At 72.6% G+C, this 230,686-nt stretch carries 195 protein-coding genes, 3 pseudogenes and 1 riboswitch (2 of these 199 only partly in view); of the genes and pseudogenes, 111 read left to right on the top strand and 87 right to left on the bottom strand.

All coding sequences use genetic code 11. The features are described from left to right. The 3 genes from B0675_RS30665 to B0675_RS30655 all read right to left on the bottom strand — a co-directional run. A protein-coding gene (locus B0675_RS30665) for a serine hydrolase domain-containing protein (protein ID WP_081222862.1) crosses the window boundary here: on the bottom strand, positions 1-1,007 show its 5' portion. 193 nt of this gene lie to the left of the window's left edge; the window shows 1,007 of its 1,200 coding nt (coding positions 1-1,007); it begins with the start codon at positions 1,005-1,007; its stop codon lies off the left edge, out of view. Between the two features lie 137 nt (positions 1,008-1,144). Further along, positions 1,145-2,110 carry an acetylxylan esterase gene (locus B0675_RS30660; RefSeq protein WP_081222861.1) on the bottom strand — a complete coding sequence of 322 codons (966 nt, stop codon included), beginning with the start codon at positions 2,108-2,110 and terminating at the stop codon, positions 1,145-1,147. A 133-nt stretch (positions 2,111-2,243) separates the two neighbouring features. Next, positions 2,244-2,828 (bottom strand): hypothetical protein, encoded by a 585-nt coding sequence (locus tag B0675_RS30655; protein ID WP_081222860.1) that lies wholly within the window; start codon positions 2,826-2,828, stop codon positions 2,244-2,246. A 353-nt stretch (positions 2,829-3,181) separates the two neighbouring features. Here B0675_RS30655 and B0675_RS30650 point away from each other — a divergent pair, with 353 nt between their 5' ends. From B0675_RS30650 to B0675_RS30640, 3 genes are all read left to right on the top strand, one after another. Continuing rightward, positions 3,182-4,081, top strand: coding sequence for a universal stress protein (locus B0675_RS30650; protein WP_081222859.1), 900 nt, complete (start codon positions 3,182-3,184; stop codon positions 4,079-4,081). Between the two features lie 228 nt (positions 4,082-4,309). Continuing rightward, a complete protein-coding gene (locus B0675_RS30645) occupies positions 4,310-5,230 on the top strand; it encodes an NADP-dependent oxidoreductase (RefSeq protein ID WP_081222858.1) in 921 nt (306 codons plus the stop codon). Continuing rightward, entirely contained in the window at positions 5,227-5,940 is a 714-nt protein-coding gene (locus tag B0675_RS30640; protein ID WP_081222857.1) for a GNAT family N-acetyltransferase, read from the top strand. Before B0675_RS30645 ends, B0675_RS30640 begins: the two co-directional genes overlap by 4 nt. A gap of 41 nt (positions 5,941-5,981) precedes the next feature. On the opposite strand, the gene B0675_RS30635 is transcribed toward B0675_RS30640, so the two are convergent. After that, complete coding sequence (locus B0675_RS30635) at positions 5,982-6,410, bottom strand: MarR family winged helix-turn-helix transcriptional regulator (protein ID WP_081223975.1); 429 nt, start codon at positions 6,408-6,410, stop codon at positions 5,982-5,984. Positions 6,411-6,632: 222 nt separating this feature from the next. Here B0675_RS30635 and B0675_RS30630 point away from each other — a divergent pair, with 222 nt between their 5' ends. The 6 genes from B0675_RS30630 to B0675_RS30605 all read left to right on the top strand — a co-directional run bounded on the left by B0675_RS30630 (position 6,633) and on the right by B0675_RS30605 (position 13,096). After that, on the top strand, positions 6,633-7,712 hold the full coding sequence (locus B0675_RS30630; RefSeq protein ID WP_081223974.1) for a hypothetical protein: 1,080 nt from the start codon (positions 6,633-6,635) through the stop codon (positions 7,710-7,712). 191 nt (positions 7,713-7,903) lie between these two features. Continuing rightward, positions 7,904-8,713 (top strand): putative protein N(5)-glutamine methyltransferase, encoded by an 810-nt coding sequence (locus B0675_RS30625; protein WP_081222856.1) that lies wholly within the window; start codon positions 7,904-7,906, stop codon positions 8,711-8,713. Positions 8,714-8,844: 131 nt separating this feature from the next. After that, positions 8,845-9,648, top strand: coding sequence for an alpha/beta hydrolase (locus tag B0675_RS30620; RefSeq protein ID WP_081222855.1), 804 nt, complete (start codon positions 8,845-8,847; stop codon positions 9,646-9,648). A gap of 135 nt (positions 9,649-9,783) precedes the next feature. Continuing rightward, the gene (locus tag B0675_RS30615; RefSeq protein ID WP_081222854.1) at positions 9,784-11,799 is read left to right on the top strand and encodes an NADPH-dependent 2,4-dienoyl-CoA reductase; all 2,016 of its coding nucleotides are present in this window, start codon (positions 9,784-9,786) and stop codon (positions 11,797-11,799) included. A gap of 137 nt (positions 11,800-11,936) precedes the next feature. Beyond that, positions 11,937-12,386, top strand: a complete 450-nt coding sequence (locus B0675_RS30610; RefSeq protein WP_081222853.1) for a spore-associated protein — start codon at positions 11,937-11,939, stop codon at positions 12,384-12,386. 167 nt (positions 12,387-12,553) lie between these two features. Beyond that, entirely contained in the window at positions 12,554-13,096 is a 543-nt protein-coding gene (locus B0675_RS30605) for a PadR family transcriptional regulator (RefSeq protein WP_081222852.1), read from the top strand. 92 nt (positions 13,097-13,188) lie between these two features. On the opposite strand, the gene B0675_RS30600 is transcribed toward B0675_RS30605, so the two are convergent. Together B0675_RS30600 and B0675_RS30595 are read right to left on the bottom strand one after the other, a co-directional pair. Further along, positions 13,189-13,734, bottom strand: coding sequence for a hypothetical protein (locus B0675_RS30600; RefSeq protein WP_081222851.1), 546 nt, complete (start codon positions 13,732-13,734; stop codon positions 13,189-13,191). A gap of 221 nt (positions 13,735-13,955) precedes the next feature. Then, a complete protein-coding gene (locus tag B0675_RS30595) occupies positions 13,956-14,939 on the bottom strand; it encodes a fibronectin type III domain-containing protein (RefSeq protein WP_081222850.1) in 984 nt (327 codons plus the stop codon). A gap of 408 nt (positions 14,940-15,347) precedes the next feature. Here B0675_RS30595 and B0675_RS30590 point away from each other — a divergent pair, with 408 nt between their 5' ends. Further along, on the top strand, positions 15,348-16,055 hold the full coding sequence (locus B0675_RS30590) for a glycoside hydrolase family 75 protein (RefSeq protein WP_081222849.1): 708 nt from the start codon (positions 15,348-15,350) through the stop codon (positions 16,053-16,055). 114 nt (positions 16,056-16,169) lie between these two features. Here B0675_RS30590 and B0675_RS30585 read toward each other — a convergent pair whose 3' ends face one another. Then, positions 16,170-16,934: an SDR family NAD(P)-dependent oxidoreductase gene (locus B0675_RS30585; protein ID WP_081222848.1), complete on the bottom strand. Its 765-nt coding sequence runs from the start codon at positions 16,932-16,934 to the stop codon at positions 16,170-16,172. Positions 16,935-17,100: 166 nt separating this feature from the next. On the opposite strand from B0675_RS30585, the gene B0675_RS30580 reads away from it, so the two are divergent. Then, positions 17,101-17,763 carry a TetR/AcrR family transcriptional regulator gene (locus B0675_RS30580; protein WP_081222847.1) on the top strand — a complete coding sequence of 221 codons (663 nt, stop codon included), beginning with the start codon at positions 17,101-17,103 and terminating at the stop codon, positions 17,761-17,763. Between the two features lie 94 nt (positions 17,764-17,857). Here the strand turns inward: B0675_RS30580 and B0675_RS30575 are convergent, their stop codons facing one another. The 4 genes from B0675_RS30575 to B0675_RS30560 all read right to left on the bottom strand — a co-directional run bounded on the left by B0675_RS30575 (position 17,858) and on the right by B0675_RS30560 (position 21,512). Beyond that, positions 17,858-18,292, bottom strand: coding sequence for a PTS fructose transporter subunit IIA (locus B0675_RS30575; RefSeq protein ID WP_081222846.1), 435 nt, complete (start codon positions 18,290-18,292; stop codon positions 17,858-17,860). Further along, complete coding sequence (gene dhaL / locus B0675_RS30570) at positions 18,285-18,884, bottom strand: dihydroxyacetone kinase subunit DhaL (RefSeq protein ID WP_081222845.1); 600 nt, start codon at positions 18,882-18,884, stop codon at positions 18,285-18,287. Before dhaL ends, B0675_RS30575 begins: the two co-directional genes overlap by 8 nt. 82 nt (positions 18,885-18,966) lie before the next feature. Further along, complete coding sequence (dhaK, locus tag B0675_RS30565; RefSeq protein ID WP_081222844.1) at positions 18,967-19,959, bottom strand: dihydroxyacetone kinase subunit DhaK; 993 nt, start codon at positions 19,957-19,959, stop codon at positions 18,967-18,969. A gap of 371 nt (positions 19,960-20,330) precedes the next feature. After that, positions 20,331-21,512 carry an acyl-CoA dehydrogenase family protein gene (locus tag B0675_RS30560; protein WP_081222843.1) on the bottom strand — a complete coding sequence of 394 codons (1,182 nt, stop codon included), beginning with the start codon at positions 21,510-21,512 and terminating at the stop codon, positions 20,331-20,333. A gap of 333 nt (positions 21,513-21,845) precedes the next feature. On the opposite strand from B0675_RS30560, the gene B0675_RS30555 reads away from it, so the two are divergent. Next, positions 21,846-22,418, top strand: a complete 573-nt coding sequence (locus B0675_RS30555) for a TetR/AcrR family transcriptional regulator (RefSeq protein WP_081222842.1) — start codon at positions 21,846-21,848, stop codon at positions 22,416-22,418. A 37-nt stretch (positions 22,419-22,455) separates the two neighbouring features. On the opposite strand, the gene B0675_RS30550 is transcribed toward B0675_RS30555, so the two are convergent. The 3 genes from B0675_RS30550 to B0675_RS30540 are packed head-to-tail and all read right to left on the bottom strand — an operon-like array spanning position 22,456 to position 25,468. Next, positions 22,456-23,367, bottom strand: a complete 912-nt coding sequence (locus B0675_RS30550) for an ATP-binding cassette domain-containing protein (RefSeq protein ID WP_081222841.1) — start codon at positions 23,365-23,367, stop codon at positions 22,456-22,458. Between the two features lie 8 nt (positions 23,368-23,375). Continuing rightward, positions 23,376-24,449, bottom strand: a complete 1,074-nt coding sequence (locus B0675_RS30545) for an ABC transporter permease (protein WP_081222840.1) — start codon at positions 24,447-24,449, stop codon at positions 23,376-23,378. Further along, positions 24,449-25,468 carry a sugar ABC transporter substrate-binding protein gene (locus B0675_RS30540; RefSeq protein ID WP_081222839.1) on the bottom strand — a complete coding sequence of 340 codons (1,020 nt, stop codon included), beginning with the start codon at positions 25,466-25,468 and terminating at the stop codon, positions 24,449-24,451. Before B0675_RS30540 ends, B0675_RS30545 begins: the two co-directional genes overlap by 1 nt. Positions 25,469-25,839: 371 nt before the next feature. On the opposite strand from B0675_RS30540, the gene B0675_RS30535 reads away from it, so the two are divergent. Both B0675_RS30535 and iolB read left to right on the top strand, forming a co-directional pair. Continuing rightward, positions 25,840-26,718, top strand: coding sequence for a deoxyribose-phosphate aldolase (locus B0675_RS30535; RefSeq protein ID WP_081222838.1), 879 nt, complete (start codon positions 25,840-25,842; stop codon positions 26,716-26,718). A gap of 245 nt (positions 26,719-26,963) precedes the next feature. Next, a complete protein-coding gene (iolB, locus tag B0675_RS30530; protein WP_081222837.1) occupies positions 26,964-27,848 on the top strand; it encodes a 5-deoxy-glucuronate isomerase in 885 nt (294 codons plus the stop codon). Positions 27,849-27,906: 58 nt separating this feature from the next. On the opposite strand, the gene B0675_RS30525 is transcribed toward iolB, so the two are convergent. The 3 genes from B0675_RS30525 to B0675_RS30515 all read right to left on the bottom strand — a co-directional run bounded on the left by B0675_RS30525 (position 27,907) and on the right by B0675_RS30515 (position 30,607). Continuing rightward, positions 27,907-29,064: a Gfo/Idh/MocA family oxidoreductase gene (locus B0675_RS30525; RefSeq protein WP_081222836.1), complete on the bottom strand. Its 1,158-nt coding sequence runs from the start codon at positions 29,062-29,064 to the stop codon at positions 27,907-27,909. A gap of 108 nt (positions 29,065-29,172) precedes the next feature. Then, entirely contained in the window at positions 29,173-29,868 is a 696-nt protein-coding gene (locus tag B0675_RS30520; RefSeq protein ID WP_081222835.1) for a type 1 glutamine amidotransferase domain-containing protein, read from the bottom strand. 175 nt (positions 29,869-30,043) lie between these two features. After that, entirely contained in the window at positions 30,044-30,607 is a 564-nt protein-coding gene (locus B0675_RS30515; RefSeq protein ID WP_081222834.1) for a PadR family transcriptional regulator, read from the bottom strand. An 82-nt stretch (positions 30,608-30,689) separates the two neighbouring features. Here B0675_RS30515 and B0675_RS30510 point away from each other — a divergent pair, with 82 nt between their 5' ends. Both B0675_RS30510 and B0675_RS30505 read left to right on the top strand, forming a co-directional pair. Further along, positions 30,690-31,082 (top strand): nuclear transport factor 2 family protein, encoded by a 393-nt coding sequence (locus B0675_RS30510; protein WP_081222833.1) that lies wholly within the window; start codon positions 30,690-30,692, stop codon positions 31,080-31,082. A gap of 51 nt (positions 31,083-31,133) precedes the next feature. After that, the gene (locus tag B0675_RS30505) at positions 31,134-31,508 is read left to right on the top strand and encodes a four-helix bundle copper-binding protein (protein ID WP_081222832.1); all 375 of its coding nucleotides are present in this window, start codon (positions 31,134-31,136) and stop codon (positions 31,506-31,508) included. 18 nt (positions 31,509-31,526) lie between these two features. Here B0675_RS30505 and B0675_RS30500 read toward each other — a convergent pair whose 3' ends face one another. Continuing rightward, positions 31,527-32,111 carry a histidine phosphatase family protein gene (locus tag B0675_RS30500; protein ID WP_081222831.1) on the bottom strand — a complete coding sequence of 195 codons (585 nt, stop codon included), beginning with the start codon at positions 32,109-32,111 and terminating at the stop codon, positions 31,527-31,529. Positions 32,112-32,361: 250 nt separating this feature from the next. On the opposite strand from B0675_RS30500, the gene B0675_RS30495 reads away from it, so the two are divergent. From B0675_RS30495 to B0675_RS30455, 9 genes and pseudogenes are all read left to right on the top strand, one after another. After that, complete coding sequence (locus B0675_RS30495; protein ID WP_081222830.1) at positions 32,362-33,552, top strand: acyl-CoA dehydrogenase family protein; 1,191 nt, start codon at positions 32,362-32,364, stop codon at positions 33,550-33,552. Between the two features lie 345 nt (positions 33,553-33,897). Then, complete coding sequence (locus B0675_RS30490; protein WP_179165523.1) at positions 33,898-34,683, top strand: SigB/SigF/SigG family RNA polymerase sigma factor; 786 nt, start codon at positions 33,898-33,900, stop codon at positions 34,681-34,683. Positions 34,684-34,718: 35 nt separating this feature from the next. Further along, positions 34,719-35,120 (top strand): ANTAR domain-containing protein, encoded by a 402-nt coding sequence (locus B0675_RS30485; RefSeq protein ID WP_081222828.1) that lies wholly within the window; start codon positions 34,719-34,721, stop codon positions 35,118-35,120. After that, complete coding sequence (locus tag B0675_RS30480; protein ID WP_081222827.1) at positions 35,101-35,445, top strand: hypothetical protein; 345 nt, start codon at positions 35,101-35,103, stop codon at positions 35,443-35,445. The genes B0675_RS30485 and B0675_RS30480 overlap by 20 nt, the downstream gene beginning before the upstream one ends. A gap of 501 nt (positions 35,446-35,946) precedes the next feature. After that, positions 35,947-37,007 (top strand): annotated as a pseudogene (locus B0675_RS30475) (helix-turn-helix domain-containing protein). A 255-nt stretch (positions 37,008-37,262) separates the two neighbouring features. Then, complete coding sequence (locus B0675_RS30470) at positions 37,263-38,606, top strand: chloride channel protein (protein WP_081222826.1); 1,344 nt, start codon at positions 37,263-37,265, stop codon at positions 38,604-38,606. A gap of 75 nt (positions 38,607-38,681) precedes the next feature. Next, complete coding sequence (locus B0675_RS30465) at positions 38,682-39,536, top strand: oxygenase MpaB family protein (RefSeq protein WP_081222825.1); 855 nt, start codon at positions 38,682-38,684, stop codon at positions 39,534-39,536. 75 nt (positions 39,537-39,611) lie between these two features. Further along, positions 39,612-41,903: a serine/threonine-protein kinase gene (locus B0675_RS30460; RefSeq protein ID WP_081222824.1), complete on the top strand. Its 2,292-nt coding sequence runs from the start codon at positions 39,612-39,614 to the stop codon at positions 41,901-41,903. Positions 41,904-42,080: 177 nt separating this feature from the next. Further along, positions 42,081-43,646 (top strand): NAD(P)/FAD-dependent oxidoreductase, encoded by a 1,566-nt coding sequence (locus tag B0675_RS30455; protein ID WP_081222823.1) that lies wholly within the window; start codon positions 42,081-42,083, stop codon positions 43,644-43,646. A gap of 83 nt (positions 43,647-43,729) precedes the next feature. Here B0675_RS30455 and B0675_RS30450 read toward each other — a convergent pair whose 3' ends face one another. Beyond that, a complete protein-coding gene (locus B0675_RS30450) occupies positions 43,730-45,535 on the bottom strand; it encodes a serine hydrolase domain-containing protein (protein ID WP_081222822.1) in 1,806 nt (601 codons plus the stop codon). A 182-nt stretch (positions 45,536-45,717) separates the two neighbouring features. Here B0675_RS30450 and B0675_RS30445 point away from each other — a divergent pair, with 182 nt between their 5' ends. From B0675_RS30445 to B0675_RS30420, 6 genes are all read left to right on the top strand, one after another. Next, a complete protein-coding gene (locus B0675_RS30445; RefSeq protein ID WP_081222821.1) occupies positions 45,718-46,830 on the top strand; it encodes a nitronate monooxygenase in 1,113 nt (370 codons plus the stop codon). Continuing rightward, a complete protein-coding gene (locus B0675_RS30440) occupies positions 46,827-48,377 on the top strand; it encodes an acyl-CoA synthetase (protein WP_081222820.1) in 1,551 nt (516 codons plus the stop codon). Before B0675_RS30445 ends, B0675_RS30440 begins: the two co-directional genes overlap by 4 nt. Before the next feature lie 91 nt (positions 48,378-48,468). Beyond that, a complete protein-coding gene (locus tag B0675_RS30435; RefSeq protein WP_081222819.1) occupies positions 48,469-49,965 on the top strand; it encodes an acyl-CoA synthetase in 1,497 nt (498 codons plus the stop codon). A gap of 189 nt (positions 49,966-50,154) precedes the next feature. Then, positions 50,155-51,174: a winged helix-turn-helix domain-containing protein gene (locus B0675_RS30430; RefSeq protein ID WP_081222818.1), complete on the top strand. Its 1,020-nt coding sequence runs from the start codon at positions 50,155-50,157 to the stop codon at positions 51,172-51,174. A gap of 256 nt (positions 51,175-51,430) precedes the next feature. Then, positions 51,431-51,844, top strand: coding sequence for a hypothetical protein (locus B0675_RS30425; RefSeq protein ID WP_081222817.1), 414 nt, complete (start codon positions 51,431-51,433; stop codon positions 51,842-51,844). Between the two features lie 130 nt (positions 51,845-51,974). Beyond that, positions 51,975-53,021: a hypothetical protein gene (locus tag B0675_RS30420; RefSeq protein WP_241540059.1), complete on the top strand. Its 1,047-nt coding sequence runs from the start codon at positions 51,975-51,977 to the stop codon at positions 53,019-53,021. Positions 53,022-53,120: 99 nt separating this feature from the next. On the opposite strand, the gene paaK is transcribed toward B0675_RS30420, so the two are convergent. From paaK to B0675_RS30405, 3 genes are all read right to left on the bottom strand, one after another. Next, complete coding sequence (gene paaK, locus B0675_RS30415; RefSeq protein WP_081222816.1) at positions 53,121-54,428, bottom strand: phenylacetate--CoA ligase PaaK; 1,308 nt, start codon at positions 54,426-54,428, stop codon at positions 53,121-53,123. A gap of 143 nt (positions 54,429-54,571) precedes the next feature. Then, positions 54,572-55,906 (bottom strand): enolase C-terminal domain-like protein, encoded by a 1,335-nt coding sequence (locus B0675_RS30410; RefSeq protein WP_081222815.1) that lies wholly within the window; start codon positions 55,904-55,906, stop codon positions 54,572-54,574. Positions 55,907-56,006: 100 nt separating this feature from the next. Continuing rightward, positions 56,007-56,975 carry a 5-dehydro-4-deoxyglucarate dehydratase gene (locus B0675_RS30405; RefSeq protein ID WP_081222814.1) on the bottom strand — a complete coding sequence of 323 codons (969 nt, stop codon included), beginning with the start codon at positions 56,973-56,975 and terminating at the stop codon, positions 56,007-56,009. A gap of 96 nt (positions 56,976-57,071) precedes the next feature. On the opposite strand from B0675_RS30405, the gene B0675_RS30400 reads away from it, so the two are divergent. Next, positions 57,072-57,860 (top strand): IclR family transcriptional regulator, encoded by a 789-nt coding sequence (locus B0675_RS30400; protein WP_081222813.1) that lies wholly within the window; start codon positions 57,072-57,074, stop codon positions 57,858-57,860. Positions 57,861-57,922: 62 nt separating this feature from the next. Here B0675_RS30400 and B0675_RS30395 read toward each other — a convergent pair whose 3' ends face one another. Then, positions 57,923-60,073 (bottom strand): sulfatase, encoded by a 2,151-nt coding sequence (locus tag B0675_RS30395; RefSeq protein ID WP_179165474.1) that lies wholly within the window; start codon positions 60,071-60,073, stop codon positions 57,923-57,925. Positions 60,074-60,229: 156 nt separating this feature from the next. Beyond that, positions 60,230-61,858, bottom strand: a complete 1,629-nt coding sequence (locus B0675_RS30385; RefSeq protein ID WP_081222811.1) for an acyl-CoA synthetase — start codon at positions 61,856-61,858, stop codon at positions 60,230-60,232. A 185-nt stretch (positions 61,859-62,043) separates the two neighbouring features. Between B0675_RS30385 and B0675_RS30380 the strand changes: the two genes are divergently transcribed. The 7 genes from B0675_RS30380 to B0675_RS30350 all read left to right on the top strand — a co-directional run bounded on the left by B0675_RS30380 (position 62,044) and on the right by B0675_RS30350 (position 70,274). Then, positions 62,044-62,844, top strand: coding sequence for a crotonase/enoyl-CoA hydratase family protein (locus B0675_RS30380; protein ID WP_081222810.1), 801 nt, complete (start codon positions 62,044-62,046; stop codon positions 62,842-62,844). A 116-nt stretch (positions 62,845-62,960) separates the two neighbouring features. Next, positions 62,961-63,902 carry an OB-fold nucleic acid binding domain-containing protein gene (locus B0675_RS30375; protein ID WP_081222809.1) on the top strand — a complete coding sequence of 314 codons (942 nt, stop codon included), beginning with the start codon at positions 62,961-62,963 and terminating at the stop codon, positions 63,900-63,902. Then, on the top strand, positions 63,903-64,958 hold the full coding sequence (locus B0675_RS30370) for a thiolase domain-containing protein (protein WP_081222808.1): 1,056 nt from the start codon (positions 63,903-63,905) through the stop codon (positions 64,956-64,958). Further along, complete coding sequence (locus tag B0675_RS30365) at positions 64,955-66,121, top strand: thiolase domain-containing protein (protein WP_081222807.1); 1,167 nt, start codon at positions 64,955-64,957, stop codon at positions 66,119-66,121. Before B0675_RS30370 ends, B0675_RS30365 begins: the two co-directional genes overlap by 4 nt. A gap of 83 nt (positions 66,122-66,204) precedes the next feature. After that, positions 66,205-66,447, top strand: coding sequence for a DUF397 domain-containing protein (locus B0675_RS30360; protein WP_081222806.1), 243 nt, complete (start codon positions 66,205-66,207; stop codon positions 66,445-66,447). A 253-nt stretch (positions 66,448-66,700) separates the two neighbouring features. Beyond that, on the top strand, positions 66,701-69,592 hold the full coding sequence (locus tag B0675_RS30355) for an AAA family ATPase (RefSeq protein ID WP_081223971.1): 2,892 nt from the start codon (positions 66,701-66,703) through the stop codon (positions 69,590-69,592). 184 nt (positions 69,593-69,776) lie between these two features. Continuing rightward, the gene (locus B0675_RS30350; RefSeq protein WP_081222805.1) at positions 69,777-70,274 is read left to right on the top strand and encodes a hypothetical protein; all 498 of its coding nucleotides are present in this window, start codon (positions 69,777-69,779) and stop codon (positions 70,272-70,274) included. A 21-nt stretch (positions 70,275-70,295) separates the two neighbouring features. On the opposite strand, the gene B0675_RS40780 is transcribed toward B0675_RS30350, so the two are convergent. From B0675_RS40780 to B0675_RS30330, 3 genes are all read right to left on the bottom strand, one after another. Further along, complete coding sequence (locus B0675_RS40780; RefSeq protein ID WP_107482880.1) at positions 70,296-72,614, bottom strand: PAS domain S-box protein; 2,319 nt, start codon at positions 72,612-72,614, stop codon at positions 70,296-70,298. Between the two features lie 221 nt (positions 72,615-72,835). Then, a complete protein-coding gene (locus B0675_RS30335; RefSeq protein WP_081222804.1) occupies positions 72,836-74,803 on the bottom strand; it encodes a peptidoglycan recognition family protein in 1,968 nt (655 codons plus the stop codon). 265 nt (positions 74,804-75,068) lie between these two features. After that, complete coding sequence (locus B0675_RS30330) at positions 75,069-76,208, bottom strand: aminoglycoside phosphotransferase family protein (protein WP_081222803.1); 1,140 nt, start codon at positions 76,206-76,208, stop codon at positions 75,069-75,071. A gap of 236 nt (positions 76,209-76,444) precedes the next feature. Between B0675_RS30330 and B0675_RS30325 the strand changes: the two genes are divergently transcribed. Further along, positions 76,445-77,944, top strand: coding sequence for a hypothetical protein (locus tag B0675_RS30325; protein ID WP_081222802.1), 1,500 nt, complete (start codon positions 76,445-76,447; stop codon positions 77,942-77,944). Positions 77,945-78,060: 116 nt separating this feature from the next. On the opposite strand, the gene B0675_RS30320 is transcribed toward B0675_RS30325, so the two are convergent. Then, complete coding sequence (locus B0675_RS30320; RefSeq protein WP_081222801.1) at positions 78,061-79,548, bottom strand: SpoIIE family protein phosphatase; 1,488 nt, start codon at positions 79,546-79,548, stop codon at positions 78,061-78,063. 362 nt (positions 79,549-79,910) lie between these two features. Further along, on the bottom strand, positions 79,911-80,591 hold the full coding sequence (locus B0675_RS42485; protein ID WP_081222800.1) for a TetR/AcrR family transcriptional regulator: 681 nt from the start codon (positions 80,589-80,591) through the stop codon (positions 79,911-79,913). 218 nt (positions 80,592-80,809) lie between these two features. Here B0675_RS42485 and B0675_RS30310 point away from each other — a divergent pair, with 218 nt between their 5' ends. Continuing rightward, on the top strand, positions 80,810-82,840 hold the full coding sequence (locus tag B0675_RS30310) for a phospholipase C, phosphocholine-specific (protein ID WP_081222799.1): 2,031 nt from the start codon (positions 80,810-80,812) through the stop codon (positions 82,838-82,840). Between the two features lie 8 nt (positions 82,841-82,848). On the opposite strand, the gene B0675_RS30305 is transcribed toward B0675_RS30310, so the two are convergent. The 5 genes from B0675_RS30305 to B0675_RS30285 form a co-directional block, all read right to left on the bottom strand. Next, positions 82,849-83,862, bottom strand: a complete 1,014-nt coding sequence (locus B0675_RS30305; RefSeq protein WP_081222798.1) for a Gfo/Idh/MocA family oxidoreductase — start codon at positions 83,860-83,862, stop codon at positions 82,849-82,851. Positions 83,863-83,930: 68 nt separating this feature from the next. Continuing rightward, positions 83,931-85,025, bottom strand: coding sequence for a chemotaxis protein (locus B0675_RS30300; protein WP_081222797.1), 1,095 nt, complete (start codon positions 85,023-85,025; stop codon positions 83,931-83,933). Between the two features lie 144 nt (positions 85,026-85,169). After that, positions 85,170-86,738, bottom strand: a complete 1,569-nt coding sequence (locus B0675_RS30295; protein ID WP_179165473.1) for an FMN-binding glutamate synthase family protein — start codon at positions 86,736-86,738, stop codon at positions 85,170-85,172. A 146-nt stretch (positions 86,739-86,884) separates the two neighbouring features. After that, positions 86,885-87,430: a DUF4232 domain-containing protein gene (locus tag B0675_RS30290; protein WP_081222795.1), complete on the bottom strand. Its 546-nt coding sequence runs from the start codon at positions 87,428-87,430 to the stop codon at positions 86,885-86,887. A gap of 327 nt (positions 87,431-87,757) precedes the next feature. Then, complete coding sequence (locus B0675_RS30285; RefSeq protein WP_081222794.1) at positions 87,758-89,416, bottom strand: alpha/beta hydrolase; 1,659 nt, start codon at positions 89,414-89,416, stop codon at positions 87,758-87,760. Positions 89,417-89,705: 289 nt separating this feature from the next. Here B0675_RS30285 and B0675_RS30280 point away from each other — a divergent pair, with 289 nt between their 5' ends. Then, a complete protein-coding gene (locus B0675_RS30280) occupies positions 89,706-90,455 on the top strand; it encodes a chaplin (protein ID WP_081222793.1) in 750 nt (249 codons plus the stop codon). 298 nt (positions 90,456-90,753) lie between these two features. Then, a complete protein-coding gene (locus B0675_RS30275; RefSeq protein WP_081222792.1) occupies positions 90,754-91,611 on the top strand; it encodes a GNAT family N-acetyltransferase in 858 nt (285 codons plus the stop codon). Between the two features lie 53 nt (positions 91,612-91,664). Here B0675_RS30275 and B0675_RS30270 read toward each other — a convergent pair whose 3' ends face one another. Next, the gene (locus B0675_RS30270) at positions 91,665-92,414 is read right to left on the bottom strand and encodes an MBL fold metallo-hydrolase (RefSeq protein ID WP_081222791.1); all 750 of its coding nucleotides are present in this window, start codon (positions 92,412-92,414) and stop codon (positions 91,665-91,667) included. Between the two features lie 596 nt (positions 92,415-93,010). Between B0675_RS30270 and fusA the strand changes: the two genes are divergently transcribed. Continuing rightward, positions 93,011-95,116 carry an elongation factor G gene (fusA, locus tag B0675_RS30265; protein ID WP_081222790.1) on the top strand — a complete coding sequence of 702 codons (2,106 nt, stop codon included), beginning with the start codon at positions 93,011-93,013 and terminating at the stop codon, positions 95,114-95,116. Positions 95,117-95,252: 136 nt separating this feature from the next. On the opposite strand, the gene B0675_RS30260 is transcribed toward fusA, so the two are convergent. Then, positions 95,253-95,687, bottom strand: coding sequence for a (2Fe-2S) ferredoxin domain-containing protein (locus tag B0675_RS30260; RefSeq protein ID WP_081223969.1), 435 nt, complete (start codon positions 95,685-95,687; stop codon positions 95,253-95,255). Between the two features lie 426 nt (positions 95,688-96,113). Between B0675_RS30260 and B0675_RS30255 the strand changes: the two genes are divergently transcribed. The 8 genes from B0675_RS30255 to B0675_RS30220 all read left to right on the top strand — a co-directional run bounded on the left by B0675_RS30255 (position 96,114) and on the right by B0675_RS30220 (position 104,065). Continuing rightward, positions 96,114-96,764, top strand: a complete 651-nt coding sequence (locus B0675_RS30255) for a GntR family transcriptional regulator (protein WP_081222789.1) — start codon at positions 96,114-96,116, stop codon at positions 96,762-96,764. Positions 96,765-96,840: 76 nt separating this feature from the next. Continuing rightward, the gene (locus B0675_RS30250) at positions 96,841-97,629 is read left to right on the top strand and encodes a PIG-L deacetylase family protein (RefSeq protein ID WP_081222788.1); all 789 of its coding nucleotides are present in this window, start codon (positions 96,841-96,843) and stop codon (positions 97,627-97,629) included. Beyond that, positions 97,626-98,336: a 4-carboxy-4-hydroxy-2-oxoadipate aldolase/oxaloacetate decarboxylase gene (locus B0675_RS30245; protein ID WP_081222787.1), complete on the top strand. Its 711-nt coding sequence runs from the start codon at positions 97,626-97,628 to the stop codon at positions 98,334-98,336. The genes B0675_RS30250 and B0675_RS30245 overlap by 4 nt, the downstream gene beginning before the upstream one ends. Then, positions 98,333-99,418: a 4-oxalomesaconate tautomerase gene (locus B0675_RS30240; protein ID WP_241540057.1), complete on the top strand. Its 1,086-nt coding sequence runs from the start codon at positions 98,333-98,335 to the stop codon at positions 99,416-99,418. The genes B0675_RS30245 and B0675_RS30240 overlap by 4 nt, the downstream gene beginning before the upstream one ends. Before the next feature lie 9 nt (positions 99,419-99,427). Then, complete coding sequence (locus B0675_RS30235; protein ID WP_081222786.1) at positions 99,428-100,378, top strand: catechol 2,3-dioxygenase; 951 nt, start codon at positions 99,428-99,430, stop codon at positions 100,376-100,378. Between the two features lie 434 nt (positions 100,379-100,812). Then, on the top strand, positions 100,813-102,141 hold the full coding sequence (locus tag B0675_RS30230) for an MFS transporter (protein ID WP_081222785.1): 1,329 nt from the start codon (positions 100,813-100,815) through the stop codon (positions 102,139-102,141). 163 nt (positions 102,142-102,304) lie between these two features. Beyond that, positions 102,305-103,081, top strand: a complete 777-nt coding sequence (locus tag B0675_RS30225) for a GNAT family N-acetyltransferase (protein WP_081222784.1) — start codon at positions 102,305-102,307, stop codon at positions 103,079-103,081. Positions 103,082-103,153: 72 nt separating this feature from the next. Then, complete coding sequence (locus tag B0675_RS30220; protein WP_081222783.1) at positions 103,154-104,065, top strand: NAD(P)-dependent oxidoreductase; 912 nt, start codon at positions 103,154-103,156, stop codon at positions 104,063-104,065. 87 nt (positions 104,066-104,152) lie between these two features. On the opposite strand, the gene B0675_RS30215 is transcribed toward B0675_RS30220, so the two are convergent. Both B0675_RS30215 and B0675_RS30210 read right to left on the bottom strand, forming a co-directional pair. Continuing rightward, complete coding sequence (locus B0675_RS30215) at positions 104,153-105,034, bottom strand: GNAT family N-acetyltransferase (RefSeq protein ID WP_107482879.1); 882 nt, start codon at positions 105,032-105,034, stop codon at positions 104,153-104,155. A 384-nt stretch (positions 105,035-105,418) separates the two neighbouring features. Beyond that, positions 105,419-105,991, bottom strand: a complete 573-nt coding sequence (locus tag B0675_RS30210; protein WP_081222781.1) for a GNAT family N-acetyltransferase — start codon at positions 105,989-105,991, stop codon at positions 105,419-105,421. 147 nt (positions 105,992-106,138) lie between these two features. Between B0675_RS30210 and B0675_RS30205 the strand changes: the two genes are divergently transcribed. Then, the gene (locus tag B0675_RS30205; protein ID WP_081222780.1) at positions 106,139-107,674 is read left to right on the top strand and encodes an AMP-binding protein; all 1,536 of its coding nucleotides are present in this window, start codon (positions 106,139-106,141) and stop codon (positions 107,672-107,674) included. Positions 107,675-107,806: 132 nt separating this feature from the next. Here B0675_RS30205 and B0675_RS30200 read toward each other — a convergent pair whose 3' ends face one another. Next, complete coding sequence (locus B0675_RS30200; RefSeq protein ID WP_081222779.1) at positions 107,807-108,244, bottom strand: SPW repeat protein; 438 nt, start codon at positions 108,242-108,244, stop codon at positions 107,807-107,809. Between the two features lie 550 nt (positions 108,245-108,794). Between B0675_RS30200 and B0675_RS30195 the strand changes: the two genes are divergently transcribed. From B0675_RS30195 to B0675_RS30175, 5 genes are read left to right on the top strand one after another with little or no spacing between them, the layout of a single operon-like run. Next, on the top strand, positions 108,795-110,126 hold the full coding sequence (locus B0675_RS30195) for an FAD-dependent oxidoreductase (RefSeq protein WP_081222778.1): 1,332 nt from the start codon (positions 108,795-108,797) through the stop codon (positions 110,124-110,126). Beyond that, positions 110,123-110,854 (top strand): DUF1365 domain-containing protein, encoded by a 732-nt coding sequence (locus B0675_RS30190; RefSeq protein ID WP_081222777.1) that lies wholly within the window; start codon positions 110,123-110,125, stop codon positions 110,852-110,854. The genes B0675_RS30195 and B0675_RS30190 overlap by 4 nt, the downstream gene beginning before the upstream one ends. Continuing rightward, on the top strand, positions 110,851-112,119 hold the full coding sequence (locus tag B0675_RS30185; protein WP_081222776.1) for a cyclopropane-fatty-acyl-phospholipid synthase family protein: 1,269 nt from the start codon (positions 110,851-110,853) through the stop codon (positions 112,117-112,119). The genes B0675_RS30190 and B0675_RS30185 overlap by 4 nt, the downstream gene beginning before the upstream one ends. Beyond that, positions 112,116-113,435 (top strand): cyclopropane-fatty-acyl-phospholipid synthase family protein, encoded by a 1,320-nt coding sequence (locus B0675_RS30180; RefSeq protein WP_081222775.1) that lies wholly within the window; start codon positions 112,116-112,118, stop codon positions 113,433-113,435. The genes B0675_RS30185 and B0675_RS30180 overlap by 4 nt, the downstream gene beginning before the upstream one ends. Beyond that, positions 113,432-114,238, top strand: a complete 807-nt coding sequence (locus B0675_RS30175) for a DUF1295 domain-containing protein (protein ID WP_081222774.1) — start codon at positions 113,432-113,434, stop codon at positions 114,236-114,238. The genes B0675_RS30180 and B0675_RS30175 overlap by 4 nt, the downstream gene beginning before the upstream one ends. A gap of 113 nt (positions 114,239-114,351) precedes the next feature. Here the strand turns inward: B0675_RS30175 and B0675_RS30170 are convergent, their stop codons facing one another. From B0675_RS30170 to B0675_RS30160, 3 genes are all read right to left on the bottom strand, one after another. Next, positions 114,352-115,104 carry an anti-sigma factor gene (locus tag B0675_RS30170; RefSeq protein WP_081222773.1) on the bottom strand — a complete coding sequence of 251 codons (753 nt, stop codon included), beginning with the start codon at positions 115,102-115,104 and terminating at the stop codon, positions 114,352-114,354. Beyond that, positions 115,101-115,685, bottom strand: coding sequence for a sigma-70 family RNA polymerase sigma factor (locus B0675_RS30165; RefSeq protein ID WP_081222772.1), 585 nt, complete (start codon positions 115,683-115,685; stop codon positions 115,101-115,103). The genes B0675_RS30170 and B0675_RS30165 overlap by 4 nt, the downstream gene beginning before the upstream one ends. A 168-nt stretch (positions 115,686-115,853) precedes the next feature. Beyond that, complete coding sequence (locus B0675_RS30160) at positions 115,854-116,453, bottom strand: sigma-70 family RNA polymerase sigma factor (protein WP_081222771.1); 600 nt, start codon at positions 116,451-116,453, stop codon at positions 115,854-115,856. A 111-nt stretch (positions 116,454-116,564) separates the two neighbouring features. On the opposite strand from B0675_RS30160, the gene B0675_RS30155 reads away from it, so the two are divergent. Further along, entirely contained in the window at positions 116,565-117,575 is a 1,011-nt protein-coding gene (locus B0675_RS30155) for a MerR family transcriptional regulator (protein WP_081222770.1), read from the top strand. A 56-nt stretch (positions 117,576-117,631) separates the two neighbouring features. Here B0675_RS30155 and B0675_RS30150 read toward each other — a convergent pair whose 3' ends face one another. The 3 genes from B0675_RS30150 to B0675_RS30140 form a co-directional block, all read right to left on the bottom strand. Continuing rightward, positions 117,632-118,369, bottom strand: coding sequence for a DUF4142 domain-containing protein (locus B0675_RS30150; RefSeq protein ID WP_179165472.1), 738 nt, complete (start codon positions 118,367-118,369; stop codon positions 117,632-117,634). 299 nt (positions 118,370-118,668) lie between these two features. Beyond that, positions 118,669-120,045 carry a deoxyribodipyrimidine photo-lyase gene (locus B0675_RS30145; protein ID WP_081222769.1) on the bottom strand — a complete coding sequence of 459 codons (1,377 nt, stop codon included), beginning with the start codon at positions 120,043-120,045 and terminating at the stop codon, positions 118,669-118,671. A gap of 76 nt (positions 120,046-120,121) precedes the next feature. Beyond that, complete coding sequence (locus B0675_RS30140) at positions 120,122-121,651, bottom strand: SDR family oxidoreductase (protein WP_081222768.1); 1,530 nt, start codon at positions 121,649-121,651, stop codon at positions 120,122-120,124. A 150-nt stretch (positions 121,652-121,801) separates the two neighbouring features. Between B0675_RS30140 and B0675_RS30135 the strand changes: the two genes are divergently transcribed. From B0675_RS30135 to B0675_RS41590, 3 genes are all read left to right on the top strand, one after another. Beyond that, positions 121,802-122,323, top strand: a complete 522-nt coding sequence (locus tag B0675_RS30135) for a MarR family winged helix-turn-helix transcriptional regulator (protein ID WP_241540056.1) — start codon at positions 121,802-121,804, stop codon at positions 122,321-122,323. A gap of 193 nt (positions 122,324-122,516) precedes the next feature. Beyond that, the gene (locus B0675_RS30130; protein WP_081222767.1) at positions 122,517-124,634 is read left to right on the top strand and encodes an MMPL family transporter; all 2,118 of its coding nucleotides are present in this window, start codon (positions 122,517-122,519) and stop codon (positions 124,632-124,634) included. A gap of 192 nt (positions 124,635-124,826) precedes the next feature. Further along, positions 124,827-124,982, top strand: a complete 156-nt coding sequence (locus B0675_RS41590) for a hypothetical protein (RefSeq protein ID WP_179165428.1) — start codon at positions 124,827-124,829, stop codon at positions 124,980-124,982. 26 nt (positions 124,983-125,008) lie between these two features. Here B0675_RS41590 and B0675_RS30125 read toward each other — a convergent pair whose 3' ends face one another. Then, positions 125,009-126,991 carry a hypothetical protein gene (locus B0675_RS30125; RefSeq protein ID WP_081222766.1) on the bottom strand — a complete coding sequence of 661 codons (1,983 nt, stop codon included), beginning with the start codon at positions 126,989-126,991 and terminating at the stop codon, positions 125,009-125,011. Positions 126,992-127,781: 790 nt separating this feature from the next. Here B0675_RS30125 and ssuE point away from each other — a divergent pair. The 3 genes from ssuE to B0675_RS30110 are packed head-to-tail and all read left to right on the top strand — an operon-like array spanning position 127,782 to position 130,724. Next, complete coding sequence (ssuE, locus tag B0675_RS30120) at positions 127,782-128,336, top strand: NADPH-dependent FMN reductase (protein ID WP_081222765.1); 555 nt, start codon at positions 127,782-127,784, stop codon at positions 128,334-128,336. Continuing rightward, complete coding sequence (locus tag B0675_RS30115) at positions 128,333-129,526, top strand: SfnB family sulfur acquisition oxidoreductase (RefSeq protein WP_179165471.1); 1,194 nt, start codon at positions 128,333-128,335, stop codon at positions 129,524-129,526. The genes ssuE and B0675_RS30115 overlap by 4 nt, the downstream gene beginning before the upstream one ends. A 55-nt stretch (positions 129,527-129,581) precedes the next feature. Beyond that, entirely contained in the window at positions 129,582-130,724 is a 1,143-nt protein-coding gene (locus tag B0675_RS30110; RefSeq protein ID WP_081222763.1) for an LLM class flavin-dependent oxidoreductase, read from the top strand. Between the two features lie 48 nt (positions 130,725-130,772). Here the strand turns inward: B0675_RS30110 and B0675_RS30105 are convergent, their stop codons facing one another. Next, entirely contained in the window at positions 130,773-131,828 is a 1,056-nt protein-coding gene (locus tag B0675_RS30105; protein ID WP_081222762.1) for an acyl-CoA dehydrogenase family protein, read from the bottom strand. A 103-nt stretch (positions 131,829-131,931) separates the two neighbouring features. Between B0675_RS30105 and B0675_RS30100 the strand changes: the two genes are divergently transcribed. After that, positions 131,932-132,288 (top strand): YciI family protein, encoded by a 357-nt coding sequence (locus B0675_RS30100; protein WP_081222761.1) that lies wholly within the window; start codon positions 131,932-131,934, stop codon positions 132,286-132,288. Further along, positions 132,285-133,484, top strand: a complete 1,200-nt coding sequence (locus B0675_RS30095) for an RNA polymerase sigma factor (RefSeq protein ID WP_081222760.1) — start codon at positions 132,285-132,287, stop codon at positions 133,482-133,484. The genes B0675_RS30100 and B0675_RS30095 overlap by 4 nt, the downstream gene beginning before the upstream one ends. A gap of 65 nt (positions 133,485-133,549) precedes the next feature. On the opposite strand, the gene urtE is transcribed toward B0675_RS30095, so the two are convergent. The 6 genes from urtE to B0675_RS30065 form a co-directional block, all read right to left on the bottom strand. Next, entirely contained in the window at positions 133,550-134,242 is a 693-nt protein-coding gene (urtE, locus tag B0675_RS30090; RefSeq protein WP_081222759.1) for an urea ABC transporter ATP-binding subunit UrtE, read from the bottom strand. Next, positions 134,242-135,063, bottom strand: a complete 822-nt coding sequence (urtD, locus tag B0675_RS30085) for an urea ABC transporter ATP-binding protein UrtD (RefSeq protein WP_081222758.1) — start codon at positions 135,061-135,063, stop codon at positions 134,242-134,244. The genes urtE and urtD overlap by 1 nt, the downstream gene beginning before the upstream one ends. Further along, positions 135,060-136,175, bottom strand: coding sequence for an urea ABC transporter permease subunit UrtC (gene urtC / locus B0675_RS30080; protein ID WP_081222757.1), 1,116 nt, complete (start codon positions 136,173-136,175; stop codon positions 135,060-135,062). The genes urtD and urtC overlap by 4 nt, the downstream gene beginning before the upstream one ends. Beyond that, positions 136,172-137,068 (bottom strand): urea ABC transporter permease subunit UrtB, encoded by an 897-nt coding sequence (gene urtB / locus B0675_RS30075; RefSeq protein ID WP_081222756.1) that lies wholly within the window; start codon positions 137,066-137,068, stop codon positions 136,172-136,174. The genes urtC and urtB overlap by 4 nt, the downstream gene beginning before the upstream one ends. Before the next feature lie 63 nt (positions 137,069-137,131). Next, complete coding sequence (gene urtA, locus B0675_RS30070; RefSeq protein ID WP_081222755.1) at positions 137,132-138,355, bottom strand: urea ABC transporter substrate-binding protein; 1,224 nt, start codon at positions 138,353-138,355, stop codon at positions 137,132-137,134. Positions 138,356-138,636: 281 nt separating this feature from the next. Beyond that, positions 138,637-139,749 (bottom strand): substrate-binding domain-containing protein, encoded by a 1,113-nt coding sequence (locus B0675_RS30065; RefSeq protein WP_081222754.1) that lies wholly within the window; start codon positions 139,747-139,749, stop codon positions 138,637-138,639. A gap of 78 nt (positions 139,750-139,827) precedes the next feature. Between B0675_RS30065 and B0675_RS30060 the strand changes: the two genes are divergently transcribed. From B0675_RS30060 to B0675_RS30045, 4 genes are all read left to right on the top strand, one after another. Beyond that, complete coding sequence (locus tag B0675_RS30060) at positions 139,828-140,274, top strand: MarR family transcriptional regulator (protein WP_081222753.1); 447 nt, start codon at positions 139,828-139,830, stop codon at positions 140,272-140,274. A gap of 153 nt (positions 140,275-140,427) precedes the next feature. After that, complete coding sequence (locus B0675_RS30055; protein ID WP_081222752.1) at positions 140,428-141,750, top strand: aldehyde dehydrogenase family protein; 1,323 nt, start codon at positions 140,428-140,430, stop codon at positions 141,748-141,750. Between the two features lie 131 nt (positions 141,751-141,881). Beyond that, a complete protein-coding gene (locus B0675_RS30050; protein ID WP_081222751.1) occupies positions 141,882-142,442 on the top strand; it encodes a hypothetical protein in 561 nt (186 codons plus the stop codon). Positions 142,443-142,456: 14 nt separating this feature from the next. Continuing rightward, positions 142,457-144,841 (top strand): phosphoketolase family protein, encoded by a 2,385-nt coding sequence (locus B0675_RS30045; RefSeq protein ID WP_081223965.1) that lies wholly within the window; start codon positions 142,457-142,459, stop codon positions 144,839-144,841. A 145-nt stretch (positions 144,842-144,986) separates the two neighbouring features. Here B0675_RS30045 and B0675_RS30040 read toward each other — a convergent pair whose 3' ends face one another. The 5 genes from B0675_RS30040 to B0675_RS30020 form a co-directional block, all read right to left on the bottom strand. Continuing rightward, a complete protein-coding gene (locus B0675_RS30040) occupies positions 144,987-145,580 on the bottom strand; it encodes a hypothetical protein (protein ID WP_081222750.1) in 594 nt (197 codons plus the stop codon). A 124-nt stretch (positions 145,581-145,704) separates the two neighbouring features. Continuing rightward, the gene (locus tag B0675_RS30035; RefSeq protein WP_081223964.1) at positions 145,705-146,532 is read right to left on the bottom strand and encodes a type II CAAX endopeptidase family protein; all 828 of its coding nucleotides are present in this window, start codon (positions 146,530-146,532) and stop codon (positions 145,705-145,707) included. A 300-nt stretch (positions 146,533-146,832) separates the two neighbouring features. Further along, complete coding sequence (gene gndA, locus B0675_RS30030) at positions 146,833-148,275, bottom strand: NADP-dependent phosphogluconate dehydrogenase (protein ID WP_081222749.1); 1,443 nt, start codon at positions 148,273-148,275, stop codon at positions 146,833-146,835. 370 nt (positions 148,276-148,645) lie between these two features. Next, complete coding sequence (gene thiD, locus B0675_RS30025) at positions 148,646-149,443, bottom strand: bifunctional hydroxymethylpyrimidine kinase/phosphomethylpyrimidine kinase (protein WP_081222748.1); 798 nt, start codon at positions 149,441-149,443, stop codon at positions 148,646-148,648. An 84-nt stretch (positions 149,444-149,527) separates the two neighbouring features. After that, the gene (locus B0675_RS30020; protein ID WP_081222747.1) at positions 149,528-150,928 is read right to left on the bottom strand and encodes a cytosine permease; all 1,401 of its coding nucleotides are present in this window, start codon (positions 150,926-150,928) and stop codon (positions 149,528-149,530) included. Further along, positions 150,920-151,014: riboswitch (TPP riboswitch) on the bottom strand. It overlaps the preceding gene by 9 nt. A gap of 348 nt (positions 151,015-151,362) precedes the next feature. Here B0675_RS30020 and B0675_RS30015 point away from each other — a divergent pair. Next, positions 151,363-152,184 carry an alpha/beta hydrolase gene (locus tag B0675_RS30015; RefSeq protein WP_081222746.1) on the top strand — a complete coding sequence of 274 codons (822 nt, stop codon included), beginning with the start codon at positions 151,363-151,365 and terminating at the stop codon, positions 152,182-152,184. A gap of 263 nt (positions 152,185-152,447) precedes the next feature. Next, positions 152,448-153,353 (top strand): aldo/keto reductase, encoded by a 906-nt coding sequence (locus B0675_RS30010; protein WP_081223963.1) that lies wholly within the window; start codon positions 152,448-152,450, stop codon positions 153,351-153,353. Positions 153,354-153,439: 86 nt separating this feature from the next. On the opposite strand, the gene sph is transcribed toward B0675_RS30010, so the two are convergent. Then, a complete protein-coding gene (gene sph, locus B0675_RS30005) occupies positions 153,440-154,426 on the bottom strand; it encodes a sphingomyelin phosphodiesterase (RefSeq protein WP_081222745.1) in 987 nt (328 codons plus the stop codon). A gap of 180 nt (positions 154,427-154,606) precedes the next feature. Next, the gene (locus B0675_RS30000) at positions 154,607-155,314 is read right to left on the bottom strand and encodes a dienelactone hydrolase family protein (protein WP_081222744.1); all 708 of its coding nucleotides are present in this window, start codon (positions 155,312-155,314) and stop codon (positions 154,607-154,609) included. Between the two features lie 231 nt (positions 155,315-155,545). Here B0675_RS30000 and B0675_RS29995 point away from each other — a divergent pair, with 231 nt between their 5' ends. Beyond that, the gene (locus B0675_RS29995) at positions 155,546-155,938 is read left to right on the top strand and encodes a VOC family protein (RefSeq protein ID WP_081222743.1); all 393 of its coding nucleotides are present in this window, start codon (positions 155,546-155,548) and stop codon (positions 155,936-155,938) included. Positions 155,939-156,018: 80 nt separating this feature from the next. Beyond that, positions 156,019-157,083 (top strand): adenosine deaminase, encoded by a 1,065-nt coding sequence (locus B0675_RS29990; protein ID WP_081222742.1) that lies wholly within the window; start codon positions 156,019-156,021, stop codon positions 157,081-157,083. On the opposite strand, the gene B0675_RS29985 is transcribed toward B0675_RS29990, so the two are convergent. Beyond that, on the bottom strand, positions 157,071-157,580 hold the full coding sequence (locus B0675_RS29985) for a DUF664 domain-containing protein (RefSeq protein ID WP_081222741.1): 510 nt from the start codon (positions 157,578-157,580) through the stop codon (positions 157,071-157,073). The genes B0675_RS29990 and B0675_RS29985 overlap by 13 nt on opposite strands. Positions 157,581-158,075: 495 nt before the next feature. Next, entirely contained in the window at positions 158,076-158,969 is an 894-nt protein-coding gene (locus B0675_RS29980) for a LysR family transcriptional regulator (RefSeq protein WP_081222740.1), read from the bottom strand. A 192-nt stretch (positions 158,970-159,161) separates the two neighbouring features. On the opposite strand from B0675_RS29980, the gene mgrA reads away from it, so the two are divergent. Further along, positions 159,162-160,154 carry an L-glyceraldehyde 3-phosphate reductase gene (mgrA, locus tag B0675_RS29975; RefSeq protein ID WP_081222739.1) on the top strand — a complete coding sequence of 331 codons (993 nt, stop codon included), beginning with the start codon at positions 159,162-159,164 and terminating at the stop codon, positions 160,152-160,154. A 71-nt stretch (positions 160,155-160,225) separates the two neighbouring features. On the opposite strand, the gene B0675_RS29970 is transcribed toward mgrA, so the two are convergent. After that, on the bottom strand, positions 160,226-161,215 hold the full coding sequence (locus B0675_RS29970) for an oxidoreductase (protein WP_081222738.1): 990 nt from the start codon (positions 161,213-161,215) through the stop codon (positions 160,226-160,228). A gap of 107 nt (positions 161,216-161,322) precedes the next feature. On the opposite strand from B0675_RS29970, the gene B0675_RS29965 reads away from it, so the two are divergent. Beyond that, entirely contained in the window at positions 161,323-162,282 is a 960-nt protein-coding gene (locus B0675_RS29965) for an AraC family transcriptional regulator (RefSeq protein WP_081222737.1), read from the top strand. Here the strand turns inward: B0675_RS29965 and B0675_RS29960 are convergent. Continuing rightward, the gene (locus B0675_RS29960) at positions 162,272-162,559 is read right to left on the bottom strand and encodes a DUF1905 domain-containing protein (protein ID WP_081222736.1); all 288 of its coding nucleotides are present in this window, start codon (positions 162,557-162,559) and stop codon (positions 162,272-162,274) included. The genes B0675_RS29965 and B0675_RS29960 overlap by 11 nt on opposite strands. Before the next feature lie 140 nt (positions 162,560-162,699). Then, positions 162,700-163,076, bottom strand: a pseudogene (locus B0675_RS29955) (nuclear transport factor 2 family protein). 367 nt (positions 163,077-163,443) lie between these two features. On the opposite strand from B0675_RS29955, the gene B0675_RS29950 reads away from it, so the two are divergent. The 4 genes and pseudogenes from B0675_RS29950 to B0675_RS29935 all read left to right on the top strand — a co-directional run bounded on the left by B0675_RS29950 (position 163,444) and on the right by B0675_RS29935 (position 168,861). After that, the gene (locus B0675_RS29950) at positions 163,444-163,854 is read left to right on the top strand and encodes a hypothetical protein (protein WP_081222735.1); all 411 of its coding nucleotides are present in this window, start codon (positions 163,444-163,446) and stop codon (positions 163,852-163,854) included. A gap of 68 nt (positions 163,855-163,922) precedes the next feature. Then, on the top strand, positions 163,923-166,265 hold the full coding sequence (locus B0675_RS29945; RefSeq protein ID WP_081222734.1) for an FHA domain-containing protein: 2,343 nt from the start codon (positions 163,923-163,925) through the stop codon (positions 166,263-166,265). 6 nt (positions 166,266-166,271) lie between these two features. Then, a pseudogene (locus tag B0675_RS29940) lies at positions 166,272-166,745 on the top strand (hypothetical protein); the annotation flags it as partial. A 1,108-nt stretch (positions 166,746-167,853) separates the two neighbouring features. Beyond that, a complete protein-coding gene (locus B0675_RS29935; RefSeq protein ID WP_081222733.1) occupies positions 167,854-168,861 on the top strand; it encodes a serine/threonine-protein kinase in 1,008 nt (335 codons plus the stop codon). 78 nt (positions 168,862-168,939) lie between these two features. On the opposite strand, the gene B0675_RS29930 is transcribed toward B0675_RS29935, so the two are convergent. Then, positions 168,940-170,232: a streptophobe family protein gene (locus tag B0675_RS29930; protein ID WP_081222732.1), complete on the bottom strand. Its 1,293-nt coding sequence runs from the start codon at positions 170,230-170,232 to the stop codon at positions 168,940-168,942. Positions 170,233-170,406: 174 nt separating this feature from the next. Between B0675_RS29930 and B0675_RS29925 the strand changes: the two genes are divergently transcribed. Together B0675_RS29925 and B0675_RS42255 are read left to right on the top strand one after the other, a co-directional pair. Beyond that, complete coding sequence (locus B0675_RS29925; protein ID WP_081222731.1) at positions 170,407-171,768, top strand: DUF6777 domain-containing protein; 1,362 nt, start codon at positions 170,407-170,409, stop codon at positions 171,766-171,768. Between the two features lie 125 nt (positions 171,769-171,893). After that, complete coding sequence (locus B0675_RS42255) at positions 171,894-172,391, top strand: helix-turn-helix transcriptional regulator (RefSeq protein WP_081222730.1); 498 nt, start codon at positions 171,894-171,896, stop codon at positions 172,389-172,391. A 40-nt stretch (positions 172,392-172,431) separates the two neighbouring features. On the opposite strand, the gene B0675_RS29915 is transcribed toward B0675_RS42255, so the two are convergent. The 3 genes from B0675_RS29915 to B0675_RS29905 all read right to left on the bottom strand — a co-directional run bounded on the left by B0675_RS29915 (position 172,432) and on the right by B0675_RS29905 (position 175,094). Continuing rightward, complete coding sequence (locus tag B0675_RS29915; protein WP_081222729.1) at positions 172,432-173,034, bottom strand: ATP-dependent Clp protease proteolytic subunit; 603 nt, start codon at positions 173,032-173,034, stop codon at positions 172,432-172,434. Between the two features lies 1 nt (position 173,035). After that, positions 173,036-173,689, bottom strand: coding sequence for an ATP-dependent Clp protease proteolytic subunit (locus B0675_RS29910; RefSeq protein WP_081222728.1), 654 nt, complete (start codon positions 173,687-173,689; stop codon positions 173,036-173,038). 181 nt (positions 173,690-173,870) lie between these two features. Continuing rightward, positions 173,871-175,094, bottom strand: a complete 1,224-nt coding sequence (locus B0675_RS29905; protein WP_081222727.1) for an epoxide hydrolase — start codon at positions 175,092-175,094, stop codon at positions 173,871-173,873. A 219-nt stretch (positions 175,095-175,313) separates the two neighbouring features. On the opposite strand from B0675_RS29905, the gene B0675_RS29900 reads away from it, so the two are divergent. Next, positions 175,314-175,796 (top strand): VOC family protein, encoded by a 483-nt coding sequence (locus B0675_RS29900; protein WP_081222726.1) that lies wholly within the window; start codon positions 175,314-175,316, stop codon positions 175,794-175,796. Between the two features lie 72 nt (positions 175,797-175,868). Here the strand turns inward: B0675_RS29900 and B0675_RS29895 are convergent, their stop codons facing one another. Continuing rightward, the gene (locus tag B0675_RS29895) at positions 175,869-177,656 is read right to left on the bottom strand and encodes an ABC transporter ATP-binding protein (RefSeq protein ID WP_081222725.1); all 1,788 of its coding nucleotides are present in this window, start codon (positions 177,654-177,656) and stop codon (positions 175,869-175,871) included. A gap of 271 nt (positions 177,657-177,927) precedes the next feature. Here B0675_RS29895 and B0675_RS29890 point away from each other — a divergent pair, with 271 nt between their 5' ends. From B0675_RS29890 to B0675_RS29880, 3 genes are all read left to right on the top strand, one after another. Beyond that, complete coding sequence (locus B0675_RS29890) at positions 177,928-178,725, top strand: VOC family protein (protein WP_081222724.1); 798 nt, start codon at positions 177,928-177,930, stop codon at positions 178,723-178,725. Positions 178,726-178,836: 111 nt separating this feature from the next. Next, on the top strand, positions 178,837-179,835 hold the full coding sequence (locus B0675_RS29885; RefSeq protein WP_081222723.1) for a helix-turn-helix domain-containing protein: 999 nt from the start codon (positions 178,837-178,839) through the stop codon (positions 179,833-179,835). 39 nt (positions 179,836-179,874) lie between these two features. Continuing rightward, entirely contained in the window at positions 179,875-180,582 is a 708-nt protein-coding gene (locus B0675_RS29880) for a ribonuclease H (RefSeq protein WP_081222722.1), read from the top strand. Positions 180,583-180,595: 13 nt separating this feature from the next. On the opposite strand, the gene B0675_RS29875 is transcribed toward B0675_RS29880, so the two are convergent. Beyond that, positions 180,596-181,420, bottom strand: coding sequence for a tyrosinase family protein (locus B0675_RS29875; RefSeq protein ID WP_081222721.1), 825 nt, complete (start codon positions 181,418-181,420; stop codon positions 180,596-180,598). Positions 181,421-181,453: 33 nt separating this feature from the next. After that, entirely contained in the window at positions 181,454-181,843 is a 390-nt protein-coding gene (locus B0675_RS29870; RefSeq protein WP_081222720.1) for a tyrosinase cofactor, read from the bottom strand. A 337-nt stretch (positions 181,844-182,180) separates the two neighbouring features. Here B0675_RS29870 and B0675_RS29865 point away from each other — a divergent pair, with 337 nt between their 5' ends. From B0675_RS29865 to B0675_RS29855, 3 genes are all read left to right on the top strand, one after another. Further along, a complete protein-coding gene (locus B0675_RS29865; protein ID WP_179165469.1) occupies positions 182,181-183,383 on the top strand; it encodes an FAD-dependent monooxygenase in 1,203 nt (400 codons plus the stop codon). A 141-nt stretch (positions 183,384-183,524) separates the two neighbouring features. After that, complete coding sequence (locus tag B0675_RS29860) at positions 183,525-184,991, top strand: MFS transporter (protein WP_081222718.1); 1,467 nt, start codon at positions 183,525-183,527, stop codon at positions 184,989-184,991. A 146-nt stretch (positions 184,992-185,137) separates the two neighbouring features. Continuing rightward, positions 185,138-185,650, top strand: coding sequence for a TetR family transcriptional regulator (locus tag B0675_RS29855; RefSeq protein WP_241540108.1), 513 nt, complete (start codon positions 185,138-185,140; stop codon positions 185,648-185,650). 25 nt (positions 185,651-185,675) lie between these two features. On the opposite strand, the gene B0675_RS29850 is transcribed toward B0675_RS29855, so the two are convergent. Beyond that, positions 185,676-186,302 carry an alpha-ketoglutarate-dependent dioxygenase AlkB gene (locus tag B0675_RS29850; RefSeq protein ID WP_081222717.1) on the bottom strand — a complete coding sequence of 209 codons (627 nt, stop codon included), beginning with the start codon at positions 186,300-186,302 and terminating at the stop codon, positions 185,676-185,678. 72 nt (positions 186,303-186,374) lie between these two features. Further along, on the bottom strand, positions 186,375-187,082 hold the full coding sequence (locus B0675_RS29845; RefSeq protein ID WP_081222716.1) for an SDR family NAD(P)-dependent oxidoreductase: 708 nt from the start codon (positions 187,080-187,082) through the stop codon (positions 186,375-186,377). A 102-nt stretch (positions 187,083-187,184) separates the two neighbouring features. Here B0675_RS29845 and B0675_RS29840 point away from each other — a divergent pair, with 102 nt between their 5' ends. After that, positions 187,185-188,024 carry a helix-turn-helix transcriptional regulator gene (locus B0675_RS29840; RefSeq protein ID WP_081222715.1) on the top strand — a complete coding sequence of 280 codons (840 nt, stop codon included), beginning with the start codon at positions 187,185-187,187 and terminating at the stop codon, positions 188,022-188,024. Positions 188,025-188,045: 21 nt separating this feature from the next. On the opposite strand, the gene B0675_RS29835 is transcribed toward B0675_RS29840, so the two are convergent. Next, a complete protein-coding gene (locus B0675_RS29835) occupies positions 188,046-188,942 on the bottom strand; it encodes an aminoglycoside phosphotransferase family protein (RefSeq protein ID WP_081222714.1) in 897 nt (298 codons plus the stop codon). A gap of 322 nt (positions 188,943-189,264) precedes the next feature. On the opposite strand from B0675_RS29835, the gene B0675_RS29830 reads away from it, so the two are divergent. The 3 genes from B0675_RS29830 to B0675_RS29820 all read left to right on the top strand — a co-directional run bounded on the left by B0675_RS29830 (position 189,265) and on the right by B0675_RS29820 (position 193,611). Continuing rightward, entirely contained in the window at positions 189,265-190,320 is a 1,056-nt protein-coding gene (locus tag B0675_RS29830; protein WP_081222713.1) for a tetratricopeptide repeat protein, read from the top strand. A 191-nt stretch (positions 190,321-190,511) separates the two neighbouring features. Next, entirely contained in the window at positions 190,512-191,513 is a 1,002-nt protein-coding gene (locus B0675_RS29825; RefSeq protein WP_241540107.1) for a polyprenyl synthetase family protein, read from the top strand. A 322-nt stretch (positions 191,514-191,835) separates the two neighbouring features. Continuing rightward, a complete protein-coding gene (locus tag B0675_RS29820; RefSeq protein ID WP_081222711.1) occupies positions 191,836-193,611 on the top strand; it encodes a M4 family metallopeptidase in 1,776 nt (591 codons plus the stop codon). A gap of 78 nt (positions 193,612-193,689) precedes the next feature. Here B0675_RS29820 and B0675_RS29815 read toward each other — a convergent pair whose 3' ends face one another. Together B0675_RS29815 and B0675_RS29810 are read right to left on the bottom strand one after the other, a co-directional pair. After that, the gene (locus B0675_RS29815) at positions 193,690-194,364 is read right to left on the bottom strand and encodes an AIM24 family protein (protein ID WP_081222710.1); all 675 of its coding nucleotides are present in this window, start codon (positions 194,362-194,364) and stop codon (positions 193,690-193,692) included. A gap of 125 nt (positions 194,365-194,489) precedes the next feature. Continuing rightward, positions 194,490-195,053, bottom strand: a complete 564-nt coding sequence (locus tag B0675_RS29810) for an NAD(P)H-dependent oxidoreductase (protein ID WP_081222709.1) — start codon at positions 195,051-195,053, stop codon at positions 194,490-194,492. A 125-nt stretch (positions 195,054-195,178) separates the two neighbouring features. On the opposite strand from B0675_RS29810, the gene B0675_RS29805 reads away from it, so the two are divergent. Next, positions 195,179-195,850 carry a TetR/AcrR family transcriptional regulator gene (locus B0675_RS29805; RefSeq protein WP_081222708.1) on the top strand — a complete coding sequence of 224 codons (672 nt, stop codon included), beginning with the start codon at positions 195,179-195,181 and terminating at the stop codon, positions 195,848-195,850. A 72-nt stretch (positions 195,851-195,922) separates the two neighbouring features. On the opposite strand, the gene B0675_RS29800 is transcribed toward B0675_RS29805, so the two are convergent. Beyond that, positions 195,923-197,086 (bottom strand): glycoside hydrolase family 64 protein, encoded by a 1,164-nt coding sequence (locus tag B0675_RS29800; RefSeq protein WP_241540106.1) that lies wholly within the window; start codon positions 197,084-197,086, stop codon positions 195,923-195,925. 299 nt (positions 197,087-197,385) lie between these two features. Between B0675_RS29800 and B0675_RS29795 the strand changes: the two genes are divergently transcribed. From B0675_RS29795 to B0675_RS29780, 4 genes are all read left to right on the top strand, one after another. Then, positions 197,386-198,072, top strand: coding sequence for an FCD domain-containing protein (locus B0675_RS29795; RefSeq protein ID WP_081222706.1), 687 nt, complete (start codon positions 197,386-197,388; stop codon positions 198,070-198,072). Next, positions 198,069-199,451, top strand: a complete 1,383-nt coding sequence (locus tag B0675_RS29790) for a hypothetical protein (RefSeq protein WP_081222705.1) — start codon at positions 198,069-198,071, stop codon at positions 199,449-199,451. The genes B0675_RS29795 and B0675_RS29790 overlap by 4 nt, the downstream gene beginning before the upstream one ends. After that, positions 199,448-201,298, top strand: a complete 1,851-nt coding sequence (locus B0675_RS29785) for a GMC family oxidoreductase (RefSeq protein ID WP_081222704.1) — start codon at positions 199,448-199,450, stop codon at positions 201,296-201,298. The genes B0675_RS29790 and B0675_RS29785 overlap by 4 nt, the downstream gene beginning before the upstream one ends. A gap of 137 nt (positions 201,299-201,435) precedes the next feature. Continuing rightward, on the top strand, positions 201,436-202,059 hold the full coding sequence (locus B0675_RS29780) for a hypothetical protein (protein WP_081222703.1): 624 nt from the start codon (positions 201,436-201,438) through the stop codon (positions 202,057-202,059). Positions 202,060-202,156: 97 nt separating this feature from the next. On the opposite strand, the gene B0675_RS29775 is transcribed toward B0675_RS29780, so the two are convergent. Further along, a complete protein-coding gene (locus B0675_RS29775; protein ID WP_081222702.1) occupies positions 202,157-203,956 on the bottom strand; it encodes a coagulation factor 5/8 type domain-containing protein in 1,800 nt (599 codons plus the stop codon). Positions 203,957-204,377: 421 nt separating this feature from the next. Here B0675_RS29775 and B0675_RS29770 point away from each other — a divergent pair, with 421 nt between their 5' ends. From B0675_RS29770 to B0675_RS29750, 5 genes are all read left to right on the top strand, one after another. After that, complete coding sequence (locus tag B0675_RS29770) at positions 204,378-205,472, top strand: DUF1996 domain-containing protein (RefSeq protein WP_081222701.1); 1,095 nt, start codon at positions 204,378-204,380, stop codon at positions 205,470-205,472. A 100-nt stretch (positions 205,473-205,572) separates the two neighbouring features. Next, positions 205,573-207,324: a discoidin domain-containing protein gene (locus B0675_RS29765; protein WP_081222700.1), complete on the top strand. Its 1,752-nt coding sequence runs from the start codon at positions 205,573-205,575 to the stop codon at positions 207,322-207,324. A 53-nt stretch (positions 207,325-207,377) separates the two neighbouring features. Next, positions 207,378-210,065, top strand: coding sequence for a glycoside hydrolase family 3 C-terminal domain-containing protein (locus tag B0675_RS29760; RefSeq protein ID WP_107482940.1), 2,688 nt, complete (start codon positions 207,378-207,380; stop codon positions 210,063-210,065). Between the two features lie 62 nt (positions 210,066-210,127). Then, a complete protein-coding gene (locus tag B0675_RS29755) occupies positions 210,128-211,168 on the top strand; it encodes a LacI family DNA-binding transcriptional regulator (protein ID WP_081222699.1) in 1,041 nt (346 codons plus the stop codon). Positions 211,169-211,319: 151 nt separating this feature from the next. Then, complete coding sequence (locus tag B0675_RS29750; protein ID WP_081222698.1) at positions 211,320-212,192, top strand: universal stress protein; 873 nt, start codon at positions 211,320-211,322, stop codon at positions 212,190-212,192. Between the two features lie 146 nt (positions 212,193-212,338). Here B0675_RS29750 and B0675_RS29745 read toward each other — a convergent pair whose 3' ends face one another. Continuing rightward, a complete protein-coding gene (locus B0675_RS29745) occupies positions 212,339-212,692 on the bottom strand; it encodes a hypothetical protein (protein WP_081222697.1) in 354 nt (117 codons plus the stop codon). Positions 212,693-212,800: 108 nt separating this feature from the next. Between B0675_RS29745 and B0675_RS29740 the strand changes: the two genes are divergently transcribed. Further along, on the top strand, positions 212,801-213,466 hold the full coding sequence (locus B0675_RS29740) for an NUDIX domain-containing protein (RefSeq protein ID WP_081222696.1): 666 nt from the start codon (positions 212,801-212,803) through the stop codon (positions 213,464-213,466). A gap of 72 nt (positions 213,467-213,538) precedes the next feature. Then, a complete protein-coding gene (locus B0675_RS29735; RefSeq protein WP_081222695.1) occupies positions 213,539-214,525 on the top strand; it encodes an aldo/keto reductase in 987 nt (328 codons plus the stop codon). A gap of 25 nt (positions 214,526-214,550) precedes the next feature. Here B0675_RS29735 and B0675_RS29730 read toward each other — a convergent pair whose 3' ends face one another. Both B0675_RS29730 and B0675_RS29725 read right to left on the bottom strand, forming a co-directional pair. Beyond that, positions 214,551-217,112 (bottom strand): SpoIIE family protein phosphatase, encoded by a 2,562-nt coding sequence (locus tag B0675_RS29730; protein WP_081222694.1) that lies wholly within the window; start codon positions 217,110-217,112, stop codon positions 214,551-214,553. Between the two features lie 189 nt (positions 217,113-217,301). Beyond that, positions 217,302-218,219 (bottom strand): LysR family transcriptional regulator ArgP, encoded by a 918-nt coding sequence (locus tag B0675_RS29725; RefSeq protein ID WP_081222693.1) that lies wholly within the window; start codon positions 218,217-218,219, stop codon positions 217,302-217,304. Between the two features lie 66 nt (positions 218,220-218,285). Between B0675_RS29725 and B0675_RS29720 the strand changes: the two genes are divergently transcribed. The 4 genes from B0675_RS29720 (at position 218,286) to B0675_RS29705 (ending at position 221,689) form a co-directional block, all read left to right on the top strand. Next, positions 218,286-218,897, top strand: coding sequence for a LysE/ArgO family amino acid transporter (locus B0675_RS29720; protein WP_081222692.1), 612 nt, complete (start codon positions 218,286-218,288; stop codon positions 218,895-218,897). A 153-nt stretch (positions 218,898-219,050) separates the two neighbouring features. Then, the gene (locus tag B0675_RS29715) at positions 219,051-220,364 is read left to right on the top strand and encodes an MFS transporter (RefSeq protein WP_081222691.1); all 1,314 of its coding nucleotides are present in this window, start codon (positions 219,051-219,053) and stop codon (positions 220,362-220,364) included. Positions 220,365-220,401: 37 nt separating this feature from the next. Continuing rightward, entirely contained in the window at positions 220,402-221,220 is an 819-nt protein-coding gene (locus B0675_RS29710) for a methyltransferase domain-containing protein (protein ID WP_081223960.1), read from the top strand. A gap of 100 nt (positions 221,221-221,320) precedes the next feature. Further along, positions 221,321-221,689: a DUF6479 family protein gene (locus tag B0675_RS29705; RefSeq protein WP_081222690.1), complete on the top strand. Its 369-nt coding sequence runs from the start codon at positions 221,321-221,323 to the stop codon at positions 221,687-221,689. Positions 221,690-221,768: 79 nt separating this feature from the next. Here B0675_RS29705 and B0675_RS29700 read toward each other — a convergent pair whose 3' ends face one another. Then, positions 221,769-222,734, bottom strand: a complete 966-nt coding sequence (locus tag B0675_RS29700; protein WP_081222689.1) for an ATP-dependent DNA ligase — start codon at positions 222,732-222,734, stop codon at positions 221,769-221,771. Between the two features lie 92 nt (positions 222,735-222,826). Next, positions 222,827-223,720, bottom strand: coding sequence for a Gfo/Idh/MocA family oxidoreductase (locus tag B0675_RS29695; RefSeq protein ID WP_241540055.1), 894 nt, complete (start codon positions 223,718-223,720; stop codon positions 222,827-222,829). Between the two features lie 256 nt (positions 223,721-223,976). On the opposite strand from B0675_RS29695, the gene B0675_RS29690 reads away from it, so the two are divergent. Beyond that, on the top strand, positions 223,977-225,404 hold the full coding sequence (locus B0675_RS29690; protein WP_081222687.1) for a M1 family metallopeptidase: 1,428 nt from the start codon (positions 223,977-223,979) through the stop codon (positions 225,402-225,404). 34 nt (positions 225,405-225,438) lie between these two features. On the opposite strand, the gene glgB is transcribed toward B0675_RS29690, so the two are convergent. From glgB to treS, 3 genes are all read right to left on the bottom strand, one after another. After that, the gene (gene glgB / locus B0675_RS29685) at positions 225,439-227,676 is read right to left on the bottom strand and encodes a 1,4-alpha-glucan branching enzyme (protein ID WP_081222686.1); all 2,238 of its coding nucleotides are present in this window, start codon (positions 227,674-227,676) and stop codon (positions 225,439-225,441) included. Positions 227,677-227,742: 66 nt separating this feature from the next. Further along, the gene (locus B0675_RS29680) at positions 227,743-229,119 is read right to left on the bottom strand and encodes a phosphotransferase (RefSeq protein WP_081222685.1); all 1,377 of its coding nucleotides are present in this window, start codon (positions 229,117-229,119) and stop codon (positions 227,743-227,745) included. A 46-nt stretch (positions 229,120-229,165) separates the two neighbouring features. Further along, positions 229,166-230,686, bottom strand: partial view of a maltose alpha-D-glucosyltransferase gene (gene treS / locus B0675_RS29675; RefSeq protein WP_081222684.1) — the 3' portion only. 219 nt of this gene lie beyond the right edge of the window; 1,521 of the gene's 1,740 nt are visible here — the last part of the coding sequence; its start codon lies beyond the right edge, outside the window; its stop codon occupies positions 229,166-229,168.

The following is a 230,686-nucleotide window of genomic DNA, read 5'->3' as shown; positions in this document are numbered from 1 at the left end:
TTCGGACCGTACGAGCCGTTGGCCCCGCTCAGCCACAACCCGAGCCCCACCTCCGTCTCGTGCGCGAACCCCGCCCCCAGCACGAGGTCGACGCAGCCGCCCTGTCCTTCGCGCACCCGTTCGGCCGCCGCCGGGGTCAGCACCTGCCGGGAGCCGTGGGCGCCCTTCGACGCGAAAATCCCGTACAGAGCGGCGACCGCCCGGGCCGTGCCGTGGCCGTTCGCGGCCGGTATCTCGGCCGCCCGCCACCGCGCGGTGTTCGCCTCGGCGGCGCCGACCGCCGGGTTGGTGAGGGCCGCCAGCGCGGCGGGCGCCAACTGGGAGAGAACCGCAGCCTGTTCACTGACGGAGGCGGCCCGCGGATGCACCAGCTCCGCGGCTCGCCCGGCCTCCTTCTCGGGCAGCCCGATCGTGAAGTCGATCCCGAGCGGCCCCGTCACCTCCCGCTCCAGGAACGCGCCGGGCAGCAGCCCCGACACCCGGCGTACCACCTCGCCGACCAGGAACCCGAACGTCAGCGCGTGATAGCCGGACCGGGTCCCCGGCTCCCACCACGGTTCCTGCGCGGCGAGCCGCCCCACGGTCAGCTCCCAGTCGCAGAGCTGCGCGAACGAGTGCGGCTCGCGCAGCCCCGACAGCCCGGCCCGGTGCGACAGCAGATGCCGTACGAGGACGTCCTCCTTGCCCGCCGCCGCGAACTCCGGCCAGTACACGGCCACCGGGGCGTCGAGGTCCAGGAGTCCCCGGTCGGCGAGAAGGTGGGCGCACAGCGCGGTCGGCCCCTTCGAGGTCGACCAGACGTTGACCAGCGTCTCCCGCTCCCACGCTCGGGTGCGGGCCGCGTCGGCCCAGCCGCCCCACAGGTCCACGACGGTCTCCCCGCCGAGCCTCACGGACACGGCGGCGCCCAACTCGTCGCGGTCGCGGAAGTTCTCCTCGAACGCGGTCCGTACCGCCGAGAAGCGGGGATCGCAGTGGCCGTCGATCGGGGGGACCGGCTGGGGCATGAGTTCTCCGAGGGGCGTCCGCGGGTGAACCGGGGGGCGGGTTCGGGCCCGTTGAACGTACCGACTGGTCGGACTGGAGGGAAGACGCGCGACGGACGGACGCCACCCCGGCCGCCGCGCCCGTCCCCGCGCCCGGTTCAGATGTGTGCGGGGAGCCAGTCGAGCTGGGCCGCCTGCTGGTAGGGGCCGCCGCCCTCGTGGTCGTTGAAGTCGTACACCTCGATCCGCTTCTCCCCGCCCGCCCAGGAGTTGTACGCGGCGAAGACCGTCGACGGCGGGCAGGTCTGGTCCTCCAGGGCCACCGAGAACAGCGCGGGCGCCCGGCCGCGTGCGGCGAAGTGCACCCCGTCGAAGTACGACAGCGTGCGCAACACCTGTCCGGTGCGCCCGCGATGGGTCTTCAGGTAGTTGCCGATCTCCCGGTACGGCGAGCGGTCCGTGACCACCGTGGCCCGCGGGAAGTCGCACAGGAACGGCACGTCGGGCAGTACCGCGGCGAGGTCCGGCACGAGGCCCCCGGCCGCGATCGCGATGCCCCCGCCCTGGCTGCCGCCCAGCGCCGCGACCCGCGCCCTGTCGACCAGCGGATGCGAACGGGCCGCCTCCACGGCCCGCACCGCGTCGGTGAACAGACGGCGGTAGTAATACGTCTCGGGGTCCTCGACCCCGCGTGTCATGAAGCCCGGGAAGGCGGGAGCACTGCCCACCGGGTCCGGAGTCCCGCCGCCGCCCCAGGCGCTGGCCTGACCCCGGGTGTCCATCACGAAGTGCGCGTATCCGGCCGAGGCCCACAGCAGGTGGGTGTGCGCGAGCCCGCGCCCGCCGCCGTACCCGACGAACTCGACGACCGTCGGCAGCGGCGCGTCCGCCCCGGACGGCACGGTCAGCCAGCCCTTGACCGGATGCCCGCCGAACCCGGCGAACGCGACGTCGAAGGTCCGCACGGTCGTGAGCGGGGTCTCCACCGGCTCGAAACGCGCGGCGAGTTCGTGCTCCCTCGCCTCCTGGAGCGTCTGGGCCCAGAAGGCGTCGAAGTCCTCGGGCTCCGCGGACGTGCTGCGGTAGGCGCGGAGTTCGTCGAGGGGGAGGTCGAACAAGGCCATCGAGGACCACCTTTCGGCGTACGGGATGCGGGGTGATCACACCGTACGTGCGGCCTCGGGGGCCAGCCACGGCTTCCCCGGGAGGCGGCACTCCCGCCGGTCCGGCCCGGCTCGGGCCTCCGGGAGCCACAGGTCAGGCCGTGCGCCGCGTCCACCCGGGTTCGGTCAGCGCCCAGTCGCGCGCCCACTGGTCGAGCCGTCTGCGATCGACGGACCGGCGCACGCAGAGCCGGGTGACGAGGAGGGCGAGGACCGTACCCAGGGCGGTGAACAGGCCCACGGCCAGGGCACGTTGCCAGATCACGGATGTACTCGACGGCGCGCGCACGATCCGGTCCCGGGCGTCCGTCCAGACGTCGATGCGCGCACCGCCCCGCACGCCCGAGGGCACCCGCACGAGGTCCGTCCGCACCTGTCCGTCCGTCGCGGTCCAGCGGACCAGGGCGGGGAAGGAGCGCTGGATGCCCCCCGGCGTCGCGGGCACCGCCGCCGGTGTGTCGTCCACGAGGACGGCGCGGACCCGGTGCAGCGTGGCGCGCTGTGCGGTCGCCTCGGCGTGGGCCACGTCGTACGTCCACCATCCCGCCGCCGCCCCGGCCAGCGGTGCGCCGACCAGCAGCAGAACGCCGACGACCAGCACGCACCATGCCTCGACGACGTCGGACCGGCGCCTCAGGGAGTTGCGCCGCCAGCGCCAGCCGAGCACCCGGGTTCGCATGTCCCCTCCTCACTGCCGTGCGCCGCCACGGACGCCCGGCCGAACAGACCCCGCACCGCGCCGGAAGACCTCTCCCGGCCTACCGCGCCCGGTGCCGGAAGTCCATCACCGCGCCGATTACGACGCCGTACGACTGATCCGCGCCCGCCGTGGAACCCGCGTACCACCGAGTCGGCGAACAGGAGCCCCGATGACGTGACTCCGGCCGCCTCCGCCGAGACACCCGGTGCAACCCGGCTGCCCCGCCGTCGGCCGGATACACCTGCCCGTCGGCGGACCGGCTCATGCGCCCGACTCCGGTGTGAGGGACGCCGACCGGCCACCTCGAACGACCAGAGACGAGAGGCAGCAGAATGAACCCCGGCACTCGCACCATCACCGTGGGGATCGACGGATCGCGAGCCAGTCTGGACGCGGCCGACTGGGCGGCCCGCGAAGCCGGACGCCGCCGGCTCCCGCTGCGCCTGCTGCACGCGAGTCCACGGCCGCACGTGCCCGTGCGCGTCCCGGACGTCGACGTGCCGGCCGGCCGGACGAGGTCCCCGCTCGACCGCGCGGCCATCCAGCTCTCCTACGCCCACCCCGCGTTGGACATCGTCGCGCGGGGCGCCGAGACGGCGGTCGTCCCCGCGCTCATCGAGGCGGCCGCCGTGTCGCAGACACTCGTGCTCGGCTCCCGCGGCCACACCGACCACACGGGCGCCGCCGGCTTCCCGGCCGGGTCCGTCGCCCTGGCCGTCGCCGCGGGCGCCGAACGCCCGGTGGTCCTCGTGCCCGCGGGTGAACTCCCCGGGGACGAACGGGTTCCCGTGCCCGCGGGTGCCTCTCCGAGCGCCGCGGCCTACCGTCCCGTGGTCCTCGGCCTCGGCCTGGAGCGCCCCGCCGACCGGTTGATCGGCCATGCCTTCGACACCGCGGCCGTCCGCGGGGCTCCCCTGCACGTGGTGCACGCCTGGACGCCGCTCACGCGGGACGACGCCACGAGCGCCGGTGCGTCCGGTGACGCGCCCGACGAGGAGGACGCCCGGCGGCACACCCTGGCGGGCGTCCTGCGGCCGTGGCGCCGCCGGTTCCCGGACACGCCGGTCGCGGAGCAGGTCGTCCGGGGACGCTCCGGCCACCACCTCCTGAGCGCCTGCACCGGGGCCGGGCTGCTGGTGGTCGGCCGCCGCGCGGGCGAGCGGCTGGGCCACGCCGTACAGACCCTGATCCACCACGTCACCTGCCCGGTCGTGATCGTTCCGCACGCGTGAAGCCCTCGCCGGGGCCCGCTCGGGACGCGAGCGGGCCCACCGCTCCTCCTCGCGCCGCGTCCTGGCGGCGTGCTGATCATTGCGGCCGTATGAACTCTCCCGGCGGCCGGGAATAGCCGCGCCGCGATCATCCTTGCTGCTGAAGCCGACTCCGGTGGCCCGTACACCCACACCGGGTGAGCGGGCCGCGGCGACCGGTGACGACAGCGAGGGAGAGTGAGGGAGCAGATGCCCAAGGCGTACGTCTTCACCCGCTACGGGGGCCCGGAGGCCGAGGCCCTGGTGGAGCGGGACCGGCCGAGCCCCGGACCCGGCGAGGTCCTCGTCGCGGTGCGCGCCGCCGGTGTGAACCCCGTCGACTGGAAGCAGCGCACCGGGCACCGCCGTCCCGGCGGCGAGCCGCGCCCGCTGCCCGCCGTCTTCGGCAACGAGGTCGCGGGAGTCGTCGTGGAGACCGGCGCCGGCGTGACCGGGTTCGCCGTCGGGGACGAGGTCTTCGGCAACCCGGTGGACGGCGGATACGCCGAGTACGCCCTGCTGCCTGTCGCCGTCACCGCCCGCAAGCCCGCCGGCCTGTCGTTCACGGACGCGGCGGCGCTGCCCGTCGCGGCGGCGACCGCGTACGACGGCATCCGTCAGCTCGGCCTTCCCGAGGGCGCCACCCTGCTGATCACCGGAGCGGGCGGTGGAGTGGGTGTGGCTGCCGTGCAGATCGCGCGGGACGCGGGGCTGCGTGTCGTCGGGGTCGCGAGCGCGGGCAAGAAGGACTTCGTCGAGTCGCTCGGCGCGGTGCACGTCCCGTCGGGGCCCGGCCTCGCGGAGCGGCTGCGCGCCGCGGCGCCGGACGGCGTGGACGGCGTGTTCGACCTCGTCGGGGGAGAGGCGCTGGAAGAGGCGGCGTCCGCGCTGGTCGACGTCACGAAACTGATCACCGGCGCGGACCGCGAGACGGTCGCGAAGTTGGGCGGCACCGGAGTCGAACGGGCGCGTACGGCGGCCGTGCTCGACGAGGTGGGCCGGCTCGCCGCCGACGGCACGTTGCGCCCCTTCGTCACCCGGACGTTCCCGCTCGACCGCGCCGGCGAGGCACTGCGCGCCGTCGAGGACGGGCACGCCCGCGGCAAGATCGTGATCGAGGTGGCCGCGTGAGCACGCACCCCCTCGACAACCCGGCCCTCGGCTCCCTCACGGGCCCGCACGCCCACTTCGCCGAACGGCGCGGGCGCGTCCTGCGGTACCCGGTGGACGTGTCGCCCTGGCTGGCACTCCCGGACGAACCCGACGCCGACGACTGGGCGGACCTGGCGGCCCTGGTGGGCCCCGGAGGCGAGGCCCCCCTCGCCGGTTACGTCGGAGCGACGCCGGAGGGCTGGGAGGTGACGTTCAGCATCGAGGGCGTCCAGCTCGTCGACGAAGCGCTCGTGGCGGCGCCGGACCCCGAGGCGGTGCTCCTCGGCCCCGCCGACGTCCCCGAGATGCTCGACCTGGTGGAACGCACCCGGCCCGGCCCGTTCCTGCCCCGCACCGTCGAACTCGGCACCTACCTCGGCATTCGCCACGAGGGTGCCCTGGTCGCGATGGCGGGGGAGCGGCTGCATCCGCCGGGCTGGACCGAGATCAGCGCGGTCTGCACCGACCCCGCCCACCGGGGCAAGGGTCTGGCCGGGCGGCTGATCCTGGCCGTCGCGTACGGCATCCGCGAGCGCGGCGAGACGCCCTTCCTGCACACCGGCGCGGGCAACACCAACGCCATCCGGCTCTACGAGTCCCTGGGCTTCCGGCTCCGCCGTCCGACCCGGTTCCTGGCCGCACGCGTGCCCGAGCGCCTGGACGACGGGCGGACCGTGGGCGTGGGGTGACCCTCCGCCGCTGAGCCAGGACCGGCCGCGAGGCCGTCGGCTCAGCGGCCGGGCGGTCCGCCGGCCGGTCCGCCCGGCGCGGCGAGGTCCGTGCCCGTGGCGTTGTAGCGCAGCAGATAGGCGGCGAAGCGGGCGAGGTCCTCCTCGGGCCAGCCCGTCAGCCGCTCCCGGAACGCGACCCGGCGGCTGCGGGTGACCTGCGCGAGGATCTCGGTGCCCGTGCCGGTCAGATGCAGCACCTGGACTCGGTGGTCCTCGGGGTCCGTGCGCCGCTCGATGAGCCCGGCCCGCTCCAGCGCCGCCACCTGCCGGCTCACCGTCGACTTGTCGAGTGCGTAGTGCGCGGCGAGGTCGGTGGCCCGGCAGCCGCCGACCTCCTCCAGATGCCCGAGCAGGGTGTACGAGACCAGGGACAGCTCGGGGTGCATGCGGCCCGCCGAGGCGCGGGCCCGCCGGGCGAACACGGTCATCTCGCGCTGGATGGTCTCGACCGCCGCGTCGGCCGTCGTGCCGACCGCCGCCGGGCCGTCGTGTGCCCCGCCGTCCGTCGTGGACGGCGTCCCGATGGTGACAACGCTCTCATCGGAGCCTTCGGATGCCCTCACGGGACCTCCCTTCCCAGTCCTGGTTGTATAGTACAACTGGATAGAGAGTTGTATATGCCAACCAAAGGAGTGCGCGTGCTCACCGAACTGCGCTCACCGGCCCTGCGCCATGTGCTCACGCACCTGGTCACCCCGCTGCTGATGTGTCTCGGCATGGGGCTGGCCTACATGGGTGCGTTCGTGACGCCGGAGCCCCACCACCTTCCCGTCGCCGTGGTCGGCAGCGGCCCCGAGACCAAGGCCTTCGCGCAGACGGTCAAGGACCGGGCCGGGGACAAGCTCGACGTCCGCACCGTCACGGACCGCGACCGGGCCGTGGACCTCCTCGAGTCCCGTGACATCACGGGCGCGTACGTGCCGAGCGCCAAGGCGCCCGAACTGGTCGTGGCCACGGCCGCCTCCGACATGGGCGCCACCGCCGTCGAGCAGGTCTTCACGCCGGTCGCCGCGCAGCAGGGTCTGCCCCTGAAGGTCACCGACGTCGCCGCACCCGTCGACGACGACCCCACCGGGCAGGGCCTGTTCTTCCTGCTGATCGCGCTCAGCATCGGCTCCTACGCCTCCGTCGCCGCGCTCGGCGCCGCGGGCGCCGGACTGGCCCTGCGCGTACGGGCGTTGCTCGCCGTCGGGGTCTCCGCCGTGGTGAGCGGCATCGGTGCGGCGCTCGCCGGTCCGGTCTTCCACCTCGCGCACCACGACCTCACCGCCGTCTGGGCGATGAGCTGGCTCTACTCCGCCGGCATCCTCTTCGTCGGCGTCGGACTCCACACCTTCCTCAAGCGGTGGACCACGCTCGCGATGATGGTGCTGTTCGTGATGCTCAACTTCACCAGCTCCGGCGGCCTGTTCCGGCCGGAGCTCCAGAACGGCTTCTTCGGCACCCTGCATTCCTTCTGGAACGGCGCGGGCTTCGTCGAGGGCGTCCGGAGCCTCCTCTACTTCGACGGTGACGGGCTCTCCGGCACCGTGGGGACGCTCGTGGGCTGGCTGTCGGCCGGCCTGGTGGTGACCGCCGTCGCCGGTGTCGTCGAGCGGTCGCGCGGCCGGCACGCCGCGCAGGGCCCCGGCGTGGCGGAGCGGACGCAGCGGCCGGAGCCGTCGACGCCCCGCACGGCGGAAGGCCCGGAGGGGGAGTTGGAGGAGCTGGAGGAGTCGGTCGGCGTCTGATCGTTCGCGTGCCGATCGCTCCTGTAAGGTGGCCGTCCCGGCCGCGGACCGTCGCCGCCGGACGAGTTGCCGAGGAGGTGAGACCCATTACCGCTGTGTCAGGTCGGGTGCTCTCCTCCGTGAGCGACCGGATCACCGTCTCCAGGTGACCGCGAGAGCGCCCTTCGGTTCGTCGAAAGGCCCTCGGCTTCATGCCTCTGTCTCCTGATGGTCCCGGTTCCGTGCCCTCGTCCGACGCCACGGACACCGTGGTCGCCGCTCTCCGCTCCGCCGGCTGCGTCTTCGCCGAGGACGAGGCGGAGCTGATTCTCGCCACCGCCCGCACGCCGGCCGAGGCCGTCGCGATGGTGGACCGCCGCGTCGCCGGACTTCCTCTCGAACACGTCCTCGGCTGGGCGGAGTTCCACGGCCTGCGGATCACGCTCGAACCCGGTGTCTTCGTACCCCGCCGCCGCACCGAGTTCCTCGTCGAGCAGGCGGTGGCCCTCGCGCCCGGCGCCTCGGTCGTGGTGGACCTGTGCTGCGGTTCGGGTGCGGTCGGCGCCGCGCTGGCCGCGTCCCTCGACGAGCTCGAACTGCACGCCTCCGACATCGATCCGGCCGCCGTCCACTGCGCCCGCCGCAATGTCGCGCCGTTCGCCGGCCGCGTACACGAGGGCGACCTGTTCTCGGCCCTGCCCGACACCCTGCGCGGGCGCGTCGACGTCCTGGCCGCCAACGTGCCGTACGTGCCCACGGACGAGGTCGGGCTGCTCCCGGCGGAGGCCCGGGACCACGAACCCCTGGTCGCGCTCGACGGAGGAGTTGACGGACTCGACCTCGTGCGCCGCGTCGCCGAGGGCGCGCCGCGCTGGCTCGCCCCCGGCGGGTGTCTCCTGGTCGAGACGAGTGAACACCAGGCCGCCACCGCCGTGGAGGCCTTCGCCCGCGCCGGCCTGATCGCCCGGCTCGCCGTGTCGGAGGAGGGCTGGGCCCACGTCGTGATCGGTGTGAAGCCCTGACCGTCGGGCCTGAAGGCCCCGACCGTCGGGGAGGGGGGCGCGACATGCCGCGTTCGGACCCTGATCGGCCGTTCGGGCCGCCCCACGCGCCACACTCCCTCTGACCGTGGAGGCCAGAGGGAGGACCGGACATGAGCAGTGCCCCCGAGCGGTTCGACGCGTGGGAGATCGAGGAGTCCGGGCCGGCCGACGCGCCCACCCGGGTGCTGCTGCTGGCCGGCGCGCTGTGCAGCGCCGCGTTCTACGACGACCTCGTGACCGCGCCTCCGCTCGCCTCCGCGCCGGTGCGGCTGCTGGCGGCGACCCTCCCCGGCCACGCGGGCACCACCCCGCCCGAGGACCTCTCGATGGAGAACTACGCGGCGCTGGCGGGCACCCTTGCCGCCGAGCGCGGCTGCGACGTCGTCGTCGGCCACAGCCTCGGCGCCAACATCGCCCTGGAGATGGCGGCCGGCGGGCACTTCGCCGGCCCCGTCGTCCTGCTGTCCCCGGCCTTCTCGGCGTCCGACGAGGACAAGGCGCTGACGATCGCCGACACCCTCGGACGGGTTCCCGGTGTCGGTGCGCTGACCTGGTCGGGGCTCCTGAGACTGACGCCCCGTGCGATGGCCGGCCATCTGCCGGAGGAGCGCCGTGAGGCGCTCGCCGCCGAGTTCGCGAGGAACGATCCAGCCTTCTGCCGCAAGGCGGTCCGGCACTACTTCGCGTATCTCGACCGGTACGGCTCCCTCGTCGACCGGCTCCGTGACTCCGGTGTGCCCGCCTGGGTCGTGCGCGGCGACCACGACGACGTGGACCTCGCGCCGGTGGAACGGGCCGCGCTCGAAGCCGGCCCCGCGGTGTCGCTCGTCGACGTCCCCGACGCCGGCCACCTGGTGATGATCGACCGGCCCGAGGTGGTCGCGGAACTCGTGGCCCGGGTCGCCCTGGGCTGAACAACCGCCCGAAGCGCACCCCGGCCAGGTCCCGACCGTCCGTCGGCCGAGTGACCCTCCTCATTGTGCAACTAGTTGCACAATGCGTGTCGCGTCGTCTACAAAAGACGTACGACACCGCCCACGGAGGGGCCCATGAGCCGTTACCCGCACCTGCTGAACCCGCTCGACCTGGGCTTCACCACCCTGCCCAACCGCGTACTCATGGGCTCCATGCACGTGGGCCTGGAGGAGGCCGAGCGCGGCTTCGAACGCATGGCGGAGTTCTACGCCGCCCGCGCGCGCGGAGGTGTCGGGCTGATCGTCACGGGCGGCATCGCCCCGAACGACGCGGGCCGTCCGTACGAGGGCGGCGCCAAGCTGACCACCGAGGCCGAGTCCGACCAGCACGCCGGGATCACCGCCGCGGTGCACCGCGAGGGCGGGAAGATCGCGCTGCAGATCCTGCATTTCGGGCGGTACGCCTACCACCAGGACCTGGTCGCCCCGAGCCCCCTCCAGGCCCCGATCAGCCCGTTCCCGCCGAACGAACTCAGTGACGCGGACATCGAGCGGACCATCGACGACTACGCGCGCGCCGCGCGCCTCGCCCGCCGTGCGGGCTACGACGGCGTCGAGATCATGGGCTCCGAGGGCTACCTCATCAACGAGTTCATCGCGCTGCAGACCAACCGGCGCGAGGACCGCTGGGGCGGCTCGTACGAGAACAGGATGCGCTTCCCGGTCGAGATCGTCCGCCGCGTGCGCGAGGCCGTCGGCGACGACTTCATCATCATCTACCGTCTGTCGATGCTCGACCTGGTGCCCGGCGGCTCCACGCTCGACGAGGTCATCACCCTCGCCCGCGCCGTCGAGGCCGCCGGAGCGACGATCATCAACACCGGCGTCGGCTGGCACGAGGCCCGCATCCCCACCATCGCGACCTCGGTGCCGCGCGGCGCGTACGCCTGGGTGACCAAGAAGGTCATGGGCTCCGTCGGGATCCCCCTCATCACCACCAACCGCATCAACACCCCCGAGATCGCTGAGCAGTTGCTCGCCGACGGGCACGCCGACATGGTCTCGCTGGCCCGTCCGATGCTCGCGGACCCCGATTTCGTCGCCAAGGCCGAGGCGGGGCGCCCGGACGCCATCAACACCTGCATCGGGTGCAACCAGGCCTGCCTCGACCACACCTTCAGCGGCAAGATCACCTCCTGCCTGGTCAACCCTCGCGCCTGCCACGAGACGGAACTCGTCCTCGCGCCGACCCGGCTGCGCAAGCGCGTCGCCGTCGTCGGCGCCGGGCCCGCAGGCCTCGCCTGCGCCGTCAGCGCCGCCGAGCGCGGCCACGACGTCACCCTGTTCGACGCGGCGGCCGAGATCGGCGGTCAGCTCAACGTGGCCCGCAAGGTCCCCGGCAAGCAGGAGTTCGACGAGACGATCCGCTACTTCCGCACCCAGCTCGAACTGCACGGCGTGGACGTCCGATTGGACACCCGGGCCACCGCCGACACCCTGGAGCCCTATGACGAGGTGGTCGTCGCCACCGGCGTCAGCCCGCGCACTCCCGAGATCCCGGGCGTCGACCACCCGAGCGTCGTCGGCTACCTCGACGTGCTGCGCGACGACGTCCACGTCGGCGAGCGCGTCGCGATCCTCGGCGCCGGCGGCATCGGCTTCGACGTCGCCGAATACCTCACCGACAGCGGCGACAAGGCGAGCGAGGACCCGGCGACGTACTTCCGCAGCTGGGGCGTCGACATGGACTACCGGGCGGCCGGCGGCCTCGCCGCCCCCGAGCGGCCGGCCCCGCCGCGCACCGTCCACCTCCTCCAGCGCAAGGCCACCAAGGTCGGAGCGGGACTCGGCAAGACCACCGGCTGGATCCACCGCACCGAACTGAAGCACCGGGGCGTCACCATGGTCCCGGGTGTCCGGTACGACCGGATCGACGACGCCGGACTGCACGTCACCGTCGACGGACACAGCCAGGTCCTGGAGGTCGACACCATCGTGCTGTGCACCGGGCAGGACCCGCGCCGCGACCTCTACGAGGAGCTGCGCGCCACCGGCCGGGGCGTGCACCTCATCGGTGGCGCCGACGTGGCCGCCGAACTGGACGCGAAGCGCGCCATCAAGCAGGGCACCGAACTGGCGGCGGCGCTGTAGTCGCCCCCGCGTTCCGGGGCTCTTCCAGCAGACGGGGTTCCGTTCGCGCGTCTTTCATGGAGACGCACAACTGTTTTGGAGTGCCACGGGTCACACCAGGCAGGAGCAAACGCCTCCAAAGATCACAAGGGGGAAATATGCGATTCAACCGTTCCGTCCTGGTGGCCGGTGCCTCGGCCGCGCTGCTGATGGGGGCCTCGACCGCGCTGGCGGCGCCCGCCTCGGCCGCGCCCAACACCACACCGCAGAAGGTCTGTGGCAGCGCGTACAAGACGGTGAACTCGGCCGCCATCGGGTCCCAGGGCACCGTCTACCTGACGTACAACGCGTCCAACGGCAAGAACTGCGTCACGACCATCCGCAACAGCCCCGGCACCGCCGTGGACATGTCCGCGTGGATCTACGTCTCCGACACGGGCGTGGGCGACGACGACTACGGGCAGTTCACGTCGTACGCCGGACCGACGTACGTGTACGGCAAGGGTCACTGCGTCGACTGGGGTGGCCAGATCAAGAACGTGTACACGCAGATCTCCGGCTCCAACTGCGGCGCCTTCAAGGAGCAGCGCGTCACCTTCACGCGCTGACCCACGGCTTCGGGCGGCCACCGCGTACATCCCGGTGGCCGCGCGGGGACGCGCGGACTCGCCCCGGCGGACTCACCGAGTTCCTCCGGGGCGAGTCCCTTGCGCGGTGTGCCGCGGCGCGCGGCCGGCCGTCGGGCGGTGTCCCGGGCGCTCCCTAGGATGACCCCATGTCACTCCCGCACGCGATCCTCACCGCCCTGCTCGAGAAGCCCTCGTCGGGCCTCGGGCTGACCCGGCGGTTCGACAGGTCGATCGGCTACTTCTGGTCGGCGACGCACCAGCAGATCTATCGCGAGCTGGGAAAGCTGGAGGCGGAGGGCTACATCAGGGAACTGCCCTCGGAACAGCCGGCCCGGGGCCAGAAGAAGAGCTACGAGGTCCTGCCCGCGGGCCGCGCCGAACTCGCCCGGTGGACGGCCGCCTCGCAGGACCCCAAACCGCTGCGCGACACCATGCTGCTGCGGCTGCGCGCCGCGGCCGTCGTCGGCACCGAGGGCGTCGAGGCGGACCTGCGCCGCCATCTCGCCCTGCACCGGACCCAGTTGGCCGAGTACGAGGAGATCCAGGAGCGGGACTTCCCGCCGGGAAAGGACACTCCCGAGGACCGGCTGCGTCACCTCGTCCTGCGCGCGGGCATCGACCTGGAGACCTTCTGGACCCAGTGGCTGACCCACGCGATCGAGGAGTTCGCCGAGCTGGACGGAGCCTGAGGCCCGCCGTCCGGACGACGGCGGGCCCGGACGACCGCCGGCGACGTGAGCCGGCGGGGCGGTCGCCCGGTGCCGCGGACCTCGGAGTCCGGTCAGAGGCGGTGGGGCTTGGAGCGGCGGCGCAGGAACCAGGCCGCCGCCACCGTGCCGGTCACGACCAGGGCCGCGCCTCCGGCGACGGTGACCGTGCCGTAGTCCTTCACGGCACCGCCGAGACCGCCCATGACGCCGCGTGACGGCGAGGCCGAGGCGGTCGCCGAGATCGTGGGGGTCGAGGGGGCCGAGACGATGATGGACTGGGTGCCCGCCGTCGAGCCGTCCCCGCACACCACGATGACCGTGTACGTGCCGGCGCCCACGCCCGTCCAGGACGCGGACTGACTGCTGCTGGTGCCGGTGAGCGGCATCTGCCGCCCCTGCGCGAAGTTGGCCTGTCCGCTGGAGAGCAGCGACGCGTTGCCGAAGCTGCTGCCGTTGCTCGGACAGGCGCTGGTGGTGACCGAGACCGAGGTACCGCTGGTGCTCACCGAGATCCCGGAACCCCATGCGACGGCCGCGGGGGCGGCCAGGGTGAGCGGAAGCGCAGCGGCGGCGGCCACGGTCAGGCCCGAACGGAGAAGTGTCTGAGTGGTACGCATAGGAACTGCCCTCCAGCGGCACGGTTGGCGGTACTTCCCATGCGCCGCCGAGGATCGGAAGGCCCGTGCTGCCTCAGGGAGAGCAAAAGCGCCCCGGGCCCGGTCCGCACGCGGGCGGGGACCGGGCAGGTGACGGATTCCATCGTCCGGCGGACCGCGGAGGGTGTTTCCGCCCCGGCCGCCCGGCGACGTACCGCACCCGCCGGGGCGGTGCGCGGGTCTCAGCTCCCGGTCGTCACGGAGCGCTCCGCCGAGAAGCCGCCCCAGGTGCCGTCGGGCAGCTTCGCCCTGAGGCGGACCCGGTGGGCCACACCGGCCTCCCGGCCGACGTAGAAGCTGTGGGTGGCGGTGCCGTGGGGCGGGTTGCCACCCCAGACGAGCGAGGTCGCGGCGTGCCCGTCGAGATGGATCTGGTACTCGCTGATCACCCCGTCCACCTCGGGCGCGATCCAGGCCAGATCGATGTAGTACGCCCCGTCCGCCCGGTGGGTCGTCGCGCGGAAGGCGCTCGGCGCCGTGCCCCGGCCGTCGTCGGAACCCGGCGCGGTGGTGAGCCGGACGGTGTCGCTCGCCGGCGAGGTGTTGTCCGCCGCGTCGCGGGCGCGCACGGTGAAGGCGTAGGCCGTGCCGGGCCGCAGTCCCGTGACCACGGTCGCCGTCTGCGCGCCGCCGACGCTGTGGATCTTCGACGTGCCCTGGTAGACGTCGTACGAGGCCACGCCGCCCTTGTCCGTCGACCGCGTCCACGACAGCTGGACCGCCCGGCTGCCGACCGCCTTGCCGTGCGGGCCGCCGGGGCGGGTGGGCGGTGTGCGGTCGGCCGCGACCGCGGCCGGGGTGGTGGCCCGCACCCGTTTGCTCGCCGGCCCGAGCGCCCCCGCGGCGTTCCGTGCCCGGACCGTGAAGACGTAGGCGGTGGACGGTTCGAGCCGGGTGACGTCCACCATGTGCTCCGAGCCGGGGACCTCGTCGACCACGGTGTTGCCGCGGTACACCGCGTAGTGGGTGACGGGCGGGTCCTCGGCGGCGAGGTTCCACATGACGTGGACGCTGGTCGCGCTGCCCGCCGCGGCGGTCACGCCGAGCGGCGCCGCGGGCAGCCGCTCGCCCTGCTCCGCCGACGGCGCGCCCCATCCGCAGGAGGAGAGTACGAACAGCGCGCCGCACACCAGCACGCGCAGGACGGTGGGGGGAACGTCTCGCACGGGGTCGCCTTCCCTCGACGGGATTGGTCTGTACCTATAAGACACGGCTGACGCGGCCACATCAAGAGGGGTGACGGGTCGATGGCCGGAGCGGGGCGGAGGTACGTATGCTGATCCTTGACGCGGCCTGAACTCGCCCCGGTATCAGGGGAGTTCCTGCCCGCGGCGCGGACCCGCTGTCGTCGCTGATCCCGCGCCGGCGCGTGCGGTCGAGTGGCCGGAGCCCTCTGCGGCTCGGGCCCTCGACCGTGCGGCGCCCGCGGAGAACGTGCCGCCACGCCCCTGATCCGCCGCCTCGGATCCGAGGGTGCGCGTGCATCGTCCGGCCCCCCTCCGGTGGACGCACCGTCAGAGGCCCACCACATTGGGGCAGGTGACTCCGTGTCCCCCAGGAGAGGGTCTCCCATCGTGCGTGTCCAGTCGCTGACGCTGGCCGCGGCCGCCGCCGCCCTGCTCGCCTCCGCCCCGGCGGCGCTGCCCTCGGCCCCCGCGGCCGGCCCCTCCGGCAGCCGGGCCCCCGCGGTCCGGGAGGGCGCCGTCGGGGCCGCCGACCTGCTGGCGAAGACGCGCGACTGCGCCGCCGTCTCCAGGGGGCGCTACCGCACCGACGACGGCACCCCTGCCGAGATCCCGGTCTGCGGCACCGGGAGCGCCGTCTTCTGGAAGGCCGACATGGACATCGACTGCGACGGCAGGCCGGGCCGCCTGTGCAACGACCGCACCGACCCGCTCTTCTCCGACAGCACGGCCTTCCAGCAGTCCGACGGCCGCTACCTGAGCGCCGAGACCCTCCCCTACATCGTCGTCCCGGCGGCCAGCGCCATCTGGAACCACCGGGACCACGGCATCGGAGCGGGCTCGGCCGCCGCCGTGATCTACCGCGACCGCGTCCAGTACGCCGTCGTCGGCGACACCGGTCCGAGCGACATCATCGGTGAGGCCTCGTACGCCACGGCCAAGGCCCTCGGGATCCGCCCCGACCCGCGCGGGGGCGGCACTCCGTCCGGTGTCACCTACATCGTCTTCAAGAACTCACGGGTCTCACCCATCGAGGACCACGCCGCGGCGGTGACGGCGGGGGAGCGGCTGGCCCGGACGTTCGTGAGCGGCGGCTGAGCCCACCGGCGCATCCCAACCGGCTCTCCGGCGAGCGGTGTTGGTCCTCGCGATGTCACTCCTCGCGGCGACGGGTGTGTCGGTCGGTGGGCGGTGTCCGGGGTGGACGGGCCGTCAGACGGCGGCCCAGCCGTTGTCCACGGGCAGGATCACGCCGTTGATGTTGCTCGCGGCGTCCGAGGCCAGGAACACGATCGCGGCCGCCTGCTCCTCGGCCTCGGCGGCCCTGCCCATGTTGCCCATGTACGGGGCGAGGGCGGCCGGCCCGTGGGCGCCCGCCTCGACGTCCACGGTGATCGCGGTCCTGGTGCCGCCCGGGGCGACCGCGTTGGTGCGGATGCCCTGGTCCCGGTACATCACGGCCAGCGACTTGGTGAGCCCCACGACGCCGTGCTTCGAGGCGGTGTAAGCGGCTCCTGCGGCGCTGCCGCGCAGGCTCGCCTCGGAGGCGGTGTTCACGATGGCACCCCGGCCGGCGGCCAGCATGTGCGGCAGCACGGAGCGGGCCAGCAGGAAGGGAGCCGTCAGGTTCACCCGGATCACCCGCTCCCACTCCGCGTCGCTCACCTCGGCCACCGCCGACATGCGATCCATGATCCCGGCGTTGTTGACCAGCACGTCGACGCCCCCGAACCGCTCCACCGCCGTGGCCGTCACGCGGTCGACGACGGCCTGTTCGCTCAGGTCGCCCGTGACCGGCACGGCGGTGCCGCCCGCCGCCTCGATCTCCGCCACGACGGCCGCGGCACCCTCGGGGTTCAGATCGGCCACGACCACACGCGCCCCCCGGGCCGCGAACGCGAGCGCGGCGGCACGGCCGATGCCCGAGCCCGCGCCCGTGACGATGACGCTGCGGCCGTCCGGTCCCGTGGTGGTCATGACGTTCTCCCTGAGGTGCGTACGAGGGCGCGGCGGAGGTGCCGCGCGGCAACAGTACGACTTAATGTCGCTGAATGACAGAAACTCTCGGAGGCGGTGGGGAGATCGCTAGACTCGGGCCCCGCTCCCGGCCCCGGGCGGCGGACGCGGATCCGAGGAGTCAGCGGTGTCGGACGGTTCGAACGGCGACCACACGGGACGGGGGCGCGGCCGCACCGGCAGGCCACCACTCACCGACGAGCGCAGGGCCGCTTTCCGCCAGGAGATCGCCCGCGCGGCGGTGGAACTCTTCGTCGACCAGGGCGTCACCGCCACCACCGGGGAGCAGATCGCCCAGGCCGTCGGTGTCTCGTCGCGGACCCTGTGGCGTTACTTCCCGAGCAAGGAGAGCTGCGTCAGCCCGCTGTTCGCCGCCGGGATCGACGCGATCGCCGCGGCCCTGCGGGCCTGGCCCGAGGGCGGCCCGCTGGAGGACGCGCTGGAACGCGCCACGAGCGGCGAGGGCCTGATGCCGCTTCCGCAGCTGCCGAGGGTCCGCGCGCTGCTGCGGCTGACCCGCACCGAACCCGGACTGCGGGCCGTCTGGCTCCAGGCCCACGACGACGCCGAACCGGCATTCGCCCGCGCCCTCGCCGACCGGGCCGGGCTCACCGCCGTGGACCTCCGCTCCGAGATCCAGGCGGCCATGCTCAACGCGGCGCTGCGTGCGGCGGTGGAACACGACGCCTGGCGCAACGACGCCGACGGGTCCGGCCCCGAGAGCACGCACTCCGAGGTGACCGCGACCGTCCGGTCGGCCCTCGGCGTGGTGGCGCGAGGGATCTCCTGACCCGGGCTGCCGGCTCGCCGGACACGCCGGCAGTCGCGACGGCGGGCTCCGTCGCGGCTGCCGGGACGCCTCGCACTCTCCGGGGCGTCCGTCCTCACTCCTTGCGGTAGCTGTACGCCTCCGCGGCCGCCGCCTCCACCGCGGCGAGGTCGCCGCCCGCCGACGCCGTGACCACAGCCGCCACCGCGCCCTCGACGAACGGGGCGTCCACCAGGCGGGTGTTGTCGGGGAGTTCGTCGCCTTCGGCGAGCAGCGCCTTGACCGTCAGCACGGCGCTGCCCAGGTCCATGAGTACGGCCACGCCGGCGCCCCCGTCCACGGAGGCGGCCGCCGCGGCGATCAGTTCCGAACTGGTGCCGAGACCGCCGTCCGTCGTGCCGCCCGCCGCGGCGACGGGAGCGGTCGTGCCGCCACCGGCCAGGCCCGTCGCCAGTTCGGCGACGGACGACGCGACGGCGGCACTGTGCGAGACCAGCACGATGCCCACGAGCGATCCCGCGGTCCCGGAGGTGTTCGTGGTGTCACTCACCGGCCGCCTCCACGAGTGCTCCGATCAGGAGCGACGCGGACGTCGCGCCCGGGTCCTGATGGCCGATGCTGCGCTCGCCGAGGTAGCTCGCGCGGCCCTTGCGGGCCTGGAGCGGTGTCGTCGCCGTCGCGCCCTCCTCGGCCGCCGTCTTCGCCGCCCCGAACGACTCGCCCAGCGCGTCGACCGCGGGAACGAGGGCGTCGATCATGGTCTTGTCGCCGGGCGCGGCTCCGCCCAGCGCCATGACCGCGTCGACGCCCGCGCGCAACGCGTCCGCGAGCTGTTCCTCGCTGACCTCGCCGGCGTCGCCCAGGGCCTTGCCGGTCCGGCGCAGCAGCGTTCCGTACAGGGGCCCGGACGCGCCGCCGACCGTCGAGATCAGCTGCCTGCCGGCCAGCGTGAGCACTCCGCCGGGGGTGTCCGGGGCCTCCTTCTCCAGCGTGGCCTCCACGGCGACGAACCCGCGCTGCAGGTTGCTGCCGTGGTCGGCGTCACCGATCGGCGAGTCCAGGTCGGTGAGCCGCTCTGCCTCGCGGTCCACGGACGCGGCGGTCGCCGTCATCCAACGGCGGAAGAAATCGGCGTCGAGCACGGAATCTCCTTGCGTGGTACGGAAAATGACCTGGAGTCGGCCGGTTGACCTCCGGTGGCGGCCGAATGCGTGTTGACCGCGTTCACACGCCCCAGCGCAGGCCCGGCGTCTTCACCGGCGCGTCCCACAGGCGCAGCAGCTCCTCGTCGACCTGGCACAGCGTCACCGAGGCACCGGCCATGTCCAGCGAGGTCACGTAGTTGCCGACCAGCGTGCGGGCCACCGCGACGCCGCGTTCCGTCAGGACGCGCTGCACCTCGGCGTTGAAGCCGTACAGCTCCAGCAGGGGAGTGGCGCCCATGCCGTTCACCAGGACCAGGACCGGGTTGCTCGGCGAGAGGTCCTCCAGGATCGCCTGCACGGAGAAGTCGGCGATCTCCCGCGAGGTCATCATCGCGCGCCGTTCCCGTCCCGGCTCGCCGTGGATACCGACGCCGAGCTCCAGCTCCCCGGCCGGCAGGTCGAAGGTCGGGCTGCCCTTGGCCGGGGTCGTGCAGGCGGCGAGGGCGACGCCGAAACTGCGCGAGTTCTCGTTGACCTGCGTGGCCAGCGCCTGGACCCGATCGAGAGGGGCGCCCTCCTCGGCGGCGGCACCCGCGATCTTCTCGACGAACAGGGTGGCGCCCGTGCCGCGACGGCCGGCCGTGTACAGGCTGTCGGTGACCGCCACGTCGTCGTTGACGAGCACCTTGGCGATCTGGATGCCCTCGTCCTCGGCCAGCTCGGCCGCCATGTCGAAGTTCAGGACGTCACCGGTGTAGTTCTTCACGATGAAGAGCACTCCGGCGCCGCTGTTCACGGCCGCCGCGGCCCGCAGCATCTGGTCCGGCACCGGTGAGGTGAAGACCTCGCCGGGACAGGCCGCGGACAGCATGCCGGGTCCCACGAATCCCCCGTGCAGCGGCTCGTGCCCGGAACCGCCGCCGGAGACGAGGCCCACCTTTCCCGCGACCGGGGCGTCCCGGCGGACGATCACGCGGTTGTCTACGTCCACCGTCAGCTCGGGATGGGCGGCCGCCATGCCCCGCAGCGCGTCCGCGACCACCGTCTCCGCCACGTTGATGAGCATCTTCATGGGAACCTCCTGGTGAGAAGAGTCGCTGGGCTCCTTCTCCCATAATGCCCACGTTTGGGGCGGGTCCGTCGGTCGGCGGCCGCGGCGCGGCCCCGCTCGGGCCGACGCGGGCCGGAGGCGACCGGCCCCGCCCGCCGCGAACGCGCCCGACCGGCCGGTCGTCCCGGCCGGCGAGCGGATCGGCGGTGCGAGGAGCTCACCCTCGGAAGTATCGGCGCTCGGGCGGCGATGGTCACGTGCGCGGACGTCCTTCGGTGCACACGGTGCACGCGGCGCACACCGGCACCGGTCCGGCACGCTTCCGGTGCCCCCTCTTCGCGTCCGGTGCGTGAGGAGTGTCCGGCGCGCGGGCCGGACGGCCGGACCGGTCCCTACTTCGTCGCGTTGCGCACCTGGAGGGTGCCGCGCTCGCTCTCCTTCAGGCCGCGGCCGATGATCAGGCGCTGGATCTGGTTGGTGCCCTCGAAGATCTGCATCACCTTGGCCTCGCGCATGTAGCGCTCGACCGGGAAGTCGCGGGTGTAGCCCGCGCCGCCCAGCACCTGGACCGCGTCGGTGGTGACCTTCATGGCGTTGTCCGTCGCGATGAGCTTGGCGATCGAGGCCTCGGACTGGAAGGGCAGGCCCTCGTCCTTGAGTCGGGCGGCCGCCAGCGTGGTGGCCCGGGAGGCCTGGACCGCCGCGGCCATGTCGGCGAGGACGAAGGCGAGGCCCTGGTGCTCGATGATCGGCCGGCCGAAGGTCTCCCGCTCCCGCGAGTAGCGCAGGGCGTGGTCCAGCGCGCCCTGGGAGAGGCCCGTGGCCACCGCGGCGATGCCGAGCCGCCCGCAGTCGAGCCCGGCGAAGGCGATCCGCAGGCCCTCGCCCTCCTCGCCGAGCCGGCGGTTCGCGGGGACCCGGGCGTTCTCGAAGCGGACCGTGGCGGTCGCGGACCCGGTCAGGCCCATCTTCTGCTCCGGCGGATCGGCCACCACGCCCGGTGTGTCGGCGGGGACGAGGAAGCACGAGATGGCGTGCGAGCCGGAGTCCGACGTACGCGCCATGACCGTGTAGAAGTCCGCGTGGCCGCCGTGGGTCGTCCACGCCTTGGCGCCGTTCAGCACGTAGTCGTCGCCGTCCCGTACGGCGCGCGTGCGCATCGCGCCCGGGTCGGAGCCGGCGTGCGCCTCGGACAGGCAGTAGGCACCGAGCAGCTCGCCGCCGAGCATGTCGGGCAGCCACTCCTTCTTCTGCTCCTCGGTGCCGAACGCGGCCAGCGCGTAGCAGGACAGCGCGTGCACCGAGATGCCGACGGCGACGCTCGCCCACACGGCGGCGATCTCCTCCAGTACCTGGAGGTAGACCTCGTACGGCTGGTCGCCGCCACCGTGCTCCTCGGGGTACGGCAGGCTCAGCAGCCCGGCCCGTCCGAGCGTGCGGAAGACGTCACGGGGGAAGCGCGCCTCGGCCTCCGCCTCGGCGACACGCGGGGCCAGCTCCTTCTCGGCGAGCTCGCGCGTCAGGGCGATCAGGTCGACGGCTTCCGGTGAGGGGAGCGTGCGGGTCGCGGGCATGGGACGTCCTCGGGGGGTGCGGTCCCGCACTGCGGGATTTTGATACTCCAGGCGATACAAGAGTATCGTTTTTGGTACCGCTCGGCCATGGGTGACCGCGCGTGCGTGTCGGGAGACGGATTCCGGTCGTCGAGGGCCGGTGCGGACGGGTGTGGCCCGCCGTGATCCCGTCGCCACCGCGACCGCGGAGGCTCCCCGCCGGGTCCGCCGGGTCCGCCGGGTCCGCCGGGTCCGCCGGGTCCGCCGGGTCCGCCGGGTCGGCGCTCGCCGTGCCCGGCCGTCCCCGCTCGGGGGCGAGGGTTGCCTTCGGGGAGGAGCGGTTAGGCTGAGATCATGCCGTCCCCTCGCCGCACCGCGCGCCAGACCGACCTGTTGGAACGGCTCGTCGCGCTGCTGGTGGCGGAGGGGTTCGCGGCCTTCACGCTCGACGAGCTGACCGAGCGGCTGCGCTGCTCGAAGACCACGCTGTACCAACTGGCGGGCAGTAAGCAGGAGTTGGTGCGCGAGGCGGTGAAGCACTACTTCCGCGAGGCCGCACAGTCCGTCGAGAAGCAGGTGGCCGACACCTCGGCGCCCTCCGAGCGAGTGGTGGTGTACCTCAGCGCGGTCGCGCAGCAGCTGCGGCCGCTGTCCCGGCAGTTCCTCGACGACATGGCCGGATTCGAGCCGGCGCGCGAGGTGTACGAGGCCAACACGCGCCTCGCCGCGGCCAGGATCCGGCAGCTGATCGCGGACGGCGTCACCGCCGGAGCCTTCCGCGACGTCCACGCCGCCTTCGTCGGCGAGGTCGTCGCCGCGACCATGCAGGAGATCCAGCGCGGCGAGGTGGCCGCGCGCACGGGGCTGAACGACGCCGAGGCCTACGCCGAGCTGGCGTCCCTGATCGTCCACGCCGTCTCCCCCTGACGGACGCCCCCTGCCCGGGGACGGGGGCGTCCGTGCCTCAGGCGGGTTCGTCCGCCGCGGCGGACGGCGTACGCAGGTCGTCGGCCTCCGGCAGCCCCGCCACGTCGACCCCGCGCACTTGTGCCAACTCGTGCTTGAGGGCGGCGAGTTCGGTGCCTCCCGCCATGTGGTGGGTGAGGTCCTCCAGGCTCACCTCGCTGCGGGGCGCGCTGAGTTCGAGGGTGCCGAGGCGCAGGACGCTGAAATGGTCGCCGACCATGTAGGCGTGGTGCGGGTTGTGGGTGATGAAGATGACGCCGAGGCCCCGCTCCCGGGCCGCCGCGATGTACTTCAGGACGACACCGGACTGCTTGACCCCGAGCGCGGCCGTCGGCTCGTCGAGGATGAGGACGCGTGCGCCGAAGTGGACCGCCCGCGCGATCGCCACGGACTGGCGCTGGCCGCCGGAGAGCGTGCCGATCGGCTGGTCGAGATCGTCGAGGTCGATCCCCATGGTGCGCAGCTCCTCGTCCGCGGTCCGCTTCATCCGCGCGATGTCGAGACGCCGCACGGGCCACGGGCCCCTCGTCAGTTCGGAGCCGAGGAAGAAGTTCCGCCACACCGGCATCAACGGAACCGTCGCCAGGTCCTGGTAGACGGTCGCGATGCCTTTGGCGAGCGCCTCGCGCGGGGTGCCGAACCGCACCGCCGTGCCGTCCACGAGGAACTCGCCCTCCGTGTGCCGGTGCAGTCCGGAGACGATCTTGATGAGGGTGGACTTGCCCGCGCCGTTGTCACCGAGGACGCAGGTCACCCGGCCGGGGTGGACGGTCAGGGAAACCCCGTGCAGGGCACGGATGTTGCCGTACGACTTGCCGGCTCCGCGCAGTTCGACGATCGCGCCGGCGCCGTCCTTCTGCGGGGTCTCCGGGAGGACCGTGCCCGGTGCCTCTGGTCCGTCGGCTGTCATGGGTCGCTTCACCTCCGGGTCGCCGTGCGGCGGACCAGCAGATTGACGAGCGTGGCGCCGAGCAGCATCACGCCGAGGAATGCCTTGAACCAGTCGGGGTTCCAACCGGCGTACACGATGCCCTGGTTCACCATGCCGAACATGAAGGCGCCGAAGACCGGTCCGATCGCCGAGCCGTAGCCGCCGGTCAGCAGGCACCCGCCGATCACGGCGGCGGCGATGTAGATCAGCTCCTGGCCGACGCCCTCGCCGGACTGCACGGTGTTGAAGGAGAACAGCTGGTGCATGCCGACGAACCAGGCGCCGAAACCGACGGTCATGAAGAGTGTGATCTTGGTGAAGGTCACCGGGACGCCGACCGCGCGGGCACTGTCCTGGTCGCCGCCGACCGCGAAGACCCAGTTGCCGTACTTGGTGCGCAGCAGTACCCAGGTGGCCAGCGCGGCGAAGACCAGCCACCAGACGACGGTGATCTTCACCTGCACGCCGCCGACGTCGAAGGACGAGGCGAAGATCCTCCTGGCCTGGCCGAAGCCGTCCATGGTGCTGATGTCGTCGGTCGCGACGTTGCCGGTGACCAGCTTGGTGACGGCGAGGTTCACGCCTTGGAGGATGAGGAACGTGCCGAGCGTGACGAGGAAGCTGGGCAGCCCGGTGCGGACCATCATCCAGCCGTTGAACGCCCCGATCGCGAGCGAGGCGACGAGCGCGACGATCACACCCACCCATATGTTCATGGTGAGTTGGTAGCTGAGCATGCTCGCGGTCAGCGCCGAGGTGATCACCGCGACGCCGGACGACAGGTCGAACTCGCCGCCGATCATCAGCAGGGCGACGGGCAGGGCCATGATGCCGATCGTCGACGACTGGTAGAGCACGGTCGCCATCGAGGCGCCCGAGCGCACCGGCGGTGCCGCGATCAGGAAGAAGACGAACACGGCCGCCGCGCCGAGGAAGACCCCGACCTCGGGTCGGGCGAGCAGCCGCAGGGTGAGGGGACGTGGTGCTCCTCGCGTCGCGGTCCGCGGGGGGCCGGGATCCGGCCGGGCGCTCACCACCGGTTCGGCCTGGCGGGCGCTCATCACCTGGTGCCCTTCGTGGCGAACCGGGCCACGGAGTCGGCGTTGTTCTTGTCCACGAAGGCCGGACCGGTCAGGGTCGGCTGCTCTCCGCCGCCGCTGTAGTTGCCGTTGTTCTTGTAGAGCCACAGCGAGTCCACCGCCAAGTAGCCCTGCAGGTAGGGCTGCTGGTCGACGGCGAACTGGATGGTGCCCTTGCTGATGGCGCCGGTGAGTTCCTTGTTGAGGTCGAAGGTGGCGATCTTCGCCTTGCTGCCGGCGTCACCGGCCGACTGCACGGCGGTCAGGGCGAAGGGGGCGCCGAGCGTGACGACGTAGTCGATCGCCGTGTCCTGCTTGAGTTTGGCCGTGATGGTGGACTTCACGGACGGCATGTCGGTGCCGTTGACGTAGAGCGTCTCGGTCTTCCCGTCGAACGTCTTCTTCATGCCGTCGCAGCGCTGGGTGAGCCCGACGTTGCCTTGCTCGTGGACCACGCAGACGGCCTTCTTGGCGCCCTCGGAGTTCAGCCGCTTGCCGAGGGCCTCGCCCGCGACGGTCTCGTCCTGGCCGAAGAACTCCATCAGCCCGAGCTTCTTCCAGTCGCTGACACCGGAGTTGAGTCCCACGACCGGTATGCCGGCCGATGTCGCCTTGCCCACCACGGACTTCATGGCGTCCGGCTTGGCGAGGGTGATGGCGATGCCGTCGACCTTCTGGTCGATCGCGTTCTGGACGAGGTTCGCCTGGCTGCCGGCGTTCGGGTCGGCGGAGTAGACGAGCTTGATGTTGTCCTTGGCGGCGGCGGCCTCCGCCCCCTTGCGGACGATGTCCCAGAACGTGTCCCCTGGACCCTGATGGGTGATCAGGGCCACGGTCATTCCCGGGGTGTCGGCCTTGCCGGCCGCGGCACCGTCCGCGCTCTCCTCGGCCTTCTTGCCCCCCGAACCGCTGGAGCAGCCGGCGGCCAGCAGGGCGGACGCGGCGGCCAGGGCCACGAGGGGGGCGATTCTCCGTGAACGGGGGTGGGGCGTGCGATCCATCTTTCCAGCACCTCACTGTGCGGCCGGGGAAAGGGAACGGGGCGGCGCCGGGAGCGGGGCCCGTACGGGACCCGGACGGCGAGGTCCGGGCGTGAGCCGGTGGAGCGGCGGTTCGTTGGGACGGGATACAAGCCCCTGGAGCACCCGGCTGTCAAGACTTTGTTAAGACATCATTTCAGAAGCAGGTCCGAATGTCCGTACAAAGTCTTGACAGGGGGAGCCACGGGTCCTAGACCTGGATCCACCGGGCGCCCCGTTGCCCGCATCCCACATCGGGGGCGTCGCGACGACCCGGGCCGGCCCTGCCCCGGGACCGCTGCCGAGGGGTGTGCGAACGGGCTGACCGACGCCCACCCCGAACGGAGCCCGACGTGAGCATCACCATCCCCGACCTCGTCACGGTGCGCGCCCGCCACCCCGAGGCCATCGCCGAAGCGGCCGCCCGCCGGACCCGCCGCCCCCTCGTCGGACCCACCGGGCGCCTGATGATCGTGGCCGCCGACCACCCGGCACGCGGCGCCCTCGGCGTCGGAGACCGCCGGCTCGCCATGGCCAACCGCGCCGACCTCCTCGAACGGCTCTGCGTCGCGCTGTCCCGGCCCGGCGTCGACGGCGTGCTCGCGACCGCCGACATCCTGGAGGACCTGCTGCTGCTCGGCGTCCTGGAGGAGAGGGTCGCGATGGGTTCCCTGAACCGGGGCGGACTCGCCGGGGCCTCCTTCGAGATGGACGACCGCTTCACCGGCCACCGCCCCGAGGACATCGAGCGGCTCCGCTTCGACGCCGGCAAGCTCCTGCTGCGTATCGACTACGACGACGCCGGCTCACTGCGGACCCTGGGCACCGCCGCCGGTGCCGTCGACGCCATGGCGTCGCGCCGACTGCCGCTGTTCGTCGAGCCGTTCATATCCCGCCGGGAGCCGGGAGGATTCCGCAACGACCTCGGCGCGGAGGCCGTGACCCGCTCCATCGCCATCGCGTCGGGGCTCGGCGGCACCTCCGCGTACACCTGGCTCAAACTGCCGGTCACCCGCGACCCCGACGCCATGGCCCAGGTCCTCGAGACCTCCACCCTGCCCGCCGTCCTGCTCGGCGGCGAGGTCGGCCGGGACCAGGAGGGGGCCTACGAGAGATGGCGCAAGGCGTTGCGGCTCCCCACCGTCCAGGGCATGGTCGTCGGCCGCTCGCTGCTCTACCCGGCCGAGGGCGACGTGGAGACGGCGGTCGACACCGCGGTCGGCCTGCTCTGAACGCCCCGGTCGCCCTGCTCCGCACGCCCGTACGTCCGTACGCCGTTCACGCCCGTACGCCCGTACGCCCTTCGCGTGAAAGCGGGTACGGGTATCCCGGGCGCCGCACCCACCCGGATCCGCCCCGCCCGCGGAGCCTCGTGAACGCCCCCGTTCCGGGAGGGAGCCACCGTCCACCGCGACACGACCGAGCCGCAGCACACCCGTCCCCTGCCCCGGCGCGCACACCCGTACAGGAGCCACCGATGACCACCGCACACCATCTGCCCGCCGGGACGACCGGCACCGGCGTCCACACCGTCGACGTCTCGCCCGCTTCGGCCGGCTGGGCCCACTCGTCACTGCGGGTGCTGGAGCTGCCGCCCGGCGGCCGGCACACGTTCGCCACCGGCGACAGCGAGTGGATCGTCCTGCCGCTCGCGGGCGGCTGCACCGTCGTCGTGGACGACGGGACCTTCCCGCTGACCGGGCGGACCGGTGTGTTCAAGGGCGTGACCGACTTCGCGTACGTTCCGCGCGACGCCGAGGTCGTGGTCACCTCCCGTGACGGCGGCCGGTTCGCGCTCACCGGCGCCCGCTGCGACCGCCGGCTGCCCGCCCGCCACGTTCCCGCGTCCTCCGTCCCGGTCGAGCTGCGCGGCACCGGCAGTTGCTCGCGGCAGGTCAACAACTTCGGCGCGGCGGGGGTCCTCGACTGCGACCGGCTCATCGCCGTCGAGGTGATCACACCGGGCGGCAACTGGTCCTCCTTCCCGCCGCACAAGCACGACGAGCACCGGCCCGGCGAGGAGTCCGAGCTGGAGGAGATCTACTACTTCGAGTTCGCCCCGCACGAGGGCGTCCCCGGCCTCGGCTACCAGCGGGTCTCGCCCTCCGGCCACGGCATCGGGACCGACGTCCTCGCCGAGGTGCGCGACGGCGACGTCGTGCTCATCCCGGACGGCTGGCACGGCCCGTCGATGGCCGTGCCGGGCCACCACATGTACTACCTGAACGTCATGGCGGGCCCCGATCCCGAGCGTGCCTGGCTGATCCGCGACCACCCCGACCACGCCTGGATCCGCGCGACCTGGCCCGAACAGCCCGTCGACCCCCGCCTGCCCCTCTACACCGCCCCCGAAAAGTCGTGATGAGCACGGCCACGCGCCGGCTGACGACGGCCCAGGCGTTCCGACTGCCCGCGATCCTTCACCCGCCGACCGCGACCCAGCCGCCCGACGCCGCGGACCGTGCCATCGCGTCGAGCGCCGTCGCGCTGCGGACGGCGTCGTCCGGCGTCGCGCCGTGGGACACGCCGTCCGCGATGGACCGCAGGAAGGTGTACGCCTCGATGACCTTGAGGTCGTCGTAGCCCATGCTGTTCGCCGCGCCCGGCTGGAAGGCGCCGTACTCCCCGGCACCAGGACCGACGTACACGGTGCCGACCGGCCGGTCCTGGTAGCCGGTTCCGCGGGCGACCCCCAGTTCGCCCATGCGGCGGAAGTCCCAGAACACCGCGCCCTTCGTGCCGTGCACCTCGAAGCCGTAGCTGTTCTGCTCGCCCACCGAGACCCGGCACGCCTCCAGGACACCGCGTGCCCCGGAGGCGAAACGCAGCAGGCAGTTGACGTAGTCCTCGTTCTCCACCGGCCCGAGGTCACCGCCCGCCGCGCGGGTGTGGCCCGCGGTGGCCCCGGCGGGACGGGGCCGCCGCGGCACGAACACCGCGGTGTCCGCCACCAGTGCCTCGATCTCGCCGAGCAGGAAACGGGCCAGGTCGACACCGTGCGACGCCAGGTCGCCGAGAACCCCGTTGCCGCCCCGCTCCCGTTCGAAGCGCCAGGTGAGCGCCGACTCCGGATGCGCCGCGTAGTCGCTGAGGAGCCGCACGCGCGCGTGCGTGACGTCGCCGAGCTCGCCGGAGGCGATCAGCTCACGGGCCGCCACCACGGCGGGCGCGCAGCGGTAGTTGAAGCCGACCGCGCCCCGGACCCCGGCCGCCGCCACCGCGTCGGCGACCGCCCGGGCGTCGTCGGCGTCCCGTCCCACCGGCTTCTCGATCCAGAGGTGTCGGCCGGCCTGCGCCACCGCCGTGCCGATCTCGCGGTGCAGGAAGTTCGGCGCGGTCACGCTCACGGCCTCGACCCGGGGGTCGGCGAGGAGCTCGCGCCAGTCGCGGGCGACGGTGGCGAAGCCGTGGCGCTCCGCCGCCTCCTCGGCCCGGCCGGGCACCTCGTCGGCCACGGCCACCAGCGTGGGCCGCAGGGCGAGATCGGGGAAATGGTGCGGCACGCGCGCGTAGGCCCGGGTGTGCACCCGGCCCATCCAGCCGAACCCCACGACGGCGACACCGAGCGTACGCATCACGCCTGTCCCTTCCTCGGGCCGGTTCGGCACCCGTGGCGCACGGCCGCGCCGTCCAGGGTGCGTCAGCGGTCGCCGAGGGTCTTCCACGACCGGCCGGCCGTCATGCGCTCAGGCCAGCTTCTTCAGCAGCTCCGTGGCGAGCGGGGCGGCGGAGGCGGGGTTCTGGCCGGTCACGAGATTCCTGTCGACGACGACCTTCGGGGCCCACGCCTCGCCCTCCTGGAAGTCGACTCCGGCCTCGACGAGCCGGTCCTGGAGCAGCCACGCGGCCTTGTCCGCGAAACCCGCCTGTGTCTCCTCGGCGTTGGTGAACGCCGTGACCCGGTAGCCCGCGAACGCGTTGGAGCCGTCGTCCCGGGTCGCCGCCAGCAGGGCCGCCGGACCGTGGCACACGACACCGAGCGGCTTGCCCGATTCCAGCGCCGCGGTGAGCAGCCCGCCCGATGCGGCGTCGACCGACAGGTCCTCCATCGGACCGTGGCCGCCCGGGTAGAACACGGCGGCGTAGTCGTCGAGATCCACGGCGGACAGCTTGACCGGGTGCTTGAGTTCGCTCATGGACGCGACGGTGCGCGCGACCCGGTCGGAGCCCTCCTGGCCGCCGTTGAACTCGGGTGCCAGGCTGCCCTGGTCCATCGTCGGCTCGACCCCGCCCGGCGTGGCGACGACGACGTCGTGACCGGCGGCCCTGAAGGCCTCGTACGGAGCCGCGGCCTCCTCGGCCCAGAAGCCGGTGGGGTGCCGGGTGCCGTCGGCGAGCGTCCAGTGATCGGCGCCGGTCATCACAAAAAGGATCTTCGACATGGTGCGTCCTTCCGGGTATGCGGACCCTGTCGGGCCGGGGTTCCGGCTACCCGTCCAGGTGCTCCGTACACGGATCGTCGGGGGCGGATGCCTCCTCGACCGTAGGCGGGCCGGACGCGGGTGACCAACCGGGGTGCACCCGGCCGTACCGCGTGTCCCGCCGCGGACGGCCGGCCTATCGCGGCACGGGCGTGCGGTGTTCCAGGACCAGCAGCGCCTGTTCCGCCCAGGCGATGTTCGCCTGCTCGAAGGCGCGTCCCCCCAGGAGAGTGAGGTACGGGCCGACGCGTTCGGCGGTGGCCAGATACGCCTCCTCGGTCCGCCCGTCGAGCAGGCGGTCGCCGATCCGGTCGTAGTGCGCCAGCTTGGCCCGCGCCCCCTCCAGCCGCTCGGCGATCGCCGTCCGTACGGCGTCGGCGTCCCCCTCGTCGAGTGCGTACACCTTGACCATCAGCTCGTCGCGCAGGGCGGTGGGCCGCGCGGGCGCCGCGGTGAAGCCGGCCAGCGTGTCCAGGCCCGTCGCGGTCAGGGAGAACACCCGCTTGTTGGGCCGGCGTTCCTGGCGCACCAGCCGGGCCTCGATGAGCCCGTCCGATTCCATGCGGTCCAGCTCGCGGTACAGCTGCTGCGGGGTCGCCATCCAGAAGTTGGCCACCGAGGCGTCGAATCCCTTGGCCAGGTCGTACCCCGACGCATCGCCCTCCAGGAGCGCGGCCAGTACCGCGTGTCGCAATGCCATCCCCCAAGGCTAGACGGCATACACCGGCACGACTAATCTTATGCGCACCTAATCAATTAGTTGAGTATGAGAGGGAGACGTGATGAACGCGTTCCGCAAGGCCGTGGAGGCCGGGGACCTCGCCGCTGTCGAGGAGCTGCTGGCCGACGACGTCGTGTTCACCAGCCCCGTCGCCTTCAAGCCCTACCCGGGCAAGCCGATCACCGCGGCCATCCTCCGAGGCGTCTGGCGGGTCTTCAGCGACTTCCGCTACATCCGGGAGATCGCCGGGGCCGACGGCCGTGACCACGCGCTCGTCTTCACCGCCAAGGTGGGCGACAAGGAGATCAACGGCTGCGACTTCCTGCACTTCGACGAGGACGGCCGGATCGACGAATTCATGGTCATGGTCCGGCCGTTGTCGGCGGCTCAGGCGCTCTCCGCGGCGATGGGGGCGGAGTTCGAGCAGATCTCACGGGAGGCGGCCGGCGCGTGAGGCGTCCCTCCGGCTCCGTTTGAACCGACTCCCGGCGGCTACACGGTAGTTGTGACTTCCACTACATCCCAGCAGGAGCTCTTCCGCTTCCTGGAGGACCGCTTCGTCTGCGCCCAGGCCTGCAGCCAGTGCGCCCGGGCCTGCGCGCTGCGCGCGAGCCTCATGAATCCGGACGGGCCCGAGGAGCAGGCCCTGGTGCGGCGCAAGGGCGTGCTGGCCGCGGAGGTCTGCGAGACGACCTGCCACATGCTGTCCCGGCAGGTCGCACAGGACGAGCGGGACGTCCGGGCCCAGTTGGAGTGGTGCCGTGACGTCTGCCTGGAGTGCGCGGAGGTTTTCGACGGCTTCCCCGGCGCGGAGGGCTCGGCCAAGACCTGCCGCGAGTGCGCGCAGGCCTGCGCGGACTTCCTCGCCACCCTGAGCTGACCGCGCGGCCGCGCCGACTCAGGCCCGCTCCTCCAGTGGACGTCCCGCCCGCACGTTCCAGCGGCCGGCCCGTCCGCTGAACTCCGTGGCGGAGAGCGGCGCCACGTCCACCCGCCAGAACGCGGCCTCCGGCGCCCCTAACGCCCGTACCAACAGGGCCCGTACGACCTCCGGCTCCACCACCGCGACGATCCTGCCGTCCTGCTCGGCGGCCCGCTCCAGGCACCCGCCCACCCGGTCGCAGAACGCCCGCACCGACTCCCCGCCGTGCGGCGCCGACACCGGGTCCGCGAGCCAGCGTGCCACCGCCTCCGGCTCCGCCGCGCTCACCTCGCCCAGAGTCGCCCCGCGCCAGCGGCCCACCTCCAGCCCGGCCAGCTCCGGCACGTCGACGGCGTCGTCGAGACCGAGCGCCTCCGCGGTCTGCCGGCAGCGCACGCTGGGGGAGGCCCACAGCCGGTCCCCGGCGGGCACGGCACCCGCGTCGGCCACCGCTCCCGCGGCCCGCAGGCCCGAGGCGTCCACCGGACTCCCGTCGTCGAAGCGGGCCTCGCGCAGCGCCTCACTGATCGCCGCTGAGATCAGCGTCACTCGGCTCGTCATGCCACCACTCTCACGCGTCCTCGGCCCTCTGCGGACGCAAGAGCCCTGTCCTGTACGGGAATCGTCCCCCCGGCCGGCCGACGGGCCCGCCGCATCCGGTCGCGCCACCCTAAGGCCCGCCGCTCCGAACCCGCCGCGCGCTCCCCCTCGCCCCCGGGGCCAGGTGCCCGCGTCATCACCATTCCCCATTTGTGGAACACGTTCTACCGTGTGCGCCGTCAGGTCGGGCCCGGGAAGGCAAGGAGGCACCGTGCATCTCGAATACACGCCGGAGCAGCAGCGGTTGCGGACCGAACTGCGGGACTACTTCGCCGAACTGGTGCCGGACAACGCCTACGCGCGCTACGGCGATCCGAGCGCCCAGAAACGCTTCTACCGCGAGACCGTCCGGCGGCTCGGCACGGACGGCTGGCTGGGCGTCGGCTGGCCCGAGGAGTACGGCGGGCGCGGACTGAGCCCGATGGAGCAGTTCATCTTCTTCGACGAGGCGGCCCAGGCGGGCGTACCGCTCCCGCTGATGGCCCTGAACACCGTCGGACCCACGATCATGCAGTTCGGCACCGACGAGCAGAAGGCCTACTTCCTGCCGCGCATCCTCTCCGGCGAACTCGACTTCGCGATCGGCTACAGCGAACCCGACGCCGGAACCGACCTCGCCGCGCTCAGGACAAAGGCCGTCCGGGAGGGCGACGAGGAGACCGGCCACTACACCGTCGACGGACAGAAGATCTGGACCACCAACGGAGACACCGCCGACTGGGTGTGGCTCGCCGTGCGCACCGACCCCGCCGCCCCGCCCCACAAGGGCATCACCATGCTCCTCGTCCCGACCTCCGACCCCGGCTACTCCTGCACGCTCATCAACACGCTCGCCTCGCACGACACCACCGCGAGCTACTACGAGAACATCCGCGTCCCCGCCACGCGCCGGGTCGGCCGGGAGAACCAGGGCTGGCGGCTGATCACCAACCAGCTCAACCACGAGCGCGTCACCCTCGCCGCGCACGGCACCATGGCCATCCGTGCCCTGCACGACGTCCAGCGCTGGGCCATGGAGACCAAGCTCGGCGACGGTCGCCGCGTCGTCGACCTCCCCTGGGTGCGCCGCGGCCTCGCCCGCACGCACACGCGCCTCGACGCCATGAAGCTCATGAACTGGCAGATGGTGAACGCCGTCCAGCACGGCACCCTCACCCCGCAGGACGCCTCAGCCGTCAAGGTCTACGGCTCGGAGGCCCGCCGGGACGCCTACGCCGCGCTCATGGAGATCGTCGCCGTGCCCGGCGTCCTCAAGGAGGGCTCGGCCGGAGCCGTCCTGCACGGCGAACTCGAACGCGGCTACCGGTCCGCGGTGATCTTCACCTTCGGCGGCGGGAACAACGAGATCCAGCGGGAGATCATCGCCTGGATCGGACTGGGGATGCCCCGGGTGCGGCGCTAGCGGATCGGCCGGCGCCCTCGGACGGTACCGGGTGCTGATGGAGAGTCCGGTGTCCGGCGGGCCCACGCCGCGGCCTTCCGGCCGGACGTGGTTGTTTGCGGGGAAGGACACGGGGCAGGCGGGGTTGTGTGCTTCGGACCGGAGGCGCGTGCCGAGCGGAGGAGACCCGCGGCCGCGATGTCCTTCGCGGGTCCGCGCAACCCCTCCGTGCGGTGGCCCATCACTCTCGTCCGGGCCTGCGCTCCTTGATCCTGCGGATCGCCCGGACATGCTGTTCAGGAGGGATCCCGCGTGCCGACCGAAAGCACCGCCGACCACCCGCACACCGATGCCGTCTCCGTACCCCTGACCGCCGAACCCGTTTCCGCCGACCGCGGTTACGACGACTCGCCCGAGACCGACGCGCTCTTCGCCCGGCTGTCGGAGCTGGACGACGGGCCGGAGCGGGACACGGTGCGCGACGAACTGGTGCGTCTCTGGCTGCCCATGGCACACCGACTTGCCGGCCGGTTCCGTGACCGCGGGGAAGCCATCGAGGACCTGCGTCAGGTCGCCGCGCTGGGTCTCGTGAAGGCCGTCGACCGTTTCGATCCGGTCCGGGGTGCCTTCGAGAGCTATGCGATCCCGACGATCACCGGCGAGGTGAAACGTCACTTCCGGGACCGGATGTGGGCCGTACGTGTCCCGCGCCGCGTCCAGGACCTGCGCAACCGCGTACGGGTCGCACGCCGGGAGCTGAGCCAGCGGCCCGGCGCCGCCGAGCCGACCTCCGCCGAGATCGCCGCTCACACCCGCCTGACGGAAGAAGAGGTCCACGACGGGCTGGAGGCCATGGAGAGCTTCAGTGCCCTCTCACTGGACGCCGAGACAGGGGCCGGCGACGACGGCTACAGCCTCGGCGACACCCTGGGCAGCTCCGACTCCTCCTTCGACACCATCGTCGACCGTGAGGCGGCGGCCAAGGAACTGCGCCGGCTTCCCGAGCGGGAGCGGGCCGTCCTCTACATGCGCTTCTTCGAGGACATGACGCAAAGCCGCATCGGCGAGAAGCTCGGCATCTCCCAGATGCACGTCTCCCGCCTCATCTCCCGCAGCTGCGCCCGCGTCCGCAAAGGAGCCCTGGCCCAGTGACGCGGGAAAACGGGCAGCCAGGGAGACCGGCGCAGATGAGCCAGGTACTGACCCTCGGTCACGGCGAGCAGCCCACGGGCCGCCCGGCGAACGAGCAGACCCCGCAGCCGGGACGGCCGCTGCGACAGGGGACACAGCAGGCCGTGGTCGAGCGGGCGACGGGCGTGGTGATGGCCTTGGGACGGCTCGACGCGGGACAGGCCGCGAGTGTCCTCTCCGGGGTTTCCCGGCGCACGGGCATCGCACAGGACCGTCTTGCCGAACTGCTCACGGTCTGGGCCCCCACCGGCGACCTGAACCTGGGACTTCGGATCGCCCTGGAAGAGGCCATCCGCGACCAACACCGTGCCGGCCCGCCGAGGGCGGAGCCGGTGCCGGGACACCCGGGTGACCGGTCGGTTCGGGACGGAGGGGACCATGCTGTCTCACGCCCTTGAGAGCGGTGTGCTGGTCCTCACCGTGGGGGACTGCTCCGGTCCCCGGACCGAGGATCTGGCGGCCCTGATCAGCGACCTGATCCACGTGCACGCTCCCGCCCCCGCGGTCATCGTCCTGGGCCATACCGTGACCGGCACGGTGATCGAAGCCATCGCGGAAGCGCAGCGTCGGTGCAGGCACCTGCGGACCTTGATATCGGTGGCGACACCCAGCGCTCCCGCCCGTCGGGCCTTGCAGGGCCGGGCCACGGCTGTTGGTGGTGGCCTGGTTGTCCACGCCCGCGCCGATACCGCCATCGCCACGGCCTGCGCCACCGCGGCCTGACCGGCACCGCCACGGAGCCTGTCGAGGCGTCGGCCGGGCGCAGACCGTAGAGGGGCCCCGAAGGCACCCGGCGCGTCCGGCCCGGCTGAAAAGGGATCAGAAGGTGGGCACCGCAACCGTCTCGGGGTTGACCGCGGCACCCACCCCTGCCGTCACCGTCGCCCGGAGGATGGACACACGGGTAGGTGCTGGTGCGCCTGCCCGTCCGTGCCACGGGCAGGCTCGGCCGACCGAGTGATCCACCGGGCGGGTGTCGCCGGGCGGACCGAGCAGAGCGCCGCCCGCCGCGCGGTCCGGCGGCGCACCGCTTCCTCCGGGTCCGGTGCCGGACACCATCTGCCGGTGTCCGGCACCGGAACCCTTCGCAGTGCTCCCCGCACGTCAGGGTGCACGGCGGAAGCGACTGCGCGCATTGCCGCTTCCCGGCAGCGTTCATTAAGGTCTCCATGCCGGTGAGGCGCCAAGAATCCGTCATCGCCGCGTCAAGATGCGGGGGACGACATGACCGAGCGGGGAAACACCGTGCACCATCTGCACGGCTATGCCGAGATCCTGGCCGACGTCTCCGTCACCGGGCGACGTCTCACCCGCGACGAGATCGAGTCCCGGCGCGCACTGGGGGAGCAGGCCGCGGACGCCGGCCACGGGCTCCGCAGCCTCATCAGCGAACACCTGACCGCCGCTCGTACCGCCTGGCCCCGGACGAACGGCGGCTCCGCCGACATCGCGCTCGGAGCGGTGCAGCAGGTGATAGACGCCTTCGCCGAGGGCTACGAACGCGCCCAGCGCCAGGCCGTACGCCAGGAGGAGGCGGCCCGCCGCGAGTTCATCGACGATCTCCTCTACGGACGCAGCGACCTGGGCCGCCTCGCGGAACGTGCCGTGCGCTTCGGGCTGCGCCTCTCACACGCGCACGCCGTCGCCGTCGCCGAAGGTGCGGCCGCCTACGACGAGGGCGATGCGGTGCCGCGGCAGGTCGAACGCGCGCTCATCGGCCGGTTCGGCGACCGCGACATCCCCTCACCACCAAGAACGGGCGGCTGCTGTGCATCGCCCCCGGCCAACAGGACGACGTCCTCGCCCACTTCGCCAAACAGGCGCACGCGGCCACCGACGGTGGTCGGGTCGCCATCGGCCGCCCCCAGCCCGGCCCCGGCGGCGTCGTCCAGTCCTACGAGGAAGCCCTCAACGCCCTCGAACTGGCCGAGCGGCTCGGCCTCGACGATCCGGTCCTGCGCGCCGCGGACCTGCTGGTCTATCCGGTCCTGACCCGCGACCGCCAGGCCATGGCCGACCTCGTGCTCGACGCACTCGGACCGCTCAGGACCGCCCGCGGCGGCGCACAGGTCCTTCTGGACACCCTGACCGCGTACTTCGAGTGCGGCTGCGTCGCCGCGGAGGCCGCCCGCCGTCTGACGCTGAGCGTGCGCGCCCTGACCTACCGGCTGGAACGCATCCACAAGCTCACCGGCGCCAACCCGGCCGACCCCGCCCACCGATACATGCTGCAGACCGCGGTGATCGGTGCGCGGCTGCTGGACTGGCCTGCCCGGGAGCTCTGAACCCCGCCGTCGGCCGAGCCGACCCGGCACGGAGCACCCGCGTCCCCCTGTGCACCGGCACGCGCCGAGAGGTGGTCCGTGCTGCCGGGGAGTGGTGATCCCGGGGCGGGCAGAGCCGTCGGAACGGCATTCGGGGGAATGACCGGGCGGCCACGGACCCGGCGCGGTCGGCAGGCGGCGACGCGGTGGTAAGAACGCCTGAGGCCTGTCGGCCGACATGACCGGACGGCTTCCGACGCTGAGGAGACCATGAGGATGTCGGCCACTCCCGTCGGACCGCCGGCCACGACACCACCGGATCCGTTCGCCCTGGTCCGCAGCCGCAAGTACGCGGTCCTGCTCGTCATCGCGGCCCTCCTCGGCATCCCGATCTCCGCCGTGGCCTTCGGCTTCCTCGCTCTCGTCTCCGAGCTCCAGTCGCTCACCTACACCGATCTGCCGCGCGGCCTGGGGTTCGACGGGACCCCCTCGTGGTGGCCGATCCCGCTGCTCGCCCTGGCCGGACTCCTGGTGGCGCTGAGCATCCGCTACCTGCCGGGGGAGGGGGGACACAAACCGGCCGAGGGCCTCGTGGCCAAAGGAGCACCTTCAGCGGCCGAACTTCCCTCGATCGCACTCGCCGCGGTGGCGTCCTTGAGCGCCGGAGTGGTCCTCGGACCCGAGGCTCCGCTCATCGCGCTCGGCGGTGGCCTGGCCGTGCTCTCGATCCGGGCCCTGAAACGGGACGTGCAGCCGAACGCGATCGCCGTGCTGGGCGCGGCGGGGAGTTTCGCGGCGGTGAGCACCCTGCTCGGCTCCCCCTTGCTCGGCGCGTTCCTCCTGATGGAGGCCGCGGGCATCGGCGGCGTGATGATGGGGGTCGTCCTGGTGCCCGGGCTGCTCGCGGCCGGGGTCGGCGCACTGATCTTCACCGGGCTGGGGTCCTGGACAGGTCTGGGGACGTACTCCCTGGTCATCGCCCACGTTCCGGCGGCCGGCCGCCCCGACGTCGCCGGCTTCGGCTGGGCGGTCGCCATCGGCGTGGCGGCCGCCCTGCTCGGCGCCGCGATCCGCCGTCCCGCGCTCCTCCTGCAGGCCCACGTCGATCGCCGACGGATTCCGCTCACCGTCCTGACCGGCGTACTCGTGGGCGTGGTGGCGCTGGTCTACGCGGAGTGGACCGGCAGGGCGGCGTCCGGAGTGTTGTACTCCGGACAGAGCGCGCTGGGACCGCTGCTGGCGGACCAGGCCGGCTACACGGCGGGCACCCTGGTGATCCTCGTGGTCTGCAAGGCGCTCGCCTACAGCCTCTCCCTCGGCGCCTTCCGCGGCGGACCGGTCTTCCCGTCCATGTTCGTGGGCGCCGCGGGCGGCCTGGCCATGGCCCATCTCCCCGGCCTGGACGTGACGTCCGGCTTCGCGATGGGCGTCGGAGCGATGTGCGTCGCGATGCTGAAACTGCCGATGACGGCCGTCCTCCTGGCCACGCTGCTGCTCGGCACGCAGGGCATCACCGTGATGCCGCTCGTGATCGTCGCGGTGGTGGTCTCCTACGTGCTGTCCCTGCGACTCACCCCCGCACCCCCGCCGTCACCGGTCCCGGACGCGGGACCCCGGTGAGAGCGGGCCGGCCGTCACCGCGGGTCGGGGATGCCCCGTGTGTGCCGCCGGTGGATCCTGGGCACACCTGACCCGATGGAGCCCGACGGACGCGGCGACCCCGGCCTCTTCGGACCCGGCTCGGTCACCTGGCAGATACACGGCGACCCCATGATGTGGGTCGCCGGGATCCGCGCGCTCTACCTCCAGGCGCTGCACCCCCGCGCCGTACGGGGCGTCTTCCAGAATTCGGACTTCCGGCGCGACGCCTGGGGCCGCCTGATGCGCACCGCCCACTTCGTCGGGACCACCACGTACGGCACGACCGCCGCGGCGGAGAAGGCCGGCGCCCGGGTGCGCGGGATCCACCGCAGGCTGACCGTCACCGACCCGGAGACCGGTGAGCCGTATCGCGTCGACGAGCCGGAGCTGCTGCTGTGGGTGCACTGCGCCGAGATCGACTCCTACCTCCACGTGCTGCGCCGCTCCGGGTTCCGCCTCACGGACGCGCAGGCCGACCGGTACGTCGCGGAGAACCGCGTCGGAGCCCGCCTCGTCGGGCTCGACCCCGCGGGAGTACCGGCGGACCAGGCGGAACTGGCCGCCTACTTCGAGAAGACGCTCCCCGAACTGGCCGCGGGCTCGGAGGCCCGTGACGTGGACGACTTCCTCACGCGTCCCCCCGTCCCCCCGCTGCTCGTGCCGGCGCGCGCCCTGCTGTGGCGGCGCGTGGCGCGGCTCGCGTACGCCGCGCTGCCGCCGTACGCCCACGCGCTGTACGGCCGGCCGGCCCCGCCGCCGGCCGCGGTGACCCGGAGCCTGCGCACCACGGGCACCACACTGCGCCTCGTCCCCGCGACGCTGCGCTGGCAACTCCCGCCCAAGCACATTCTCTCGGCCGTGTCACGGCTCGGCCCCGGCTCCCGCCCTGCCGCGTACAAAGTCGGCTGACGGCTCGCCATACTGGACGGGGCCCCGGGGGAGGGCCCGGGGTCGAGCAGTGAGTGACGGGGGCGATCACACGCGATGGCGGAGAGCAGGCTGATCCAGGGCCGGTACCGGCTGCTCGATCTCATCGGGCGCGGCGGCATGGGCGAGGTGTGGCGGGCGCGCGACGAGTCGCTGGGACGCCACGTGGCCGTCAAGTGCCTCAAACCGCTCGGTCCGCACCACGACCAGGCCTTCACCGGCGTGCTGCGGGAGCGGTTCCGGCGCGAGGCGCGGGTGGCGGCCGCCCTCCAGCACCGCGGGGTGACCGTGGTCCACGACTTCGGCGAGGCCGACGGCCTGCTCTATCTGGTGATGGAACTGCTGGAGGGACTCAACCTCGGCCAGGCACTGGAGGAGAACGAGCACCGCCCCCTCGCCGTCGACGAGGTGATCGACATCGCCGGACAGGTGACCGCCGCGCTCGACTACACCCACCGCCAGGGCATCGTGCACCGGGATCTGAAGCCGGCGAACATCATGCGGCTGAACGACGGCACCGTGAAGATCTGCGACTTCGGCATCGCCCGGCTCGGGCACGACATCGGGTTCACCTCACGGCTCACCGGCACGGGCATCGCGATGGGCACCCCGCACTACATGTCACCGGAGCAGATCAGCGGTTCGGAGGTCGACGAGCGCAGCGACCTCTACTCGTTCGGCTGCGTGCTCTACGAGATAGCCACCGGGGCACCGCCGTTCGACCTGGAGGACGCCTGGTCCATTCTGGTCGGCCACCGCGACACCGTGCCCGAGCCACCCCGCCGCCACCGCGCGGAACTGCCGGAGTACCTGGAGCTGATCATCCTCGACCTGCTCGCGAAGGAGCCCGAGCAGCGCCCGCGGGACGCCCGGGAACTCGCCCACCGCATCGACGCCGGGCGCGGCGCACCCCGGTACGTGCCGACGGTCGTCACCCCCGCCGTCGGGCCGTCCTCCTCGGCACAGCGGTCGTTCCGGTCCGCCACCCCGTCGGGCGAGGAGCAGTCCTCCCACGCGTCACGGCTGCCGTCCTGGACCGAGGGCATGACGACCGGCCACAAGGCCACCGGCGCTGGACTGCGCACCACTCCGCCGGACCCCTCGGCCGGCCTGACCGGCGAGTGGACCGCCCGCCCCTCCACCACCGTGACACCGCGGCCGTCCGCCACCGAACGACCCGCACCCTCGAAGGAGTCGCTCACCGCCCTCGCCGGGCGGCACGACTCCGCACTGAGCCTCGGACGGCGAGGCCGCTGGGCCGAGGCGGGCGAGGCGCACCGCTCCGTCGCCGCCGAACGCGAGCACCTCCTCGGGCCCGACCACCCCGACACGCTCACCAGCCACTACGAGGTCGGTTTCACCCTCAGCCGCACCGGCCGCCCCGCCGAGGCGCTCGGCGAGTACGCCCGGGTCGCGCAGTCCCGCGAGCGCGTGCTCGGCGCCGAGCATCCCGACACCCTCGCCGCCCGGCAGGAAATGGCCTACGTGCTGGGCCAGTTGGGCCGCCACTTCGAGGCCCACCAGGCGTACACGTCGGTGCTCGCCGTCCGCGAACGCGTCATGGGCGCCGACCATCCGGACACCCTGCGCTGCCGCCACAACCTCGCCTTCAACCTCAGCCGGCTCGGACGCCTGGAGGACTCGTACCGCATGGCCGGCGAGGTCGCCGCCGCCCGGGGTCGCGTGCTCGGCGCGACGCATCCCGACACGCTCGTCACCCGCTTCGAAGTCGGCTACGCACTGGGGCAGTTGGGACGATGGACCGAGGCGCTGCAGACCTACCAGGAGGTCGCGGAGAGCCGCTCCCGGGCGCTCGGGCCCGACCACCCGGACACCCTCGCCGCCCGTTACGAGGTCGGCATCAGCCTCGGTCGGCTCGGCCGCAGCGCCCAGGCCCTCGACCTCTACAGAGCGCTCGTCGACGACCGCACCCGTGCGCACGGCCCCGACCACCCCGAGACCCTGCGCGCCCGCCACGGCCTCGGCGTGAACCTCGGCCGCATGGCCCGCTGGGAGGAGGCGCTCGCCGAGTCCCGTGACGTGTGCGCGCTGCGCGAGCGGGTCCTCGGCGCGGACCACCCCGACACCCTCGTCAGCCGCCGTGAGGTCGCCGTCGGCCTCGGCTGGCTCGGCCGGTGGGCCGACGCCCTCACCGAGTACCGTCGCGTCGCGACCGCCCGCGAGCAGGTGCTGGGCCCCGACCACCCCGACACCCTGGCCAGCCGCAACGACGAGGCGCACTGCCTGGAGCAGTTGGGCCACCGCCAGGAGGCCGCGGAGCTGTACCGGCGCGTGGCCGTGCTGCGGCAGCAGCGGGCGGCCGCAGGACACCGCGGCGGCCTCTCCTGACGGTTCCGGTCGTGTCCGGGGCGTGCCCGTCCACGCCTCCAGGTCCGCATCCGGGCCCGGACCCCGGTCCGGACCTGCCGGAGCGCACCCCGGGAGCGCCTCTGCCCGCTCGACCGGCCGCCCGCCGCCTGCCGCGCACCCCTGGCCGACGTAGATCATCACGTGCTACGAAGAACCATGCCTGCACACGAGGGATACGACACCGTGATCGTCGGCGGGGGCCACAACGGACTCGTCGCCGCCGCCTACCTGGCCCGGGCCGGACAGTCCGTGCTGGTGCTGGAGCGGCTGGGGAACACCGGCGGCGCCGCCGTGTCCACCCGGCCGTTCGCCGGCGTCGACGCGCGTCTTTCGCGCTACTCGTACCTGGTGAGCCTGCTGCCCCGGAAGATCGTGCGGGACCTGGGCCTCGACTTCCGCGTCCGCGGCCGCACGGTCTCCTCGTACACACCCGTCGAACGGGACGGACGGCCCACGGGACTGCTCGTCGGCGGGGGCGAGCGCCGTACCCGCGAGGCCTTCGCCCGACTGACCGGTTCGAACCGCGAGTACGAGGCGTGGCAGCGCTTCTACGCGCTGACCGGACGGGTCGCCCGGAACGTGTTCCCCACTCTCACCGAGCCCCTGCCGACCCGGGAGGAACTGCGGGCCCGCGTCGACGACGAGGAGGCCTGGCGCATCCTCTTCGAGGAGCCGGTCGGCGCCGCCGTCGAGGAGTACTTCACCGACGACCTCGTCCGCGGCGTCGTCCTGACCGACGCGCTCATCGGCACCTTCGCCGACGCCCACGATCCGTCGCTGCGCCAGAACCGCTGCTTCCTCTATCACGTGATCGGCGGCGGGACCGGAGCCTGGGACGTACCCGTCGGCGGCATGGGCGCGCTCACCGACGCGATCGCCGGCGCGGCCCGCGGCGCCGGCGCGGTGATCGCCACCGGGCACGAGGTGCTGCGCATCGACACCGACGGCCGGTCCGCCGAGATCGGGTACCGCACGGCCGACGGCGAGGGCGTCGTCGCGGCCCGCCACGTCCTGGTGAACGCCTCGCCGCAGGAGCTCGCCCGGCTCACCGGCGACGAGCCGCCGGCCCCCGCCGAGGGCGCGCAGCTCAAGGTGAACATGCTGCTGAAGCGACTGCCGCGGCTGCGTGACACCTCCGTCGACCCGCGCGAGGCGTTCTCCGGGACCTTCCACATCGCCGAGGGGTACGAGCAGCTCGCCGCCGCGCACGCGCAGGCCGCGTCCGGTGAACTGCCCGCCGCGCCGCCCTCGGAGATCTACTGCCACTCGCTCACCGACCCGAGCATCCTCGGCCGGGACCTGGCCGAGCAGGGGTACCAGACGCTCACCCTCTTCGGGCTGCACACGCCGGCCCGGCTCTTCGAGCGCGACAACGACGGCGTGCGGGACGAGCTGCTGAAGTCGACGCTGGCACAGCTGGAGACGCACCTCGCCGAGCCGCTCGCGGACTGTCTGGCCACCGACGCGGACGGCAGGCCGTGCATCGAGGCGAAGACCCCGCTGGACCTCGAGCGCGACCTGCGGCTGCCGGGCGGCAACATCTTCCACCGTGACCTCGCCTTCCCGTACGCGCAGGAGGGCACCGGCCGTTGGGGCGTCGAGACGCGGCACGCCAACGTGATGCTGTGCGGGGCGGGAGCCGTGCGGGGCGGCGGGGTGAGCGGGGTGCCGGGCCACAATGCCGCGAAGGCGGTTCTGGAGGCCCTGGGCGCGGCCGGCTAGTACGGCAGGCCGGTTCCGTCCTCCTTCCTCCCGCGGGCCGGGCGGGAGGAGGACGGAACCGGCGTGCAGCGGTGGGGCACCTGTCAGTCCCGGGAGGCCACCCAGCCCGCCGGTGTGATGCGCGCGGCGTCGGCGGGGCGACGCTCGTCGAAGACGACGCGCCGGCCCGAGACCACCCGCAGGGCGTCGACGTAGACGCCCCGGCCCACGTACAGCGCGTCCGTCGTGTACCGCCAGCGCAGGGCGAGCGCGGGGTCGGCCGGCAGATCCGCGCCGAGCCGGTGCCACACCCGTCCCGACCAGCCGGTGGCCGTACCCGCCGGATGCTCCAGCGGGTCCTCGGAGCCGTGCCGGGTCGTGAACGGGACGGGCCTCCAGTTCTCGCCGCCGTCGGTGGACGCCTCGAGGACGAGCGGGTCCGAGCCGGGCTCCGTGTCCCACCACAGGGCGCAGCCGAGGCGCGCGGGACCGGCCGTGGTGTCGAGCGGGGGCAGCGTCAGGGTCGCCGTCGTGGCGCTCGCGGTCCCGGCGAACCAGGACGTACGGCCGGACGCGGGACGCACCGCGACGGCACGCGCCATGTCGGTGCCGGCGGCGACCCGGGGAGCGGAGCCGGACCGCCAGGTGCGCACGGGGTGGACGGAGTTGCCGAGCACGATCAGGAACGAGTCGGTCGTCGGGTCGAGCACGATCGAGGTTCCCGTGAAGCCGGTGTGGCCCGCGGTGCGCGGCGTCGCCATCGCGCCCATGTACCAGTGCTGGTAGAGCTCGAAGCCCAGGCCGTGTTCGTCACCCGGGAAGGCGGTATTGAAGTCGGTGAACATCAGGTCCACCGTCTCCGGGCGCAGGATGCGGGCCCTGCCGTAGGCGCCGCCGTTGAGCAGGGTGCGGCCGAGGACGGCCAGGTCCCAGGCGCAGGAGAAGACACCGGCGTGACCGGCGACTCCGCCGAGGGAGTACGCGTTCTCGTCGTGGACCTCGCCCCACACCAGCCCGCGGTCCAGTCCCGACCAGGGCAGCCGGGCGTCCTCGGTGGCCGCGATCCGGGGCTTCCAGGAGGCGGGCGGGTTGTAGCGCGTGCGGTCCATGCCGAGCGGGCCGGTGATCTCGTCGCGCAGGAGCACGTCGAGCGTCCGGCCGGTCAGCTTCTCCAGGACCAGCTGGAGCGAGATGAGGTTCAGGTCGGAGTAGAGGTAGGCCGTGCCGGGCGGGTTGAGCAGCGCCTCGTCCCAGACGAGCTGGAGCTTGCCCTCCCGGGTCGGCGCGTTGTAGAGGGGGATCCAGGAGCGGAAACCCGAGGTGTGGGTCAGTAGTTGACGAATCGTCACGTCCTGTTTGCCGCCGCCCGCGAACTGCGGAAGGTACGAGGCGACGGTGGCCTCCAGCTCCAGGGCGCCCCGTTCGATCTGCTGCACGGCGAGGATCGACGTGAAGAGCTTGGAGACCGACGCGAGGTCGTAGACCGTGTCGCGGGTCGCCGCGATCTGCTCGTCGGCGGGGAACTCCACGCCGGAGTCGGTGCTCTCGTCGTACCCCGCGTACCGCACGGCCTTGCCGATCGGCTGGTGCAGGGCCACGGTGGAGCCGCGCCCGGCGAGCAGGACGGCACCCGCGTACCACGGGTGCCGGGGTGAGGGTCCGAGGAACGCCTCGGCGTCCGTGACCAGTTGACGCAGGGGGCCGGCGAGCAGGCCGGCCTGTTCCGGGGTGCCGTGCCGCAGGGTCCGTCGGCCGTCGGCCGTCGCGGCGGCAGCGGGCCCCGCCGGGAAGGGGCCGAGAGCGAGCGCCCCGCCCACCGCCAGCACACCCGCGCCCCATTGACGGCGTGTCAGTCCGCCGCCGGTTCTGCATCGCGCCTGCGCCGGTCCGTTCTTCGCGCCTTCGGTCATCGGGGATCCTCCCGCTCGGGCCGCCTGAAAGTATCTTTCTGGATCTGCCGTGCCGAGTGAAAGTTTCCCGTCAGGTGTCGGTGTGTCAACCCCGCCCCTGTGCGCGTCGCCGCGTCACGAAAATCTGACGGAGCATCAGAAAAAGCCTTCCTTCGGCCGGAGGTCTGCGGCATCCTGCGGCCATGCAGACGGAGCTGAGCAAGAGACTGGGAGTCGAGCACGCCATCTTCGGCTTCACGCCGTTCCCCGCCGTCGCCGCGGCCATCAGTCGCGCCGGCGGACTCGGCGTGCTCGGCGCGGTCCGCTACACCGCCCCCGACGAGCTCGAACGCGACCTCGACTGGATCGAGGCGCACATCGACGGCAGGCCCTACGGACTCGACGTCGTCATGCCCGCGAAGAAGGTCGAGGGGGTCAGCGAGGCCGAGGTCGAGGCGATGATCCCCGAGGGGCACCGCCAGTACGTCAAGGACACCCTCGCCAAGTACGGCGTGCCCGAACTCGCCGAAGGCGAGGCGTCCGGGTGGCGCATCACCGGGTGGATGGAAGAGGTCGCCCGGCGCCAGCTCGACGTCGCCTTCGAGCACCCGGTCAAACTGCTGGCCAACGCGCTCGGCTCACCGCCCGCCGACGTCATCGAGCGGGCGCACGCCGAGGGAGTGCTCGTCGCGGCCCTCGCCGGCAGCGCCCGGCACGCCCGCAAGCACGCCGAGGCCGGCATCGACATCGTCGTCGCGCAGGGCTACGAGGCGGGCGGGCATACCGGGGAGATCGCCTCGATGGTGCTCACGCCCGAAGTCGTCGACGCCGTCGACCCGTTGCCCGTCCTCGCCGCCGGCGGCATCGGCAGCGGACAACAGGTGGCCGCCGCGCTCAGTCTCGGAGCCCAGGGTGTGTGGCTCGGCTCGATCTGGCTGACCGTCACCGAGGCCGACCTGCACGCGCCCGGCGTCACTCGCAAGCTCCTCGCCGCCGGATCCGGGGACACCGTGCGCTCGCGGGCCCTGACCGGAAAGCCCGCGCGCCAGCTGCGCACCGAATGGACCGACGCCTGGGACGACCCGAACGGCCCCGGCACGCTGCCCATGCCGCTCCAGGGACTCCTGGTCGCCGACGCGGTCTCGCGCATCCAGAAGTACGAGGTGGAGCCGCTGCTCGGCACACCGGTCGGGCAGATCGTCGGCCGCATGAACAGCGAACGCGCCGTCCAGGAGGTCTTCGACGACCTGACCCGCGGCTTCGAGCGCGCCGTGGACCGCATCAACCGCATCGCCGGCAGGGAGGACCACGCATGAGCACCGCCCCCAACGGTTTCTGGGCCCAGGCCGCGGCCGATCCCGACCGCGTCGTCCTCGTCACCCCCACGGGCGAGGAGTGGACCGCCGGACGCCTGCACGCCGCCTCCAACCGGCTCGTCCACGGACTGCGCGCCGCGGGTCTCACCCGCGGCGACGCGTTCGCGGTCGTCCTCCCGAACGGCGTCGAGTTCTTCGTCGCCTACCTCGCCGCCTCGCAGGCCGGCTTCTACCTCGTGCCCGTCAACCACCACCTCGTCGGCCCGGAGATCGCCTGGATCGTCTCCGACTCCGGCGCCAAGGTCCTCGTCGCCCACGAACGGTTCGCCGACGCGGCCCGGCACGCAGCCGACGAGGCGAAGCTGCCCGATGACCGGCGCTACGCCGTCGGCGCGATCGACGGCTTCCGCCCCTACGCCGAACTCCTCGACGGGCAGCCGGAGTCGGCACCGGACGACCGCACGCTCGGCTGGGTCATGAACTACACCTCCGGCACCACCGGCCGCCCGCGCGGTATCCGGCGCCCGCTGCCCGGCAAGCTCCCCGAGGAGTCCTACCTCGGCGGCTTCCTGGCGATCTTCGGCATCCGCCCCTTCGACGACAACGTGCACCTCGTCTGCTCGCCGCTCTACCACACGGCCGTCCTCCAGTTCGCGGGCGCGTCCCTGCACATCGGGCACCGGCTGGTCCTGATGGACAAGTGGACGCCGGAGGAGATGCTGCGGGTCATCGACGCACACCGGTGCACCCACACCCACATGGTGCCGACCCAGTTCCACCGGCTGCTGGCCCTCCCCGAGGAGGTCCGGGCACGCCACGACGTCTCCTCCATGCGGCACGCCATCCACGGGGCGGCTCCCTGCCCCGACCATGTGAAGCGCGCCATGATCGAGTGGTGGGGCCGGAGCGTGGAGGAGTACTACGCGGCCAGCGAGGGCGGTGGCGCCTTCGCGACCGCCGAGGACTGGCTGAAGAAGCCCGGAACCGTCGGCAAGGCGTGGCCCATCAGCGAACTCGCCGTCTTCGACGACGACGGGAACCGGTTGCCGCCCGGTGAACTCGGCACCGTCTACCTGAAGATGAGCACCGGCGGGTTCTCGTACCACAAGGACGAGGGCAAGACGCGGAAGAACCGGATCGGTGACTTCTTCACCGTGGGCGACCTGGGCTACCTCGACGAGGACGGCTATCTCTTCCTGCGCGACCGCAAGATCGACATGATCATCTCGGGCGGCGTGAACATCTACCCGGCCGAGATCGAGTCCGCCCTGCTCGCCCACCCCGCGGTGGCCGACGCCGCGGCCTTCGGCATCCCGCACGACGAGTGGGGCGAGGAGGTCAAGGCCGTGATCGAACCCGCCCCCGGCCACGAACCCGGCCCCGCCCTCGCCGAGGCCGTCCTCACCCACTGCGCGACCCTCCTCGCCGGCTACAAACGCCCCAAGAGCGTCGACTTCGTCGCGACGATGCCCCGCGACCCCAACGGAAAGCTCTACAAACGACGCCTGCGGGAGCCGTACTGGGAGGGCAGGACGCGGGCGTTGTGAGGAGGGCGGGACGGTCGCGCGCCGCAGCCGGCTCCCGCCGGGGCGTTCCGGTACTTGACCTCCCCGTTGTGTGGATCGAGGATCACGTGTCATGACGCCTGGACACGGCAGTACGGTGGACGGGGTGCTGCGGCGCAGTGCCCGGCGGACTCCGGCGCGGCGCGCGGTCGACTACCGCGAGCGCTCCTGGACGTACGCGGAACTCGACGAGGCCGTCTCCCGCGCGGCGACCGTGCTGCTCGGCGAGGGGCTGGCCCCCGGCGACCGGGTCGGTGCCTACGGGCACAACTCCGACGCCTACCTCATCGGTTTCCTCGCCTGCGCCCGCGCCGGCCTCGTGCACGTGCCGGTGAACCAGAACCTGACCGGCGACGACCTCGCCTACATCGTCGGGCAGTCGGGCAGCGCCTTCGTGCTGACCGACCCCGACCTCGCCGGGCGGCTGCCCGACGGCGTACGGACCCTGCCGCTGCGCGACGCCGACGACTCGCTCCTCGCGCGCCTGGACACCGCCCCGCCGTACGACGGGGACGAGCCGCGCGGGGACACGCTCGTGCAGCTGCTCTACACCTCCGGCACCACCGCCCTGCCCAAGGGCGCGATGATGACCCACCGGGCCCTCGTCCACGAGTACCTGAGCGCGATCACCGCCCTCGACCTGAGCGCCGGGGACCTGCCCGTCCACTCGCTGCCGCTCTACCACTCGGCGCAGATGCACGTGTTCCTGCTGCCGTACCTCGCGATCGGCGCGACCAACACCATCCTCGACGCACCCGACCCCGGGCAGCTCTTCGACCTGATCGAGGCGGGCCGCGCCGACAGCCTGTTCGCCCCGCCCACCGTGTGGATCGGCCTGTCCAACCGCCCCGACTTCGCCGACCGCGACCTGAGCGGACTGCGCAAGGCGTACTACGGGGCCTCGATCATGCCGGTGCCCGTCCTGGAGCGGCTGCGCGAGCGGCTGCCGAAGCTCGCCTTCTACAACTGCTTCGGTCAGAGCGAGATCGGCCCCCTCGCCACCGTCCTCGCCCCCGACGAGCACAAGGGCCGCATGGACTCCTGCGGACGCCCCGTGCTCTTCGTGGACGCACGGGTGGTCGACGAGGACGGCAAGGACGTACCGGACGGGACACCCGGTGAAGTCGTCTACCGTTCACCGCAGTTGTGCGACGGCTACTGGGACAAGCCCGAGGAGACGGCCGCCGCGTTCCGTGACGGCTGGTTCCACTCGGGCGACCTCGCCGTGCGGGACGCCGACGGCTACTTCACCGTCGTGGACCGGGTGAAGGACGTCATCAACTCCGGTGGCGTACTGGTCGCCTCGCGCCAGGTCGAGGACGCCCTCTACACCCACGAGCAGGTCGCCGAGGTCGCAGTGATCGGACTCCCCGACGAGCGCTGGATCGAGGCCGTCACCGCGGTCGTCGTGCGGCGCGGCGACGTCTCGGAGGCCGAACTCGTCGCCCACGCGCGGGAGAAGCTCCCCCACTTCAAGGCGCCCAAGCGGGTCCTCTTCGTGGAGGAACTGCCCCGCAACGCCAGCGGGAAGATCCTCAAGCGCGAGCTGCGCGACCGCTGGGGGTCCTGACCCGACACCGGGGACCACGGCACCGCGAGCCGGGGGAGCAGCCCGTACAACCCTCTCGCCGCCAGACGGGTCGCAGGGGGCATCGGGGCTTCGAAGGGGATCCGGGCGGACGGCAGGTTCCGGTCCCTCCGGCGGATGACGCCCACGTCGCCCCCGAGCCGGACCACAGTCGAATCGAGGGCGGATTCCGTGCTGCGCATCCACTTCACGCACGAGGACCTCACCCGCCTCCGGGTGGCGGGCACACCCGACCCGCTCTGGGAGATCGCCTGCAGCCTGCACCGCCTCCAGACCACCCGCGGACGCTGGGCGTACGCGGACTGGTACCGCGCCACCCGGGACACCCTCGCGGGCACCGGACTCGGCGCGGCGGTGCGGCGCCTGCTCATCCCGGTCCTGCCCCGCGCGTCGTACTTCCCCGACTGCCTCACCCCCTACGAGGCCGTCGACGGGCTGGACAGGGGACTTGCCGCGATCGTCGACACGCCGCCCGCCCGTGTGGCCCAGGAGGTGAGCAGACTCGACCGGCTGGGCGCGGCTCCGCCGTGGGCTCCCCGGCTGGTGGAGCGCGGCACCCGTGAAGAGCTCGTCAGGGCCCTGCGCGCCTACCACGAAGCGGTCATCGCACCTCACCACGACCGCGTCTGCGCGGCCATCGCCGGGGAGCGCGCCCTGTGGGCACGGCGGACCCTCGACTCCGGCATCGACGGGCTGCTCGCCGGGCTGTCGCCGGTCATGCGCTGGCACTCCCCGGTGCTGCACGTCGACTACGTGGAGGACCGCGACCTGTATCTCGACGGCCGCGGACTGCGCCTCGTCCCGTCCTACTTCTGCTGGCAGTTACCGATCTCGATGGCCGACGGCGCCCTGCCACCGGTGCTCGTCTACCCCCTCGCCGACTCCCGGCCACCCGCCGCCGCCCCGGCCGCGGACGCCCCGCTCGCCGCACTGCTGGGCGGGACCCGGGCCGCCGCCCTGCGGTCCCTGGCCGTCGGCGCCACCACCTCGGAACTGGCACGTTTCCTCGGGGTCTCGCCCTCCACCGCCACGCACCACACCACCGTGCTGCGCGACGCGGGTCTGATCACCAGCCGGCGGTGGCACAACATCGTGCTCCACACGCTCACTCCGCTGGGGGCGGCGGTACTGCGTCGGACAACGGCGGCACCGGGAGACTCGTCGGCCACAAGCGTCGACTTTCGGTCATGACAGCGTCCGCGGCAGGCGCAGCGTGTCCCGGTGACCCCACCCGCCCCACCGTTCGCTCGGGCACCGCTGGAGCATGGGAATCCGCTGCCTGGCCGGGCACTTTCGAGGACGGTCGAACGCCGTGGTCCGCAGGAGCCCGCTCTGCGAGCGTCTGCGGCGTGCACCCCGGACGCGGCGTCACCGCCCGTCCGGAACCGCGGTCCCGTCCACGCGTGTGTGGGCTCGGCCGAAGACCGGAAGACCGAAAAGGGGAAGCATGACCAGAGCCATCGCCGCCGGCGCGTTCGCACTCGTCTGCGCAGCGACCTGTCTGACGTTCGCTCCCGCGGCCTCCGCCGCTCCGCAGGCCTGCGTGACCTCGACGCTCACCACCGGGGCCAACCAGGGCGTCGGAACCGTCCGCAACAAGTCGGCCACGAGCAGCTGTGGCGACCTCAACCTCACCTACTCCGACGACTCGACCTCCCCGTACGGGGACTACTACGCCGGCCGGCTGCGCAACTCCAGCGGTGCCTGGCACACCTGCAGCAAGGGCTACGTCTGGGCGTCCGACGGCAGCCACAGCGTCAACGACTCCACGTACTGGCTCTGCACCGACGTCTCGGACAACACACCGTTCACGGTGACGAGCCAGCTCGACGGCGGCGACTCCGTCAAGATCACGCACTGACCGGAGGCCGATCGTCCGTCACCCGGTTCCACGCGCCACGGGGGTGCCATCGGCTCACGCCGATGGCACCCCCGCCCGGGGCGGGCCGGGGGGAGGGGCGAGCCGAGAGAGAGATGGGGGAGTGATTCGGATGGTCCACCCGGCCGGCCTGCACCGGTACAGGCCCCGTACCGGGGCGCGGTGGCGGGACGCGGGCCCGCTCCGGCGCCCGGCGGCCGCGCTGCGCGTCACGCTCGCAGCCGTCGCCGCCCTGGTCACCGCGGCCTGCTCGGCGCACCCCGCCCCGACCACGGAACCCGTCCCGCCCGCACCGGTGTCGGCCGCCCGTCTCAGCACCGCCCTGCCGGACGACCCGGTCCGCATGGTGCTGCCGGCCACCGGCGCCGAGACCCGCTGGACCCAGGGCCTCGACGTCTTCGTCCGGCAGGAGGCCCGCGCCGTCACGGCGTCGTGCGCCCACGATCTCGGGACGGAGCCCCCGACGCAGGATCCGGTCGCGTTCATCCGGTACTACGAACTCCCCGATCTGGACTTCGTCGCCCGGCACGGAATGAGCGGGAGCGCCGCGGTGCCCGTCGTCACGCCCGGCCCCGTGCGGACCGACACCGGGGACCGGTCCGGGACGGGGAGCGAGCGTCTCGTCGGACGGGGGAGCGACGAGGGGAAGGAGAAGGGGAGCGGCGCCGGGAAGGGGAAGAGGAACGGAGCAGGCGAAACCGGCGACACCGCTGTCGTGCGCCGCTGCGTGACCGAGGGGACGGCGGCCGCCACCGCGCTGCGCGACACCTACGCCGCCCTCCAGGGCCAGTGGTTCGGCACCCTCGTCCCCCTGCGCCATGACCCCGCCGTGCTGCGCGCCCTGCGCACCCTGCCGGGCTGCCTCGCCCGACGAGGGATCCGGGTCCGCGACGAGAACGGCTTCTTCGCCCTCGCCGACGCGCGGCAACAGACCACCTCCGCCGACCGGCTGCCCACCGTCGAACGCGCCCTCGGCAGCGCCTACGCGGACTGCATGCGCCCCGTCGAGGCCGTCCGCGAACCGGCCCGCCTGCGGCTCCGTGCCCGCTTCCTCGCCGACCACGCCGCCGAGGTCCGCACCCTGCGCGCGAACCTGCTCCCGGCCCTCCGCCGGGCCGGGGAGGAGCACGGTCTGCGCCTCGTCTTCCCGGCTCCGTAGCCGTACCAGCGGCATCCGGGGCCCATCGGATCCGCGACCGGCTTGGTCGCCGGCGGGGAGCAGCCGACGATCAGCTGCCCGCCGGAGCGCCGAGCCCGCTCACGGGCGCCGGCGCAGGTCGACGATCCGCTTCAGCTTGCCCACCGACCGTTCCAGCGACTCCGGTTCGACGATCTCCACGTCCGCGGAGACGCCGATGCCGTCCTTGATGGCCCTGCCGATCGTCCGGACGGCGGCCTCGCGCTGTTCGGGGGTCGCGCCGGAGCGGGCCTCCGCGCGCACGGTCAGCGCGTCCATGCGGCCCTCGCGGGTCAGCCGGAGCTGGAAGTGCGGGGCGACCCCCGGTGTCCGCAGCACGATCTCCTCGATCTGCGTCGGGAACAGGTTGACCCCGCGCAGGATCACCATGTCGTCGCTGCGGCCGGTGATCTTCTCCATCCGGCGGAAGACCCGGGCCGTGCCCGGCAGCAGCCGGGTCAGGTCCCGCGTCCGGTAACGGATCACCGGCATGGCCTCCTTGGTGAGCGAGGTGAACACCAGCTCGCCCTCCGCGCCGTCGGGGAGCAGCTCTCCGGTGATCGGGTCGACGACCTCCGGGTAGAAGTGGTCCTCCCAGACGTGCAGACCGTCCTTGGTCTCCACGCACTCCTGGGCGACGCCGGGACCGATCACCTCGGAGAGGCCGTAGATGTCCACCGCGTCGATCGCGAACCGCTCCTCGATCTCGCGCCGCATCTCCTCGGTCCACGGCTCGGCCCCGAAGATCCCGACCCGCAGCGAGGTGCTCCGCGGGTCCACGCCCTGCCGTTCGAACTCGTCGAGGAGGGTCAGCATGTACGACGGCGTCACCATGATGATCCGGGGCCTCAGGTCCTGGATCAGCTGGACCTGACGTGCCGTCATGCCGCCGGAAGCGGGGATCACCGTGCAGCCGAGGCGTTCGGCGCCGTAGTGCGCGCCGAGTCCGCCGGTGAACAGGCCGTACCCGTAGGCGACATGGACGATGTCGCCGGGACGCCCGCCCGCCGCGCGGATCGAACGCGCCACCATGTCCGACCACATGGACAGGTCGTTCTCCGTGTACCCCACGACGGTGGGCCGTCCGGTCGTCCCGCTCGACGCGTGCAGCCGGCGGATGCGGTCCTGCGGGACGGCGAACATCCCGTACGGGTAGTTCGCGCGCAGGTCCGCCTTGACCGTGAAGGGGAAGCGGGACAGGTCGGACAGCGCGCGGCAGTCGTCGGGGCGCAGGCCCGCCTTGTCGAACGACTCCCGGTAGAAGGGCACGTTCTCGTACGCGTGCCGCAGTGACGCGCGCAGCCGCTCCAGCTGGAGCGAGCGGAGTCCCTCCGCGTCGAGCCGCTCGCCCGCGTCGAGCAGGCCCTTCGGATCCGTGGAGTCCGTCATCGCCACTTCTCCCTCACCAACCATGCCATTCCGGACGACCGATCATTCGGTCGTGCTGTTCCGGATCAGTAATTCAGGTGGAGCCGCGTCCGTGCAAGGGGTCCGTCGGCGGTTTTTCCCGGAGCGGTGTGGTGAGGAGGCTCTCAACGCACCAGGCAGGGGCGTTTCGGGTCGAACTCCCAGCCGGGGACGAGATGACGCATGCCGACGGCGTCGTCGCGCGCCCCGAGCGCCTTCGTCCGGTACAGCTCGTGCGCCGCCAGCAGACGGTCCATGTCCAGGCGGAGGCCCAGCCCGGGGGCGTCGGGAACCGCGATCTCGCCGTCGACGATCCGCGGCGGTGCGACCGTGAGCCGCTCCAGGCCCTCCTGCCAGATCCAGTGCGTGTCGAGGGCGTTGTACGGGCCGGGGGCGGCGGCGCCGCAGTGGGTGACCATGGCGAGCGAGATGTCGAAGTGGTTGTTGGAGTGGCAGCCCCAGGTCAGTCCCATCGCGTTGCACAGCTGGGCGACGCGCACCGAGCCCCGCATGGTCCAGAAGTGCGGGTCGGCCAGCGGGATGGAGACCGACTGGAGGGCCAGGGCGTGGGTCAGCTGCCGCCAGTCCGTGGCGATCATGTTGGTCGCCGTGGGCAGCCCCGTGGCCCGGCGGAACTCGGCCAGGACCTCCCGGCCCGAATAGCCGTCCTCGGCGCCGCAGGGGTCCTCCGCGTAGGCGAGCGTGCCGACGAGGGGCGCGCACAGCTCGACCGCCTCGCGCAGCGACCAGGCGCCGTTCGGGTCGAGCGTGATCCGGGCCTCGGGGAAGCGGTCCTTGAGCGCGCGGACGGCCCTGACCTCCTCCACACCCTCCAGGACGCCGCCCTTGAGCTTGAAGTCCCGGAAGCCGTACAGCTCGTGGGCCGCCTCGGCCTGCCGGACGACGGTCTCCGGGGTGAGCGCCTCCTCGTGCCGCAGGCGGTACCAGTCCACGTCCGCGTCGGGCTCCCGCACGTACTCCAGGTCCGTGCGATCGGGATCCCCGACGTAGAAGAGATAGCCCAGCACCCTGACGGAAGAGCGTTGCTGGCCGTCGCCGAGCAGGGCGGCCACCGGCACGTCCAGATGCTGGCCGAGCAGGTCGAGCAGCGCCGACTCGACGGCGGTGACGGCGTGCACCGTCGTCCGCAGGTCGAAGGTCTGCGCACCGCGCCCGCCGGCGTCCCGGTCGCCGAACCGGTCCCCGACGGCACGCAGCACCCGCTGGAAGTCGCCCACCTTCGCACCGAGCACGAGGGGTTCGGCGTCGCGGAGCGTCCGGGTGATCCGCTCCCCGCCGGGCACCTCGCCGAGTCCGGTCCGCCCCTCGGAGTCCTTGAGCACGACCACGTTGCGGGTGAAATAGGGCCCGTGGGCACCCGAGAGGTTCAGCTCCATGCAGTCCCGCCCCGCGACGGGATAGACGGAGAACTCGGTGACGGTCGGCTGCTGACTGCTCATCAAAATCCTTTTGTACGAGGGTGACCGCGGCCGGCAGACCCCGGGGGAGGGCGTCGGGACCCACTCGACCACGAGGGCGCCGGCCGGGCAGTGCGACGCGTCAGGCGGGTCGGCGTACCGCTCCGACGAGCGCCAGGCCGGTGTCGAGGACGTGCTCCAGTTCGGCGAGGTCCGCCGGTCCCGGGTCGGTGAGTGGTGCGCGCACCGGGCCGACCGGCAGACCGCGCAGCCGGGCCGCGGCCTTGACCAGCGCGACCGCGTACCCGGGCACCCGGTCGCGCAGGGCGACGAACGGGACGTAGAAGTCGCGCAGCAGCTTGTTCACCGTCGCGTCGTCGCCCGCGCGCAGGGCGGCGAAGCAGGCGTCGGCGATCTCGGGGGCGAAGGCGTGCACGGCCGACGAGTAGGCGGGGACGCCGACGGTGGCGTAGGCGCGGGCCTGGATCTCGGCGGTGGCCGCCCCGTTGAAGAAGAGGAAACCGTCGGGCGCGGCGAGGGTGAGGCGCTGGAGCCTGTCGAGGTCGCTGTGCCCGTCCTTGAGCCCGACGACGGTGGGGATCTCCGCGATGGCGCGCAGGCCCTCGGGGGTGAAGGCGACCGGCCCGCGCTGGTACGCGATCAGGGGCAGCCGGGTGCCCGCGGCGATCCGGCGCACCTGCTCGACGAGCCCCTCCTCGGGTGCCTCGACGAGATAGTGCGGCAGCACCAGCAGGGCGTCCGCGCCGGCCTCCTCGGCGATCCGGGCGAACCGCAGCGCCTGCGCCCAGCCGTATCCGACGCCGGCGACCACCGGCAGCCGGCCGTCCGCGACCGCGACCGTGTCGGCGACCACGGAGCGGTACTCGTCCTCGTCCAGCGCGCTGAACTCGCCGGTCCCGCAGGCGGGGAACACGGCACCGGGTCCGGTGGCCAACTGGCGTGCCAGATACACCCGGTAGGACTCCGGGTCCAGATCGCCGTCGCCGGTGAAGCTGGTGAGCGGGAACGACAGCACGCCGTTCGTCATGCCCTCCCGCAGCCGCTGGACCACGTGCTCCGTCCGCGCGTCGAACCCTGTCATGATGCTCATCCCCGTATGCAGATGACGTCTATGTATGAGAACAGAGATTAGGTTCGTGAATCGCTACGGTCAATATGGGGGACGGCGCGGATTTACGATGGCGCCATGCCGGAGAGTCCAGGAGTGCGCGGAGTGAAGTCGGCGGCCCGCACCGTCGCGCTGCTGGAACTGCTCGCCGACCGCGGCGACCGGCCGGCGCGACTCGACGAGCTGGCCGGGGCGCTCGACGTGCCGCGCAGCAGCATGTACCAACTGCTGCAGACCCTCGTCGACTGCGGCTGGGTACGCTCCGACACCACCGGCTCGCTGTACGGCATCGGGATCCGCGCCCTGCTCACGGGCACCAGCTACCTGGACAGCGACCGCCGGGTCCGCGCGGCCCGCCCCCACCTCGACGAGGCCTCCGAGGCACTCGGCGAGACCCTCCACCTCGGCCGGCTCGACGGCGGCGACGTCGTCTACCTCGCCACCCGGGAGTCGCACGAGTACGCGCGCACCATCAACCGCGTCGGCCGCCGCGTCCCGGCCCACGCCACCGCGCTCGGCAAGGCCCTGCTCGCCGAGCGCCCCGACGCTGACCTCCCCCTCCCCGCCGAGCCGCTGGCCGCCCTTACGGCCGACACCCACACCCTCCGCGACGACCTGCTCGCCGATCTGGCCGGCGTGCGGGAGCGCGGTTACTCCGTCGACCGCGAGGAGACGGTGACCGGCATCGTGGGCTTCGGTTTCGCCCTGCGCTACGACACACCGGCCGCCGACGCCATCAGCTGCTCGGTCCCGGTGGACCGGCTCACCGCGGAGCACGAGGCCCGCGTCGTCGCCGTCATGCGGGAGACGCGGGCCACCATCGAGACCCTCCGGTCACCCGCCGCGGGCACACCGGACTGGCGCTGACCTCGGGGCACACGCGCAGGGCCGCGCCGGGGCGTGGGACGCCACCGGCGCGGTCGAGGGAGTCAGGGCTTCGACGCCGTGGCGGCGGAGCCCTCCGGGTGCGGGCCGAACGCCGTGAGGAAGCGGTCCCGGAACGTGTCCATGCGCCATTCCGGCGCGTTGTCGGCCGGCTTCAGGCCGTCCGTCCAGCCCCAGTCGGAGACCCGGTCCAGTACCTTCGGGTCGTGCGCGACGATCGTCACGGGGACGTCGCGGCTGGTGCTGCCCGCGGTGACCGTCGGGACGGGCTGGTGGTCGCCGAGGAACACGAGCACGGTGTTCTTGTCGCCGTACTTCTCGACGTACTCGGTGAGGCTGTGCAGCGAGTACTCGATGGCCCGCCGGTACTCCGTGCGCACGCTCTCCGGGTTCTTCCAGACCTCCTTGGGGTCCTTGCCCTCCTTCTTGATCTTCTCGAACACCGAGCCGTCGCCGAGGTCGTTCCAGTCGATCATGTGGGCGACGGGCGCCCAGGGGTTGTGACTCGAGGCCAGGATGATCTCCGCCATCATCGGCCCGCGGTCCTTCTTTCCGTGCTCCAGCCGCTCGAACGCCTCCAGGCTGAACTGGTCGGGCACGGGCGTCCAGCTGAAGTACGGGCCCTTGTAGCCGAGGTGCTCGGAGTCGTAGATGTGGTCGAGGCCGAAGAACCTGCCCTCGGGCCACGCCCGTCGGACGCCCGGCACGATGCCGACGGTGCGCCAGGCGCCCGTCTTGCGGAAATAGCTGGTGAGGGTGGAGCGGTCGCTGGTGGTCAGACTCCGGTACCGCTGCTGGTTCTTGATCCACAGTCCGGACAGGAAGGTGGAGTGGGCCAGCCAGCTGCCGGCGCCCGTGACGGGAGAGCGCAGCCAGCCGCTGCGCGAGGAGAACCCGGCCGACCTCAGCCGGTCGTTCCCCTGGGTGAGGGCGGTGTCGATCTGCCGGGACATCGCCGGGTCGTCGATCGCCGTCCGGCCGTAGCTCTCGATGAACGTGAACAGGACGTCCTTGCCGCGGAGTCCGGTCAGCAACTGGTCGGGCGGGGTGTCGGCGAACGCGTCGACCGAGGCCTGCCGTTCGAAGACCTCGCCGTCGTGCAGGCCCGCCTGCACCTGGCGCACCCGGTTCTGGACGATCCTCGCGTCGATCTGCGAGGCGACGGGCACGCCGGTGAACTGCACGCCGAGCGTCACGCAGGTGATCCAGGCGGTGCCGAGGACCAGGACCGTTCGGCCGGCGACGGGGCGGTTGCGGACCATGACGTCGGTGAGCCGGGCGACGGCGAGGGTCATCAGCACGAGCAGCGCGACGACGAGCGCGACGACCGCGATCAGCGCCACCACCTCGCCGGTCCGGCCGAACGACTCCCGCACCCAGTCCGCCGCGTTGCCGAACAGGCTCCAGTCCAGCACCAGGTCGAACGGCCGGACCAGGACGGAGTAGAAGCCCATGTCCACGAGCTTGAGGACGGTCAGCAGACCGAGCAGGGCGCCCACGACGTAGGACACGATCCGCCGCGGCCTCGGCGGGAGCGCCAGCAGCAGCGCCGCGAGGAGCACCCCTTCCGCGGGGATCCGCAGGAAGGCGGCGACACTGAGGCGGTCGAGCCGGTTCGGCACGACGAGGGCGAAGAGCACGAGGACACCGGCGAGAACGGTCGTCCCCACCGTCACTCCTCGCGCCACGCGGGGGTGGGCCACCCGCCAGCCACGCCGGCCACTACGTGCGGGCGGCGCGGGCGGTCCGGCGACGGCGCCGGCCTCTTCAGGAGTGACGGCCTCCTCTGGAGTGACAGCCTCCTCCGGGGCGGCGGCTGCCTCCGGGGCGGCGGACGCTTCCAGGCTCTTCGGTTCCGTGTCCGGCTCGGTGCCCCCGCCGTGGTCGGGCCGCGGTGCGGCGTCCAGGCTCTCGACGGTATCCGCGTCCTGACCGGGTGCGCCCTCCTGGTCCGGGGCCCTGGCCTCGTCATCGCCCGGGCGCGCGGGACCGTCGGATGCGGAGTCGGCCGCGGCGTCCTCGGGGGCGTCGACGTCCGGGACGTCCGGGACGGTCGGAGGCGTGTCCGTGCCGGCGGGGGTGTCCGGGGCCGCGCCCGCGGGTGTTCCGCCCGCCCCGCCGGACTCCGGGCCGGGGCCCGCGTCCTGGTCCGGCCGGGGCTCCGGGAGTCGACTGGAGCGCGTGGTGTGCGACACGCCGATGGTCCTTCCGTACGGGCCCCGTGATGACACGACCGACCACGCCCCGGGGCAGGGCAGGGGTGCCATCATCCGTACGGCTGATCTTCACCCACCGTTCAACCTGCGGCGTCCGTGCCGGGCAAAGAGTTCGCCAGGTCTCCGGGGGTGCTGTCAGAGGGCCGCGTCGGCGGCGACCGACCGGGCCCAGCGGTAGTCCGCCTTGCCGCTGGGGGAGCGCTGGATCGAGTCGGCGATCACGAGCTGGCGCGGGATCTTGTAGCCCGCGAGGTGGCCACGGCAGTGGGCCTGGATGTCGTCGAGCGAGGGGAGCGGCGCGCCCGTGCGCAGCTGCACGACCGCCGCCACGTGGTTGCCCCACCGCGGGTCGGGCACTCCGGCGACCAGGGCGTCGTACACGTCCGGATGCGACTTGAGGGCCTGCTCGACCTCTTCGGGATACACCTTCTCGCCGCCGGTGTTGATGCACTGCGAGCCGCGGCCGAGCACGGTGACGATGCCCTCGTCGTCGACGGTGGCCATGTCACCGAGCAGCACCCACCGCTCCTCTCCCCGCCGGAAGAAGGTCTCGGCCGTCTTGCCGGGGTCGTTGTAGTAGCCGAGCGGCACATGGCCGCGCTGCGCGACCCGGCCCGGCTCGCCCACCGCGACAGGCTCGTACGTCGCCGGGTCGACCACCTGCGTACGGGAGTTGACGCGGATCCGGAAACCGCGCTCCGGGCCGGAGTCCGGCGTCGCGGTGCCGTTGAAACCGGACTCGGACGACCCGAAGTTGTTGAGCAGCATCACGTTCGGCACGAGGGACTGGAACTGCTCGCGCACCGTGTCCGACATGATCGCCCCGGACGAGGACACGCTGAACAGGGAGGAACAGTCCGTGCCCTTCAGAGGACCGCTCAGCGCGTCGATCAGCGGGCGCAGCATCGCATCGCCGACCAGGGACACACTGGTGACCTTCTCCCGCTCGATGGTGCGCAGGACCTCCTCGGGCGCGAACTTGCGGTGGATCACCACGCGTTGGCCGAAGTTGAAGGCGATGAACGCCGTGAGCGTCGACGTGCCGTGCATCAGCGGGGGAGTGGGGAAGAACGTGATGCCCGCGCCGCCCGCCGCCACACGCTCGGCGAGTTCCTCCGGCCGGGCCACCGGCTCGCCGGTCGGCGCGCCTCCGCCGAGACCCGCGAAGAACAGGTCCTCCTGCCGCCACATCACCCCCTTCGGCATGCCTGTCGTGCCGCCGGTGTAGATGATGAACTGGTCGTCCGCGGACCGGGCGGGGAAGCCGCGATCCGGCGATCCGGCCGCCGCCGCGGCGGCGAACTCCACCACGTCCGGGGTGCTCGCCCCGTCCGGCCCCCCGGCGGGAGCGCCCACCCGGACGAGGTGCCGCAGCCGCGCGGCACGCGGCCGCGCCGCCGCCACCCGGCCGGTGAACTCCGCGTCGAAGACCAGCGCCACGAGGTCCGCGTCCTGGTACAGGTAGGCCAGCTCCTCCTCCACGTAGCGGTAGTTGACGTTGACCGGCACCACCCGCGCCTTCAGGCAGGCCAGGACGGTCTGGAGGTATTCGACGCCGTTGTAGAGGTGGAGGCCGAGATGTTCCCCGGGGCGGATGCCGCTGTCGATCAGATGGTGGGCGAGACGGTTCGCCGCCGCGTCCAGCTCGGCGTACGTCAGGCGCCGTTCCGCGCCCGTGCCGGGATGGTCGACGTACACGAGCGCCTCGCGGTCCGGGACCACGTCGACGACCGACTCGAACAGGTCGGCAAGGTTGTACTCCACCGTTCCTCCTGACCGTGTACGTCCGTCCGTCACTGGGCGGGCCTCGGCCCGACGGTCATCAGAGCAAAGCCCGACCGAACTGGGAAGGGCCGCGGCAGAAGAAATCTGACTGGGTGTCAGAAAACCCTTGTACTGGTCGCACGCCTCCTGCAACCTGTTCTCGCATCCGAGACGGGAGGACGGCTATGGGTGGGACGGAACACCTCACCGTGCAGCGCGAAGGCGCCACACTGGTGCTCACGCTCAACAGGCCCGAGGCCAGGAACGCGCTCTCACTGCCGATGCTGGTCGGCCTGTACGACGGCTGGGTCGAGGCCGACGAGGACGACACGGTCCGCTCGATCGTGCTCACCGGCGCCGGGGGCACCTTCTGCGCCGGGATGGACCTCAAGGCACTGGCGGGGAAGGGCATGGAGGGCGAGCAGTACCGGGACCGCCTCAAGGCCGATCCCGACCTCCACTGGAAGGCCATGCTGCGCCACCACCGCCCCCGGAAGCCGGTGATCGCCGCCGTCGAGGGGTACTGCGTCGCGGGCGGGACCGAGATCCTCCAGGGCACCGACATCCGGGTGGCCGGCGCCTCCGCCACCTTCGGGCTCTTCGAGGTCAGGCGCGGCCTGTTCCCGATCGGGGGCTCGACCGTCCGGCTGCCGCGCCAGATCCCGCGCACCCACGCCCTCGAAATGCTCCTCACCGGGCGCGCCTACTCCGCGCGAGAAGCCGCCGACATCGGGCTCGTCGGCCGGGTCGTGCCCGAGGGCACCGCCCTCACCGAGGCCCTCGCCGTCGCCGAACAGATCAACGCCTGTGGCCCGCTCGCCGTCGAGGCCGTCAAGGCGTCCGTGTACGAGACCGCCGAACTCACCGAGTCCGACGGCCTCGCCGCCGAACTGCGGCGCGGCTGGCCGGTCTTCGACACCGCCGACGCCAAGGAGGGCTCCCGGGCCTTCGCCGAGAAGCGCCCGCCCGTCTACCGGCGCGCCTAGGGGGTGTCGATCGGATCAGTCCGGGGCCGCGGCGCCTGGCACGGCGCCCCGGCCCGCCTCCCGCGCCGAGCCGCTCGCGGACGCGGCGCGTCCGACCTCCGAAGGAGAGATCCGGGATGCCCGAAGTCCTCAAAGCCCCCCTCGTCGTCGAGTTCCCCTTCACCCGCTCGCTCGGCCCCGTGCAGAGCGCCTTCCTCACGGGCCTGCGCGAACGCGTCGTCCTCGGGGTGCGGACCACCGACGGACGCACCCTCGTCCCGCCCGTCGAGTACGACCCGGTCACCGCCGACGAGATACACGACCTCGTCGAGGTCGCCCCCACCGGCACGGTCACCACCTGGGCCTGGAACCACGAACCACGCCGCGGCCAGCCCCTCGACACCCCGTTCGCCTGGGTCCTCGTCCGGCTGGACGGCGCCGACACGGCCCTGCTGCACGCCCTCGACGCCCCCGGCCCCGACGCCGTCCACACCGGGATGCGCGTCCGCGTCCGCTGGGCCCCCGAACGCTCCGGCGCCATCACCGACATCGCCTGCTTCGAACCGTACGACGGCGGACCCGGTGAACCCGCCGGTCACGACGGCCGGTTCGAGAACCCGGTGACCGGAATCGTCGCGGCCGCCCGTCTCGACTACGTCTACTCCCCGGGCCGCGCCCAGACCGCCTACATCGAGAACCTCGCCGAACGGCGCACCGTCGGCGAACGCTGCCCGTCCTGCCGCAAGGTGTACGTCCCACCCCGGGGCGCCTGCCCCACCTGCGGCCTGGCCACCTCCGAACAGGTCGAGGTCGGCCCGCGCGGCACCGTCACCACGTACTGCATCGTCAACATCAAGGCGAAGAACCTCGACATCGACGTGCCTTACGTCTACGCGCACATCGCCCTCGACGGGGCCGGACTCGCGCTGCACGGCCGGATCGGCGGCATCCCCTACGACGAGGTGCGGATGGGGCTGCGCGTCGAACCCGTGTGGACGGAGGGCTGCCGCCACCCCGACCACTACCGGCCCACCGGCGAACCCGACGCGGACTACGAGACGTACAAGGAGATGCTGTAGATGCGGCCCACCAGGGACATCGCCGTCGTCGCCTTCGGGCAGACCGACCACCGGCGCACCTCCGACGAGCACTCCGAGGTGGAGATGCTCCTCCCGGTGCTGCACGACGTCCTCGACCGGACGGGCCTGCGCACCGCGGACATCGGCTTCACCTGCTCCGGCTCCAGCGACTACCTCGCCGGCCGCGCCTTCTCCTTCACCATGGCGCTCGACGGGGTGGGGGCCTGGCCGCCGATCTCCGAGTCGCACGTGGAGATGGACGGCGCCTGGGCCCTGTACGAGGCGTGGACGAAACTGCTCACCGGCGACGCCGACACCGCGCTCGTGTACGCCTACGGCAAGTCCTCGCCGGGTTCCGTGCGCGACGTCCTGACCCGCCAGCTCGACCCGTACTACGTGGCCCCGCTGTGGCCCGACTCCGTCGCGCTCGCCGCGCTGCAGGCCCAGGCGCTCATCGACGCGGGCGAGACCGACGAACCCGCGCTCGCCGGCGTCGCCGCCCGCAGCCGCGCCGACGCGCGCACCAACGCCCACGCCCAGCTGCGCGGTCCGGTCCCCCAGGGCGACTACCTGGTCCGGCCGCTGCGCACCGGGGACTGCCCGCCCATCGGCGACGGAGCCGCGGCCGTGATCCTCGCCGCCGGAGAGCGGGCCCGTGACCTGTGCGAACGCCCGGCCTGGATCCGGGGCATCGACCACCGCGTCGAGGCGCACTCGCTCGGCGTGCGCGATCTGACCGACTCCCCGTCCACCCGGCGGGCGGCGGAACGCGCCGGGGCCTTCGAACGGCCCGTCGACACGGCCGAGTTGCACGCACCCTTCACCTCCCAGGAGGTGGTGCTGCGCAAGGCGCTGCGGCTCGACGACAGCGTGCGCGTCAACCCGTCGGGGGGTCCGCTGGCCGCCAACCCCGTCATGGCGGCCGGGCTGATCCGCATCGGCGAGGCCGCCGCGCGCGTCCATCGCGGGGAGTCCGATCGGGCACTCGCCCACGCCACCTCCGGCCCCTGCCTCCAACAGAACCTGGTCGCCGTACTCGAAGGGGACGTCCGATGAGCAAGGAGCCCGTGGCCGTCGTAGGCATCGGCCAGACCAAGCACGTGGCGGCGCGCCAGGACGTGTCCATCGCGGGCCTCGTCCGCGAGGCCGCCCGGCGCGCCCTCGACGACGCCGAGCTGACCTGGGCCGACATCGACGCCGTGGTGATCGGGAAGGCGCCCGACTTCTTCGAGGGCGTCATGATGCCCGAGCTGTACCTCGCCGACGCCCTCGGCGCGGTGGGCAAGCCGATGCTGCGGGTGCACACCGCCGGGTCCGTCGGCGGGTCGACCGCCCTCGTCGCCGCCAACCTCGTCGCCGCCCGCGTCCACGGCACCGTCCTCACCCTCGCCTTCGAAAAGCAGTCCGAGTCGAACGCCATGTGGGGCCTGTCCCTTCCCGTCCCCTTCCAGCAGCCCCTCCTCGCCGGCGCCGGCGGCTTCTTCGCCCCGCACGTGCGTGCCTACATGCGGCGCACCGGAGCTCCCGACACGGTCGGCTCGCTCGTCGCCTACAAGGACCGCCGCAACGCCCTGAAGAACCCGTACGCACACCTCCACGAGCAGGACATCACGCTGGAGAAGGTCCAGGCGTCCCCCATGCTCTGGGACCCGATCCGCTACTCGGAGACCTGCCCGTCCTCCGACGGCGCCTGCGCCATGATCCTCACCGACCGCGCCGGAGCGGCCCGTTCGCCCCGGCCGCCCGCCTGGATGCACGGCGGCGCCATGCGCAGCGAACCCACCCTCTTCGCCGGCAAGGACTTCGTGTCCCCGCAGGCCGGCAAGGACTGCGCGGCCGACGTGTACCGGCAGGCCGGGATCGCGGACCCCCGCCGGGACATCGACGCCGTCGAGATGTACGTGCCGTTCTCCTGGTACGAACCCATGTGGCTGGAGAACCTCGGCTTCGCCGACGAGGGCGAAGGATGGAAACTCACCGAATCGGGGGTCACCGAACTGGAGGGCGATCTCCCCGTCAACATGTCGGGCGGCGTCCTGTCCACCAATCCGATCGGCGCCTCCGGCATGATCCGCTTCGCCGAAGCGGCACTCCAGGTCCGTGGCCAGGCAGGAGAGCACCAGGTCGACGGGGCACGACGGGTCCTCGGGCACGCCTACGGAGGCGGATCCCAGTTCTTCTCCATGTGGCTGGTCGGCGCCGCGCCGCCCGCATCCTGAAACCGTCCCCCTCACGTGGCCTGTCCGCCACCCGGACCGATCGCTAGGCTGGCCGCGGACGACGAACCGGGAGGAGCACGGACGTGGCCGAGAGCACCATCGAGCAACACCCGCTCGCGGGCTGGGACAAGCCGGAGCTGGACCTCAGCAAGGCCGAGTGGCAGTCCAGCAGCCGGGGGCGGGGAGATGTCCAGATCGCCTTCGTCGAGGGCTTCATCGCGATGCGCAACAGCGGCCGCCCGCAGAGCCCTTCCCTGATCTTCACCCCCGCCGAGTGGGGGGCGTTCGTGTCGGGCGCCCGTGAAGGCGAGTTCGACCTCACCTGAACCGACACCGCCGGACCCTGTCCTCCCCGTCCCCGGACCCCGGCGGGGAGCGGCGGAGGACGTTCCCGTCGCGCCCGCACCGCGGGCCGCGCGTCTCCCTCCCGCCGCCCGCGTGCGCCCGCGAAAAGGTTCCCTGAGCAGGAGCGCTCGAACAGGCTGCCCCACCGATGATCCCGGCGTACGCTGAGGTGCCTGGAGGTCACGGTACGCATCCGCATCGCCGCGCGGGCGCGACCGTGATCAGGGGGTGATCATGGGGCAGCGCAGCCTGCGTGGCCGTCGTACGCTCTTCGAGCGCGAGAGCGAACTGTCCGCCGTGGACGAGGCGTTGAGCGATCTCGCCGGACCGCACAGGAACACCGGGGAACCGCCCGGCCGTTCCCGCGGAGCACTGCTGTCCTTCGCGGGCCACGCCGGCATCGGCAAGACGACCCTCCTCACCGAGGTGCGCCGCCGCTCCGCCGCCAAGGGCTGCACCGTCCTGAGCGCGCGCGGCGGCGAGCAGGAGCAGCGCGTCGCCTTCCATGTCGCCCGCCAGCTCCTCCAGCCGGAGTTCGCCGGCCTCTCCGAGGCCGAACTCCGCGCGACGCTGGGCAGTTGGTACGCGATCGTGGGCCCCGCACTCGGTCTCTGCGCTCCCTCCGAAGGCGCCCCGCCCGACCAGCAGGGACTGCGCGCGGGCCTCGACTGGATCCTCACCCACCTCGCCGTACAGCGGGCCCCGATGGTGCTCGTCCTGGACGACGCGCACTGGGCCGACGCCGAATCCCTCAGCTGGCTCGCCGCGTTCGCACCCCGCGCCGACCAACTCCCGCTGCTCGTCGTCGTCGCCTACCGGCCCGACGAACTCCCCGAACACGCCGAGGCGTTCAGGAGCCTGCCCGGCCGTGCCGGCCAGCGTCCCATCGGGCTCGAACCACTCAGCGCGGCGGCCGTCGCCCGGCTCGTCCGCGAGGACCTCGGCACCCAGGCCGACGACGCGTTCTGCCGCGAGTGCTGGGCGGTCACCGCGGGCAACCCCTTCGAGGCCGTCGAGCTGACCGCCAAGGTCCGCGACCGGGGGCTGAACCCGACCGAGGACGGCGCGCACCTGCTGCGGGACCTCGCCGCCGCCGTCAAGGGCAGCGGCCTCATCGCCCGTCTCGAACGCCTCGGCACCGCGACCGTCCGCTTCGCCTGGGCCTGCGCCGTACTGGGCACGGAGATCCGGCCCGCGCTCGCCGCCGCCGTCGCCGGACTCGGTCCCGAGGAGGCCGCCGACGCGGCGGACGCCCTGCGCACCGCCCGCATCCTCACCGGCGCCGACCCCCTGGAGTTCGTGCACCCGCTCATCGCCACCGCCGTCTACCGCGACATCCCCGGCGCCGTGCGCGTCGCCCTGCACGGCCAGGCCGCCTGGTGCGTGATCGACGAAGGACTCGGCCCGGCCGCCGCCGCGCGCCACCTCATGGAGACCCACCCCGACGGCGACGCCTGGATCGTCCAGCAGCTGCGCGCCGCTGCCCGCGAGACCCAGCGCGCCGGAGCCCCCGACGCCGCCCGCCGCTGTCTCGCCCGCGCCCTGCGCGAACCGCCGCCGCCCGCCGAGCGGGCCGCCGTCCTGTACGAACTGGGCTGCGCCTCCCTGCTCACCGAGCCGGCGAACACGGTCAACCACCTGCGCGCGGCGCTCGAAGAACCCATCGCCGACCCCGAGCTGCGCCACAACATCGTCTACCGCCTCTCCCAGGTCCTCGCGCACAGCGACCGGCTCGCCGAGGCCTCCGAGACCCTCGACGGCGAGATCCGCGTCACCGGCGACGCCCGGGTGCGGCTGCGCATGCAGTCCGAGCAGTTCATGTGGGACGCCTTCCGCGCCGACGAGCCCGACTCGCCCGCCCGCTCCCGCCGGCTGGCCCGCCTCGCCGACCGGCTCACCGGCCGTGACCTCACCGAGCGCTACGTCATCGGGCTGCGCGCCTGGGACGCCACCCTGCGCGGCGAACCCGCCCAGGTCGCCCTCCATCACGCCGAACGAGCCCTCGCCGGCGGCCTGGGCTGGGCCGAGGCCGACCGCGGTTTCGAGGTCCCGGTGCTCGTCGCGATGACCTTCATGTACGCCGACCGGCCGGGCCGCACGGAGGAGCTCTTCGCCACCGGCATCGCCGACTTCGAGACCCAGGGCTGGCACGGCGCCCATCTCTCCTTCGGCTACACGATCCTCGGCTACGTCCGCTTCCGCCGCGGCCGCCTCGCCGAGGCGGAGGACTTCGTCCGCGCCGGCCTCCGGCTCGCCGAACGCGTCGGGCCCGGCACCCCCGTCCACTGGTACGCGGTGGGCACGCTCGTCCAGGTCCTGCTGGCCCGCGGCCGGGTCGAGGAGGCCACCCGCGCCGGCGAGCACTACGCGCTGCGCGCGCCCTTCCCGGCCGCCGTCACCTTCCCCGACGCCCAGACCGTGTACGGCGAACTCCTGCTCGCCCGCGGCCTCGCCAAGGAGGCGGCCGTCGAGCTCGCCTCCGCGGGCCGCCGGCTCGACGAACGCGGCATGCGCAACCCCTCCTGGTGTCCCTGGCAGCTCCACCTCGCCCGCGCCGAGAGCCATGACGCCCCCGAGCGCGCCGTCGTCACGGCCCTCGACGCGGTGCAGCGGGCCCGTCAGTACGGCGCGCCCTCGGCGATCGGCCAGGCGCTGCGCGCGGCGGCGGAGGTGTCCCCGGTTCCGGACCGTGTCAGCCTGCTCGAAGAGTCGGTCGGCCACCTGGAGCGCTCCCCGGCCGCGTACGAACTGGCCCGCGCGCTGGTCGACCTCGGGACCGAACTGCGCCGCGCGGGACGTCCCAAGGAAGCCGCCGAGCACCTCTACCGCGGCCTTGACGCGGCCGTCCAGTGCGGTGCCGACGGACTGGTCGGCGCGGCCCGTGAGGAGCTGGCGAACGCGGGACTGCGGCCCCGCCGCCTGCACAGCACCGAGACGGACACCCTGACCGCCCGCGAGCGTGCCGCCGCCGCGCTGACCGCGACGGACCGGACCCCGGCCCAGGTCGCGAAGGAACTGCGGATCGACGAGCAGGCCGTCGTCCGGCTGCTGTCGGCGGTCTACCGCAAGGTCGGCACGGACCGCACCGGGCTCGCCGCCGCCCTCCGGGAGCAGGCCACGTCCTGACGCGAACGGCCGGCGGGGGACCGGCGCGACCCGAGGCGGCGGCGCCCGGCGAGGGGTCCCGCGCGGCGCCGTGCGGTGCGGCCGGAAACCGCGGTGCGCCCGGTGACGGGAGGCGTCGCTCCCGGGTCCGAGCGGGCGGCGCCCACGGGACCCGGTGCGCCCCCCGGGCACGTACCATTGCGGCATGTCCTTCCTCCGCCGCCGCAGCGCCACGCCCGCCGGGCCCGACTTCGACGTTCTGGCCATGGACCCGGGCGACTGGCCGGGCAACCTCGGCGCGGGCCTGCTGCCCGCTCCGGACGGCAGCTGTCAGGGCGTCTTCCTGCGGTACGACCTGTTCGGCGGCCGCGGCCCCGCGATGATCATCGGCAACCTGCCGGAGGGCTCCCCGGCCCGCGACGTCGCCGAGGGCGAGGTCCCCTTCGAGGTAGCCCAGCTGCTGATCGCGCTGGAGAACGACGAGGAGGTCACCGTCACCGGCGCCGAGGACATGCCCGTGATGCAGGGCGACAACCTGCTCATCGTGCGCCGCCTGAAGCTCTCCGAGACGCGTATCTCCTGCGTCCAGTTCGACCGCAGCGACAACGTCCTGGTGACCATCGCCGCCTGGGACCGCCCGATCTCCGACGACCTCTACGCGCTGCTCAAGCCGCTGCCCGCGGAGCTCTTCCAGCAGGGCTGAGGCCGAACACCCCTCCCCGCGTCACAGCTTGAGGGTGAACCACGTCGTCTTGCCCGCCTCCGTCGGCCGGACCCCCCAGTCGTCGGCGAGCGCGCGCACCAGGATCAGACCCCGCCCCGACTCCTCGTCCTCCGCGGCCGCCCGGGGCCGCGGAAGATGGGTGCTGTGGTCGCTGATCTCCACGGTCAGCTCCGTGGTGGTGCGGCACACGTGCAGGCCGATGGGCCCGTGCGCGTGCTGGACGGCGTTGGTGAGGACCTCCGACAGCAGCAGCCGTGCGTCGTCCGCGGTCGGCGCGCAGTCCCACGAGGTCAGCGCCTTGCTGAGGAAGGCGCGGCCCTCCGGCACGGACTCGGGCACGGCCGGCAGGTCGATGGCGGCCGTGGCCAGGGGCGCGTCGGGCAGCCGGGTGAGGAGCAGGGTCACGTCGTCGTTGTGCCCCTCCGCGTCCGGCAGCAGCGCCGCCAGCACCCGGTCCGCCGCCACCTCCAGATCGGGCGCGCTGGCGAACAGGTCCGCCAGGGTCGCGGTCAGCCGGCCGAGCTGGTCCTCGATGTCGGTACCGGGCGTCTCGATCAGACCGTCGGTGTACAGGACGAGGGTGGCCCCGGGAGGTATCACCGCGGTGGCCTGCTCGTAGAGGACGTCACCGACACCGAGGGGCGCGTTCACCGGGGTCTCCAGCTGGTGGGCGCCGCTGCCCGGCAAGGCCACCAGGGTCGGCAGATGGCCCGCCGAGCAGACCGTCACCTCTCCGGCGTCCGCGGAGATCACCACGTAGCAGCAGGTCACCAGCTGGTCGGGCACGTCAAGATCGCCGACGACCGTCTCCAGGGACTGCATCAGCTGCCGCGGCTGCATCCCCGTCTTGGCGAGCGCGTGCGCCGCCGACCGCAGCTGCCCCATCACCGCGGCGGCCTCCAGGCCGCGCCCCATCACGTCGCCGATCAGCACACCGACCCGGCCGGCGCCCAGCGGGATCAGGTCGAACCAGTCGCCACCCACCCCCGCTCCCTGCGTGGCGGGCCGGTAGCGGCTCGCGGTGGTCAGCCCCGGGATCGCGGGCGGCGTGCCCATGAGGCTGCGCTGGAGCGTCAGCGCGATGTGCCGCTGCTGCTCGTAGAGGAACGTCAGTTCCTCCTCCGCCTTCTTGCGGTCGCTGATGTCCCGGACGATGGCACACGCGCCGACGACCGAGCCGTCCGGGGCGCGCGTCGGCCACAGGGTGATGTCCACGTCCAGCAGATCGCCCGAGCGGGTCAGCCGCAGCGTCTCGAAGTGCTCGACCTTCTCGCCGCGGCGCAATCGGTCCAGCAACGTGTCGATCTCCTCCCGACGTTCCGTGGTGGCCAGCAGCGACACGTGCCGGCCCATCACCTCGGCCCGTGGGTAGCCGTACAGCCGCTGGGCCGCCGCGTTCCAGTAGGTGATCTCGCCGTCGAGGGTCTTGGCGAGGATCGCGTCCTGCGACGACTCCACCAGGCCGGCCAGCTCGTTGATCCGGGCCTCGGCGCGCTTGCGGTCGCTGACGTCGCGGACGGCGGCGGAGACGAGGAGGCCGTCGGCTGTTTCCAGGGGGCTGAGGCTGATCTCGACGGGGAACTCGGTGCCGTTCTTGCGGAGGCCGTGGAGTTCGAGTTCGGCGCCCATGGGGCGGACCTGCCGGTTGGCGGCGTATCCGTCGCGGTGCAGGGTGTGGTGGGCGCGGAAGCGGCCGGGGACGAGGAGTTCGACGGGGTGGCCGAGGAGTTCTTCGCGTCGGTAGCCGAAGAGGGCTTCGGTCTGGGCGTTGACGAGGCGGATGGTGCCGGTGTCGTCGACGATGACCATCGCGTCCGGCGCCGCCTCCAGCAGCCCTCGGAACCGTTCCTCGGCGGCCTTGCGGTCGCTGACGTCGCGGACGGCGGCGGAGACGAGGAGGCCGTCGGCTGTTTCCAGGGGGCTGAGGCTGATCTCGACGGGGAACTCGGTGCCGTTCTTGCGGAGGCCGTGGAGTTCGAGTTCGGCGCCCATGGGGCGGACCTGCCGGTTGGCGGCGTATCCGTCGCGGTGCAGGGTGTGGTGGGCGCGGAAGCGGCCGGGGACGAGGAGTTCGACGGGGTGGCCGAGGAGTTCTTCGCGTCGGTAGCCGAAGAGGGCTTCGGTCTGGGCGTTGACGAGGCGGATGGTGCCGGTGTCGTCGACGATGACCATCGCGTCCGGCGCCGCCTCCAGCAGCCCACGGAACCGTTCCTCCGCACCGGCCGGCACGGTGCCGGGCGGATCGCCGCCGCACTGGCACCGCCCCGGGTCCGCCGAATCGGCGGGACGCGTTGAAGTCCCTTTGACGAAGTCGCCCATGTCCGCCCCAGATGTGCCGCTTGACGTGATTCGGCCCATCCCAGCGCACACGGACCCCCGAGGGGGCGACATGTCGTTTACTGGCCCGAGCCCGGCCGAACCTGATCTCGCGGGCACATTCCCTGGTCGGTTGCCCCGGTCATCACCGTCGGGAGAACACCGGGGCCGGGCCCGCACGCGCGGGCCCGGCCCCGGAAGGACGGACAGAACGACGGATACGGCTACCGGATCAGATCGACGTCCGCGGCCCGCACGAACTCCACCCGGTGTCCGTACTGGATCTCGTAGTACATGTCCTTGCCGATCACGACCTTGTGCCCCGTCGTATCGAAGGTCGGGGAGAAGAAGTACTCGCCCGGCACCTTGTCACCGGCCGCGTACCGCTGGCCCGCGAGGATCTTGTAGGGCAGCGGCGAGACCGCCTGGACGGGGACGCCCGCCGGGTAGGCCGCCGCCTCCGGGTACGCCCTCCCGTACACCGGGACCTCCGTGAGACCTGCCTTGGGCGTCACGACCGGGCCCGACGCGGTCACCGCGGTCGGCTGCTTCTTCGGGTTCTTGAACCAGGCCTTCTGGCCCAGGTACCAGATCGCCGTCCAGTCACCGGCACGCTCGGCCACCGCGTAGCGCTGCCCGGTGGAGACGCGCGAGGCCAGGTCGTTCACGTCGATCGTCGAGGCCGCACCGCTCGGATAGAGGCCGACGTCCTTGATCAGCGGCGAGGTCTCGTCCGGCTGGGAGTAGAGCCGCACCTCGCTGGAGCCGTGCGGGGCACAGGGCACGTCCTTCGTGACGCAGCCGGTGTACACCGGCTGGTTCTTCGCGAAGTCGGGCAGCACCGTCACCAGCGAGCCGCTCTTCGCGAGCGTGCGGTGGAAGGGGTGCCCGAGCAGGGTGAAGTAGTGCTGCCAGTCCCAGTACGGGCCCGGGTCCGTGTGCATGCCCGGGATCGTCGACGTGGTCGGTCCCGGCACGTTGTCGTGACCGAGGATGTGCTGCCGGTCCAGCGGGATCGAGTACTTCGCGGACAGGTACCGCACCAGGCGCGCCGAGGCCCGGTACATCTCCTCGGTGTACCAGGCGTCCGGCGAGGTGAGGAAGCCCTCGTGCTCCAGACCGATCGACTTCGCGTTGACGTACCAGTTGCCCGCGTGCCAGGCCACGTCCTTGGCCTTCACGTGCTGGGCGATATGACCGTCGGTCGAGCGCAGCGTGTAGTTCCACGACACGTAGGTCGGGTCCTGGACGAGGTTCAGCACCCCGTCCCAGGTCCCCTCCGTGTCGTGGATGACGATGTACTTGATGCTCTCCGACGCCGGCCGGTCGCCCAGGTCGTGGTTGCCGTAGTCACCGTCCCCGAACTCCTCGTACGGAGCAGGGATCCACTCGCACGACACGGTCCTCGGGCACTCGGTGCCGTCGGCGGAGGCCGTCCGCAGCCCGGCGCCGCGCAGCTGCGCCGTGTCCGGGCTCAGCTCCGGCTGCGCCGCGATCGCGACCCGCTGACCGGAGTCCGTCGTGCGCGACTCACCGCTCCGCAGCACCGCGTACACGTCGTCGGCGTACGTCGCCGCCGTGGAGCTGTCGTCGGCCCCCGAGAAGCGCGCCACCGCCCCGTACCAGTCGGCCGGGTCCGCGCTCAGCGGCCGGCCCAGGTCCCGCTGTGCGGCGGCGAGCAGGGCGGCGCCGCCCTCGACGTTCGCCGCCGCGTCCGTGCGCAGTCGCTCCGCGGAGAGCCCGGTGAGACCGGCCGCCTTCGTCAACGTCTTCAGGCGCGCCGGGAGTTCGGCGTCCGTGGGTACCTTCGTGTCCGGCAGCAGCGCCGAGCGCGAGCTGTCGCCGCGGGCGTCCTCCGTGCCGTCGCTGTGGTGCGGCGACCCGGCGATCGCCGTCCGGGCGTCGGTCAGGTGCATGGGGCCGTAGCCGCCGCTGACACTCGGGGCACCGGAGTGCGTGTCCCAGCGGGACTGCAGATAGGACACGGCGAGCAGCACGCTCTGCGGTACGTGGTACTCGCGGGCCGCGCCGGCGAAGGCCTGCTGCAGCCCTGCGGCCTCGGGCACCTCGGCGGCGGAGCTCGCGGGAGCGGCGCCCAGCAACGGCAGCAGCAGCGCCGCCGAGGCGACGGTCCCCGCTGTCCTTCGGGCGCGTCTGTGTCCGGCGTGGGGATCGGTGGCGGACCGGTGCAATGCAGCCTCCTGGGACGGTCGAGCGCGGTGGGGCGTGCGGGCCGAACGCGTCAGTGCTACCGGCTCCCGGACGATCCGTCAATCATGCGCAGGACGGGGCGATTTCCCATGTCAGCGCCGAGCGAGGAGGTTTCCGCGGCGGTGGCCCTCCCGCCTGCACGGCATCAGTGGCGTGGACCAATGACCCGAACAGCGGCAGGCCCGGACATGCCGAGGGCCCGCGGAGCGCCACCGTGCGGTGCCGCTCCGCGGGCCCTCGTCCCGGTCAGCGAGTGCCGACCGCCGCGCGTACGGCCCGACGGGCCATCTGGCAGTCGTCGTGCAGCCGCCTGAGCAGCAGCCGCTGTTCCTCGCCGGACGGCGCGGCGGCCGGCGGGGTCTGGCCCGGTGCGGCCGGGGACGGGTCGTGCAGGGAACGCTGCACGGCCGTCTCGTAGGTACGGATCTCACGGGTCAGGACGAGCATCAGGTTGACCAGGAACGCGTCCCGGGCCGCCGGTCCCGCCGACTGGGCGAGCTGGCTGATCTGACGGCGCGCCACGGGGGCGTCGCCGAGGACGGCCCACAGGGTCGCCAGGTCGTAGCCCGGCAGGTACCAGCCCGCGTGCTCCCAGTCCACCAGCACTGGACCGGCCGGTGAGAGCAGGATGTTCGACAGGAGGGCGTCGCCGTGGCAGAACTGGCCCATGCCCTGGCGCCCCGAGGAGGCGGCGATGCCGTGCACGAGCTTCTGGAGGTCTCCCATGTCCCGGTCCGTGAGCAGGCCCAGTTCGTGGAAGCGGGAGATCCGCTCCGCGTAGTCCAGCGGGGCGTTGAACGTACCGGCCGGCGGCCGCCAGGCGTTCAGCCGGCAGATGGCGCCCAGCGCCGCCCGGATGTCCGCGCGGGGCGGGGCCTCGACCGGGTGCCGCTGGAGCGCCGCGACCCGGCCGGGCATCCGCTCGATCACCAGGGTGCAGTTCTCCGGGTCCGCCGCGATCAGCCGGGGCACCCGCACGGGCGGGCGGTGCCGGACGAACGAGCGGTAAGCAGCTATTTCGTGCCGGATCCGCTCGGCCCAGACGGGGGAGTGGTCCAGTAAACACTTGGCGACGGCCGTGCTGCGTCCCGTCGTACCGACGAGGAGCACGGAGCGTCCGCTGCGCCTGAGCACCTGGACCGGAGCGAACTCCGGACAGATCCGGTGCACCGACGCGATGGCCGCGCGCAACTGGACGCCCTGAGGGCCGGACAAGTCGAGTCTCCCGCTGAGCGGTTGGGTGCCGAGCCCCGGCACGCGCCGCGCCCGGCCGGCCCCGAGTACGGGAGCCGCCTGACGCGCGGGGTCGAGGTAAGGGCCGCTGCCCACCGGGCGGGAGTGCGACGACCGGGGCGGAGCGGACACGGAGGACGATGCTGTGTACATGGGCGAAACAGATCCCTTCGTGTGCCTGCAAGTTGCTGCGCTCCCCGCCCGGTCGTCCCTGGGGTTCATCCTGGGGAATGGCCCTGCGGCAACCGGGTCGGGGTGGCGCATTCCTACCTGACACCCGACGTCCACTGGCACACCATCTGGCGCACCCTGGCGAACCCTGGCGAATAGTCGCTCAGCAACTGACAGGCGGTTACTGTCGAAATCAGCCGAGAACCTGGGGGCTTGACGTGAACGGACAACCCAACACCCGCCTCGCGGACCTGTTCGGCCTGGCCGGCTGGTCCAAGGGCGAACTCGCGAGAATGGTCAACCGGCAGGCGGCGGCCATGGGCCACCCCCAGCTGTCGACCGACACCTCGCGGGTGCGGCGGTGGATCGACATGGGAGAGATCCCGCGCGATCCGGTGCCGCGGGTGCTGGCGGCTCTGTTCACCGAGCGTCTCGGCCGTGTCGTGACCATCGAGGACCTCGGTCTGGTCAGGCACGGGCGCGCGGGGAAACGGCAGGGCGGCGGGAGTGTGGAACACCCCGACGGAATGCCATGGGCGCCCGAGCGAACCGCCGCGGTCCTCACCGAATTCACGGGAATGGACCTCATGCTCAACCGACGCGGCTTGGTGGGCGCGGGTGCCGCGCTCGCCGCGGGATCAGTACTCAGCTCCGCCATGCACGACTGGCTTCGCACCGATCCGGCCCTCACGGCCGACGCTCCGCAGTTCGACGATCCTCTGCACGCCGACCCCGCCGGGTTCGACCGCTACGAGGCCGCCCCCATCGGGTCGCAGGAGATCGAGGAACTGGAGCGCTCCGTCGAGGTGTTCCGGGCCTGGGACGCCTCCCGCGGTGGCGGGCTGCAACGCAAGGCCGTCGTGGGCCAGCTCAACGAAGTGGGAGGCATGCTCTCCTACCGTCACCCCGACCATCTCCAGCGGCGCCTGTGGGGCGTCGCCGCCAACCTCGCCGTCCTCGCGGGCTGGATGTCGCACGACGTCGGTCTGGAGCCCACGGCCCAGAAGTACTTCATCATCGCCACGCACGCGGCCAGGGAGGGCGGTGACCGGCCCCGGGCCGGCGAGGCGCTCTCGCGGGCGGCCCGCCAGATGGTGCACCTGGGCCGGCCGGACGACGCCCTGGACCTGATGAAGCTCGCCAAGTCCGGTTGGGGCGACGAGGTCCTGCCGCGCACCCGGGCCATGCTCCACACCATCGAGGCCTGGGCACAGGCCTCGATGGGCAAGGGCCAGGCGATGCGGCGCACCCTCGGCGTGGCGGAGGAACTGTTCGTCTCCGACCGCGGTGACGTGCCTCCCCCGAGCTGGATGCAGTTGTTCGACGAGGCCGACATGCACGGCATGCAGGCGCTCGCCTACCGCACCCTCGCCGAGCACGAGCCGGCCGCGGCGGCGACGGCGCAGCGGCACGCCAAGGAGGCCCTGAAACTGCGGGAGTCGGGGCGGGACCGATCGAAGATCTTCGACCACATCTCCCTGGCGTCCGCCTGCTTCATCGCCGACGACCCCGAACAGGCCGACCGGTACGCGCGACTGGCCCTGACGTCGATGGGATCCAACTCCTCCCACCGCACCTGGGACCGGTTGCGCGAGATGTACCGGCTCACCGGGCAGTACTCCAGCTATCCGAAGATCAGTGACCTGCGTGAGGAGATCAAGCTCGCGCTGCCCAAGATGGCGTCGAAGCCCCGGGGCGGCACCAGCGCGCGGGCCTGAGGAGCAGGGCCCGGCCGGAGAATCCGGCTCGCGCCGGCCGTCACCGTCACGAAGGCGTGACGAGGAGGCGACGCGCGGGAACTCGGGGCAGCCACGGGCGGGCAGGGGACCGACGGTCAGGAATCGGCCGGTCGGGAACCGATTCCGACGACGAGTACGCAGGCGTCGTCCGTGCGCGCGCCCTCGCCGAACTCCTCGATGACCAGCCGTACACAGTCCTGGGCCGTCGGCGCCCGGCCGAAGTCCTGGGCCAGGCCGAGCAGGCGTCGGACGGCCTCCGATCCGGCCTCGCTCCCGGTGTCGCCGGGGTGGGAGGACTCCGGTCGTCGTGGGACCAGTGTGCCGGTGTGCAGGACCAGTACGTCGCCCTCCTGGAGGGTCTCCTCGGCCTGCCCGTAGGGGGCGCCGGGGGTGGCGCCGAGCAGGACGCCCTCCGGCGGGGTCAGCGCGCGCCCCGTCCCGTCGCGGAACAGCAGCGGGGCGGGGTGTCCGGCCTGTGCCCAGGTCAGGGTGCGGGTCTCGGGCCGGTAGCGGCAGCAGAGGGCGCTGCGGAGGGCCGGCTGGACGGTGGGGTCGATCAGGTGGTCGAGCCAGGAGAGGAGCTGACCGGGCTGGGTGCCCGCCACGGCCATGCCGCGCAGGGCTCCCAGCGTCATCGCCATGCCCGAGGTCGCCGCCACTCCGTGACCGGAGAGGTCGCCGACACTCAACAGTGTGTCGCCGCCGGGCAGTTCGAGCGCGTCGTACCAGTCGCCGCCGGTCGGGGCGCCGGGTGAGGCGGGGAGCCGGTGGGCGGCGAGGTCGAGCGTCCGGGGGCCCCGTCGCGGGAACCGCAGCGATCCGCGCCAGGGGGTCGGTACGGCCTCCTGCAGATCGACCGCGAGCCGGTGCTCGGTCCTGGCGGCCTGTTGTTCCCGTTCCAGCGAGTCACGGGTCTCGGTCACCGTCCGCCGGCTGCTGCGCAGTTCGCTGACGTCACGCAGCACGGCCCACATGGCGGCGGTGCTGCCGTCGGCGCCGAGCACGGGCTCACCCATCATGTGCACCGTGCGCAGGCCGCCGTCGGGGCGGACGATGCGGAACTCCCCGTCGATGGGTTTGGCGTCGATGAGGCAGTCCGTGACCATCGTCGTCAGCATCGGCCGGTCCTCGTCGAAGACCAGGGACGGCAGTTCGTCGAGGGTGAGCGGGGGAGCTGCGGCGTCTCGTCCGAGGATCTGGTAGAGCTCCCCGGACCAACTCGCCTCGTCGGTCAGCAGGTTCCACTCGGCACTGCCGACCCGGCTCAGCAGCGAGCCACGCCGGGGAGGCGCCTGAGCGGCCGGTGGCGCGGAGGCGGCGAGGGCGGGAGGCCGGGCCGGCGCCTCGGGTGGTCCTTCCCGGAGCTGCGCCAAGTGCTCGTCCAGATCGTTCAGTTGGTGCAGCGCCAGGGTGCACAGCGCGCGCTGCCAGCGTCCCTGCACGTCCTCGCCGTCGGCGGATGCCTCACGCCGGACGGCGTCCACCTCACCGCGCAGGCGACGCGTCTGCGAGATGAGCGCGTCGACCGAGCCGGGCTGCGGTGGCTGGGCGGCTGGGCGGTCCGCAGAGAGATGGGGAGGCATGACGTACTCCGATGCGGGGACGGTACAACCTGGCCTGACGGAAGGACCGTTACGACTGTCGCACAGCCCGCGACGCGCTGTAAGGGATTTGGCAACACCCGATACGGTGGTGCTTCTGGTATATGCCGCAGTCCTCCCGGAGTGGGCGACCGGTCCCGATGCGGTAGCCGCTCGCCGGGTCAAGTCGTAGACAGAGTACGTGACTTGGGCCCCGACCGGTGGACCCGAACGGGTTTCTCAGTCGCCTGTTCGAGGGTCATTTGTGCGAGTCCCGTACGTCACCTGTTCGCCTGCCGCATCACGCGTTCCGGACGGGCCCGTGTGTACCCCGCGCGAGGGGCCGTCGCCCGTGTGCGACCGACTCAGAGCGAACGCAGGAAGTCGCTCACAGCGGTCTCGTAGAGAAAGGAGGGATCGATCCCCATCGAGGTGAAGTTGTCCTCGATCTCCAGGCCGACCAGGCCGTGCAGCTGCGCCCAGAGCATGGTGGACCGCACGGCCACGGCCTCCGGCACGTCCTCGAAGGCGTGCCGCTCCATCCAGGCCCTGAACTCGGCCGCCGTGCCCCGCGGTACCTCGGTCCCGGACTCCGCCAGCGCGCCCACGGCCTCCAGGAGCACGCTCATGGCGGGCTGGGCGGCCTCGACCAGGCGGGACGACTGGGCGTCGTAGCCCTGGAGGGGGGCCCGGAACAGCAGGCGATAGCGGTGCGGCTGGGCCAGCGCCCAGGCGCGGTACGCCCGGACCAGCTCCTCCAGGCGGGTGGCCGCGTCGCCCCGGGCCGACTCGGCCGCGCCGGCGAGGGCCGAGGTCAGGTCGGCGTAGGCGTCGATGACCAGCTCGGTCAGGAGACTGTCGCGATTGGTGAAGTAGCGGTAGAGCGCGGGGCCGGTCATGCCCAGCTGCTTGGCGATCGCGTTGAGCGACAGGGCCTCCGGGCCGCCCTCGGCCAACTGGCGCAGTGCCGCGGTCTTCACCTCCTGCCGCACCTGCGCGCGGAACCGGTCGCGCGGGCCCGTCCCGGTCCGGGTGTCTGCGGCCATGTCATCGCCTCTTCGTCTCGGGTGGACAGGTGTGTTAGATATTATCACGCACGCAATAGGGAGTAACGGACCTGGCTCGGTCCGGTGGGATTCGCGCACAGCTTCCGCCGCTGTTCACCCACCTCTCACCGCACCGCCATGGCCTTCGGCGATCACCCGGTGCACGCTTGCGCGCGGTGTGCCACAGGGGCACTCCACTCAGTGACGAGGGCGGGCGAATGACACCGATCAGCCGAAGAGGCTTCGTGGGGCTCGGCGCATCCGTGGCGGCCGGAACCACTATGGCCGTCGGAGCACGACCCGCGGCGGCCGCGACCACCGCGGCCACCGCCACCGGCACCATCACGGACGTACGGCACGTCGTCGTCCTCATGCAGGAGAACCGCAGCTTCGACCACTACTTCGGGCGCCTCAAGGGGGTCCGCGGCTTCGACGACCGCAGCGGCATCACCCTGTCCGGCGGACACCCTGTCTTCGAGCAGCCGAACGGCACCGGCCGGCAGTACCCCTGGAAGCTCAGCTCCACCCCGGCGGCCGGTGGCGCCGACGGCGCGACCCTCGCCCAGTGCAACGGCGACCTCCCGCACTCCTGGACCTCCCAGCACTCCGCCTGGAACAAGGGGCGGCTCGACAACTGGGTCTCGGGAGTCGGCAACGTCCGCTCGCTCGGCTACCTGGACCGCACCGACATCCCCTTCCACTACGCCCTCGCCGACGCCTACACGATCTGCGACGCCTACTTCTGCTCCACGCTCAGCGCCACCGGCCCCAACCGCACCTACCTGTGGAGCGGCAAGGTCGACGGCTCCAGCTACGACGGCGGCGACGAGTCCGGGCTCACCTGGCAGAACTACGCCGAGGCGCTCCAGGCGGCGGGAGTGACCTGGAAGGTCTACCAGAACGCCCAGGACAACTACGGCGACAACGGCTGCGCCTACTTCAGGAAGTTCGCCGCGGCCAAGGCCGGCGACCCCCTGTACGACCGCGGCATGGCGTCCGTCCCGAGGGTCACCGGCTCCACGCCCGACGACATCGCCGCGGCCATCAAGGCCGACGTGCTCGCCGGCACCCTGCCGCAGGTGTCCTGGGTCGTCGCCAACCAGGCCTTCTCGGAGCACCCCTACGCCCCGCCAGGCGACGGCGCCCACTTCGTCGACCTGGTGTACAAGGCCCTCGCCGCGGACTCCGACGTGTTCGACTCCACCGTCCTGTTCCTCAACTACGACGAGAACGACGGCTTCTTCGACCACGTGCCCCCGCCCGCGCCGCCCGCCGGCACCGCGGGGGAGTTCCTCAACGGTGTTCCGTACGGTCTCGGTTTCCGCGTTCCGCTGCTCGTCGTCTCGCCCTGGACCCGCGGCGGCTGGGTCTCCTCGGAGGTCTTCGACCACACCTCGGTGCTGCGTTTCCTGGAGACCTGGACCGGCGCGCTCGGCAAGCCGGCGGCCTGCCCCAACATCAGTGCCTGGCGGCGCAGGGTCACCGGCGACCTGACCGGCGTCTTCGACTTCGCGAACCCCGTCCACGGCACGCCCGCGCTGCCCGCCACGAGCGTCATCGGCATGGCCACCTGCGGCCCGCTGCCCAACCCGGTGCCGGCCACCAACGCGATGCCCGTACAGGAGTCCGGCACCCGGCCCGCCCGCGCCCTGCCCTACCAGCCCAACGGCTACCTGGACCACCTGGAGTTCGGGGCCGCGGGCAGGATCCTCGCCTGGTTCGCGATGGCCAACCAGGGCACTCCCGCCAAGCGGGCCGCGCACTTCTCGCTGCATCCGAACGCCTACCGCGACACCACGCCCTGGCAGTACACCGTGGACGCGGGCGGGACCGCCGCCGACTCCTTCAACATCGGCACCGGGTACGGCGACGGCAAGTACGACTTCTCGATGGTCGGCCCCAACCGCTTCCTGCGCCGCTTCAAGGGAGACGCCACCAAGGCGGGCAAGTCCGCCGAGATCGTCTCCCGGTACGCGACCGAGCCCGGCACCGGAAAGACGGCCCTGTACCTCAGGATGACCAACTCCTCCGCCGCGTCGGTGAAGTTCACCGTGACCTCCACCGACTACCGCGGCGACGGCCCCTGGACGTACACCGTCGCCGCGGGCGCCTCGGCGGAGGACTTCTTCAACGCGGTCGCCCACCAGAACGGCTGGTACGACTTCACCGTGACGCTCGACTCCGACACGACGTGGTCGCGCCGGTTCACCGGGCACATCGAGACCGGCGCCGCGAGCGTCAGCGGCTGATCACTCCGTCACGCGTACAGCTCCGGGCGCGGAGCGAGGCCGACGGCCACCCGGCCGCCGTGCTCCAGCGCCCGGACTCCCGCCTCGGCGACGGCGGACGCCGCGTACCCGTCCCAGACGCCGGGCCCGGTGACCCGGCCGGCCCGGGTGGCGTCCACCCACGCCCGCACCTCGCGGTCGTAGGCGTCGGCGAAGCGCACGAGGTAGTCCCGCGCCACCTCCTCGGACCGGCCGGCGGCCGTGGTCACGGACATCGTCCGCTCGTCGCCGACGCGGGCGCTCCCCGCCTCGCAGACCGCCTCGCACGCCACCTGGTAGCCGAACCCCGAGTTCACGAAGATCTCCACGTCGACCAGCGCGCCGCCGGAGGTCTCGAACACCACGAACTGCGGGTCGAGCAGCCCCTCGGGGGCGTTCGACGTGGGCCGGGGGCGGAGCACGGTCACCGCGGTGAGCTCCTGGCCGAGCAGCCAGCGCGCCGCGTCGATCTCGTGCGAGACGGAACTGTTGACCAGCATCGCCGAGGTGAAATGGGCCGGTGAGGCGACGTTGCGGTGCGTGCAGTGGAGCATCAGCGGACGGCCGAGCCGCCCGCTGTCCAGCAGCGACTTGAGGCGCTCGTACTCGGCGTCGTACCGGCGCATGAACCCGACCTGCGCCAGCCGCCGCCCGAGCCGGACCTCCGCCTCCACCACCCGCAGAGCGCCCGCGGAGTCCGGCACCAGCGGCTTCTCGCAGAGCACCGGCAGTCCGCGCGCGAACGCCGCGAGCAGTGCCTCCTCGTGCGCGGGACCGGGGGAGGCGATCAGTACGGCGTCGACACCCGGCGCGTCGAGCGCCGCCTCCGCCTCGGCGTGCACCGACACCCCGTCGACGCCCGCCACCGCCTCCTCGGCCCGCGCCGTGTCGGGATCCGCCACGGCGGCCACCCTGGCACCGCTCACGGCCCGGTCGAGTCGACGAATGTGGTCGGCTCCCATGTGTCCGGCACCCAGTACCGCCACACCCAACAGCTCACTCACGCGTTGCGCACCTCTCCGACGACGGCTCGGATCGTTCCTCCTTGAGATCCGATTGTCGGCCGGAGAGATCAATAACGCAGCACTCCGGCGACGCCTTTCGCGTCACCCAGGCCCCCGTCCGGGACGAACCGGACATCGGCGCCCGTCTCCAGACAGCGTTCGACGATCTCGTCGACGATGTCGTCCCGCGCGTCGAGGTCACCGCCCGCGGCCGGGACCAGGTGGTCCCCGTCGTCGCGGACCGTGGCGCGGTAGTTCTCCTCGACGGCGAGCAGCCTGATCCGGCCGTCGGCCGCGTGCTGCCACACCTCGTCGACCCCGGCGGCGAACTCCTTGCGGCCGCGCGCCGAGTCCAGTTCCCTCGCGACCTCGTCGGCGGACTTCCGCGCCCGCGCGGCGATCATCGGACGGACCGCCTGCCACACGGCGTCCGGCGACCCGTTCGCCAGGCCGCCGTGCGCGATGTGCGCGCCCTCCTTCGTGACCGTGCCGATCTCGTCGAGCAGCGACAGCGCGGGGGTGTCACCGGTGACGTACAGCGGCCGCGGGTGCTCGCGCAGAACCTCGCTCATCGCGGTGTCCGCGTCGCGCAGGAACTGCCGGGTGTGCTCGTCGCGGAAGGTGCTCGGCAGATCGCCGATCCGCTCCTTGCGCTCGGCGTCCGGGTCCTCCAGGCTCCGCGTCAGCGGGAAACCTCCGCGGTGCTCCTCGGAGACCCGGTCCGCTCCGCCGTTCCACAGGGTGACGCGGTCGGCGGACACCGAGAGCACCCAGAAGGGACGCTCCGCCGCCTGCGCCGCGACGAGATTGCGGGTCAGGAAGGTGTCCGACAGGACGACCCGCTCGGGCACGGAGCGGGCGAGCGACCACACCTGGTGCTCACCGGGCGCCGCGAAGATCACCAGACCGTCCTCGGCGTGGGACAGGTCGATCTCGGCGACGGCCCGGTCCAACTGCCCGACGACGTCCGCCCGCACGTCGCGGGTGACCGCCGGGTCGGCCTCCAGCTGTTTCCTCGCCTCGGCCACGACATTGCGCAGCCGCACCGGGTCCTGGGCGTTGTCGGGCTCGCGGCGGTGGGTCGGTGTCAGCACCGACACCGCCGGATAGGGCCGCGGACGGCGCAGCTCGGTCAGGGCGGCAGGGCTCAGTGCGTGCTCCATACGAGCACCATAGGACCGATCCGCCGATCGGGCATTTGGTGCATTCGGTCGTACGTCCCGTACGAGAGGTCGGTCGCCGCCACCGAGGCCGCTCCGCGAGGCGCAACGGTGGACGGCGGTGTCATCCGGCCGACCCGGACGACGTCAGAAGGCGTCCGGGTCGGCGGCCGCCCAGTCCGCGCCCCACGACAGCGGAGGCTCGGCCAGCAGGACCCCGGGCGCCAGCCACTCGTACAGCTCCGCGTAGGTCCGTACGGTCGTCGGTCCGATGCGGCGGAGCAGGTGGTGGGGTGTCAGCTCGCCCGGATCGCGGACGCCCATCGCGGCCATGATCTGGCTCGCGCTGCGCACGGTGGCGCGCTGGTAGCGGTGCACCCGCTCGGACTTGTCGGCCACGTCCAGTGCGCGCACCCGGCGCGGGTCCTGGGTCGCCACGCCGACGGGACAGGTGTTGGTGTGGCACCGCTGGGCCTGGAGGCAGCCGACCGCGAACATCATCGCGCGGGCCGCGTTCGTGTAGTCGGCGCCCTGCAGGAGACGCTTGACGATGTCCGAACCGGTGGCGACCTTCCCGCTCGCGCCGATCCTGATCCGGTCGCGCAGGCCGGTGCCGACCAGCGCGTTGTGCACCGTGATCAGCCCCTCGGTCAGCGGCGTGCCGATGTTGTCGGCGAACTCCAGGGGCGCCGCCCCCGTGCCGCCCTCCGAGCCGTCCACGACGATGAAGTCGGGCGTCACCCCCTCGGCGAGCATCGCCTTGCACACGGCCAGGAACTGCCGTCGCGATCCGACGCAGAGCTTGAAGCCGGTCGGCTTGCCGCCGGCGAGCTCCCGCATCCGCGCGATGAACCGCACCAGCTCACGGGGCGTCGAGAAGACCCGGTGGTACGGCGGCGACACCACGGTCCCGCCCTCGGGGACCCCGCGCGCCCGCGCGATCTCCGCGTTCACCTTCGCCCCGGGCAGCACACCGCCGATCCCGGGCTTCGCCCCCTGGGAGAGCTTCAGCGACACGCACTTCACCTCGGGCAGCGCGGCCTTGTCCGCGAACTCCCGTGCCGCGAAGCCCCCTTCGGCCGTACGGCACCCGAAGTACCCGGTGCCGATCTCCCAGACGAGGTCGCCGCCGCCCCGCAGATGGTGGTCGGACAGACCGCCCTCGCCCGTGTCGTGCGCGAAACCCCCCAGCGCCGCGCCCCTGTTGAGGGCCAGGATCGCGTTCGCCGAGAGGGCGCCGAAGCTCATCGCGGAGACGTTGAGCAGGGCCATGTCGTAGGGCTGCGTGCAGTCCGGGCCGCCGACCCGGACGACGGGCGGCTCCTCGGGCACCTCGACCGGGCGCATCGACGGCTCCAGGAACTCGTAGCCGTCCTCGTACACGTCGCGCTCCGTGCCGAACGGCTCCTCGGCCTCGGCGCCCTTGGCCCGCTCGTACACGATGGTGCGGACCTCGCGGTCGTAGGGCCGCCCGTCGAAGTTCCGCTCGACGAAATACTGCTGGAGTTCGGGGCGCAGCGCCTCCAGGAGGAAGCGCAGATGGCCGAGCAGCGGATAGTTGCGCAGCACGGAGTGACGGCGCTGCGTCAGGTCCCAGCCGCCGAGCGCGGTCAGGGCCAGCAGCGGGACCGCCGCGCACCACCACCACGCCGAGACGGCGCCCACCAGGAGAAGCGCCCCGGCCGCACCGAGGGCGACGAGGAGCAGAGAGAGCATCCGGCGCACCCCCCGAGTCAAACCCATGGGGGCGAAAGCCGCCGACCGAGGAGACCCGCCGATCACGCGGGTGCCGGGGCCGACGGCCGCGGACGGACGCGTCCTGCAGCCGTGCGCGGGCGCCCGCGCACGGCCGGCCCGTCGGGTCAGCGGAGTCCGAGTGCCCTGTCGGCGGCGGCCACGGACGGCTTCCACCACGTCGTCAGGGGCTCCCACACCCGGACGGTGGCACCGGCGCCCAGCTCACGCGCCGTGAAGGACCGGCCGGCGAGCGAGGGGTCGGCCGAGACGGTGACCGAACGGACCCGGCGCGCCTCCGGATCGGCACGGTCGGCGATCGTCAGCACGGACGCGTAGGCGCTCCGGCCCCCGGCGAGCCGGTACGGACCGCTCTCCCCGGCGGGCTTCGGCAGGGCGGCGCCGTCGAGATCGCCGAAGGTGACGGTGGGGATGCGGTCGACCGTGCACGCGCGGGCCGAACGGTTGGTGACGCGGACGTGCAGGACACGCGGGTCCGCGGACTGCTCCGCACGCAGGCGGAGTGCTTTCGCCGCGCAGGTCGCGGGCGCGGCGGCCTTCTGGGACGGGATGCCGGCCGGGCCGAAGGGCGCGGCCGTCGCGCTGGTTCCGGAGGCCGCGAGGAGCAGCGCGGCGGCGACGCCGGGTACGGCGAGGGCGGGTCGGATACGCATCGGTGGTGTTCCCCCTGCTGTGGTCACGTGCGGGTGCGGGTGCGGCGCGTCCGGCAGTCGGGCCGGTGCCTGCCCAGTGTGACCTTCGGCGGGTACGAGAGGTTGTACCCGACTTGTTCCCCGTGCGTGTCCGCGTGTCCGCGTGTCCGCGTGTGCCGCCGTGTACCGGCGTGTACCCGCTCCCCGGTCCCGGTCCGGCGTCCGTGGCCGCGCCCGGCGTCCGAGCCGGGCACGGGCAGGAAGCCGGGGGTGCCTGGGCCGTTCGGGGTGCGCCCGGCCCAAACGGCACCGCCGGCGCCCTGCCCGCCCGCGCGGCGCCGCCGGGGGTCAGTCGTCCGTGTCCTCCGGCCCGCAGGAGCTGCCGTTGTCCGGCAGGGAGCCGTACAGCAGGTAGTCGTCGACCTTCTGGTGCACGCACTTCGAGGAGGCGTATCCGGTGTGCCCCTCGCCCTTGTTGTCGAGCACGACCGCCGCGGAGCCGAGCCGCTTGGCGGTCTCCTCCGTCCAGCGGTACGGGGTCGCCGGGTCCCCGCGAGTGCCGACGAGCAGCATCTTCGAGGTGTTCACGTCGCGGACGTCGTCGCGGATGTAGTCGGTGCCCCTGGCCCGGCCGTAGCACATCAGCACCTGGGTGAGCCGGTACTGACCGAAGACCGGGGACGCCTCCTCGTACGCCGCGCGCAACTTGCCCATGTCCCGGGTGATCTCGTCGGCGCTGGGACGGTCGGGGTCGTCGGCGCAGTTGATCGCCATCAGTGCGGCCGGCAGGTTGTCGAGCGGGACCTCCTCGTCGTCCACGAGTCCGCCGTGCTTCTGCTGGTCCCGCGCGTTCCCCCGGCTGCCGTCCTTCTTCTGCTCCTGCTCCTTCTCCGGCTCCGGCCTGCCGTCCCGATTCCGGACCGGCGCCGACACATCGGGCAGCGAGGCGCCGCCGGAGAGCTGGGTGAGGCCGTGGGTGTCGCCGTCCTGCACCAGCAGGCCCAGCGCCTGTTCGAGGGAGGGCCACATCTCCTTGCTGTACAGGGCCTGGCTGATCGACCCCACCAGGTCCTGCCCGGAGAACTCCTGGCCGTAGTCCGACGGCACGGGCTCGTCGTCGAGCGAGTCGACGAGCTGGACGACCTGTTCGCGGGCGCTGCGTGCGTCCTGCCCGAACGGACAGGCCATGTTCTGTGTGCACCACGTGATGAAGTCGTCGAGCGCCGTCTGCTGTCCCTCGGCGCCGGCCAGTCCCTGTTCGGCGATCGGCTCGGTGAGGGTGTCGACGCCGTCGAGCACCATCCGGCCCGTCTTCTTGGGGAACTGGGCCGCGTACACCGCGCCGAGCCGGGTCCCGTACGAGAAGCCGAGGTAGTTGAGCTTCTTGTCGCCGAGCGCCTGCCGCATGATGTCCATGTCGCGGGAGGCGTTGACCGTGCCGATGTGGGGGAGGACGGCACCCGAGTGCTGTGCGCACTCCTCGGCGGCCTTCTTCACCGCTTTGAGCGCCGACCGCACCGAGGCGCTGTCGGTGCCCTCCGCGCTGTCGTCCGTGGCCTGGGATATGTCGTCGACGCCCTCGCCGCAGCTCACCGGCGAGGAACGCCCGACCCCGCGCGGGTCGAAGGTCACCACGTCGTAGCCGTTGGTCAGGCCCATGAACTCTTTCCCGCCCAGGGCGAGCTGGGGTATCCCGGCCCCACCGGGGCCGCCGAAGTTCAGCAGCACCGAGCCGCGGGAGGAACCTGTCGCCCGGTAGCGGGCCAGGGCCAGGTCCAGGGTGCCGCCGTCCGGCTTCTCGTAGTCGAGGGGCACGGTGACCTTGCCGCACTGCAGGTCCTTGGGCATCCCCTCGCCCTCGCAGGCCGCCCAGGTGACCTTCTGCCGGTAGAACCGGGACAGGTCGGGATCCTCGGCGGTCGCCGTCGTCGGCAGACCCGCCGCCAGCAGCGTCAGCGTCGCGGTCGCGGTTCCCACGACCGCGCAGCGTTGGTGCATGGACAGCATGCAAGCCTCCAGGGTCGCCCTGCGATGGACCGGCGCACCCCCCGGATCACGATAGGCGCGGCCGTGGAGGCACGCCTCCGGGCGGACTCGTCCGGCCCACCGGGCGCGCGGGACCTCCCTGCGTGCGCTACTCTGCGTCACCCTCTCGCTCGTACGGGTCACGATGGCAGTTCGATATGTCTGACACTCGATGAGGTGAAAGACCGTTTAGCCATAACTCGGATGGGTCTTGTGCGTTTTAGGCAGTGCGGGTGAGTGCCCGTGACCTTGTCTGGAAGGCAGTGAACCTATGAAACGGGTGACCCGAAATGGTTTGATCGCCGCGGCCGCCGCCTCGGGGGCGCTGGCCGCGGCCGTGCCCGCCCACGCCGACGCGGGCGCCGACGGTGCCGCGGCCGGATCGCCCGGAGCGATCTCCGGCAACACCGTCCAGCTCCCGGTGCACGTTCCGGTGAACGTGTGCGGGAACACGGTGAACGTCGTCGGTCTGCTCAACCCGGCCGCCGGCAACCGCTGCGCCAACCAGAGCGACGGCAGCGGTGCCGCCACTCGTTCCTCCGGCAGCCGGCGGAGCGTCCCCCCGGTCGCGCACGGTGACACCGGCGGCCGCCACGCGGGTGGGGCCGTCGGAGGGAACCACGGCGGCGCGGTCGCGCACGGAGTCGCGAAGGACTCGCCGGGCCTGCTTTCCGGCAACGGTCTGCAACTGCCGGTGCAGCTCCCCGTGAACGTGAGCGGCAACTCCGTGACCGTGGTCGGCCTCGGCAACGCCTCCGTCGGGAACGAGTCCACCAACACCTCGGGCGAGCGGCCCGAGCCCTCGCGGCCCGTGAACCCGGCTCCGAGGCCGTCCGTCGCCCCGCCCGTCGAGCACCCCGAGCCCGCCGCGCCGGGCGAGCTGCGGACCATGGGTGACTCCGAGGCCACCCTCGCCCACACCGGTGCGGACGGGACGCTGCCCGCCATCGCGGCGAGCGCGGCCATGCTGCTCGGCGGCGCGGTCATGTTCCGCCGGTTCCGCCCCGCCGCGGTGCGCTGACCCGACCGACCGCGGACAGGAGGCCCCACCGGACGGGTGACCGGCGGGGCCTCCTTCTTGTCTCCGACGCCGGCCCGGCGTGCCTCCGAGCCTGTTCCGGGTGCGCGTCGAACTCGCCACGTGCTCCTTCCCGGACCGGCGCGCCGCCGGGGCGGCACCGTGCCGGACGTCCGGCACGCTGGCCGAATCCCGTCGCGTGCGGTGGGCTCGTCGGTGCCGTCGGCACGGAGATCGGCGAGGATGCTGCGCGTGCGTCCGGCGGGCGCACTCCGTGACCCCCACGCATTGGAGCGCCTCCATGACCTCTCCGGGACCCGACGGCCTCGTCGTCGCCCAGGCCTCGCCCGCCGACTGGACGGTGGTCACCGGCTGGGCGGCGGACGAGGGATGGAATCCGGGGCTGTCCGACAGCGCGAGCTTCTTCGCCCAGGACCCCGGCGGGTTCTTCGTCGGGCGGGTCGACGGGGAGCCGGTCTCGGCCATCTCGGTGGTCAACTACGGTGCGGACTACGCCTTCCTGGGCTTCTACCTCGTCCGCCCCGATCTGCGTGGCCACGGCTACGGCCTCGCCACCTGGAAGGCCGCCCTCGCCCACGCGGGCGGCCGCACCGTCGGCCTCGACGGAGTGGTCGCGCAGCAGGACAACTACCGCAAGTCGGGGTTCGAACTCGCCCACCGCACCGTTCGGTTCGGCGGCGTGGTGCTCCAAGGGGAGCAAGCACCGGGGGTACGACAGGCCGGGCCCGCCGACCACGCCGCGATCATCGCGTACGACGCGTCGTGCACCCCCGCGGACCGGCCGGCGTTCCTGACCTCGTGGCTGACCACGCCCGGCCACCGCACCTTCGTACGGCACGCCGACGACGGCCGGCCGACCGGCTACGCCGTGCTCAGGCCGGCACGTGAGGCGCTGCGCGTCGGGCCCCTGTTCGCGGACACCGCCGACGACGCCCGGGCCCTCTTCGCCGCCCTGGCCGCCGACGCCGACGGGAGGGCGCTCGCCGTCGACGTGCCGGAGACCAACGCCCCGGCGGTCGCCCTCGTCGAGAAGCTGGGCCTCGCCCCCTCGTTCGAGACGGCCCGCATGTACACCGGCCCGGTACGCCCGTTCGCGGCGGACCGCGTCCACGGCGTCACCACGTTGGAACTCGGCTAGCGCCCGCCGCCCGGAGCGGACCCCGGCGGCGGGGTGCCGGGGGCCCGCGCCGGTCAGCCGGCGAGTTCCCGTGCGCGCCCGGCCGCCTCGCCGACCGGGCCGTGGTGCACGGGACCGTGCCCCGGCAGCAGGACGTCGGCTTCGAGCCGCTCGATGTGTCGCAGCGAGTCGAGGGCGGTGGCGCGTTCGGTGTCGAACATCTCGTGCAGCAGCTGGGGGCCTCGGGCCCGCGAGGTCGGATGACCGCTGACCAGCGCGTCGCCGGAGATCAGGACACCCGCGTCCGGCAGGTGGTAGACGCAGTGGCCGGGAGTGTGCCCGGGCGTGTGCACGGGAACGGGGCGGCCGGGCAGGTCGAGCGGGCCCGTCCCGGGGAACGCCTCCGGCTTCGCCATGCGGACGTCCGCCTTGCCGCCGGAGCGCAGTGCGCGCACCGCCCAGGGCAGTACACCGGGACGCCACGCCTGCCGCATCACCTCGCCGATGCTCACCTGGTGGAGGAATTCGCGCCGTGCGTGGGGCACTTCGTCCTCGTGCAGCAGGACGGGCGTCCCGAACGAGCCGCTCAGGAACTCGGCGGAACCGAGGTGGTCGGTGTGCGCGTGCGTGACGAGGACGGCGGTCACGGCCTCGGGCCGGTGGCCGAGGGCCGCCAGCGACGCCAGCAGGTCCTGGCGATCGCCGGGATACCCCGTGTCGATCAGGGTGACCGCGTCGCCCTCGCTCAGCACCACCCAGTTCGTGTCGCTGCCGTGCACCAGATGGACTCCGGCGGCCGCCTCGACGATCGCTTCCTCGCGCATGACCCTCCCGATGTTGACGACGTGCCGCCCGGCCGGAGGGCCGGGACAGGTCGAACGTATCGCGAGGCCCCGGACCCGGACGGACCCGGTCCGACGGGCGGCGCCGAACGGGCTTCCCACGCGCGGCACTTGGGGCGGCACGCCGGAATCCGGTGAGGGCGGACGGCGTCCCCGGGCGGACCGCGTCCCCCGGCGGACGGCTGGGCAGACCGCGATACGGACCGGCCGGGGCCGTGGGGCGAAAAGGCGGTGCGCCGCCGGGGCCCGACTCCCTACACTCGCCACGGAATCACGCGCCGCCCTCCTGGCGCCGCGTGTCGTGACCGACGAGGGGAGACGGGCCATGCGTTACCGCACCGCTGTCGTCGTTCCCCGGTCACAGTTCGAGGTGATCCTCGTGTCTCCGGGAGCCCGGAACCGGCTGCGCGGCCGGAACCGGACGCCCGTGACGACTTTCTGACCTCCGCCCCGCACGGCGGCGACCGCACGCCCGGTCGCCGCGTCCCTGCCGGCCGGAGCGCTCAACCGCCTGTTCACCGGCATGTCGTACGGGAATCGCGCCGACCCGCTCCGGATCGTCCGAAAGGCCACGGGCCGTGCGTACCCACCTGCACCGACACCTCACCGACTCCCTGACCGCCGTCCGCAACCTGGGCATCCTCGCCCACGTCGACGCCGGGAAGACCACCGTCACCGAACGGATCCTCTATGCCACCGGTACGACCCACCGACGCGGCGAGGTCCACGACGGCACCACCGTCACCGACTTCGATCCCCAGGAACGGGACCGCGGCATCACCATCTTCGCCGCCGCCGTCAGCTGCGCCTGGGACGGCCACCGCATCAACCTGATCGACACCCCGGGCCACGTCGACTTCTCCGACGAGGTGGAGCGCTCGCTCCGCGTGCTCGACGGCGCCGTCGCGGTGTTCGACGCCGTCGCCGGCGTGGAGCCGCAGAGCGAGTCGGTGTGGCGACGGGCCGACCGGCACGACGTTCCGAGGATCGCCTTCGTGAACAAGCTGGACCGGGCCGGCGCCGACCTCGACGCGGCGGTCGCGTCGATCCGCGAACGGCTCCATCCGGCGCCCCTGGTCGTCCAGTTGCCGATCGGTACCGAGGACGGCTTCACCGGTGTGGTCGACCTGCTCCGGATGCGCGCCCACGTGTGGGCCGACGGCGCCGAGTCGGCCGAGGAGGGGCCGGTGCCCGACGCGCTGACCGAGGAGGCGCACCGCCGCCGCCGGCTTCTGGAGGAAGCGGTGGCCGACCTCCACCCGGCGGCTCTGGAGGAGTTCTGCACCCGGACCAGGGTCTCCGCCGAGACGCTGGCCTCCGCCCTGCGCGACCTGACCCGGACCGGCGAGGGTGTCGTCGTGCTGTGCGGCTCGGCCTACCGCAACCGGGGGATCGAACCCCTGCTGGACGCGGTGGTGGCGTATCTGCCCTCGCCGCTCGACGTGTCCGCCGTGCGCGGCACGCGCGGCGGTGTGGTGGAGGAACGGGCGGCCGACCCCGAAGCCCCTTTCGCCGGGCTGGTGTTCAAGGTGAACGCCACGGCGACCGGACGGATGACGTACCTGCGGGTTTACGCGGGCACGCTGGAGAAGGGACAGGCGGTGACCGACGTGGGCACAGGACGCACCGAGCGCGTCGGACGGATCCTGCGGGTCCGCGCCGACCGCCACGCGGAACTGGAGAGAGCGGTGGCCGGAGACATCGTCGCGGTGATCGGGCCGAAGTCCGCCCGCGCCGGGGCGACCCTCTGCGACCCGGCCGCGCCGCTGCTCCTCGAACCGCCGGTGGTCGCGGATCCCGTCGTGTCCGTCGCGGTCGAGGCGCGCACGAACACCGGGACCGGCCGCCTGGTGTCGGCCCTGACCCGGCTGGTCGAGGAGGACCCCTCGCTGGTCGTCCGTACCGACGCGGAGACCGGGCAGACACTGCTGTCCGGTATGGGAGAACTGCATCTGGAGGTCGCGGTGGAGAAGGTCCGGCGCGCTCACGGGCTGGACGTCGTCGTCGGGCGGCCGCGCGTCGCCTACCGCGAGACGGTGGCGCGCGGGGTGTCCGGCCTGGTGTACCGGCACGTCAAACAGGACGGCGGCGCGGGGCAGTTCGCCCATGTCGTGTTCGATGTCGAGCCGCTCGGCACCCCTGCCGTGGACTGCGCGGAGGGGAGCGCGACGGGCTTCGTGTTCCGGTCGGCCGTGGTCGGCGGACGGGTGCCGCAGGAGTTCGTCCGTGCCGTGGAGGCCGGCTGCCGGGACGCGCTCGCCGAGGGTCCCCTCGGCGGTCACCCGGTGACCGGGCTGCGGGTCACGCTCACCGACGGGTCGACCCATGCCAAGGACTCGTCGGAGATGGCGTTCCGCGCGGCGGGCCGACGCGGACTCCGCGCGGCACTGCGTGCCTGCGCCCTGCGGTTGCTGGAACCGGTCGTCGAGGTCACGGCGACCGTGCCCGAGGACGCGGTCGGCGGAGTGCTCGGCGACCTCGCGGCCCGGCGCGGCCGGGTCACGGGTTCCCACACCCGCGGCGGCACGGTGGTGCTCACCGCCACCGTGCCGCTGGCCGAACTCTTCGGCTACGCGACCCGGTTGCGCAGCCGGACCCAGGGCCGGGGTGTCTTCTCGACCCGGCCCACCGGGCTGGCACCGGCGCCGAGCCCGCTGCCCTCCACGGGGGTCGCGGCCCGGTGAGCGAAGGCGGGGGCGTCGTTCCGGCGACGCCCCCGTCCCCAAGAGAGGTCCGCCCGTGCGGCACCGGCGTCCATCGGCCCATGGTCGAAGGAGTCGAGAAGCGAACCCGGGCGGACACGCGCGGGCCGGCGTCCCTTCAACGCCGCCCCCGGGTCCGTTCGGCGCGTGGTGGGTCGACGAACTGCAGCTCCAGGGCGGCCGGCGGCGGGGCCGTCCCGGGTCCGCCCGCGGCGGCCCAGGCCAGCAGGTCGTCCGTGCAGCCGTCGTCCGTCGCGAAGCCCACCCAGGTCGGCCGGCCGCCGCTTCGCCGTCCCGCCGCCGAGGGTTGCACCACGACGACGTTCGCCTGGTCGCAGGGGCCCAGGCAGTCCGTCGTCCGCACGGTGAACCGCCCGCCGGACGCCTCCGCCCCGGCACGCAGGCGCGCGAGCTGCCGGGCGTGGTCGATGTCCGGGAACTTGCGCGGGTCGCCGCAGCAGCACCCCCGGCAGACGACGAGGGCGCACGGCCGCGATCGGGCTGCGCCGACCGTCGTCGTACGAGTGAGACCGCGCGGGGAGTCGACCGGCACGAGGGGGAGGCCTTTCGCGAGGAGGGCGAGCGGTCCCGCCCGTGATCTCTCACGGGCGGGGTGTGCGGCGGCCGCCGGACGCATCGTCACAGGCCGCCGAGGGCCACCGTACGAGACGTTTCCGCTGCTCAACAGACCGGGTCCGCGCGGGGCGCGGGAGGCCGCCCGGGTCCGCCGGGCCTCCAACCGGCCAGGTCCCCGCCCGAGTTGGGGCATCCCCGTGCGACGGGGCGCCGTACGGCAGGACGTGGAACGCGTCGACGTCGGGCGGCTTCCTGCCGGGGCCGCGTCCTTCCTGGTCGTTCCCCGGGCCGTTCCCGGGAGCCGGGGGTCGGCGCGACGTGTCGGCAACATGCCGAACAAAATTGTTGACAATCTTGTTGGTCTAGATTTACGTTCGACAGGCACTCACTCAGGGAGGGCGCAATGCAGAAGGAAGCCCGTCCAGGCACCGGCGAGCAGGCCAAGCAGCACGCGTTGGTGCAGTTGCGGCAGGCGATTCTGCGCGGAGAGATGGCACCGGCCCAGCGGCTGGTGGAGAACGAACTCGCCGAGCAGTTCGGAGTCACCCGGGCCAGTACCCGGGCGGCGCTGATCGAGCTGGAGACGGAGGGGCTGGTCGAGCGCATCCGCAACCGCGGATCCCGGGTCCGGGTCGTGACCGTCGAGGAGGCGGTCGCCATCACCGAATGCCGGATGGCACTCGAAGGACTCTGCGCGGCCAAGGCGGCCGTCGCGGCGACCGACGACCAGCTGGCCGAACTGGCCGAACTGGGCGCGGCGATGTCCAAGGCGGTCGCCGACGGCGAGCCCGTGACCTACTCCGAGCTGAACCACGAAGTACACGCCCGGATCAGGGAGTTCTCCGGCCAGCGGACGGCCGTCGAGCTCCTGGAACGGCTCAACGCCCAACTGGTGCGCCATCGCTTCCAGTTGGCCCTGCGTCCCGGTCGTGCGCAGCAGTCCCTGAGTGAACACCTGGCCATGATCGAGGCGATCGGCGCCAGGAACCCGCAGGCGGCCGAAGCGGCCGTCCGCGCCCACCTCGGCAGCGTGATCCAAGCGCTGCGCGACTGACGTCCCGCGCGCCGACGCGCGGGCACGACGGACATCCGAGGCGGGCACGCACCTGTCCACCAAGGAGATCTCTGCCATGACCCACGGCGACGCGCCCGCCTCCCCCGAACCCTCGGCACCACCCGGGCCGAGCACACCCCCCGCCCGGTCGACCCTGGTCGTCACCGCGCACGCCGGAGACTTCGTGTGGCGGGCCGGCGGCGCCATCGCCCTGGCCACCTCCCGGAACGAGAGGGTCACCATCGCCTGCCTCACCTTCGGCGAGCGCGGTGAGTCCGCCAAGGCCTGGCGCGCCGGCCGGAACCTCGACGAGATCAAGGCGATACGCCGCGAGGAGGCGGAGAAGGCCGCCGCGACCCTCGGGGCCGAGGTCCAGTTCTTCGACGCGGGCGACTACCCGCTGACCCCCACCGCCGAACTCACCGACCGGCTGGTGGCGGTCTACCGCGCGACCCAGCCGGATGTCGTCCTCACCCACCCCGCCGAGGACCCGTACAACGGTGACCACCCGGCGGCCCACCGCATGGCACTGGAGGCCCGCGTCCTCGCCCAGGCCATCGGCTACCCCGGCGAGGGCGAGATCATCGGCGCCCCGCCCGTCTTCTACTTCGAACCGCACCAGCCCGAGATGAGCGGTTTCCGGCCCGAAGTGCTGCTCGACATCACCGAGGTCTGGGAGACCAAGCGCCGGGCGATGGAGTGCCTCGGCGCCCAGCAGCACCTGTGGGACTACTACACCGACCTCGCCGTACGCCGCGGTGTGCAGCTCAAGCGCAACGCCGGCCCCAACCTGGGCCTCGCCCACCGGACCATGGCCGAGGCGTTCATGCGCCCCTATCCGCAGATCGCGAAGGAGCTGGCATGAGCGGCGTGATCGTCACCGGCCCACCGAAGGCGGACCCGAAGGACGTCGAGGCGATCGCCGCGTACGGGACCGCCACCGTGCACGAGGCGATGGGCCGCACCGGCCTGCTCGGCACCCGGCTGCGCCCCGTCCAGCAGGGCGTCCGCGTCGCCGGCACCGCGGTCACGGTCCTGTCCTGGCCCGGCGACAACCTCATGATCCACGCCGCGGTGGAGCAGTGCGGTGACGGCGACGTCCTCGTCGTCACCACCACGTCCCCCTCCACGGACGGCATGTTCGGCGAACTGTTCGCCACCGCGCTCCAACGGCGCGGCGTACGCGGCCTGGTCATCGACGCCGGCGTCCGCGACACCGCCGAACTGCGCGCGATGGGCTTCCCCGCCTGGGCCGCCGCGGTCAGCCCGCAGGGCACGGTGAAGGCGACCGGCGGCTCCGTCAACGTCCCGGTCGTCCTCGGCGGCCAGGTCGTCCGGCCCGGCGACGTCATCCTCGCCGACGACGACGGCGTGGTCTGCGTACCGCGCGCGGACGCCCGCCGCACCGCCGAGGCGTCCGAGGCCCGCGAACACAAGGAGGCACTGGCCCGCGCCGCCTTCCGGGAAGGCGAACTCGGCCTGGACCGCTACGGCTTGCGCGACACCCTGGCCCGCCTCGGCGTCACCTACACGCCCTACGACGCGTACGTCGGGGACGGAGCCGCGCCGTGAGCCGGTTCGCGGAACTGCGCTGCATGCTCCTGCGCGGCGGCACCTCCAAGGGCGCCTACTTCCTGGCCGGGGACCTCCCCGCGGAGCCGGCCGACCGCGACGACCTGCTGCTGCGGGTGATGGGCAGCCCCGACTCGCGCCAGATCGACGGACTCGGCGGCGCGCATCCGCTGACCAGCAAGGTGGCCGTCGTCTCGGTCTCCGAGGACCCCGCAGCGGACATCGACTACCTGTTCCTCCAAGTAGGCGTCGAGAAAGGGGAAGTGTCGGACCGTCAGAACTGCGGCAACCTCCTCGCCGGCGTCGGCCCGTTCGCCGTCGAGCGCGGACTCGTCGAACCGGGCCGGGAGCGCACCTCGGTACGGATCCGCATGCTCAACTCCGGTGATCTGGCCGTCGTGAGCTTTCCCACCGAGGACGGGCGCGTCGTCTACACGGGGCCGGCCGAGATCTCCGGGGTGCCGGGGACCGCCGCGCCGGTGGTCGTCGAGTTCCCGCGGCGGAGCGGCCCGTTGCTGCCCACCGGACACGCCCGCGACTCCGTCGCCGGCACCGCCGTGACGTGCGTGGACAACGGAATGCCCACGGTGCTGGTCGCCGCGTCCGCGCTGGACGTCACCGGGTACGAGACCCCCAGGGACCTGGAGGAGGATCTCGCGCTGGCCGACCGGGTCCGCGCGATCCGCCTGGAGGCGGGCAGGCTGATGGGTCTCGGGGACGTCGAGAACGCCTCGGTGCCCAAGGTGACGCTCCTGGCGCCGCCGCGTGCCGGGGGAGTGGTGAGCACCCGCACGTTCATCCCGGTGCGCTGCCACACCTCCATCGGTGTCCTCGGCGCCGCGAGCGTCGCCGCGGGGCTGCGCGTGGAGGGTGGCGTCGGCCGAACCGTCGCACGGCTGCCCGAGCGCGGGGACCGGCTGCGGATCGAGCACCCGACCGGATTCCTCGACATCGAGTCCGGACTCGCGTACGGCCCCGGAGGCATCCCCGAGGCCCGGGGCACCGCGGTCGTCCGCACCGCACGCAAGATCTTCGACGGCACGGTCTTCCCCCGGCCGGCCGGAGCCGCACACCAACCCTGAGGAGGCCCCATGGCCCCGCCGCTCGGCGACATCGCCCACCTCGGGCACGTCGAACTGCTCACCCCCGACCTGGACGCGAGCGTCCGGTTCTTCACGGACTACCTCGGTCTGACCGAGAACGGCCGCTCCGGAGACTCCGTCTACCTGCGGACCTGGGACGACTACGAGCACCACAGCCTGATCCTCACCGCCCACTCCACCTCGGGCATCCGCCGCACCGCCCTGCGGGCCTCCAGCGAGGAGGCCCTCGTGCGCCGGGTCAAGGAGATCGAGGGCGCCGGGCGCGAGGGCCGCTGGACCGACGACGAGCCGGGCATCGGACCTGTCTTCGTCACCACCGACCCGGACGGCCACGAACTCGCCCTGTACTGGGAGAGCGAGTGGTATCGCGCGCCGGACCATCTGAAGCCGGGTCTGAAGAACCAGCCCCAGGCCAAGCCGGGGCACGGCGTCGGAGTGCGACGCCTGGACCACGTCAACTTCCTCGCCGCCGACGTGGCGGCCTGCGGCGACTTCGTGCGGGACGCGCTCGGGGCCCGGCCGACCGAGCAGATCCAGCTCGACAGCGGCAGGATCGCCGCGCAGTGGCTGACGTTCAGCAACAAGTCGTACGACGTGGTCTACACGGAGGACTGGACGGGGTCGAACGGACGGCTGCACCACATCGCCTTCGCCACCGACACCCGCGAGGACATCCTCCGCGCCGCCGATCTCGCCCTGGACACCGGCGTGTTCATCGAGACGGGCCCGCACAAGCACGCCATCCAGCAGACGTTCTTCCTCTACGTCTACGAACCCGGCGGCAATCGCGTCGAGTTGTGCAACCCGCTGACCCGGCTCGTCCTCGCCCCCGACTGGCCTCTGGTGACCTGGACCGAGAACGAGCGGAAGAAGGGGCAGGCCTGGGGGCTGAAGACCATCGAGTCCTTCCACACCCACGGAACCCCGCCCATCGGCTGACCCGGAACCGGCCCCCGAGCCGGACCCGGCCCGCACCGGCCGTCGGCCACGCCCAGGGAGTCCGCCGTCGGCCACGGCCCCGGAGTCCGCCGTCGACCACGACCCAGGGGCCCTCCCCGGCCGGCGGTCGTGCGCGGGCCGCCGGGGCAGTCGTGCGCGGGCCGAGACCTAGAGCGAGCAGAACCGGCCAGCGCAGGAGTACGGGCGGCACCGAACTGTGTGCCGCCCGTGCCCTTTTCACCTGCCTCTCAGCTCTTCATGGCACGGTCGCGACGGTGGCCTGATTCGCCTCAGGATTGTTGACAAAAACGTTGACACTCAGGGGTTCACTCCCTAGCGTCTAGCGCATCGCCGGGTCAGCCGCACGAGCCGCGCCGACCCGCATCCCCGATCCCCTTCCAGGGCCCACACCTCCTGGACGAGAGGAAACAACGATGTCCTCCTCCCTCGCCCTGCCCGCGCGCGGCGGCAGCAGAATGGCCGCACTGGTCGTCGGCCTCTGCTGGCTGGTCGTCCTCTTCGACGGCCTCGACATGTTCATCTACGGTTCCGTGCTGCCGCACATGCTGGAGACGAAGGCGCTCGGCATCGACCCCGGCAAAGCCGGCGACGTCGGCTCCTACGCCACCTTCGGCATGCTGATCGGCGCCCTGTCCTCCGGAACCGTGAGCGACTGGGTCGGACGCAAGAAGACGATCGTCGCGTCGACCGCGGTGTTCTCCCTGGCCTCCGCCGTCTGTGCCTCGGCGGGCAGCCTGGGCGCCTTCAGCCTCGGGCGCTTCCTCGCGGGCCTCGGCCTCGGCGGCCTGCTGCCCAGCGCGATCACGATGGTCACCGAGTACGCCCCGCGAGGTCACCGCGCCCTGATCGTGGGCTCCCTGATGACGGCCCACCAGGCAGGCGGCATCGGCGCCGGATTCGTCGCGCTCGGGACGGGCGACTGGCGGGTCTCGTTCTGGATCTGCGTGATACCGCTGTTCGTCGGCGTTCCGCTGGCCGTCAGGTTCCTGCCCGAGTCGATGGCCTTCCTCCAGGCCACGGGCCGCACCGAGGAGGCCCGCGCCCTCGCCGACCGCTACGGCGTCGACCTCGCCGCCCGGAACAGGGAACGCCAGGCCACCGCCGATCGCTTCAGCGCGCTCACCGCCCTCTTCCGCGGCGGCCAGTGGGTCGAGACCCTGTTCTTCTGGCTCGCCTCCTTCGGTGGCCTCCTCCTCGTCTACGGCGTCTCGCAGTGGCTGCCCTCGCTGATGAAGGCCAACGGCTACAACCTCGGTTCCTCCATCGGCTTCGTCATCGTCATCAACGTCGGCGGCATCGTCGGCATGCTGATCGGCGGCCGGCTCACCGACCGGTTCGGCGGCTCGCTCATCTCCGCGATCTGGTTCGGCGCCACCGCCGTCGGCATCTACTCCCTGAGCTTCAGGATGCCGCTGCCCCTCACCTACACCGTCGTCTTCCTGACCGGCCTGTTCCTCTTCAGCGCCCAGGCGATGATCTACGCGACGGTGGCGCACCGCTCCGCGGACGACCACCGTGCCACCGCGGTCGGCTGGACCTCCGGAATGGGCCGCTTCGGCGCCGTCTTCGGCCCGTGGCTCGGCGGACAGCTCCTCGCCACCGGCTCGACCACCGCCGGCTTCACCGCCTTCGCCGCCGCCGGCGTCTTCTCGCTGGTGTTCGTCAGCCTGACCGGACTGCGCCGCGTCAGGACGACGCCGCCCAGCACCGCGCCGCACCAGGAACTGACCGCCACCGGCTGACCGCGGGCCGCGGGGGCAGGCGCCCGGGACGGACCCGAGGAGGGGTCCGCCCGGGCGCCGGCGTCCTCCGGGCGGGGCCGCACGGGAGCTCAGGGGCTCTCCGTCAGCGCCGCCGCCCGCAATCTCCGTTGCCCCGGACGACCCGGGGTGCTGGAGTGAGCCCATGGATCACGTAGCGGTACTTGCCCTGTTCGACCGGGACATGCGGGAGACGGCACGCCCCGACGCGCCGGGCGCCCGGATCGAGCGGGCCGGGCGGGTGGTGCGCCAGATCGGGGCCGAGGGCGGATGGAACGGGGTGATCTGGTCCGACCTCGACGGGACGAACGCCGACGCGGCCGTAGCCGAGCAGATACGCCACTTCACCGGCCTCGGCCTGGAGTTCGAGTGGAAGTTGTACGGGCACGACCGGCCCGAGGACCTCGGACGGCGGCTGCAGGCCGCGGGCTTCACCGCGCAGCCCGAGGAGACGCTGATGATCGCCGAGCTGGGCGATCTGACCCTCGACGCCGAACCGCCGGAGGGCGTACGCCTGTTGCCCGTCACCGACCGCGCCGGGGTCGAACTCGTGGCCGAGGTCCACCAACAGGCCTTCGGAACGGACGGCACCCGCCTGCGGCACCAACTGCTCGCCCAGCTCACCGGCGACGCGGACACCGTGGTCGCCGTCGTGGCGCTCGCCGGGGACGTCCCCGTCAGCGCCGCCCGCATGGAACTCCTGCCCGGAGCGCGGTTCGCCGGACTGTGGGGCGGCGGCACCGTCGAGGCCTGGCGCGGCCGCGGCATCTACCGCGCCCTGGTCGCCCACCGCGCCCGCGTCGCGGCGGACCGCGGCTACCGGTACGTCCAGGTCGACGCCTCCGGCCAGAGCCGGCCCGTTCTCGCCCGACTCGGCTTCCAGCCGCTCACCACGACGACACCGTACGTGTACGAGGGGTGACACCCGGCGCGGTGCGCGGGAACGGCCGGGCGTCGATGTCACATCCCGGCCCCCGCGGTCCGTCGCTCCGGTATGACCACGCACCAGAACATCCTCCTGGCCGGCGCGAGCGGCGTCCTCGGCCGGCACATCACCCGTGCCCTGACCGAGGCGGGCCACACGGTCACCGGCCTCGGCCGGGGCCCGGCCAACGACGTCCGCGCCGACGTCCTGGACCGCGAGGCGACGCTGCGCGCCGTCGACGGACGGCACTACGACACGGTGATCCTGGCGGCGACCGCCCTCGGCAAGGCGCCCCTGCGCCACCGTGACATGCGAGCCACCGACGCCCTCCGGGTCGACGGCACCGCCCACCTCGTCGAGGCCGCCCGAGCCACCGGCGCCCGCCGGATCATCGCCGAGTCGATGGTCTTCGGCTACGGATACGGCGATCACGGAGCCCACGTCCTCACCGAGGACGATCCCTTCGGCCCTCCGGGCGCCACCGCCGCGCTGGAACAGCACATCGCCGCCATGCGCATCAAGGAACAACTCACCTTCGGTGCCACCGACATGGAGGGGATCACCCTCCGCTTCGGCCTCTTCTACGGCGCCGGCGGCACGGACGCCCTGCTCCCCATGCTGCGACGGCGGCAGCTCCCCGTGGCCGACGACCACGGCCGGGTGCTGCCGTGGGTCGACCTGGCCGACGCGGCGCGAGCGGTGGCCGCCGCCGTGGACCACGGCCGGCCGGGCGAGGCGTACAACGTCACCGACCGGACCCCGTTCGGCTTCGCCGCCCATGTCCGGGCCGTGGCCGAGGAGTTCGGCCTGCCGAAGCCGTTGACCGTACCGCTGTGGACGATGCGGCCCCTGTCGTACGCGCACGTGACGATGAGGACGACGCTGCGGGTGTCCTCGGCGAAGGCGGAACGTGAGCTGGGCTGGACGCCCCGGCACGCGTCGAGCCGGGACGGCCTCGCCGCGCTCAGGGCGGAGACCTGAACCGGGCCGGCCTCCCGCGCGGGCCGGGCGTCACCCCCCCTCGCCGGGTCCGGGCCCCGGGTGACGGGCACGGTCGGCCCGGGCACGTCAGAGATCCCGCTGATACTCCACGGCGCGGTGTGTCGGCAGGTAGCCGAGCGCGTCGTTGATCGCGAGCATCGGCGCGTTGCTGTCGGCCGTGTCCGTGAGCAGGCCGGACAGTTCCGGATGGCGCTCACGGGCCAGCCGGATCGACCGCGCCTTCATCCACAGACCGAGACCGTGGCCCCGGTGCTCGGGCAGGACCCCCGTCCCGTAGTGCTGAGCGTCGCCCCGGCCGTCGCCGGGCACCACGAGCTCCGAGAACCCGACGACCGAGCCGTCCGCGCGGTCCAGCACCGCCACCGTCTGCAGCGCCTCCCCGCGCCGGAGGACGGCCTCGGCCACGGCCACGACCCGGTCCACGTCCCAGGCGACGGTCCCGTAGTCGGTCTCCTCCATCGGCATGTCGTCCATCGCCCGCCGCGACGCGGCGAAGCCGGCCGCGAGCTCGGGCGGAACCACCCCGTCCCAGTGCGTCAACTCGTAACCCGGGTGCGGGAGGTCGGCGATCCCGTCGATCCGCGTGAGGTCGAGTTCCGGCAGCGGGAGCCGCGCGTACGTCAGCGCCAACACTCTGCGGAAGCCCTGTGCGGCGAGGAAGAGATCGCCGGGGGAGCCGGTCGTGGCCTGGGCGACCAGTGACCTGCGCCCGTCGTCCCGTGCCGCCGCCGTCGCGGCTTCCAGGAGGGCGCCGCCCACGCCGTGGCGCCGCTCGGCGGGGTGCACGGTGATCTCCAGCTCGGCGAGGTGCCGCTGACCCTCCGTGTCGAACAGCCGGACGAACGCCGAGCCCAGCGGTGTTCCTTCGGCGTCCGAGGCCAGCCAGGCGAGGCGACGGCTCGACGCCGTGTCTTCGGGATCGGTCAACGGGGTGATGCGTGGCGGCAAGGTCGCTCCGGGTGTCGGGCGTGCGGGTGGGAAGCCCGCAGAACGTAGCCGCGCGACGGAGCGCTCCGCAACGGAATTGACGGGAACCCGCACGGGCGCCCCCGGCGGGCGGTGCTGGTTGCGCCGGGACCGCATGGGCTCCCCGTGGTGGGTTGTCACGTTCGTCGGTTCGCGGGTGCTACGGCTACGCGAGAAGGTGTGGCCGTCGGCCCGAAGGAGATCACCGAGGAGTACCTGACGGCACCCGCCCCGGCGGCGGAGCCGGCCGGCGCGTGGCGGCGCGGACGCCTCCGGGCGACGGGCACCTGAACCGGGCCGGGCCGGCCCGAGGCGCCGCGTCCGGCCTGGGCCAGAGCGCGGCGGGACCGCCGCCCCCGCGGACCGTCACCCGAACGGACCCTCGCCGCCGGCGGTACGGCTCCAGGTCCGCAGGACGACGTCGCGTCCCTTCGCCGTACGGACCACCGGGTCGTCGTCGGCCAGGGCGAACCCCGCCGACCGGGCGACCCCTTCGCTCGCCGCGTTCCCGTCCTCGATGCACAGAACGACGCGGCGCCCGCCGACGTGCCGGTGCGCGAAGTCCACGGCGAGCCGGACAGCGCGGGTCGCGAGCCCCCGGCCCCGGTGGGCGGCCCCCACCCCGTACGCGAGCTCGACGTCACGGTCGTCGCCCGAACCGGGGAACAGCAGGATCTCCCCCCGGGGCAGCTCCCCGTCCGTGGTGATGGCCAGCTGTACGGCTCGCCCCTCGGCGCTCTTCTGCTCGGCTGCCGCGAGATAGGCGAGCGCCGCGGCGGTGTCGAAGGGCGAGGCGACCGGAGTCCACCGGTCGATCTCGGGATCGTCGTAAAGGGCGACGAGATCCGCCACGTCGTCGTCGGACCATTCGCGCAGCAGCAGTCCCAGGCCGTCGATGCGCAGCGGTCCGGGGAAGTGGAACGTCGGTCGGCTGTTCATCGGACGATCCTTGCGCGTCGGGCGGTGGCGGCCAAGGGTGCCTCGCGCCGCACGGCACCGGGACCGGGGGCCGCCCGGGGCTGTCCGGATGCGGGGAGGCATGGCCAGGATGGACCCTGGACTTGTTCGGATCGTCGGGAGGCCGTGATGTTCGTCCCTTTGGGGGCCCGTGATTTCCTGGACCGCGCCGTCACCGTGTACGGCGACCGTGTCGGCGTCGTCGACGAACCCGACCAACCGGCCGAGGTCTGGGAGGGACTGACCTACCGCCGCGTCGGGGAGCTGGCCCGGGCGCAGGCGGCCGGGCTCGACGCGCTCGGCGTCCCGCACGACGCGCGCGTCGCCGTCGTCTCGCCCAACAGTGCCCGGCTCCTCACCTCGTTCTTCGGCGTCAGCGGTCACGGCCGGGTCCTCGTGCCGGTCAACTTCCGTCTGACGGCGGACGAGGTGAGCTACGTCGTCGAGCACTCGGGGGCGAGCGTCCTGCTCGTCGACCCCGAACTCGCCGACCGTTTCGAGGGCGTCTCCTGCAAGCACAGGTTCACCCTCGGTGCCGCGGCGGACGCCGAGCTGTACCGCTTCGACGCGGAACCGGCACCGTGGGAGGCCGACGAGAACGCCACCGCGACGATCAACTACACCAGCGGTACGACCGCCCGGCCCAAGGGCGTCCAGATCACCCACCGGAACATCTGGATCAACGCCACGACCTTCGCCCTGCACGCCGGTGTCACCGACCGTGACGTGTATCTGCACACCCTGCCGATGTTCCACGCGAACGGGTGGGGGATGCCCTTCGCGATGGCGGGCCTGGGCGTTCCCCAGGTCGTCCTGCGCAAGGTCGACGGGACGGAGATCCTGCGCCGGGTCGCGGAGCACGGCGTGACCGTGATGTGCGCCGCGCCCGCCGTCGTCAACGCGGTGCTGGCCGCCGCCGGTTCCTGGGAGGGCGAGATCCCCGGCCGCGACCGGGTCCGCATCATCGTCGCCGGGGCTCCGCCGCCCACGAAGACCGTCGCACGCGTCGAGTCCGAACTGGGCTGGGAATTCATCCAGATCTACGGCCTCACCGAGACCTCACCGCTGCTCACCGTCAATCGTGCGCGGTCCGAGTGGGACGAACTCCCCCCGCAGACGCGGGCGGAGAAGCTGGTGCGAGCCGGTGCCCCGGCCCTGGGCGTCACCCTGCGCACCTCCGCGGACGACGAGATCCTGGCGCGCTCGAACGTCGTCCTGGAGGGCTACTGGGAGCAGCCCGAGGAGACCGAACGGGCCCTGGCCGAAGGCTGGTTCCACACCGGGGACGGCGGATCGATCGGCGCGGACGGCTATCTCACGATCAGTGACCGCAAGAAGGACGTGATCATCACCGGGGGTGAGAACGTCTCCTCCATCGAGGTGGAGGACACGCTCTTCAGCCACCCCGCCGTCGCCGAGGTCGCGGTGATCGGCGTCCCCCACGAGAAGTGGGGCGAGACCGTCATGGCCCTGGTGGTGCTCGCGCCCGGCGCGGCGGCGACCGAGGACGAGCTGATCCAGTACTGCAAGGAGCGTCTCGCCGGGTTCAAGGCGCCGACCTCGGTCGAGTTCCGGGACCGGCTGGCGCGGACCGCCACCGGGAAACTCCAGAAGTACAAGCTGCGCCGGCCGTACTGGGAGGGGCACGACCGGGGTGTCAACTGACCTCGCCCACCGCACCGGCGGGCCCGCACGGGTCCGGCGGGGACGGGTGCGGGCGCGGCGGCCGGCCCGCGCTTCGGCGGGCCGGCAGGACGGACTCTCCCTCCTCGTTCCGTCTCGTGAGCCGGGGGAGTGCTACCTCCGGGCGCCTCTGGTCGCCGTCAGCGCGCAGACCGCTCCGAGGACGACGGCGATCGCGCCGACGATGATGCTGTTGACCACCACACCGGTGTCCGGGCTGGTGCCGACGATCCACGGCGAGATGATCATCCACGCGCCCATCGCGCAGATCGCCCAGCTGAGGCCGTACATCCGCTCGGGTGTGACGGTGAACCCGAGCGCGAGTACCGCGATGGCGATGCCCATGATCAGGTTGTGCGTCGCCAGCGCGGGCTGGCTCGACGTGTAGTGCAGGATCCACGGTGACACGGCGCAGTACAGGCCGAGCAGGAACACCGGCCCGTCCACCAGCGCGACGTCGCGGCCGCCCATCACGCGGTCGTACCGGGCACGCATCTCCGATGCGTCGGGGTGGCCGGTGATGTCGCCGGTGTGATGCGAGACGTTGGCCATGACTCGTCTCCTCCGATCTGGTCCGATCCGATCTCCACGGTCCGACCGTGCCCGAGGGGCGAGCGGTCAGGACCGCATACCCGCCAGTCTGCTCTTATTTTTCCCTTATGTGTAGGGATGTCGCCTACGAAAAGCGCGCCGCGCGCGCTTCGGTGCCTGGGGGCGCGGCGCAGCGGATCCAGCACCACGCGGCCATGGCGGCACCCGGTGCCGACCCCGAGAACCACGTCCGCTACCGCCCGGCCCAGTGGGCCCACCGCCCGCACTGGACCACGTACGCGCGGCCCGCGGGGACCCCTGGTTCGGATTCGACGCGGTCCGTCCGCCGGCGGGGATCGACGCCGCGATCCGCCCACGATTCCTGGGAGCCGTCCGGAACGTCCCGGGGCCGGTCCCGAGGGCGGGCCTCCGCTCCGCCGCCCTCCCGTACCGCCTTCCGGGATCCGCTCACCCGATTTGAGGAAGATCGCGCCCGAGGCAATCCGTGGAGGGCCCAGCTTCGGAATACCACCGAGAGCTCTGACGAGGGAGCCGGGCGGGAGGAACGACGATGGACAGGTCCGCAGACGCTTCTGGCGGCGACGCGGGGCGCGCCGGACGGCGGGAGGCGGGACGCACGGCCGTGATCGGCGGGGGAGTTGCCGGCCTCACCGCCGCGCACGTGCTGAGCCGGACGCGGTCCGTGGCGGTCTACGAGGCGGACGACCGGCTCGGCGGCCACGCGCACACCCACGACCTCGCCTCCTCCGACGGCCGGGTGCACCGCGTCGACTCCGGGTTCATCGTGCACAACCACCGCACCTACCCCAACCTCCTGCGGCTGTTCGCCGAACTGGGCGTCGCCACCCAGGAGTCCGAGATGAGCATGTCCGTACGGTGCGAGGGATGCGGCCTCGAGTACGCGGGCGCCCGCGGCCCCGCGGGCCTCTTCCCCCGGCCCGGCAACGCCCTGCGCGGACCGTACCTGCGCATGCTCACCGAGGTGCCGGCCTTCCACCGCGCCGCCCGCCGACTGCTCGCCGAGGGCGTCGAGGGCACCGAGGACGGCGAGGACACCCTCACCCTGGGCGAGTTCCTGGTCCGGCACCGCTTCTCCGCCTACTTCACCCGGCACTTCATGACCCCGCTGGTCTCCGCGGTCTGGTCCTGCGACGCCGCCACCGCACGCCGCTACCCCGCCGCCTACCTGTTCCGCTTCATGGACCACCACGGCATGCTCTCGGTGGGCGACTCACCGGTCTGGCGCACGGTGACCGGCGGCTCCCGCTCCTACGTCGACCGGCTCGCCAAGCAGCTCGACGCCGTGCACACCTCCGCCCCCGTCCGGGCCGTCCGCCGGCACGCCGACGGAGTCGACATCACCACCGAGGACGGCACCACCGCCTCGTACGACTCCGTCGTGATCGCCGTCCACCCCGACCAGGCACTGCGGCTGCTCGCCGATCCCAGTGAGGCGGAGCGCGAGGTGCTCGGCACGTTCCGCTACTCGCGCAACGCCACCCTCCTGCACACCGACACCACCCTGCTGCCGCGCGCCCGCGGAGCACGCGCCTCCTGGAACTACCTCATGCCCGCCTGCGACGCCGGAGCGGACCGGGTCCGGGTGAGCTACGACATGAACCGCCTCCAGCGGCTCGACGCACCCGAGACGTACGTCGTCACCCTGGGCGGCGGCGACCGGGTCGACCCGGCCCGGGTGCTGGCCCGCATGGAGTACGAACACCCCGTGTACACCCCCGAGTCGGTCGCGGCGCAGCGCCGGCTCCCGGCCCTCAACAGCCACGTGACCGCCTACGCCGGGGCCTACCACGGCTGGGGCTTCCACGAGGACGGCTGCCGCTCCGGAGTCGAGGCGGCCGCCGCACTGGGGGTGACCTGGTGACCGCGGCCCCCGCCCTCTACCCCTGCACGGTCGCCCACATACGGACCGCGCCCCGCCGGTACGCGCTGCGCCACCGCACCTACATGTGGCTGACCGACCCCGACCGTCCGCCCGAACTTCCCCTGCTGCTCAGGCCGTTGGCCCGGTTCGACGCCCGTGACCACTTCGACGGGGACCAGCCGACCATCCGCGCCGGCCTGGACCGGTACCTCGCGTCGCACGGCATCGACCTGCTCGGCGGCGACGTGCTGATGCTCGCCCACGCCCGCGTCCTCGGCCACGTCTTCAACCCGCTGACCCTGTACTGGTGCCACGACCCGGACGGCACCCGGCGCTGCGTCGTCGCCGAGGTCCACAACACGTACGGCGAACGGCACACCTACCTGCTCCACCCCGACGGCAGCGACACCGCACGGACCCGCAAGGAGTTCTACGTCTCGCCGTTCTTCCCCGTCGACGGCGCGTACCGGATGCGGCTGCCCGAACCCGACGACCGGCTGAACCTGACGGTACATCTGGAACGCGAGGGAACCCGTCCCTTCACCGCGACCGTACGCGGAACGCGCCGGGCGGCCACCGTCGGCGCGCTGCTGCGTCAGGCGCTGCGCCACCCCTGGTCCACCGTCGCCGTGTCCGCCGCCATCCGGCTGCACGGTGTCCGCCTCTATCTGCGGGGACTGCCCGTGCAGCCCCGCACCCCTCGTCGAACCCAGGAGAACGTGAAATGAGGACAGCCGAGTCCTGCCCCGTCGAGACGCCACGACAGGACACCGACCCGGTCAGCTGGCCGGACGTCGTGACGCGACCGGACGCCTCGCGCGCCCGCACCGCCGTCACCCGCGCCGTCCTGCGCCGAGCATTCGAACGCCTGCCCCTGCAGGCCCGGTTCGCCGACGGAACCCGCGTCGGCCTCGGCGGCCCGGTCATCGACATCCACGACCCGGCCGCCTTCCACGCCCGGATCGGAACACAGGGACTCATCGGCTTCGGCGAGTCCTACATGGCGGGGGAGTGGGACGCGCCCGACCTGGTCGCCGCGCTCACCGTGCTCGCCGGCAACGCGGCCGGGCTGATCCCGGCGCCCCTCCAGAAGCTGCGGGGCCTCTGGGCGCTGCGCCGGCCCGACGTCCAGCGCAACACCCCCGCCGGCGCCCGCGACAACATCAGCCGCCACTACGACCTGTCCAACGAGCTGTTCGCGCTCTTCCTGGACGACACCCTCAGCTACTCCGCGGCGCTCTTCCGCGGCTTCCCCGCCACCTGGGACCTCCTCCCCGCCGCCCAGCACCGCAAGATCGACCGACTGCTCGACCTCGCCGAGGTCGGACCCGGCACCCGCCTCCTCGAAATCGGCACCGGGTGGGGCGAGTTGGCCATCCGAGCCGCCGGACGCGGAGCCCACGTCACCTCGCTCACCCTGTCCCGCGAACAACGCGACCTGGCCCGGCAACGCGTCCGCGAGGCCGGGCTCGACGACCGCGTCGCCATCGAACTGTGCGACTACCGCGAGGCCGTGGGCACCTACGACGCCGTGGTCAGCGTCGAGATGATCGAGGCCGTGGGCGAGGAGTTCTGGCCCACCTACTTCGCCGCCCTCGACACCCTGCTCGTCCCCGGCGGCCGCGTCGCCCTCCAGGCGATCACCATGCCGCACGACCGGATGCGCGCCTCCCGCGACACCTTCACCTGGATCCAGAAGTACATCTTCCCCGGCGGGCTGCTGCCCTCCGTGGAAGCCGTGGAGGACGTGACCCGCGAGCACACCACCCTGCGCACCACCCGCAGGGACGCCTTCGGAGCCCACTACGCGGAGACCCTGCGCCTGTGGCGCGAGCGGTTCACGGAGCGGGCCGACGAGGTCGCCGCCCTCGGCTTCGACGAGACCTTCCGCCGCATGTGGACCTTCTACCTCGCCTACTCAGAGGCCGGGTTCCGCTCCGGCTATCTCGACGTCCAGCAGTACCTGTTCACCAAGGAGGTCCCCACCCCATGAGCACCGCGCCCGCCGCCCGCGCCGTCCGTCGCGGCGCCGCCCACCGGCTCGCCGCCCTGGCCGAGGAGGCGCTCGGCGGCCCCCTCCCGCTGCGGGTGCGCGCCTGGGACGGCAGCGAGGCCGGACCTGCGGACACCCCCGTCGTCGTGGTGCGCTCGCGACGCGCCCTGCGGCGGCTGCTCTGGCAGCCCGGCGAACTCGGCCTCGCGCAGGCCTACGTCACCCGCGAACTCGACGTCGACGGCGATCTCGCCGTGGCGCTGCGGGTGATGTGGGCGGCCGCCCGCGAACGCGGCCTGCACGCCCCCCGGATCGGCCTCGCCGACCGGGTCCAGGCCGTCGGCGCCGCCGTACGCCTCGGAGCCGTCGGCCCCCGGCCGCCCACGCCCGCCTCCCAGGCCCGCCTGCGCGGCGGCCTGCACAGCAGGTCCCGCGACCGGGCCGCCATCAGCCACCACTACGACCTGTCGAACGCGTTCTACCGCCTCCTCCTCGACGAGACCATGGCCTACTCCAGCGGCTACTGGACGAGCGAGGACCCCGGCTTCGGGCCCGCCGACGCCCAGCGCGCCAAGCTGGAACTGATCTGCCGCAAGCTCGCCCTCGTGCCCGGAGCCCGGCTCCTCGACATCGGGTGCGGCTGGGGCTCCCTCACGCTCTACGCGGCCGAGGAGTACAAGACGCAGGTCACCGCCGTCACACTGGCCGCCGAGCAGGCCGCGTACGTCCGCGAGCAGGTCCGCGAGCGCGGGCTGGAGCACCTCGTCGACGTGGTGTGCCAGGACTACCGGGACATTGAGGGCGGCGCCTACGACGCGGTCGCCACGGTCGAGATGGGCGAGCACGTCGGCGACGCCGAGTACCCCGCGTTCGCCGCCGCCCTGCGCCGCCTGGTCCGTCCCCAGGGGCGGGTGCTCGTGCAGCAGATGTCCCGGGGGTCGGTCGCTCCGGGCGGCGGCGCGTTCATCGAGGCGTACATCGCCCCCGACATGCACATGCGGCCGCTCGGGGAGACCGTCGGACTCCTGGAGGGCGCCGGACTCGAAGTGCGTTCCGTCGAATCGCTGCGCGAGCACTACGTGCGCACCGTCGCCGCCTGGCACCGCACCCTGGAGGAGCGGTGGGACGACTTCGTGCGGCTCGTCGGTGAGGAGACCGCCCGCGTGTGGCGGCTGTACCTCGTCGGCGGGGCTCTCGCCTTCGAGGAGCGCCGCATGGGCGTCGACCAGATCCTCAGTGTGCGGCCCACCCCCGACGGGGCGGCCGGGATGCCCGCCGTCCCGCACACCTGGTACGCGGAGACGGACGAGCGATGAGCGGCTTCCCCTGGGCGGCGTTCGCCCAGAACCTCGGGTTCGCGGCCGGCGCCGCGTTCGCCGTCATGCTGGTCACGTTCGCGGTCGCCGTACGCAAGGGCCTGCACCGCATCGTGGACGTCGCCTGGGGGATCGGGTTCACCGCGGTGGCCCTGGTGTCCTTCGCGGCGTCCGCCGGCGAGGGCGACGACGTACGACGTGTGCTGGTCACGGCCCTCACCGCGGTGTGGGGGCTGCGGCTGGCCGCGCACATCGCGCGCCGCGGACGGGGGCACGGCGAGGATCCGCGCTACGACGCGATGCTCGCCAAGGCCCCCGGCAACCGTGACCTCTACGCCCTGCGCATGGTGTACCTCCTGCAGGGCGCCCTGGTGTGGCTGGTGTCGCTGCCCGTCCAGGCGGCGCAGTACGTACCGGGGCCCGTGACGGGATTCGCCTGGGCGGGCGCGGCGCTCTGGGTGTGCGGTCTGTTCTTCGAGGCGGTGGGCGACGCCCAGCTCGCCCGCTTCAAGCGGGACCCGGCCAACCAGGGCAAGGTCATGGACCGGGGCCTGTGGAGCTGGACGCGGCACCCCAACTACTTCGGCGACTTCTGCGTCTGGTGGGGCCTGTTCCTGTTCACCTGCGACAGCGGCGCCGCCGCGGCCGTGTCCGTGGTGTCCCCGCTGGTGATGAGCTACCTGCTCACCAAGGGCAGCGGCAAGCCCATGCTGGAACGGCACATGGCGCAGCGTCCCGGCTTCGCCGAGTACGTGGCCCGGACCAGCGGCTTCTTCCCCCTGCCGCCGAAGCCGCGCCGCTGACCCCTGCGGGAAACACGTCTGCGGGAAACACGTCGCCCCGCCGGGTCCGACCCGGCGGGGCGACGTGTCTCAGCTGTTCGTCCCCTCCCCCGAAAGCCCGGGGGGACGACCGCTCAAGCGGGGAAGTTCAGCAGGGCGACGGGATCGGAGGTGGGCTCGGCGGATCCACCGGCCGGTTCCACGGTGATCCCCATCCCGGACGCGTCGTCCACGGAGCCCTTCATCAGCACCGCCTCCGTCGTACGGGCCGGGTCCATCAGACCGGCGGACCGCATGGTCCCCGCGTCGTTGAACCACAGCTGGTAGACCTTGCCGGTCGGCGGCTTCGCCATCCCCGCGGCGACGAACACCGCCTGGTCCCGGCTCTGCGACACCACGACCGTGCCCCGCGCCCCGTCCGCCAGCGTCGCCGTGCGCGACTTCGCGTCGGGCGCGGCGATCACCGCGGCCACGTCGTTCGTCCGCCGCTCGGCCTGCCGTGCCTGCTGCCGCGCGTCCTGCGCGCGGTCGTGCTGCCACACCGCCGTACCGCCGAGTCCCGCCGCCGCGGCCAGGCAGGCGGCGAGCGCCCACCGTGCGGGACGGCGTCCACGGCCGGCCGTCCGCCGGGGAGCGGCGACCGGAACGGTACGCGGCGCCTCCTGCCGGACGGTGGTGATGCGCCGCATCACGGTCTCCTTGAGCGCCGGAGCGGGCGTCTCGGTGACCGCCATGCCCAGCCGCGCGGCGGCCGCCGTCAGCTCACGGACCTCCAGGGCGCAGGACTCACAGTCCTCGGCGTGCCGCTCGAACAGTTCGCGCTCGTCGTCGGCCAGGGCGTGCAGCGCGTACGCGCCGGTCAGTGTGTGCAGGTCGACCGTGGTCACGCCGTCACCCCCAGGCAGTCACGCAGTCGGATCAGACCGTCGCGCAGGCGCGTCTTGACGGTGCCGAGGGGGAGCGCCAGCAGTTCCGCCACCTCCCGGTAGGTCAGCCCGCGGTAGTAGGCCAGGGTCACCGACTGGCGCTGCAGCTCGGTGAGCGTGCGCAGACACCGCCGGACCTGCTCCCGTTCCAGACGGGCCTCGACCTGCTCGGTGACCTCGTCGTACTCGGGCGTCCTGTCGAGCAGCGCGGCCTTGTGCTCGCGGGCCGCAGACGCCTCGACCGACCGGACCCGGTCCACGGCCCGCTGGTGGGCGAGGGTGAGGACCCAGTTCATCACCGAGCCCCGCTCGGGCCGGTAGCGGGCGGCCGTGCGCCACGCCTCCACCAGGACCTCCTGGGCGACCTCCTCGGACTGGGCCCGGTCGCGCAGCACCCGGCGCACGATGCCGAGGACGGGGCCCGCCACGACGTCGTACAGAGAGGCGAACGCCTGCTGGTCGCCCCGGGCGACCCGGGCCATCAGTTCCGGCAGATCCGGCTCCGCAGACGGGTTTCTCCCGATCTCCACGGCTTCCTTCACGGTGTGGTCCTCCAGGACGCGCTGTTGATTCGCAGGTGATCCGAAGCCGGTCGGCCCACGGATTGCCCCCCGGCCGGGAAAGTTCCGGACGGGTCGGCGGCCGGCGCGACGCGGAGCGGCCGGCCCGCGGGACCACGGGCCGGAGCAACCGTCGCACGAGCCCGGTGGTCAGACCTCCGCCGGTGACGGCAGGCAGTACCGCAGCTGGTGCAGACCGCGGCGCGCGTGGCTCTTGACCGTGCCCAGGGGCCAGCCGGTCCGCCGGGCGATCTGCGTCTGTGTGAGGTCCTCGTAGAACGCGAGGTGCAGCACTTCGCGCTGGGCAGGGGGCAGCTTGGACAGTGCGTGCCGCACGAGCACACGGTCCAGTACCGCCTCGGGGCGGGATCGCCCCGCGTCGGACAGGGCCAGCAGGGCACCGGCCGCGCCGACCAGCTCCGTGCGCCGGGTCCGCGCGGACAGGGCGTCGGCGATCTTCCGCCGGGTGATGCCCACCAGCCAGCCGGCCAGCGTTCCACGGTCCGGACGAAAGCCCCGGCCGCCCCGCCACACGGCGAGGAACACCTGCTGCGTGACGTCCTCCGCCTCGCGCGTGTCGCCCAGCGAGCGCCGGGCGAGCGTGTGGACCAGGGGTGACCAGCGCCGGTAGACGGCGGCGAGAGCGGTCTCGTCGCCCTCGGCGACGGCGCGCGCCAGATCCGCGTCCGCGTCCGTGTCCGGCCCGGCAGGCCCGGCAGACCACTGTGCGGCGGTCGCATCTGCGCTCATGGCACGCTCCTCGCTCCGGGCACCTCCTGCTCCGGGCCCCGACACCCCATCGTGTGAACCGTTGGACAGAAGCGACAACTCGCATCGTTTCTGCGTCGTATAGTCGGCCGTATGGGTGAGAGCCGGCCGGATCAGGAACAGGGAGCGGGCGCCGTGTCCGTCGACGCGGGCGTCACCACGGGCGCGCTGGCCCGCCGGCTCGGCGTGTCACCCACCACCCTGCGCTCCTGGGACCGCCGCTACGGCGTGGGACCCGCGGTCCGCTCCGACGGACGACACCGCCGCTGGACACCGCGGGACGTCGCGATGCTGGAGGAGATGTGCCGGCTGACCTCCGCCGGCGTGCCGCCCGCCGAGGCGGCCAGGGCGGCGAAGGAAGGGGCCGATCCGACCCCGGCCGAGGCGAAGCCGCCGACGGACGAGTACCGGCCCCGCTCGAAGGCGGCCGGCCCGCTGCCGCTGGGTGACGCCCGGCAGGAGTGCAAAGGGCTGGCGCGCGCTGCCGTGCGCCTCGACGCGCCTTCCGTGGACGACCAGCTGACCGCGCTCGTCGAGCGGCACGGTGTGGTCGTCGGCTGGGAGGAAGTGATGGTGCCGACCCTGCACGCGGTCGGACGCAAGTGGGAGTCCGCCGGCGACCGTTACGTCGAGGTGGAGCACCTGCTGTCCTGGCACATCTCCCGGGTGCTGCACCGCGCGACCGGCCCGTCCGGCCCGACGGACCCGGCCGGTCCGGACCGGCCCGCGGCCGGACCGGTCGTGCTGGCGTGCGTCCCCGGTGAGCAGCACTGTCTGCCGCTGGAGGCACTCCACGCCGGACTGGTCGAACAGGGCCTGCCCACCCGGATGTTCGGTCCGGCGGTCCCCCCGGAGGCGCTGACCGCCGCCGTCCGCAGGCTGGGCCCGCTGGCCGTCGTGCTGTGGTCGCAGACGCGCTCCACCGCCGACCGCCCGCTGGCCCGGCACATCGCAGCCACCAGCTGGGGCGTGAAGGGCGCCCGCCGCAACCCCGTCGTCCTCCTGGGCGGGCCCGGCTGGGCCGGGCGGCAGGAGCAGGGGATGCTCCGGCCCCCGGGGCTGCGTGACGCGCTCACCACGCTGGTGAGTCTGGCCGCGGGCTGAGCCCGCCGGTCACCGGCCCGTGCGGGGCCCCGGAAGGCGCCCTCGCACGCCTCGATTCATCCCACCGTCGGCGTCGGTGACGGCTTCGCCGCGCCCGAGGACCCACCCGCCGGGGGTGTCAGCACGACCGTCGGCTCGCCGGGCTGCGGCGGGGGAGGCGTCAGGTTGCTCTTCGGCAGCTTCGGGTCGGTCGTCTCCTGGACGATCACCTGCTCGAAGTTCACCAGACCGGTCTTCTCCATCACCGTGATGTGGTCCAGCACCGTGGAGTTGGCCTGGTTGGCGAGCTGGCGCACCAGCGTGTTCTCGGTCGTGGCGCGGACCTTCGCGATGACCGAGAAGATCTGCCCGTGTGTCACCCGCAGTATGTTGGCGAGGTCACTGTCGAACTTCTTGCCGCTGTCCCCGCTCAACGTCGCGACGAATCCCTGTTGTTGGGGGGACGGTTTGTTGGGCAGCGTGATGCCCAGCTGCTGGGCGATCCTGCGACAGGCCGCGTCGAGCCCCGCGTGGCCCGCGACGAGATGCCGGCCCGCCGTGCGCACTGACGGAATGGTCCCCTTCTCCAGGGCCAGTTGACCCACGGGGTACTCCCACAGGCCGGCCGCGCGCACCTTGACGACGAAGTCGCGGTCGGCCTCGGTCAGCGGACCCGACGGCGGGTTCGCGATGATCCGTGTCGAGGCGCTGGACGTGGTCTGCACGCCCAGCATGGCCGGGTAGGCGAGCGCGGCGAGGGTCAGGGTCAACGCGCCGGTCACGAAGAGTGTTCCCGCGTTCCGGGCGATGCGCATGGAGCCTCCTGGCGGCCGGGGCGGCGTCCGGAGCGGCGTGCTCCGGCCCGCCGCGCGATGGATCCGGTGCTGACGGATCCGGTACGAGTGGTTCGGACGCCCACCAGTACGGCCGCACACCCGGCGGAAATCTCTACGGAGAGTAAAGAATCCCGGCCTCTTCGCGCCCTGCCGTCGGGCCGCCCCGGTGCCGCCGGCGTGCCGCACCCGTGTCGTCCGACGCGCCGTCCGTCGGGCACTCGCTCGCGACTCCGCCGGATCCGCGCGTCGACGCCGCGAGGAGCCGACGGCCCGGGCCCTCAGTCCGTCAGGCCGCGGCCTTCCCTGAACCGGGCCAGCCCCTCGGGCAGTTCGACGATCGGGTCCGGATAGTCGAAGGCCGCCCGGTCCAGGCCCTGGAGCTTCCACGGCTCGTGCACGGCACGCCCCTCCAGGCCCGCCAACTCCGGCACCCAGCGTCGCACGTAGTCGCCGTCCGGGTCGTAGCGCTTGGCCTGGGTCACCGGGTTCAGCACGCGGTTGGGCCGGCTGTCCGTGCCCGTGCCCGCCATCCACTGCCAGTTGAGCTGGTTGTTGGCGACGTCACCGTCCACCAGCAGACTCAGGAAGTGCCGGGCGCCGATGCGCCAGTCCACGTACAGCGTCTTGACGAGGAAGCTCGCGGTGAGCAGCCTGGCCCTGTTGTGCATCCAGCCCTCCTCGCGCAGCTGGCGCATCCCCGCGTCCACCACCGGATATCCGGTGCGGCCCTCCCGCCACGCCTCGACGTCGTCGTGCGCCGCGTCCTCCGAACGCCAACGGTCGTGCTTGGTGCGGTAGTCGGTGGCCGACGCGTCGGGCCGTACGGCCAGCACCTGATGGTGGAAGTCGCGCCAGGCGAGCTGCCGTACGAACGCCTCGGCGCCCGGGCCGCCTGCCGCAGCCGACCGGTGCACCAGCTCGACCGGCGAGAGGGCGCCGAAGTGGATGAAGGGGGAGAGCCGGGAAGTCGCGTCGCCGGGCATGTCGTCGTGACGGTCCTCGTAGGCCCCGATCCCGTTCCGCAGCCAGGCCGAGACGCGTTTCCTGCCCTCCGTCTCCCCGCCGGCAGCGAGCGAGGGGGACACTCCGGACACGGCGGAGCGGGCCGGGATCTCCTCCGAGCCGACGCCGTCCGGCACCCGGACGGCCCGGGGAGCGGCGACCGCGTCCCGCAGCGGCTGCCGCGCCCACTGCCGGTGGTACGGCGTGAAGACGGCGAAGTGGTCCGAGGACGCCGGAGTGACCGCGCCGGGCGCGACCGCGGTGATCACCGTCTCGTGGACGTGCAGGCGGCAGCCCTCGGCCTCCAGCGCCGCACGCAGCCGTTCCTCCCGGCGGTGCGCGTAGCCGCTGACGCCCGCCGCCATGTGCACCTCGTCCGCGTCGGCCTCGGCGACCACCTTGCACACCTCGGCCACCACGTCACCGGAGCGCACCACCAGCCGTCCGCCCCGCTCGCGCAGCCCCGCGTCCAGATCCGTCAGGCAGTCGGCGAGGAACGCCATCCGGTTGGGGGCGGTGAACCCGGCGTCCGCCACGGCCTCGTCACGCACGAACAGCGGTACCACCGCGTCGGAACCGTCGAGCGCCGCCCGCAGCGGCGGGTGGTCGTGCAGGCGCAGGTCCGAGGTGAACAGGACGATCGAGAGGGTCATGGCGTTGCTCCGGTGCAGGGCTGCGAGGGGACGGCGTGGATCTGCTTCTGCTCGGCCGGCTGCGCCGGATGCGTGCTCAGCGGGTGAGGGCGGGTTCCTTCACCCCATCGGACGCGTTCTTGGCAGCGGCCTTGGCGATGTTGCGGGCCATGCCGCCGAACACGACGGCATGGAAGGGCGAGACGCTCCACCAGTACAGGTGGCCGAGCAGACCGTGCGGATGGAAGAGGGCCCGCTGCCGGTAGCGGGTGCGCCCGTCGTCGTCCTTCTCCGCGTACATCTCCAGCCAGGCGAGGCCCGGGAGCCTCATCTCGGCGCGCAGCCGCAGCAGATGGCCGGGCTCGATCTCCTCGACCCGCCAGAAGTCGAGCGAGTCGCCCACCCGCAGCCGGTTCGCGTCCCGGCGGCCGCGGCGCAGGCCCACCCCGCCCACGGCCCGGTCGAGCCAGCCGCGCACGGCCCAGGCGAGCGGGAAGGAGTACCAGCCGTTGTCACCGCCGATGCCCTCGATCACCCGCCACAGCGCCTCCGGCGAGGCGTCGACGGTCATCTCCCTGCGGTCGGTGTACAGACTGCCGCCGGCCCAGTCCGGGTCGGTGGGCAGCGGGTCGCTGGACGTGCCCGGGTAGGAGGCGGACGACCAGCGCGTGGTGACCTGCGCGTCCCGTACCCGCTGGAGCGCGAGGGCCACCGACGCGTCGAAGCCGATCGGCCGGCCGGGCGGATCGGGCACGTAGCGGGCGATGTCGTGCTCGTGGCACACGACCTCGTGGCGCAGTGACTCGGTGAGCGGCTTCGCGATGGACGCGGGTACCGGGGTGACCAGGCCGACCCAGTGGCTGGACAGCCGCGGGGTGAGCACCGGCACCGGGAAGATGAGCCTGCGGGGCAACCGGGCGATCGTCGCGTACCGGCGCATCATCTCCAGGTACGTCAGGACGTCGGGGCCGCCGATGTCGAACGCGCGGTTGACCTCGGCGGGCATCGTGGCGCTGCCGACCAGGGTGCGCAGCACGTCGCGCACGCCCATCGGCTGGATCCGGGTGCTGACCCAGCTCGGTGTCACCATCACCGGCAGCCGCTCGGTGAGGTAGCGGAGCATCTCGAACGAGACGGAGCCGGAGCCGATGATCACCGCGGCGCGCAGCACCGTGGTCGGGACGCCCGAGTTCAGCAGGATGCGGCCGACCTCCGCGCGGGACCTGAGGTGCGGTGACAGTTCCTCCTCCGGTACGCCCACGGGGGTGAGGCCGCCCAGGTAGACGATGCGCCGGACACCCGCCGCCTTGGCCTGCTCGCCGAAGATCCGGGCCGCTCGGCGGTCGGTCTCCTCGAAGTCGTGGCCCGAGCCGAGCGCGTGCACGAGGTAGTACGCGACGTCGATCTCCCGCATGGCGTCGCCGACGGACTCGGCGTCCGTGACGTCTCCGCGCACCACCTCGGCCTCGCCCGCCCAGGGGTAGTCGCGGAGCTTGTCGGGGGAGCGGGCCAGACAGCGCACCTGGTGCCCCTCGGCCAGCAGCTCCGGGACCAGCCGTCCACCGATGTAGCCGGTGGCACCGGTCACCAGACACCGCAGTCCGGTGCGGGTGTCGTCCTCGCTCATGGATCCTCCGTCGCTCGTCGCTGTCGCCCCTGTCCGTTCCCCCCTCCTGATCCCTTCCACGCGGACCCCGCCCCCGGATGCGCCGGACGGGCCCTCCCGGCAGGGGCGGCCGTACGAGGGCCACGCCGCCGGCCTCTATAGGCTGACCACGTGGCCAGACCAGAGGACTCCGACGACCGGACGGGTGAGCCGGACCCCGCCGGGGGACCGCAGGGCGAGCGCGCGGCGCCGGCGGACCTCCAGGCCTTCGCCGTGCAGCTCCGCCGGATGAACGGCGAGGTCAACCGCGTCGTGCACGGCTTCGCCGGCGAACACGGACTGCACGCCACGGACGTCCAGGCGCTCGCCGCGATCCTCGACGCGCCCGAACCGCTCACCCCCGGCCGGCTCCGGGAGCACCTCGGGCTCACCTCGGGTGCCGTCACGGCGTGCCTGGACCGGCTCGAACGGGCGGGCCACATCCGGCGCGTCAGGGAGAGCGCGGACCGCAGAGTGGTCCACCTGCACTGGGTCCCCGACGCCAAGTCGGCCGCCCGCGCCCACTTCCGGCCGCTCGCCGAGGTCACCGCGAGCGTCCGGTCGGGCTTCAGCGAGGACGAACTGTCGGTGGTCCTGCGGTTCCTGACAGCCATGAACGAACAGCTCTCCGACGTGCGGTCCCCCGGGCGCTGACGCCGGCCGACCGGTCACGCCGACGGGTGGGAACCGCCGGACACCGGCCGCATCCGGACGGCCGCCGGCCCCGGAAGCACAGCCGTGGTCTACGATCTGGCCGCGAGATAGCTCAATGATTGAGATTGTTTGTCGTTGAGATATCTGGACAACTGTACGTCGACCGCCGTGCTGCCGTGACACCTGGAGAGCGATGTCCATCACCCCACGACGGGCCCTGTGGCTGATTCCCGTCGTCCTGCTCGTCGCCTGGCTCGGAATCGGGGGCACCCTCGGTCCCTACGCCGGGAAGCTGGGCGAGGTCGCCACCAACGACCAGGCCGCCTTCCTGCCCCGCAGCGCCGAGTCCACCAAGGTGGTCTCCGAGCAGCGGGCCTTCCAGCAGGACGAGACCCTGCCCGCGATCGTCGTGTGGACGGTGGACGGCGCGGGATCGGTCCGGGGCGAGGGCCAGGCCGCCGCGACCCGCGCGCTCGCCTCCCTCGCCGGCACGCCCGGCGTCGTCGGCCAGGCGTCTCCCGCGCTGCCGTCGGGCGACGGCAAGGCGCTGGAGGGCGTCGTCCAGCTCCGGCCCGATCTCGGCGACGAACTGCCCGACACCCTCGACCGCGTCCGGACGGCCACCGACCGCGTTCCGGGAACGACGGCACGCATCGCCGGGCCCGCCGCCAGCCAGGCCGACCTCTCCGACGCCTTCGCCGGCATCGACGGCCTGCTGCTCGGTGTGGCCCTCGCGACCGTGCTGGTCATCCTGCTGCTCGTGTACCGCAGCGTGCTGCTGCCGTTCGTCATCATCCTCGGCGCGGTGTTCGCGCTCGGTCTGGCGTGCGCCGTCGTCTACGTCCTCGCCGACCACGACGTCGTCCGGGTCGACGGCCAGGTGCAGGGCATCCTCTCCATCCTCGTGATCGGCGCGGCGACCGACTACGCGCTCCTGTTCACCGCCCGCTTCCGCGAGGAACTGGCCCTGCACGACGACCGGTTCACCGCCGTCCGAGCGGCGTTGCGGCAGTCGTGGGGCGCGATCGTCGCGAGCGCGGGGACGGTCGCCCTCGGTCTGCTGGCCCTGCTGCTCAGCGACCTGACGAACAACCGGGCGCTCGGCCCGGTCGGCGCCATCGGCGTCGTCTGCGCCGTGCTCAGCACCCTCACCTTCCTGCCGGCCGTCCTGGTCCTCCTCGGCCGCGCCGCCTACTGGCCGGCCCGTCCCCGCGCGACCGGGGACGCCGGGGCGGGCAGCGGAGTCTGGCGCCGGGTCGCCGACCTGGTGGACCGCGCACCCCGCAAGGTCTGGGCGATCGCCCTCGCGGGCCTCCTCGCCTGCGCGGCCTTCGCCCCCACCCTCACCGCGAAGGGCGTCCCCCTCGACGAGATCTTCGTCGACGACGCGCCGTCCGTCGCCGCCCAGCGGACGCTCTCGGAGCACTTCCCCGGCGGCTCGGGGAACCCCGCCGTGATCATCGCCGGCGCCGACCGTCTCTCCCAGGTGATCACCGCGGCGCGCGACACGGACGGCGTCGCCTCGGCCGCCGCGGTGACGGAGTCCGGACGGCCCGGCGGGGGAGACCCCAAGGCCGTCGACGGCCGGGTGCGGGTCGACGTCACCCTGCGGGCCGCCGCCGACAGCGACGCGGCCAAGAGCACCGTGGCCCGGCTGCGCGAGGCCGTCCACGCCGTTCCGGACGCCGACGCGCTCGTGGGCGGATACACGGCCCAGCAGTACGACACCCGGCAGACCGCCGAACGGGACCGCACCCTCATCGTGCCCGTGGTCCTCGCCATCATCCTGGTCATTCTGGCGGGCCTGCTGCGCTCCCTGCTGATGCCGCTCCTGCTGGTGGCCACGGTGGCGCTCAACTTCGCCGCGACACTGGGTATTTCGTCGCTCGTGTTCCGGCACGTCTTCGGGTTCAGCGGGACCGACGCCTCCGTACCGCTGTACGGCTTCGTGTTCCTCGTCGCCCTCGGTGTCGACTACAACATCTTCCTGATGTCCCGGGTCCGCGAGGAGTCGCTGCGGCACGGAGTGCGCCAAGGAGTCCTGCGCGGGCTCGTCGCCACCGGTGGGGTGATCACCTCGGCGGGTGTCGTCCTCGCCGCGACCTTCGCGGCCCTCGGCGTCATCCCGCTGGCCTTCCTCGTGCAGATCGCCTTCATCGTCGCCTTCGGCGTCCTGCTCGACACCCTGGTGGTGCGCTCGCTGCTGGTGCCCGCGCTCGTCCGCGACATCGGCCGCCGTGCGTGGTGGCCGGGGACGCTGAGCCGCGAACCGGCGCCGGTGCCCCACGAGGGCGAGCACGTCCGGGTGTGATCCGGGCCCGCCCCGCGCCGGCCGCGCGGGGCGGGCAGGTCCCGCGTTCGACCGAACGCCTGCTCGGCATTCGCCTCCGGTGGTGAACAGACATGACATGTCTCGGAGAAACGCGGGCAAGCGCATTCCACGGGACCCGTAGCTCCGGGTCCGAGGTCAGAGGTGGAGGTGCCTGCCGCTATGGGGACAAAGGTGCTGGAACGATTTCCCGCGGGGGCTCCTCGCGGATCCTGGTCGGCTGAGGAGTACGCGGCCCGGCGCCGCACCGAAGGACTGCCGGCGACGGTCGTGATGGACCTGAAGTCGGACGCCTTCCTCGTGGTCGTCCCGCTCGGGGAAGAGGACTGAACCCCGCCGCACGGGGCCGGGCCTGCTCAACGGCTCGCCCCGTCACCGACCGGCGCCAGTGAGGAGCCGTTCTCCAGACGGGCGGTCAGGCCGGGACGCGCGCCCTCCGGAGCCCGCACCGCGAGCGTCCGGCCGTCCTGCCGGGCCCTGACCGCGCCGGTCACCTCGATCCCGGTGACCGCCCGGCTGCCCGCGGCGAGCAGGTACCAGTGACCCGCGCGGGAACGCCAGTGGGCGTCCGCCACCACGTGCTGGCCGAACCGGCTGCAGGCCGCGGTGGACCGGGCCCGCGCGACCTCCCGGGCCGGAGCGGACGGTGAGGACGCCGGCAGTCGCAGCAGCACCCGCACGTCCCCGGGACCGCGCCAGGTGCCGGCCCGCGCACAGGCCCACACCGCGTGCCCGCCGTTCTCCGGCAGGTCCTGCTCGGCGAAGTCCCAGGCGTTGACCTCCCGGACCCCGCCGCCCCGCAGCTTCTCCAGCCCGCACGCCATGTGCGCCCACGCGATCAGCGCCGGAGTGCCCGTCGCCTCCCGAGGCTGACGTGCCGGAGGCGTTCCGTGACCGGGCAGCGGTGTGTACGTCAGATGCACGGGCGACAGCTCGCCCAGGTCGGTCAGCAGGAACGCGTGCTTCTCCACGATGCGCTCGGAGGACCGCAGTTGGAGCACCGGCCGCCGGTCGCAGGCCGCGCCTCCCGACGGTGCGGACAGGGGGCCGGTGACCCCGTCCCGGGCGACGTCCACCGGGCGGGCGGGGGAGTCGGGACGCATCAGGTCGCGGGTCCGCGCCTCGGCGATCCAGGGAGCCAGCAGGAACCGGGTCCCCCGTGGACCGCGCCCGACGACCAGGGCGGCGGCCGTCGTCACGTCCGCGTCGTCGGTCCGCGCGAGAGCCAGCGTGTCGCGCCCGCGGCCGTCGACGGGCTCGCTGTACCGCACCACCCGCTGTCCGTCGTGCAGCAGCACCACGGCGTCGCCGTCCACGTTCCCCGCGTACAGGAGCCGGGGTGCCCGGGGCGGCGGGTCCATGGACGTGGTCGCCGTCGTCGAGACCCGCACGGCGCGGCCCGGCCGGGCCCAGGCCGACAGCGCCCGGCGCAGCAGACCCTGGTCGTCGGCGCGCGCCCCGCGCGCGGGCCACGCGGTGAAGTCCACCCGGGAGGTGTCGGCCCAGGAGTCCGACGGCGTACGGACGAGGTCCGCCGGGCCGGGCAGCGACGCGCCCGCCGGGACGCGCCCGCCGGACGACGGGCCGGAGCCGGGCAGCGAGACCGCCAGCAGCACCCCGGAGAGCACGACGAGGGACAGGGCGCCCCACAGGACGCGGAAGCGGCGCCGGCGGCGGAGCAGGTCGGTGGGAGCGGTCTGCACGGTGCAGGCGTCGAACTCCCGCGACCTGAGCAGCGTCCGCGCGGCCTTGCCGGCCGTGTCGCCGAGCCGTGCGGCGGACCGCAGGGCTCCCTCGGGATCGGCGACACCGGCGGCCCGCAGCAGGGTCCGGATCGCCGATTCCGTCCGTCCGTCCACGCTGCGCAGGACGAAGGCGGCCCGTCCGGCGGCCGTCGAGCCCGACAGGGCCTGGCCCAGCGCGATCTCCTCCGCACCGCCCGCGCGGGGGAACAGCCGCAGCCCCCACACGACGGGCAGAGAGGGGAGCAGTGTGCGGGGCGGCGGCAGACGGCGGGGCCAGCCGCGCGGTGAACGCCCGTACGCGATCGCCGAGCGCAGGACCGCGGCGCGCAGCCGGTCGTTCTCCGCGACGGACCTGCGGGCCGTGCCGCGGGGCGTCGGCACGTGCGGCCGGGGGAACCGTTCGCGGGGACCCGGCAGCGAGCGCTGCACCAGCGAGTGGGCGACGAGGATGCGGCGATGTCTGTTCAGCGAGGGAGGCAGCGTCAGGTACGCGAGGCGCACCAGGTCGCTGTATTCCTCGACGAGGGCGGTCTCGGCCCGGTCGAGTGCTGTCCTGCCGCGGAGGACCGCACGCGGTAGCGAGGGGATGGGCATGGAACGAATGCCTTCCGAAGGAGCTGACGTCGTGTCACGCCGCTCCGTCAAACGAGTGACTCTTCGGATGGTCACAGGACGGCGGTCCGGAGCCGGTGTCCGGAACCGCGCCCGGGGGATGCCGGGCTTCGGGCCGGGAGGCCGGGCAGGGCGGTCGACGACCGGTCCGACGGGGGGTGCCGACGGGGCGAGCGCTGAGGCGGAGAGCGGTGCGGGGGAGAGCGGTGAGGGGGAGTCGCCCTCCGGCATCACCGACGACCCCCGTGACGCGACGCCGCCCGTCCCGGCGTCCGGGTCGGCGCAGCTCACGCGGCATGGCGGCCGGACGGCTCGTGGTCCTCGCGGGACCGGTCCGCGATGCGAGACCTGCCCGCCGTTCCTTGACTGCCCCGAGCGGAGGCTGCGACGATCGGCGTCATGATGATGCGACTGGACCTCACGCGGCGACGCCATGTCGACCTTGCGCGTGTCTCCAGCTCCTTCTGTCGTCGCGACGTCTGACGGTCCCGGCAGCAGGGTCCCCTTCGCACGGACCGTCCTCCCCGCGCCGGCCCTCCCGCCGCGCCCCGGGACGTCCCCTGCCCGTCCCCGCCGTGCTCCGAGCGTCCTTCCGCCGAACTCGTAGGCCTCCCCTCCAGCATGCCCCGGTCCGGCCGGACCGGCGGACGGATGATGCGGCCGGGCAACGGAGTTCGCCGTCCGTCCGGCGGCGCACGCACGGCCCGTGCCCGCCCCCCGCCCGTCGCTCCCGGTCGCCCGCCACCGTGAACTCCCCTTGGAATGAGGACCCATGGCCACCGTCCTGTCCGTCTCCGGCAGTCCCTCCGCCTCGTCCCGCACCGCCAAGCTCCTGCGTCACCTCGACGCCCGCCTCGCCGCACAGGGGCACGAGGTGATCCCGCTCGACGTCCGCACGATCCCGGCGGAGGCCCTGCTCGGAGCGGACTTCCGGCACCCCGCCGTCGTGGAGGCGGCCGCGCTGTTCGACCGGGCCGACGGCGTGGTCATCGGCACCCCCGTCTACAAGGCCGCCTACTCAGGCGTCCTCAAGGCCCTGCTCGATCTCCTGCCGCAGTACGCCCTCGCCGGCAAGACGGTCCTGCCACTGGTCACCGGCGGCAGCACGGCCCACGTGCTCGCCCTGGACTACGCCCTGCGCCCGGTCCTCAACTCCATGGGCGCGACCCACATCGTCCAGGGCTGGTTCACGCTCGACAAGGACATCACCGCGGCACCGGACGGGACCGTCACCGTGGCACCCGGCACCGCCGAGGCGCTGGCGCAGGTGGTCGACCAGTTCTCGGTGGCCCTCGGCCGCACCCCGCTGCTCGCCGCGGCCGGATGACGTCCGTGACCGCCCACGTGATCGCCGACGACGCCGAAGCCCTCGCCGTCGCCGCGGGACTCGCGGAGGCGTTCCGGACCGAAGCCCCGGTCCGCGACGCCGAACGTCGCCTGCCGTACGCCGAGTTGGAACAGCTCTCCGCCTCCGGCCTGCTCGGCGTCACCGTACCCGCGGACCACGGCGGAGCGGACGTCCGGCAGGAGACCCTCGCCGAGGTCTTCCGGCTGCTTGCCTCGGCCGACGCCAGCCTCGCCCAGATCCCGCAGAACCACTTCGTGTACGTGAACGTGCTCCGCCGACAGGGCACCACCGAGCAGCGGAAGTTCTTCTTCGGTGAGGTCCTGGCGGGACGCCGCTTCGGCAACGCCCAGTCCGAGGCCGGCACCCGGCACGTCCAGGACATCCGCACGCTGCTGCTGCCCCTCCCGGACGGCTCCCACGAACTGACCGGAGTCAAGCACTACTCGACCGGCGCGCTGTTCGCCGACTGGATCCCCGTGCTGGCCCGCGCCGCGGACGACAACCTGTACGTCGCCTACGTCCCCCGGGACGCCGACGGGCTCACCGTGGTCGACGACTGGGACGGCATGGGGCAGCGCACCACGGCCAGCGGCACCGTCCGCCTCGACGCCGTGACCGTCCCCGCCGACCGCGTGGTGCCCCACCACCTCACCTTCCGGGGACCGCAACTGCACGGCGCGGTGGCCCAGTTGCTGCACGCGGCCATCGACGCGGGGATCGCCGGGGGCGCCCTCGCCGAGGCCGCGGAGTTCGTGCGCACGAAGAGCCGACCGTGGTTCGAGAGCGGCGTCGACACGGCCGCCGAGGACCCGCTGCTCATCCAGCGCTTCGGCGAACTCGATCTCCAGGTAAGGGCGACAGAGGCGCTGCTCGGTGTCGCGGCCCGCGCGGTCGACGCGGCCCGCGACGAACTGACGGATGCCTCCGCCGCGGAGGCGTCCCTCGCCGTGGCCGCCGCGAAGGCCCACACCACGGCCACCGCCGTCCTGGTGGCCGACGCGCTCTTCGAGGTCTCCGGCACCCGCGCCGCCCTCGACTCCCTCAACCTGCACCGGTACTGGCGCGACGCCCGCACCCACACGCTCCACGACCCCGCCCGCTGGAAGATCCAGCACCTCGGGCGCCACGTCCTGAACGGCACCAGGCCTCCGCGGCACGGCCTGCTCTGACCCGCCCCACCCGCCCGCGGCACCGCCGCCCCCCCACGATCGGAGAACACCCGCCGTGTCCCTCACCTTCCACTGGTTCCTGCCCACCAACGGCGACAGCCGCCATGTCGTCGGCGGCGGCCACGGCACGCCCGCCACCGTCTCCGGACAGGACCGCCCGCCGACGGTGGCCTATCTCAGCCAGATCGCCCGCGCCGCGGAGGACCTGGGGTTCACCGGCGCCCTCACGCCGACCGGGGCCTGGTGCGAGGACGCCTGGCTCACCACCGCGATGGTCAGCCGGCACACGGAGCGCCTGAAGTTCCTCGTGGCGTTCCGGCCGGGCTTCGTGTCGCCCACGCTCGCCGCGCAGATGGCCTCCACCTACCAGCGCCAGACCGGCGGCCGTCTGCTGCTGAACGTGGTCACCGGCGGAGAGAGCCACGAACAGCGTGCCTACGGCGACTTCCTCGACAAGGACGCCCGCTACCGCCGTACCGGCGAGTTCCTCTCGATCGTCCGCGACCTGTGGGACGGCAAGACCGTCGATCTGGCGGGCGAGCACCTCCGCGTCGAGGACGCACGGCTCGCCCGGGTCCCCGACCCCGTGCCCGAGGTCTACTTCGGCGGTTCCTCACCCGCCGCCGGTGAGGTCGCCGCCCGGTACGCGGACGTCTACCTCACCTGGGGCGAACCGCCCGCGCAGGTCGCCGAGAAGATCGCCTGGATCCGCGGGCTCGCCGAACGGGAGGGGCGGACCCTGCGCTTCGGCATCCGCCTGCACGTGATCACCCGCGACACCTCCGAACAGGCCTGGGCGGAGGCGGGACGGCTCCTCGACGGCTTCGACCCCGCGACGGTGAAGTCCGTCCAGGAAGGGCTCGCCCGCAGCGAGTCGGAGGGCCAGCGGCGCATGCTCGCGCTGCACGGCGGCGGCCGCGACGGCCTGGAGATCCACCCCAACCTGTGGGCCGGCATCGGCCTGGTGCGCGGCGGGGCCGGCACCGCCCTGGTCGGCAGCCACGACGAGGTCGCCGACCGCATCGAGGAGTACCACGCCCTGGGCATCGACGAGTTCGTGCTCTCCGGCTACCCGCACCTAGAGGAGGCCTACTGGTTCGGCGAGGGCGTACTGCCCCGCCTCGCCGCGCGGGGCCGCTGGCGCCATCCGTCCGCGACCGGCCCGGCCCCGTCCGCGCAGGTGCCCTTCACGAGCTGAGCCCACGCGGACAACCGGCAGCACAGGTCGAGCCGGGAGCCCGGGCGATCAGGGCGTTCCCAGCGCGCCGAGGTGTGCCGTGCGCACCTCGGCCGTCTGCCCCTGCACCAGCAGGAACATCCCCTCGCGCGCCAGCCGCTGTGCGGGGCTGCGCAGGTCCATCGCCCGCCCGCCGCCGGCCACGACCGCCGCCGTGGTCGCCGCCCGCATCACGTCGTACGCCCGCGTCTTGCACACCAGCCGCTCGTCGATCCGTTCCGTCGGCACCGGGTGGTCGGCGAGCGCGTACGCCCGCCGCCGCACCTCCTCCAGACGTGCCCGCAGCACCTCCGCGGTCCCCTTGGCCGCGGGGTCGCGCTCCAGCAGGCCGATCGCCGCCGACGTCACCCCGAACACGGCTGGCGAGGCGTTCGTGTTCTTCGGCCGGTCGCCGGCCGCCCAGGACGCGAACGGGACGCGCAGCGCCACCGCCTCGTCGGGCAGCCACAGCCCGTCCAGCTCCAGGGAGACGGTGCGGGACGCGGAGAGCGCCGCGAGCCGCATCGGGGCGGACGGCCGCAGCCCCGGCTGCTCGCGCGCCTCGGTGAACGCGAACAGGGCTTCATCGGCGTCGGTCACCCCGGCGAGCAGCATGACGTCGTTGAGCCCCCAGCCCGAGTACCAGGGGACCGTCCCGTGGAAGCGCCAGCCACCCCGCTCCGCGGTGACCCGCACGGGCACCCGCGGATGGGCGCGGAGCTGCGCGTACGCCACCCCGGACAGCAGCTCGCCGCGCGCGAGCGGACCGAGCAGCCGTTCCCGTACGGGCAGGCCCAGGTCGGCCTTCGCCAGCGTCGCCACCGGTGTGTGGTGCTGGGTCTGCACGAACCACGTCGAGCAGCACGCCCCGGCCAGGATCTCCGCCGTCTCCCGCACCACGGCGGGAGGCGCCGCCGACCCGCCGTACGCCACGGGGGCGCTCACCCCGAGGAGCCCGGACGCCTTGACCGCCTCGATGCTGCTCACGGGCACGCCGTCCTGGTCCACGCGCTCCGCGCGGGGCACCAGCACGTCGGCCGCGAGTCTGCGGGCGGCGGTGACGAGCGGATGCGGTGTGGCGGTCATCGAAGAAATCTCCCGCTGTCGTCGTGGCGTGTGTCGATCCGGCGCCCTCCCGTTCGTGTAGTCAGTGAGACACCGACCGAGCGAGCGTCGAGGAGGACACATCATGAAGTACTACCTGCTGAGCGTGATGCAGCCGCAGGGCGAGCCGCCCGCGCCCGAGATCATGCAGGAGATCATGCACAACCTGGAGGTGTTCCACACGGAGCTGCGCGAGGCCGGGGCCTGGGTGTTCGCCGGAGGACTGCACGGCCCGGAGACCGCGACCGTGCTGCGCGCCCGGGACGGCGACGTGCTGGTCACCGACGGGCCGTACACCGAGAGCAAGGAGTACCTGGGCGGCATCTGCCTGATCAAGGCGCCGGACCTGGACGCGGCGCTCACCTGGGGCCGCAAGGCGACCCTCGCGACCACCCTGCCCATCGAGGTGCGCCCGTTCATGCACGAGGCCGACGACCGATGACCACCGACGCCGCCGGGATCGAGGCCGTCTTCCGCGCCGAGTACGGCCGGGCGGTCTCCGTCCTCATCCGCCTCCTCGGCGACATCGACCTCGCCGAGGAGGCGGTCCAGGACGCCTTCACCACGGCGGTCGCGAAGTGGCCGGAGACCGGCACACCGCCGAGCCCGGCCGGCTGGATCATCACCACCGCGCGCAACCGCGCCGTCGACCGGCTCCGCCGCGAGTCCTCACGAGAGGCCCGGCACGCCGAGGCCCTCCGGCTGCACGCCCCGGACGAACCCACGGAGGAGGGTCCCGTGCGCGACGACCCGCTCCGTCTGATCTTCACCTGCTGCCACCCGGCGCTCGCCCCCCAGGCCCAGGTGGCCCTCACCCTGCGGCTCCTGGGCGGCCTCACCACGCCGCAGATCGCGCGCGCCTTCCTGGTCCCCGAATCGACGATGGCCCAGCGGATCGTCCGCGCCAAGGCCAAGATCCGCGACGCGGGCATCCCCTACCGCATCCCCCGGGACGCCGACCTCCCGGACCGGGTGGAGGGGGTCCTCGCCGTCGTCTACCTCGTCTTCAACGAGGGGTACGGCGGCCGCGCCGACCTCTGCACCGAGGCGGTGCGGCTCGGACGCCTCCTCGTCGAACTCATGCCGGACGAGCCGGAGGCGCTGGGCCTGCTGGCCCTGATGCTGCTCATCGAGGCCCGGCGGCCCGCCCGCACGAGCGTCGAGGGCGACCTGGTCCTCCTCGCCGACCAGGACCGCTCCCGCTGGGACCGCGGCCTGATCGCCGAGGGACAGGACCTGGTGCGCCGGTGTCTGCGCCGCAACCGGCCCGGGCCCTATCAGATCCAGGCCGCCGTCAACGCCGTGCACAGCGACGCGCCGACCGCGGCCGCCACCGACTGGGACCAGATCCGCCGCCTCTACGACCAGCTCCTGGCCCTCGCCCCCAGCCCCGTCGTCGCCCTCAACCGCGCCGTCGCCGTGGCCGAGACCGAGGGGCCCGGCACCGCCCTCGCCCTCGTCGAGGACCTCGACCTCGCCGGCTACCCCGCCTTCCACGCCGTACGGGCGGATCTGCTGCGCCGGCTCGGCCGCACCGGCGAGGCCGTCGAGGCGTACGACGCCGCCGTCGCGCTGACCGAGAGCGCGCCGGAGCGCGCGCACCTCGAACGGGTCCGGGCCGCCCTCGCGAACAGCTGACCGCGCGAGCACGCGTGGCCCGGCAGCACCGCACCGGGCGCCTCCCGCACGGGCCGCCCCGGCGCTCACACGCTGAGCGCCTCCCGCACCGACCGCTCCGCGTCCCGGCCGCCCTCTCCGGACGAGGTCACCCGGCCCGCCTCCAGGACGTAGTAGCGCTGCGCGGCCCGCATGGCGAAACCCACGTGCTGCTCGACCAGCAGCACCGACAGACCGCCCCGCGCCGCCAAGGAGAGGATCGTCTGCTCGATCTCGGTGACCACCGAGGGCTGGATTCCCTCGGTCGGCTCGTCGAGGAGCAGGACCCGAGGCTCCGTCACCAGCGCGCGGGCGATGGCCAGTTGCTGTCGCTGGCCGCCGGACAGCAGCCCCGCGCGGCGGCCCGAGAGCGTGCGCAGCGCGGGGAAAAGGTCCAGGGCCTCGGCGACGGCCTCCCTGCCGCGCCGCCGTCCGTCCGCGACGAGCTGGAGGTTCTCCGCCGTGGTGAGGTGCGGGAAGACCTGCTGGCCCTGCGGGACGTACGCCATCCCGCGCGCCACCCGCTCGTGCGGCGTGCGGCGGGTGATGTCCTCGCCGTCGAGGCGGACCGTGCCGCTCTGCGGGCCCAGCAGTCCGACGGCGGCCCGCAGCAGTGTGCTCTTGCCGGCCCCGTTGTGGCCGAGCACGGCGGCCACCCCGTTGCGCGGCACCTCGACGGAGACGCCGTGCAGCACGAGACTGCGGTGGTACCCGACGTGGACGGTGTCGATCTCCAGCATCACGCCTCCTGTGCGGCGCTCGGTGCGGACACGGTCGCGGCGGGAGCCTCCGCCGCGGGGGCGGGCCCGGCGGCCGGGTGTCCTAGGTAGACCTCCTGCACCCTCGGGTCCGCCTGGACCTGGGCCACGGTGCCCTCGCTCAGCACCCGGCCCGCGTGCAGCACGCTGACGCTGCGCGCGAAGGAGCGCATGAAGTCCATGTCGTGCTCGATGACGACGACGGTGCGTTCCTCGCTGATGCGCCGCAACAGCTCGCCGGTGGCCTGCCGTTCGTCATGGCTCATGCCCGCGACGGGTTCGTCCAGCAGCAACAGCCGGACGTCCTGCACCAGCAGCATGCCGATCTCCAGCCACTGCTTCTGACCGTGCGCGAGCGTCCCCGCCGTGCTGTCGGCGAGACCGGTCAGCCCCACCGTCTCCAGCGCGCGGGCCACCGGCTCCGGCACCCCCCTGCGGCGACGCAGCATGGTCAGGGCGCTGCGGCCCGCGCCCGCCGCGATGTCCAGGTTCTGCAGCACGGTCAGTTCCTCGAACACGGTGGCCGTCTGGAAGGTGCGGCCGATGCCCGAGCGGGCGATCCGGTGCACGCTGCGCCCGAGGATGTCGGCGTCCCCGAAGCGCACCGAGCCCGAGGCGCGCACCAGTCCCGTGACCGCGTCGACCAGAGTCGTCTTGCCGGCGCCGTTCGGCCCGATCAGGAAGCGCAGATCGCCCGGCCGGACGTCCAGATCCACTCCGTCGACGGCGGTGAACCCGTCGAAGCTCACGCGCAGTTGCCGGATCTCCAGCCCCGCCGGCCCGTTGCCCCTGATGTCGGTCATGCCGTGTCTCCAGCGAGTCGTCGGCCCGCGCGACGCCGCTTGACGACCGCGGCCAGCGAGGCGAGGCCGCCCGGCAGGAACGCCAGGGCGACGATGAACAGCAGTCCCTGGAAGTAGGTCCAGGCCGCGGGGAACTCCTCCGACAGGGCCGTCTTCGCCCAGGCGACACCGATCGCGCCGAGGACCGCGCCCGTGAGGCTGGCCCGTCCGCCGACCGCCGCGCCGATGACCAGGTCGATCGACGGCACGATGCCGACGAGCGCGGGGGAGATGATGCCGACGGCGGGGACGAACAGCGCGCCCGCGAGACCGGCCATGCCCGCGGCGACGACGTACGCCACGAGTTTGACGTTGGCCGGGTCGTAGCCGAGGAAGCGCACCCGCTCCTCCGAGTCCCGGACGGCGACCAGGAGTTCGCCGTAGCGGCTGTGCAACAGCTGGCGGGCCAGGGCGATCAGCAGGAGCAGCACGGCGGCGATGACGAAGTACACCATCCGCTGGTTGACCGGGTCGTCGAGGTCGTAGCCGAAGAAGCCCTGGATGTCGGTCAGTCCGTTGGTGCCCCCGGTCGTGGCCTGCTGGCCCACCAGCCAGATCGCGAACGCCGCGGCGAGCGCCTGGCTGAGGATCGCGAAATAGGCCCCCTTGACGCGGCGCCGGAAGATGAACGAGCCGAGGATCGCGGCGACCGTCATGGGCAGCAGGACCGTCGCCGCGACGGCGAACACCGGGTTGGCGAACGGCCGCCACCACCAGGGGAGTTCGGTGGCGCTGCCGTACAGCTGCATGAAGTCGGGGAGGTTGCCGGGGCCGGCGTCCGCGATCTTCAGATGCATGGCCATGGCGTAGCCGCCCAGCCCGAAGAAGACCCCCTGGCCGAGCGTCAGCAGACCGCCGCGCCCCCAGGCCAGACAGATGCCGACCGCGACCATCGCGGTGCACAGGTACTTGGCGAGCAGCCCGAGCCGGAAGTCGGACAGCGCGAGCGGGGCGCCGGCGAAGAGCACCAGGGCCGCCACGGCGAACCCGGCCGCCGGACGGGCGGCGGCGAAACGGCGCCGGACGGCCGGCGGCCGTTCCGTCTTCGGGGGGAGGGGAGTGGTGGTGGTCATACGAGACTCCTCGTGCGCAGCGTGTACAGGCCCTGCGGCCGCCACTGGAGGAACGCGACGATGGCCACGAGGACCAGCACCTTCGCGACGCTCACGGTCGTCGAGTACTCCAGGACCGACTGCAGCGCGCCCAGCACGAAGGCGACGATCACGCTGCCCCGCAGCTGCCCGATGCCGCCGACCACGATCACCAGGAAGGCGTCGATGATGACGTTGGTGCCCATCGTCGGCCCGATCGGACCGACCAGGGTCAGCGCGACCCCGGCGACCCCGGCGAGGCCCGAGCCGATGAAGAAGGCGGTGCGGTCCACCCGCGCCGTGGAGATGCCGGACACCTCCGCCAGGTCCCTGTTCTGCACCACCGCGCGGATCCGCCGCCCGAGCGGGGTCAGCCGCAGTGTCAGGGACAGCGCGACGACGGCCGCCACCGCCAGTGCGAGGATGAACAGCCGGCTGTTGGCGAAGGTGAGCGGGTCGTCGCCGCCGACGACCGTGATGTTCCCGGTGAGCACGTCGGGCGCCCGGGTCTGCACATTGGGCGCCCCGAAAATGTCACGGGCGAGTTGCTGGAGCATCAGGGAGACACCCCAGGTGACGAGAAGCGTGTCGAGGGGGCGCAGATAGAGGCGGCGGATCAACAGCCATTCCAGCAGCGCGCCGAGTGCGCCCGACACGACAAACGCGACGGGCAGCGCGACGAGGAGCGACATTCCCGCGCTCGAAATGGACTTCTGCAGGACATACGTGGTGTAGGCGCCGGCCATGATGAACTCGCCGTGGGCCATGTTGATGACATTCATCTGGCCGAAGGTGAGTGAGAGGCCGAGCGCGATGAGGAGCAGGACGGCACCGATGCTGACGCCGGTGAACAACTGCCCGAGGATCACGGTCATACGGCGGCTCCGGGGAGTCGGGACGCGGGGGCCTCGGCGCCGAGGCCCCCGCGCGACGGGTGGTCAGGAGAGGCCGGAGGCCCAGTCGTACCCCTTCAGGTAGGGGTCCGGCTTGATCGGCTTGCCGGAGTCCCAGACCTGCTCGATCAGCCCGTCGGAGCCGATCCTGCCGATGCGGGCCGTCTTGTAGATGTGCTGGGTGGCGCCGTCTACGGTGACCTTGCCCTCGGGCGCGTCGAAGGTGATGCCGTCGGAGGCGGCCTTCACCTTCTCGGGGTCGAAGGACTGCGCCTTCTCGACCATCGCCTTCCACAGGTAGACCGAGGTGTACGCGGCCTCCATCGGGTCGCTGGTCGGCTTGTCCTTGCCGTACCTGGCCTTGTACGCCTTGACGAACTTGGTGTTCGCCGCCCCCGCGGTCGTCTGGTAGTAGTTCCAGGCCGTCAGCTGGCCCGCCAGATACTGCGCGCCGATCGACTTGACCTCCTCCTCGGCGATCGACACCGAGACGACCGGCATGCCCGTGGCCGTCAGACCGGCGGACTTGTACTCCTTGAAGAAGGCCACGTTCGAGTCGCCGTTCAGGGTGTTGAAGACCGCGTCCGCCTTCGACGCCTTCACCTTGTTGGCGATCGTGCTGAACTCGGTGGAGCCGAGCGGCGCGTAGTCCTCACCGAGAACCTTCATGCCGTTGGCCTTCGCGTACGCCTTGATCTCCTTGTTGGCGGTACGCGGGAAGACGTAGTCGCTGCCCACCAGGTAGATCCGCTTCTTGCCCCGGGACTTGAGGTAGTCGAGGGCCGGCACGATCTGCTGGTTGGTGGTGGCGCCCGTGTAGAAGATGTACGGCGACTGTTCGAGCCCCTCGTACTGCACGGGGTAGAAGAGCAGCGACTTGTTCTTCTCGAAGACGGGCTTGACCGCCTTGCGGCTCGCGGAGGTCCAGCAGCCGAAGGTGGCCGCGACCCGGTCCTCCCTGATCAGCTTGCTGGCCTTCTCGGCGAAGGTCGGCCAGTCCGAGGCGCCGTCCTCGCTGATCGGCCTGATCTTCTTGCCGAGCACCCCGCCCGAGGCGTTGATCTCGTCGATGGCCAGCTTCAGCGAGTCGCGGACGGTCACCTCACTGATCGCCATCGTGCCCGACAGCGAGTTGAGCAGGCCCACCTTGACGGTGTCGCCACCGACGTCCGCCTGCGCGGCCTTGTCGGACGTGCCGCCCGCGTCGGTCTTGGCGCCGCAGGCGGAGAGCGCGACGACGGCCGCGAGCGCGGCGGCGCCGGCTGCCATCCGACGTCGCAGAATACGGGTACCGCTGGACAATAGAACCCCCTCGGGCTGTGGAGGAGACAACCTCCTGAAGTGCGGTCCACAGCCTCAAGTCACCCTGTTTCCAAGGTGTTTCACCGTACTTTCCCGGCCGTATCTTCCCGCTCTCAGACGGGGGCCGGCGAGGAACGCCCGGGGCAACAGAAAATGCCCCGGGCGGAATTCGGCAGCCGAATTCATGATGCGCCCGAGGCATTCTGATTAGTTCCTGCGGGAAGTATCTTGGCGGAGATGACGGGCTGTCAAGAGCGGGGCCCGTGGACGTCGAGCTCGGCGACCACGTCGAAGTCCAGCCCCTCCGCCCGCGCCAGATAGATCCGTTGGCGTACGTGACCGCCCCTCAGGTGCAGCAGTCCGCGCGGTCCCTCGTACGACACGTTCTCCGCCGCGGCGCCGATCGCGGACACGTCGAGGGAGCGCGCCCGGCCGATCAGCGCGGCCAGCAACAGCACGCCCTCGTAACAGGATTCGCCGAGGCTGCCGAGGGCCGGTGCCTCGCTCCCGAACCGGTCGGCGTACTGCCCGTGGAAGTCGAGGGTGTCCCGGTTGGCCAGCGAGGCGAAGAACCCGGCCGTGCTGTAGAGGTCGGAGGTCGCCGAAGGTCCGCTGGCCATCAGCATGTTCTCGTCCATCAGGGTGCTCAGCCTGACGCAGCGCGCGTCGAGTCCCGCGGCGGCGAACGCCCGGTTGAAGCGCACCGCGTCACTCCCGACCAGCAGCACGACGACACCGTCCGCCTCCGTGTGCTCGATGCGGCGCAGGACCGCCCCGAAGTCGTGTGTGCCCAGCGGCAGATACACCTCTCCTCGCACGCTGCCGCCGGACTCGCGGGCGTACCCGTGGGCGGCCCGGGCCGTGCGGCGCGGCCACACATAGTCGTTGCCCACCACGAACCAGCGGCGCAGTCCCCGTTCGCGCGCCAGCAGGCGCATGGCCGGGCGGAGTTGGTCACGCGGTGTCTCACTGGTGAGGAAGACGCCGGCCGTTCGCTCGCCGCCCTCGTACAGCGCGGTGTACACGTAGGGGACGCGATGCGCGATCCTGGGCGCGAGTGCCTGGCGCACCGACGAGATGTGCCAGCCGGTCACCCCCTGGACCGCTCCCACATCCACCAACGCCTGCACGTGGTCGGCAACTTCACGCGGTGGGCCGCCGCCGTCCACCGGCAGCAGCCGCAGTTCCCTGCCGAGCACCCCGCCCGCTCTGTTGACCTCCTCCGCCGCCAGTTGCGCGCACGACTCGCAGGTGGGCCCGAACATGCCCGCGGGTCCCTGCAACGGGAGGACGAGAGCCACCCCGAACACGGAGTCGTCTGCCGTGAACCACTCGGGCACGGGTGAGGTGGGCCGGAACATGGCGTCATGATTCCGGCTCCTCCCGGTGAACTCCAATCCGTCTCGTAGCATGTACACCCCACGGGAGCGAGGAGCAGGATGCCGACCCCATCGCCGCGTCAGCCCCAGGACCTGATGCACCTGCTGACGCGCGCCGAGCGCCTCGCCGCGCGGCGCCTGCGGGCCGTCCTGGACGAGGACGGCTGCTCCCTCGACGCCTGGCGGGTGCTCGTCCTGCTCTCCGACGGCGCGGGCCACCCCATGACCGCCGTCGCCGAGGCCGTCTTCCTGCCCCCGGCCACCCTCACCAAGCTGATCGACCAGCTCGTCGACCAGAACCTCGTCTACCGGCGGATCGATCCGCACGACCGGCGCCGCGTGCTCGCCCACCTCACCCCGCGGGGCGTGACGTACTGGCGGCGCGTCGACCGCGAGGTCCGGGCGCGGTGGCCGGTGCTGGACGACGGGGACGACGCGCTGCTGCGCTCCCTGCTGGAGCGGCTGGCGCGGACGCTCGACGCGACGGGCGCCCGCAGCACGCTCTGAAGCGGACCGTCGCGGAAAGTAGTGGTGCGAGCCCGGAATGCGCACGCCCCGTGAAAGGTTGGCATATACATCCAGCTGTGGTCGGTGTTCCCCGCCGGCCGCGGAGCACCCGCGCGTCCGGCCCCCGGCCCGCGCCCCGACCAGCGAGGCACCGTGAACCACTCGACCACCGAAGAGCCCGCCGCCACCGTCGCCCGGCTGCGCGCCACCTTCCGCTCCGGCCGCACCCAGCCGATCGCCTGGCGCACGGAGCAGCTGGGCCGGCTGCGCGAGCTGCTCACCGCGCACGGCGAGGAGCTGGCCGCCGCGCTCCACGAGGACCTCGGCAAGAGCTCCGCGGAGGCCTTCCGCACCGAGATCGACTTCACCGTGCGCGAGATCGACCACACCCTGGAGCACCTCGACGGCTGGCTGCTGCCCGAACCGGCGCCCGTCCCCGCGCACCTCGGCGCGGACGCCACGGCCTGGACGCGGTACGACCCGCTGGGAGTCGTCCTCGTGATCGCCCCCTGGAACTATCCGGTCCAGCTCCTGCTCACCCCGATGCTCGGCGCGCTGGCCGCGGGCAACGCGGTGGTCGCCAAGCCCAGCGAACTCGCGCCGGCCACCTCCACGGCCCTCGCCCGGCTCCTCCCGCAGTACCTCGACACGGACGCGGTGGCCGTCGTCGAGGGCGGCGTCCCCGAGACGACGGCCCTGCTGGCCGAGCGTTTCGACCAGATCTTCTACACCGGCAACGGCACGGTCGGACGTATCGTCATGCGCGCCGCGGCCGAGCACCTCACCCCGGTCGCCCTCGAACTCGGCGGCAAGTCACCGGCGTTCGTCGACCGCGACACCGACCTGGCCGTCGTCGCCGACCGGCTCGTGCGCGGCAAGTTCCTCAACGCCGGGCAGACCTGCGTGGCGCCCGACTACGTCCTCACCGACCCGGAGACCGCCCGCGCACTGGAGCCGAGGCTCGCCGAGGCCGTGACGACGCTCTTCGGCGCGGAGCCGAAGGAGTCCGCCGCGTTCGGGCGGATCGTCAACGAGCGGCACTTCGACCGGCTCACCGGACTGCTGGGCTCCGGCCGCACCGTCACCGGCGGCGACAGCGACCGCGCCGCGAAGTACATCGCGCCGACCGTCCTCGCCGACGTCGACCCGAAGTCCCCCGTCATGGGGGAGGAGATCTTCGGCCCCATCCTGCCCGTCGTGACCGTGGCGGACCTCGACGAGGCCATCGGCTTCATCAACGACCGCGACAAGCCGCTCGCCCTGTACGTGTTCACCGAGTCGGACACCACGCGGGAGCGGATCGCCGCCGAGACCTCCTCCGGCGGCCTCGGCTTCGGACTGCCGCTCGCCCACCTGACCGTCTCCGACCTCCCGTTCGGGGGCGTCGGCGAGAGCGGCATGGGCAGCTACCACGGCCGGTACTCGATCGACACGTTCAGCCACCGCAAGGCCGTACTGGAGAAGCCGCTGGTCTGAGCGGGCACCGCTCGCTCCACCACAGGGCCCGCCCGGGATCGGGCGGGCCCTGTTCGGCGGTATCGCGCTGCGGATCGCCGCCGTTGCGGGCACCGTGTTGAGGGGACCGGCGCGCGCGAGGAGAGGCTTCGATGAAGGCAGCAGTCGTCCGGGTGTCCGGTGGACCGCCGGTCGTCGTGGACCGCCTCACGATCGACCCCGGCTCCCGTTCCCGCCCCGACCCCGAACTCGGCTCCGGCCCCGACCTCGGCTCCGACTCCGGAATGGACATCGGCGCCACCGCCGAGCCGGGCCCGCGTCAGGTCCGCGTCCGGGCGTACGCCTTCGGACCGCGGGCGGTCTGCCCCGGGTCGCGGCAGGGCGGTAGGGTCGAGTCCGTCGCAGGGGCGGCGCACGGCACGGTCCCGGCCCCGATCGTCGACGCGGTCCCGAACCGCACCCGTGTGAACGGTTCCTCCGTGGGAACCCGGCAGGACCTGGCCGAAGTGGTCACCGTGCGAACCGCCGACGGGCCGCACCCCGGGGTTCCCCACGTCCCGTCCCCCGACCGGTCCGGCGAGTCGACCGACGACTCCCGCTCACCCCGACCGACCGGTGCCGGCACCGCCCGCTCCACCCGCCCGCGTACGCCCGTGCCGCCCCGCCCGCCGACGTGCACGCACGATGACCTGCTCGCCGCCCCCGCCCGATGACGTACGGAGTCACGATGCCCGAGGCCGAACACCAGGACAGCACCGTACTGACCGATGAGGAACTCCGCGCGCTGGACGCCCACTGGCGGGCCGCCAACTACCTTGCCGTGGGCCAGATCTACCTGCTCGCGAACCCGCTCCTCACCGAGCCCCTGGCTCCCGACCACATCAAGCCGCGCCTCCTCGGACACTGGGGTACGTCCCCCGGCCTCAATCTCGTGTACACCCACCTCAACCGGGTCGTCAAGGCGCGCGGGATCGACGCGCTGTGCGTGTGGGGGCCGGGTCACGGGGGGCCGGCGGTGCTGGCGAACTCCTGGCTGGAGGGCACCTACAGTCGGACGTACCCCTCCGTGTCCCGCGACGCCGAGGGCATGGGGAAGCTCTTCCGGCAGTTCTCATTTCCCGGCGGCGTGCCGAGCCATGTCGCGCCGGAGACGCCGGGCTCGATCCACGAGGGCGGTGAGCTGGGCTACTCCTTGGCCCACGCCTACGGGGCCGCGTTCGACAACCCGGATCTGCTGGTCACGTGTGTCATCGGTGACGGCGAGGCGGAGACCGGGCCGCTGGCGGCGTCCTGGCATTCCAACAAGTTCCTCGACCCGGTCCACGACGGTGCGGTGCTGCCGATCCTGCACCTCAACGGCTACAAGATCGCCAACCCGACCGTACTCGCCCGCCTTCCGGAGGCCGAACTGGACGAGCTGCTGCGGGGCTACGGCCACGACCCGATCCACGTCACGGGCGACGACCCCGCCGCGGTGCACCGGGCCATGGCCGCGGCGTTCGACCGGGCCCTCGACCGGATCGCCGTCCTCCAGCGCACGGCCCGCGAGGAGGGCGTGACCGAGCGGGCCCGCTGGCCCATGATCGTGCTCCGCACCCCGAAGGGCTGGACCGGCCCCGCCGTGGTCGACGGCGAACCCGTCGAGGGCACGTGGCGCGCCCACCAGGTCCCCCTCGCCGCGGTGCGTGAGAACCCGGAACATCTGCGGCAGTTGGAGGAGTGGCTGCGTTCGTACCGGCCCGAGGAACTGTTCGACGCCGAGGGGCGTCCGGTCGCCGACGTGCTGGCCTGCGTGCCCGAGGGCGACCGACGGCTCGGCGCCACCCCGCACGCCAACGGCGGCCTCCTCGTCCGCGATCTGCCGCTGCCGCCCCTGGAGCGCTTCGCGGTTCCGGTCGACAAACCGGGCGTCACGCAGCACGAGCCGACCCGGATCCTGGGCGACCTCCTCGAACACGTCATGCGGGAGACCACGGACCGCCGCGACTTCCGCCTGGTGGGTCCCGACGAGACCGCCTCCAACCGTCTGGACGCCGTCTACGCGGCCAGCGGCAAGGCCTGGCAGGCCGAGACCCTCCCGGTGGACGAGCACCTCGACCGGCACGGCCGGGTCATGGAGATCCTCTCGGAGCACACCTGCCAGGGCTGGCTGGAGGGGTACCTCCTCACCGGCCGGCACGGGTTGTTCTCCTGCTACGAGGCGTTCGTGCACATCGTCGACTCGATGGTCAACCAGCACATCAAGTGGCTGAAGACGTCACGTGAGTTGGCCTGGCGTCGTCCCATCGCGTCCCTCAACTATCTGCTGACGTCGCACGTCTGGCGACAGGATCACAACGGCTTCTCGCACCAGGACCCCGGGTTCGTCGACCACGTCCTGAACAAGAGCCCCGAGGTGGTGCGCGTCTACCTGCCGCCGGACGCCAACACCCTGCTGTCCGTCGCGGACCATGTGCTGCGCAGCCGCGACTACGTGAACGTCGTCGTCGCCGGCAAACAGCCCTGCTTCGACTGGCTGTCCATGGACCAGGCCCGCGACCACTGCGCACGCGGCGCCGGTATCTGGGAGTGGGCGGGCTCGCCCGGTGTCGAGCGCGAACCGGAGGTCGTTCTCGCCTGCGCGGGAGACGTCCCCACCCAGGAGATCCTGGCAGCCGCGGACCTGCTCCGGCGCCATCTGCCTGAGGTCTCCTTCCGGGTCGTCAATGTCGTGGACATGACCCGGTTGCTGCCGCGTGAGGAACACCCGCACGGCATGAGCGACTTCGAGTACGACGGGCTGTTCACCGCGGACAAGCCGGTGATCTTCGCCTACCACGGCTATCCCTGGCTCATCCACCGTCTCGCCTACCGGCGCAGCGGCCACGCGAACCTCCATGTGCGCGGTTACAAGGAGATGGGGACCACGACGACGCCGTTCGACATGGTCGTGCGCAACGACCTGGACCGCTACCGGCTCGTCATGGACGTCATCGACCGCGTGCCCGGTCTCGGGGTCCGCGCCGCCACCGTGCGCCAGCGGATGGAGGACGCCCGCTCCCGCCACCACGTCTGGATCCGTGAGCACGGCACCGACCTGCCCGAGGTCGCGGACTGGACCTGGAGCGGCTGAGCGGAAACAGCGGAACCAGCAGCACCAGCGGAACGCGGCCGGCGGGCCGGCGAGGAGGGGCCGGCAGACCCGCGCAGCTCACGAGGGCACGAGGTACAGGTGCACGAGGGGGGACGGGCGGCAGTGGGGTGCGGCCGGACATCCGTCACGGTGTCTTGTGTCCCCACTGCGGCCCGAGGCGCTCCCACTCGCGTGCCCACCGGTCGTAGCGCCGCTGGTCGAGCCGCCAGCGGGCGAATCCGCCCGCGGCGAGCGCCACGCCGCCGAGCGCCACCGCAGCACCCGCGCCGAGCAGGCCCGCCTCGGTGGCTGCCGCGCTGGTGGTGGGCGGGGCACCGGTGAGCTGTCCCTTGCCGTTCATCCAGATCACGACGTTCGAGCCGGCTTTGTGCCCGGCGTCCACCAGAGCACGTCCGGTCCGGGGCGTGCCGTCCGGAGCGGTCCACCGGACCCCGGCCCGGACCTGTTCGTAGCCCGAGCCCTCACCGGACGCCACGTTCGAGCCGGTGCTGTCCACCAGCACGGCCGGGACGGGATGCCGGTCGTTGCGCAGGCGGTCGAAGGACTCGCCGGCGGCGCGGGCCGTCATCAGGCCGGCCAGCGCGCCGCCCAGCACGATCACCGTCCAGACGATCAGCACGATCCACGCCTCGACGAGGTCGTCCCGGCGCCGCAGCGGATTCCTCCGCCAGCGCCAGCACCACTGCCTCGCACCCTGTGCTCCCTGTGCTCCGCGCATGGCACCGCACCTCCTAGCTACACCCCCAACAGTGCAAGCGGATCGGTGCGGGCGCGAGCGGGGACGGGGAACACCCGGCCCGCGAAGGCGGACCGGCGGCCCGGCGCGGCGGCATCGGCCCCGGTCAGGCCCCGGTTGCGGGGGTCTCGGCGGGCGGCACGAGGTTCCCGGACGCGGGCTCGACGCTGCGGCGCCTGACGGCCAGGAGGACGATCAGGACGACTTGGAGGACGATGACGAGGACCATGCCCAGGGACGCCTGGGGGCTGTCGCCCACGAGGTTCGAGATCAGGCTGGTGTCCCACAGACCGTGCACGAGCATGGGCAGCAGGAGGGTGCCGCGGACGCGCAGGCACAGGTAGAAGAAGTAGCCCGACGTGGAGACGACGAGAGCCTGCACGAGGGCCTGTGCTCCTTCGCCGTAGGCGTTGCTGATGTGCACGAGGCCGAAGACGACCGACGAGTAGAGGGCGACCCTGCCCTCGGAGAATCCGGCGCGGCTGAAGACGTGGACGCCGATGCCACGGAACATGAGCTCCTCGCCGACGCCGACGAACACGCCGAGCACCAGCAGGCAGACCACGAGGGAGGCGCTCTGGTCGGAGAGGTGCGCGTAGTTCACCCCGATCAGCGCGACGGCGATCATGGAGATCGGCACCCAGCGCACCCAGCGCCGCACCGGCACCCGGTAGTGGAGGACCTCGCGCCACCAGCCCAGCCAGGTGACGACGCCGGCGCCGAAGACGATCGACGCCCCGATCGGGATCAGCGCGTTGCGGACGATGGACTCGGTGGTGGGGAACTGACTGTCGGAGCCGCTGGTGTCCACGCCGACGAGCTGCCCCAGGCCCTGGATGACGCCCGCGTAGACGATCACCACGACCAGGAACCACGGCCAGGACAGATCCCGGCCGGGGCGGTCCCGCGGTGTCGTCTCGACCTTGTCGCTCACGATGTCGCCCTCTCGCCCGGAGACGGTGATCCTCGTCCCGCCGGACACGGTGCGGGGTCGCCGTCCTCACCGGTCACGTTCTCACGGGGCCGCCGTTCCGTCCTCGCGGACCGCCCGCGGCCGAGGGGCCCGGGGCACCGAACGAGTGTCTCGCCGCCCGGGTCCGAGTCCGCCGCCCGAGCCCGTGGTCGCGGGAGGGGCCGGCGCGCGAACGGGCGCGGGGACGCACACGGCGCAGCCGGCCGGACACCCCGGTGAAGGGGTCCGGCCGGCTGCGTACCGGCACGTCGGCGGCCGGCTTCACAGCACCTCGGTCTCTCCCCGCGAGCCCTCCCCCCACAGCGTGTGGAAGCTGCCCTCGCGATCGGTGCGCCGGTAGGTGTGGGCGCCGAAGAAGTCGCGCTGGCCCTGGGTGAGCGCGGCGGGCAGCCGGTCGGCGCGCAGAGTGTCGTAGTACGACAGGGCGGCGGAGAAGGCGGGCACCGGAACGCCCCTGCGGGTGGCCGTGGCGACGACCTCGCGCCACGGCACCTGCGCGTCCTTGATCTCGGTCGCGAAACCCGCGTCCGAGAGCAGGCTGACCAGGCCCGGATCGACGGCGTAGGCGGCCCGGATCCGGTCGAGGAACGCGGCCCGGACGATGCATCCGCCGCGCCAGATCTTCGCCACCTCACCGAGGTCGATGTCCCAGCCGTACTCCGCGGCAGCGTCCAGGATCATCTTCCAGCCCTGGTCGTAGGCGATCAACTTCGAGGCGTACAGGGCGTGTTCGACCTGGCTGGTGAACCGCTCCGCCTCCGTCGCCGACAGGTCCCAGTGGGTGCCGCCGGGCAGGTCGCGGTAGGCGGCGCGCAGCCCGGCCTGGCTGGAGGCGGCCCGCGCGAAGGTCGCCTGGGCGATCGCGGTGACCGGCGAGCCGAGGTCCAGGGCGGTCTGCACCGTCCAGCGGCCGGTGCCCTTCTGGCCCGCCGCGTCGACCACGACGTCCACGAACGGCTCCCCGGTCGCGGCGTCCTTATGCGCGAGGACCTCGGCGGTGATCTCGATCAGGTACGAGTCGAGGCGGCCCCTGTTCCAACGCCGGAAGATCTCCGCGATCTGCGCCGGCGTGTAACCGCCCACCCGGCGGAGCAGGTCGTAGGCCTCGCCGATGAGTTGCATGTCGGCGTACTCGATACCGTTGTGGACCATCTTCACGAAGTGGCCGGCACCGTCCGTGCCGATGTGGGTGGCACAGGGCTCGCCGTCCACCTTGGCGCTGATCGTCTCGAACATCGGGCCGAGCGAGGCGTACGACTCCGGTGAACCGCCGGGCATGATGCTCGGCCCGTGCAGGGCACCCTCCTCGCCGCCGGACACCCCGGCGCCGACGAAGTGGATGCCGCGCTCGCGCAGCGACTGCTCACGGCGGCGGGTGTCCGTGAAGTGCGCGTTGCCGCCGTCGATGATCATGTCGCCGTCCTCGAGGAGCGGGGCGAATTCGTCGATGACGGCATCGGTGGCCGCACCCGCCTGCACCATGATCATCAGGCGGCGAGGGCGTTCCAGCGCCGCGACGAACTCCTCGGCCGACTCGGCGGGCACGAAGGCCCCCTCGTGCCCGAACTCCTCGATCAACGCCTTGGTCCGGGCGGGCGTGCGGTTGTGGACGGCGACGGTGTAGCCGTTCCGGGCGAAGTTGCGGGCCAGGTTGCGGCCCATCACGGCGAGCCCTGTGACGCCGATCTGCGCGGTCGCCTTCATGGTGTGCTCCTTGGATCCGGATCTGCGTCCCCGCGTACCTGACGGGCGAGCAGACGACTGTCGCTGTGCCGATCAGTACGCACGCCGGGGGCCGTGATGTTCACCGCGGGGCCCGACCGGTACAGGACGCCGAGAGTCCGGTACGGGGTACGGCCCGAAGGCCCGTCGCGCGCGGGGGTGTCCGGCTCACTTCCCGCGCGGGGAGGAGCCCGGGTTCGTGCGCCCCCGACGGGCGCCCGACACGCGGCGGGCACACGGGTGTTCACCGCCGGCCCGGGGCGCGCCTTGCGTCCGAGCCGCTGCCGTCCGGCCGGATCAGGAGCGGTGCCGGCGGCCGTTCGGCGAGCCCCTCACGCGAGGCGGACACCCTTCACGCGTTGTCGCGCAGCGCCCATCCGTGGTCCACCGGTCCGATGCCCGACCCGAGGGGGAATCCCGCCTCGATCGCCGCGGTCACGTAGTCCTTGGCCCGTCGCACGGCGTCCGGTACCGCCAGACCCCCGGCCAGGCCGACCGCGACGGCCGACGCGAGGGTGCAACCGGTGCCGTGCGTATGCCGATTGTCGTGGCGGGGCGCGCGGAGCCAGTGCTCCGCCGTGCCGTCGGTGAGCAGGTCGACGGCCTCCCCCGGCAGATGGCCGCCCTTCACCAGCACCCAGCGCGGGCCGTACGCGAGGAGGCGGTCGGCGGCCCGCCGCATACCCTCCTCGTCCGTCACCTTCAGACCGGTGAGCTGGGCCACCTCGTCGAGGTTCGGGGTGGCCACCGTCGCCCGCGGCAACAGCCGGTTCCGTACGGCGTCGAGCGCGTCGTCGGCCAGCAGCCGGTCCCCGTGCTTGGAGACGCTCACCGGGTCGACGACGACCGGCACTCCCACGTCCGCCAGGAGTTCGGCCACCGTCGTGACGAGGCCGGGCGACGACAGCATGCCCGTCTTGACGGCCTGCACGCCGATGTCGTCGACGACGCTGCGGTACTGGGCGCGCACCGCGTCCTCGGACAACTCCCAAGCCCCCTGCACGCCGACGGAGTTCTGCGCGGTCACCGCCGTGAGCACACTCATCCCGTGGGCGCCGAGTGCCAGCATCGTCTTCAGGTCGGCCTGGATTCCGGCGCCTCCACCGGAGTCGGATCCGGCGATCGTCAGAACGCGGGGCGGCGTGGTCATACGAGGTTCCTCTCGGGGTACGGCAAGGAGCGCTACGACCTGCGGGACGCACGGTTCGACGGCCCGAGGTCCTCTCGACGCGCCCTAGGCGCGGCGGCGCAGACGCAGGGGTGTGTAGAGGGCGAGGGCGACGAGGAAGGCCACGTAGTAGGAGAGGTCGGCGCCGTGCAGCGCGTCGGCCACCGGGCCCACGTACAGGCCGGTGTCCATGAACGGAACGGCCGCGCCGAACGCGGCGACGAAGGCCAGCAGGGACGGCCACGCGGGGAACCTGCGGGCGGTCTCGACGGCGAGGTCGACGGGGGCACCGGCACGCTCGCGTGCCCGGGCGATCCAGTCGACGACGACGATCGCGACGAACCCGGGGATCCAGTAGCCCACGAACAGCAGCACGTTCTGGAAGCGGGCGGTGGTGTCCGCCGCGTGCATCCACAGTACGAGCGGGAATCCGAGCGCCGCCGCCAGCGCGGCCGCCACCGGCCGCGGGATCCGCACCCCCAGGGTCTGCAGGGCGAGTGAACCGCTGTAGTCGTTCATCGCGTTGCTGCACACCGCCGCCAGCGCGACGGCGAGCAGCCCGAACGCGCCCGCCACCCCGCCGCCCAGCAACTCCTCGACACCCGCGGCCGTCTGGTCGGTGAGCACGGACGCGCCCCACAGACCGAGGGCCTGCACGGCGACGAAGGACACGACGAGCCCGAGCAGAGTGCACCAGAACATCCGCGGACGGGAGGTGGTGCGCGGCAGATAACGGCTGAAGTCACTGGCGTACGGGGCCCAGGACAGCGACAGGCTGAGCGCGATGGTGCTGGTGAGCACGAACGCCCCCATGCGGTCCGCGCCGGTCGCGGAGCCGGTCGCGGCGGGATGGACCCCGTCCAGCATCCGCCACGCGATCACGGCGAACGCGACCGCGAGCACGAACGTCATGACGATCTGCAGGCGGTGGATGGCCTCGTAGCCGAGGACACCGAGCGCCCCCTGCGCCGCCATCATCACGAGCACGCCGACCCAGAACGGCCAGCCGCACAACCGCGCCAGCGCGTCCCCGCCGAACAGCCCGATCAGCGCGTCCCAGGCCACCGAGGACAGCCACTGGAGCAGCCCGGGGAGTGCCACAGCCCGGCCGAACGCGAGCCGCGCGAGGGGAAGTTGGCCGGTTCCGGTGAGACCGCCCCAGGTGCCCAGGTAGGCGGTGGGCAGCGCCCCGACCACGGTCCCGAGGACGACCGCCGCGAGGGCGGTGCGGAAGTCCAGACCGAGCGCGATCCCGATGGTGCCGGTGAACACGCCCGTCATCGTCAGGTTGGGGGCGAACCACACGGTGAACAGGCGCCGGGGCCCGCCGTACCGGTTGCTCTCGGGGACCGGCTCGATGCCGTGTCCCTCCACCCGCAGGTCGCCGGGGGCCGCGGGCATCGACCCGTCGAAGACGGTCGGCCGGCTGTCGGCGGGCAGCCCGCCGGAAACATGCGCCAATGGCATGGAAGACATCCCTCCGCCAGTACGAACTGGTTCAGGTTCGACGGGTGTGATCTCAGCCCTCGGACGGGGCACCCCGTGTCCGGTACGACGGACACACTAACCCCATCCCCGTGCACCTGTGTATGGCGGACCTGCGCTCCTTCCCCGGCTCCGTCCCCGACAGCTCCGACAACCCCGACGGCACGGACGGACCGGATAACGCGGATAACGCGGACGACACGGACTGGCCGGCCGACGGATGCCCCGCTCGCGCGCGACGGCCGGGCTGCGTGGGAGCGGCCCGGGTCCGCGCCCACCGCCCCTCCGCCACCCCCGGTCGGGCCACCCGCAGCGCGCCCGGCGCCTCCCGTCGGTACTGTCGGAGGTGATCGCCGCCCGCTCTCCGTTCCCGGGTTCCCGGACCCGGGTGGCCGGGCGGAAGGAGGCAGCGCGCCGTGACCGTGATCTCCCTGAAGTCCGCGCAGGTGAACGAGGAGCTGACCCTTCCGTACGCCGAAGCCGGGTACCCCAGCGGTACGCCGGTCGTCTTCGTGCACGGGCTCGGCGACTCCTGGTGGTCCTTCGAGCCCCTCCTGCGGCGGCTGCCGCCGTCCTTGCACGGGTACGCGCCCACGCAGCGGGGCCACGGCGACGCCGGCCGCCCGGCCGACGGCTACACCCCCGACGACTTCGCGGCCGACCTGGTGGCCTTCCTCGGCGCCGCCGGCATCCCGCGCGCCGTCCTCGTGGCGGCGTCCACCGGCGGCATACCCGCGCGGATCGTCGCCGGCAGCCATCCCGACCGCATCGCCGGACTCGTCCTGCTCGGTGTCCCCGGGACCCTCGCGGACCACCCCGCGGCCGACGCGTGGCGCAAGAGTCTGGACGGGCTCGCGGACCCCGTGCCCCGCGCGTTCGTCGAGGAGTTCGTCACCGGGACGACCGCGGCACCGCTTGCCCGCGGATTCGTCGAGACGATGATCGAGGAGGGCCTCAAACTCCCGGCCCACGTCTGGCAGGAGACCGGGCGCGGTCTCCTCGACGCCGATCTCGGCGCGACCCTCGCGGGCATCCTGGTGCCCACCCTCGTCATCCGGGGCGAACAGGACCGCTTCCTGACCCGCGACGACCAGCGCATCATCCTGGACGCCGTCCACGGAGCCGAGTTCCTCCCGTACGAGAACACGGGCCACGCCGTCCACTGGGAGCAGCCGGAACGCGTGGTCGCCGACATCGCGGGCTTCGCCGCACGGATCACCCGCCCATCCCATCCCTGACGCCCGGGTTGCACCTGAGGCCCGGCACCATCAGAACCCCCGGTCATCGAGTACCCGGGTCACCGTGTCACCCGGGTCACGCGAACGCGCCCCCACGGAGGCCACTTCGGGGGAGTCGCCGTCCGGGCGTGCGTGCGGGTACGGGCGTCGGCGGTCACCGTCCGAGTCGGCCGGAGCCGCACCGGCCCGCCCCCGCCGTGTGCGCCCTGAGCAGCGAGTCCTTCGCGAACAAGCCTCTCCGGGGCGTGTGCGAGACTGCCGCGATGACCGCAGAAACGATCACCGCGTCCGCCGCGGGCACCTGGACACTGGGCGACCTCACCGTCCACCGCATCGGCTTCGGCGCGATGCGACTGACGGGCAGCGCGGCCTTCCACCACGGGACGCCGAGCGACCGCGCCCGCTCGATCGCCGTGCTGCGGCAGGCGGTCGACATGGGCGTGAACCACATCGACACCGCCGCCTTCTACTTCTCCTCGCTGCGCTCCGCGAACGAGTTGATCAACAGCGCGCTGTCGCCGTACGCCGACGACCTGGTCGTCGCCACCAAGGTCGGGCCCTTCCGGGACTACGCGGGGGAGTGGGGCACCTCGGCCCGCCCCGACCAACTCCGCGCCCACGTCGAGGAGAACCTGCGGCAGCTCGGCCGCGACCACCTGGACCTGGTCTACCTCCGCCGCATGCGACAGGACTCCATCGCCGAGCACTTCGGGGCGCTCGCCGAACTGCGCGACGCCGGGATGATCCGGCACCTCGGCATCTCCGACGTCGGCGTCGCCCACCTCGACGAGGCCCGCGCCATCGCTCCCGTGGTGTCCGTGCAGAACCGGTACGGACTCGGCGGCACCTCGCCGGAGAACGACGCCCTCCTGCGGGCCTGCGGCGAACTCGGCATCGCCTTCGTCCCGTTCTACGCCATCGCGGGCAAGGGCGGCGAGCTGGGCCGGAAGGCCGACGCGACGGACGCCGAGGTGCGCGCCGTCGCCGCGGCGCACGACGCGACCCCCGCACAGATCCGCATCGCCTGGACCCTCCGGCAGGGCACGAACGTGCTCGCCATCCCCGGCACGGGCAATCCGGACCACCTGGCCGAGAACATCGCGGGGGGCGCGCTGCGCCTGACGGACGCGGAACTCGCCCGTCTCGACGCGTCGCAGGCCGAGGGCTGAGACCGGGCCCCTGTCCCCGCTCCCCCCAACGGACGCGGGGACGAGGACGCAGGGACGGGGCCCGAAGCCTCGCGGAGTCGGTCGGCTCAGCCGGCGGAGGCCCTCAAGGGGTAGTGGTCCGAGAGGCTCGTGTACGTGGAGTCGGTGCCCCAACTGGACACCGTCCAGGGCGCGCACTGCTCCTTGACGACCTCGTTCGTCCAGCCGGCGGGGCGTGCGTGCCCCGTGCGGTGGAGGACGTGATCGAGGTCCTCGCGGGGATCGTCCGGGTACCGGTCGAGGGCGATCGAGTTCTGCAGGGTGTCGAAGGAGTACGGGTGGCCGGTCCGCGCGTCCGCGCCCACCAGGTCCGCGTCCGCGAGCATCGAGGCGTACTCCGTACTCCGTGAGTCGACGTTCATGTCGCCCGCCACCAGCACCTGTTCGTCCGCCGGAATGTTCTTGGCGTCCAGGAAGGCGTCGATCGCCTTGAACTGGCGGCTGCGCATCGACGCCGCCTCCCCGGCGGCGCACCCGGAGTCCGTGGACTGCGCGTGCGTGCCGATCACGTGCACCTTGGTCCCGTTCACGTTCAACACCACATAGGCGAAGCCCTTGTTGGACCACCAGTCGGAGCCGCACGCGTCCTTGTAGACGTACTGCTCCTTGCGCAGCACCGGCCATTTGCTCAGCACGGTCACCCCGCCGTCCTCGGGCGTCGTGGCGGAGTACGCCCCGCCGGTCGCGTCCCAGCCGCTCCTGCTGCGGCCCACCACGGGGGTCTGGTACGGGTATTCGGCAGCCGCCGTGCTCTTCAGCGCGTCCGACGCCGAGTTGTCGAAGGCCTCCTCCAGCACCACGACGTCGTTCCCGCGGAAGAACGAGGTCTTCGGGATCTCGGCGGCCCGGTGGTCCTGGCCCCAGTTGGGGTAGAGGTTCTTGCTCATGAGGAAGACGTTGTACGTGAGCACCTTCATCGAGGGCGTCGTGGCCCCGGCCGCCGACGCGGGCGAGGCCCCGGCGAGCCCCGTGGCGGTCAGCGACAGAACGAGGGCGGCTGCGCACTGCGCGCGGCGCAGTGAGGAGTGCGGCACTGGGTCTCCCTGAGGGTGAGGGGGGCTTGAGTGGCGCCGCACATCAAATCACCGGCGATTACTGTCAGGTAACTCCCGTGCACGGAAAGGATGTCGTCGAGAAGTACGTCCGGAGCCCGCACCCGTGCGAGGGTCTTCGCGCGAGGCCCGGGCCCGGGGTGCGGGGCGCCGCCCCGGGTGTCAGCCCAGCTGCTCGTGCAGGAAGGCCAGGGTGCTCGCCCACGCCTGCTCCGCGGACTTCGCGTCGTAGCTCGGCCGGCGGTCGTTGAAGAAGGCGTGCCCGGCCGGGTGGACGCGCAGGTCGGGGACGATGCCCGACTGGGCCTCGATCGCCTCGCGGAGCCGGTCCAGGTTCTCCAGGGGGATGGAGTTGTCCTCTTCGCCGTAGTGGCCGAGGATCCGCGCGGCGAGGCCCGAGAAGTCGGGCAGCTCGCCCTGGATCACGCCGTAGAACGGCACGGCCGCGCTCACCCGGGGGTCGGCCGCGGCCTGTTGCAGGACGAAGCCGCCGCCCATGCAGAAGCCCACCGAGGCCACGGTGTCCGAGGTGACCTCGGGCAGTCCCAGCAGGTGGTCGACCGCCCCGGAGAGCAGCTCCACACCGCGTGCGACGGGCAGCTCCTGCATCATCCGGAACGCCTCCTCGCTGTCGTGCGCGACGTTGCCGCCGTACAGGTCCGGGGCGAGCGCCACGAAGCCCTCGGCCGCCAGCCGGTCGGTGACGTCCGCGATGTGGTCGGTCAGCCCCCACCACTCCTGGATGACGATCACGCCCGGGCCGCTTCCCGACGGGGGCAGCGCCAGGTAACCGTGCGCGGTGCCCCCCGCGCTGGGGAACGTCACGTTCTGGTGGGCCGGGGATCCGGTCGGCTGCGGAAGCTCGGACATGTCACTCAACTCCCGTGGGGGACGGCGTCGGGCGGGGCGCGGCGGACCGGCCCCGAGTCGATCACCACCCTGCCATGCGCGTCCACGCCACCGGCCCCCGCCCCGTGCGGGCGGGCCGGCGCGGGGCGGCGGGCCGCGTCCAGGGGTCAGGACGGTCCGCAGCAACCGGGCTCCGGGGCGCTTGACGGGATGCCGTACGCTACGTGTTACGTATAACCCTGGAGAGGTCCCATGCGACGCATCGCCCTGGTCACCCTCGTCGTCGACGACTACGACGAGGCGATCCGCCACTACACCGAAGCCCTCGGTTTCCGCCTGGCCGAGGACAGCCGGCGGCCGGACGGGTCCCGCTGGGTCGTCGTCGAACCCGGGGCCGACGCCGGAGGCACCGGGCTGCTGCTGGCCCGCGCCAAGAACGAGGCGCAGCGCGGCCGGGTCGGCGACCAGACGGGCGGCCGCGTCGGCTTCTTCCTGCACACCGACGACTTCGCCCGGGACCACGCCCGGATGCTCGCCGCCGGGGTGACTTTCCTGGAGGAACCCCGCCACGAGTCGTACGGCTCGGTGGCCGTCTTCCAGGACCTGTACGGCAACCGCTGGGACCTGCTCCAGCCCGCCGGCTGACCCGCTTCCGGCGCGTCCCCGGCCCTCCCGTTACCTCTCGCACCCTTCCGCTCCGAACGACCTTCCGAGGAACACCGCACATGACCGCGCCCCGCATCGACATCGACACCATCCGCAGGCTGCCCAAGGCGGTGCTGCACGACCACCTCGACGGCGGTCTGCGCCCGGCCACCCTGGTCGAGCTCGCGGAGACCGTCGGGCACACCCTGCCGACCACGGACCCGCAGGAACTGGCCGACTGGTACTACGAGGCCGCCAACTCCGGCGACCTGGTGCGCTACATAGCCACCTTCGAGCACACCCTCGCGGTGATGCAGTCCCGCGAGGGGCTGCTGCGCACGGCCGAGGAGTACGTCCTCGACCTCGCCGAGGACGGCGTCGTCTACGGCGAGGTGCGCTACGCGCCCGAGCTGATGGTGAACGGCGGGCTGACCCTGCCCGAGGTCGTCGAGACCGTGCAGGAGGGCCTCGCGGCCGGTATGGCCAAGGCCGCGGCGGCCGGCACCCCGGTGCGGGTCGGCACGCTGCTGTGCGGCATGCGGATGTTCGACCGCACGCGGGAGACCGCCGACCTCGCCGTGGCGTTCCGGGACGCCGGAGTCGTCGGCTTCGACATCGCGGGCGCCGAGGACGGCTTCCCGCCGGCCGACCACCTCGCCGCCTTCGAGCACCTGCGGGCCGAGAGCGTCCCGTTCACCATCCACGCCGGTGAGGCGCACGGTCTGCCGAGCATCCATCAGGCGCTCCAGGTGTGCGGCGCCCAGCGCATCGGCCACGGCGTGCGCATCACCGAGGACATCGTGGACGGCAAGCTCGGCCGGCTCGCCGGCTGGGTCCGCGACCGCCGCGTCGCCCTGGAGATGTGCCCCACCTCCAATCTCCAGACGGGCGCGGCCCGCTCCATCGCCGAGCACCCCATCACCGCGCTGCGCGACCTGGGCTTCCGGGTCACCCTCAACACCGACAACCGTCTGGTGTCGGGCACGACGATGACGCGCGAGATGGCGCTGCTCGTCGAGGAGGCGGGCTGGGGCATCGACGACCTGCGCACGGTCACCGTGAACGCGGTCAAGAGCGCTTTCATCCCGTACGACGAGCGCAAGGCGCTCATCGAGGACGTCGTGCTCCCGGGCTACGCCCGCTGAACCAGACCGCGGACGTAGGCGGCCTGTCCGACGTGCTGGAGATCGTCGGACAGGACGCTGACCAGGCGCACACCCAGGGTGACCGCCGGGTCCCAGCGTTCGTCCACGACGCGCTCCAGGTCCTTGGCGGCCAGGCCGCCGATGAACTCCAGGGTCCGCTCGTGGACGGCGTCGTGGTAGCCGGTCAGCAGGTCGCCGGACTCCACCCGGACCCGGGCGACCTTCGCGGCGGTGTGACCGTATCCGGTGTCCCCGCGGGGCAGGTCGAGCCCGAACCGCTTCGACCAGTCCCCGGTCAGCCAGACCTGTTCGGTCCCGGCGGCGTCGGCGACATGGTCGTCCTGGACGCGGGTCAGGTGCCAGACCAGCCAGGAGATCGAGTTGGCCGTCTCGCCGGGACGGGCGTTGAGGTCCTCCGGCCGGAGGCCCTCGACGGTGGCGTGGACTTCTTCCTGGATGCGGCCGAACGCGTCGATGAGGATGTCCTTTGCATGCATGGCTCCACCATCGCGCATCGGGCCCGCCTCTGCGCCCGGAAGGGCGGGAGCCGTCAATGCGTGGGGCACTCGGCCCTCCCGCCGTGCACGCGTCCGGGATCCCGCTCCAGGGGGAAGCCCGGCGGCACATCGCTCGGCGCGTCCTGCCGGCGGTCGCCGCAATGCGGGTCCACCGGGGCCGACCGGACGCCAACTGCTAGCGCAGACAAGGGAGTTCCCGGGGCCGGTCGTCGTGTACGCGGGTGCGGACCCGGTCGTGGGCGGGGTCGGTGGCCCGCCGTTCTGTGACGTGGTGACGGTGACGTGGTGCCCGTGTCGTAGGGCTCGTCGAAGCCCCGGCCCGCGAGAAGGAGTGCCGGTCGTGCCCGACGTACACGCACTCCTGCCCGGCCGTTCGTGAAGGTCGTCCACGGGGCCCCCGCGGGGGCCGTCCACGGGACTGATGCTGCGGCGGCAGTGGCGTGTCAGGAGTGCCGCGGTCCGGACCGGGCGGGGTCAGTCGCCCTGCCCGGCCGCGTCGAGAAGTGCCATGAGGGCGCGGGCGGCGGGGCTGGTGGCCTCCGGCGGCGGCAGCATGGCGACCGTCTCGTACGACGTCTCCGAGGTGCCCTTGAACGGCAGGGCGGTGAGGCCCTCGGCCTCGCGCTTGAGGCCGAAGTGGCGCGGTACGACGGCGATGCCGAGGCCCTCGTGGACGAGCTCCAGGAGGCTGTGCACGTCGTTGACCTCCAGGGCCACCGTCCGCTGCACACCGGCCGCCGCGAACGCCGCGTCCGTGGTGCGCCGCGGACCCCAGTCGGGGTGGAAGTCGACGAAGTCCTCCCCGCCCAGCTCCTCGGGCGTCACCACGGCGCCGGTCGCCAGGCCGTGCTCCGGGTGGCACAGCACGGTCATCGGCTCGCTCGTCAGCGGCACGGACCGCAACTGGTCGGAGTCGGCCCGGGTCCGCACCGCGAACGCCAGGTCGAGACGGCCCGCCGCGACCTCCTCGGCCAGCGCCTCGGAACCCGCCTGACGGAGCCGGATCTCGACGTCCGGGTGCCGCCGCCGGAAGGCGGCGAGCAGGGTGGCGCAGTGCACGCCCGCGATGCACTGCTCGGTCCCCAGGGAGAGCGTGCCGCGCAGGACGCCCTGTACGGCGGCCACCGCGTCGTGCGCCGAGCGGACCTGGGCGAGGATCCGCTCCGCCTCGACGAGCAGCGCGCGTCCGGCCTCCGTGAGCGTGACCCTGCGGGTGGTGCGGACGAAGAGGGGTGCCTGGAGTTCGCGCTCCAGAGCGCGGATCGACGACGACAGACCCGACTGCGACACCATCAGCCGCTCGGCCGCCCGGGTGAAGTGCTGGTCCTCGGCGACGGCGACGAAGTGCTGTAGGTGACGCAGTTCCATGGGGCACAAGGGTAGACGGCCCGGAGGGCCGGTCCCGGGCCGCTCCCGGACTCCGCGGACCGACCCTCCGGGCCGCGGGCCGGGGCGATTGAGCGACGGGAGCGGTCAATCCCATCCGATCCTCCTGTTGGACCGATGCCCGGGGAGCGCGCGAGAGTGGAGGCCTGTTTCCCCGGCCCCCAGGAGCGCGCGTTGTACACCCCCGACCCCGACCGCTACGCGGACATGCCCTACCGGCGCACCGGACGCAGTGGTCTGAAGCTGCCCGCGCTGTCGCTCGGCCTGTGGCACAACTTCGGCCCGGACCGGCCGGCGGAGACCCAGCGCGCGATCCTGCGCCGCGCCTTCGACCTGGGCGTCACCCACTTCGACCTGGCCAACAACTACGGGCCGCCGCCCGGGGCCGCCGAGTCCGCCCTCGGTGACGCCCTCAAGGCCGACTTCACGCACCACCGCGACGAGCTGATCGTCTCCACGAAGGCGGGCTACCTGATGTGGCCGGGCCCGTACGGCGAATGGGGCTCGCGCAAGTACCTGCTGTCCTCCCTCGACCAGAGCCTCGGCCGCCTCGGCCTGGACTACGTCGACATCTTCTACTCGCACCGCCCCGACCCGGAGACTCCCCTGGAGGAGACGATGGGCGCGCTGCACTCGGCGGTCCAGCAGGGCAAGGCGCTGTACGTCGGCGTCTCCAACTACTCGGCCGAGCAGACCCGTGAGGCCGCCCGCATCCTGGCCGAGCTGGGCACCCCGCTGCTCATCCACCAGCCGCGCTACTCGATGCTCGACCGGCGTCCCGAGGACGAGGGCCTGCTCGACACCCTCGACGAGCTGCGGGTGGGCTCCATCGCCTACTCGCCGCTGGAGCAGGGGCTGCTCACCGGCCGTTACCTGGACGGCATCCCGGAGGACTCGCGGGCCGCGAGCGACAGCCCGTTCCTGAGCGCGGACACGGTCACCGAGGAACTCGTGGGCCGGCTGCGCACCCTGAACGAGATCGCCGCCTCGCGCGGCCAGTCGCTGGCCCAGCTGGCCCTCGCCTGGGTGCTGCGCGGCGGCCGGGTGACCTCGGCCCTGATCGGCGCGAGCAGCCCGCGGCAGCTGGAGGACAGTGTCGCCGCCATCGGCAACCTGGAGTTCGGCGAGGACGAGCTGGCCCGGATCGACGCGGTGGTCAAGCGGTAGCACCCGGAACCGGGCGCGGCGCCCGCCCGGCCCGCTGTCCGGCCGGGGCCGGGCCGTCCGGCCCTCGGATCTCAGCGGGCCGTCAGGCGCTCGCTGAGCTCCCAGAGCCGGGCGGCCTGCTCCGGGTCGACGGCGTACGCGAGGACGCCGGCCGGCGCCTTCTCGTCGCGCAGCCAGGCCTCCCGGTCCTCCTCGGGCACGAGCGGGCTGATGTCGCAGTTCTCGCAGTAGACCCCGCCCAGACCCTCCAGCGCGGGACTGGTCGCGCACCACACGGTGGTCGCCGCGCCCTGCGGGACGGTCTTCAGCTGGCGGGCGCTGTCCCGTACGGGCGTGCCGTCCTCCTCGACGGCGCCGGCGGCCCGGAGCGCGTCCTCGGAGAGGTGCTTCGCCAGGCCGGTGTCGACGATGGTGCCGGGGTGCACGGCGAAGGCCCGCACGCCGTCCGCCCGGCCGCGCCGGTCCAGTTCGACGGCGAACAGGGCGTTGGCGGACTTCGACCTCCCGTACGCGACGAACGGCTCGTACGGGGTGTGCTCGAAGTTCGGGTCGTCGAGGTCGACGGGGGAGAAGCGGTGGCCGCGCGAGGACACCACGACCACGCGGGCGCCGCCGGCCGCGCGCAGGGCGGGCCGCAGCCGGGACACCAGCTGGAAGTGGCCCAGGTGGTTGGTCGCGAACTGCGCCTCGTACCCCCGCGCGTCCCGGGTCAACGGCGTCGCCATGATCCCGGCGCTCGCCACGAGCAGGTGCAGGGGCCGCCCGGAGGCGAGGAACCCGTCGGCGAAGGCGTCCACCGACACCGGGTCGATCAGGTCCATCTCCGCGACCTCGACCCCGTCGATCCCCTCCAGCGCGGCGGCGGCCCGCGCGGTGTCCCGGGCCGGTACGACGACCTCGGCACCGGCCGCGCGCAGGACGCGGACCGTCTCCAGGCCGATGCCGGAGTAGCCACCGGTGACGATCGCGACCCGGCCGGCCAGGTCGACGCCCGCGGCCACCTCCTCCGCGGTGGACGCGGGGCCGAAGCCGGAGTGCAGGGGCTGTTGTGCGGTGGTCATGGGACGTCTCCTCGCATGGGTTCTCCGAGCTGTCCCCTCCACCGTAGATCCGCCGATCGGGACGATGAATGCTTGAGAGTCCGCGATACTTGCGCGATAGTTCCGTCATGTCTGCCGATCCCCTCTCCGACGCCCTGGCGGTGGCCGACGCCCGCTGTGTCTTCTCCGGCGGCTTCACGGCCGGAGGCGACTGGTCCGTCCGGCTGAGGGGACGGGACAAACTCAAGATCAACGCGGTCGTCCGGGGCAGCTGCCTGCTGGTGACCGAGGACGACGGAGAGGTCCTGCGGATCGAGGCGGGCGACGTCGTCGTCACCGACGGACGGCGCTCGTACGTCCTGTGCAGCGATCCCGGACTGGAGCCGGTGCGCTCGGCCGACGTGACCGTGGACCCCGGCAGCCGCATGGCGCAGCTCGGCGACGGGGACGACTTCGTGGCCGTCTCCGGCCACATCGACCTGAGCCGGGACAGCGGCGACCTGCTGCGCTCGGCCCTGCCGCCGCTGCTGCGGCTGCGCGCCTCGGCGGCCGAGGCGCCGGTCCTGAGCTGGCTCGTCGGGCAGCTCCTCGCGGAGATGACCGCGCACCGGGCGGGCGCCGACTTCGCCGCGGACCAGCTGGCCCAGCTCGTCCTCGTCCAGGTGCTGCGGGTCTGCCTCGACGGCACGCCCGGCCTGCCCGCGGGCTGGCTGCGCGGGCTGGCCGACGACGGCCTCGCCCCGGCCCTGCGTCTCCTGCACGCCGATCCGGGACGCCCGTGGCAGCTGGAGGAACTCGCCCGGGCGGCGGCGATGTCCCGCACCACGTTCGCCGTGCGCTTCAAGGCGGCCGTCGGGGTACCGCCCCTGACCTACCTGCTGAACTGGCGGATGACTCTGGCCGCACGCGCGCTGCGGGAGGGCGGCACCCCCGTCGGGACTCTCGCGCAGCAGGTCGGCTACACCTCCGAGAGCGCGTTCAGCAACGCCTTCAAACGCACCACCGGCGTCGCCCCCCGGCGGTACCGGGACGCCGCCCGCGCGGGTGCCGCCGGTGCGGACCCCGCTGTACCGGCCGCTACGCGGTGAGCCGCTCCTCCAGGCGCACGGTCACGGTGTCGCCCTCCTCCTTCCCGATCGCCTTGCGCACGTCGGCCCTGACCGGCAGCTTGTGGGTGCCGTCGCCGAGCGCCATGAACGAACTGCGGAACGGCGTGCCGTCGATCGTGCCGCCGACCTTGACCAGTCCACGGGTCCCGAAGAACGCCACGGACTCGGGCCAGACGACATAGGTCCAGCCGCCCTTCTCGGGGCTCTTCCGCAACACCGCCGTGAACTCCGCGTCGACCTTGCTCACCGTGTTCATGGGTCCTCCCGGTCCGATGGTCCTCTCCTCAAGGGACCACCGGACCGGCGAAAACTCATCGCGGGATGCCGCGCGGCCGCTCTCCGCGCCCGTGGCCGCCCTGTCGTGCCGCGGCTCACGCCGGTACGCGGTCCAGGGACTCAGCCCGGTACGCGGTCCAGGAAACCGTGCACACTGCGGATCCGGTCCTCCTCGTCCAGGACGACGACGTCGAAGCCGGCGACGGGCGCGGAGCCGTCGGCCTCGGCGACCAGCTCCCAGCCGAAGCGCGCCGTGTCGTGGTGCCCGTCGACGGGCCGAGCAGCCGGAACGCGAATCCGGGGAACTGCTCGTGCGCCGCGGCGATCACAGCCGCGATCTGCTCCCGCCCGCCGACGTCCGCGAGCGGGTCGGTGTAGCGGCCGTCCGCGGTCCATGCGGCGGCGACCGCCTTGGCCAGCGCCTCGGGTTCGCGGGTGTTCCAGGCCTCCAGGTAGCGGGTGACGGCGGTCTCGTAGCGGTCGGATTTCTCGGACATGGTGAACCAGCCTCCATCGAGGAACGTATGCGTGGTCGGGATCCGCGACCCGGGCCTTCGTGCCGCTCCGGGACGCGTTGCGACCACCCTGGCCGGTGCCGGCGGTGGCGTCGATTACCTCGCGGGTCATGGCCCGCCCGCAGGCCGCCGCACCGGCCGCAGGAGCCCGGTGCCGTTTCGGCCAAGAGCCGATCTGAATATGCCAAGAGACTGGCTGGAATCACATGGTGACAGAGTGTCAGTAGTGGCGATACTCAAGTAACAGGGCGATTCAGCCACGCCCTCGCACCCTCACGGTGCACTGCACATGAGCCGCACTGAAAGCGAGGCCGGACCGGCGACGAGCGACGCCTATGGGGGAACGATCGTGCACGACGAATTCCTGTGCCACGTCACCGCGTACGGAGTATGCGGAGGTCAGCGCGTCGGTGTACCCCTCGGCACCTATCGCGCCCCCACGCTGGCCCTCGCCCTGTGGTGGATGCGGGACCGGGCGGCCTGGATGGCCGAACGGCTCGACCCGCAGCCCGAGGATCCCACCTTCCCGCCCAACTCGATCGCGCCCGTGGGCGAGAGCGTTCCGGACGTCCCCACCATGCTCCGCGCCTGGTGCGGTGACACGTCCCAACAGGAGCTGGTGGCAGAGGAGTTGGCGGCAGGGAAACTCGTCCGCGTCTCCACCAGCGACGACACCACCGAGTACGAACTCCTCGCCGAGTCCGTGGACGCGCTGCGCATGCACCGCACCGCCGCCGCGCTCGGCGTCTCCGCCGCCTGACCCTCCGCGCGGTCCCGCCGGCCCGCACAGATCAGGCGCGCATGTGGGCGAATCGCTAGAATTCAGACATGGCAACGAGGTCCGTCGCGGCGACCGCTCCCGAACTCGTCCTCGAAACCGAGACGGGCTCGACGGTCATGAGCCCCGGCCACGACTACCACGTCGGCCGTGATCCCCTCTGCGACGTCGTGATCGACGACGTCCGCGTCTCGTGGCACCACGCCGTGCTGCGCCCCGACGCCGGCCACTGGACGCTGGAGGACGAGAACAGCACGAACGGCACGTACGCCGATGGCCGGCGCATCCACGAATGGGGCGTCGGGCCAGGCAGCGTGATCCGTTTCGGCAGTCCCGCCGACGGTCCGCGGGCCGTCCTCGTGGGCCGCCCGCCGCCCGTGGAGGAACGCCCCTCCGTCGTGTCCGCACCCGCTGCCACCGGCACCTTCCGGCAGCCCACGACCGTGCGCCCGCTGCCGTCCCGCACCGTCCGGATCGGCCGCGGCGGCGACAACGACCTCGTCGTCGACGACCTCATCGTCTCCCGGAACCACGCCGAACTGCTGGCCCGTCCCGACGGCACGTACGAGATCGTCGACCTGGGCAGCCACAACGGCACGTTCCTCAACGGGCAGCCCGTCGCCCGCGCTCCGGTCACTCCGGGTGACATCGTGGGTATAGGTCACTCCGCCTTCTGTCTTGTCGGCGACGAACTCCAGGAGTACGTCGACAGCGGCGAAGTCTCCCTCGACGTGCAGGACCTCACCGTCGAGGTCGACCGGGGCCGCAAGACGCTTCTCGACGATGTGTCGTTTCCCGTCGGCGAGAAATGCCTCCTTGCGGTCGTCGGCCCGAGCGGTGCGGGCAAGTCGACCCTCCTGAACGCGCTGACCGGACAGCGGCCCGCCGACCACGGCACCGTCCTCTACGACGGCCGCGACCTCTACCGCGACTACGCCGAACTGCGCCAGCGCATCGGCCTCGTACCGCAGGACGACATCCTGCACGCCCAGCTCACCGTCCGCCGGGCCCTCGGGTACGCCGCCGAACTGCGCTTCCCGCAGGACACCGCCAAGGCCGAACGCCGCGCGCGGGTCGAGGAGGTGATCGGCGAACTGGGCCTGGAACAACGCGCCGACCAGCCCATCCACAGCCTGTCCGGTGGCCAGCGCAAGCGGGTCAGCGTCGCCCTGGAGCTACTGACCAAGCCGTCCCTGCTCTTCCTCGACGAGCCCACCTCCGGCCTCGACCCCGGCATGGACCGCTCGGTGATGCACATGCTGCGCGGGCTCGCGGACGACGGCCGCACGGTCATCGTCGTCACCCACAGCGTGCTCAGCCTCGACGTCTGCGACCGTCTCCTGGTGCTCGCGCCCGGCGGCAAGGTCGCCTACTACGGGCCGCCGGACGACACCCTCGCCTTCTTCGGCTACCGGCAGTGGCCCGAGGCCTTCGAGGCCTTCGAGCGCGACACGGACCGGGACTGGGCGACGGAGTACCGTGACTCGCCGTTCCACCGCCAGTACATCGACAACTCCAGCTCACAGCCGCGCCGCGCCGAGGACACCGGCGGCGCCGTGGTCGGGCCGCCGCCCAAGGCCCAGAGCTGGGGCTCCCAACTGCGCACCCTCGTCCGCCGTTACGCCGCGGCGCTCGGCGCCGACCGCACGTTCCTCGCCATCATGATCGCGCTGCCCTTCGTGATGGGCGCGATGGCCCGCGCCCTGGCCGGCGGCAAGCTGACGCAGGAGACGGCGATGAACGCGCTGCTCATCCTGTGCGTCGGCGGAGTCCTGACCGGCGCGGCCAACGCGGTGCGCGAACTGGTCAAGGAACGCGTCATCTACCAGCGGGAACGGGCCGTCGGCCTGTCCAGATCGGCGTACCTGATGTCCAAGGTCGTCGTGCTCGGCACCATCACCGTGCTCCAGGCCGTCGTGCTCACGCTCGTCGCCCTGTTCGGCGTCGACCTCAACGCGCCCGGCGATGAAGGGGTCCTGATGCCCCCGCTCGTGGAGATCACCCTGGCGGTGGCCCTGCTCGCCTTCACCGCGATGATGCTGGGCCTCCTCGTCTCCGCCCTGGTGCGCAAGGAGGAGGTGACGATGCCGCTGCTGGTGCTGCTCGCCATCGTCCAGGTGGTGTTCTGCGGGGCGCTCCTGAAACTGCACGGTGTACCCGGCATCGAGCAGTTGGCCTGGCTGGTGCCCTCGCGATGGGCCCTGGGCGCGATGGCGGGGACCATCGGCCTCTCCCGGATCGTCCCCGGCGAGCTGACCGGCGACCCGCTGTTCAAGCACTCGACGGGCGTCTGGCTGCTCAACATGGGCATGCTGGTCGTGCTCTCCGTCGTCTTCGGCTACCTGGTGGCCCGACTGCTGCGGCGGCACGAACCCGCCGTCATGCGGAAGTAGGCGCCGATGACGAGCCCCGGCTTCCGCCCCACGCATGTCGTGCCGCAGGACGGCCTGCCCGCCTGGGAGACGCCGGACCCCTCCCGGCCCACCGTCGCGCTCGACGCGCTGCTCCCCGTCCAGCTCGTCGACCGGCTCGGCGACTGGGGGCGGGTGGTCTGCGCCAACGGGTGGTCCGCCTGGGTCGACGGCCGGCTGCTCATCGGCGTACCCCAGGTGCCGCCCGACGCGAGCGGGCCGCCCGCGCGGACCGCCGATCCGCGCCCGCTGCTGGCGCGGATGGAGGAAGCGCTCACGGAGTACCGCGGGGCCGCCGAGGAACTGGCCGCCGGACGGACCGACGGGGAGGCCTTCCGCGCCCGGACGCAGGGGCGGCGGATCGGTGTCGTCGTCGACGGCGAGTCGATGTGGCTGTACGACGGCGCGCACGAGCGGTGGGTGTACTGCGACGGGGCACGGCTGAGCACGTTCGCGGCCGAGCGCACCCCGACCACGTCCCCGCCGATCCCGCCCGAGCCGGCCCCCGAGCCCCGGCCGGCGAATCCGGGCCGGGGCGACCCGCCGAGCACCGGGCCGCGAGCCGGCGATCGGACACCCGGCGGGGGACGGGACCAGGCACGGGACCCCGACCCCGAACGGTCCGCGGCCGCGCGACATGAACCGGACCGGAACCAGAGCCGGGAGCCGGAGGCCACGAGGCTCGTGGGCGAGGAGCGTGGGCCCACGGGGCTCGTGGGCCAGGAATCGGAGCCCGCGCCGGACGGGCTTCGGGACCGTGTGCCGGATCGTGAGCAAGGCCGGGAGCCTGAGCCGACGCGGCTCGTGGGCGAGGAACCTGAGTCCGCGCCGGACGGGCACCGGGATCGTGAGCAAGTTCGGGAGCCCGAGCCGACGCGGCTCGTTGGCCGCGAATCCGAGCCGTTTCAGGGGCAAGGCCGGGAGCCTGAGCCGACGCGGCTGGTGGGCGGGGAGCCTGAGTCCGCGTCGGACGGGCGCCGGGACCGTGCGTCGGATCAGGAGCAAGGCCGGGAGCCCGAGCCGACGCGGCTCGCTGGCCGCGAACCCGAGCCGTTTGAGGGGCGAGGCCGCGAGCCTGAGCCGACGCGGCTCGTTGGCCGGGAATCCGAGCCGGATCAGGCGCGAGGCCGGGAGCCCGAGGCCACGCGGCTCGTGGGCGAGGAACGTGGGCCAACGGGGCTCGTGGGCCAGGAATCGGAGTCCGCGCCGGACGGGCTTCGGGACCGTGCGTCGGATCGTGAGCAAGTTCGGGAGCCTGAGCCGACGCGGCTCGTGGGTCAGGAAGCTGAGCCCGCGCCGGGTGGAGACCGGGACCGGGAGCCCGAGCCCACGCGGCTCGCGGACCGGAGCGAGCCCGAGCGTGCGCAGGGCGATGACGGAGGTGCGGGCCGCGTGCGGGCCGCGGACCAGGAGCGCGAGCGGCGGCGGATCCGGGAGCGTGAAGAGGAAGAGACCAGAGCCGTGCCGGACGCCGCGCCCGGCGGGCACGAACCCACCCGTGTGGTCACCTTCGACGACGACGGCGGCCGGCCCTGATGGCCGGCGGGCGGCGGGCGGGCGGTGACGGCTGATGGACGACGAGGGGTCCCGCCGTGAGACCAGCCCGTTCGCGGGAAGGCCGTCCGACCTGATCGGGCGGCGGATCGCCGACTACCGCATCGAGCGTGAGATCGGCCGAGGCGGGATGGCCGTCGTCTACCAGGCCAAGGACCTGCGCCTGGACCGGACGGTCGCCCTCAAGCTCCTCGCACCCGAACTCGCCCGCAACGACACCTTCCGCGGCCGGTTCACCCACGAGTCGCGCGTGGCCGCGGCGATCGACCATCCGCACATCGTGCCGGTCTTCGAGGCGGGTGAGACGGACGGCGTCCTCTACATCGCCATGCGCTACGTCGCGGGCCGCGACCTGCGTCATCTCCTCGACCGCGAGGGGCCGTTGTCCGTGACGGTGGCCGCCCGGATCGGGATCCAGGTGGCCTCGGCGCTCGACGCGGCCCACGACCACGGCCTCGTCCACCGGGACGTGAAACCCGGCAACATCCTGGTCGCGCAGGGCACCGACAGCGACCACCCGGAGCACGTCTACCTCACGGACTTCGGGCTGACGAAGAAGTCGCTGTCGCTGACCGGGTTCACGAGCGTGGGGCAGTTCGTCGGCACCCTCGACTACGTGGCGCCGGAACAGATCTCCGGCAAGCCCGTCGACGGACGCTGCGACGTGTACAGCCTCGGGTGCGTCGTCTACGAGACGATGGCCGGCCGCCCGCCGTTCCAGCGCGACGACGACATGGCGCTGCTGTGGGCCCACCAGTACGACGAGCCGCCTGCCCTGACCACGAAGCGGCCCGACATCCCGGTCGGCGTCGACGCCGTCCTCGCGAAGGCGCTGGCCAAGAGCCCCGACGACCGCTACGACTCCTGTCTCACCTTCGTGAGCGCGCTGCGGATCGCCGCTCACGGCGGGCCGACGGGTGACGGTGCGAGGCCGCTCGCCCGCGCCGGGGCTCCCTCCACGGGCGGCCCACCCGGGCCGCCTCCGGAACCGCCGGAGTGGGCGCGGCCGGTGTTCCGCTCCTGACCGTCCGCCCGGCGACGGGCCGTCGCGCACCGCCCGCCACCCGTCCGGCGGCACGAAAGCGGCGCGGACGCGCCGGTATCAGCGCGGCGCGACCTCACCCCTGCGGCGGACCCGCCTGGCCAGGAGCGCGCCGAGGAGACCGGCGACGAGCCCCCACAGCACGGCGAACCCGAGGGCGTCCCACACCTGCGGCTTCAGGAAGATCTCCCCGTTCAGACCGCCGCCGATGTCACCGAGACCGAGGATCGACAGGCCGTAATGCGCCGAGAGCCGCCCGACGAGACAGATCATGACGACGGTGAGCGCCAGCGCGACCGCCATGTGCACTGCGTGCTGCCAGGCCCGCATCCGGGCCGGTGAGCGGGCCGCCATCAGGAACGCCGCGCCGAGCAGCAGCACCGCGTCGACCACGACCAGCCACCAGACGCGGCCGTCGTGCTCGGCCAGGCTGTGCAGGTTGAGCGTCGAGACGTCCGGCGTGCGCAGCACCTCGTCGAGCAACCGCGGCATCGGCAGGCCGAACGGCCCGTCCACGCGCCCGTTCCAGGTGGCGCCCAGCCCGATCGTGAAGGCGAGCCAGACAAGGTTCGGCAGTCCGAGGAGCAGCACGGCGAAGGTCTCGGACACATGCCCGCGCGTCGCCGCGACCACCAACCCGACGACCACGCCGATACCGACGCAGGTGAGCAGCAGGACCACCATGGCGTACGCGGCCGGGCGCACGGACTCCTGGAAACGCAGCAGGCGGGCGGGCAGCGGAGCGCCGCGCGAGACGAGCAGGGCGATCACGAACACACCCACCAGCCACAGCAGCCCGAACCCGATGGTCGGGCCCGTCTCCGCCTCGAAGCCGACCTTCGGTGTCGCGCCGAACAGGTCGCCGATCGCTCCGATGGTGCCGTCACCGAGGGACACGGTGAAATCCTGGCGGGCCGCGAGGGCGAGACCCACCAGGGCGAGCACCCACAGAAGGGCGATCCGTCCGGCCCAACCGGCCAGTTCCGTCGTCCCGGCGACGGCGCGGTGCCGCAGCGGCCGCAGGAACCCCGCCGCGAGGACGAGTGCTCCGACCAGGGTCACCGACAGCGGAATCACCGTCAGGCCGGCCTTGGTGTCGGCGATCGCCCCCGCGTCCCCGGTGAAGGTGATCGTGCCGCCGACCGCGGTCACGACCGTCGCGGCGATCACCCGCGGATAGGCGTTGTCGGGAAGGTCGGTGGCGCCGGAGGCCCACAGGCCGAGCGCGGCGAACACCCCCATGGCGATCACACCCGCCAGCACGGCCACGAGCGCCTGCGGCCATCCGTGTCGTGCGGCCGGACGCGCGGCTCTGCGGTCGACTGGCTGGTCGGACGGCGTCTGGTGGCTCACGGTGCCACGCTAAGCAGCGGTGGCGTGCTCCGCCCCTCGGGAGGGCCGACCGCGTCGGCTTGCGGGCGCCGCGGGACCGGAGCACACAATGGGTTCGTCGCGGAACAAATAGGTGCACAACGGCACATGCCAGCAGGGTGTCGTGGCGCCCCCTCCCCCCGGGAAGAGGAGCTCGTGAGCGTCGAACCGCCGTCCTCCGGCCGCCCCACCGGTCCTCCCTCGGGGCCGCTGTCGGGCCCCTCGCAGCCAGGCCCCTCCGAGCCGACCCCCACGCAGCCCAGCGGCACCCCGCCGTCCGGCCCGCCCAGCGGCGCCTCCGGATCCGGCGGTGGAGCGGGCGGTCCGGGATCGGGCGGGCACGGACCGGGCGACCCGGGAGCCGGCGGCGCGAGCGGTCCGTCCGGACCGGGCGGCGGCGGCACCGGCGGCGGACCCGGCCGGCCCTGGTGGAAGTCGGCACCGCGCATCGCGCTCATCACCGGGGTCGTCGCGGCGGCGGTGATCCTCGGCATCGTCTTCACCGGCAGCGACGGCGGCAGCGGCGGCGGGGGAACGGGCAGGACCCAGAACGCCGGCAGCGAGGTCTTCCTCCAGGCCGCCGACAAGACGGGGCCCGACCCGTTCACCGAGTCGACAGCGCAGGACAGTTCCACCGAACCGCAGACACCGACCGCCTCGGGCTCTTCGGAACCCGCGAACGTGACCCGCGCGGTGAGCGGCTCCGCGCCCGGCCTCTACGGCGGTACCCGTAACGTCTCCAGTTGCGACGTGGAGAAGCAGATCAGCGCCCTCGACGCGGACCCGGCGAAGAACAAGGCGTTCGCCTCCGTCGAGGGCATCCAGCCGTCCGCGGTCCCCGCCTATCTGCGCTCCCTGACGCCCGTACAGCTGCGCATGGACACCCGCGTCACCAACCACGGCTACCGGGCCGGCGCCCCCACCGCCTACCAGGCCGTCCTCCAGGCCGGGACGGCCGTCCTGGTGGACGCGCACGGGGTGCCCCGGGTGCGCTGCGCCTGCGGCAACCCGCTGCTCCCGCCCGTTCCGCAGAAGGGCACGCCGAAAACGACCGGTGACAGCTGGCCGGGCTACCGGCCGCAGAACGTCGTGGTCGTCGCGCCCTCGAAGACAGTGATCGACGTGTTCGTCATCTTCGACCCCGACAGCAACGAGTGGATCGCCCGGCACAAGGGCGCCGACACCCACCGCGACGAGAAGACCCGCCCGCCGGAGAGTCCCTCGCCGTCGGTGAGCGAGTCGACGTCCGCGTCCCCGTGCGGCGCGGGGGACTCGTGCCCGCCGTCGTCCTCCTCACCGGGCAGTTCGTCACCCTCGACGCCCTCGTCGGCCCCGTCCTCCGAGGCACCGAAGACCCCGTCCAGCGAGCCCCCGTCCACGGCGACGGAGTCCGCCCCGGCGTCCGGCTCGGCCTCCGACGACCTGACCACCCACTCCTCGTCGGCCTCCTCCGGCCTGTCGTCGTCCACCACGAATGGTGGGGCGCCGAGGGCGTCGGGCGGCTTCCCGGAGCTGTGAGAGGTGGCCCGCCCCGGCACCCGGAGCGGCTCGCCGGGCCCCGGAAGGCCCGACGGAGCGCCGGATTCACCGAGAGCGCAACGCCGCGCCCTTCCCCCGCGGCCCGGTGCTCCTAGGCTGGAGGGGTGAGCGACCACGTGCCGAACGAAGCCCGCGTCATCCCGCTGCGTCCGGCTGCGGCCAGGACCCCGAACGAGGCCCGTGCCACGGGGCCTTCCCGGAGCCTGGCCACGGCCGACGCCCCGGTCCGGACACCCCGGGAGCCGTGGCCGCTCCATGCGCCGCGGCCCGTCCCGTCGGGGCCGCCGGCCAAGGAGCCGCTCTGGCGCGACCTCGTCGGTGACGTCCTGCGCCGCGAGCGGCTGGCGCAGGAGCGCACGCTCAAGGACGTGGCCGACGCGGCCCGCATCTCCATGCCCTATCTCTCGGAGCTGGAGCGCGGCCGCAAGGAGGCATCCTCCGAGGTCCTCGCGGCCGCGGCGCGCGCCCTCGGTCTCGGCCTCACCGATCTGCTGTCGCTGGCCCAGCGGGAGTTGACCCGCCACGCGGCTCCCGGGGCCGTGTCCGGCCGGGGCCGCTCCGCCCCGACCTCCCACCACGACGGCCTGTGCATCGCCGCCTGACGTCCGGGGCCCGGACCCCGGGCCCCGGGGCTCCCCGGGGTCAGACCAGGGCGAGCCGGCGGCTCAGCACCTCGTCCGCCAGCCCGTACTCCACCGCCTCGTGCGCGGTGAAGAACTTGTCGCGGTCCATGTCCGCCCGCAGCGTGGCGGGGTCGTGGTGCGTGTGGCGCGCCAGGACCTCCTCGACCTGCGAGCGGATCCGGAGCATCTCCTTGGCCTGGAGGCTGAGGTCGGACACCGTGCCCTGGCGCCCACCGCTCGCCGGCTGACCGAGCAGGACGCGCGCGTGCTCCAGCACGAACCGCCGTCCGGGATCGCCCCCGGCCAGCAGCACCGCGGCCGTCGAGGCGGCCTGCCCGACACAGAACGTGGAGATCGGCGCCTGCACGAACGTCATCGTGTCGTAGATCGCCATGAGCGAAGTGAACGATCCGCCGGGCGAGTTGATGTAGATGGCGATCTCGCTCTCCGGGCTCGCCGACTCCAGATGGAGGAGTTGCGCGATGACGACGTTGGCGACCCCGTCGTCGATCTCCGTGCCGAGAAAGATGATCCGCTCGGACAGCAGCCGGCTGAACACGTCGTACGACCGCTCGCCCTGCGGGGTCCGCTCGACGACGTTCGGAATCGTGTACGTCCCCATGTCAGAGCCCCATCCGTCGTCGCGACGCGGCCGGGCGGACGTCCTCGAGGGACTCCACCACCCGGTCCACCATGCCGTACTCCCTGGCCTGTTCGGCCGTGAACCAGCGGTCGCGGTCGCCGTCCCGCGAGATCGTCTCCTCGCTCTGGCCGGTGTGCTCCGCGGTGATCCGCTCGATCGCCTGCTTCGTGAACTCCAGGTTCTGCGCCTGGATCTCGATGTCGGCGGTGGTGCCGCCGATGCCCGCGGAGGGCTGGTGCATCATGATCCGCGCGTTCGGCAGCGCGAACCGCTTGCCGTGCGTCCCCACACTGAGCAGGAACTGTCCCATGCTCGCGGCGAATCCCATGACGAGCGTCGAGACGTCGTTCGGGATGAGCCGCATCGTGTCGTAGATGGCGAGCCCCGCTGTCACCGAGCCACCCGGGCTGTTGATGTACAGGGCGATGTCGGTGCGGGCGTCCTCCGCGGACAGCAGGAGCAGCTGGGCGCAGACCCGGTTCGCGGAGACCTCGTCGACCTGGGTGCCGAGGAAGACGATCCGCTGCCCCAGCAACTGCGCGGCCAGATGGTCGTCGAAGCGGGTGGCGGGGGTGTCGCCCTCCTCGGCCCGCGGGGCGAGGGCCGGGGACCGGCCGGTGACGAGTGGCTTCATGGTTCCTCCTGGTCGTGCTGGTCGTGACGCGACGTGCTTCGCCGCTCACTCCACTCTTGACCCGCCCGCGCCCCCGGTGCCCCTTTCTCGGCCCACGGCAGATTCGCCGAGGGCAGAGCCGCACGGCGCGGCCCACGCGTCGGCCGGTCAGGGGCCCGTCCGGGCGGTCTGCACCCGCCGCTCAGGAGGTCGTGCGCAGGCCGCGGAAGAACGCCCGGACGTCCGCGACGAGCAGGTCCGGCTCCTCCATCGCGGCGAAGTGGCCGCCCCGGTCGAACTCGGTCCAGCGGACGATCCGGTCCGTCCGCTCGGCGACATGCCGCAGCGGGACGAAGTTCTCCTCGGGGAAGACGGCGAGGGCGGTCGGCGCGACCGACGGCTCGGGCGGCCTGCCCCAGTAGTCCGCGTGGGCCCGCTCGTAGTAGATCCGTGCGGACGAACCGGCCGTGCCGGTCAGCCAGTACAGCATCACGTCGGTGAGCAGCAGGTCCCGGTCCACGGCGTCCTCGGGGCGGTCGCCCGAGTCCGTCCACTGCCGGAACTTCTCCGCGATCCAGGCGAGTTGGCCGACCGGCGAGTCGGTGAGGGCGTAGGCGAGCGTCTGGGGCCGGGTCGCCTGGATCGCCGCGTAGCCGCTCTCCTCGCGGTTCCAGTCCTGGCCCCGACGCCAGGACGCGCGTGTGCGCTCGCGCTCCTCGGGGCTGAGCGCGGCGAGTTCCCCGGCGGTCGGTTCCGTCGTGGCGGACGAGCCGGGCAGCAGGTTGAGATGGACGCCGATCAGCCGATCGGGGTGGGCCCGCCCCAGCTCGCGTGAGACGGCCCCGCCCCAGTCGCCGCCCTGCGCGCCGTAGCGCCGGTAGCCCAGGCGTTCCATGAGGGTGGCGAAGGCGGCGGCGACCCGGGTGAACTCCCAGCCGGTGTCGCGGGTCGGTCCGGAGAGCCCGAATCCGGGGATGCTCGGCAGCACCAGGTGGAAGGCGTCGGCCGGATCGCCGCCGTGTGCGCGGGGATCGGTCAACGGCCCGACGATGTCCGTGAATTCGACGATCGATCCGGGCCAGCCGTGCGTGATGATCAAGGGTGTCGCGTCGGCCTCCGGGGACCGGATGTGCGCGAAGTGCAGGTGGGCCCCGTCGATCTCGGTGGTGAACTGGGGCCATGCGTTGAGACGGGCCTCGGCCGCCCGCCAGTCGTAGTCGTGCCGCCAGTACCGGACGAGTTCCCGGAGGTAGTCCCGGGGAACTCCGTAGGCCCAGCCGACCCCGGGGAGTTCGTCGGGCCAGCGGGTGCGGTCGAGGCGCTGGTGCAGGTCGTCCAGGTCGCTCTGCGGGATGTCGAGGCGGAAGGGGAGCAGCGCGGGGAGAGCGCGGGGGCCGGGGTCGCCGGGGGTGTCGCTGAGATTCATGTCCGCGGATGCTAACGCCGTCCGAGACCCGTCCGGCAAGAGGTTTTCCCACGTCGGGCCCCGATGGCGCATCGCCTGCGGGCGGTGACGGGCGGTGGCGGCCGGTGGGCGAGGCGCCCGTTCGTGTCCCGGGTGAACGCGTGGCCGCGCGGCAGATGAGTTTTCGGACGCGGACCGGTCGACAGTGGTGACGACGTTTTCCCGCCCGAGGAGGTAAGCATGCCCGCCGACGGTTTCACCACGAGTCTGTGGTTCGACGGCCAGGCCGAGGAGGCCGCCCACTACTACGTCTCGGTGTTCAAGAACTCGGAACTCGGCAGGATCGGCCGCTACACCGAGGCGGGGCCCGGTCCCGCGGGCTCCGTGCTGGCCGCCGAGTTCGTGGCCAACGGCCAGAAGTTCGTCGCGATCAACGGCGGACCCCAGTTCACGTTCGACGAGGCGATCTCCTTCCAGATCCACTGCGCCGACCAGGAGGAGGTCGACCACTACTGGAACAGGTTCATCGGCGACGGCGGTGAGGCGGGCCCCTGCGGCTGGGTCAAGGACAAGTACGGCCTGTCCTGGCAGGTCGTCCCCGCCCGGCTCATCGACCTCATCGCCGACCCGGACCCGCAGAAGGCCACCCGTACGACCCGGGCGATGCTCCAGATGTCCAAGCTCGACCTCGCGGCCCTGGAGAAGGCCTACGCGGGGGAGTAGCCGCGGCCCAGGACCCGGCGGCCGCCGCATCGGCCCGGACCGGGGGCGCCGGTGGACGGCGCCCCGCGCGGGTCAGGCGAGTTGTCCCGAGTGCAGCGCCGTGTACGCGCCACCCCGGCGGATCAGCTCCTCGTGCGAACCGGTCTCCCGGATCGCCCCGTCGTCCATGACCACGATGCGGTCGGCGCCCTGGACGGTCGACAGGCGGTGCGCCACGACGAACGTGGTGCGGCCCCGCAGCAGCCGCGCCAGCGCCTGCTGGACGAGCGCCTCGGAACGGGTGTCGAGGGCGGAGGTCGCCTCGTCCAGGATGAGGACCCGGGGATCGCGGATCAGCGCCCGCGCGATGGCCAGCCGCTGCCGCTGGCCCCCGGACAGTCGGGCCCCGTGCTCGCCCACCAGGGTGTCGAGCCCCTGCGGCAGCCGGTCGACGAACTCGAGGGCGTTGGCGTCGCGCAGAGCCGTGCGCACCGCGTCGTCACCGGCGTCGTCCATGCCGTAGGCGACGTTCTCGCGGACCGTCCCGTCGAAGAGGATCGACTCCTGCGGCACGACCGACACGAACCGCCGGTAGGTGCGCAGGTCCAGGCCGGCCATGTCGATGCCGTCGAGCAGCAACCGGCCCGAGGTGGGACGGATGAACCCGATGACCAGGTTGAGCACCGTGGACTTGCCCGCGCCCGAGGCGCCCACCAGCGCCACGGTCTCCCCGGGAGCGACCCTGAGGGTGAAGTCCCGTACGGCGGGCCGCCCTTCCTCGTGCTCGCGTCCCGGACCCTCCGAGTAGGTGTGGCCCACTCCCTCGAAGGCCACCTCACCGCGCACCGAGCCGACCTCCGACTTGCCCTCGTTGTCCTCCAGTTCGGGCGCCTGGAGCACCTCGCCGACCGAACGCACCGATTCCAGGCCCTTGGTGATGACCGGCGCGAGCCCCGCGAGGGTCGTCGTGGAGGTGGTGAGCGTGGTCAGGAAGGCGCTGAGCATCACGACGTCGCCGGGCGTCACACTCCAGTACCCGTAGTAGGACACCAGCGCGGCGCCCGTCAGGAAGAGGACCCCGACAGCGTTCAGGAACACCCAGGCCAGGGACGCGAACCGGCCGTTGAGCAGGTCGAGGCGCAGCCCGGAACTGAGCACCTGGCGCAGGGTGCCGTCCACCCGGCGCAGCGCCTTCCCCTCCAGACCGTGGGCCCGGGTGACGGGTATCAGCCGGGTCATCTCCGTCACGCGCGACGACAGATGCTCGACCTCGTGCCGGAAGTGCTCGTTCTGGGTGCGCAGCCGCGTCCGCAGCCGGGCCACGAGCAGGGCTGCGACCGGCACCACGCACAGGAAGACCGGCACGAACTCCGGTGTGCGCACGGCGATCACGACGAGACCGCCCGTGAGGACGGTGAGCGCGCCGAGTCCCGTCTCGGCGGTCTGCTGCACCATCTGCTCCACGGTCTCCACGTCGCGGATCACCTTGGCCTGCAGGACGCCCGCGCTGACCCGCGAGTGGTAGCCGATGGACAACTGCTGCATCCGGGTGCACAGCGCCGAGCGCAGGTCCGTGCCCATGCGGCGCACGCTGCCGTAGAGCAGCCGCACGTACAGCAGGTGCATCGGGATGTTGACCAGGAGGATGAGCAGGATGCCCCCGGCGCTCGCCCAGATCCGGGTCACCGGCCCGTGCTGCACGACGGTGTCGATGATGGTCGCGGTGATCAGCGGCAGCAGCCACAGCGGGCTGTGCTTGACGGTGAAGACGAGGAACGCCGCCGCGAGCCGGCCACGGTCGGCGCGGAACAGATAGGCGAGGGTGCGGATCGGATGCTCGTCCCGGTAACGGTGGTCGAGCGGTTTCTCGGACGACGCCATCGGCGGTGGTCCCCTCCAGTGGGCGAGCAGGGAGCAAGCAGGAGCAAGCGCTCTCTCCCCAGGCCGGCCGTCGGGTACACCCGCGTCCGGGACCCGGCTCCGGCGCGGACCGCGCGGGCCGGGTGCCGCCGCCGCACACCGGCGGCGGCGCGCCGCGCCCGCCCGCCGGGCCGAGGGGCGTGGCGGCACCGGCCGCTCGGCGCGCGACCCGCGCGAAGCCTGGCTAGCGTGAACAACGGAACCGTTCACCGAACCGGAGAAGGTACTGGTCATGGCCGTACAGCCTGAAGGAACGCCCTGTTGGGCGGACGCGATGTTCAGCGATGTCGAGGGGGCCAAGAGTTTCTACGGTGACGTGCTCGGCTGGACGTTCGGCGAGGCGTCCTCGGAGTACGGCAACTACACGCAGGCCTTCTCCGACGGCAAGGCGGTGGCCGCCGTCGTGCCGCCGATGCCCGGGCAGGAGGGCCAGTCCGCCTGGTGCCTGTACCTCGCCTCCCCGGACGCGGCCGCGACCGCCGAGAAGATCAAGGCCAACGGCGGCGAGGTGCTCATGGAGCCGATGCAGGTCGGCGACTTCGGCACCATGACGCTGGCCCGCGACCCCAGCGGCGCGGTCTTCGGCGTCTGGCAGGCGGGCGTCCACGAGGGCTTCGAGAAGATCGGCGAGCCGGGAGCGTACGCCTGGGCCGAGGTCTTCACCCGCGACCCCGGCAAGTCGGACCCGTTCTTCCCCGCCGTCTTCCCCTTCGCCGCCCAGCAGGTGGAGGACGACAACGTCGACTTCCGCGTCTTCAGCCTCCAGGGCAACCCCGTCCTCGGACGGATGACGATGACGGACGACTTCCCGCCCGAGGTGCCGCCGTACGTCAACGTGTACTTCGGCGTCGACGACTGCGACGAGGCGGTGGCCCGGGCGACCGCGCGCGGCGGTGTCCTGCGCTTCGGTCCCATGGACAGTCCCTTCGGCCGGTTCGCGGCGATCAGCGACCCGCAGGGCGCGTCGTTCTCCGTGATCGACATGTCCACGACCCAGGGTGAGATGCCCGGGATGACGGACGTGTCCTGACGCTTTCGTCCGCGTGGGCAACCACACGCATGCGGTAATCGTCCCTCCTTGTGACCGTGCCGCCTCCGGGCGGCCGGACCCCCCACCAGGACGGCGAGCGAAAGAGTCCGCATGCTGCGCATCCATTTCACCTCGCAGGACCTGCAGAACGTACGCGTCGCCCGGCAGCCCGATCCCTTGTGGGAACTGGTCTGCAGCGTCTGCCGGCTGGAGACCGGAGAAGGACCGCTGGACTTCGGGCACTGGCGGCGCGCGGCCCGCGACCGCCTCGCCACGGACGCGCTCGCGGGCCGCGCGCTGCGCCCTTTACGGTCCCTGATCCCTGCGGCCGGATACATCCCGGACTTCCTCACCCCGCCGGTCACCGGAGAGGGACTGCAGGCCGGCCTCGACGCGTTGCACGGAACCCCGCGCCACCGGCTCACCCGCGACCTGACCCGGCTCGCCGACTCCCGACCGCTGCCGACGTGGACGACCTCGCTCGGCCGCCCCGGCGGCGACACCCTCACCTCCCTGACAGCGGCGCTCTCCGCCTACTTCCGGACCCTCCTCCAGCCGTACTGGACGCACATCCGAACAGCCGTCGGCAACGATGTCGACGCGCGCTCCCGGACGGTCCTGGACGGCGGCACACAGGCACTCCTGGAGGGGCTGCGCCCGATGGCCCACTGGCGGGCCCCGGTCCTCGAAGTGGACTATCCCACCGAGCGCGACCTGCACCTGGAGGGACGCGGACTGCTCCTCGTCCCGTCGTTCTTCTGCTGGCGCCGCCCGACCGCGCTGGCCGACCCCGGCCTCGATCCCGTGCTGGTCTACCCGGTGGAGAAGGTGCCCCTGACCATCGCGCGGAACGCGGAGGGCGGTGTCGAACGCCTGCTGGGCCGCACCCGGACCGCCGTCCTCACCGAGGTCGCCTTCGGCGGATCCCGCACCACCTCCGACGTCGCCCAGGCCATCGGCATCGCGATGCCCAGCGCCAGCTACCAGATCGGTGTCCTGCGCGACGGAGGGCTCGTGGCCAGCCACCGCGACGGGAAGTACGTGCTGCACGCGGCCACGCCGCTCGGCCTGCGCCTGCTGGCCGGCGCGGGCCACCCGGCGCTGCCCTGAGCCCGCCGCCCGTGCGCGGGGGCACCGCCCGGGCGTGGCATGATCGGGGCCATGCCTGAACGTGTTGTGGCCGCCTGTGACGGGGCCTCGAAGGGAAACCCGGGCCCTGCCGCATGGGCCTGGGTCGTCGCCGACGGGGACGAGACCCCGACCCGCTGGGAGGCGGGACCGCTCGGCACGGCCACCAACAATGTCGCCGAACTGACGGCGTTGGAACGCCTGTTGACGGCGGTCGCGCCCGATGTCCCGCTGGAGATCCGGATGGACTCCCAGTACGCGATGAAGGCGGTCACGACCTGGCTGCCCGGCTGGAAGCGCAAGGGCTGGAAGACGGCGGCCGGCAAGCCCGTCGCCAACCAGGAACTCGTCGCCCGCATCGACGAACTGCTCACCGGCCGCAGCGTGGAGTTCCGCTACGTCCCCGCCCACCAGGTCGACGGCGACCGGCTGAACGACTTCGCCGACCGCGCCGCCAGCCAGGCCGCCGTCGTGCAGCAGCCCGCGGGAAGCGACCTCGGCTCCGCGGAGCCGCCGGCGTCCCCCGACACCCCGGTCTCCTCCGCGCCGGCCCGCCGCCGCACCGCCGCGAAGACGCCCCGGCAGGGCGGGTCGGCCCGCACCCTCAAGGCGAAATTCCCCGGCCGCTGCGTCTGCGGGCGCTCCTACGCCGCGGGCGAGACCATCGCGAAGAACGACCAGGGCTGGGGCCACCCGGAGTGCCGCGCCGAGGCGTCCGGCAACGCCTGACGGCGCCTCGGCGTCAGTCCGTGTCGAACGTGTAGAACGCCGTGTGGTCCAGCAGGTCCGACGGCCGCACGTCGTTCCACGGCTTCATCGTCTCGTCCAGGTCGACGACGTTCGGCGTGCCAGCGACCGGCACGTACCCGGAGGCCGGGTGCAGGCGCTGCCACCGCGCCCACAGTTTGTCGATGTAGGCGTGGTGGAGCCAGAAGACCGGGTCGTTCGGGGAGACGCCGGTGCCCATCTGCCCGCCCACCCAGACGTGCACCCGGTTGTGCAGATTGACGCCCCGCCACCCCTCCAGGTGGTTGCGGAACCCGTCCGAGGCACTGTTCCAGGGCGCCATGTCGTACGTCGGCATCGACAGCACCGACTCGACCTCGGCGCGGGTGGGCAGCTCACGCACCCCGGTCCCCAGCGACCTACGCAGATAGGTCCGGGTGTCCACGCGCACGGAGACCGGCCAGTTGCCGGCCGCGGCGGCGAACGGGCCGTCCATCACCCGGCCGTCGAGGCTGCGTCCGGTGCCCCCGAGGAAGTCGGGTGCCCACAGCGAGGAGCGCGTGGTGCGGTCGGCGGTCCAGTCCCAGTACGGGAGCGCCACCGAGGCGTCCACGGACTGCAGGGCCCGCTCGAACTCCAGCAGGAATCTGCGGTGCCAGGGCAGGAACGACGGTGAACGGTGGCCGGTGCGCTCGCCGTTGTCGGTGTCGCCGAGGATGAAGGCGTTGTGCGTCGTGACGAAGGCGTCGTACCGGCCACTGCGTTTGAGCTGGACCAGCGCGTCGACGAAACGCCGCTTCTCGTCCGTGGTCAGGCTCGCCTGGTTCTTGCGTACGGTCATGTGCGGGACTCCACGATCTGCTTGCTGGGTGGTTCAGTTGGCGGCGAAGGGCACGAGCGGTGCCCCCTGCAGCTCGACGACGGCGGCGCGGGCGGCGGCACGCGGGGTCGGCACGGGGTCGTAGTGACTGACGACGCTGATCCAGCTGCCGTCGGCGTTGCTCATCACGTGCAGTTCAACGCCGTCGATGAACACGGCGTATCCGCCGCCGTGGTGGTGGCCGCCCCCGGTGACCGGACGGCCTTCTATCCGGCGCCCCCGGAAGACCTCGTCGAAGACCTCGGGTCCGCCGTGGTGGTGCTCGTCGGCTGTCGTCCCCGTGGGGGAGGCGAACGCCGACGAGGTGGTGAGGGCCTGGGCCCCGGCGGCCGTGGCGAGGGCGGCGGCCGCCCCGAGGGCGCGGCGGCGGGTGAGTTCCGGCATGCGGACTGCTCCTGGAATCGGCTGAGTTGCTGACCCGGTATGCCTATCGGATCGTCAAACAGCGGGAGAAATCGCCGAATGTCGGTTGGCTGCGATCAGGACATTCACACACATGTCGTGCAAGATTGAACGAAGATGATCTTGCTGCCGGGGGCGCTCGCGACGCGGCACCGAAGCAAATCCTGCGGCGGACCGGCCCGTTGTCGATGATCTTGCTGTGGTGGGCCGCGCCGAGTGGCGGCGATCACCCCCGTGAACTGGCGTGAACTCCCGGTGCGCCGAGCCCTGCTACTCTTCGTGATCAATTGACCGCTTTGTGCAACATAGGGGAGTGCGCGTGAAGATCGCGTGCGTCGGTGGCGGACCCGCAAGCCTGTATTTCTCGATCCTGATGAAGCTCCAGGATCCGTCCCATGACATCACCGTCCATGAGCGGAACCCGGCCGGATCCACGTACGGCTGGGGCGTGACCTACTGGGCGGGCCTGCTCGACAAACTGCGTGAGGGCGACCCCGTGTCCGCCCTCGCGGTCCGCGAGAACTCGGTCTGCTGGAACGACGGAGTCGCCCATGTCGGCGACCGGACCACGGTCCATCCCGGCGACGAGGGATTCGGCATCGGCCGCCGCCGCATGCTCGACCTGCTCGCCGAGCGGGCCCGATCGCTCGGGGTGCGCGTCGAGTACGAACGGGAGATCACCCCCGACGAGCTGCCCGACGCCGACCTCGTCGTCGCCGGGGACGGCGTCAACAGCGCCCTGCGCGAGCGCCATGCCGATCACTTCGGCACGGAGACCGCCGTCGGGAGCAACTACTACGTCTGGCTCGGCACCACCCGGGTCTTCGACTCCTTCACCTTCTCCTTCGTGGAGACGGACCACGGCTGGGTGTGGTGCTACGCCTACCGGTTCGGCGACGACCGCAGCACGCTGGTCGTCGAATGCTCCCCGGAGACCTGGACCGGCCTCGGGCTCGACGCGGCGAGCGAGGCCGACGGTCTCGCCCTCCTGGAGAAACTCTTCGCCGACCTGCTCGACGGGCACGGACTGATCGGCCGGGCGCAGCCGGACGGGGCCGCCCAGTGGCTCACCTTCCGGACCCTGACGAATCGCACCTGGCACCGCGGCAACCTCGTCCTGCTCGGCGACGCCGCGCACACCACCCACTACTCCATCGGCGCGGGCACCACCCTCGCCCTGGAGGACGCCATCGCGCTGGCCCGCGCGCTGAAGGGGCACGCGGACCTGGAGACCGCCCTCGACGCCTACGGGCGTGAGCGCAGGGCGGAACTCCTGCCGGTGCAGAGCGCCGCCCGGCACAGCGCCCAGTGGTACGAGAACCTGCCGCGCTACATCCGTCTGCCACCGGCCCAGATGTTCGCGCTGCTCGGCCAGCGGCACTCGCCGCTCCTGCCGTACGTCCCGCCGCAGCTCTACTACCGGATCGACCGCGCGGCCGGACGGCTGGAGGCGCTGCGCCGCTTCAAGCGCTGGCTCGGCCCCAAGGTGGCCCGGAGCGTGCAGGCCCGCTCGCACCGGTAGGGCGGCGCGGAGGCCGGCACGGCGGCCGAGGAGGAGGGCCGTCCCGGCAGGGGCGGCCCTCCTTTCGCTGTGGAAGGGACGGCACGGCTTGGGGTGAATGACAATTCACCGGTAAGGTGAATTGTCATTCACCCCTTTTTCATGCCTACTCCTGGAGTGTTCATGGCGGCTCTGCGCGAGCGGCTCGCGATTCCCGTCCTCGCGTTCGGCGGGATCCTGATGGCCGTCATGCAGACGGTGGTCGTCCCGCTGCTGCCCGACCTTCCCCGGCTCACCGGCGCCTCTGCGGGTGCGGTCTCCTGGATGGTCACCGCGACCCTCCTCTCCGGAGCGGTACTGACCCCTGTCCTCGGCCGCGCCGGTGACATGTACGGCAAGCGGCGTGTCCTGCTGATGGCCCTCGGGCTGATGACGGTCGGCTCGCTGATGTGCGCGCTCACCTCGGACATCGGCATCCTGATCGTGGCGCGGGCGCTCCAGGGCGCGGCGGCGGCCGTCGTACCCCTGTCGATCAGCATCCTGCGGGACGAACTGCCGCCCGAGCGCACCGGTTCCGCCGTCGCCCTGATGAGCTCCACGGTGGGCATCGGCGCGGCACTCGGTCTCCCGCTCGCCGCCCTCATCGTCCAGTACGCGAACTGGCACGTGATGTTCTGGGCCACGACCGCCCTCGGCGTCGTCGGACTCACGCTCGCCTGGTGGGCGGTGCGCGAGTCCCCGGTGCGCGAACCCGGCCGTTTCGACACCCTGGGAGCGATGGGTCTGGCCGCCGGTCTGGTGTGCCTGCTCCTCGCCGTGTCGCAGGGCGGCACCTGGGGCTGGACCAGTCCGAGCATCCTCGGACTGTTCGCCGCCTGCGCCGTGATCCTCACCGTGTGGGTGCGGCAGCAGCTGCGGGCCGTGAGCCCCCTCGTCGACCTGAGGCTGGCCGCCCGTCCGCGTGTCGCCCTGCCCCACATCGCCGCCCTGCTCACCGGGTTCGCCTTCTACGGCAACTCCCTGGTCACGGCCCAGCTCGTGCAGGCGCCCGAGGCCACCGGCTACGGCCTGGGGCTGTCCATCGTGGCGACCGGCCTGTGCCTGCTGCCCGGCGGAGTGACCATGCTCTTCCTGTCACCCGTCTCGGCGCGTATCTCGGCGGCGCGCGGCCCGCGCGTCACGCTGGCCCTCGGCACCGCGATCATCGCCTCCGGCTACGCGATACGGATCCTGGACAGCCGCGACCTGTGGATGATCATCATCGGAGCCACGGTCTGCGCGATCGGCACCACGTTCGCGTACTCCGCCCTGCCGACCCTCATCCTGCGCGCCGTTCCGGCGGGCCAGACCGCGTCCGCCAACGGCGTCAACGTCCTGATGCGCACGATCGGGCAGGCGGTGTGCAGCGCCGCGGTGGCCGCCGTACTCGTCCACCACACGAGTCTCGTCGCCGGTGCCCCGATACCGACGCTGCACGGCTATCTGCTGGCCTTCGCCATGGCGGGTACGGTCGCACTGGTGGCCTGCGCGGCCGCCCTGTCGATCCCCACCGACCCCGCCTCACGCGTGACCCCGCGCACCGGCAGCCGTACCGGCGCGTCCCGCGACGAGGCCCTCGAAGGAGCCTGAGCACCGTGACCACGCCCCCCACCGGCCTGACCGCGCCCGCGACCGTCCCGGGGCCCGGCGACCGGCCGGGCGCCGGGACGCCGGCCGGGGGCACGGTCGCCGCCCCCGCGGCGCCCCGCCGTGACGCCGAGGCCAGCAGGGCGGCCATCCTGCGCGCGGCCCGGTATCTGCTCGCCCGGCACGCGCACGCGGACATCACGCTCAAGGCGGTCGCCGACCGGGCCGGGGTGAGCGCGCCGCTGATCCTGAAGTACTTCGGCAACAAGGACGCCCTGTTCGCCCGCGTGATGTCCTTCGAGTCCGACGCCGACGCCCTGCTCGACGCCCCGCTGGAGGAGCTGGGCCGGCACATGGTCCGGCACCTCCTCGAAGGCCAGACGCAACGGGGCGCCGACCCCGTCCTGCGGATCGTCTTCGCCCCGCTCCAGGGGGAGCAGGGCGACATACTGCGCGCCAACTTCCGTACCCAGGTCAGTGAGCGTCTCGCGGAGCGGCTGAGCGGACCGGGGGCGGGCCTGCGCGCCGAACTCGCCGTGAGCACCCTGCTCGGCCTCGGCGTGATGTACGGCATCGCGCGCGGCACCCATCTGCGGGCCACCTCCGTCGACGACATCGTCGACCGGTACGCGCCGGCGGTGCAGGCCCAGCTCGCCCCCTGAGGGACCGGGTCGGGGCGGCGCCGGGTCAGTTCACGCCGGTGGGCCGGAACTGGATGCTGATGCGGGGGCCCGTCGCCCGCGCCGATTTGGGGATCGCGTGCTCCCAGGTGCGCTGGCAGGAACCGCCCATCACGACGAGGTCGCCGTGGCCCAGCGGCCGCCGCACGGTCCCGCCGCCACCCCGGGGCCGCAGCAGCAGGTCGCGCGGTGCGCCCACGGAGAGGATGGCGACCATCGTGTCCTCCCGCGCTCCCCGGCCGATCCGGTCCCCGTGCCAGGCCACGCTGTCGCGGCCGTCCCGGTAGTAGCAGAGGCCCGCCGTGGTGAAGGGCTCGCCGAGTTCTCCGGCGTAGTGGGCGGACAGCGCGTCGCGTGCCTCGTCGAGAGCCGGGTGCGGCAGTGCGTCGCCCGCCCGGTAGTACGAGAGCAGCCGGGGGACGTCGACCACCTGCTCGTACATCTGGCGGCGTTCGGCCCGCCACGGCACCTCGGCGGAGAGCCGGGCGAACAGCTCGTCCGCCCCGCCGAGCCAGCCCGGCAGCAGGTCGATCCAGGCGCCGGCACCCAGCGTGGTGCGGCGCGTCCCGTTCAGCGGACCCAGGTGCAGCTCGTCCGTCTGGTCGAAGAGCGAGCCCTGGAGGTGCATGGCCATACGGCCAGCGTACCTCCATATTCGAATGGGTGTTCCATTCGGGGGGGGGCGGAGTCCGCCGGACGTGCGGTGTCACCAGGGGAGCGGGCCCTGCGCGTCGAAGTACCCGCCGGTCGGGCCGTCCTGGCCGAGGCGTGCCATACGGACGATGATCTCGGCGCCCTGCTCCACGGTCTGGACCCCGGTGTTGCCGTTGAGGTCGGTGGCCGTGAAGCCGGGTTCCACGGCGTTGACCCGGATGTCGGGGAACGCCTTCGCGTACTGCACGGTGATCATGTTGACGCTCGTCTTGGAGGCGGGGTACGCGATGCCCGGGTAGAAGTGGCCGGGCGAGGCGGCGTCGCTCATCCCCGTCAGGGAGGCCAGGCCGCTGCTGACGTTCACCATGACGGGGGCGGCGGACCGCCGGAGGAGCGGCAGGAAGGCATGGGTGACGCGGACCAGGCCGAAGACGTTCGTCTCGAACAGCTCGCGCATCGTGTCCGCGGTCGTGTCGGCGGCACCGATCACGCCGTTGCCCTCGCCGCGCCCCTCGATGCCGGCGTTGTTGATCAGGACGTCCAGGCCGCCCTCGGCCTCGACGGTCTTCGCCGCAGCGGCGACGGAGGCGTCGTCGGTGACGTCGATGAGGAGGGGGCGCGCCCCCAGTTCCCCGGCGGCGCGGCGCCCCCGCTCCGCGTCGCGGCTGCCCACGTAGACGGTGTGGCCCGCCGCGACGAGTCGGCGGGCGGTCTCGAAGCCGAGACCCTTGTTCGCTCCGGTGATCAATGTGGTGGTCATGGACCCAGCATCGGTCGGCGTGGTGCCGACAGCCAGGCGTCCCGTCTTCCTGGGACTCCCGGTACCAGGCACCCGACCGCGCCTGGGTGCACAGTTGAGGGCATGGCGAGCACCGAGTTCGGGCGGACGGTACGGCTCTGGCGCGACCGGGTCTCCCCGGAGGCGGCGGGACTGCCCGGCGGCGGCCACCGGCGCGCCGCGGGCCTGCGCCGCGAGGAGCTGGCCCTCCTCGCGGGGATCTCGGTCGACTACATCACCCGGCTGGAACAGGGCCGGGCCGCCAACCCCTCGGAGCAGGTCGTCGAAGCCCTCGGACGGGCGCTGCGGGTGACCGCGGCGGAGCGCGAGCACCTCTTCCACGTGGCGGGACTCGTCCCGCCGGGCCGGGGCATGGTGCCCACCCACATCACACCGGGCGTCCACCGGATGCTGGACCGGCTGGCGGGGACACCCGTCGCGGTGTTCGACGCGGCGTGGAACCTGCTGCTGGCCAACCCGCTCTACGCCGCCCTGCTGGGCGACCCCTCGGGATGGCGCGGAAACGAACGCAACGGCGTCTGGCGCAACTTCGTCGGCCCCGGCAGCCGCGTCCGGCACACGCCGGAGGAACGGCGGACCTTCGAGGCGACGCTCGCGGCGGACCTGCGCGTGACGGCGAGCCGCTATCCGGCCGATCAGGGCCTGCGCCGGCTGATCGCCGACCTGCGGGCGGCGAGCGCCCGGTTCGCGGAGCTGTGGGACTCCGGCGCCGTCGCCCACCACGAGGCCGCGCGCAAGACCGTCGACCATCCGCAGGTGGGTGCGGTGACGCTGGACTGCGACGTGCTGGGCGTCGCCGGCAACGACCTGCGGATCATGGTCTACACGGCCGAGCCCGGCACGCGGGACGCCGAACGCGTCGCCCTCCTCGGCGTCCTCGGGACGCAGGCTCTGGTGGACTGAGCGGGAACAGGACGGCACCCGCTAGCGGGAGCGGCGCTCCGTCAGCACCGCGCGGATCACGTGCTCGGCGTTGGCCGCCATCACCGGGTTCGTCGTGCGGTAGTACGGCAGTTGGATCAGAGCCATGGACAGGGTCCAGCCGCGGCCCCGCGCCCACACGGCGTCGTCGGCGCCCGCGATGTCCCGGAAGACGCCGCGCGCCTCCGGGGGAAGCAGATTCCAGGCCGGGACGAGGTCGCAGGCGGGATCGCCGGTGCCGAGCGTGCCGAAGTCGATGACGGCCGCGAGGCGGCCCCCGCGGGTCAGGAGGTTCATCGGCATCAGGTCCGAGTGGAGCCAGACGGGCGGCCCCGTCCACACCGGTGCCGCGAGGGCTTCCTCCCAGGCCGCCGTCGCTTCCCCGGTGTCGATCGCACCCCGCAACTCCTCGATCGCCGAGCGCGTCTCGGCGTCCACGGTCTTCAGGGGGTCACCGCGGTAGGCGCGCGGACCGTCCGGAAGACCGGCCCGGCGCAGCGCGGCGACGAAGGCGCCGAGGTCGGCCGCCAGGCCCCGCGCGTCGGACAGGGCGCCCGCGACGGGCAGTTCGCCGTCGATCCACCGCAACACGCTCCACTGCCACGGGTAACCCTCGGCCGCGGTACCGACACCGATGATCTCCGGTACGGGGACGGGGAGGAGCGGAGCGAGCCGGGGCAGCCAGGTCGCCTCCTTGGCCACGTCCTCGGCACCGCCCGGCACGCGGGGGAGCCGCACGGCCAGGTCGTCGCCGAGCCGGTAGAGGGCGTTGACGGTTCCGGCCGACTCGACGCGCCTGAGCGGCAGTCGGGCCCACCGCGGGAACTGCGCGGCCAGCAGCCGCCGTACGAGCGGACCGTCGATCGGTGCCTCGTCGGCGTGCATCGGGCCTGCGGACATCCGTGCCTGCTTTCCGTCGCGAGGAGGTGGACCGCCGTCATCCTCCGGCCCGTTCGGGCTCCCTCGCAACGTGATTCGGGCCGGGAGGCAACCCCGCGAACCCGTTCGTCGTCTTGATCGGCAACGAGCGGCGGACACCGCCATCATCATCGAGCGGGAATTCACGCAGGAAAACCGGACGAACTATACACCTTGCGTATACATGCCGTGTGTACGTCGAGGAGCCGGGATGTTCCCACGTCAGCGCCGCACGACAGTCAGCTACAGCACACCTCCGGGCCGCACCGACCGCGGCCGGACGGTGGCAGACGGAAAGGCATTCATGTACGGCAAGGCCTTCGCCCCGGAGTACCAGGGCGCTCTGACCACCCTGTCCGTGAACTCCTCACTGACCGACGTCCTCGCGGCGGGCACCGAGCAACTGCGCGCCGCCGAGCGCGCGGGGGAGCGGACCGAGGCCGCCCGATCGGGGCTCGCGGTCGCCGAGGCGCACCGCAGGCTCGGGCAGGTGGCGGACGCGGACCGCGCGTGGAAGGCGAGTTACCGCACGGCGCGGGACGCCGGCGACGGTGCCGCGATGGCGTGGGCGCTGTGGAGCGGCGGAACGCTGGCCCGGCAGCGCGGCGCGTTCCCGCTGGCGTGGCGCCTGCTGCGGCTCGCCGCCGAACTCGGCGGCGCGTCCGGGGACATCGTGGTGCGCGGCTACTCCCTGGCCGGCATGGCCGAGACCGGCCGCATCCAGGGCGACTACGAGGCGGTGACCACCCTCCACGAACAGCTGCTGGCCGAGGCCCGCAAGCGCGGCGAGGCCCGCCACACGGTGTGGGCCCTGGAAGGCATCGCCCAGATCCACCGCAACACCGGCGCCTACGACACCGCGTACGCCCTCTTCGAGGAGGCGGCCGGCATAGCCGCAGGCGCCGAGGACCGGCGCGGCCACGCCTGGGCGCTGCGCGGCCTCGCGGACATCGTCTCCGTGCGTGACGGAGACACCGGACGCGCCCTGGAGCTGCTGACCGAGGCGGAGGCGTCCTGCCGCGCCATGAAGCTCTCCGGTGCCCTCGCGTACAACCACAAGATGCGCGGCAACGTCCTCTACCGCGCCGGCCGTTACGCCGAGGCCCGCGACGTCTACGCCGAGGCGCTCGCGGAGTTCGAGGAGATGAGCGAGCCACGCGGACGGGCGCTGTCCAGGCTGGGCCTCGCCAAGTCCCTGGCCCGACTGGGCCGGGACCGCGACGAAACCGCCGCCGAACTGGCCGAGTTGGCCGATGTTCTGGACGGCATCGGTCTCCGGCACGCCCGGCAGATGGTGGAACGGGCCCGCACGGAACTCGGGTTGGGGCCGGAGCGCACCGGAGCGGAGGCGGCACGATGACACCGACGGCCCTGCACCGGTCCACGACGGCGACCACGGCTCCGGCCGTGCCGACGGACACGGCGACGGCAACGGCACCGGTTATGACACCGGCTGTGCCGGCGACAGCGCCGGGGACCGCGGCCGGGACGACCGCGCCACCGGCCGGGGCCGGGCCCCGCACCGGTACGGCGCCGCCCGACGCCCCGTCCATCCTGCGTCGCTGCCGCGACCTCACCGCTCCCGCCCTGACGGACGCGATCGACGGACTGCACCCCTGGGTCGCGGAGATGGCCCGCTACACGCTGGGTCTGCGCGAGACCGACGGCGCGCCCGCCGGCCCCGGCCGGGGCAAGGGGATCCGGCAGGCGCTGGCCGTGCTCGGCGCCGAGGCGGTGTCCGGGGCAGGGGCGGCGGGCGTGCCGGGAGCCGTGGCCGTGGAACTCGTCCACACGTTCTCGCTGCTCCACGACGACATCATGGACGGCGACGCGCTGCGCCGCGGCCGCCCCGCGCTGTGGAAGGCGTACGGCACCGGGCCCGCCGTGCTCGCGGGCGACGCGCTGTTCGCCCTGGGTGTCGAGACCCTCGCCGTCACGCCTCACGCGGGCGCTGCCGTACGGCAGTTGACCACTGCCCTCGGTGACCTGGTCGGCGGCCAGGCCGACGACCTGCTCTTCGCGCAGCGACCCTGGACCGGGCCGGAGGCGGTCCGCGCGGGGGAGTACGTGACCATGGCCGAGCGCAAGACGGGTGCGCTGCTCGGCTGCGCGCTCGCGCTCGGCGCGCGGCTGGCGGGTGCTCCGGACTGCACGGCAGGGCAACTCGACCTCGTCGGAAGGCACCTGGGCGTCGCGTTCCAGATCGCGGACGACGTGCTCGGCATCTGGGGCGAACCGGAGCGCACCGGCAAGCCGGTCCACGGTGATCTGCGCCAGGGGAAGAAGACACTGCCGGTCCTGGTCGCCCTCGACGCGGCGCGAGGAAGCGCCGAACTCGCCGAACTCCTCACTGCCCCGGGCGCCCTCGACGGCGACCGCGCTCGTCGCGCGGCGACCCTCGTCGAGCGGGCCGGGGGACGCACCCGGGCCGAACACGAGGCCCGACGCCACCTCGCCGAAGCGTGGACGCGGCTGACGGCGCTGCGGCTCGCACCCGGCCCCGTCGACGAACTGGGCACCCTGCTCTCGGCGTTGGCCGAGCGGACGGTCTGAAGGCTCGGGCGGCTCCGGAGCCGTCGACAGCTGAGCACGCCGCGTCCGTCCCCGCCCGACCGGCCGGGCCCCTCGGCCGTGCCGTGCCGTGTCGTTCCGTGCTGTGCCGTGCGTCTCGTCCCCCGTGCGACATGGGTCACATCAGCGGTCCGGCAGGTCCCGGCAGGCAACCGGTTCCTGGCCGGTCACATCTGTCCGGTCGACGCACCGGCGGGCACGTCGGCCGGTGGTCACCCGGGGCCCGACCGGCCCCCGCGGCGCCGAACGGCGCCGTGCCACCGGGCGGTTGGCGTCGCCGGCCGCCCCGTACCGAAGGAACTCAGTGCGTAGACCCCACATACGCCGCGTGGCCATAGCCGTCGCCGTGACGACGGCCGCCACGCTTCCGGGCCCCGCCCTCGCGGCCGTGCCCGACACTCCCGCCCGCGCGGCGGCCGCGTCCTCGTCGCCCGTGGCGGCGGCCAGGGCGGCCGCCTTCGCTCATGCGGAGGACACCGGGGTGGCTCAGGGCGACACCCTGCGGGCCAAGGACGTGATGACGGACCCCGACGGCAAGCAGCACGTGCGGTTCGTCCGCGCCCACCAGGGGCTGCCGGTCCTCGGCGGTGACCTGGTCGTGCACCTCGGCGACCGGTCGCAGTACCTGGGCGTGACCCGGGCCGCCGGTCATACGGTCGAGCCCGCCACCGTCCGGGCGGAACTGACGCCCGAGCAGGCCGAGCGGAAGGCGGCCGACGCGGCCCGGGGCGACGCGGGCGCCGCCCGACTCGTCGTGGACGCCCGCGAGGGCGCCGCCGCGCTCGCCTATCAGGTGACCGTCACGGACAGCGGCACCACGGAGGCCGGCGGCTCCCGCACGGTCGTCGTGGACGCCCGCACCGGCAGGATCCGCAGCAGCATCCCGGACAACGACGAGTTCATCTCGCCGTCCCTGGCCGACACCCTGCGCGAGCGAGGCGGCAGCGCCACCCCGCAGACCGGTCTCACGGCCGGACTCCCGGGGCTCACGAGCGCCGCGCGAGCGGGCCACTACCCGGCGACGGCGACCGGAAGCGGTGCCTCGCTCTTCGCCGGGAAGGTGGCGCTGACCACCACACGGACCGCCCGGACCAGCTATGTCCTCAAGGACCCGACCCGGTGGAACACGGAGACCCGGGACGCCAGGGGACAGGAGCTGGAGTCCTTCACGCGGGGCAAGAAGATCACCGACGGCGACAACAAGTGGGGCACCGGCACCACCGCCTCCCGGGCCAGCGCCGCGGTGGACGCGCAGTACGGCATCACCAAGACGCTGGACTTCTACAAGAAGACGTTCGGCCGCAAGGGCATCAAGAACAACAGCGCCGGCGCCCGCGGGATGGTCCACTTCGGCAACAAGGTCGGCAACGCGTTCTGGGACTCGACGTGCGGCTGCATGCTGTACGGCGACGGAGACGGCCGGTACTTCAAGAAGCCGCTCGTCGTGCTCGACGTCACCGGGCACGAGCTGACCCACGGAGTCGTCGACGCGACCGCGGCGCTCGAACCCACCCGCGTGGACGACGAGGGCAACCAGTACGGCGAGCCCGGCTCCCTCAACGAGTCGCTGGCCGACATCTTCGGCTCGAACGTCGAGTTCGCGGCGAAGAACCCGAAGAACCCGCCGAACTACCTGGTGGGCGAGAAGCTGGGCCTCGCGCAGAAGTTCCTGCGCCGCCTGGACCACCCGTCCCTCGACCTCCTGGAGGAGGCCGTCGACTACTGGTCGCCCGCCGCCTACGACACCGAGGTGCACGCCGGTTCCGGTGTCTCCTCGCACGCGTACTACCTGCTCGCCGAGGGCAGCGGACGCAAGACGATCGGCGGCGTGACCTACGACTCGCCGACGTACGACGGTTCCCGCGTGACCGGCATCGGCCGGACCAAGGCGACGGCCGTCTTCTACCGGGCGCTGACCCGCTACATGGTCTCGACGACCGACTTCCATGACGCGCGCAAGGCCACGCTCAAGGCCGCCGCGGACCTGTACGGGTCGACCGGCACCGAGTACAAGGCGGTGGGCAGGGCCTGGGCGGCGGTGAACGTCACCGCGGCCAACACCCCCGCCGCGAAGCACTGACGGACGGACCCACGGGCCGGGGGTGCCACGCCGACACGGCGTGACACCCCCGGCCCCCGCTTGCCGGACCGCTGTCGGTCAGTGCTGCTGCTTCTGGGGCGTCACCTCACTGGGCCGCACGACCACATAGCCCTCGCCCTCCAGCTTCAGCTGCACCGCCTCGCCGGATCCCCCGCGGATCATCGAGCCGATGGACTGCGACCGGTGCAGGGAGGTCCGCAGATGAGCGGTCCAGCCGACGACGGCGTCCGTGTCGACGAACACCGGCTGCTGCTGCGTGACGGGAATGACCAGCGGGTTGCCCTCGCATATCAGGCCCAGGTCGCCGTGGCCGGTGAAGACACTGTTGAACAGGCCACCGCCGGTGATGCCCGCACCCTTCACGGTCTTGATGTCGTACGACAGCGTGGCGTCGAAGCACAGGACGTTGCGGCCGTTGACCGTGAAGACGTCGCCCGGCTCGATGCCCACGATGAAGCAGTTCTGCGCCTCGTGCGCGAACCAGGCCTCGCCCTGCCCGCGGACGGTCATCAGCGGAAGCCCCTCACCGGTGACGGCACGCTTGAGCATGCCGCCCACGCCCTGGCCCTTGCGCTCGAACTGGAGGCTGCCCCGGTAGGCGACCATCGCGCCCTGGCGCGCGAACATCTCCCCCTGGACGGCGTACTTGATGGATTTGGCGTTCTGCAGCGTCATGCCCGCCGCGACGGCGGGCTGCACCATGTGGTCACTGGAAAAGAGATCACTCTTCATGCGGGCATCCTGTCGCGGAGGCCGCCGCTCCGCCAGGGTCGTGGCGATCTTGGGACGCGTGGTGACCGAGCCGCGACATGCCGAGGGCCGGCCCGGGTCAACCGGACCGGCCCACAAGCGAGTTGTCAGGCGACCTCGACCGCGCCGACGTGGCTGTGCAGACGGTTCACGACCTCGGCGATCTGGGCGGCGACCTCCGCGTCGTCGGCCGGGTGCGTCTCCGCGAAGCGGACCACGGAGCCGGGGACGGAGAGCTTGACGTCCTCGAGGACGGTGCCGCCGGCGATGCCCACGGCCTTGCGGGCCTCGTCCTGCGCCCACACGCCGCCGAACTGGCCGTACGCGGTGCCGACCACGACGACCGGCTTGCCGCTGAAGGCGCCGGCGCCGTAGGGACGGGACAGCCAGTCGATGGCGTTCTTCAGCACGGCCGGGATGGTGCCGTTGTACTCGGGGGAGAAGAGCAGGAAGGCGTCGGCGGAGCCGGCCACCTCACGCAGCCGGGCGGCGGCGGGGGGAACATCGCCCTCGATGTCGATGTCCTCGTTGTAGAAGGGGATCTCGGCGAGGCCCTCGAAGAGCTCGACCTCGGCACCCTCCGGGGCGAGCTTCACGGCCGCCTCGGCGAGCTGACGGTTGTGGGAACCGGCGCGCAGGCTGCCGACGAGCGCGAGGATGCGAACGGACATGGATATCTCCCGATACTGGAAACGCTGAAACACTGCGGCAACAAACCGGACCGAGGTCCGCTTACAGGTTTATCACCGAAGCGGACCGCAGTCCAGTTGGCCCCGATTGCCGTTACGCTGGGTTCATGTCCACGCCACTCCCACCGTTCCCGAAGCGACAGGACCCGTCCGACGAGCCCGTTCTGATGGAGCTGACCGCCCCCGGCGCCGCCCCGCTGCGCGCCGACGCGGCCCGCAACCGCGCGCGACTCCTGGAGGCCGCCGCCCGCCTGGTCGAGGAGCAGGGAGTGGACCGGCTCACGATGGAGGCCGTCGCCACCGCCGCGGCGGTGGGCAAGGGGACCGTCTTCCGGCGCTTCGGCGACCGCACCGGCCTGCTGATGGCACTGCTCGACCACACCGAGCAGCGCTTCCAGGCCGCCTTCATGGCCGGCCCGGCGCCCCTGGGGCCCGGTGCCGAACCGGCGGAGCGGCTGCGCGCCTTCGGCTGCCGCACTCTGCGCCAGACCTCGGAGCAGCTCGACCTGTACCTCGCCGCCGAGCCCGACGCGAGCCGCCGTTTCACGTCCGCGCCGTACCGGGTGCGGCTGATGCACGTCTGCATGCTGCTGCGCCAGGCGGGCTCGGGCGCGGATGTCGAACTGGTCGCCCAGACCCTGATGGGCTACCTGGACCCGGTGCTCGTCAGCCATCTCACCCGGCAGCGCGGAATGCCCCTGGAGCGCCTGGAGTCCGGCTGGCGCGACCTGGTGGACCGCAGTCTCGCTCCCCGGCCGGCCCGGCCCGGTGGCGAGTAGGGCGGCACAGGGAAGGGAGACGGGGCGGGTGCCCTGTCCCGGCACCCGCCCCGTCCCGCCCCCGTGCGTCGGTCAGCTGAAGGGGTCCAGCGTCACGTAGGCCTGCTGCGGGTTGCCGTCGTGGACGAGGGACTCGTAGTTGCCGACGTCGTCGAAGGCGAACGCGTAGGCCTTGCCGTCGGCCATCTGCGCGTGGATCTTGCGGGCGTACTGGTTGGTCACCGAGTCCGCGTAGAAGTTGGCGGAGTTGGCGTCCGGCTGATTGGGATTGGTCAGCAGCGTCGAGCGGTTGAAGCCCGCGCACAGGGTGCGTGAAATGGGGCCCCGTACCAGGTCGTTGGGCGCGTCGAGCTTCTTGTAGCAGCCGAAGATGCTGTCCGAGTCGGGCTTCTGGAAGCTGGTGACGACGGCGCCGGAGCTGTTGGTGAAGTTCATGACGTTGCCGGAGACCCGGCCGAAGTACTTCGTGTTCGGCTGGTCGCCGAACGGTGTCACCGTCAGCGTCGAGGAGCTGTACTTCTGCCAGACGCGGTTGACGTAGTCGTCCATCACGGTGGCCGGAAGCGCGCCCCCCTCGATGCCGTGCCCCGGTGCGAGCGCCCGCAGCACGGTGCCGTCGGACCGGGTCTGGATCAGGTTCGCCCAGCCGCCCGGCTGGCTCCGCAGCGCGTTGAAGAAGCCGGTGTACCCGCCCGCCTTGAGGTGCCCGGTGGTCTTCGTGGTCCCGTCGGACGCCTTGACGCCGACGGCGTACGGGGCGGAGAACATGTCGACCTGGGTGCTGTTGATCCACAGGCCGGAGTCGTTGAGCGTGTACTCGGACCAGTTGAAGAGGATGTTGTGGTTCGGGTCGCTCGGATTCTGCACGGCCGGCTGCACGAGACCGCCGGTCGTCACGCGGAAGTCGAGCTTCTGCCCGAACGAGAAGTAGAGCCGCCCGGAGAACTTGGGCAACTGGATCGTCTTCGTCTGCCCGTTGGCCGGGCCCACGATCGACGCGTCGGGCGCGGGAGTCGGCGGGTTGCCGCCCGCCGGCCAGGCGTGGAAAGCGCCGCCCGCGTCGGCCCAGCCCTGCTGTCCCGTCGAGAGCTGGGTGCCGAGGTCGTAGATGTAGACGGGTTCGTTGCGGCCCGAGTTGTTCGTGAACGTGAGGGGGATGGTCGCGGGGACCGCCGCCTCGGCACGGGAGGGCGTGCCGAAGGTGAGCAGGGTCGTCGTGAGCGTGGCAGCGGCCAGGGTCCAGGTCGTCCATCTGGATGTCGCGCGCACTCTCTGCCTCCTTGATGTGGGGGTTCAGCGAGGTGGATGTCGGCGGACGCGGCTCGTCCGTATCCGGTTGAGAGCGCTCTCAGAATTACGCCGCACGGCGTACATGTCAACGATTCACACAAAGTTGGTCCGGTCCAACCCGCCGTCCGGCCAACGGAGTTCACGTAAGGATCCGGCAATGCGACCTTGTGTACGTGGGGTTGACCTTGAGGGTGGTCCACTGGTTCAGTGGCTCATCCACTCAGCCACTGCCCGAAGGGGGAATCGTGGAGGCTCTGCCCCGCGAGACGATCGTCGACGTCCTGGAGGACCGACTGCGCACGGACATCCTCGACGGCCGCCACCCGGCCGGGAGTTACCTGCCCCCGGAGCGACGGCTCGCCGACGGGTACGGCGTCACGCGCACCTCGCTCAAGCACGCCTTCGGCCGGCTCGTCCAGGCCGGGCTGCTGGAGACCAGGCACGGCGTCGGGACCCGGGTGAGGGACTACGCCCGGCTCGGTGGGGCGGATCTGCTGCCGATGCTGGTCCGGCACGACGCCGGATGGGTGCGCGAGGTCTTCGAAGTCCGGCGCGGCATCGGCGCGTTGATAGCCGAGCGGGCCGCCGCCCGGGGCACCCGCGCCCAGCGCGCCGAACTGGCCGCACTGCTCGACGCCGTCCGCGGGGCCGACGGCGCGGACGCGGTACAGCTCGCCGACATCGAGGTGCACCGGGCCCTGGCCCGGGCCACCGGCAACCGTGTCTACGTCCTGCTGACCAATACGCTCTTCAACGCCTATCTGCCCGTCCGCTCGCTCCTGAAGGGACCCTTCACCGATCCGGGGGTGGCGCACGACCGTCTGGTGCCGGTGGTCGAGGCGGTCACCGACGGGGACGCCACCCGGGCCCACGCGGCGGCCGCCGCCTATCTGCGGGAGACCGAGCGCATCATGCTGGACGGCCTCGCGTGAGGGGCACCGTGTTCACCGAGACCATGCTCGGCACGGTCCGCATCGACGGCGACCCCGGCGAGCGGCGCCTGCGCCTCGACCTGCGCGCCGACGCCGACCGGGTCCTCCTCCCGCACCGGACGACGCACGCCCGTCTCACCGGCCGCGTCCGGATCGCCGGACACACCGACGACCGCGGCGCCACGGGCGAGTTGGAGATCTCACCGATCGCCCGCCGACGCATCCGCTACCGGCTCGCGTTCACCGTCGACGGCTGCCGTCTCACCCTGGACGGCTGGAAGTCCGTGACCCCGCGCCACCCCTTCACCTCGATGACCGTGCTGCCCTTCACGCTGTACGACGGCGAGGCGCGAGCAGGCGAAGGAGTCCTGCGCTTCCCCGCCGCCACCGGCCTCGCCCCGTTCCTGCTCGGCTTCCGCTTCCCCCGCCGCGAGCGCCCCGAGCGGCACACGGGTCCCCGTTGGAACGGGACTCCGGGCCGCACCGAGGTCTGGTACACCACCCTCACCGACCCCGACACCGGCACCGGCGTGTGGGTGCACCACGAACTCACCGCGCCCACCGACGGATCGGCACCCGTCGCGCACGGTTGGGTCGCCGCCTTCCCCCGCGCCGGCGAGGTCTCGCACGCCCGCTTCGGACCCGTCCCCTGGACCCGGCCGACGGACGGATTCGCCGCCGACGGGGTGAGCAGCACGGCGGGTCGCCTGAGCGGTACCGCCGGCGACTTCCACTGGAATCTCGACGAACGACCGCAGGCGGAAGCGCTGTTCACCTTCCCCCGCTGGTCCTGGAACCGGCCCCTGCTCCCCGCGGCCCAGATGCTCCCGGCCGCCCGCGCCACCTACGACGGCACGTTCACGTACGGCGGCACGACCCTCACCCTGCGCGGCGCGCCCGGAGCGTCGGCCCGGATCTACGGGCACGGCAACGCCCACCGGTGGACCTGGCTGCACGCCGACCTCGGCGACGGCGACGTGCTGGAGATCGTCGCGGCCGTGTCCACCCGGCCCGCTCTGCGCCGGCTGCCCCCGCTCGTCTTCCTGCGGCTGCGCCGGCACGGCCGGACCTGGCCCCGGCGCCCCGAACGTTCCGCCGTCGGCTGGTTCGGCCTCGGACGCTTCCGCGCCGCGTTCGGCCTGCCCGTGTGGACGGTCACCGGCCGAACGGCCTTGCGCCGCATCCGCGTTCAGGTGGAACAACCCCCCAAGCGGACCCTCACCCTCACCTACCGCGCCCCGGACGGAGCCCCCGCGGTGTGCCGCAACAGCGAGTCGGCCGACGCCCGGATCGTGCTGGAACGCTGGTGGGGGCGCTGGCGGCCCGAGGCGACCTGGGAACTCGACGGGACCGCGCACGCCGAGGCGGGCGACCGATGACCGCCGACGGACTCGTCGCGGCGCTCCTCGCCGACTCGGGCGACGCCGACTGGCCCGCCCGCGTGCCGAGCCGCCTCGACACGGTCCTCACCAGCCTGCCCCGGCCCGCCCGGGCCGGTGTCCGCACCGCCGTCGGCGCCCTGGAGACGTACGCCGTCCTGCGTACCGGCAGACGCCTCACCGCCCTCACGCCTGGTGAACGCGAGGACGTCCTCGGCTCCCTCGCCGCGCACCCCCGGCTCGCCCCGTTCCTCGACGTCCTCAAGGTTCCCGTGCTGCTCGCCGCCGGCACCGAACGGATGATGGCCGGCCCCGCGCCCACGCCACCCGCGGCGCCCCCGGACCCGCCGCTCGACTGCACCCCGGCCGGTGACTGGCCGGCCCGGAGCACCGCCGACGTGATCGTCGTCGGCTCCGGCGCCGGCGGAGCCATGGCCGCCCGGACCCTCGCCCGCGCCGGACTCGACGTGGTGGTCCTGGAGGAGGGCGAGCACCACTCCACGGCCTCCTTCGGACGCCGGGCACCCCTCGACCGGTTCGCCGAGCTGTACCGGGACGGGGGCGCCACCGTCGCCCTCGGCAACCCGCCGCTGCTGCTGCCGGTCGGCCGCGCGGTCGGCGGCACCACCGTCGTCAACTCCGGCACCTGCTACCGGACTCCGGACCACGTCCTGGCCCGCTGGAGCGGCACGTTCGGCTTCGCGCTCGCCGACGGATTCGGGCCCCTCCTCGACGAGGTGGAACACACCCTCCGGGTGGCGCCGCAACCCCTCGACGTCCTCGGCACCAACGGCCTGCTCGCCCTGGCCGGCGCCGAACGACTCGGCTGGCGGGCCGCGCCCCTGCGCCGCAACGCGCCCGGCTGCAAAGGCTCCTGCCAGTGCGTGGTGGGCTGCCCGACCGGCGCGAAACAGAGCGTCCAGCTCTCCGTCCTGCCCGACGCCTGCGCCGCGGGCGCCCGGATCGTCACCGGGGTGCGCGCCCACCGCGTCCTGCTGGACCGCGACGTGCCGGGCGGACCCCGCGCCGCGGGGGTGCTGGCCCGCCGGGCCGACGGCAGCGAACTGGAGATCCTCGCGCCCCTCGTCGTGGCCGCGGCCGGGACACTCCATACACCGGGGCTGCTGCGCCGCTCCGGTCTCGGCGGGCACCCCCGCCTGGGCCGCAACCTCAGCGTCCACCCGGCCACCAGCGTCGCCGGACGCTTCGCCGAACCCGTCACAGCCTCGCGCGGCGTGCTGCAGAGCGTCGGCGTCGAGGAACTCCACGAACGCGGTGTCCTCGTCGAGGCGACCGCGAGCCCGCCGGGCATGGGCAGCTTCGTCCTGCCGGGCCTCGGCCGCGAACTGCGGCGCGAACTGGAGGGCGCCGACCACCTCGCGACCCTCGGCGCCATGATCGCCGACCGCCCCTGTGGCCGGGTCGTGGGCCGCGACCGCACCGTGGTCGGCTACGCCCTCGACCCGCGCGACGGGGACCGCCTGATGACAGCCGTACGCGCCATGGGCCGTCTGCTGTTCGCCGCGGGCGCCGAGGAGGTCCTCACCGGTGTCGCGAGCGCGCCCCGGGCCCGCTCGCTCGACGCGCTCGACGACCTCCTCGCGGGCGTGGGGCCTCGCGATCTGCGCCTTTCGGCGTTCCACCCGACCGGCACCGTGGCCGCGGGCGCCGATCCCGGGCGCGCTCCCGCCGACCCCGAGGGACGGCTGCGCGGTGTCCACGGCGTGCTCGTCGCGGACGGCTCGGTCCTGCCGGCCTGCCCGGAGGTCAACCCGCAGCTGAGCATCATGGCGGCGGCCCTGGCGGTGTCCCAGGCGTGGCTCGACCGCACGGGACACGGCCGCTGAGCTCCCCGCGCCACCCCAATGGGCGCCCGTGGTTCGCCGCCACCGCGCACGGCACGGAGCATGAGGGAGTCCGTACGAACGGAAGTGGACGAGCCGACGAGCCCCCGTGCCCCGTACGGCAGGAAGAGGCGAAACCCATGAGCAGACGCGCAACCCCCGGCCGAGGCGGATCACGGCATGTCGCTGCCCTGCTGGCCGCGATCGCGTGCGGGTCCCTCCTGGTCTCGTGCAGTTCGGACAGCGACAACGACAGCGGGGCGGCCTCCGCCAATCCCACCCCGCCGAACGCCTCCGACTTCACGGGGACACCGCCCTCCGCGATCGCCTCCGCCGCCTCCTCGATCATCGAGTCCGCGAGCGGCCGGGCGTCGTCCGCGGCCGCCTCCGTGTCCGCCCGGGCCTCGGAGTTCGCCGCGTCGGTCAACGCCGACACCGAACGCGCCGCCGTCACCGCCCAGAAGCAGCTGAAGGACGTCAAGGGCGCCGGCAACGCGACCTCCGACGTCAGCATGACCGGCCTGCCCACCGGGGAGACCGGCGGCCTGCGCGCCGTGGTCGTCACCATCACCAACACGACCGACCAGAAGGCGTCGTACGCCGTCCAGGTCGACTTCAAGAACCCCGACGGGAAGGTCGTGGAGACCCGCTACGTCGGCAAGGAGAACCTCGAACCGGGCAAGCGCGCGCAGCCGGTCGTGGTCAGCCGGCAGCCCGCCGAGCCCCAGCTCACCCCCGTGCTCGCGAAGGCCCAGCGCTACTGAACCCTCGGCGGCCGCACCACGGCCGGCCGTCCACCGCCGGGACCCGCCCTCCTCAGCAGGAGGACGGGTCCCGGCGGTGCGCCGTGGGCGGCAACCGTCAGGGGTAGGAGACCACCGTGGACGGCACGGTGGAGGTGCCCGACGTGGGCGCCCCCGTGTCGTTGATGACCCGCTCGTACTGTCCGGCCCCGCCCAGCGAGACGACCAGCAGGTCGTGGAACTTCACGCCCGGCTTGTTCGGCGCCGCGAAGCCGTGGTGCTGCACGATCGTCGGGTCGACGTTGTAGTAGCAGTAGCTGCCCAGACCCCAGCCCTCGTGCGTGGTCACGGAGTCGGCCACCTTGTAGGCCGCGTACCCCTTGATGCTGCCGTTCTGGATGGCCGCCTGGTTCGGGGCGTCGTAGGCCTTCTCGTTCTGGAAGAAGATGGTGCGGCCCCGCTCGCCGAACCACTGGACGTCGTACTTGTTGAAGTGTTCGACGAACAGCCCGGTGGCGAGGACGTCGGAGCCGTTGACGCGGATGCCGTAGTCGGCCCGGTTGGTGTCCCAGCCGACGCCGGTGCCGTGGTCGGCCCGCCACACCCAGGTGTGGTCGATGATCGTGTGGCGGCTGTTGATGACCATGCTGGTCGTCGCCTTGCCCGCGCCGGCCCCGCCGATGCGCACGAACACGTCCTGCACGGTGGTCGGGTTGGCCGAGTGGTCGGCCGAGGCGCCCGTCGGGCCGACTTCCAGGAGCGTGTTGGAGTTGACGGGTCCGGCGTCGATCAGGAATCCGGCGAGCCGGACACCGTCGACGTCGGCCGTCCGCAGCGCGGTGACGCCGTTGTCCGGGATGAGCGTGGCGTAGCCGAGTCCGAGGACCACGGTGCCGGCGCGGTTGACCTGGATCGGCTGGTCCAGGTGGTAGATGCCCGGCGTGAGCAGCAGGTGGAGCCCCTGGGTGAGGGCCGCGTTCAGGGTGGCGGCGGTGACACCGGGCTTGGCCACGTAGAACTGGCTGAGCGGCAGCGACGTGCCGCGCGGCGTGCCGCTGCCCCAGGTGACGCCGCGCGCGTTGGTGCGCTTCTCCGGCAGGAACACCCGGTACTCGCTGCCATTGAGGTACAGGAACGGCTTCTCCCGGGAGACCGGGGTGGTGTCGAGCGTGGTGTACGGCGGGTTCGGGAAGGACTGCGCCGGCGCGCCCTGGACGCCGGAGAACACCATGTTCCAGACGGCGTTGGACCAGCCGCCCACCGAACTGTCACGGGTGTACCACTGCTGCTGCGAGTAGGGGCCGACCGAACCGTCGATCCTGCTGTCGGCGATGTAGCCGCCGCTGGCCCATCCGTAGCCGTTCGGGGCGAGGTTGAGGCCGCCCCGCACGTGCATCCGGCGGAACGGCGCCGCCTGCGCGACCGCCCAGCGGTTGGTGCCGTTGACCGGGGTGAGGGCGAGGTTCTCCGCCGAACGCCAGAAGTTCTGGGTGGCGTTGCCGTTGAACCAGCCGGCGTCGACGGTCACGTCGCCGTTGATCGACGTGTCGTCCGGGGACAGACCGAGGCCCGCGATCGAGGTGTAGAAGCCGAGCTGGGCGTTGAGCCCGTTGTACGTACCCGGCTTGAACAGGAGCGCGTAGCGGCCCGTGCCGAACTGCGCGGTCTCCTGCTGCTTGAAGATCTGGTCGAGCCTGGCCTGGATGCCCGCCGTCGACGGGTCGAAGACGATGACGTTGGGGCCGAGGTCACCACCGCCGGGCAGGGCGGCCGCCTGCGGGGCCGGCGCGGCGGACGCGGGGGAGGACAGGGCGAGGATCCCGGGCGTCGCCGCGGCGGCGGCCATCGCTCCGAGAACGGTGCGGCGCGCGACGGAGGAGCGGCCGGAGTCCGGGGTGTCCGTGGGGGTGTGCGACATGGGGGGCGACTCTCCTGGTTCAGGAAGTGAACGGTGGGAGGTTGGGGGAGCGCTCTCTTGCCGATGCATGCTTCATCCAGGTGAACGACGCGTCAAGAGTTGTGACCGGAGTACCGGATGTTGTTGCCGACTGAACCGTCGACTCGGCCTCAATTTGCTGCACTTGATGAGTCTTTAAGGGGACTTGAGGGCGGTTTCCCGGCGTCCAGGTGCGTTCAAGAGATGCGTGCATCGCACGCAGTGATTCTCCGTCAGCTCCCTTGACACCCTTGCGCAACCGCCACAACACTCCTCGACGGGAGAGCGCTCTCCCAGTTTCCACGGCACATGTGATGGACCGTCACGCGGGCGGCCTCGGACCGCACTTCGTCCGTGGGTCGCCCGGCCCCCACCGTCCCCATCGACGTGGCAGGAGGTCTCCATGGCACGGAGATCGAAGATCGTCTCAGGAATCCTGATGTCCAGCGCACTGGTCCTCACCACGCTCGGCCTGGCCGGCGTGGCGATGAGCGCCGACCCGGCATCGGGCGCGACAACCTCGGTGGCCGGTTCGGCCACCGTCCACACCGGGCACGCGATGCCCGTCTCGACGCTCGCCTCGCCCGAGGACCCGGACGGCGACGGATACATCCCGGCGAACCCGCCGGTGACCGGGGTCGTCCCCTCCAAGGCGGAGCCGACGCACCGGTACTTCCACGAGTTCCAGGCGAACTGTTCGGTGTCCCACACCCGGCCGGACGACCCGATCGTCTACCCCGGCCAGCCGGGCAAGTCGCACGACCACACCTTCATGGGCAACACCACCACGAACGCGGCCAGCACCACCGCCTCGCTCGACTCCGGCGGGACCACCTGCAAGGCCCCCGGCGACAAGTCGGCCTACTGGATGCCGACCCTGCTCAACGGCAGCACACCCGTGCTTCCGGTGGGCCCCCAGGTCATCTACTACAAGGCCGGGGTCACCGACTACACCAGCGTGCGGCCCTTCCCCAAGGGACTGCGCTTCGTCGTCGGCAGCCCCCTGCAGTCGGCGGCCGACTTCCGCAACCACCGCGGTTTCGTGGAGGGCTGGGAGTGCGGCGACAGCTTCTTCAACGTCGACTTTCCCGCGCAGTGCCCGAACAGGGCCGACGTCCAGCTCAACATCCGCTTCCAGGCGCCCAGTTGCTGGGACGGCAAGTACCTGGACACCCCCAACCACCAGAGCCACATGGCGTATCCGGTGGTCAACCCCGGCACGAACAACAACATCTGCCCGGACGACCACCCCGTCGCCCTGCCGATGATCGAGTTCAAGATGGCCTTCCCGGTCAACGGCGACATGTCCAAGGTGAAACTGGCGAGCGGCGCCGGCTACTCCTTCCACTACGACTTCTTCAACGCCTGGGACGCGCCGACGCTCAAGGCGCTCGTCGACCACTGTGTCGTCGGCGGCCTCCAGTGCGACGCCCGCGGCTACGACCAGACCCACCCCGAGGCGGGCGCGGCGCTCGACGCGAACTACCGGCTTCCCTGACGCCGGCACTCCCGCCGGCCGGTACATGGCCCCGGCCGGCGGGATCCCACCGCCCGACCCCCTGCTCCTCCCCCCTCACCCGCACACCGGACGGACACTCATGACCGCATCCCGTACCACCCGGCGCCGCGTCACGGCGCCCCTCACCGCGGGCCTGCTCGCCGCGGGAGCTCTCGTCGCGCTGCCCTCCCAGCCCGCGCACGCCGCCGGCAGCGTCGTCAAGGTCACCGGCTCGCAGGGCAACTGGCAACTGACCGTCGACGGCAGCCCGTACCAGATCAAGGGCCTCACCTGGGGGCCGTCCGTCAGCGACGCCCCGCGCTACATGCCCGATCTGAAGTCGATGGGCGTCAACACCATCCGCACCTGGGGCACCGACGCGTCCAGCAAGCCGCTCTTCGACGCGGCCGCCGCCCAGGGCATCAAGGTGATCGCCGGCTTCTGGCTGCAGCCCGGCGGCGGGCCCGGCAGCGGCGGCTGCGTCAACTACCTGACGGACACGGCCTACAAGAACCAGGTCCTCAGCGAGTTCCCGCAGTGGGCGGCCACCTACAAGGACAACCCCGGTGTCCTGATGTGGAACGTCGGCAACGAATCCGTGCTCGGCCTGCAGAACTGCTACAGCGGCGACGAGCTGGAGCGCCAGCGCAACGCGTACACGACCCTCGTCAACGACATCACCAAGAAGATCCACGCCGTCGACCCCAACCACCCGGTCACCTCGACCGACGCGTGGGTCGGCGCCTGGCCGTACTACAAGAAGAACGCCCCCGACCTCGACCTCTACGCCGTGAACGCCTACAACGCGGTCTGTGACGTCAAGGCCGCCTGGCAGCAGGGCGGTTACACCAAGCCGTACATCGTCACCGAGACCGGGCCCGCGGGCGAGTGGGAGGTGCCGGACGACGCGAACGGCGTCCCCGCCGAGCCCACCGACCGGGCCAAGGCCGACGGATACACCCGGGCGTGGAACTGCATCACCGGACACAAGGGCGTCGCGCTCGGCGCCACGATGTTCCACTACGGCACCGAGTACGACTTCGGCGGCATCTGGTTCAACCTGCTCCCCGCCGGCGAGAAGCGGCTCTCGTACTACGCCGTGAAGAAGGCGTACGGAGCGGACACCTCCCACGACAACACCCCGCCGGTCATCTCCGACCTGACCGTCGAGGGCGATGCCGCCAAGGTGCCGGCCGGGGGCGACCTCACCCTCGCGGTGAAGGCCACCGACCCCGACGGCGACCCGATCACGTACGAGGTGCAGGACAACAGCAACTACATCGACCAGAGCAAGCAGCTCGTCACGCTGCCCGCCACCAACCTCGGCGGCGGCCGGCTCAGGGTGACCGCGCCGGACAAGCCCGGCGTCTGGAAGATCTACGTCAAGGCCAAGGACGGCAAAGGCAACGTCGGCGTCGAGACCCGCTCCTTCCGTGTGGTACCGCCCGTCCCGAGCGGTACCAACATCGCCCGCGGCAAGCCGGCCACGGCTTCCTCGGCGCAGGCGGGCGGCGGTGACTGCCCCTGTACCGCGGCGGGCGCCGTCGACGGCAACCTCACCACCCGCTGGGCCAGCGACTGGAGCGACCCCCAGTGGCTCCGCGTCGACCTCGGCAGCCGCACCTCGTTCCGGCACGTCCAACTCGTCTGGGAGACCTCGTACGCCAAGGCGTACACCGTCCAGACCTCGGACGACGGGCAGAACTGGACCACCGTCCGCAGCGTCACCGACGGCAACGGCGGCGTCGACGACCTCGACGTCTCCGGCACCGGACGCTACGTCCGGGTCAACGGAACGGCGCGAGGCACCGGATGGGGCTATTCGCTGTACGAGTTCGGCGTCTACAACTGAGTCGGACACCAACGGGAGAGCGCTCTCTCAGGAATGAGGCCGGACACATGGAGATGACGGACGACGAGGCGGAACGCGAACGGCTCCTCGGCAAACTGACCCTCCGCGAGAAGGTCCGGCTGCTGACCGGCGCGACCACCTGGCGCACCCGGGCCGAACCGGCCCTGGGACTGCGGGAGATGGTCCTGTCGGACGGCCCCGCCGGTGTGCGGGGGCAGTCCTGGGACGAGCGCGATCCCTCCTTGCTGCTGCCCTCGGCATCGGCACTCGGAGCACTGTGGGACGAACGGTTCGTGGAACGCCTCGGCGGCCTGCTCGCCGCCGAGGCGCGCCGCAAGGACGTCGACGTGGTCCTCGCGCCGACCCTCAACCTGCACCGCACCCCGCTGGGGGGACGGCACTTCGAATGCTTCTCCGAGGACCCCGAACTCACCGGCCGCACCGGTGCCGCGCTCGTCCGCGGCATCCAGGCGCGCGGGGTGGCCGCCACGGCCAAGCACTACGTGGCCAACGATTCCGAGACCGACCGGCTGACCGTCGACGTCCGCGTGTCCGAGCGGGTGCTGCGCGAGGTCTACCTGGCGCCGTTCGAGGCGGCGGTCGAGGCCGGCGTCCGGGTCGTCATGGCCGGGTACAACGGCGTCAACGGCACCACGATGAACGCCAGTCCACTGCTCACCGACCCCCTCAAGCGGGAATGGGGGTTCGACGGCGTGGTGGTCTCCGACTGGGGCGCGCTGCGCGACGGCGACCCGGCCGGCCGCGCCGGTCTCGACCTCGCCATGCCGGGACCCGACAGTCGCTGGGGGGCCGCGCTGGTGCGGGCCGTGGAGGACGGACGCGTGCCGGTGTCGGCCGTCGACGACAAGGTGCGCCGGCTGCTGACGCTCGCGGCGGCGTGCGGGGCGCTCGGGGAACCGCCGGTGCGCGCGGCGGCCGGTGCCGGCACCTCCGTCGGCGCCGACGCCCGCGCGGGCGCCTCGGAGGAGGCCGCCCGCCCGGAGGCTGCCGACGCCCCCACCCACGCCCACACCGATGCAGACGCCGACGCCCTGGCTGGGGGTGCACCCGGGACTCTCGGACCCGCGGGTGCCCGCAGCGCTTCCGGGGTGCCTGCCGATGCCTATGCCGATGCCGCTGGCGGTGGCGGTGGCGGTGGCGGTGTCGAAGCGGCGCGCGCGGCCGAGGGGTTCGACCGGGACGCCCGGGACCTGCTGCGCCGGGCCGTCGCCGCGAGCGCCGTCCTGCTGCACAACCGCTACGTCCTCCCGCTCGACCCCGCCCGGCTGCGCACGGTCGCCGTGATCGGCGCGCACGCGGTACTGCCCCGCACACAGGGCGGCGGGAGCGCCGGCGTCTTCCCGCGACACGTCGTCACCCCGCTCGACGGGATCAGGGCGGCGCTGGGCGACGGCACCCGCGTCGTCCACGTACCCGGCCCGTCGACCGACGCACCGCCGCCTCCCCTCGCCCCCGACCTGTGCTCCGATCCCACGACGGACACCCCCGGAGTGCGACTCCGTCTGCTGGACGCTTCTGGGAACGAGCTGTATACCGAACACCGGCTCAGCGGGCGCCAGTTGGAACCACCCGAGCTCCCGGGTGCGCACACCGTCGAGATCAGCGCCGTGCTGCTCCCGGGAACGACGGGGCCGTGGACGATCGGCGTCGGCGGATTCGGCCGGATGAGCGTGACCGTCGACGAACACGTCGTCCTGGAAGGGGAGTTCGCGAGGGAGACGGACGACCCCGCCGTCGTCCACGTGAACCCGCCCGTCCACTGCGTGCGCGTCCCCCTCACCTCCGGACGTGCGGTGCGGGTGACGGCGCGCCGCGAACTCGCGCCCGGCACCGGCCGCGCCACCGTGGTGACCGCTGCCCCACCGCGCCCCGACGACCGGGCGGCCCTGGCCGAGGCCGCGGTGGCCGCCCGTCGTGCGGATGCCGCGATCGTGGTCGTCGGCACCACCGAGCACGGCGAGTCCGAGGGCTACGACCGGACCGACCTCGGGCTCGGCGGCCGACAGGACGACCTGGTGCGGGCGGTGACCGCCGCGAACCCGCACACGGTCGTCGTCGTCAACAGCGGGGGACCCGTCGAACTGCCCTGGCGCGCGCAGGCCGGTGCCGTCCTGCTGACCTGGTTCCCCGGACAGGAGGGCGGCTCCGGGCTGGCCGACGTGCTGTTCGGGCACGCCGAACCGGGTGGCCGGCTGCCCACCACCTGGGCGGCCACGCTCGCCGACGCCCCGGTCACCCGTACCGAGCCTGCAGCCGGCCGCCTCGACTACGACGAGGGCCTGCACATCGGCTACCGCGCCTGGGCCCGCCACCACCGCACGCCCGCCTACTGGTTCGGGCACGGGCTCGGCTACACGACGTGGGCGTACGAAGCGCTCGACGTCCCCGACGACCTGGTGGCCGGCGAATCCTTCACCGTGCGGATCGGGCTGCGCAACACGGGCGGGCGTCCCGGACGCGAGGTCGTCCAGGTCTACCTCGCCGGACCCCCCGGCCCTCTGGAGCGCCCGGAACGCTGGCTCGCGGGCTACACGGCCGTCCACGCAGCACCGGGGGAGCGGACGGCGGCGGTGGTGCGGATCCCGGGCCGCGCACTGCGGCACTGGGACGAGGACGACCACGCCTGGCGCACCCGGCCGGGGCCCTACCGGGTGCTGGCGGGCCGTTCCGCCGGATCGCTCCCGCTGACCGCCGTCACCCTGGTCCGGGCCTCGGGCTGAGCTCCCGGCGCTCGCGGAGAGCGCTCTATCCCGAGGCGGGGCCGGGCGGTTAGGGTGCCGCCATGAGCAGACAGGCTCCCACGCTGGAGGATGTCGCGCGGGAGGCCGGAGTCTCCCGCGCGACCGTTTCCCGGGTCATCAACGGTGTCCGCAACGTCGACCCCGGAATTCAGGAAGTGGTGCGCGAGGCCATCGAGCGGACCGGCTACGCGCCCAACCGGGCCGCCAGATCGCTCGTGACCCGCCGCAGCCAGACGGTGGCCCTGATCGTGTCCGGCGCCGGTGACACACCGGGGGAGGAGCAGAACGCCTTCGCCGCGCGGGTGTTCGCGGACCCGTTCTTCGGACGGGTCGTCAGCGGTGTCGTGGGATACCTGCGTCCGCGGTCGATGCATCCCCTGCTGATGTTCGCCGAGTCCGCGGAGACCAGGAACCAGGTGCTGACCGACCTGCGGCAGGGGAGTGCCGACGGTGCGCTCGTCGTCTCCACCCACGCCGACGACCCGCTGCCCGCGCTGCTCGCCGGTGCGGGTCTGCCCGCCGTCCTCTTCGCCCGCCCCACGCGGCCTGTTCCGCTCAGCTATGTCGACCTCGCCCACCGGGACGGGGCGCGCCTCGCCGCCGACCACCTGCTGAACCGGGGCTGCCGCCGGATCGTCACCGTCACCGGGCCCCTCGGGGTGGCCGCGAGCCAGGACCGGCTCGCCGGGTTCCGCGACACCATGGCCCGCCGGGGTCACCCGTACGTCCCTGTCGCCGAGGGCGGGTTCACCCTGGACAGCGGAATGGCCGCCATGTCCGGGCTGCTGTCCGAACATCCGGACGTGGACGGGGTGTTCGCCGCGAACGACCTGATGGCGCAGGGCGTGTGCCAGGTGCTGCGGGAACAGGGCCGGCAGGTGCCGGACGACGTGGCGGTCGTGGGGTTCGACGACTCCAGCGTGGCGGTGACCTGCCGGCCGCCGCTGACCACCGTGCGCCAGCCGGTCGAGGAGATGGCGGCGGCCATGGCCCGGCTGCTCGACGAGCACATCCGGGGCGTACGCACCGAGCCCACGTCGCTGATCTTCGACCCGGAGATCGTGGTCCGCGCGTCGGCCTGAGACCCACCGGTCAGGGATGCCGGACCGCCGTGCCACGCGGGGCCGCTCATCCCGGTCTCCCGGGTGCGCCGGGGTGCGTGCCGGACACTGGTCCGGTCAGGACGGAAGAGCCACCGGCCCCGCGCGCGGGCCGGCGACGGAAGGCAGGCGTATGACCGACCCGATCACCGTGGGCGTGGACGGATCTCCCGAGAGCCGGGCGGCGCTGGGCTGGGCGGCCAGGGAGGCGGTCCGCCGGGATCTGCCCCTGAGCGTCGTGTACGCCTGGCACTGGCCGCCGCACGACATGGTCGGCGGGGGTGACCGCGAGGACCAGGAGCGCTGGGCGCGCGGCATGGTCGAGGACGCGGCCCGCACGGTGACCGACCGGCACGAGGGCCTGCGGGTGACGGCCGAGGTGCTCGACGGTGAGGCGGTGGAGGCGCTGCTGCGCGTCGCCGCCCCGGAGGGTGTCCTGGTCCTCGGCTCGCGCGGATACGGCGCGTTCGTCGGTTTCCTGCTCGGCTCCGTCGGCCAGCAGGTGATCTCGCGGTCGCCCGGGCCGGTGGTTCTCGTGCGCACGGAGGACCGCCCGGAGGGTGAGGCCGGGGGCCGGGAGATCGTCGTGGGCCAGCAGGGAGGCCCCGACGACAGCGCGCCGGGGCTCCGGTTCGCGTTCGAGACCGCGGCGGCCCGGGGAGCCGCGGTGCGGGCCGTACGGGCGTGGAGTCTGCCTCCGGTGTTCGCCTACAGCCCCGCCTCGCTGCGGCTGCTCGACGAGGCCGGCGGGCTGGAACCGTACGAGCGCAAGGCTCTGGGCGAGGCACTCCAGCCCTGGCGGCAGCGCTATCCCGACGTGGCCGTCACCGAGCACGTGGAGATGGGCAGCGCGGGCCAGGTGCTGCTGTCCCTCTCCGACCGGGCCCAGCTGATGGTCGTCGGACGCCGCGCCGAGAGGTCCGCGGTGGGCGGGCGCATCGGTTCCGTGGCCCACGCGGTGATGCACCACGCTCCATGCCCCGTGGCGGTGGTTCCGCACTCCTGACGGTGTGCCAGAACGGCTCCGGCGAGCCGGAGCCGGAGTCGCCGCGCCGGGCCGAGCCGCACGTCCTTCCTGCTTCTGCGCGGGCCATCACCTCGGGCCCCGGTCGTCCCGCCCCCGCACCCCCGGGCCGGGAGGCGGCGCGTCGGCTACGCGTTCCCGGCCCGGGACATCCGTAGCGCCAGATCCTGGAGCAGATCGGCCGTGCTGACCTCGGTCCTGCCGGAGTCGTGCAGGTCGGCGAGTTCGGAGAAGAGGAACGCGAAGGCCCCCACCAGCGAGATGGCGGCGGGGAGATAGGCGTCCGCGACCGCCTGCCCGGCCTCCGCCGGGCCGGCGTCGCCGGGCACCTCGACCCGGGGGAACACCTCGGTGACGAGCGCGCCCAGGTTGTTCTCCGCCCCCTCGACGCCGGCCTCCTCGTCCTGGGCGATCCTGCGCACCATGGCGTTGGTCTCGGTGAGCACGCCGATGGCGCGCAGGATGATCTCCGTCTGTTCCATGCCGTGAGCCTAAACGGGCGAGGCACGGCCGGGGCAGGGATCTTGGTGTCGGGATGGTAGACAGGGCCCCATGAACGACATCTCCCGCTCCCACCGGGCCGGCGCGCGATGACCGCGGGCATCGACACCCCGGACCGCAGGGGCCGCACCGGACTCGACCAGGTGGGCCGCGACCTGACCGGCAACCCCCGGGTCAAGATCCGCGACGTGCGACTCCTCTCCTGTCACTGGTACGTGGAGCGCAGCACCACCTTCGACCTCCAGCTCGCCGACGGGACCTGGAGCACCCAGGAGCGCGAGACCCATGACCGGGGCAACGGCGCCACCCTGCTGCTCTACGACGCCGACCGCGAAACCGTGCTCCTGACCAGGCAGTTCCGCTACCCCGTCTATGTCAACGGGCATCCGGACGGCATGCTGATCGAGACCCCGGGCGGTCTCCTCGACGAGGCGGACGAGCATCCCGAACAGGCCGTGCGCCGCGAGGTCGTCGAGGAGACAGGGCACACCGTCGGACCGGTCGAGCACGTCTTCGACGTCTACATGAGCCCCGGCTCGGTCACCGAACGGGTGAGCTTCTACGCCGCCTCCTACGGATCGTCCACCCGCACCCACGAGGGCGGGGGCCTCGACGAGGAGGGCGAGGACATCGAGACGGTCGAACTGCCCTTCCACGAGGCACTGTCCATGGTCCGCTCCGGAGAGATCGCCGACGCCAAGACGATCATGCTGTTGCAGTGGGCCGCTCTGGACGGCCCGTTCAAGAGGGCTTGACCTGAAGAGCACTCCAAGCCCCAGACTCCCGTTCGGGCCCGAGGACTTCGGGTCCGAACGGGAGGGGAACCCATGCGGTACCGCACCATCGGCAGCGACCCCGCGACCCGTCGCGAGGTGAGCGTGCTCGCGCTCGGCGCGATGCTCTTCGGCTCGCTGACCGACGAGAAGACGTCCTTCGCCGTACTCGACCGGTACGTCGAGGCCGGCGGCACCTTCATCGACACGTCCGACAACTACGCCTACTGGACCGACGGAGGACAGGGCGGCCAGAGCGAGGAGCTCCTCGGCCGCTGGCGGCGCAGCCGTGGCATCGGCGACGAGATCGTCCTCGCCACCAAGCTCGGCGCGCGCCCCCTGGCTCCCGGAACCGGCTTCGTCGACAACCCCGAGGGACTCTCCGCCGCGGTGATCCGTGAGGCGGCCGAGCGGAGCAGGGAACGCCTCGGCGTCGACAGGATCGACCTGCTCTACGCGCACATCGAGGACCGCGGGGTCGAACCCCGGGAGACGGTCGAGGCGTTCGCCGGACTCGTCGCCGAGGGAAGCGTCGGACTGCTCGGGGTGAGCAACCACGCGGTGTGGCGCGTGGAACGGGCCCGTGCCCTCGCCGCGGCGGCCGGACTGCCCGGCTACGAGGTCCTCCAGTACCACCACAGCCTGCTGCGTCCTCGCTCCGACGTGCCCAGCGGACTCTTCCCCGAGGGCGGCCTCGGCGCCGCGACCGGCGAACTCCTCAGCTATCTCGGCGCCGAACCCGGCCTGACCCTCGTCGCGTACTCGCCCCTGCTCGGTGGAGCGTACGGCCGGCCGGACAAGCCCCTGCCCTCCGACTACGACCACCCCGGCACGGCCGCCCGGCTGGCGGTTCTGCGTGAGGTGGCCAAGGAGGCGGACGCGACCCTCAACCAAGTGGTGCTGGCCTGGCAGATCGGCGCCGATCTGCCCGTGATCCCGCTGGCGGGTGCCTCCTCGGTGGCCCAGCTGGAGGAGAACCTCGCGGCGGTGGACCTGGAACTGACCCCGGACCAGCGGACCCGCCTGGACGAGGCCCACTGACCGGAGCCGCCGTGCCCGGACGCTGCTACACGAAGCCCGGACCGTCGCCGTCGCGAGGTGCGCGGCGGGTGGTGAGGAGCAGGGCGATGTCGTCGGGGCGGGCGTGCGCCCGCCGGGCCTCGGCGGTGAGCAGGTCGGCGGCGTGCGACAGCGAGTGGCCGCCGGGGCGGAAGCGCTGCGGCGAGCCCGCCCCGGCGAGCGTCGCGCGCAGTGCCTCGACACCGTCGTCGATGTCCGTGCCCGGCTGCTCGACCAGACCGTCCGTGTACAGGGCCAGCACCGCCTCGGGTTCCAGCATCAGCTCCGTCACGGGGTACACGGCCCGCGGATCGACGCCGAGAACCACCCCACCCGGCAGGTCGAGGACCTCGGTGCGCCCGTCGGGATGGCGCAGCAGCGGCTGCGGATGGCCGGCGCGCGCCGCACGGGCGACACCGGTGAGCGGGTCGACCCGGACATAGCAGCAACTCGCGAACTGACCCGGGTCGAGGTCGATGAGCAGCCGGTTGGTGCCGCTCATCACCTCGTCCGGGGCATGGTCCCCGAGCGCGAACGCCCTGACCGCGCTGCGGAGTTGGCCCATGGTGGCGGCCGCCTGGACGCCGTGGCCCTGTACGTCGCCGATGACCAGCGCGAGACCGTCGCCGGCCTCCACGACGTCGTACCAGTCGCCGCCCACCTCCATGCCGACCGTGCCGGGCAGATACCGGCCGGCCGTCTGCACCATCGGGTGCGCCGACAACCGGTGCGGCAGCAGGGCCTCCTGGAGGCCGCGCGCGAGTGCCGCCTCGGTGTCGTAGCGCCGTGCCCGCTCCAGGGACTGCGCGATCAGACCGGCGAGCGCGGTCAGTACCGTCCGTTCCTCGGTACTGAAGTCGCGGGGCCGGTCGAAGCCGAGGATGCAGGAGCCGACCGGACGCCCGGAGGCGATCAGCGGCAGGAACGCCCGGGCGCCGACCTTGGCGTCGAGGGCGATGCCCGGATAGGCGGCGGCCATCTGCTGCATCGACTCGAAGAAGAGCGGACGGCCACTGGTGAGCGTCTCGACACCGGGCAGCCGGGCGTCCAGGCCGACACCGTCGAAGGGAGCGAGGAAGCCCTGTGGGAAGCCCGTCTCCCAGGCCAGGTAGAGACGCCGGTCCTGGAGCAGGTAGATCGCCAGGCGGCGGCTGCCGAACGCCGGGAGCAGCTCACGCATCACGACCTCGGACACCTGCCGCGCGGTGACGGCCTCCGCCAGAGCGATGGCGAGGACGATGGGCCGGTACAACGGCGCCGTGGCCGCGGTGCCGGGCTCGTCCTCGTCGGGGGCGGGCGGCGCCGAGCGCGCGTGCTCGGTCCCGAACGGGGCGTTGCCCGTGGTCTCCGCGGCCCGGCCGAGCGGCACCACCTTGCAGGTCAGACCGCGGGGACCGGGATAGACGGACAGGCTCAGCCAGGTCTCGCCTCCCGTGACACCCGCAGCGCTCCCGGCGTCGTCGGCCAGCGGGCCGCGGGCGCGGAAGTGCACCGGGTCCGCGGAGAGCAGCGCGCCCCGCAGGTGATCCTCGTACGCGGGGCGGGCCATCCACGGCACCGCGTCCCACAGCGGCCGCCCCACCAGTTCGGCACGCGGACGGCCGAGCAGTTCCGCGGCGCGCGGATTGGCGTAGGTGATCAGTCCGAGCCGGTCCACGGAGAAGATCCCCTCCGGGAGCTGGTCGGCCGCCCCGCCCGCGGCGGGTCCCGGACCCGGGTCGACGAGCACACCGCTCACCCGGTACGGCGAGCCGCCCGTCCCGCCCGACGGCCACAGGTCGAGCAGCCGCAGCCCGCCGCTGCCGGTGCGTACGGGCAGCGGGTGGGGCGGCGGGCGGCCCGCCGACGTCTCGCGCAGCGCGGCCAGCAGCAGCCGGGGTTCGTCGTGGGCGACCGCGTCCGCGAGCGCCTCGGGCGTGCCGGGGAACGCTTCGTGCCGGGTCCCGAGCAGCGCCCACAGGGCGTCGTCCGCGATCACCCTGTTGGTGCCCGGGTCCCAGGTGAAGCCGCCGACGGTCCGGGAGGAGGGTCCCTCGGCCGGTGGGCGCGAGCACAGGGGTTCGGCGTCCCACACGACCGGGTGCCCGTCCTTGGCCAGCACCGCCAGCGCCGCCCCCAGCTCCTCCGCGACGGCCGTCATCCGGTCCCGGTCGGGCAGGACCTCGGTGGCGTCCGAGGCCGGAGGGCGCAGGCAGGTGAGGACGCCGTAGGGAGTCTCGCCGCCCACCACCGGGACGTACAGCGACCCGAACCGGAACGGCAGGCCCGCCGCGAGCTGCGGGTAGCGGCGCATCGTCTCCGTCGGGTCCGCGAGCAGGACCTCCACCCCGAGCCGGTGGGCGTCGGCCACCGGGAAGGGCCGCTCCACGTGCATGCGCCACCAGGGGCGGAAGAGCGGCCCCGGCAGTCCGGCGAGCACCGCGAGGCGCAGCAGGCCGGGCGTATTGGATCGCAGGTAGACGCCGCCTGCGAAGCCGCGCGCCGCGCGGATCGCGTCCGTGACCGCGTCACCGAGCAGGCCGGCCAGGGCGTCAGGAGCCCGGTCCTCGCGTTCGGCGCTCCCTGTCATCGATCTGCCCTCGTCCGCCCGCCACCAGGTGGGTAACACAGCAAGAATGCGCCTCCCAGGTCCCTGACCGCACCTCGGCGCCGCCCGCGGCACCGGGCCGGGACCTGCGCATTCCGGTCGTGCCCGGATGTGCTCAGCGCGAAGATACCGGGTCGCGCGCGCTCCGGAACCCGTCCGGAAGCCGGTGATTCACCCCGGCTGAGCCTGCTCCAGCGTCTCGGCGGCGACGGCCGCCACAGCCTCGGCCATCGCGCCGAGCGCGGGGAAGTCGAGCTTCCACTGCTGCCAGAACAGCGGCACGTCCACGCTCCGCCCCGGCAGCAGGTGGATCAGCCGTCCGTCGGCGAGTAGCGGCCGCGCCTGGACCTCCGGCACCATGCCCCAGCCCATCCCGGCCGCCACGGACGCGACGAACCCCTCCGAGGTGGGGACGAAGTGGCGCAGCGTCCCCGCGCCGCCGCCGGTGAGGGAGCGGACGAAGTCGTCCTGGAAGTCGTCGTTCCGGTCGAAGGCCACCACCGGGGCCGCGGCGATCCCCTCGTGCAGCGGCGTGCCCGCCCGGGTGCCGAGCCACTCCTCGGCGTACGCGGGGGCCGCCACCGGCAGATACCGCAGCCGCCCCAGCGCACGGACCGAGCAGCCCGCCACCGGGTCGGGCGACGACGTCACGGCAGCCATCACCGCTCCTTCTCGCAGCAGCGCGGCCGTGTGGTCCTCGTCCTCGCGGCGCAGCTCGAAGCAGAGCCGCAGCCCGGGCGGCAGGCGGGTGAGCGCCGGCAGGAACCAGGTCGCCAGCGAGTCGGCGTTCACCGCGACCGACAGGCGGGTGGGCTCCCCGGAGCCCGGCATGCCCAGCTCGGCCTGCGCCCGGTCCTCCAGCCGGGCCAGCTGACGGGCGAACCGGACGACGATCTCGCCGGACTCCGTCGGCCGCACCGGCTTCGTCCGCATGAGCAGCACCCGGCCGGTGCGCTGTTCGAGGGACTTGACGCGCTGGCTCACCGCCGAGGGCGTCACATGGAGCGCTGCCGCCGCCGCGTCGAAGGTGCCCTCGTCGACCACGGTGAGAAGGGTGCGGACCTGGTCCAGCGGCAGTTCCGTCATCACGAGCGCTAATGATACGTAAGAATCTTTAGCTGTACTCCCGACGATCTGCTTTCTAGCGTCGACGGCATGACAGACGCCCTCACCGCAGCGGTCGCCGGATTCGGCTCCGGTCTCTCCCTCATCGTCGCCATCGGCGCGCAGAACGCCTTCGTCCTGCGCCAGGGCATCCGCCGGGACGCGGTGCTCGCGGTGGTGGGCATCTGCGCCGTGTCCGACGCGGCCCTCATCGCCCTCGGTGTCGGCGGTGTCGGCGCGCTGGTGGTGGCCTGGCCCGCCGCGCTCACCGTGGTCGGCCTGGTCGGCGGCGGCTTCCTCGTCGTCTACGGAGTCCTTGCCGCCCGGCGGGTCCTGCGGCCCTCGGCGCTGCGCGCCGCGACCGGATCCGCGCCCTCGTGGCGCCGCGCCGTCCTCACCTGTCTCGCCCTGACCTGGCTGAACCCGCACGTGTACCTGGACACGGTGTTCCTGCTCGGCTCGCTGGCCGCCGACCGCGGTCACCTGCGCTGGACGTTCGGTCTGGGAGCGGCGTTCGCGAGCCTGTGCTGGTTCGCCGCCCTCGGGTTCGGCGCCCGGCTGCTCAGCCGCCCGCTGGCCCGGCCCACGGCCTGGCGGGTACTGGACGGCCTGGTCGCCGTCACGATGATCGCGATGGGCGCCACGCTCCTCGCCGGCGCCTGAACAGCCGTACGCCGTCGCCGTCCGTGCCCCCGGCGTTCGATTCAGACCTTGGGGACCTTGCGCACCAATCCGGTCCCCCGGGGGACACGCGTTGCTCGCGCTCGGCCATAGTGATCCCTGAATCGAAAGATGTACCAAGCAACCAGGACGAGCGTGGACACGAGCAAGAGCAACACGGACAGCGCCGCCGCGCCGCAGGACGCCGAGGCCGGGACCACGGAGCAGCCGCGGCGGACCGGATGGCGCCGGTGGGCCATGGACACCCGGCCGCTGCGGCGCCCCGCCTACCGCCGGCTGTGGTCGTCGACCGCCGTCACCGCCGTCGGCAGCCAGCTCACCGCGGTCGCCGTGCCCAAGCAGATCTACGACATCACCGGCTCCTCGGCGTGGGTGGGGTACGCGAGCCTCGCCGGACTGCTGCCGCTGGTGTTCTTCGCCCTGTGGGGCGGCGCCGTCGCCGACAGCATGGACCGCCGCAAGCTCCTGCTCATCACCAACTGCGGCATAGCCGTCACATCGCTGCTCTTCTGGGTCCAGGCCGTCACCGGCCTGGAGTCGGTACCCGTCCTGATGGTCCTGCTCGCGCTCCAGCAGGCATTCTTCGGGCTCAACTCCCCGGCGCGCAGCGCCTCCATCGCCCGGCTCGTGCCCGCGGACGAACTGCCCGCCGCCAACGCGCTCGGATCGACCGTCATGCAGACCGGCTCGGTGGCCGGCCCGATGCTGGCGGGCGCCCTCATCCCGCTCATCGGACTGCCCGAGCTGTATCTGATCGACGCCCTCGCCCTGTGCGTCACCGTGTGGGCGGTCGCCAAACTGCCCGCCCTGCCCCCGCTCACCGGGGCGGGCTCACGACGGGCCGGCTGGCGCGAGGTCGCCGCCGGCTTCCGTTACATCGCCCTGCACAAGGTGCTGCTGCTGTCCTTCCTCGCCGACATCATCGCCATGGTCCTCGGCATGCCCCGCGCCCTGTTCCCGCAGCTCGCCGCCGAGACGTACGCCCCCTACGGCGAGGGACTCGCACTCGGCCTGCTGTTCGCGGCGGTCCCCATCGGCGCGGTCCTCGGCGGACTGCTGTCCGGCACGTTCTCCCGCGCCCGGCGGCACGGCCTGATGGTCATCGCCTCCGTCGCCGCCTGGGGAGCGGCCATCGCCGGGTTCGGGCTCAGCGACAGCCTCTGGTTCGCGGTGGTCTTCCTCGCCCTGGCCGGTGTGGCGGACATGGTCTCGATGGTCTTCCGCGGGGCGATCCTGCTGTCCGCCGCCACCGACGAGATGCGCGGCCGGCTCCAGGGCGTCTTCACCGTGGTCGTGGTGGGCGGCCCGCGCGTCGCCGACGTCCTGCACGGCACGGCCGGATCGCTGTTCGGCGCGCAGGCCGCGGTCGCGGGAGGCGGCGCCCTGGTGGTCGTCGCGGTGCTCGTCCTGGCCTTCGTGACACCGGCCTTGAGGCGTTACACAATCTGAATACGGAAACGACCAAGGTGGTTCTAGAGTGACCGCCATGCGGGACACGCGACCCACTTCGGAATTCCACGCGCCCAACATCAGCGTGGACAGTACGGCCCGTCTGGTCGGTGCCCTGGACGCCCAGGACGTCAACAACGGCGTGCACAGGCTGCGCTCCTGGGCCCACTCGGCCCTGGCCGTCCGCCCCGGTGAGCGGGCCCTCGACATCGGCGCCGGGACGGGCTCGCAGACCCGGAACCTCGCGGCCGCGGTCGGTCCCCAGGGCAGGGTCCTCGGCCTCGAACCGAACCCCGGACTGCGGGCCGTCGCCGAGCAGCGGGCGGCCGAGGCCGGCAGTTCGGCGCGGTTCGCCGACGGCGACGCCCTGTCCCTGCCGCTGCCCGACTCCACCGTGGACGTCGTGTGGTGCGAGCGGGTGCTCCAGCACCTCGCCGAGCCGGAGAAGGCCGTCGTCGAGATCGCCCGCGTGCTGCGTCCCGGCGGTCGGGTCGCCCTGCTGGACACCGACTGGGCCACCACGATCCTGCACCCCGGCGACCCCGAGACGGTCGCCGCGCTCACCTCCGGCGCGCTGTCCGCGGCGGCCGACCCGTACTCGGGACGCAAGCTGGTGGGCCGGCTGACGGCCGCCGGACTGGTGATCGACGACCGGGGCTCGCAGGCGCTGCTCCAGGACCACACCTCCGTGGCGTGGCCGCTGATCCGGATGATGGCCGAGTCCGCGATACGCCGCGGCCTGATCGGCGAGGCCCAGCGGGACAGTCTTTACGAGGAACTCGCGGAGGCGGCCCGGAAGGGCGGCCTGCACATGTCGGTGACGATGTTCGGGGCCGTGGCGCACCGTCCCGCGTGAACGGGTGGCGGTGCCCGAAATGATCCGCAATATAATGGGATGGCCGTCGCTGACGGATTAGTACGCAGATTTCCCCTTGCATTGGGGGTACGCGACCATCATGTACATCGCGAGCCAAGAAGTGATCCTGGCGAACTCGACGACCAATGTGGTCGCCGCCTTCGTCGGTGGCCTGGTCATCGTGGCCGCCCTCGTCTGGGCGGTCCGGATGGGCATCAGGGTGCGGGGCCAGGAATCGGCCCCCCCGACCGCCGAGGAACAGCCCCACCTGCCCGAGGGTGGAGCGGTCCACGAGGAGCGGGAGATGAGGGAACCCGACGAGGTCCCGCACGCGGCCAACGAGAGCGAACGGCTGATGCCCTACAACATGCACTCCTCCAGCACCAAGCACGCCGACGACCAGCATCGCAAGCGCTGGCAACCGGGATCGAGCGGATCCTTCGGCAGCGGCGGGCCCGGCAGAACCTGAGCCGGGACACCCGAGGAGCCGACCGCCTGCGAGCGGCCGGCTCCTTCGTGCGCCGTGAACCGCGGGACCGGTGCGCCGGCTACGGCAGATCCGCCGCCGACTCCTCGGGAGTGAGGTCGGGGCGCAGCCGCAGCCAGGACGGCTGGCGCAGCAGGCCCGCGCGGGTACGGGTGCTGTACCGGACCTCGCCCACCAGCCGCGGCAGCACCCAGCGTGCCTCGGCCGCGCGCGGGACCGTGTCGAAAGGGCAGCGGTCCGTCCCCGAGGCCCCCAGCAGCCGGGCCAGTTCGGTGCGCTCCGCCGCGTTCCAGCCGGTGCCCACGCTCCCGACGTAGCGCAGCCTCCCGCCGGCGCGCTGCCCCACGAGCACCGCGCCGGGCAGCCCCGACAGACGGCCCCGTCCGGGAACCCAGCCGCCCACGACGACATCGGCCGTGCGCATGTTGCGGATCTTGATCCAGGACCGAGAACGCGTCCCCGGCTCGTACACGGAGTCCAGCCGCTTGCAGACCAGTCCCTCCAGACCGTTCTCCCGCGTCGCCCGGAGCGCCAGTTCGCCGTGGCCCACCAGCGCCGCCGGCGTCGACCAGAACGGCCCCTCCAACGCCAGCTCCTCCAGCGTCCGCCGCCGCACCTCGTAGCGCAGCCCCGTCCGATCGTCCCCGAGCCGGAGCACGTCGAAGACGACCAGGTGGGCGGGCGCCCGTTCCGCGAGCCGGAGCGCCTTGCCCGGCGACCCGGCGAGACCCATCCGGGACTGCAGCAACTGGAAGTCGCCGCGGCCCTGTTCGTCCAGGACCAGCACCTCACCGTCCAGCACGGCCGGCGTCGTGCCGAGGACACCGCCGAGGGCGCCCAGTTCCGGGTAGGCCGCGGTGATGTCCTCGCCCGACCGGGCCCGCAACCGCACGCTGCCGTCACCGGGCAGATAGACCACCGCGCGCTGGCCGTCGTGCTTCGTCTCGTAGGCCCAGCGCATGTCCTGTCCCCGGGACGGCAGCGTTCCGGGGGTCGCGAGCATGGGGGCGATCAGCGGCAGGTTCACAGCTGTTGTGTCGACACACCACCGGCCGCACACGCCGGCCCGTGGCCCCTTTCCCCTGAACGGCCCCGCCCGGCATCCGCCCCCGAGGCGCCTCAGCCCTCCAGTGCCTGGGTGATCAGCGTCTGGAGCCGCAGCCCCCGGTGGGCGTCGAGTTCGCCGGACCGCCCCGACCGCACCGCCGTGGCGAACTCGCGGCGCAGCACGGGCCATGACTCCTCGTGGTCGAGCGCCCCACCGTCGAAGACCAGTTCCGGATGCCGGCCGAACAGCTCGATCCGGGTGATGCCACGCTCGACCTCGACCGACCCCGACAGGGAGGCCTGGCTGACAGCGCCGCCCTCGTGCTCGCAGGTCAGCTCGACCCAGCGGCGCGGATCACCCGCGCCGCGGACCCGGACGACCGGCCCGAGCGCCGCGTCCAGCAGATCGAGCAGATGCGGCCCGATGTCGAGCAGCGCGCCGTGTTCCAGGCGCCACGGCGTCGCGAAGTCACCGCCCAGGAAGGCGCCGCCCAGCATGCACGACCGGGCCCCCGACACGTCGAGGGCCCGCGCCGCGTCGAGGAACCGCCGCGTGGCCGGGTGGTAGCGGTTGGTCAGGACGAGCTGGGAGACGACGCCCGCCGCGTCGATGGCGTCCACGAGCCGCCGCGCCGACGGCAGATCGAGCGCCAGGGGCTTCTCCAGGAGGAGAGCCTTGCCCGCCTCCGCGGCCCGCGGGGCGAGTTCGGCCTGAACGGAGGGCGGCACCGAGAAGGCGACCGCCTCGCAGCTGTCGAGCAGGTCCTCGAAGGACGCGGCCACCGCGGCACCGTACGGCTCGGCCGTCTCCCGGGCGGCCTCCGGCCGGCGCGCCCACACCGATGTCAGCCGCGTCTCCGGCCCGGCGGCGAGCACCCGGGCGTGCACGGCCCGCGCCCAGGGCCCCGCGCCGACGAGTCCCACCCTCACGGGGGCCTGGGTCCAGGTGGACGACGTACCGCTCACGGGCATCTCCTCTGCGGTGTACCGGGCCTGACGTGCCGTCGGCCCACGGCGGCGCCGACGGAGCGGGTGCCCGGCGGTGACGGCCGCCGGGCACCGGATCTTCGGACGCGTGGGACCGACTTCATCATGCTGGCCCGCCGTCCGGCCAGAGGGACGGCCGGGCGGCCCGGCGGGACTTGACCCGATCGAAAGGTGCAGCGGCCGCGGGGGCTCGTAGGCTGTCCGCGATGATCACCGTCGAACCGGAGGAGCGCACGTGAGACCACGCCCGCAGCAGCCCGCACGACGTACGACCGTCCTGCGCCGCGAAGCCGTCGTCGCGGCCGTCCCCGTCGCGCTCGCCGCACTGCTCACCGCCGCCGGTCCCGCCACGGCGGCCGGGACCGCGGGCTCCGCGGGCGCGGGCGACCCGTACTTCCCCCTCTCGGGCAACGGCGGCTACGACGTCCGCCACTACGGCCTGACCCTCGACTACGACCCGGCGACCCGGCACCTCGACGGCACGGCGGTCGTCACCGCCCGCGCCACGCAGCGGCTGACCCGCTTCGACCTCGACCTCAGCGGCCTGAAGGTCACCCATGTCACCGTCGACCGCACACGGGCGTCCTTCCGGCGCACCGGACAGGAACTCGTCGTCACCCCGCGCAAGGCCCTCCACCCGGGCCAGGAGTTCCGCGTCACCGTCACCTACGCCGGCACGCCCCGGCCCGTCACGGACCCGGACGGCTCGCCCGACGGCTGGATCCCCACGGACGACGGCGCCTTCGTGGCGGGCGAACCGCAGGGCGCGATGACGTGGTTCCCGGCGAACAGCCACCCCACCGACAAGGCCTCCTACGACTTCACCCTGACGGTTCCGCAGGGCCGGACCGCCGTCGCCAACGGGGTGCTGCTCGGGCAGCGGACCAGCCACGGCCGGACCACCTTCCGCTGGCGGCAGTCCGAGCCGATGGCGGCCTACCTCGCCACGGCGACCGTCGGCACGTTCAAGGTCGAGCAGTACACCACCCGGGACGGCCTCAAGGTCTACAACGCCGTCGACCCCCGGGAGGCGGCCGACGCCGCGCCGGTCCTGAAGAAGCTGCCGTCCGTCCTCGCCTGGGAGAGCAAGCTCTTCGGCCCCTACCCGTTCCGGGCCGCCGGCGCCATCGTCGACCGGGCCCCACAGGTCGGCTACGCCCTGGAGACCCAGACACGGCCCGTCTACGACTCGGCGCCCGATCTCGGCACCCTCGTCCACGAGAGCGCCCACCAGTGGTTCGGCGACTCCGTCTCCCTGACGAAGTGGAAGGACATCTGGCTCAACGAGGGCTTCGCCACGTACGCGGAGTGGCTCTACACCGAGCAGCACGGCGGCAAGAGCGCCCAGCAGACCTTCGACGCGCTGTACGCCACCCCGGCGGGCAAGGACCTGTGGGCGTTCCCGCCCGCCGACCCCGGCAGCGGCGAGCACATCTTCGAGACGCCCGTCTACGCCCGCGGTGCCATGGCCCTGCACGCGCTGCGCACCGCCGTCGGCGACCGCGCGTTCTTCCGCATCCTGCGCTGCTGGGCCACCGGTCACCGCGACGGGCACGGCACGACGGCCCAGTTCGTCCGGCTGTCCGAGCGGGAGTCCGGAAAGGACCTCTCGGGCCTCTTCCACACCTGGCTCCAGACATCCGGGAAGCCCGCCTCTTCCTGAGAGACGGGCTTCCCGAGGCGTCGCCGCGGTCGGCTCAGGCCGGCCGCAGCCACACCGTCGCCAGCGGCGGCAGCGTCAGTTCGATGCTCGTCGGGCGGCCGTGCATACCGATCGCCTCGGCCTTCACCGGCTCGGAGTTGGTGACGTCGCTGCCGCCGTAGCGCAGGGCGTCGGTGTTGAGGACCTCGTGCCAGGCGGGGATGTCCTCGGGGACGCCGAGGCGGTAGTCGTGGCGCACGGCGGGGGAGAAGTGCGAGACGGCGAGGAGGGGCGTGCCGTCGGCGGCGTGGCGCAGGAACGCGAACACGTTGTCGTCGGCCGCGTCTCCCATGACCCACCTGAACCCCGAAGGATCGGTGTCGCGCTCCCACAGGGCCGGGTCGGCGCGGTACTCCTTGTTCAGGTCGCGGACGAGATCCTGCACGCCCCGGTGGTCGGCCTCGGCGCCGTAGGCGGGGTCGAGGAGCCACCAGTTCGGCCCCTCGGCCTCCTTCCATTCGCCGCCCTGCGCGAACTCCTGCCCCATGAAAAGGAGTTGCTTGCCGGGGTGGGCCCACATGAAGGCCAGGTAGGCGCGCAGGTTGGCGCGCTGCTGCCACCAGTCGCCGGGCATCTTGGAGACGAGTGACTGCTTGCCGTGGACGACCTCGTCGTGGGAGATCGGCAGCACGTAGTTCTCGCTGTAGGCGTACACCATCGAGAACGTCATCTCGTTGTGGTGGTACTTCCGGTGGATCGGCTCGTGCTGGATGTACTCCAGCGAGTCGTGCATCCAGCCCATGTTCCACTTCAGCCCGAAACCGAGCCCGCCCTCGGAGGTCGGGCGGGTGACCCCGTCCCAGGCGGTCGACTCCTCCGCCATCGTGACGACACCGGGGTTGCGGCGGTACACGGTCGCGTTCATCTCCTGGAGGAACGCCACCGCGTCGGGATTGTCCCGGCCGCCGAACTCGTTGGGGCTCCACTGCCCGTCCTCGCGGGAGTAGTCGAGGTAGAGCATGGAGGCCACCGCGTCGACGCGGAGGCCGTCGATGTGGAACTCCTCGCACCAGTAGGTGGCGTTGGCGACGAGGAAGTTGCGGACCTCGCGCCGGCCGTAGTCGAACTCCAGGGTTCCCCAGTCGGGGTGGTCGGCGCGCCGCGGGTCCGGGTGCTCGTAGAGCGGGCGTCCGTCGAAGGCGGCGAGTGCCCAGTCGTCGCGCGGGAAGTGGGCCGGCACCCAGTCCATCAGCACGCCGATGCCGGCCCGGTGGAGCGCGTCGATCAGGTACTTGAAGTCGTCCGGGGTGCCCAGCCGGGCGGTCGGCGCGTAGAAGCCGGTGATCTGGTAGCCCCAGGAGCCGCCGAAGGGGTGCTCGGCGACCGGCATCAGCTCGACGTGCGTGAAGCCCAGGTCCGTCACATAGGCCGGAAGCTGCTCGGCGAGCTGGCGGTAGGTCAACCCCGGCCGCCAGGACGCCAGGTGCACCTCGTAGACCGAGAACGGCGCCTCGTGCAGCGGACGGCGCTTCGCCCGGGCGTCCATCCACGCGGAGTCCTGCCACGTGTGCGTAGACCGGGTCACGATCGAGGACGTCGCCGGCGGAACCTCGGTACGGCGGGCCATCGGGTCGGCGCGCAGCGTGCGGGACCCGTCCGGGCGTGTGATGTCGTACTTGTACAGCTCGCCCTCGCCGATCCCGGGCAGGAACACCTCCCACACGCCGGACGAACCGAGCGAGCGCATCGGGAATCCCGAGGCACCGTCCCAGTGGCAGAAGTTCCCGCAGACCCGCACCCCCTGCGCGTTCGGCGCCCACACCGTGAACCGCGTCCCGACGACCCCCTCGTGGGTCATCGGCTCCGCGCCCAGCGCCTTCCACAGCTCCTCGTGCCGGCCCTCACCGATCAGGTGCAGGTCCATCTCCCCGAGAGCGGGCAGGAATCGGTAGGGGTCCTCGGTCTTGAACTCGGTGTCCCCGTACGTCACCACCAGCGTGTACGCGGGAATCGCGTCGAGCGGCAGGACCGCCCCGAACAGCCCGTCCCCCAGGTCGTCGAGCGCGGTACGGCGCCCGTCCACCACGACCGACACACCCCGGGCGTACGGCCGCAGGGCACGGAACAGCACACCGCCCTCCAGGGGGTGGGCACCGAGCAGCGCGTGCGGATCGTGATGGGAGCCGGACAGCAGCCGTCCCCGGTCCGTGGGGTCCAGCGCGGCGGTGGGCTGCGCCGGCGGGGCGGCGGGCTTGGCGCGCCGTACGCGGGGGGTTGCGGAGCGGACTGTCACGGCTCGGGCCTCTCGGAGTGGGGGGTGAGGGGGATCGGTTCTCGGAAGGGGGCTCGGGGGTGGTGGTCAGGGACGGGCGGTGGCGAGTCGCCCGACCGCCGCCATCGGGACGGCCAGCCAGTCGGGGCGGTGGCGGGCTTCGTAGAGCACCTCGTACACGGCGCGGTCCGTCTCGTAGGCGCGGAGCAGTTCGGGTTCCTCCCGCGGGTCCCAGGCCGCGGCGACGGCGTAGCCCGCGCAGAAGGCCTCCCGGCAGCGGTCCGCCCACTCGGGGCGCCACGGCTGACGGGAACGGGCCGCGTAGTCGAAGGAGCGCAGCATGCCCGCCACATCGCGGACGGGGGACTGGACACGCCGGCGTTCGCTGATCGGACGGGCGGGTTCACCCTCGAAGTCGATCACCGACCACCGCTGTCCGGCCCGCAGGACCTGGCCGAGGTGGAGGTCGCCGTGGATGCGCTGCGCGGGGCGGACGGCGGAGTCCAGACCGGCGAGGGCGTCGAAGGCGGACCGCAACCCTTCGGCGTGGGGCTGGAGTTCCGACACGGACCGGACCGCCGCGTCGAGCCGCTCGTGCATCGCGTCCGCGAGCCGCTTGTTGCCGCCCGGGCTCGGCGGGTCGAGGGGGAAGGCCGTGGCCAGCGCGAGATGCACCTCCGCGGTCGCCCGCCCCAGTTCGTACGCCTCCTCGGTGAAGTCGTTCTCCGAGGTGAGCGATGCGAGGGCGAGCGTCCAGCCGTCGGCGGCGTCGCGCAGGTAGGGCTGGAGGACACCGAGGGTGGCGTCCTGCGGCTCAGAGGTACGGAACCAGGCCGCGGGCGGGGGGACCCGGGTGCAACCCTGGCGGGCCAGCGCCCGCGGCACCTCCAGGTCCGGGTTGATGCCGGGCTGGACGCGCCGGAAGACCTTCAGTATGAACGCGTCCCCGTACACCAGTGAGGAGTTGGACTGCTCGGCGTCGAGCAGTCGCGGTGCGAGACCGCCCGGCACCGTGACGCGCGGATCGCGCTCGAAGCACAGTGGGCCCGCCGAGCCCGGGACGCGCAGGCGCTCCAGCAGGAGCCCCGCCGCCTTGGGGTCGTGGAAGGCGTCGTACACGGTCAGTTCGGCCAGCGGACCGGTGCTCGCCCGGCCGATGAAGGCGTGCGCGAGGTGCGGGGGCAGGACCTCCCGTACGCCGAGGATCAGTTGGTAGCAGTCCTCGGCCGGGGGAGTGCCGGCACCGCTGTGGGCGGCCGGGCCCAGGTGTTCGGTGCGGACGAGCAGATGCAGGCATCCCGGGTACAGCTCGGTCGACGACACCAGCGTCAGGTCCGTGACGGGTCTGCCCTTGCCGGCGAACCAGCGCTGCCGCGGCAGCCAGGCGCGCAGCATCTCGGCGAGCGAGGTGAGCAGCGGAGCGGGACCGAGGCCGCTCGGACGGTGCAGAGCGGTCTTCGCCATGGCGACACGTCCTTTCAGGTGCGGGCGGGCTGTGGGCTGCACGGCTTCACGAGCGCTTCGCGCCGACGGGGGCGACCCCGTTGCGCAGCCGGAACCAGTAGAAGCCGTGTCCGGCGAGGGTCAGGAGGTAGGGGAGTTCGCCGATGGCGGGGAAGCGGACGCCGCCGATGAGTTCGACGGGGTGGCGGCCGGTGAACTCGCGGAGGTCGAGTTCGGTGGGCTGGGCGAAGCGGGAGAAGTTGTGGACGCACAGGACGAGGTCGTCCGTTCCGTCCTCGTTGGAGGGGGCCTCGCGCAGGAAGGCGAACACCGCGGGGTTCGACGACTGGAGTTCGGTGTAGGAGCCGAGTCCGAAGGCGGGGTTCTGTTTGCGGATCTCGATCATGCGGCGGGTCCAGTGCAGCAGCGAGGAGGGTGAGGACATCGACGCTTCGACGTTGGTGACCTGGTAGCCGTAGACGGGGTCCATGATCGTGGGGAGGAAGAGGCGGCCGGGGTCGCTGGAGGAGAATCCGGCGTTGCGGTCGGGGGTCCACTGCATGGGGGTGCGGACGGCGTCGCGGTCGCCGAGCCAGATGTTGTCGCCCATGCCGATCTCGTCCCCGTAGTAGAGGATCGGGCTGCCGGGCAGGGAGAGCAGCAGGGCGGTGAAGAGTTCGATCTGGTTGCGGTCGTTGTCGAGCAGGGGGGCCAGGCGGCGGCGGATGCCGATGTTGGCCCGCATGCGCGGGTCCTTGGCGTATTCGGCGTACATGTAGTCGCGTTCTTCGTCCGTGACCATTTCGAGGGTGAGCTCGTCGTGGTTGCGCAGGAAGATGCCCCACTGGCAGTTGCTGGGGATCGCGGGTGTCTTGGCGAGGATCTCCGAGACGGGGTAGCGGGACTCGCGGCGGACGGCCATGAAGATGCGGGGCATGACGGGGAAGTGGAACGCCATGTGGCACTCGTCGCCGCCGGAGGGGAAGTCGCCGAGGTAGTCGACGACGTCCTCGGGCCACTGGTTCGCCTCCGCCAGGAGCACCGTGTCCGGATAGTGCGTGTCGATGTCGGCCCTGACCCGCTTGAGGAACTGGTGCGTGGCCGGCAGGTTCTCGCAGTTCGTGCCCTCCTGCTGGTACAGGTACGGCACGGCGTCCAGCCGGAACCCGTCGATCCCCAGATCGAGCCAGAACCGCAGGGCCGCCAGGATGTCCTCCTGGACCTTCGGGTTCTCGTAGTTGAGGTCGGGCTGGTGGGAGAAGAAGCGGTGCCAGAAGTACTGCTTGCGGACGGGGTCGAAGGTCCAGTTGGAGGCTTCGGTGTCGACGAAGATGATCCGGGCGTCCTGGTACTGCTTGTCGTCGTCGGCCCAGACGTAGTAGTCGCCGTAGGGGCCGTCGGGGTTGGCGCGGGACTCCTGGAACCACGGGTGCTGGTCGCTGGTGTGGTTCATGACGAAGTCGATGATGACGCGCATGCCGCGTTGGTGGGCGGCGTCGACGAACTCCACGAAGTCGGCGAGGTCGCCGAACTCGGGCAGGACGGCGGTGTAGTCGGAGACGTCGTAGCCGCCGTCGCGCAGGGGGGA

The sequence above is a fragment of the Streptomyces sp. M41(2017) genome (assembly GCF_002078175.1).
Lineage (GTDB): Bacteria > Actinomycetota > Actinomycetes > Streptomycetales > Streptomycetaceae > Streptomyces.
Note: the sequence above shows the minus strand (reverse complement) of the source record. Positions and strands in the feature narration are given on the sequence as shown.

Coding starts and splice junctions, on each gene's coding strand:
- B0675_RS30660 (WP_081222861.1), bottom strand. CDS start 2,110: ATGGCCTTGTTCGACCTCCCCCTCGACGAACTCCGCGCCTACCGCAGC.
- B0675_RS30655 (WP_081222860.1), bottom strand. CDS start 2,828: ATGCGAACCCGGGTGCTCGGCTGGCGCTGGCGGCGCAACTCCCTGAGG.
- B0675_RS30650 (WP_081222859.1), top strand. CDS start 3,182: ATGAACCCCGGCACTCGCACCATCACCGTGGGGATCGACGGATCGCGA.
- B0675_RS30645 (WP_081222858.1), top strand. CDS start 4,310: ATGCCCAAGGCGTACGTCTTCACCCGCTACGGGGGCCCGGAGGCCGAG.
- B0675_RS30635 (WP_081223975.1), bottom strand. CDS start 6,410: ATGACCGTGTTCGCCCGGCGGGCCCGCGCCTCGGCGGGCCGCATGCAC.
- B0675_RS30625 (WP_081222856.1), top strand. CDS start 7,904: ATGCCTCTGTCTCCTGATGGTCCCGGTTCCGTGCCCTCGTCCGACGCC.
- B0675_RS30620 (WP_081222855.1), top strand. CDS start 8,845: ATGAGCAGTGCCCCCGAGCGGTTCGACGCGTGGGAGATCGAGGAGTCC.
- B0675_RS30615 (WP_081222854.1), top strand. CDS start 9,784: ATGAGCCGTTACCCGCACCTGCTGAACCCGCTCGACCTGGGCTTCACC.
- B0675_RS30610 (WP_081222853.1), top strand. CDS start 11,937: ATGCGATTCAACCGTTCCGTCCTGGTGGCCGGTGCCTCGGCCGCGCTG.
- B0675_RS30605 (WP_081222852.1), top strand. CDS start 12,554: ATGTCACTCCCGCACGCGATCCTCACCGCCCTGCTCGAGAAGCCCTCG.
- B0675_RS30600 (WP_081222851.1), bottom strand. CDS start 13,734: ATGCGTACCACTCAGACACTTCTCCGTTCGGGCCTGACCGTGGCCGCC.
- B0675_RS30585 (WP_081222848.1), bottom strand. CDS start 16,934: ATGACCACCACGGGACCGGACGGCCGCAGCGTCATCGTCACGGGCGCG.
- dhaK (WP_081222844.1), bottom strand. CDS start 19,959: ATGAAGATGCTCATCAACGTGGCGGAGACGGTGGTCGCGGACGCGCTG.
- B0675_RS30560 (WP_081222843.1), bottom strand. CDS start 21,512: ATGCCCGCGACCCGCACGCTCCCCTCACCGGAAGCCGTCGACCTGATC.
- B0675_RS30555 (WP_081222842.1), top strand. CDS start 21,846: ATGCCGTCCCCTCGCCGCACCGCGCGCCAGACCGACCTGTTGGAACGG.
- B0675_RS30550 (WP_081222841.1), bottom strand. CDS start 23,367: ATGACAGCCGACGGACCAGAGGCACCGGGCACGGTCCTCCCGGAGACC.
- B0675_RS30545 (WP_081222840.1), bottom strand. CDS start 24,449: ATGAGCGCCCGCCAGGCCGAACCGGTGGTGAGCGCCCGGCCGGATCCC.
- B0675_RS30540 (WP_081222839.1), bottom strand. CDS start 25,468: ATGGATCGCACGCCCCACCCCCGTTCACGGAGAATCGCCCCCCTCGTG.
- iolB (WP_081222837.1), top strand. CDS start 26,964: ATGACCACCGCACACCATCTGCCCGCCGGGACGACCGGCACCGGCGTC.
- B0675_RS30520 (WP_081222835.1), bottom strand. CDS start 29,868: ATGTCGAAGATCCTTTTTGTGATGACCGGCGCCGATCACTGGACGCTC.
- B0675_RS30515 (WP_081222834.1), bottom strand. CDS start 30,607: ATGGCATTGCGACACGCGGTACTGGCCGCGCTCCTGGAGGGCGATGCG.
- B0675_RS30510 (WP_081222833.1), top strand. CDS start 30,690: ATGAACGCGTTCCGCAAGGCCGTGGAGGCCGGGGACCTCGCCGCTGTC.
- B0675_RS30500 (WP_081222831.1), bottom strand. CDS start 32,111: ATGACGAGCCGAGTGACGCTGATCTCAGCGGCGATCAGTGAGGCGCTG.
- B0675_RS30485 (WP_081222828.1), top strand. CDS start 34,719: ATGAGCCAGGTACTGACCCTCGGTCACGGCGAGCAGCCCACGGGCCGC.
- B0675_RS30480 (WP_081222827.1), top strand. CDS start 35,101: ATGCTGTCTCACGCCCTTGAGAGCGGTGTGCTGGTCCTCACCGTGGGG.
- B0675_RS30470 (WP_081222826.1), top strand. CDS start 37,263: ATGTCGGCCACTCCCGTCGGACCGCCGGCCACGACACCACCGGATCCG.
- B0675_RS30465 (WP_081222825.1), top strand. CDS start 38,682: ATGGAGCCCGACGGACGCGGCGACCCCGGCCTCTTCGGACCCGGCTCG.
- B0675_RS30460 (WP_081222824.1), top strand. CDS start 39,612: ATGGCGGAGAGCAGGCTGATCCAGGGCCGGTACCGGCTGCTCGATCTC.
- B0675_RS30455 (WP_081222823.1), top strand. CDS start 42,081: ATGCCTGCACACGAGGGATACGACACCGTGATCGTCGGCGGGGGCCAC.
- B0675_RS30450 (WP_081222822.1), bottom strand. CDS start 45,535: ATGACCGAAGGCGCGAAGAACGGACCGGCGCAGGCGCGATGCAGAACC.
- B0675_RS30445 (WP_081222821.1), top strand. CDS start 45,718: ATGCAGACGGAGCTGAGCAAGAGACTGGGAGTCGAGCACGCCATCTTC.
- B0675_RS30440 (WP_081222820.1), top strand. CDS start 46,827: ATGAGCACCGCCCCCAACGGTTTCTGGGCCCAGGCCGCGGCCGATCCC.
- B0675_RS30435 (WP_081222819.1), top strand. CDS start 48,469: ATGACGCCTGGACACGGCAGTACGGTGGACGGGGTGCTGCGGCGCAGT.
- B0675_RS30425 (WP_081222817.1), top strand. CDS start 51,431: ATGACCAGAGCCATCGCCGCCGGCGCGTTCGCACTCGTCTGCGCAGCG.
- B0675_RS30420 (WP_241540059.1), top strand. CDS start 51,975: ATGGTCCACCCGGCCGGCCTGCACCGGTACAGGCCCCGTACCGGGGCG.
- paaK (WP_081222816.1), bottom strand. CDS start 54,428: ATGACGGACTCCACGGATCCGAAGGGCCTGCTCGACGCGGGCGAGCGG.
- B0675_RS30410 (WP_081222815.1), bottom strand. CDS start 55,906: ATGAGCAGTCAGCAGCCGACCGTCACCGAGTTCTCCGTCTATCCCGTC.
- B0675_RS30405 (WP_081222814.1), bottom strand. CDS start 56,975: ATGAGCATCATGACAGGGTTCGACGCGCGGACGGAGCACGTGGTCCAG.
- B0675_RS30400 (WP_081222813.1), top strand. CDS start 57,072: ATGCCGGAGAGTCCAGGAGTGCGCGGAGTGAAGTCGGCGGCCCGCACC.
- B0675_RS30380 (WP_081222810.1), top strand. CDS start 62,044: ATGGGTGGGACGGAACACCTCACCGTGCAGCGCGAAGGCGCCACACTG.
- B0675_RS30375 (WP_081222809.1), top strand. CDS start 62,961: ATGCCCGAAGTCCTCAAAGCCCCCCTCGTCGTCGAGTTCCCCTTCACC.
- B0675_RS30370 (WP_081222808.1), top strand. CDS start 63,903: ATGCGGCCCACCAGGGACATCGCCGTCGTCGCCTTCGGGCAGACCGAC.
- B0675_RS30365 (WP_081222807.1), top strand. CDS start 64,955: ATGAGCAAGGAGCCCGTGGCCGTCGTAGGCATCGGCCAGACCAAGCAC.
- B0675_RS30355 (WP_081223971.1), top strand. CDS start 66,701: ATGGGGCAGCGCAGCCTGCGTGGCCGTCGTACGCTCTTCGAGCGCGAG.
- B0675_RS30350 (WP_081222805.1), top strand. CDS start 69,777: ATGTCCTTCCTCCGCCGCCGCAGCGCCACGCCCGCCGGGCCCGACTTC.
- B0675_RS40780 (WP_107482880.1), bottom strand. CDS start 72,614: ATGGGCGACTTCGTCAAAGGGACTTCAACGCGTCCCGCCGATTCGGCG.
- B0675_RS30330 (WP_081222803.1), bottom strand. CDS start 76,208: ATGTACACAGCATCGTCCTCCGTGTCCGCTCCGCCCCGGTCGTCGCAC.
- B0675_RS30320 (WP_081222801.1), bottom strand. CDS start 79,548: ATGCCTCCCCATCTCTCTGCGGACCGCCCAGCCGCCCAGCCACCGCAG.
- B0675_RS42485 (WP_081222800.1), bottom strand. CDS start 80,591: ATGGCCGCAGACACCCGGACCGGGACGGGCCCGCGCGACCGGTTCCGC.
- B0675_RS30310 (WP_081222799.1), top strand. CDS start 80,810: ATGACACCGATCAGCCGAAGAGGCTTCGTGGGGCTCGGCGCATCCGTG.
- B0675_RS30300 (WP_081222797.1), bottom strand. CDS start 85,025: ATGGAGCACGCACTGAGCCCTGCCGCCCTGACCGAGCTGCGCCGTCCG.
- B0675_RS30295 (WP_179165473.1), bottom strand. CDS start 86,738: ATGCTCTCTCTGCTCCTCGTCGCCCTCGGTGCGGCCGGGGCGCTTCTC.
- B0675_RS30290 (WP_081222795.1), bottom strand. CDS start 87,430: ATGCGTATCCGACCCGCCCTCGCCGTACCCGGCGTCGCCGCCGCGCTG.
- B0675_RS30285 (WP_081222794.1), bottom strand. CDS start 89,416: ATGCTGTCCATGCACCAACGCTGCGCGGTCGTGGGAACCGCGACCGCG.
- B0675_RS30280 (WP_081222793.1), top strand. CDS start 89,706: ATGAAACGGGTGACCCGAAATGGTTTGATCGCCGCGGCCGCCGCCTCG.
- B0675_RS30275 (WP_081222792.1), top strand. CDS start 90,754: ATGACCTCTCCGGGACCCGACGGCCTCGTCGTCGCCCAGGCCTCGCCC.
- B0675_RS30270 (WP_081222791.1), bottom strand. CDS start 92,414: ATGCGCGAGGAAGCGATCGTCGAGGCGGCCGCCGGAGTCCATCTGGTG.
- B0675_RS30255 (WP_081222789.1), top strand. CDS start 96,114: ATGCAGAAGGAAGCCCGTCCAGGCACCGGCGAGCAGGCCAAGCAGCAC.
- B0675_RS30250 (WP_081222788.1), top strand. CDS start 96,841: ATGACCCACGGCGACGCGCCCGCCTCCCCCGAACCCTCGGCACCACCC.
- B0675_RS30245 (WP_081222787.1), top strand. CDS start 97,626: ATGAGCGGCGTGATCGTCACCGGCCCACCGAAGGCGGACCCGAAGGAC.
- B0675_RS30235 (WP_081222786.1), top strand. CDS start 99,428: ATGGCCCCGCCGCTCGGCGACATCGCCCACCTCGGGCACGTCGAACTG.
- B0675_RS30230 (WP_081222785.1), top strand. CDS start 100,813: ATGTCCTCCTCCCTCGCCCTGCCCGCGCGCGGCGGCAGCAGAATGGCC.
- B0675_RS30225 (WP_081222784.1), top strand. CDS start 102,305: ATGGATCACGTAGCGGTACTTGCCCTGTTCGACCGGGACATGCGGGAG.
- B0675_RS30220 (WP_081222783.1), top strand. CDS start 103,154: ATGACCACGCACCAGAACATCCTCCTGGCCGGCGCGAGCGGCGTCCTC.
- B0675_RS30210 (WP_081222781.1), bottom strand. CDS start 105,991: ATGAACAGCCGACCGACGTTCCACTTCCCCGGACCGCTGCGCATCGAC.
- B0675_RS30205 (WP_081222780.1), top strand. CDS start 106,139: ATGTTCGTCCCTTTGGGGGCCCGTGATTTCCTGGACCGCGCCGTCACC.
- B0675_RS30200 (WP_081222779.1), bottom strand. CDS start 108,244: ATGGCCAACGTCTCGCATCACACCGGCGACATCACCGGCCACCCCGAC.
- B0675_RS30195 (WP_081222778.1), top strand. CDS start 108,795: ATGGACAGGTCCGCAGACGCTTCTGGCGGCGACGCGGGGCGCGCCGGA.
- B0675_RS30185 (WP_081222776.1), top strand. CDS start 110,851: ATGAGGACAGCCGAGTCCTGCCCCGTCGAGACGCCACGACAGGACACC.
- B0675_RS30180 (WP_081222775.1), top strand. CDS start 112,116: ATGAGCACCGCGCCCGCCGCCCGCGCCGTCCGTCGCGGCGCCGCCCAC.
- B0675_RS30175 (WP_081222774.1), top strand. CDS start 113,432: ATGAGCGGCTTCCCCTGGGCGGCGTTCGCCCAGAACCTCGGGTTCGCG.
- B0675_RS30160 (WP_081222771.1), bottom strand. CDS start 116,453: ATGAGCGCAGATGCGACCGCCGCACAGTGGTCTGCCGGGCCTGCCGGG.
- B0675_RS30155 (WP_081222770.1), top strand. CDS start 116,565: ATGGGTGAGAGCCGGCCGGATCAGGAACAGGGAGCGGGCGCCGTGTCC.
- B0675_RS30150 (WP_179165472.1), bottom strand. CDS start 118,369: ATGCGCATCGCCCGGAACGCGGGAACACTCTTCGTGACCGGCGCGTTG.
- B0675_RS30145 (WP_081222769.1), bottom strand. CDS start 120,045: ATGACCCTCTCGATCGTCCTGTTCACCTCGGACCTGCGCCTGCACGAC.
- B0675_RS30140 (WP_081222768.1), bottom strand. CDS start 121,651: ATGAGCGAGGACGACACCCGCACCGGACTGCGGTGTCTGGTGACCGGT.
- B0675_RS30130 (WP_081222767.1), top strand. CDS start 122,517: ATGTCCATCACCCCACGACGGGCCCTGTGGCTGATTCCCGTCGTCCTG.
- B0675_RS30125 (WP_081222766.1), bottom strand. CDS start 126,991: ATGCCCATCCCCTCGCTACCGCGTGCGGTCCTCCGCGGCAGGACAGCA.
- ssuE (WP_081222765.1), top strand. CDS start 127,782: ATGGCCACCGTCCTGTCCGTCTCCGGCAGTCCCTCCGCCTCGTCCCGC.
- B0675_RS30115 (WP_179165471.1), top strand. CDS start 128,333: ATGACGTCCGTGACCGCCCACGTGATCGCCGACGACGCCGAAGCCCTC.
- B0675_RS30105 (WP_081222762.1), bottom strand. CDS start 131,828: ATGACCGCCACACCGCATCCGCTCGTCACCGCCGCCCGCAGACTCGCG.
- B0675_RS30100 (WP_081222761.1), top strand. CDS start 131,932: ATGAAGTACTACCTGCTGAGCGTGATGCAGCCGCAGGGCGAGCCGCCC.
- B0675_RS30095 (WP_081222760.1), top strand. CDS start 132,285: ATGACCACCGACGCCGCCGGGATCGAGGCCGTCTTCCGCGCCGAGTAC.
- urtE (WP_081222759.1), bottom strand. CDS start 134,242: ATGCTGGAGATCGACACCGTCCACGTCGGGTACCACCGCAGTCTCGTG.
- urtD (WP_081222758.1), bottom strand. CDS start 135,063: ATGACCGACATCAGGGGCAACGGGCCGGCGGGGCTGGAGATCCGGCAA.
- urtC (WP_081222757.1), bottom strand. CDS start 136,175: ATGACCACCACCACTCCCCTCCCCCCGAAGACGGAACGGCCGCCGGCC.
- urtB (WP_081222756.1), bottom strand. CDS start 137,068: ATGACCGTGATCCTCGGGCAGTTGTTCACCGGCGTCAGCATCGGTGCC.
- urtA (WP_081222755.1), bottom strand. CDS start 138,355: ATGGCAGCCGGCGCCGCCGCGCTCGCGGCCGTCGTCGCGCTCTCCGCC.
- B0675_RS30065 (WP_081222754.1), bottom strand. CDS start 139,749: ATGTTCCGGCCCACCTCACCCGTGCCCGAGTGGTTCACGGCAGACGAC.
- B0675_RS30060 (WP_081222753.1), top strand. CDS start 139,828: ATGCCGACCCCATCGCCGCGTCAGCCCCAGGACCTGATGCACCTGCTG.
- B0675_RS30050 (WP_081222751.1), top strand. CDS start 141,882: ATGAAGGCAGCAGTCGTCCGGGTGTCCGGTGGACCGCCGGTCGTCGTG.
- B0675_RS30045 (WP_081223965.1), top strand. CDS start 142,457: ATGCCCGAGGCCGAACACCAGGACAGCACCGTACTGACCGATGAGGAA.
- B0675_RS30040 (WP_081222750.1), bottom strand. CDS start 145,580: ATGCGCGGAGCACAGGGAGCACAGGGTGCGAGGCAGTGGTGCTGGCGC.
- gndA (WP_081222749.1), bottom strand. CDS start 148,275: ATGAAGGCGACCGCGCAGATCGGCGTCACAGGGCTCGCCGTGATGGGC.
- thiD (WP_081222748.1), bottom strand. CDS start 149,443: ATGACCACGCCGCCCCGCGTTCTGACGATCGCCGGATCCGACTCCGGT.
- B0675_RS30020 (WP_081222747.1), bottom strand. CDS start 150,928: ATGCCATTGGCGCATGTTTCCGGCGGGCTGCCCGCCGACAGCCGGCCG.
- B0675_RS30010 (WP_081223963.1), top strand. CDS start 152,448: ATGACCGCAGAAACGATCACCGCGTCCGCCGCGGGCACCTGGACACTG.
- B0675_RS30000 (WP_081222744.1), bottom strand. CDS start 155,314: ATGTCCGAGCTTCCGCAGCCGACCGGATCCCCGGCCCACCAGAACGTG.
- B0675_RS29995 (WP_081222743.1), top strand. CDS start 155,546: ATGCGACGCATCGCCCTGGTCACCCTCGTCGTCGACGACTACGACGAG.
- B0675_RS29990 (WP_081222742.1), top strand. CDS start 156,019: ATGACCGCGCCCCGCATCGACATCGACACCATCCGCAGGCTGCCCAAG.
- B0675_RS29985 (WP_081222741.1), bottom strand. CDS start 157,580: ATGCATGCAAAGGACATCCTCATCGACGCGTTCGGCCGCATCCAGGAA.
- B0675_RS29980 (WP_081222740.1), bottom strand. CDS start 158,969: ATGGAACTGCGTCACCTACAGCACTTCGTCGCCGTCGCCGAGGACCAG.
- B0675_RS29970 (WP_081222738.1), bottom strand. CDS start 161,215: ATGACCACCGCACAACAGCCCCTGCACTCCGGCTTCGGCCCCGCGTCC.
- B0675_RS29965 (WP_081222737.1), top strand. CDS start 161,323: ATGTCTGCCGATCCCCTCTCCGACGCCCTGGCGGTGGCCGACGCCCGC.
- B0675_RS29960 (WP_081222736.1), bottom strand. CDS start 162,559: ATGAACACGGTGAGCAAGGTCGACGCGGAGTTCACGGCGGTGTTGCGG.
- B0675_RS29945 (WP_081222734.1), top strand. CDS start 163,923: ATGGCAACGAGGTCCGTCGCGGCGACCGCTCCCGAACTCGTCCTCGAA.
- B0675_RS29935 (WP_081222733.1), top strand. CDS start 167,854: ATGGACGACGAGGGGTCCCGCCGTGAGACCAGCCCGTTCGCGGGAAGG.
- B0675_RS29915 (WP_081222729.1), bottom strand. CDS start 173,034: ATGGGGACGTACACGATTCCGAACGTCGTCGAGCGGACCCCGCAGGGC.
- B0675_RS29910 (WP_081222728.1), bottom strand. CDS start 173,689: ATGAAGCCACTCGTCACCGGCCGGTCCCCGGCCCTCGCCCCGCGGGCC.
- B0675_RS29905 (WP_081222727.1), bottom strand. CDS start 175,094: ATGAATCTCAGCGACACCCCCGGCGACCCCGGCCCCCGCGCTCTCCCC.
- B0675_RS29900 (WP_081222726.1), top strand. CDS start 175,314: ATGCCCGCCGACGGTTTCACCACGAGTCTGTGGTTCGACGGCCAGGCC.
- B0675_RS29895 (WP_081222725.1), bottom strand. CDS start 177,656: ATGGCGTCGTCCGAGAAACCGCTCGACCACCGTTACCGGGACGAGCAT.
- B0675_RS29890 (WP_081222724.1), top strand. CDS start 177,928: ATGGCCGTACAGCCTGAAGGAACGCCCTGTTGGGCGGACGCGATGTTC.
- B0675_RS29885 (WP_081222723.1), top strand. CDS start 178,837: ATGCTGCGCATCCATTTCACCTCGCAGGACCTGCAGAACGTACGCGTC.
- B0675_RS29880 (WP_081222722.1), top strand. CDS start 179,875: ATGATCGGGGCCATGCCTGAACGTGTTGTGGCCGCCTGTGACGGGGCC.
- B0675_RS29875 (WP_081222721.1), bottom strand. CDS start 181,420: ATGACCGTACGCAAGAACCAGGCGAGCCTGACCACGGACGAGAAGCGG.
- B0675_RS29870 (WP_081222720.1), bottom strand. CDS start 181,843: ATGCCGGAACTCACCCGCCGCCGCGCCCTCGGGGCGGCCGCCGCCCTC.
- B0675_RS29860 (WP_081222718.1), top strand. CDS start 183,525: ATGCCTACTCCTGGAGTGTTCATGGCGGCTCTGCGCGAGCGGCTCGCG.
- B0675_RS29850 (WP_081222717.1), bottom strand. CDS start 186,302: ATGGCCATGCACCTCCAGGGCTCGCTCTTCGACCAGACGGACGAGCTG.
- B0675_RS29845 (WP_081222716.1), bottom strand. CDS start 187,082: ATGACCACCACATTGATCACCGGAGCGAACAAGGGTCTCGGCTTCGAG.
- B0675_RS29840 (WP_081222715.1), top strand. CDS start 187,185: ATGGCGAGCACCGAGTTCGGGCGGACGGTACGGCTCTGGCGCGACCGG.
- B0675_RS29835 (WP_081222714.1), bottom strand. CDS start 188,942: ATGTCCGCAGGCCCGATGCACGCCGACGAGGCACCGATCGACGGTCCG.
- B0675_RS29830 (WP_081222713.1), top strand. CDS start 189,265: ATGTACGGCAAGGCCTTCGCCCCGGAGTACCAGGGCGCTCTGACCACC.
- B0675_RS29815 (WP_081222710.1), bottom strand. CDS start 194,364: ATGAAGAGTGATCTCTTTTCCAGTGACCACATGGTGCAGCCCGCCGTC.
- B0675_RS29810 (WP_081222709.1), bottom strand. CDS start 195,053: ATGTCCGTTCGCATCCTCGCGCTCGTCGGCAGCCTGCGCGCCGGTTCC.
- B0675_RS29805 (WP_081222708.1), top strand. CDS start 195,179: ATGTCCACGCCACTCCCACCGTTCCCGAAGCGACAGGACCCGTCCGAC.
- B0675_RS29785 (WP_081222704.1), top strand. CDS start 199,448: ATGACCGCCGACGGACTCGTCGCGGCGCTCCTCGCCGACTCGGGCGAC.
- B0675_RS29780 (WP_081222703.1), top strand. CDS start 201,436: ATGAGCAGACGCGCAACCCCCGGCCGAGGCGGATCACGGCATGTCGCT.
- B0675_RS29775 (WP_081222702.1), bottom strand. CDS start 203,956: ATGTCGCACACCCCCACGGACACCCCGGACTCCGGCCGCTCCTCCGTC.
- B0675_RS29770 (WP_081222701.1), top strand. CDS start 204,378: ATGGCACGGAGATCGAAGATCGTCTCAGGAATCCTGATGTCCAGCGCA.
- B0675_RS29765 (WP_081222700.1), top strand. CDS start 205,573: ATGACCGCATCCCGTACCACCCGGCGCCGCGTCACGGCGCCCCTCACC.
- B0675_RS29760 (WP_107482940.1), top strand. CDS start 207,378: ATGACGGACGACGAGGCGGAACGCGAACGGCTCCTCGGCAAACTGACC.
- B0675_RS29755 (WP_081222699.1), top strand. CDS start 210,128: ATGAGCAGACAGGCTCCCACGCTGGAGGATGTCGCGCGGGAGGCCGGA.
- B0675_RS29750 (WP_081222698.1), top strand. CDS start 211,320: ATGACCGACCCGATCACCGTGGGCGTGGACGGATCTCCCGAGAGCCGG.
- B0675_RS29745 (WP_081222697.1), bottom strand. CDS start 212,692: ATGGAACAGACGGAGATCATCCTGCGCGCCATCGGCGTGCTCACCGAG.
- B0675_RS29740 (WP_081222696.1), top strand. CDS start 212,801: ATGACCGCGGGCATCGACACCCCGGACCGCAGGGGCCGCACCGGACTC.
- B0675_RS29735 (WP_081222695.1), top strand. CDS start 213,539: ATGCGGTACCGCACCATCGGCAGCGACCCCGCGACCCGTCGCGAGGTG.
- B0675_RS29730 (WP_081222694.1), bottom strand. CDS start 217,112: ATGACAGGGAGCGCCGAACGCGAGGACCGGGCTCCTGACGCCCTGGCC.
- B0675_RS29720 (WP_081222692.1), top strand. CDS start 218,286: ATGACAGACGCCCTCACCGCAGCGGTCGCCGGATTCGGCTCCGGTCTC.
- B0675_RS29710 (WP_081223960.1), top strand. CDS start 220,402: ATGCGGGACACGCGACCCACTTCGGAATTCCACGCGCCCAACATCAGC.
- B0675_RS29705 (WP_081222690.1), top strand. CDS start 221,321: ATGTACATCGCGAGCCAAGAAGTGATCCTGGCGAACTCGACGACCAAT.
- B0675_RS29680 (WP_081222685.1), bottom strand. CDS start 229,119: ATGGCGAAGACCGCTCTGCACCGTCCGAGCGGCCTCGGTCCCGCTCCG.